This is a genomic window from Alphaproteobacteria bacterium (assembly GCA_005883305.1).
Lineage (GTDB): Bacteria > Pseudomonadota > Alphaproteobacteria > Sphingomonadales > Sphingomonadaceae > Allosphingosinicella.
In genome coordinates this window covers 112,162-338,965 of sequence record VBAC01000001.1, presented here as the reverse complement: position 1 = coordinate 338,965, position 226,804 = coordinate 112,162, and the positions used below count along the sequence as shown (strand labels likewise).

The 226,804-nt window shown below is 68.0% G+C and carries 207 protein-coding genes, 4 tRNA genes and 2 pseudogenes (2 of these 213 running past the window's edge); 78 read left to right on the top strand and 135 right to left on the bottom strand.

The annotated features are described in order from the left end of the window. Positions 1-7 carry the 5' portion of a hypothetical protein gene (locus tag E6G92_01580; GenBank protein ID TMJ18562.1) on the bottom strand. Its footprint begins 1,892 nt before the window's first position, so only the first 7 of its 1,899 coding nucleotides appear in the window; it begins with the start codon at positions 5-7; its stop codon lies beyond the left edge, outside the window. A gap of 173 nt (positions 8-180) precedes the next feature. On the opposite strand from E6G92_01580, the gene E6G92_01575 reads away from it, so the two are divergent. After that, a complete protein-coding gene (locus tag E6G92_01575; protein ID TMJ18561.1) occupies positions 181-1,152 on the top strand; it encodes a hypothetical protein in 972 nt (323 codons plus the stop codon). Between the two features lie 6 nt (positions 1,153-1,158). Here E6G92_01575 and E6G92_01570 read toward each other — a convergent pair whose 3' ends face one another. Continuing rightward, complete coding sequence (locus E6G92_01570; protein ID TMJ18560.1) at positions 1,159-4,203, bottom strand: L-glutamate gamma-semialdehyde dehydrogenase; 3,045 nt, start codon at positions 4,201-4,203, stop codon at positions 1,159-1,161. Between the two features lie 55 nt (positions 4,204-4,258). Here E6G92_01570 and E6G92_01565 point away from each other — a divergent pair, with 55 nt between their 5' ends. The 5 genes from E6G92_01565 to E6G92_01545 all read left to right on the top strand — a co-directional run bounded on the left by E6G92_01565 (position 4,259) and on the right by E6G92_01545 (position 8,156). After that, a complete protein-coding gene (locus E6G92_01565) occupies positions 4,259-4,714 on the top strand; it encodes a MaoC family dehydratase (protein TMJ18559.1) in 456 nt (151 codons plus the stop codon). Positions 4,715-4,727: 13 nt separating this feature from the next. Next, complete coding sequence (locus E6G92_01560; protein ID TMJ18558.1) at positions 4,728-5,909, top strand: acetyl-CoA C-acyltransferase; 1,182 nt, start codon at positions 4,728-4,730, stop codon at positions 5,907-5,909. Between the two features lie 2 nt (positions 5,910-5,911). Continuing rightward, on the top strand, positions 5,912-6,370 hold the full coding sequence (locus E6G92_01555; GenBank protein ID TMJ18557.1) for a DUF805 domain-containing protein: 459 nt from the start codon (positions 5,912-5,914) through the stop codon (positions 6,368-6,370). 92 nt (positions 6,371-6,462) lie between these two features. Next, the gene (locus E6G92_01550) at positions 6,463-7,785 is read left to right on the top strand and encodes an MFS transporter (GenBank protein TMJ20654.1); all 1,323 of its coding nucleotides are present in this window, start codon (positions 6,463-6,465) and stop codon (positions 7,783-7,785) included. Further along, positions 7,782-8,156, top strand: a complete 375-nt coding sequence (locus E6G92_01545; GenBank protein ID TMJ18556.1) for a DUF1232 domain-containing protein — start codon at positions 7,782-7,784, stop codon at positions 8,154-8,156. The genes E6G92_01550 and E6G92_01545 overlap by 4 nt, the downstream gene beginning before the upstream one ends. On the opposite strand, the gene E6G92_01540 is transcribed toward E6G92_01545, so the two are convergent. Next, complete coding sequence (locus tag E6G92_01540; protein TMJ18555.1) at positions 8,153-9,391, bottom strand: DUF4157 domain-containing protein; 1,239 nt, start codon at positions 9,389-9,391, stop codon at positions 8,153-8,155. The two genes, E6G92_01545 and E6G92_01540, sit on opposite strands and share 4 nt — an antisense overlap. Positions 9,392-9,448: 57 nt before the next feature. On the opposite strand from E6G92_01540, the gene E6G92_01535 reads away from it, so the two are divergent. Next, a tRNA-Arg gene (locus E6G92_01535) sits at positions 9,449-9,525 on the top strand. 143 nt (positions 9,526-9,668) lie between these two features. Here E6G92_01535 and E6G92_01530 read toward each other — a convergent pair. From E6G92_01530 to E6G92_01480, 11 genes and pseudogenes are all read right to left on the bottom strand, one after another. Beyond that, positions 9,669-10,457, bottom strand: a complete 789-nt coding sequence (locus E6G92_01530) for an OmpA family protein (protein TMJ18554.1) — start codon at positions 10,455-10,457, stop codon at positions 9,669-9,671. Positions 10,458-10,653: 196 nt separating this feature from the next. Then, positions 10,654-11,349: pseudogene (locus E6G92_01525) on the bottom strand (hypothetical protein). Between the two features lie 90 nt (positions 11,350-11,439). After that, positions 11,440-11,694, bottom strand: coding sequence for a hypothetical protein (locus tag E6G92_01520; protein TMJ20653.1), 255 nt, complete (start codon positions 11,692-11,694; stop codon positions 11,440-11,442). A 530-nt stretch (positions 11,695-12,224) separates the two neighbouring features. Further along, the gene (locus E6G92_01515) at positions 12,225-15,227 is read right to left on the bottom strand and encodes a TIR domain-containing protein (protein ID TMJ18553.1); all 3,003 of its coding nucleotides are present in this window, start codon (positions 15,225-15,227) and stop codon (positions 12,225-12,227) included. A gap of 1,022 nt (positions 15,228-16,249) precedes the next feature. Beyond that, entirely contained in the window at positions 16,250-17,344 is a 1,095-nt protein-coding gene (locus E6G92_01510; GenBank protein ID TMJ18552.1) for a CoA transferase, read from the bottom strand. Positions 17,345-17,347: 3 nt separating this feature from the next. Then, positions 17,348-18,241, bottom strand: coding sequence for an SDR family NAD(P)-dependent oxidoreductase (locus tag E6G92_01505; GenBank protein TMJ18551.1), 894 nt, complete (start codon positions 18,239-18,241; stop codon positions 17,348-17,350). Further along, positions 18,238-19,584, bottom strand: coding sequence for a mannitol dehydrogenase family protein (locus E6G92_01500; protein ID TMJ18550.1), 1,347 nt, complete (start codon positions 19,582-19,584; stop codon positions 18,238-18,240). Before E6G92_01500 ends, E6G92_01505 begins: the two co-directional genes overlap by 4 nt. Beyond that, positions 19,581-20,999: a glucuronate isomerase gene (gene uxaC / locus E6G92_01495; GenBank protein ID TMJ18549.1), complete on the bottom strand. Its 1,419-nt coding sequence runs from the start codon at positions 20,997-20,999 to the stop codon at positions 19,581-19,583. The genes E6G92_01500 and uxaC overlap by 4 nt, the downstream gene beginning before the upstream one ends. Positions 21,000-21,040: 41 nt before the next feature. Continuing rightward, on the bottom strand, positions 21,041-21,295 hold the full coding sequence (locus E6G92_01490; protein TMJ20652.1) for a hypothetical protein: 255 nt from the start codon (positions 21,293-21,295) through the stop codon (positions 21,041-21,043). Between the two features lie 3 nt (positions 21,296-21,298). After that, on the bottom strand, positions 21,299-21,571 hold the full coding sequence (locus tag E6G92_01485; GenBank protein TMJ18548.1) for a hypothetical protein: 273 nt from the start codon (positions 21,569-21,571) through the stop codon (positions 21,299-21,301). 4 nt (positions 21,572-21,575) lie between these two features. Beyond that, positions 21,576-21,944: a hypothetical protein gene (locus E6G92_01480; GenBank protein TMJ18547.1), complete on the bottom strand. Its 369-nt coding sequence runs from the start codon at positions 21,942-21,944 to the stop codon at positions 21,576-21,578. Positions 21,945-22,182: 238 nt separating this feature from the next. Here E6G92_01480 and E6G92_01475 point away from each other — a divergent pair, with 238 nt between their 5' ends. Continuing rightward, positions 22,183-27,252 (top strand): response regulator, encoded by a 5,070-nt coding sequence (locus E6G92_01475; protein ID TMJ20651.1) that lies wholly within the window; start codon positions 22,183-22,185, stop codon positions 27,250-27,252. Between the two features lie 3 nt (positions 27,253-27,255). Beyond that, on the top strand, positions 27,256-29,349 hold the full coding sequence (locus E6G92_01470) for a response regulator (GenBank protein TMJ18546.1): 2,094 nt from the start codon (positions 27,256-27,258) through the stop codon (positions 29,347-29,349). Between the two features lie 142 nt (positions 29,350-29,491). Here E6G92_01470 and E6G92_01465 read toward each other — a convergent pair whose 3' ends face one another. The 6 genes from E6G92_01465 to E6G92_01440 all read right to left on the bottom strand — a co-directional run bounded on the left by E6G92_01465 (position 29,492) and on the right by E6G92_01440 (position 36,374). Continuing rightward, a complete protein-coding gene (locus E6G92_01465) occupies positions 29,492-30,697 on the bottom strand; it encodes an FtsX-like permease family protein (protein ID TMJ18545.1) in 1,206 nt (401 codons plus the stop codon). Between the two features lie 127 nt (positions 30,698-30,824). After that, positions 30,825-31,532 (bottom strand): ABC transporter ATP-binding protein, encoded by a 708-nt coding sequence (locus tag E6G92_01460; GenBank protein TMJ18544.1) that lies wholly within the window; start codon positions 31,530-31,532, stop codon positions 30,825-30,827. After that, a complete protein-coding gene (locus E6G92_01455; GenBank protein TMJ18543.1) occupies positions 31,522-33,330 on the bottom strand; it encodes an efflux RND transporter periplasmic adaptor subunit in 1,809 nt (602 codons plus the stop codon). Before E6G92_01455 ends, E6G92_01460 begins: the two co-directional genes overlap by 11 nt. After that, complete coding sequence (locus E6G92_01450) at positions 33,327-34,721, bottom strand: efflux transporter outer membrane subunit (protein TMJ18542.1); 1,395 nt, start codon at positions 34,719-34,721, stop codon at positions 33,327-33,329. Before E6G92_01450 ends, E6G92_01455 begins: the two co-directional genes overlap by 4 nt. A gap of 334 nt (positions 34,722-35,055) precedes the next feature. Continuing rightward, positions 35,056-35,637: a hypothetical protein gene (locus tag E6G92_01445; protein TMJ18541.1), complete on the bottom strand. Its 582-nt coding sequence runs from the start codon at positions 35,635-35,637 to the stop codon at positions 35,056-35,058. 50 nt (positions 35,638-35,687) lie between these two features. Next, positions 35,688-36,374: a TIGR02117 family protein gene (locus E6G92_01440; protein TMJ18540.1), complete on the bottom strand. Its 687-nt coding sequence runs from the start codon at positions 36,372-36,374 to the stop codon at positions 35,688-35,690. A gap of 53 nt (positions 36,375-36,427) precedes the next feature. Between E6G92_01440 and E6G92_01435 the strand changes: the two genes are divergently transcribed. From E6G92_01435 to E6G92_01425, 3 genes are all read left to right on the top strand, one after another. Beyond that, positions 36,428-37,579: a DUF4147 domain-containing protein gene (locus tag E6G92_01435; GenBank protein TMJ18539.1), complete on the top strand. Its 1,152-nt coding sequence runs from the start codon at positions 36,428-36,430 to the stop codon at positions 37,577-37,579. A 136-nt stretch (positions 37,580-37,715) separates the two neighbouring features. Further along, positions 37,716-38,588, top strand: a complete 873-nt coding sequence (gene mtnP, locus E6G92_01430; protein TMJ18538.1) for an S-methyl-5'-thioadenosine phosphorylase — start codon at positions 37,716-37,718, stop codon at positions 38,586-38,588. 2 nt (positions 38,589-38,590) lie between these two features. Beyond that, entirely contained in the window at positions 38,591-38,974 is a 384-nt protein-coding gene (locus tag E6G92_01425; GenBank protein ID TMJ20650.1) for a PaaI family thioesterase, read from the top strand. A 121-nt stretch (positions 38,975-39,095) separates the two neighbouring features. Here the strand turns inward: E6G92_01425 and E6G92_01420 are convergent, their stop codons facing one another. The 4 genes from E6G92_01420 to E6G92_01405 form a co-directional block, all read right to left on the bottom strand. Then, on the bottom strand, positions 39,096-40,238 hold the full coding sequence (locus E6G92_01420; protein ID TMJ18537.1) for an acyl-CoA dehydrogenase: 1,143 nt from the start codon (positions 40,236-40,238) through the stop codon (positions 39,096-39,098). 127 nt (positions 40,239-40,365) lie between these two features. Continuing rightward, positions 40,366-41,481, bottom strand: coding sequence for an acyl-CoA dehydrogenase (locus E6G92_01415; GenBank protein ID TMJ18536.1), 1,116 nt, complete (start codon positions 41,479-41,481; stop codon positions 40,366-40,368). A 212-nt stretch (positions 41,482-41,693) separates the two neighbouring features. Further along, positions 41,694-42,857 (bottom strand): acyl-CoA dehydrogenase, encoded by a 1,164-nt coding sequence (locus E6G92_01410; protein ID TMJ18535.1) that lies wholly within the window; start codon positions 42,855-42,857, stop codon positions 41,694-41,696. A gap of 57 nt (positions 42,858-42,914) precedes the next feature. Next, a complete protein-coding gene (locus E6G92_01405; protein TMJ18534.1) occupies positions 42,915-44,369 on the bottom strand; it encodes an NAD(P)/FAD-dependent oxidoreductase in 1,455 nt (484 codons plus the stop codon). Between the two features lie 204 nt (positions 44,370-44,573). Here E6G92_01405 and E6G92_01400 point away from each other — a divergent pair, with 204 nt between their 5' ends. The 3 genes from E6G92_01400 to E6G92_01390 all read left to right on the top strand — a co-directional run bounded on the left by E6G92_01400 (position 44,574) and on the right by E6G92_01390 (position 48,825). Next, positions 44,574-46,028 (top strand): circadian clock protein KaiC, encoded by a 1,455-nt coding sequence (locus E6G92_01400; protein TMJ20649.1) that lies wholly within the window; start codon positions 44,574-44,576, stop codon positions 46,026-46,028. A 68-nt stretch (positions 46,029-46,096) separates the two neighbouring features. Beyond that, positions 46,097-48,031: a response regulator gene (locus E6G92_01395; protein ID TMJ20648.1), complete on the top strand. Its 1,935-nt coding sequence runs from the start codon at positions 46,097-46,099 to the stop codon at positions 48,029-48,031. Positions 48,032-48,291: 260 nt separating this feature from the next. After that, entirely contained in the window at positions 48,292-48,825 is a 534-nt protein-coding gene (locus tag E6G92_01390) for a phosphoribosyltransferase (protein ID TMJ18533.1), read from the top strand. 24 nt (positions 48,826-48,849) lie between these two features. On the opposite strand, the gene E6G92_01385 is transcribed toward E6G92_01390, so the two are convergent. After that, on the bottom strand, positions 48,850-49,545 hold the full coding sequence (locus E6G92_01385) for a methyltransferase domain-containing protein (protein TMJ18532.1): 696 nt from the start codon (positions 49,543-49,545) through the stop codon (positions 48,850-48,852). Positions 49,546-49,701: 156 nt separating this feature from the next. On the opposite strand from E6G92_01385, the gene E6G92_01380 reads away from it, so the two are divergent. After that, positions 49,702-50,064 carry a DUF2147 domain-containing protein gene (locus E6G92_01380; protein TMJ20647.1) on the top strand — a complete coding sequence of 121 codons (363 nt, stop codon included), beginning with the start codon at positions 49,702-49,704 and terminating at the stop codon, positions 50,062-50,064. A gap of 123 nt (positions 50,065-50,187) precedes the next feature. On the opposite strand, the gene E6G92_01375 is transcribed toward E6G92_01380, so the two are convergent. The 43 genes from E6G92_01375 to E6G92_01165 all read right to left on the bottom strand — a co-directional run bounded on the left by E6G92_01375 (position 50,188) and on the right by E6G92_01165 (position 94,636). Then, positions 50,188-51,036 (bottom strand): methyltransferase domain-containing protein, encoded by an 849-nt coding sequence (locus tag E6G92_01375; protein TMJ18531.1) that lies wholly within the window; start codon positions 51,034-51,036, stop codon positions 50,188-50,190. Positions 51,037-51,060: 24 nt separating this feature from the next. After that, positions 51,061-51,309: a hypothetical protein gene (locus E6G92_01370; protein ID TMJ18530.1), complete on the bottom strand. Its 249-nt coding sequence runs from the start codon at positions 51,307-51,309 to the stop codon at positions 51,061-51,063. Positions 51,310-51,367: 58 nt separating this feature from the next. Continuing rightward, positions 51,368-52,123, bottom strand: a complete 756-nt coding sequence (locus E6G92_01365) for a hypothetical protein (GenBank protein ID TMJ18529.1) — start codon at positions 52,121-52,123, stop codon at positions 51,368-51,370. A 46-nt stretch (positions 52,124-52,169) separates the two neighbouring features. Next, the gene (gene rutA / locus E6G92_01360) at positions 52,170-53,237 is read right to left on the bottom strand and encodes a pyrimidine utilization protein A (protein ID TMJ18528.1); all 1,068 of its coding nucleotides are present in this window, start codon (positions 53,235-53,237) and stop codon (positions 52,170-52,172) included. Positions 53,238-53,240: 3 nt separating this feature from the next. Beyond that, positions 53,241-54,008: a pyrimidine utilization protein D gene (gene rutD, locus E6G92_01355; GenBank protein TMJ20646.1), complete on the bottom strand. Its 768-nt coding sequence runs from the start codon at positions 54,006-54,008 to the stop codon at positions 53,241-53,243. An 8-nt stretch (positions 54,009-54,016) separates the two neighbouring features. Continuing rightward, complete coding sequence (gene rutC / locus E6G92_01350; GenBank protein TMJ18527.1) at positions 54,017-54,403, bottom strand: pyrimidine utilization protein C; 387 nt, start codon at positions 54,401-54,403, stop codon at positions 54,017-54,019. A gap of 109 nt (positions 54,404-54,512) precedes the next feature. After that, positions 54,513-55,235, bottom strand: a complete 723-nt coding sequence (gene rutB, locus E6G92_01345) for a pyrimidine utilization protein B (GenBank protein ID TMJ18526.1) — start codon at positions 55,233-55,235, stop codon at positions 54,513-54,515. Between the two features lie 126 nt (positions 55,236-55,361). Then, positions 55,362-55,952 (bottom strand): nitroreductase, encoded by a 591-nt coding sequence (locus E6G92_01340; GenBank protein TMJ18525.1) that lies wholly within the window; start codon positions 55,950-55,952, stop codon positions 55,362-55,364. A 69-nt stretch (positions 55,953-56,021) separates the two neighbouring features. Then, positions 56,022-56,654, bottom strand: a complete 633-nt coding sequence (locus E6G92_01335) for a DUF2272 domain-containing protein (GenBank protein ID TMJ18524.1) — start codon at positions 56,652-56,654, stop codon at positions 56,022-56,024. Positions 56,655-56,904: 250 nt separating this feature from the next. Next, entirely contained in the window at positions 56,905-57,156 is a 252-nt protein-coding gene (locus E6G92_01330; GenBank protein ID TMJ18523.1) for a hypothetical protein, read from the bottom strand. Beyond that, positions 57,153-58,586 carry a radical SAM protein gene (locus E6G92_01325; GenBank protein ID TMJ18522.1) on the bottom strand — a complete coding sequence of 478 codons (1,434 nt, stop codon included), beginning with the start codon at positions 58,584-58,586 and terminating at the stop codon, positions 57,153-57,155. Before E6G92_01325 ends, E6G92_01330 begins: the two co-directional genes overlap by 4 nt. Beyond that, entirely contained in the window at positions 58,561-59,439 is an 879-nt protein-coding gene (locus E6G92_01320) for a prolipoprotein diacylglyceryl transferase (GenBank protein ID TMJ18521.1), read from the bottom strand. The genes E6G92_01325 and E6G92_01320 overlap by 26 nt, the downstream gene beginning before the upstream one ends. Before the next feature lie 60 nt (positions 59,440-59,499). Further along, complete coding sequence (locus tag E6G92_01315) at positions 59,500-59,724, bottom strand: hypothetical protein (GenBank protein TMJ18520.1); 225 nt, start codon at positions 59,722-59,724, stop codon at positions 59,500-59,502. 4 nt (positions 59,725-59,728) lie between these two features. Then, complete coding sequence (gene infA / locus E6G92_01310) at positions 59,729-59,995, bottom strand: translation initiation factor IF-1 (protein TMJ18519.1); 267 nt, start codon at positions 59,993-59,995, stop codon at positions 59,729-59,731. 406 nt (positions 59,996-60,401) lie between these two features. Further along, positions 60,402-60,581, bottom strand: coding sequence for a hypothetical protein (locus tag E6G92_01305; GenBank protein TMJ18518.1), 180 nt, complete (start codon positions 60,579-60,581; stop codon positions 60,402-60,404). Positions 60,582-60,699: 118 nt separating this feature from the next. Further along, entirely contained in the window at positions 60,700-61,161 is a 462-nt protein-coding gene (locus E6G92_01300; protein TMJ18517.1) for a hypothetical protein, read from the bottom strand. Positions 61,162-61,482: 321 nt separating this feature from the next. Beyond that, positions 61,483-65,802 carry an RHS repeat-associated core domain-containing protein gene (locus E6G92_01295; GenBank protein TMJ18516.1) on the bottom strand — a complete coding sequence of 1,440 codons (4,320 nt, stop codon included), beginning with the start codon at positions 65,800-65,802 and terminating at the stop codon, positions 61,483-61,485. Next, a complete protein-coding gene (locus E6G92_01290) occupies positions 65,799-66,014 on the bottom strand; it encodes a hypothetical protein (GenBank protein TMJ18515.1) in 216 nt (71 codons plus the stop codon). The genes E6G92_01295 and E6G92_01290 overlap by 4 nt, the downstream gene beginning before the upstream one ends. A gap of 101 nt (positions 66,015-66,115) precedes the next feature. Further along, a complete protein-coding gene (locus E6G92_01285) occupies positions 66,116-67,177 on the bottom strand; it encodes a DNA-directed RNA polymerase subunit alpha (GenBank protein ID TMJ18514.1) in 1,062 nt (353 codons plus the stop codon). 91 nt (positions 67,178-67,268) lie between these two features. Further along, positions 67,269-67,658, bottom strand: a complete 390-nt coding sequence (gene rpsK / locus E6G92_01280) for a 30S ribosomal protein S11 (GenBank protein ID TMJ18513.1) — start codon at positions 67,656-67,658, stop codon at positions 67,269-67,271. A gap of 91 nt (positions 67,659-67,749) precedes the next feature. Beyond that, the gene (gene rpsM, locus E6G92_01275) at positions 67,750-68,118 is read right to left on the bottom strand and encodes a 30S ribosomal protein S13 (protein TMJ18512.1); all 369 of its coding nucleotides are present in this window, start codon (positions 68,116-68,118) and stop codon (positions 67,750-67,752) included. Between the two features lie 182 nt (positions 68,119-68,300). Further along, entirely contained in the window at positions 68,301-69,323 is a 1,023-nt protein-coding gene (gene nagZ, locus E6G92_01270) for a beta-N-acetylhexosaminidase (GenBank protein TMJ18511.1), read from the bottom strand. 6 nt (positions 69,324-69,329) lie between these two features. Continuing rightward, on the bottom strand, positions 69,330-70,022 hold the full coding sequence (locus tag E6G92_01265) for an SPOR domain-containing protein (protein TMJ18510.1): 693 nt from the start codon (positions 70,020-70,022) through the stop codon (positions 69,330-69,332). After that, the gene (locus tag E6G92_01260) at positions 70,022-71,749 is read right to left on the bottom strand and encodes an arginine--tRNA ligase (GenBank protein ID TMJ18509.1); all 1,728 of its coding nucleotides are present in this window, start codon (positions 71,747-71,749) and stop codon (positions 70,022-70,024) included. Before E6G92_01260 ends, E6G92_01265 begins: the two co-directional genes overlap by 1 nt. Positions 71,750-72,034: 285 nt before the next feature. After that, positions 72,035-73,204, bottom strand: a complete 1,170-nt coding sequence (locus tag E6G92_01255) for a deoxyguanosinetriphosphate triphosphohydrolase (protein TMJ18508.1) — start codon at positions 73,202-73,204, stop codon at positions 72,035-72,037. Then, positions 73,131-74,933 carry a hypothetical protein gene (locus tag E6G92_01250; protein ID TMJ18507.1) on the bottom strand — a complete coding sequence of 601 codons (1,803 nt, stop codon included), beginning with the start codon at positions 74,931-74,933 and terminating at the stop codon, positions 73,131-73,133. Before E6G92_01250 ends, E6G92_01255 begins: the two co-directional genes overlap by 74 nt. A gap of 125 nt (positions 74,934-75,058) precedes the next feature. After that, positions 75,059-76,549, bottom strand: coding sequence for a cell division protein FtsZ (gene ftsZ / locus E6G92_01245; GenBank protein TMJ18506.1), 1,491 nt, complete (start codon positions 76,547-76,549; stop codon positions 75,059-75,061). Positions 76,550-76,669: 120 nt separating this feature from the next. Beyond that, positions 76,670-77,941: a cell division protein FtsA gene (gene ftsA, locus E6G92_01240; protein ID TMJ18505.1), complete on the bottom strand. Its 1,272-nt coding sequence runs from the start codon at positions 77,939-77,941 to the stop codon at positions 76,670-76,672. Beyond that, positions 77,941-78,876, bottom strand: a complete 936-nt coding sequence (locus E6G92_01235; protein ID TMJ18504.1) for an FtsQ-type POTRA domain-containing protein — start codon at positions 78,874-78,876, stop codon at positions 77,941-77,943. The genes ftsA and E6G92_01235 overlap by 1 nt, the downstream gene beginning before the upstream one ends. Further along, a complete protein-coding gene (locus E6G92_01230; protein ID TMJ18503.1) occupies positions 78,873-79,790 on the bottom strand; it encodes a D-alanine--D-alanine ligase in 918 nt (305 codons plus the stop codon). The genes E6G92_01235 and E6G92_01230 overlap by 4 nt, the downstream gene beginning before the upstream one ends. Positions 79,791-79,929: 139 nt before the next feature. Continuing rightward, positions 79,930-80,991, bottom strand: coding sequence for a UDP-N-acetylmuramate dehydrogenase (gene murB, locus E6G92_01225; protein ID TMJ18502.1), 1,062 nt, complete (start codon positions 80,989-80,991; stop codon positions 79,930-79,932). Continuing rightward, complete coding sequence (locus E6G92_01220) at positions 80,988-82,397, bottom strand: UDP-N-acetylmuramate--L-alanine ligase (protein ID TMJ18501.1); 1,410 nt, start codon at positions 82,395-82,397, stop codon at positions 80,988-80,990. Before E6G92_01220 ends, murB begins: the two co-directional genes overlap by 4 nt. Then, positions 82,394-83,554, bottom strand: a complete 1,161-nt coding sequence (gene murG / locus E6G92_01215; GenBank protein ID TMJ18500.1) for an undecaprenyldiphospho-muramoylpentapeptide beta-N-acetylglucosaminyltransferase — start codon at positions 83,552-83,554, stop codon at positions 82,394-82,396. The genes E6G92_01220 and murG overlap by 4 nt, the downstream gene beginning before the upstream one ends. A 220-nt stretch (positions 83,555-83,774) precedes the next feature. Continuing rightward, positions 83,775-84,971 carry a cell division protein FtsW gene (locus E6G92_01210; GenBank protein ID TMJ18499.1) on the bottom strand — a complete coding sequence of 399 codons (1,197 nt, stop codon included), beginning with the start codon at positions 84,969-84,971 and terminating at the stop codon, positions 83,775-83,777. Then, positions 84,968-86,269, bottom strand: coding sequence for a UDP-N-acetylmuramoyl-L-alanine--D-glutamate ligase (gene murD, locus E6G92_01205; protein ID TMJ18498.1), 1,302 nt, complete (start codon positions 86,267-86,269; stop codon positions 84,968-84,970). Before murD ends, E6G92_01210 begins: the two co-directional genes overlap by 4 nt. Continuing rightward, complete coding sequence (locus E6G92_01200) at positions 86,266-87,336, bottom strand: phospho-N-acetylmuramoyl-pentapeptide-transferase (GenBank protein ID TMJ18497.1); 1,071 nt, start codon at positions 87,334-87,336, stop codon at positions 86,266-86,268. Before E6G92_01200 ends, murD begins: the two co-directional genes overlap by 4 nt. Then, entirely contained in the window at positions 87,336-88,736 is a 1,401-nt protein-coding gene (locus E6G92_01195) for a UDP-N-acetylmuramoyl-tripeptide--D-alanyl-D-alanine ligase (GenBank protein ID TMJ18496.1), read from the bottom strand. Before E6G92_01195 ends, E6G92_01200 begins: the two co-directional genes overlap by 1 nt. Beyond that, positions 88,733-90,148 (bottom strand): UDP-N-acetylmuramoyl-L-alanyl-D-glutamate--2,6-diaminopimelate ligase, encoded by a 1,416-nt coding sequence (locus tag E6G92_01190; GenBank protein ID TMJ18495.1) that lies wholly within the window; start codon positions 90,146-90,148, stop codon positions 88,733-88,735. Before E6G92_01190 ends, E6G92_01195 begins: the two co-directional genes overlap by 4 nt. Then, positions 90,148-91,845 (bottom strand): penicillin-binding protein 2, encoded by a 1,698-nt coding sequence (locus E6G92_01185; GenBank protein TMJ18494.1) that lies wholly within the window; start codon positions 91,843-91,845, stop codon positions 90,148-90,150. The genes E6G92_01190 and E6G92_01185 overlap by 1 nt, the downstream gene beginning before the upstream one ends. After that, entirely contained in the window at positions 91,845-92,651 is an 807-nt protein-coding gene (locus tag E6G92_01180) for a hypothetical protein (protein ID TMJ18493.1), read from the bottom strand. Before E6G92_01180 ends, E6G92_01185 begins: the two co-directional genes overlap by 1 nt. Then, on the bottom strand, positions 92,648-93,613 hold the full coding sequence (rsmH, locus tag E6G92_01175) for a 16S rRNA (cytosine(1402)-N(4))-methyltransferase RsmH (GenBank protein ID TMJ18492.1): 966 nt from the start codon (positions 93,611-93,613) through the stop codon (positions 92,648-92,650). The genes E6G92_01180 and rsmH overlap by 4 nt, the downstream gene beginning before the upstream one ends. After that, a complete protein-coding gene (locus E6G92_01170) occupies positions 93,610-94,095 on the bottom strand; it encodes a hypothetical protein (GenBank protein ID TMJ18491.1) in 486 nt (161 codons plus the stop codon). Before E6G92_01170 ends, rsmH begins: the two co-directional genes overlap by 4 nt. Before the next feature lie 268 nt (positions 94,096-94,363). After that, complete coding sequence (locus E6G92_01165) at positions 94,364-94,636, bottom strand: hypothetical protein (GenBank protein TMJ18490.1); 273 nt, start codon at positions 94,634-94,636, stop codon at positions 94,364-94,366. Between the two features lie 147 nt (positions 94,637-94,783). Between E6G92_01165 and E6G92_01160 the strand changes: the two genes are divergently transcribed. From E6G92_01160 to E6G92_01125, 8 genes are all read left to right on the top strand, one after another. Then, positions 94,784-95,146 carry a hypothetical protein gene (locus E6G92_01160; protein TMJ18489.1) on the top strand — a complete coding sequence of 121 codons (363 nt, stop codon included), beginning with the start codon at positions 94,784-94,786 and terminating at the stop codon, positions 95,144-95,146. Between the two features lie 36 nt (positions 95,147-95,182). Then, positions 95,183-95,794, top strand: a complete 612-nt coding sequence (locus E6G92_01155; protein TMJ18488.1) for a CHRD domain-containing protein — start codon at positions 95,183-95,185, stop codon at positions 95,792-95,794. 77 nt (positions 95,795-95,871) lie between these two features. Beyond that, positions 95,872-98,094: a phosphoribosylformylglycinamidine synthase subunit PurL gene (purL, locus tag E6G92_01150; protein TMJ18487.1), complete on the top strand. Its 2,223-nt coding sequence runs from the start codon at positions 95,872-95,874 to the stop codon at positions 98,092-98,094. Between the two features lie 34 nt (positions 98,095-98,128). Continuing rightward, a complete protein-coding gene (locus E6G92_01145; protein TMJ18486.1) occupies positions 98,129-98,596 on the top strand; it encodes a hypothetical protein in 468 nt (155 codons plus the stop codon). A gap of 16 nt (positions 98,597-98,612) precedes the next feature. Continuing rightward, on the top strand, positions 98,613-99,026 hold the full coding sequence (locus tag E6G92_01140) for a DUF3052 family protein (protein ID TMJ18485.1): 414 nt from the start codon (positions 98,613-98,615) through the stop codon (positions 99,024-99,026). A gap of 193 nt (positions 99,027-99,219) precedes the next feature. Further along, positions 99,220-99,390: a (2Fe-2S)-binding protein gene (locus E6G92_01135; GenBank protein TMJ18484.1), complete on the top strand. Its 171-nt coding sequence runs from the start codon at positions 99,220-99,222 to the stop codon at positions 99,388-99,390. A 317-nt stretch (positions 99,391-99,707) separates the two neighbouring features. Then, complete coding sequence (bfr, locus tag E6G92_01130) at positions 99,708-100,187, top strand: bacterioferritin (GenBank protein ID TMJ18483.1); 480 nt, start codon at positions 99,708-99,710, stop codon at positions 100,185-100,187. A 418-nt stretch (positions 100,188-100,605) separates the two neighbouring features. After that, complete coding sequence (locus E6G92_01125) at positions 100,606-100,812, top strand: cold-shock protein (protein ID TMJ18482.1); 207 nt, start codon at positions 100,606-100,608, stop codon at positions 100,810-100,812. Positions 100,813-101,261: 449 nt separating this feature from the next. Here the strand turns inward: E6G92_01125 and E6G92_01120 are convergent, their stop codons facing one another. Next, positions 101,262-101,783, bottom strand: coding sequence for a hypothetical protein (locus E6G92_01120; GenBank protein TMJ18481.1), 522 nt, complete (start codon positions 101,781-101,783; stop codon positions 101,262-101,264). Between the two features lie 301 nt (positions 101,784-102,084). Between E6G92_01120 and E6G92_01115 the strand changes: the two genes are divergently transcribed. After that, entirely contained in the window at positions 102,085-102,954 is an 870-nt protein-coding gene (locus tag E6G92_01115) for a hypothetical protein (protein TMJ18480.1), read from the top strand. Between the two features lie 153 nt (positions 102,955-103,107). Further along, on the top strand, positions 103,108-104,385 hold the full coding sequence (locus tag E6G92_01110; protein TMJ18479.1) for a DUF418 domain-containing protein: 1,278 nt from the start codon (positions 103,108-103,110) through the stop codon (positions 104,383-104,385). A gap of 237 nt (positions 104,386-104,622) precedes the next feature. Here the strand turns inward: E6G92_01110 and E6G92_01105 are convergent, their stop codons facing one another. The 12 genes from E6G92_01105 to trpD all read right to left on the bottom strand — a co-directional run bounded on the left by E6G92_01105 (position 104,623) and on the right by trpD (position 118,328). Then, positions 104,623-105,000 (bottom strand): Hpt domain-containing protein, encoded by a 378-nt coding sequence (locus tag E6G92_01105; protein TMJ20645.1) that lies wholly within the window; start codon positions 104,998-105,000, stop codon positions 104,623-104,625. Positions 105,001-105,141: 141 nt separating this feature from the next. Next, positions 105,142-106,497, bottom strand: coding sequence for a ribosome biogenesis GTPase Der (locus E6G92_01100; GenBank protein ID TMJ18478.1), 1,356 nt, complete (start codon positions 106,495-106,497; stop codon positions 105,142-105,144). Between the two features lie 21 nt (positions 106,498-106,518). Continuing rightward, positions 106,519-107,880, bottom strand: a complete 1,362-nt coding sequence (locus E6G92_01095; GenBank protein TMJ18477.1) for a pyrrolo-quinoline quinone — start codon at positions 107,878-107,880, stop codon at positions 106,519-106,521. Between the two features lie 3 nt (positions 107,881-107,883). Then, complete coding sequence (locus tag E6G92_01090; protein ID TMJ18476.1) at positions 107,884-108,597, bottom strand: tetratricopeptide repeat protein; 714 nt, start codon at positions 108,595-108,597, stop codon at positions 107,884-107,886. 488 nt (positions 108,598-109,085) lie between these two features. Beyond that, positions 109,086-109,940 carry a 3-methyl-2-oxobutanoate hydroxymethyltransferase gene (gene panB, locus E6G92_01085; GenBank protein ID TMJ18475.1) on the bottom strand — a complete coding sequence of 285 codons (855 nt, stop codon included), beginning with the start codon at positions 109,938-109,940 and terminating at the stop codon, positions 109,086-109,088. A 55-nt stretch (positions 109,941-109,995) separates the two neighbouring features. After that, positions 109,996-110,625, bottom strand: a complete 630-nt coding sequence (locus tag E6G92_01080) for a hypothetical protein (protein ID TMJ18474.1) — start codon at positions 110,623-110,625, stop codon at positions 109,996-109,998. Between the two features lie 38 nt (positions 110,626-110,663). Next, positions 110,664-112,859: an amylo-alpha-1,6-glucosidase gene (locus E6G92_01075; GenBank protein TMJ18473.1), complete on the bottom strand. Its 2,196-nt coding sequence runs from the start codon at positions 112,857-112,859 to the stop codon at positions 110,664-110,666. After that, positions 112,856-113,926: a glycosyltransferase family 4 protein gene (locus E6G92_01070; protein TMJ18472.1), complete on the bottom strand. Its 1,071-nt coding sequence runs from the start codon at positions 113,924-113,926 to the stop codon at positions 112,856-112,858. Before E6G92_01070 ends, E6G92_01075 begins: the two co-directional genes overlap by 4 nt. Before the next feature lie 41 nt (positions 113,927-113,967). Next, positions 113,968-114,762 (bottom strand): tryptophan synthase subunit alpha, encoded by a 795-nt coding sequence (trpA, locus tag E6G92_01065; GenBank protein TMJ18471.1) that lies wholly within the window; start codon positions 114,760-114,762, stop codon positions 113,968-113,970. Further along, positions 114,759-115,919 carry a tryptophan synthase subunit beta gene (trpB, locus tag E6G92_01060; protein TMJ18470.1) on the bottom strand — a complete coding sequence of 387 codons (1,161 nt, stop codon included), beginning with the start codon at positions 115,917-115,919 and terminating at the stop codon, positions 114,759-114,761. The genes trpA and trpB overlap by 4 nt, the downstream gene beginning before the upstream one ends. Then, positions 115,913-117,289: a bifunctional indole-3-glycerol-phosphate synthase TrpC/phosphoribosylanthranilate isomerase TrpF gene (gene trpCF / locus E6G92_01055; GenBank protein TMJ18469.1), complete on the bottom strand. Its 1,377-nt coding sequence runs from the start codon at positions 117,287-117,289 to the stop codon at positions 115,913-115,915. The genes trpB and trpCF overlap by 7 nt, the downstream gene beginning before the upstream one ends. Next, positions 117,282-118,328: an anthranilate phosphoribosyltransferase gene (gene trpD, locus E6G92_01050; GenBank protein ID TMJ20644.1), complete on the bottom strand. Its 1,047-nt coding sequence runs from the start codon at positions 118,326-118,328 to the stop codon at positions 117,282-117,284. Before trpD ends, trpCF begins: the two co-directional genes overlap by 8 nt. Before the next feature lie 226 nt (positions 118,329-118,554). Between trpD and E6G92_01045 the strand changes: the two genes are divergently transcribed. Beyond that, the gene (locus E6G92_01045) at positions 118,555-119,160 is read left to right on the top strand and encodes an alpha-ketoglutarate-dependent dioxygenase AlkB (GenBank protein TMJ18468.1); all 606 of its coding nucleotides are present in this window, start codon (positions 118,555-118,557) and stop codon (positions 119,158-119,160) included. Here E6G92_01045 and E6G92_01040 read toward each other — a convergent pair. Both E6G92_01040 and E6G92_01035 read right to left on the bottom strand, forming a co-directional pair. Further along, a complete protein-coding gene (locus tag E6G92_01040; protein ID TMJ18467.1) occupies positions 119,151-119,807 on the bottom strand; it encodes a cell wall hydrolase in 657 nt (218 codons plus the stop codon). The genes E6G92_01045 and E6G92_01040 overlap by 10 nt on opposite strands. A 234-nt stretch (positions 119,808-120,041) precedes the next feature. Continuing rightward, positions 120,042-120,575 carry a hypothetical protein gene (locus E6G92_01035; protein TMJ18466.1) on the bottom strand — a complete coding sequence of 178 codons (534 nt, stop codon included), beginning with the start codon at positions 120,573-120,575 and terminating at the stop codon, positions 120,042-120,044. 60 nt (positions 120,576-120,635) lie between these two features. On the opposite strand from E6G92_01035, the gene E6G92_01030 reads away from it, so the two are divergent. From E6G92_01030 to E6G92_01020, 3 genes are all read left to right on the top strand, one after another. Beyond that, on the top strand, positions 120,636-121,037 hold the full coding sequence (locus E6G92_01030; protein ID TMJ18465.1) for an EVE domain-containing protein: 402 nt from the start codon (positions 120,636-120,638) through the stop codon (positions 121,035-121,037). A gap of 284 nt (positions 121,038-121,321) precedes the next feature. After that, positions 121,322-121,885, top strand: a complete 564-nt coding sequence (locus E6G92_01025) for a hypothetical protein (GenBank protein TMJ18464.1) — start codon at positions 121,322-121,324, stop codon at positions 121,883-121,885. A 789-nt stretch (positions 121,886-122,674) separates the two neighbouring features. Beyond that, complete coding sequence (locus E6G92_01020; GenBank protein ID TMJ18463.1) at positions 122,675-123,775, top strand: hypothetical protein; 1,101 nt, start codon at positions 122,675-122,677, stop codon at positions 123,773-123,775. 7 nt (positions 123,776-123,782) lie between these two features. On the opposite strand, the gene E6G92_01015 is transcribed toward E6G92_01020, so the two are convergent. Further along, positions 123,783-124,790, bottom strand: a complete 1,008-nt coding sequence (locus tag E6G92_01015; GenBank protein ID TMJ18462.1) for a site-specific DNA-methyltransferase — start codon at positions 124,788-124,790, stop codon at positions 123,783-123,785. A gap of 261 nt (positions 124,791-125,051) precedes the next feature. Here E6G92_01015 and E6G92_01010 point away from each other — a divergent pair, with 261 nt between their 5' ends. Beyond that, positions 125,052-125,513: a hypothetical protein gene (locus E6G92_01010; protein ID TMJ18461.1), complete on the top strand. Its 462-nt coding sequence runs from the start codon at positions 125,052-125,054 to the stop codon at positions 125,511-125,513. A 90-nt stretch (positions 125,514-125,603) separates the two neighbouring features. Here E6G92_01010 and E6G92_01005 read toward each other — a convergent pair whose 3' ends face one another. The 5 genes from E6G92_01005 to E6G92_00985 all read right to left on the bottom strand — a co-directional run bounded on the left by E6G92_01005 (position 125,604) and on the right by E6G92_00985 (position 130,634). Beyond that, positions 125,604-126,656 carry a hypothetical protein gene (locus tag E6G92_01005; GenBank protein TMJ18460.1) on the bottom strand — a complete coding sequence of 351 codons (1,053 nt, stop codon included), beginning with the start codon at positions 126,654-126,656 and terminating at the stop codon, positions 125,604-125,606. Continuing rightward, on the bottom strand, positions 126,653-128,011 hold the full coding sequence (locus E6G92_01000; GenBank protein ID TMJ18459.1) for a peroxidase: 1,359 nt from the start codon (positions 128,009-128,011) through the stop codon (positions 126,653-126,655). Before E6G92_01000 ends, E6G92_01005 begins: the two co-directional genes overlap by 4 nt. A 13-nt stretch (positions 128,012-128,024) precedes the next feature. Next, positions 128,025-128,552, bottom strand: coding sequence for a hypothetical protein (locus E6G92_00995; protein ID TMJ20643.1), 528 nt, complete (start codon positions 128,550-128,552; stop codon positions 128,025-128,027). Between the two features lie 97 nt (positions 128,553-128,649). Further along, positions 128,650-129,582 (bottom strand): transporter, encoded by a 933-nt coding sequence (locus E6G92_00990; protein ID TMJ18458.1) that lies wholly within the window; start codon positions 129,580-129,582, stop codon positions 128,650-128,652. A 203-nt stretch (positions 129,583-129,785) separates the two neighbouring features. Further along, positions 129,786-130,634 (bottom strand): hypothetical protein, encoded by an 849-nt coding sequence (locus tag E6G92_00985; GenBank protein TMJ18457.1) that lies wholly within the window; start codon positions 130,632-130,634, stop codon positions 129,786-129,788. A 139-nt stretch (positions 130,635-130,773) separates the two neighbouring features. On the opposite strand from E6G92_00985, the gene E6G92_00980 reads away from it, so the two are divergent. After that, positions 130,774-131,334 carry a hypothetical protein gene (locus E6G92_00980; protein TMJ18456.1) on the top strand — a complete coding sequence of 187 codons (561 nt, stop codon included), beginning with the start codon at positions 130,774-130,776 and terminating at the stop codon, positions 131,332-131,334. Positions 131,335-131,712: 378 nt separating this feature from the next. On the opposite strand, the pseudogene E6G92_00975 reads toward E6G92_00980, so the two are convergent. The 3 genes and pseudogenes from E6G92_00975 to E6G92_00965 form a co-directional block, all read right to left on the bottom strand. Beyond that, positions 131,713-131,982 (bottom strand): annotated as a pseudogene (locus tag E6G92_00975) (hypothetical protein). 527 nt (positions 131,983-132,509) lie between these two features. Further along, complete coding sequence (locus E6G92_00970; GenBank protein ID TMJ18455.1) at positions 132,510-132,899, bottom strand: aromatic ring-opening dioxygenase; 390 nt, start codon at positions 132,897-132,899, stop codon at positions 132,510-132,512. A 14-nt stretch (positions 132,900-132,913) separates the two neighbouring features. Next, a complete protein-coding gene (locus E6G92_00965) occupies positions 132,914-133,363 on the bottom strand; it encodes a hypothetical protein (GenBank protein ID TMJ18454.1) in 450 nt (149 codons plus the stop codon). Between the two features lie 211 nt (positions 133,364-133,574). Here E6G92_00965 and E6G92_00960 point away from each other — a divergent pair, with 211 nt between their 5' ends. After that, positions 133,575-134,114, top strand: a complete 540-nt coding sequence (locus E6G92_00960) for a hypothetical protein (GenBank protein TMJ18453.1) — start codon at positions 133,575-133,577, stop codon at positions 134,112-134,114. An 89-nt stretch (positions 134,115-134,203) separates the two neighbouring features. Here E6G92_00960 and typA read toward each other — a convergent pair whose 3' ends face one another. Beyond that, entirely contained in the window at positions 134,204-136,039 is a 1,836-nt protein-coding gene (typA, locus tag E6G92_00955) for a translational GTPase TypA (GenBank protein TMJ18452.1), read from the bottom strand. Positions 136,040-136,114: 75 nt separating this feature from the next. Continuing rightward, positions 136,115-136,540 carry a MarR family transcriptional regulator gene (locus tag E6G92_00950; protein ID TMJ18451.1) on the bottom strand — a complete coding sequence of 142 codons (426 nt, stop codon included), beginning with the start codon at positions 136,538-136,540 and terminating at the stop codon, positions 136,115-136,117. A gap of 204 nt (positions 136,541-136,744) precedes the next feature. On the opposite strand from E6G92_00950, the gene E6G92_00945 reads away from it, so the two are divergent. From E6G92_00945 to E6G92_00935, 3 genes are read left to right on the top strand one after another with little or no spacing between them, the layout of a single operon-like run. Then, positions 136,745-138,559 carry a DUF885 family protein gene (locus E6G92_00945; protein ID TMJ18450.1) on the top strand — a complete coding sequence of 605 codons (1,815 nt, stop codon included), beginning with the start codon at positions 136,745-136,747 and terminating at the stop codon, positions 138,557-138,559. Between the two features lie 49 nt (positions 138,560-138,608). After that, positions 138,609-138,911: a plasmid stabilization protein gene (locus E6G92_00940; protein TMJ18449.1), complete on the top strand. Its 303-nt coding sequence runs from the start codon at positions 138,609-138,611 to the stop codon at positions 138,909-138,911. Between the two features lie 60 nt (positions 138,912-138,971). Further along, positions 138,972-140,234, top strand: coding sequence for an amidohydrolase family protein (locus tag E6G92_00935; protein TMJ18448.1), 1,263 nt, complete (start codon positions 138,972-138,974; stop codon positions 140,232-140,234). A gap of 548 nt (positions 140,235-140,782) precedes the next feature. On the opposite strand, the gene E6G92_00930 is transcribed toward E6G92_00935, so the two are convergent. The 3 genes from E6G92_00930 to E6G92_00920 form a co-directional block, all read right to left on the bottom strand. Continuing rightward, on the bottom strand, positions 140,783-141,700 hold the full coding sequence (locus E6G92_00930; protein TMJ18447.1) for a glutaminase: 918 nt from the start codon (positions 141,698-141,700) through the stop codon (positions 140,783-140,785). 4 nt (positions 141,701-141,704) lie between these two features. Continuing rightward, positions 141,705-142,535, bottom strand: a complete 831-nt coding sequence (locus E6G92_00925) for a hypothetical protein (protein TMJ18446.1) — start codon at positions 142,533-142,535, stop codon at positions 141,705-141,707. Positions 142,536-142,601: 66 nt separating this feature from the next. Next, a tRNA-Gln gene (locus E6G92_00920) sits at positions 142,602-142,675 on the bottom strand. Positions 142,676-142,849: 174 nt separating this feature from the next. On the opposite strand from E6G92_00920, the gene E6G92_00915 reads away from it, so the two are divergent. Then, entirely contained in the window at positions 142,850-143,917 is a 1,068-nt protein-coding gene (locus E6G92_00915; GenBank protein ID TMJ18445.1) for a Ppx/GppA family phosphatase, read from the top strand. Continuing rightward, positions 143,914-144,594: an RlmE family RNA methyltransferase gene (locus E6G92_00910; GenBank protein TMJ18444.1), complete on the top strand. Its 681-nt coding sequence runs from the start codon at positions 143,914-143,916 to the stop codon at positions 144,592-144,594. Before E6G92_00915 ends, E6G92_00910 begins: the two co-directional genes overlap by 4 nt. Before the next feature lie 85 nt (positions 144,595-144,679). Here E6G92_00910 and E6G92_00905 read toward each other — a convergent pair whose 3' ends face one another. From E6G92_00905 to E6G92_00895, 3 genes are all read right to left on the bottom strand, one after another. Further along, positions 144,680-145,327, bottom strand: a complete 648-nt coding sequence (locus tag E6G92_00905; GenBank protein ID TMJ20642.1) for a DsbA family protein — start codon at positions 145,325-145,327, stop codon at positions 144,680-144,682. Between the two features lie 71 nt (positions 145,328-145,398). Beyond that, positions 145,399-146,769, bottom strand: a complete 1,371-nt coding sequence (locus tag E6G92_00900) for a tetratricopeptide repeat protein (protein TMJ18443.1) — start codon at positions 146,767-146,769, stop codon at positions 145,399-145,401. A gap of 75 nt (positions 146,770-146,844) precedes the next feature. Continuing rightward, positions 146,845-149,307 (bottom strand): Rne/Rng family ribonuclease, encoded by a 2,463-nt coding sequence (locus tag E6G92_00895; GenBank protein TMJ20641.1) that lies wholly within the window; start codon positions 149,305-149,307, stop codon positions 146,845-146,847. Positions 149,308-149,797: 490 nt separating this feature from the next. On the opposite strand from E6G92_00895, the gene E6G92_00890 reads away from it, so the two are divergent. Both E6G92_00890 and E6G92_00885 read left to right on the top strand, forming a co-directional pair. Next, positions 149,798-150,685, top strand: coding sequence for an N-acetylmuramoyl-L-alanine amidase (locus E6G92_00890; GenBank protein TMJ18442.1), 888 nt, complete (start codon positions 149,798-149,800; stop codon positions 150,683-150,685). A gap of 56 nt (positions 150,686-150,741) precedes the next feature. After that, on the top strand, positions 150,742-150,948 hold the full coding sequence (locus tag E6G92_00885) for a hypothetical protein (GenBank protein TMJ18441.1): 207 nt from the start codon (positions 150,742-150,744) through the stop codon (positions 150,946-150,948). Positions 150,949-151,042: 94 nt separating this feature from the next. On the opposite strand, the gene E6G92_00880 is transcribed toward E6G92_00885, so the two are convergent. Genes E6G92_00880 through E6G92_00870 form a run of 3 tightly spaced genes read right to left on the bottom strand, consistent with a single transcriptional unit; the run spans position 151,043 to position 151,872 of the window. Further along, positions 151,043-151,309 carry a DUF971 domain-containing protein gene (locus E6G92_00880; protein ID TMJ18440.1) on the bottom strand — a complete coding sequence of 89 codons (267 nt, stop codon included), beginning with the start codon at positions 151,307-151,309 and terminating at the stop codon, positions 151,043-151,045. A 24-nt stretch (positions 151,310-151,333) separates the two neighbouring features. Next, on the bottom strand, positions 151,334-151,579 hold the full coding sequence (locus tag E6G92_00875) for a hypothetical protein (protein ID TMJ18439.1): 246 nt from the start codon (positions 151,577-151,579) through the stop codon (positions 151,334-151,336). After that, positions 151,576-151,872, bottom strand: coding sequence for a type II toxin-antitoxin system RelE/ParE family toxin (locus E6G92_00870; GenBank protein TMJ20640.1), 297 nt, complete (start codon positions 151,870-151,872; stop codon positions 151,576-151,578). The genes E6G92_00875 and E6G92_00870 overlap by 4 nt, the downstream gene beginning before the upstream one ends. A gap of 117 nt (positions 151,873-151,989) precedes the next feature. On the opposite strand from E6G92_00870, the gene E6G92_00865 reads away from it, so the two are divergent. The 3 genes from E6G92_00865 (at position 151,990) to E6G92_00855 (ending at position 156,575) form a co-directional block, all read left to right on the top strand. Then, positions 151,990-154,515: a PBP1A family penicillin-binding protein gene (locus tag E6G92_00865; GenBank protein TMJ18438.1), complete on the top strand. Its 2,526-nt coding sequence runs from the start codon at positions 151,990-151,992 to the stop codon at positions 154,513-154,515. A 115-nt stretch (positions 154,516-154,630) separates the two neighbouring features. Next, positions 154,631-155,758 carry a peptide chain release factor 2 gene (locus E6G92_00860; GenBank protein TMJ20639.1) on the top strand — a complete coding sequence of 376 codons (1,128 nt, stop codon included), beginning with the start codon at positions 154,631-154,633 and terminating at the stop codon, positions 155,756-155,758. Further along, entirely contained in the window at positions 155,748-156,575 is an 828-nt protein-coding gene (locus E6G92_00855) for a methyltransferase domain-containing protein (protein TMJ18437.1), read from the top strand. Before E6G92_00860 ends, E6G92_00855 begins: the two co-directional genes overlap by 11 nt. A 197-nt stretch (positions 156,576-156,772) precedes the next feature. Here E6G92_00855 and E6G92_00850 read toward each other — a convergent pair whose 3' ends face one another. Next, positions 156,773-157,132, bottom strand: coding sequence for a hypothetical protein (locus E6G92_00850; GenBank protein TMJ18436.1), 360 nt, complete (start codon positions 157,130-157,132; stop codon positions 156,773-156,775). 106 nt (positions 157,133-157,238) lie between these two features. On the opposite strand from E6G92_00850, the gene E6G92_00845 reads away from it, so the two are divergent. The 7 genes from E6G92_00845 to E6G92_00815 all read left to right on the top strand — a co-directional run bounded on the left by E6G92_00845 (position 157,239) and on the right by E6G92_00815 (position 164,521). Next, positions 157,239-158,033 (top strand): thymidylate synthase, encoded by a 795-nt coding sequence (locus tag E6G92_00845; protein ID TMJ18435.1) that lies wholly within the window; start codon positions 157,239-157,241, stop codon positions 158,031-158,033. Between the two features lie 166 nt (positions 158,034-158,199). Beyond that, the gene (locus tag E6G92_00840; protein ID TMJ20638.1) at positions 158,200-158,649 is read left to right on the top strand and encodes a dihydrofolate reductase; all 450 of its coding nucleotides are present in this window, start codon (positions 158,200-158,202) and stop codon (positions 158,647-158,649) included. 63 nt (positions 158,650-158,712) lie between these two features. Continuing rightward, a complete protein-coding gene (locus tag E6G92_00835) occupies positions 158,713-159,639 on the top strand; it encodes a bifunctional riboflavin kinase/FAD synthetase (protein TMJ18434.1) in 927 nt (308 codons plus the stop codon). Next, the gene (locus E6G92_00830; GenBank protein ID TMJ18433.1) at positions 159,636-160,592 is read left to right on the top strand and encodes a hypothetical protein; all 957 of its coding nucleotides are present in this window, start codon (positions 159,636-159,638) and stop codon (positions 160,590-160,592) included. The genes E6G92_00835 and E6G92_00830 overlap by 4 nt, the downstream gene beginning before the upstream one ends. Before the next feature lie 34 nt (positions 160,593-160,626). Beyond that, entirely contained in the window at positions 160,627-163,551 is a 2,925-nt protein-coding gene (gene ileS, locus E6G92_00825) for an isoleucine--tRNA ligase (protein TMJ18432.1), read from the top strand. A 22-nt stretch (positions 163,552-163,573) separates the two neighbouring features. Next, entirely contained in the window at positions 163,574-164,104 is a 531-nt protein-coding gene (lspA, locus tag E6G92_00820; GenBank protein ID TMJ20637.1) for a signal peptidase II, read from the top strand. A gap of 3 nt (positions 164,105-164,107) precedes the next feature. Continuing rightward, positions 164,108-164,521 (top strand): DUF3035 domain-containing protein, encoded by a 414-nt coding sequence (locus tag E6G92_00815; protein ID TMJ18431.1) that lies wholly within the window; start codon positions 164,108-164,110, stop codon positions 164,519-164,521. A 2-nt stretch (positions 164,522-164,523) separates the two neighbouring features. Here E6G92_00815 and E6G92_00810 read toward each other — a convergent pair whose 3' ends face one another. Further along, complete coding sequence (locus E6G92_00810; protein TMJ18430.1) at positions 164,524-165,318, bottom strand: hypothetical protein; 795 nt, start codon at positions 165,316-165,318, stop codon at positions 164,524-164,526. 41 nt (positions 165,319-165,359) lie between these two features. On the opposite strand from E6G92_00810, the gene E6G92_00805 reads away from it, so the two are divergent. Beyond that, entirely contained in the window at positions 165,360-165,713 is a 354-nt protein-coding gene (locus tag E6G92_00805) for a hypothetical protein (protein ID TMJ18429.1), read from the top strand. Here the strand turns inward: E6G92_00805 and E6G92_00800 are convergent. The 6 genes from E6G92_00800 to E6G92_00775 form a co-directional block, all read right to left on the bottom strand. Next, positions 165,661-166,932, bottom strand: a complete 1,272-nt coding sequence (locus E6G92_00800; GenBank protein TMJ20636.1) for a mechanosensitive ion channel — start codon at positions 166,930-166,932, stop codon at positions 165,661-165,663. The genes E6G92_00805 and E6G92_00800 overlap by 53 nt on opposite strands. Before the next feature lie 20 nt (positions 166,933-166,952). After that, complete coding sequence (metC, locus tag E6G92_00795) at positions 166,953-168,125, bottom strand: cystathionine beta-lyase (protein ID TMJ18428.1); 1,173 nt, start codon at positions 168,123-168,125, stop codon at positions 166,953-166,955. Beyond that, positions 168,122-168,958 carry a 3-mercaptopyruvate sulfurtransferase gene (sseA, locus tag E6G92_00790; protein TMJ18427.1) on the bottom strand — a complete coding sequence of 279 codons (837 nt, stop codon included), beginning with the start codon at positions 168,956-168,958 and terminating at the stop codon, positions 168,122-168,124. The genes metC and sseA overlap by 4 nt, the downstream gene beginning before the upstream one ends. Positions 168,959-169,204: 246 nt before the next feature. Then, positions 169,205-170,935, bottom strand: coding sequence for a cytochrome c biogenesis protein DipZ (locus E6G92_00785; protein ID TMJ18426.1), 1,731 nt, complete (start codon positions 170,933-170,935; stop codon positions 169,205-169,207). Positions 170,936-170,938: 3 nt separating this feature from the next. After that, positions 170,939-172,906 carry a M28 family peptidase gene (locus tag E6G92_00780; GenBank protein TMJ18425.1) on the bottom strand — a complete coding sequence of 656 codons (1,968 nt, stop codon included), beginning with the start codon at positions 172,904-172,906 and terminating at the stop codon, positions 170,939-170,941. Continuing rightward, positions 172,903-174,024 (bottom strand): AI-2E family transporter, encoded by a 1,122-nt coding sequence (locus tag E6G92_00775; protein ID TMJ18424.1) that lies wholly within the window; start codon positions 174,022-174,024, stop codon positions 172,903-172,905. Before E6G92_00775 ends, E6G92_00780 begins: the two co-directional genes overlap by 4 nt. Between E6G92_00775 and queF the strand changes: the two genes are divergently transcribed. From queF to E6G92_00760, 3 genes are all read left to right on the top strand, one after another. Beyond that, complete coding sequence (queF, locus tag E6G92_00770) at positions 174,023-174,469, top strand: NADPH-dependent 7-cyano-7-deazaguanine reductase QueF (GenBank protein ID TMJ18423.1); 447 nt, start codon at positions 174,023-174,025, stop codon at positions 174,467-174,469. The two genes, E6G92_00775 and queF, sit on opposite strands and share 2 nt — an antisense overlap. A 163-nt stretch (positions 174,470-174,632) precedes the next feature. Beyond that, positions 174,633-175,664 (top strand): 2-dehydropantoate 2-reductase, encoded by a 1,032-nt coding sequence (locus tag E6G92_00765; GenBank protein ID TMJ18422.1) that lies wholly within the window; start codon positions 174,633-174,635, stop codon positions 175,662-175,664. Positions 175,665-175,743: 79 nt separating this feature from the next. Next, the gene (locus E6G92_00760; protein ID TMJ18421.1) at positions 175,744-178,404 is read left to right on the top strand and encodes a M1 family metallopeptidase; all 2,661 of its coding nucleotides are present in this window, start codon (positions 175,744-175,746) and stop codon (positions 178,402-178,404) included. Positions 178,405-178,534: 130 nt separating this feature from the next. Here E6G92_00760 and E6G92_00755 read toward each other — a convergent pair whose 3' ends face one another. The 4 genes from E6G92_00755 to hflK form a co-directional block, all read right to left on the bottom strand. Next, positions 178,535-180,448, bottom strand: a complete 1,914-nt coding sequence (locus tag E6G92_00755) for an oligopeptide transporter, OPT family (GenBank protein TMJ20635.1) — start codon at positions 180,446-180,448, stop codon at positions 178,535-178,537. A 175-nt stretch (positions 180,449-180,623) separates the two neighbouring features. Continuing rightward, a complete protein-coding gene (locus tag E6G92_00750) occupies positions 180,624-182,201 on the bottom strand; it encodes a Do family serine endopeptidase (GenBank protein ID TMJ18420.1) in 1,578 nt (525 codons plus the stop codon). A gap of 101 nt (positions 182,202-182,302) precedes the next feature. Next, positions 182,303-183,166: a protease modulator HflC gene (locus E6G92_00745; GenBank protein TMJ18419.1), complete on the bottom strand. Its 864-nt coding sequence runs from the start codon at positions 183,164-183,166 to the stop codon at positions 182,303-182,305. Further along, positions 183,163-184,254, bottom strand: coding sequence for an FtsH protease activity modulator HflK (gene hflK, locus E6G92_00740; protein ID TMJ18418.1), 1,092 nt, complete (start codon positions 184,252-184,254; stop codon positions 183,163-183,165). Before hflK ends, E6G92_00745 begins: the two co-directional genes overlap by 4 nt. 73 nt (positions 184,255-184,327) lie before the next feature. Between hflK and E6G92_00735 the strand changes: the two genes are divergently transcribed. The 3 genes from E6G92_00735 to E6G92_00725 are packed head-to-tail and all read left to right on the top strand — an operon-like array spanning position 184,328 to position 186,767. Continuing rightward, positions 184,328-185,296, top strand: coding sequence for an Mrp/NBP35 family ATP-binding protein (locus E6G92_00735; GenBank protein ID TMJ18417.1), 969 nt, complete (start codon positions 184,328-184,330; stop codon positions 185,294-185,296). Then, on the top strand, positions 185,286-185,723 hold the full coding sequence (locus E6G92_00730; protein TMJ18416.1) for a CoA-binding protein: 438 nt from the start codon (positions 185,286-185,288) through the stop codon (positions 185,721-185,723). The genes E6G92_00735 and E6G92_00730 overlap by 11 nt, the downstream gene beginning before the upstream one ends. Positions 185,724-185,774: 51 nt before the next feature. Continuing rightward, positions 185,775-186,767, top strand: a complete 993-nt coding sequence (locus tag E6G92_00725) for a hypothetical protein (protein TMJ18415.1) — start codon at positions 185,775-185,777, stop codon at positions 186,765-186,767. On the opposite strand, the gene E6G92_00720 is transcribed toward E6G92_00725, so the two are convergent. The 4 genes from E6G92_00720 to E6G92_00705 all read right to left on the bottom strand — a co-directional run bounded on the left by E6G92_00720 (position 186,764) and on the right by E6G92_00705 (position 190,865). Further along, entirely contained in the window at positions 186,764-187,747 is a 984-nt protein-coding gene (locus E6G92_00720) for a hypothetical protein (GenBank protein ID TMJ18414.1), read from the bottom strand. The two genes, E6G92_00725 and E6G92_00720, sit on opposite strands and share 4 nt — an antisense overlap. 87 nt (positions 187,748-187,834) lie before the next feature. Then, positions 187,835-188,596, bottom strand: a complete 762-nt coding sequence (locus E6G92_00715) for a 3'(2'),5'-bisphosphate nucleotidase CysQ (GenBank protein TMJ18413.1) — start codon at positions 188,594-188,596, stop codon at positions 187,835-187,837. After that, positions 188,589-189,935: a TldD/PmbA family protein gene (locus tag E6G92_00710; protein ID TMJ18412.1), complete on the bottom strand. Its 1,347-nt coding sequence runs from the start codon at positions 189,933-189,935 to the stop codon at positions 188,589-188,591. The genes E6G92_00715 and E6G92_00710 overlap by 8 nt, the downstream gene beginning before the upstream one ends. Positions 189,936-189,953: 18 nt before the next feature. Next, positions 189,954-190,865: a 4-hydroxybenzoate octaprenyltransferase gene (locus E6G92_00705; protein ID TMJ18411.1), complete on the bottom strand. Its 912-nt coding sequence runs from the start codon at positions 190,863-190,865 to the stop codon at positions 189,954-189,956. A 91-nt stretch (positions 190,866-190,956) separates the two neighbouring features. Here E6G92_00705 and E6G92_00700 point away from each other — a divergent pair, with 91 nt between their 5' ends. The 6 genes from E6G92_00700 to E6G92_00675 all read left to right on the top strand — a co-directional run bounded on the left by E6G92_00700 (position 190,957) and on the right by E6G92_00675 (position 195,574). Beyond that, complete coding sequence (locus E6G92_00700) at positions 190,957-191,190, top strand: DUF4160 domain-containing protein (protein ID TMJ18410.1); 234 nt, start codon at positions 190,957-190,959, stop codon at positions 191,188-191,190. Further along, positions 191,187-191,624 carry a DUF2442 domain-containing protein gene (locus E6G92_00695; GenBank protein TMJ18409.1) on the top strand — a complete coding sequence of 146 codons (438 nt, stop codon included), beginning with the start codon at positions 191,187-191,189 and terminating at the stop codon, positions 191,622-191,624. Before E6G92_00700 ends, E6G92_00695 begins: the two co-directional genes overlap by 4 nt. Before the next feature lie 6 nt (positions 191,625-191,630). Then, a complete protein-coding gene (locus E6G92_00690) occupies positions 191,631-192,374 on the top strand; it encodes a 16S rRNA (uracil(1498)-N(3))-methyltransferase (GenBank protein ID TMJ18408.1) in 744 nt (247 codons plus the stop codon). 9 nt (positions 192,375-192,383) lie between these two features. Continuing rightward, positions 192,384-193,760 carry a glutamate--cysteine ligase gene (locus E6G92_00685; GenBank protein TMJ18407.1) on the top strand — a complete coding sequence of 459 codons (1,377 nt, stop codon included), beginning with the start codon at positions 192,384-192,386 and terminating at the stop codon, positions 193,758-193,760. After that, a complete protein-coding gene (pip, locus tag E6G92_00680; GenBank protein TMJ18406.1) occupies positions 193,760-194,722 on the top strand; it encodes a prolyl aminopeptidase in 963 nt (320 codons plus the stop codon). Before E6G92_00685 ends, pip begins: the two co-directional genes overlap by 1 nt. A 90-nt stretch (positions 194,723-194,812) precedes the next feature. Then, complete coding sequence (locus E6G92_00675) at positions 194,813-195,574, top strand: hypothetical protein (GenBank protein TMJ18405.1); 762 nt, start codon at positions 194,813-194,815, stop codon at positions 195,572-195,574. On the opposite strand, the gene E6G92_00670 is transcribed toward E6G92_00675, so the two are convergent. After that, positions 195,575-196,825, bottom strand: coding sequence for a DUF1295 domain-containing protein (locus E6G92_00670; protein ID TMJ20634.1), 1,251 nt, complete (start codon positions 196,823-196,825; stop codon positions 195,575-195,577). Positions 196,826-197,080: 255 nt separating this feature from the next. Here E6G92_00670 and E6G92_00665 point away from each other — a divergent pair, with 255 nt between their 5' ends. Beyond that, positions 197,081-197,710, top strand: coding sequence for a PilZ domain-containing protein (locus E6G92_00665; protein ID TMJ18404.1), 630 nt, complete (start codon positions 197,081-197,083; stop codon positions 197,708-197,710). On the opposite strand, the gene E6G92_00660 is transcribed toward E6G92_00665, so the two are convergent. Both E6G92_00660 and E6G92_00655 read right to left on the bottom strand, forming a co-directional pair. After that, on the bottom strand, positions 197,711-198,523 hold the full coding sequence (locus E6G92_00660; protein ID TMJ18403.1) for a DUF3592 domain-containing protein: 813 nt from the start codon (positions 198,521-198,523) through the stop codon (positions 197,711-197,713). Between the two features lie 85 nt (positions 198,524-198,608). Beyond that, positions 198,609-198,682, bottom strand: a tRNA-Gly gene (locus E6G92_00655). Positions 198,683-198,735: 53 nt separating this feature from the next. Between E6G92_00655 and E6G92_00650 the strand changes: the two genes are divergently transcribed. The 4 genes from E6G92_00650 to E6G92_00635 all read left to right on the top strand — a co-directional run bounded on the left by E6G92_00650 (position 198,736) and on the right by E6G92_00635 (position 202,274). Next, the gene (locus E6G92_00650) at positions 198,736-199,380 is read left to right on the top strand and encodes a sigma-70 family RNA polymerase sigma factor (protein ID TMJ18402.1); all 645 of its coding nucleotides are present in this window, start codon (positions 198,736-198,738) and stop codon (positions 199,378-199,380) included. Beyond that, the gene (locus E6G92_00645) at positions 199,377-199,997 is read left to right on the top strand and encodes a hypothetical protein (GenBank protein TMJ18401.1); all 621 of its coding nucleotides are present in this window, start codon (positions 199,377-199,379) and stop codon (positions 199,995-199,997) included. Before E6G92_00650 ends, E6G92_00645 begins: the two co-directional genes overlap by 4 nt. A gap of 356 nt (positions 199,998-200,353) precedes the next feature. Beyond that, positions 200,354-201,334, top strand: coding sequence for a HEAT repeat domain-containing protein (locus tag E6G92_00640; protein ID TMJ18400.1), 981 nt, complete (start codon positions 200,354-200,356; stop codon positions 201,332-201,334). A gap of 1 nt (position 201,335) precedes the next feature. Then, the gene (locus E6G92_00635; GenBank protein ID TMJ18399.1) at positions 201,336-202,274 is read left to right on the top strand and encodes a transposase; all 939 of its coding nucleotides are present in this window, start codon (positions 201,336-201,338) and stop codon (positions 202,272-202,274) included. Here the strand turns inward: E6G92_00635 and E6G92_00630 are convergent. Next, complete coding sequence (locus E6G92_00630; protein ID TMJ18398.1) at positions 202,254-202,442, bottom strand: hypothetical protein; 189 nt, start codon at positions 202,440-202,442, stop codon at positions 202,254-202,256. The two genes, E6G92_00635 and E6G92_00630, sit on opposite strands and share 21 nt — an antisense overlap. A gap of 129 nt (positions 202,443-202,571) precedes the next feature. Here E6G92_00630 and nhaA point away from each other — a divergent pair, with 129 nt between their 5' ends. From nhaA to E6G92_00605, 5 genes are all read left to right on the top strand, one after another. Continuing rightward, entirely contained in the window at positions 202,572-203,747 is a 1,176-nt protein-coding gene (gene nhaA / locus E6G92_00625) for a Na+/H+ antiporter NhaA (GenBank protein ID TMJ18397.1), read from the top strand. Between the two features lie 123 nt (positions 203,748-203,870). After that, positions 203,871-205,256, top strand: coding sequence for a TolC family protein (locus E6G92_00620; GenBank protein TMJ18396.1), 1,386 nt, complete (start codon positions 203,871-203,873; stop codon positions 205,254-205,256). Further along, positions 205,253-206,980, top strand: a complete 1,728-nt coding sequence (locus E6G92_00615; protein ID TMJ18395.1) for a type I secretion system permease/ATPase — start codon at positions 205,253-205,255, stop codon at positions 206,978-206,980. The genes E6G92_00620 and E6G92_00615 overlap by 4 nt, the downstream gene beginning before the upstream one ends. 4 nt (positions 206,981-206,984) lie before the next feature. Further along, positions 206,985-208,289, top strand: coding sequence for an HlyD family type I secretion periplasmic adaptor subunit (locus tag E6G92_00610; GenBank protein ID TMJ18394.1), 1,305 nt, complete (start codon positions 206,985-206,987; stop codon positions 208,287-208,289). Beyond that, complete coding sequence (locus E6G92_00605; protein TMJ18393.1) at positions 208,290-209,525, top strand: glycosyltransferase family 4 protein; 1,236 nt, start codon at positions 208,290-208,292, stop codon at positions 209,523-209,525. Here the strand turns inward: E6G92_00605 and E6G92_00600 are convergent. The 3 genes from E6G92_00600 to E6G92_00590 are packed head-to-tail and all read right to left on the bottom strand — an operon-like array spanning position 209,453 to position 213,747. Further along, complete coding sequence (locus E6G92_00600; protein TMJ18392.1) at positions 209,453-210,577, bottom strand: glycosyltransferase; 1,125 nt, start codon at positions 210,575-210,577, stop codon at positions 209,453-209,455. The genes E6G92_00605 and E6G92_00600 overlap by 73 nt on opposite strands. Beyond that, a complete protein-coding gene (locus E6G92_00595) occupies positions 210,567-211,544 on the bottom strand; it encodes a glycosyltransferase family 2 protein (protein ID TMJ18391.1) in 978 nt (325 codons plus the stop codon). The genes E6G92_00600 and E6G92_00595 overlap by 11 nt, the downstream gene beginning before the upstream one ends. A gap of 7 nt (positions 211,545-211,551) precedes the next feature. Next, on the bottom strand, positions 211,552-213,747 hold the full coding sequence (locus E6G92_00590; protein TMJ18390.1) for an ABC transporter ATP-binding protein: 2,196 nt from the start codon (positions 213,745-213,747) through the stop codon (positions 211,552-211,554). A 351-nt stretch (positions 213,748-214,098) separates the two neighbouring features. Here E6G92_00590 and E6G92_00585 point away from each other — a divergent pair, with 351 nt between their 5' ends. Then, entirely contained in the window at positions 214,099-215,058 is a 960-nt protein-coding gene (locus E6G92_00585; GenBank protein ID TMJ18389.1) for a hypothetical protein, read from the top strand. On the opposite strand, the gene E6G92_00580 is transcribed toward E6G92_00585, so the two are convergent. Both E6G92_00580 and E6G92_00575 read right to left on the bottom strand, forming a co-directional pair. Then, positions 215,030-217,180 carry a peptidase domain-containing ABC transporter gene (locus E6G92_00580; protein TMJ18388.1) on the bottom strand — a complete coding sequence of 717 codons (2,151 nt, stop codon included), beginning with the start codon at positions 217,178-217,180 and terminating at the stop codon, positions 215,030-215,032. The two genes, E6G92_00585 and E6G92_00580, sit on opposite strands and share 29 nt — an antisense overlap. Further along, complete coding sequence (locus tag E6G92_00575) at positions 217,177-218,409, bottom strand: HlyD family efflux transporter periplasmic adaptor subunit (protein TMJ18387.1); 1,233 nt, start codon at positions 218,407-218,409, stop codon at positions 217,177-217,179. The genes E6G92_00580 and E6G92_00575 overlap by 4 nt, the downstream gene beginning before the upstream one ends. A 150-nt stretch (positions 218,410-218,559) precedes the next feature. Here E6G92_00575 and E6G92_00570 point away from each other — a divergent pair, with 150 nt between their 5' ends. Next, positions 218,560-219,957, top strand: coding sequence for an efflux transporter outer membrane subunit (locus E6G92_00570; protein ID TMJ18386.1), 1,398 nt, complete (start codon positions 218,560-218,562; stop codon positions 219,955-219,957). A gap of 4 nt (positions 219,958-219,961) precedes the next feature. Here E6G92_00570 and E6G92_00565 read toward each other — a convergent pair. Next, positions 219,962-220,048: transfer RNA gene (locus E6G92_00565), tRNA-Tyr, on the bottom strand. Positions 220,049-220,141: 93 nt separating this feature from the next. Between E6G92_00565 and E6G92_00560 the strand changes: the two genes are divergently transcribed. After that, positions 220,142-220,873, top strand: coding sequence for an RNA methyltransferase (locus tag E6G92_00560; GenBank protein TMJ18385.1), 732 nt, complete (start codon positions 220,142-220,144; stop codon positions 220,871-220,873). A gap of 264 nt (positions 220,874-221,137) precedes the next feature. Here the strand turns inward: E6G92_00560 and E6G92_00555 are convergent, their stop codons facing one another. Continuing rightward, positions 221,138-221,455 carry a 2Fe-2S iron-sulfur cluster binding domain-containing protein gene (locus E6G92_00555; GenBank protein TMJ18384.1) on the bottom strand — a complete coding sequence of 106 codons (318 nt, stop codon included), beginning with the start codon at positions 221,453-221,455 and terminating at the stop codon, positions 221,138-221,140. A gap of 235 nt (positions 221,456-221,690) precedes the next feature. Between E6G92_00555 and E6G92_00550 the strand changes: the two genes are divergently transcribed. Beyond that, positions 221,691-222,320 carry a DNA-3-methyladenine glycosylase 2 family protein gene (locus E6G92_00550; GenBank protein ID TMJ18383.1) on the top strand — a complete coding sequence of 210 codons (630 nt, stop codon included), beginning with the start codon at positions 221,691-221,693 and terminating at the stop codon, positions 222,318-222,320. A 117-nt stretch (positions 222,321-222,437) separates the two neighbouring features. On the opposite strand, the gene E6G92_00545 is transcribed toward E6G92_00550, so the two are convergent. From E6G92_00545 to E6G92_00535, 3 genes are all read right to left on the bottom strand, one after another. Continuing rightward, the gene (locus E6G92_00545; protein ID TMJ18382.1) at positions 222,438-224,075 is read right to left on the bottom strand and encodes a peptidase S10; all 1,638 of its coding nucleotides are present in this window, start codon (positions 224,073-224,075) and stop codon (positions 222,438-222,440) included. 73 nt (positions 224,076-224,148) lie between these two features. After that, a complete protein-coding gene (locus E6G92_00540) occupies positions 224,149-224,556 on the bottom strand; it encodes a response regulator (GenBank protein ID TMJ18381.1) in 408 nt (135 codons plus the stop codon). Between the two features lie 211 nt (positions 224,557-224,767). After that, positions 224,768-225,094 carry a hypothetical protein gene (locus E6G92_00535; GenBank protein ID TMJ18380.1) on the bottom strand — a complete coding sequence of 109 codons (327 nt, stop codon included), beginning with the start codon at positions 225,092-225,094 and terminating at the stop codon, positions 224,768-224,770. A gap of 189 nt (positions 225,095-225,283) precedes the next feature. Between E6G92_00535 and E6G92_00530 the strand changes: the two genes are divergently transcribed. Next, entirely contained in the window at positions 225,284-225,781 is a 498-nt protein-coding gene (locus tag E6G92_00530) for a hypothetical protein (protein ID TMJ18379.1), read from the top strand. Positions 225,782-225,908: 127 nt separating this feature from the next. Here the strand turns inward: E6G92_00530 and E6G92_00525 are convergent, their stop codons facing one another. Beyond that, positions 225,909-226,607 carry a pirin family protein gene (locus E6G92_00525; protein ID TMJ18378.1) on the bottom strand — a complete coding sequence of 233 codons (699 nt, stop codon included), beginning with the start codon at positions 226,605-226,607 and terminating at the stop codon, positions 225,909-225,911. Positions 226,608-226,719: 112 nt separating this feature from the next. Next, a protein-coding gene (locus E6G92_00520; protein ID TMJ18377.1) for an FMN-dependent NADH-azoreductase crosses the window boundary here: on the bottom strand, positions 226,720-226,804 show its end. 542 nt of this gene lie beyond the right edge of the window; 85 of the gene's 627 nt are visible here — the last part of the coding sequence; the start codon falls outside the window, past its right edge — the gene reads right to left on this strand; its stop codon occupies positions 226,720-226,722.

Sequence of the window (226,804 nt, the reverse complement as noted above, 5' to 3'; positions counted from 1 at the left end):
TGTTCATGTCGAAATGTCCCCGCTCGGGCCGACGGACCCAAGGAGGGATTACTTAGCCGACCTGCCGGGCTTGGAAAGGCGCTTTTCGGACCGATTCGCAAAGGGCGTTGCCGAATGGGGGCGTCCATAGGGCTTCCTTGCTCGCCTTCCTCGAATTATTCACCGCCAAGGAGGGCCGACATGGAGATCGTTCTTGCCTACTTAGGGCCGGTCCTGGTTTTTATCGGGGCATTGCTGGGACTGACGCTCGGCAAGGATGGCAAATGGACCTTCCCGAAGGGCTGGGGGCGCGCCTTCCTGATCACCGCGATCCTGGGCTTCGCGCTGGCGACCTACCAGGCTTCGCGTGCCCTGAACAAAGCGGCCGTGGCGCGGGCCGAAGCCGAGGCCGCCAGAAACCGGGAGACGGCGGGGCAGCGCACGATGCTGGGCGGGTTCGATTTCGACCGCCCGTTCCAGACCGGGTCCTTCTATTTCGATGTGCCGTCGAACGAACTTGGCGAAGCCGTTTCCGTCCCGGGCTTCGCAGGCCCCTTTCCGGCGTTGGACGCGGGCGCTTCCGGGCTGTTGACGATCAACGTGCCAAACGCCTTTTTCTTCGAATACACGCTCCGGTTGGGCCCGGGGGGACTCCAGTTGGTCGACGGGGGCGGCCAGTATCCGACCTATGTCATGCGGGCCGCTCCGGGCGGGGCGGAATTTGTGCCGGCCGGGACACCTGCCAGCCATCGCGAGAGCAGCCGCCATGGAGGCGACGATGGCGACTTGCGGACAGGCCAATGGCGAGCCGACGCCGATGGCGCGGAACTTTCCTATCATCTCGGCATCGCCTCGCGGGAACCGCTGCGCAAGGTGGTAAGCGGGCTGGCGAACGCGCCCCGCTACGGCCGGCTGACCTTCACCGTACCCGGGATGCCCGAAGCGAGGCGACAGCAGATCGCCGCCGCCTATCGACAGATCCGACCGTTCTTCGTTTTCTATGCGCCGCTGGCGGCGGGAAATCCGAATGCCGACACTTGCGTGACGCGCATTCGCGTGCCGATGGAGATGCGACGAGTCCCCACTGCCGGTCCGGACGAGCTGGCCTTCGACCTGGCGGCCGCGGCCGCCGGCTTCGATACCGAAACCTGCCTCACCGCCTACGTACCGTGAGCCGGCCTAGAAGCCGACATCCTCCAGGCTGAGCAAGGTCGCGTTGCCGCCCGAGCTCGTCGTGTCGGTGCTCGTCGTCCGCTCGGTGCAGAAGCGCGGCAGGTAATGCGGGCCGCCGGCCTTGGGGCCGGTGCCGCTCTGGCCCTCGCCGCCGAACGGCTGCGAGCCGACGATCGCTCCGATCATCGAGCGGTTGACGTAAAGGTTGCCGACCGTGCCGGTCTCCTCGACCGTCTCCGCCGCGCGGGCGATGCGGCTGTGCAGGCCCATGGTCAGGCCGAAGCCCGAGGCGTTGATCCGCCGCACGGTCTCGGCGAGCTCGCCGCCCTTCCACGTCGTGACATGAAGCAGCGGGCCGAACCATTCCTCCTGGAGGTCCTCGATCCGGTCGATGCGGATCAGCGTCGGCGGGACGAACAATCCCTGTTCCCCGGCGGAGGCCGGGGTCCAGGAGCCGGAGGCTTCGCCCTGGGCCCCGGCCTTCGCCGGGGAACGGGGCGCATCGAGCGTGTGGATGATCCGGTCCTTCATCTCCTCGCGCCGGCCCATCAATTTGTCGTAGCTCGGCCGGTCGATCACCGGGCCGACGTCGGTGCGCGGATCGGCCGGATCGCCGACGACCAGCGAATCCATCGCCCCCATCAGCATCTCCAGCGTCCGCTCCGCGACATCCTCCTGCAGCACGAGCAGGCGCAGCGCCGAGCAGCGCTGGCCGGCCGAGCGGAAGGCCGAGGTCACCACGTCCTGCACGACCTGCTCGGGCAGAGCGGTCGAATCGACGATCATCGCGTTTACCCCGCCGGTCTCGGCGATCAGCGGGATGATCGGGCGCGCGTCGTCGGCGATCAGGGTTCGGGCGATGGTCTTGGCGGTGGCGGTCGATCCAGTGAAGGCGACTCCGGCGATGCGGACGTCCTCCATCAATTTCTGGCCCAAATCGCGCCGGCCCGCCGCGAGGATCAAGGCGTCCTCGGGCACGCCCGCCTCGTGGGCGAGGCCGACCGCATAAGCGGCGATCTCGGGCGTCTGCGAGGCCGGCTTGGCGACGACGCTGTTGCCGGCGGCGAGCGCGGCCGAAACCTGGCCGAGGAAGATCGCCAGCGGGAAGTTCCACGGCGCGATGCACACCCAGGCGCCGCGTCCCTCCATGCGGAGCACGTTGCGCTCGCCGGTCGGACCGGGAAGCTCGACCGGCCGAAGGTGGGCGCGCGCCTGCGCCGCGTAATAGCGGCAGAAGTCGACCGCCTCGCGCACCTCAGCGAGCGCGTCGGGAATGGTCTTCTTCGCCTCCTGCACCGCGATCCGCATCAGCATGTCGCGGTCACGCTCGAGCAGGCCGGCGAGCCGCTCCAGGCACGCGGCGCGCTCGTCTACGCTGCGCCTCGACCAGTCCTCAAAGCCGCTCACCGCCCTCGTCACCAGCTCTTCGGCGGGCGGGCTCGGCGTCGGCGCGAAATCGAGCGGCTCGGCGACCGCCGCGGCGACCCGCTCAAGCTCAGGACGGTCGTTGAGGTCGAGGCCCCAGCTATTCTCGCGCTCGGGCTGGAACAGATCGTGCGGCAGCGGGATCGAGGGATGGCGCGTGCCGCCGACCGCGGCGATCTTGGCCACCGGATCGGCGATAAGGTCGGCGTCGCTCAGCCTTTCGTCCGCCAGCTGGTGGACGAAGGAGGAGTTGGCGCCATTCTCGAGCAGCCGCCGGACGAGATAGGCGAGAAGGTCGCGATGTCCGCCAACCGGCGCGTAGATGCGGGTATGGTAGCCCTGCTCGCGCACCAGGCTCTCGTAGAGCCCTTCGCCCATGCCGTGCAGCCGCTGGAACTCGAAGTCGCGGGCGTCGCCGGCCCATTCGAGAATGGTCGCGACGGTCAGCGCGTTGTGGGTGGCGAAAGCGGGGTAGATGTTCCTCGCCGCCAGCATGTCCCTGGCGCAGGCCAGATAGGAGACGTCGGTCGCCGCCTTGCGGGTGAACAGGGGATAATCGACCAGCCCCTGCTCCTGCGTCCGCTTGATCTCGGTGTCCCAATAGGCGCCTTTGACGAGCCGCGCCGCGATCCGCCGGCCGGTCTTGGCTCCCAGCGCGTTCGCCCAGGCGATGGTCGGCCGCGCCCGCTTGCCATAGGCCTGGATCGCCATTCCGAGCCCGTCCCAGCCCTTGAGCGCCGGAAGCCCCGCCACCGCCGCGATGATATCGAGGCTCATCTCAAGCCGCTCGGTCTCCTCGGCGTCGATGGTGAAGGGGATGTCGTATCTGGCCGCGAGCAACGCCAGCGCCTCCACCTGCTCGATCAGCGCCGGCACGCAGCGGTCGTATTGCGCGACCTCGTAGCGCGGATGGAGCGCGGAGAGCTTGACCGAGATCGAATGGCCCTCGCCCGCCGCCGCGCCGACGGCGTGGATCGCGTCCTCGTAGGATTTGAAATAGCGTGTCGCGTCGGGGAAGGTCCGCGCCGCCTCGCCGAGCATGTCGAAGCTGGCGGTGAAGCCCTTGTTCTCGCGCTTCTTCATCCGCTCGATCGCCTCGCCGATGGTGCGGCCCATGACGAAGATCTCACCCATCATCCGCATCGCCGCGCCGACCCCGGTGCGGACGAACGGCTCGCCGGTGCGGGCGATCAGCTTGCGGAGCGCGCTCGCCGTCTCGCTCTCGCCGGTCAGCGCGCGGCCGATGACCAGGCCCCAGGTCGCCGAATTGACGAGCTTGGAATTGGACTTGCCCTTGTGGCTTCGCCAGTCGCCCTCGCCGAGCTTGTCGGCGATGAGGGCGTCGGCGGTCTCCGGATCGGGCACGCGCAGGAACGCTTCGGCGAGGCTGAGCAGCGCAACGCCTTCCTGCGTATTGAGGCGGTATTCCTGCAGGAACTGATTGACCCATCCCTTGCCCTGCGCCGCGCGCAGCTCGCCGAGCATGGCGAGCGAGCGTTTCTCGACGCGCCCGCGCGCCGCCGAATCGAGCGCGGCGTCGCGGAGCAGCGGCGTTAGCACCTCCGGCTCCGGCGCTCGGAGCAATTTGCGGATTTCGGTACGCGCCGATGCCGTAGCGTCAGCCATGGGGCATTCCTCACAGGGCTTGAGTCTGGTGTGGGCGACCCTCTAGACCGCGAACATGCCCATCGCCAGCATCGAAGAGATCAGGGGTCGCGTCGGCAGCGAAGTCGGCCTGTCCGACTGGATCCTTGTCGATCAGGCGCGGATCGACGCCTTCGCCGAGATCACCGAGGACAGGCAGTTCATCCACGTCGATCCCGAGGCGGCGGCGAAGACCCCGTTCGGCGGTACAGTCGCCCACGGCTTCCTCACTTTGTCGCTGCTCAGCCGCTTCGCCGCCGACTCGATGCTTCGTCCCGAGAGCATCAAAATGGGCGTCAATTACGGCTTCGAGAAAGTCCGCTTCCTCGCCCCGGTGCGCGCCGGCAAAAGGGTGCGCGGCCGCTTCGTCCTGGCCAGCTTCGAGGAGAAGCGGCCCGGCCAGTTTCAGTTCACCCACAACGTCACCGTCGAGATCGAGGGTGAGGAAAAGCCCGCATTGATCGCCGACTGGATCGGCATGATCTTCACCTGATCGGAGAATCCCCATGTCCAACCGCGAAGCCGTCATCGTCTCCACCGCCCGCACGCCGATCGGCAAGGCCTATCGCGGCGCGTTCAACGCCACGCCATCGCCGACGCTCGCCGCCCACGCGATCCGCGCCGCGGTCGAGCGCGCCGGGATCGATCCCGCCGAGGTCGACGACGTGATCATCGGCGCTGCGCTGCAGCAGGGCGTGCAGGCGACGATCGGGCGCACCGCGGCGCTCCGCGCGGGGCTACCCGTCACCGTTCCCGGAATGTCGATCGACCGCCAGTGCGCCTCGGGGCTGATGGCGATCGCCACCGCGGCCAAGCAGGTGATCGTCGACCGGATGGACGTCTGCGTCGCCGGCGGAGTCGAATCGATCTCGATGGTCCAGACGCCAGAGATGCGGCTGGGCGCCGACCCCGAACTCCTGGCGATGCACAAGGATGTCTACATGCCGATGATCGGCACTGCCGAGGTGGTCGCGAAACGCTACGGCATCGGCCGCGACCGGCAGGACGCTTATGCCCTGCAATCCCAGCAGCGCACCGCCGCCGCCCAGGCCGCCGGCAGGTTCGACGACGAGATCGTCCCCGTCACCGCGACCATGCAGGTCAAGGACAAGGTCACGGGCGAGATCTCGAAAAAGGAAGTGACGATCGGCAGGGACGAGGGCAACCGCGCCGACACGACGCTGGAGGGCCTGTCGAGCCTCCAGCCGGTGATGGGGCCCGACGCGGTCATCACCGCCGGCAACGCCTCGCAGCTGTCCGACGGCGCCTCGGCCTCGGTGATCATGGAGGCGGGCCTCGCCGCCGAGCGCGGCCTCACCCCGCTCGGCCGCTACATCGGCATGGCCGCCGCCGGCACCGAGCCCGACGAGATGGGCATCGGCCCGGTCTTCGCTGTGCCCACATTGCTCGACCGGTTCGGCCTCAAGGTCTCCGACATCGACCTGTGGGAGCTGAACGAGGCCTTCGCCGTCCAGGTGCTCTACGTCCAGGACGTGCTCGGAATTCCGAACGACCGCATGAACGTCAACGGCGGCGCGATCTCGATCGGCCACCCCTACGGCATGTCGGGCGCGCGGATGACCGGCCACGCTTTGATCGAGGGCAAGCGCCGCGGCGCGAAATACGTGATGGTCACGATGTGCGTCGGCGGCGGCATGGGCGCGGCGGGGCTGTTCGAGGTTCTGTAGGGATGCAGCGCTTCAGTCTTGGCTGGCTGACCGACTATCGAGGGCGGGTGACGTGCGGACCCGTGTTTGCCTATGGGGCGCTCTATGGCGGCGTCTACAGCCTCTTCGTATGGGTCTATGAACGCTCCGGCCTGCCCGGAATGCCGATCGCCGCTATCATCCTCAATATCTTGGTTGCCATCCCGCTCAGCGCCCTGCTCGTGCGCCGGCTGCACGACCAGGGACGGTCGGGTTGGTGGCTTTTGCTCACGCTGCCCGCATATTCATTGGGCCTCGAGAAGGAATGGTATCGCCTAAACGGGGATTTTGAGGCGCTGCTGAGTCCTCAACCGATTTGGGTGAACGTCATCATGGTCATTGGCGTGCTCGCTTTCTTCGGCGCCACTTTCCTGCCCGACGACCCGGAAACCAATCGCTACGGCCCCAATCCGCGCTTCGGCGTGCCGGAGCCCGCGACCTGAGCCTCGCCCTCCCCAGCCCCTGCGACGGCCGCAGCGGCGCTGTCACGGCCGGGGGGAAGGCACGCTATCCGCGGGCGGTTCTCGCCACCTGCATTCTCGCCTCGAGCCTCGCCTTTATCGACGGCTCGGTGCTCAACGTCGCACTGCCGGCGATCCGCGCAAGCTTCCACGCGGCGACCGCCGAGGCGCAGTGGGTGATGAATGCCTTCACCCTGCCGCTCTCCGCCTTGCTCCTCGTCGGCGGGGCGGCGGGAGACCTTTACGGACGGCGGCAAGTGATGCTCGCGGGGATCGCCCTGTTCACCGCCGCCTCGATCCTCTGCGCGCTGGCGCCGAGCCTCGCTTTGTTCCTCGCGGCGCGCGCTTTGCAGGGGATCGGGGCGGCGATGCTGATGCCGTGCAGCCTCGCCATCCTCAGCGCCTCCTTCGCCGGCGAGGCGCGCGGCCGGGCGGTCGGCGCCTGGGCGGCCGCCGGGGCGGTCGCCGGAGCGGTCGCGCCCTTGATCGGCGGCTGGCTGGTCGACGGGCCCGGCTGGCGCTTCATCTTCCTCCTCAACCTGCCGATCGCGCTCGCCGCGGCGGCGCTCGGCTGGCTCTTCGTCCCCGAAAGCGCCAACGAGCAACGGCCGCCGCCCGATTGGGGCGGCGCGGCGCTGGCGACGCTCGGGCTCGGCGCGCTGACCTTCGGCCTCACCGCCTGGTCGGCGAGCCAGGAGGTGGCCGGTACCACCGCCGCGACCCTCGCCGCGGGTGCGATCATGCTGCTGGCGTTCCTGTGGGTCGAGCGGCGCCGGGGCGCCGAGGCGATGGTGCCGCTCGGCCTGTTCGGCTCCCGGCCCTTCGTCGGGCTGACGCTCTTCACCTTCCTGCTCTACGGAGCGCTCGGCGGGCTGATGCTGCTCTTGCCCTACGCGCTGATCGAGGCGGCCCATTATCCGGCGGCCATGGCCGGCCTTGCCGTCCTCCCCTTCCCCATCGTCGTCGCTTTGGGATCGCCGCTGATGGGCAAGCTCGCCGCGCGGCTCGGCCCGCGCGGGCCGCTGACGATCGGCCCGCTGATCGTCGCCGCGGGCTACGCGCTGGCGGTGCGGATCGAGGGCGACGGGGACTATTGGACCCAAGTCCTTCCTTCCATCCTCGCCGTCTCGCTCGGCATGGCGATCGCCGTCGCGCCGCTCACCACCGCCGTGCTCGGCTCGGTCGACGAGCATCATGTCGGCACCGCCTCGGGCCTCAACAGCGCGGTCTCGCGCGCCGGGGGCCTGATCGTCGTCGCCCTGCTCGGCGCCGTTCTGTCGCGGGAAGGTCCGGCGTTGATCTCCGCCCTCCACGGCGCGGCGCTGGCCGGTGCGGGCCTGGCGCTGGTTTCGGCCGCCACGGCCTTCCTCACCCTCCCGCCGAGAAAGCCCCGATGAGCGAAGGCCCTTCCCTCGTGAAACGGCTCAGGATCGAGGCGCATGCGGTGTGGCTCGCCGCGCGCGATCCGCGAACGCCCTGGGCCGCGCGCGCCCTGGCGCTGCTGATCGCCGCTTACGCCTTGTCGCCGATCGACCTCATCCCCGATTTCATCCCGGTGCTCGGCCTGCTCGACGACGCGCTTCTGATCCCGCTCGGCCTGTGGCTGGTCGCCCGGATGCTGCCGCCGGGCCGGCTCGACGAGCACCGCCGAGCCGCCGCAGCCGCGGCCGAGCGTCCGGTGAGCAAGGCCGGCGCGCTGATCGTCGTCGCCTTGTGGGCCGCTCTCGCCTGGGTGGCCTGGTCGTGGCTGCGCTGGGCCTATGCCTAGGCCTTCGCCCGGAAAGGCGTGAAATCCGTCCCCTCGTCGTAGACGTCGACGCCTTCTTTGGCCTTGAGCCAGCCGACCACGGCATAGGTGACCGGAGTCAGCAGCGCCTCCCAGCCGACCTTCAGCGCCCATTGGGTGACGAGCACCTCGATCACCAGATCGTTGGGCCACCCGGAAGCGCCCCAGAAGGCGAGCGGGTAGAAGATCAGGCTGTCTACGCCCTGCCCCGCGACGGTCGAGCCGATCGTCCGCGCCCAAAGGTGCCGGCCTTTGGTCCGGATCTTCATCTTGGCCAGCACGTAGGAATTGACGAACTCGCCCGCCCAGAAGGCGATCATCGAGGCGAAGACGATCCGCGGCACCTGGCCGAACACCTGCTCGTAGGCCGCCTGCCCGCCCCAATCCGCGGCCGGCGGCAGAGCGACCACCACCCACGACATGAAGGCCATGAACAGCAGAGCGGCGAAGCCCGCCCAGATCACCCGGCGCGCGCGGGCGTAGCCATAGACCTCTGTCAGCACGTCGCCGATCACGTAGGAGATGGGGAAGAAGAGGATCCCGGCGCCGAACGGCCGCAGCCCGACCCAGGGCAGGTCGATCACCGCCACCTTGCCCGCGCCGAGCACGTTCGAGAGCAAGAGGATGGTGACGAACGCAGCCATCACATAATCGAAATAGCGCAGCCGAAGCTCGCCGAGCGCGGCGGCCTTCACTTCCCTGATCTCGCCCATCGTCCCCCCGAAGCCTCTGAGGCCGCTTCCAACCATGTTCGGCCGCACTCTCTCTACCGCCTCGGGGTCGCCGCGCCAGAGCGCCAAAGCGTGATCGCCGGCGATTTCCGCCTGCGCCTCGAGCGTCGCCTCGGCGAAGCGGGTCTCGCCGGGCGCGTAGCGATACATGGCCGGGGCGTGGAACCCTGCGCCGATGAACTCGCGGGCATAACGCAGCAGGAAGCGGACGAGGCCGAGCGCGCGATACTGCCACACGTGCATCATCTCGTGCACGAACAGCCGCCGCCGGGCCTCCGCCTCTTCCGCGAAATCGGCGACCGGGTCGCGCACGTAGATCGTTCGCCCGAGCGTGATCGCCGGATTGCCGTTGGCGAAGGCCAGCATGGGAATCGGATTCCAGCCGGCGCCGTGGCGGATTCGGACGCGGCCGTAGGCGAGGGCGTTGCCGAACACCGGCTCGGCAAGCGCGATCTCGCCTTGCGTGAGGGGTCTGGCGCCCATCATTCCGCCCGCATAATCCCATCCACATCTTCACCAAAGCGCGCTAGACGCTTGCCGCGCGCGCCCGTAGCTCAGTTGGACAGAGCACGAGCCTTCTAAGCTTGGGGTCGCAGGTTCGAATCCTGCCGGGCGCGCCAGCTTGCTCTTCGCTGGCGCCTGGGCGGGCGCGGAAGTTTTCGAAGTTTCCGCTTCCCTGAAACTCGCCAATCGGTGCCTCGAAAGCAAACGAGCGCGCGGAGCTCCGGCCCCGCGCGCTCGCGCATTTGCCCCCGCTCGAGGGCTATTGGGTCAGCTGGCCCTTCGGCGTGACCACGCGAACCACCACCCGGCGGGCCTGGTCGTTGCTGGTCGGCGCCTCCATTCCCGGCGCGGCCGCGGTCTCGCCCATGGCCGAGGGCGAGAGCACCCGGCCCGGCTGGATCGCGCCGGTCTGGCGCACGAAGTTGCTGACGGCGATCGCGCGCCTGAGGCTCAGCCGCTCGTTCGCCGCCGGATCGCCGCGGCTGTCCGCGAAGCCGATGATCGAGATCCGGTAATTGCCGAAGCCGGGAGCCGCGCGGGCGAGCGCGCGGAGCTGCTCCTGATACTGAGCGCCGACGGCGGCGCTTCCGGTCGGGAAGTAGACGGTGACCTCCTGGCGGATCTCATATTCGTTGCCGTCGATGATCGCCTGGCGGAGCGCTGCCCGCTCGGTCGCCGCCTGCTGGAACTGCTGCTGGGTGCCGCCCGTCGCGGCGATCGCCGCGCGCCAGTCGCGCTCGCGGAACTCGATCTCCTCGGCGGTGAGGGTGCTGCCCTGCTGATCGCCTTCGGCCTTGATGATCAGGCCCGGAATCAGGGCGCCGGTATTGCTGTCCCGCGATCCGGCGAGCGCTCCGCTGCGATTCTCGCGGATCCGGGTCGAGGGCGTCACGACGACCGTGATATTGCCTTCGCGCGTGCGCACGTTGAGGTTGTTCTGGCTGCGCGAGATGATGACTCCCTCGCGCTCCGCAACCTGCGCGATAGCCGATGTCGAAACCATCAGCGCCGCGGCAAAGAGCGCGAATCCCCGCTGTTTTACTCCCATGTCGAAAAGTCCTTCCCTAGGAACACTCCCTAAGGGTGGACTAGCCTCTTTGCCTGAGGCCACGCATCGGTGACTCTACTGAATTCGGCCCGCGCGATTCATGATCGCCGCCGATTTGGCCCCGCTATCGGCCAAGCGAGAAGGAGGAGGAGCGAAGGGTGGCGACCTTCGGAGCCGGAATCTGCGGCGGCGCCCCGGCCGCGACCCGCATCCCCGGAAACACCTCCTCGAGCGGACGGGTCTCGGGCAGGATGTAGACGATTCCCCCGGCCTCGGCGAACAGCGGCTGGACGATCTCGCGATAGAAAGGGATCGGCACGTTGATGCAGCCGAAGGTGATCCGGTTGTCCTCGGGCGAGAGCGATTCCAGGCGCTGCAGCCGCCGCTCGCGCGGATTGGTGGTGACGACCGGGTGAAGCGCGACCGAATTGGCGAAATCCACCCACAGGACGGTGTGGCCGCCATAAGCCGGGCCGTAGCGCGCGACGAAGCGGCCTGCCGGGGTCGTCCGCTCGGCCGGGCCGATCTGGGAAAGGTCGCGATCGCCGACCCCTGGGGTGGAATCGTCGCCGCTCGCCACTCCGAGCAAGGCCGGAGCGGCGCCCACCGCATTGCCTTGAGCGTCGAACACGAACACAGCCGCGGCCGTCTTGTCGATGACGATGAAGGGGAGCCCGCGATTGTCGCCGCTGGCGACCACCCAGCCGATCGTCTCGCGTGCCGCGCGGGTGGGCGCGGCGAGCGGATCGGCGTCCGGCGGCGCTTGGCCGAGCGCCTGCGCGCCCGCTCCGGCCGCGAAAGCCGCCGCGGCCTCCACTTGCGCAGAAGCCGGGGACTCGAGCGCCCCCGCGACCGCCAAAGCGATCAAAGCTGCTCTCGCCTGGCTACGCATGTTCATTACCTGGCACCACGACGCGAACCGATCCGGGCGGCTGAGGTTCCAGGCCCGGAATCGCCGCGCGACTCCGGGACCCGGGCAGGATCAGTTGCGCGGACGCCTTTGCGACGCCATGCGCTGCTCGATACCGTCGACTCGGCCGGTCAGCTCGTCGATGCGCTGGTTGGCCCGTTGCGCCTCGCCGGCGGCGGCCTGAGCGCCCTGCAGCGCCGACTGGGCCGTGTTGTTGACCTCGTTGACCCTGGCCTCGAGCGCGCTGACGCGTCCGTTGACCAGCGCAATCTGCTCGTCGACATATTCGGTGGTGGCGCAGCCGCTGAGGCCGAGGCCGCCGACCATCGTGACGAGAGCGATCGCGATACTCCTTCTCGGTGAGGGCATTTTTCTAACTCCCCTGTGGAGATTGACGTCCGCAACCGGGCACGCCGCCCCGAGGAAGCGAGCCCGACCGGCCGATCGATCGCCGTGGCCGGCGACGACCGCTATTCGCGAGGAGCAAAGCGGGCGTAATAGGGGAAAACCCCGGTTTCCCGGGCGAATTGTAGCGGGATTCTACGGAAGGGGGCGCCCCGGCCCGTCACAGAAAACGCCCGGCGCCAGCCTAAGCCGAAGCGCCGGGAAGCAATTCCGCGGTCCGGCCCAAGCGGGCCGGACGGATTTCCGGATCAGCGGTCGCCGTTGCCCATCAGCGGGCTGCGATCGCCGTTGCCCAGAAGGTCGGAGCTCTCGTCGAACCCAGCCTCGAACGCATCATTCCCGGCGATCCCTTGCGGGCTCGCGCCGTCGATCCCCTCCGGCTGGTCGGAAGGCTGTCCATCGCGCTGCTTGTTGTCCATGACCGGAAAACTCCTGATTGGAACGGCTTGAGTTTACGCGAAACCGAGGCGGTTAAGCAAATCGTTAAACGCGGGGGCCCGCCGAAGCGGATCGACGAACGGATCGTTGCGCAGATAGACGAGGCCCGAATCGATCGAACGGAACGCCTCGGCAAGCCGGGCCATCGCCTCGTCCGGCCGCCCGGACTGGGCGAGGACCTGCGCCTGCTGGTAGAGGCCGTTGTCCCCATGCTCGGCGCGCAGCCGATCGAAGGCGGCGGCAGCCTCCGCCTCATTGCCCTTGCGCCCCGCGACGATGGCGATCCCGGTCAGCTTGAACAGGCTGCTCGGCTCCCGCTCATATTCGGCCCGGGCCTCGTCGATCCGGCCCATCATCAGCAAGGCCGCGCCGATCGCCGAATGGGCGACCGACAGCTGCGGGTTGAGCTCGAGCGCGCGCCGGAACGAAGGGATCGATTCCGCATAGCGCCGCGCCGAATATTCGACGTCGCCGATCAGGCGCTGGGTGCGGGCGTTGAGCGGATCGAGCGCGGCCGAGCGGCCGATCGCCTCGCGCGCGGCCGCGATCCGGCCGCAGCGGGCGCTGTAGAGGGCGTAGCGGCTGAGGATGTCGGCCTCGCCCCTTCCGAGCGCGAGCGAGCGTTCGTAGGGCCCGCGCGCGGCCCGGGCGTCGAGCCGGCCGTTGAACAAAGCGAAGCCGAGCGCCGATTGGGTCTCGGCGACCTCCGGAGCGAGGGCCGCGCCGCGCTGCGCGGCCTCCACCGCCAGCCGGTAGGTCTCGCGCCGGCGCTCGCCCTGCTCGTACTGGTTGCCGATCACCGTCAAGGCGCGCGAGCGCGCCGAATAAGCGAGCGCGTAGCGCGGATCGGCGGCGATGGCCGCATCGAAATGGGCCAAAGCCGCGCGATCGCTTTCCTCGTCGATCGCCTGATCGAAAAGGTCCTTGCCGCGCAGCTGGGAATCGTAGGCGGTGAGGTTCGCGGTTCCGCCGGCCGCGGCCGCGGCGGTGCCGCGGTGCCCGGACTGCTGCCGGTCGATCTGCGCCGCCAGCGCGACCGCCACGGCGTCGGCGATCTCCTCCTGCACCGCGAACAGATCGGCCAGGGGACGGTCGAACGCGCGCGACCATTGGCTGAATCCCGTCTCTCCGTCGATCAGCTCGGCTGAAATGCGCACCACCGAGCCGGTCGTCCGCACGTTGCCGTCGAGGAGATAGCGCACCTTGAGCGCGCGCGAGATGGTGCGCGCGTCGTCGTTGCTGTCGCGGAAGCGGTTGGAGGAGGTCTGCGCGGCGACCTCGAGCAGCGGATTGCGGGCGAGCTGGGTGCGGATCTCGGCCGCGAGGCCGTCCGAGAAATAGGCGCGCCCCGCATTGCCGCCGAGATTGTCGAATGGAAGAACGGCGATGCTTCGGGCCTGCGCCTCGCCGCCGAACAGGCCGGCCCACCAGGCGATCCCGCCGCCCGCCGCCGCGGCCGCCGCCGCTCCCCCGGCGATGAATGCGCGGCGGCCGACCGGCCGCTGGAGCGGCGGCGAGGGCTCCGGAGCGGACCGTCCGTGGAGCGCCGCCACCGCATGGATCATCGCGTCGAGGCCCGCCTTGCGGCTCCTGGCGCCGCGCCCCGACAGGTCGATCGTCTGGAACTGGCGGAAGCCGAGCGGCGGCTGGGCGCCGTCGATCGTCAGCGGGACGATGCAGCGGCGGTCGCGGCCGCGCATCGCCTCATCATGGACCCAGTGGGAGGCGACCGACGTATTCGACCACAAGACGACCACCGCCTTGGCGCCCTCGAGCGCGGCTTCGGTCGTTCCGAGATAGCGCTCGCCGCCCTCGAGCTTGCCGTCCCACCAGACCGAAAAGCCGGCATTTTCGAGGGCGCGGATGATCGGGAGCGCGGCCTTGCGGTCGGCGCGGGCATAGCTGACGAAGACGGACGTCGGCCCGCTCTCCCCAGTCTCCCGCTCCTCGCCGGTAGCCATGGTTTCAGCCCCCTGTGCGCCCGTCTTCAAGCCGGCGCGGCCATATCCTACCATCATGTTCGGCCGAACCGAAGGGGGACTTGCTCCCGCCGCGCCGCCCGTTACCTTGGCTCGATGAGCGACGATCCGGCGAGCGCCCCATCGAGCGGCCTTCCACCCCCGCGCCTGTGCGTCGGAGTCACCGGCCACCGCGACGGAAACGCCGCCTTCCTCGCCAACCGGGCGGCGATCGAAGCCTCCCTGCGCGCCGTCTTCGCAGCGGTCGACGACGCCGCGACGGGCCTTTCGGCGGCGCGGACCAGGCTCCACGCGCTGCTCGCTCCCGGGGCCGACATGATGGCGATGGAGCTTGGCCTGGCGATGAACTGGGAGGTCGTGGCGCCGCTCCCGTTCGGCCTCGAGCTCAACATCGCGCTCAACTGCCGCGACATGAGCGAGGACGATGCGCGGGCGCTGCTGCACGGCGATGGAGCACCGTCGCCCGCGATCGCCGGGCAGGCGCGGGCGATGCGCGAGATCGCGGGTCGGGTTCAGCTCTTCGAGCTCGCCGAGGAGGATGATTTCGTGTCCGGGCTGTTCATCGCTCACCTGGCGACGCCGGGCGACCGGCACGCCGCGACCGAATATTCGATCTTCGTTTCGGAACGGGCGGCGGCCGCGGCGCGGATCATGATCGAGCAATCGGACCTGCTCGTCGCGATCTGGGACGGGGCGACGCCGGGCTCCATCGGCGGCACCCGCCATTCGATCGAATCGGCGCTCTACCACGGCCTTCCGGTGATCTGGATCGACGCCAACGAGCCCGAGTCGGTCTACGTCCTTGAAGGGCCGGACGCGCTGGAGCGGCTGGGGAGCCCGCAAAAAGCCGCCGAGGTGGCGGCGTTCGTCGCCGCCATCGCCAGCCCGGCGGACGTCGATCATTGGGAGCGGGCGGCGCGCCTGCATTCGGAGCAGTGGCACAAGCGAAGCAGCCGGCGATTTCATGCCTATCGGAGGATCGAGACGATCTTCGGCGGCGCGGGCGCCGGGCGCTTCTTCCGGAGCCTGGTCGAGCATTACGAGACGCCCGAGGCGATCGCCGAGGGATCGGGCGCCGAGCTACTGGCATCCGCCCGCGCGCTTTCGGGCACGGATTCGGCGTTCGTCGAGCGGCTGAAGACCCAGGTGCTTCGGCGCTTCGCCTGGGCCGACGGCCTGTCGACCTACCTTTCCGACGCCTATCGCGGCGGGATGGTGACCAACTTCCTTTTGTCGGCGATGTCGGTCATCGCCGGAGTGGCCTATCTGCCGCTCGTCGGGGTCGACTGGAAATGGCCGTTCGCGGCGGCCGAGCTGGTGCTTCTGCTGGCGATCGTGGGCATTACGATGGTCGGCCGCAGGCGGCGCTGGCACGGGCGGTGGCTGGAGACCCGCAGGGTCGCCGAATATCTTCGCCACGCGCCCATCTTGCTGCTGCTCGGAGTGACCCGGCCCGTCGCCCGCTGGCCGCAGGGATCGGGCACGCAATGGCCGGAATATTATGCGCGCCAGGCGCTGCGCGCGGCCGGCCTGCCCAGGATCGTCGTCACCCAGGAGCATCTCCGCTCGGCGCTGGTGCTTCTGCTCGCGCGCCACGCCCGGCAGCAGCGCGACTACCACCGGCAAAAGGCGGCGAAGCTCACCCGGGTCCACCACCGGCTCGACCGTATGTCGAACGTGATGTTCGTCCTCGCGATCGTCTCGGTCTGCGTCTATCTCGGGGTGATCGCTGCCGCCTATTTCGGCCTCGTTCCCGAGCATGTCGGCGAAGTGCTGGCCAAGCCGCTGACCTTCCTCGGCCTCGCCCTGCCGGCGCTTGGCGGCGCCTTCGCCGGAATCCGCTATCTCGGCGATTTCGACCGCTTCGCGTCGATCTCGGAGATCGCGGCGGAGAAGCTGGAGGGGCTGGGCGCCCGGATCGAAAGGCTTTTGACCGGCACCGAGCCGAGGCTTCGCTACGCCCAGGTCGCCAGCCTCGCCCACGCTTTGGACGACGTGGTGATCGGCGAGATCGAGAGCTGGCAGGCGGTGTTCGCGGTCAAGAACATGGCGGTGCCGGTCTAGAGCCAATCGCGCAGGAGCGCTTCGGCGTCGGCCCCGCGCGGGGGGACTTTGCCGGGATCGCCCGCGGGCGTGCCGGAAAAGCGCGGCGCCGGAGCGGCCTGGAGGAAGCCGCCGCTTTCGAAATAGACTCTGCGCGCTGCCATATGCGGGTGGTTCGCCGCTTCCCCGGGATCGAGAACGGGAGCGAAACAGGCGTCGGTCCCTTCGAGGAGGGCGCACCATTCGTCGCGGGTGCGGGTCGCGAAGAGGGCGGCGAGACGCTCCTTCTGATCGGGCCAGGCCGCGGGATCGTAGCCGCTGGCGAAGGCGGGATCGTCCGAAAGCCCCAGCCTTTCCAGCAGCAATGCGTAGAATTTGGGCTCGAGCGAACCGACCGAGACGTAGCCGCCGTCGGCGCAGCGATAGGTCTGATACCAGTGCGGCCCGTCGAGGAGGCTCCGCCCGCGCTCCGAGTGGAGCCGGCCCGCCGCCTTCAGGGTCATGAGCAGGCCAAGCATGTGCGCGCTGGCATCGACGACCGCTGCGTCGATCACCTGCCCCTGCCCAGTCTCCCGGGCGCTCATCACCGCGGAAAGGATGCCGACCGCGAGGTAGAGCGCGCCGCCGACGTCGCCCACCACGGTCGGCGGAGTGAGCGGCGGCTGGCCGGGCTGGCCCGAATACCAGAGGGCGCCCGACAAAGCGATGTAGTTGAGGTCGTGGCCGGCGGCTTGGGCGAGCGGCCCCTCCTGCCCCCAGCCGGTCATCCGCCCGTAAGCGAGCCGCGGATTGCGCTCGAGACAGACGTCCGGCCCGAGCCCGAGCCGTTCCATCACTCCGGGCCGCATGCCTTCGATCAGAGCGTCGGCCTTCTCCACGAGGCCGAGAACCGTTTCGATCCCCTCGGCCGACTTCAAATCGATGGCGATCGACCTCTTGCCGCGATGGGGAATCGCCGCCGGGCCGAGATCGAAGTCGTCCGGCCCCGGCTCGGGCCGCTCGACCAGAACGACGTCCGCGCCGAGATCGGCCAGCAACATCCCGCAAAAGGGGCCAGGGCCGATGCCGGCGATTTCGAGGATTCGAAGCCCGGCGAGCGGCCCACCGGCCATGGCTCAGCCAAGCCCCAGAGCGACGGCCGCCTGGCCGAAGCCGTTGTCCGGCACCAGCTCGTCCTCGCGGGCCGAGACCGCCTCGAACCGCTCGGCCACCGCTTCGGGGGTAAGCTCGCCGGCGCCGAGCTGGATGCCGCGCGTCAGGGTGACGTAGGCGCGCTCCACGCCGCCGCCGCCGGCCCCCAGCGTGACCTTGTTCGGGGCACCTTCGCTGACCAGGAAAAGCGCCGCGGGGACCACCGTCTCCGGCCCGGTCCGCGCGAGGATCTCCGGCGGCATCACATCCTCGGTCATCCGGGTCGCGGCAAGCGGTGCGATCGTATTGACGTGGACATTGTATTTCGCGCCTTCGAGCGCGAGCGTGTTCATCAGGCCGACCAGGCCGAGCTTGGCCGCGCCGTAATTGGCCTGGCCGAAATTGCCGTAGAGGCCGGTCGACGAGGTGGTCATCAGGATGCGGCCATAAACCTGCTCGCGCATCGTCTCCCACACCATTTTGGTGCAGATCGCCGAGCCGATCAGGTGGACCTCGACGACCGCCCGGAACTCGTCGATCGACATCTTGGCGAAGCTCTTGTCCTTCAGGATGCCGGCATTGTTGATGAGGATGTCGATCCGGCCCCAGCGCTCTTTGGCATCGGCCACCAAAGCGGCGATTCCGGCCTCGTCGGCGACGCTGCTGGCGTTGGCGATCGCCTCGCCGCCCGCGGCCTCGATCTGCGACACCACGGCCTGGGCCGCGCCGTGCGAGGCGCCGCTGCCGTCGCGCGCGGCGCCGAGATCGTTGACCACGACCTTCGCGCCGCGCCGCGCAAGCTCCAGCGCATAGGCCTTGCCGAGCCCGTTGCCGGCGCCGGTGACGATCGCCACCCGATTTTCGAAGCTGATGGTCATTGTGTTCCCTTGCCCCAATCCCGTTCGATTACCCCCCGGGCGCCAAGCGCCGCAAGCCTGCCGAGCTGCCCGGTCAGCGCGGCGGCGAAGCGCGGATCGGCCGCCAGCGCTGGCAGGAAGACCGCCTCGAGGCCCAGCAACGCCCTCACCTGCGCCTCCGGTTCGCTCTGTCCGGCCAATCGCCGGCGAGTCTCGCCGGCCAGTGGATCGTCGACCGCGAACGCCCTTCCTTCGTCATCCCGACCCGCTTGCCAGCGCATCCACGCGGCCACCGCCAGCGCAAGCGCGTCGATCGGCTGCCCCCTTTCCAGCCGGGCGGCGATCGGCGCCAGCAGGCGCTGGGGAAGCTTTTGCGTGCCGTCCATCGCGATCTGGCGCGCGCGGTGCTGCAACCCGGGATTGGCGAAGCGGGCCATAAGGGCTGCGCGATAGGCGCCGAGATCGAGGCCCGCCGGCGGATCAAGCGTCGTCTGGGCCTCGTCCCACAGCGCTTCGACGAAGCGGCGCCCGGCGGGAGTGGCGACGAACTGGTGGACGAACTCCACTCCGGCGAGGCCGCCGAGATAGGCGATCGCGCTGTGCGCGCCGTTGAGCAGGTGCAGCTTGGCGTTCTCCCAAGGGCCGATATCCAAAGCGATCTGAACTCCGGCCGCTTCGAAATCGGGTCGCTCGCCGCGAAAGCAATCCTCGATCACCCACTGGCAATAGGGCTCGGCCTTGACCATCGCCCGGTCGACCAGACCGATCCGCGCGGCGAGCGCCTCAATGTCCGCCACCTCGGTCGCGGGGACGATCCGGTCGACCATCGTCTGGGGAAAGGCGATGTGATCGCGGATCCAGCCGGCGCGCGCCGGATCGCTCGCGTCGATCACCGCTTGCGCCAGCCGCTCTCCGTTGCGCGGGAGATTGTCGCAGGAAAGGATGGTGAGCGGCTCGCGCCGCCGGGCGAGGCCGTCGGCGATGACCCGGATCGCGGCCGCGCCGGGCAGATAGCCCTTCTCGGTGACCGTCAGCGTCACCAGCTTCGTCTCCGGCGAGGCCAGGCGCCCGGCTAGGCCGTCCGCGCCGTGGATCACCTCGCGCAGGGCGCCGATCACCCGTACCTCCTCGCCGACCACCAGCGAGTAGAGGCAATCCTGCGGCGCCATCGCCTCGCGCACCGCCGGCGAGCGGAGCGAAGCGCCGGCGACGCCCCAGCCGAGATCGTCGAACACCAATGCCTGATGGGCGCGGTGAAAGGCGCCGATGCCGAGGTGCAGCACGCGCACCGGCGGGCGCGCGGCCGGCCGGCGAACCCAGTCGGGCGCGAGCGCGAGCGTCGCCTCGCTCAGCCGCGGAGTCACAGCTTGTAGGCCGCCTTGGCGAGATCGTAGGCGAGCGCTCGGGCCACTTCGTGCGCCTCGTCCTCCTCCAGCCTGTGCTCGGCGACCAAGCGGGCGAGGAAGGCGCAATCCATCCGCCGAGCGACGTCGTGCCGCGCCGGGATCGAGAGGAAGGCGCGGGTGTCGTCGTTGAAGCCGACCGTGTTGTAGAATCCGGCCGTCTCGGTTGCCGCCTCGCGGAAGCGGCGCATGCCTTCGGGGCTGTCGTGGAACCACCAGGGCGGCCCAAGCCTGAGCGCCGGATAATGACCGGCCAGCGGCGCGAGCTCGCGCGAATAGACGTCCTCGTCGATCGTGAAGAGGATGAGGGTGAGGCGGGAATCGTTGCCGAACCGGTCGAGCAAGGGCTTCAGCGCACGGACGAACTCGGTCTGAGCCGGGATGTCCGCGCCCTTGTCGCGGCCGAAGCGCTCCAGCACGGATCGGTTGTGGTTGCGGTACACGCCCGGATGGAGCTGCATCACCATTCCGTCCTCGATGCTCATCCGCGCCATCTCGGTGAGCATCTGGGCGCGAAACAGCTCGGCCTCGGCAGCGGTGAAGCTGCCCGAGAGAACCTGGGCATAAAGCGCTTCCGCGTCCGTCGTGGGCAGATCGGCCGTTGCCGCACTCGGGTGGCCGTGATCGGTCGAAGTCGCCCCGCCCACATCGCGGAAATAGGCGCGGCGGTTCTCGTGGGCACGCAGATAGCCGGCCCAGGTGGAGACGTCCTCGCCCGTAATTTCGCCGAGCCGCCGAACATTGCCGGCGAAACCGGCGAAGTCGGGGTCGACGACCGAATCGGGGCGGTAGGCGGTCATCACCCGCCCGTTCCATCCACTGGCGCGGATCGCGCGGTGATGGTCGAGCGGGTCGAGCGGGCTTTCGGTGGTGGCGATGGCCTCGATGTTGAACCGCTCGAACAGCGCGCGCGGGCGGAATTCCGGCCGCCTGAGCGCCGCGTCGATCGCGTCGTAATAATGATCGGCGGTGTCGGCCGACAGCCGCACGTCGAGGCCGAACACCTCGGCGAACACCCAGTCCAGCCACAGCCGCGAGGGCGTTCCGCGGAACAGATGATAGAGGCTGGCGAAGCGCCGCCAGATCGCGCGCGGATCGCTCTCCACGGCCCCGCCGTCGGCGCGGGGGATGCCGAGGTCTTCCAGCCCGACGCCCTGGCTGTAGAGCATCCGGAAGACGTAGTGATCCGGGACGATCAGCAATTCGGCCGGGTTGGCGAAGGGCTGGTTTTCGGCGAACCAGGCCGGGTCGGTATGGCCGTGCGGGCTGACGATCGGAAGGCCGGCGATCGGCTCGTAGAGCCTGCGGGCGATGGCGCGCACGGCCGCATCGGGCGGGAACAGGCGATCGGGATGGAGCTTGAGCGGCTTGGTCATCGCCATCGGCTCTAACCGCTTTTGAGCGGGTGTGAAGGCGCTCACGAGCGCCGGTTCTTGTTCCAGACCGAGATGAGGATGATCGAGAAGGCGGCGAGCCGAAGCAGATAGAGCCAGCTGCGCTCCTCCACCGGTATGTCCGCCAGCCGAAGCAAAGCCTGGTTGAGCCCGAGCAGCCAGAAGGCGATGGCGAAGGCGAGGAACAGGCTGTCGCGGGTCCGGCTCCAGAAGCGCAGGAAGAAGAGGCCCGCCGCGGCGAAGCCGAGGGTGATCGCGCCGGAGAGGAAATCGAGCAGCATCTACTCCTCCCGGTCCCAGATGAAGCCGAACAGGAGCACGCTCACCGCCGCCAGAGCGAGAAGCGCGCGCACCAGCCCCAGGTCGCGATCGCGAAGCACCAGCAGGTCGATGATCACCACCAGGTTGTTCGCGGCCAGCAGCACGAAGCAGAGCGCGCTCCACAAGAGCAGCCGCGCGCCCGTCCGCCGGAAGCTGCGCCCGAGCAGGACCGCGCAGGCGCTGCTCGTCAGGAAGCAGAGGAGATAGACGGTCGTCGGGAACCCGCTCGCCATCGCCTCAATCCTTCCACAGCCGGAAGGCGTCGGCGAACGCGCTGGCGCCGGGATTGGCGGCGGCCACGATCATCCGCCGAACGGCGTTCGGGCTGCTGGCGTAAAGCCGCTCGGTGTCGGCGATCAGCGCAGCCACCGAATCGGAAGCCGGCGCAAAGCGGGCGCCGGCGGGATCGACGAGGATCAGCCCGGCCGCGGCCAGCGTTTCGATGCTTTGGGCAACCACCAGCTCGCTCCCCCTCAAGGCGGCGACCATCTCCGCCCTAGTCAGCTTTCGCTCGTGATTCTGTCTGAGAAGGATCAGCAATTCCAGCGCCCAGACGGACCGGAAGGTCGTCCGGACGAAATCGGCGATTTCCTCGTTCGAAGCCATTGGAAGACTCGAAGACCCTCGATTGCGATCCGATCCACCCGCGGCGCGCCCTAGCGCGGTTCGCCGCCCGTGCAAGCGCGGTTCGGACTTCGTTCATCAAATTTTGGTTTGCTGGGCGCGGGTTGCTGATAAAGTGGCGCCCGGGCAAGGGGATCTTTATCGGGATTCGAGCGGGGGGGCCGCGCGAAGGAACGATTGAGTGAACGACCTTTCCCCCCGCGATCGCCTCGATCGCCGCATGCTCCTGACCGCGCTTCGCGCCTTCAGGCGCGGCGACTTCTCCGTGCGCCTGCCCGACGACCTTCCCGGCCAGGACGGCGAGATCGCCCAGCTCTTCAACGAAGTCGTCACGCTCGAAGAGCAGATGACCGAAGAGTTCGAGCGCCTCTCTCTGGTCGTCGGCAAGGAGGGCAAGATCAGCCAGCGCGGCCGCGTGCGCGGCGCGACCGGGGGCTGGGAAGCCAATCTGCGATCGATCAACGAGCTGATCGAGGACATGGCCCAGCCCACAGCCGAGGTGGCGCGAGTGATCGGCGCGGTCGCCAAGGGCGATCTTTCGCAGGCCATGGCGGTCGAGATCGACGGCCGGCCGCTGAGGGGCGAGTTCCTTCGCATCGGCAAGATCGTGAACACGATGGTCGAGCAGCTCGCCTCCTTCGCGTCGGAGGTGACGCGCGTCGCCCGCGAGGTCGGCACCGAAGGCAAGCTCGGCGGCCAGGCGCAGGTGAAGGGCGTCGCCGGCACCTGGAAGGACCTGACCGACAACGTGAACCTGATGGCCGCGAACCTGACCGGCCAGGTCCGCAACATCGCCGAGGTGACCACCGCGGTGGCTAGCGGAGACCTTTCCAAGAAGATCACCGTCGAGGTGAAGGGCGAGATCCTGGAGCTCAAGAACACCATCAACGTGATGGTCGATCAGCTCAACTCCTTCGCTTCGGAGGTGACGCGCGTGGCCCGCGAGGTCGGCACAGAGGGCAAGCTCGGCGGTCAGGCGCGGGTCGAAGGCGTCGCCGGCACCTGGGCCGACCTGACCGACAATGTGAATCTGATGGCCGCGAACCTGACCGGCCAGGTCCGCAACATCGCCGAGGTGACGACGGCGGTGGCCCGCGGCGACCTTTCCAAGAAGATAACGGTCGACGTGAAGGGCGAGATCCTCGAGCTGAAAAATACCATCAACGTCATGGTCGACCAGCTCAACGCCTTCGCCTCCGAGGTGACCCGCGTGGCGCGCGAGGTCGGCACCGAAGGCAAGCTCGGCGGCCAGGCGCGGGTCGAGGGCGTCGCCGGCACCTGGGCCGATCTGACCGACAACGTGAACCTGATGGCCGCGAACCTGACCGGCCAGGTCCGCAATATCGCCGAGGTGACCACCGCCGTCGCCCGCGGCGACCTTTCCAAGAAGATCACCGTCGACGTGAAGGGCGAGATCCTCGAGCTTAAGAACACGATCAACGTGATGGTCGACCAGCTCAACGGCTTCGCCTCCGAGGTGACCCGCGTGGCGCGCGAGGTCGGCACCGAGGGCAAGCTCGGCGGCCAGGCGAAGGTGGAAGGCGTCGGCGGCACCTGGGCCGATCTGACCGACAACGTGAATCTGATGGCCGCGAACCTGACCGGCCAGGTCCGCAACATCGCCGACGTGACCACCGCGGTGGCCAAGGGCGACCTTTCGAAGAAGATCACCGTCGACGTGAAGGGCGAGATTCTCGAGCTCAAGAACACGATCAACGTGATGGTCGACCAGCTCAACGCCTTCGCCTCCGAGGTGACGCGCGTGGCGCGCGAGGTGGGATCGGAAGGCAAGCTGGGTGGACAGGCGCAGGTCGAAGGCGTCGGCGGAACCTGGAAGGACCTGACCGACAACGTGAACCTGATGGCCGGCAACCTCACGGGCCAGGTCCGCAACATCGCCGAGGTGACGACCGCGGTGGCCCTGGGCGACCTTTCCAAGAAGATCACCGTCGACGTGAAGGGCGAGATCCTCGAGCTCAAGAACACCATCAACACGATGGTCGACCAGCTCAACTCCTTCGCCTCGGAGGTGACCCGAGTCGCGCGCGAGGTGGGCTCGGAAGGCAAGCTCGGCGGTCAGGCGCAGGTGCGCGGAGTCGCCGGCACCTGGAAGGACCTGACCGACAACGTGAACCTGATGGCCGACAATCTGACCGGCCAGGTCCGCAACATCGCCGACGTGACCACCGCCGTCGCCAAGGGCGACCTTTCCAAGAAGATCACCGTGGACGTGAAGGGCGAAATCCTCGCGCTCAAGGACACGATCAACGTCATGGTCGATCAGCTCAACGGCTTCGCCTCCGAGGTGACGCGCGTGGCCCGCGAGGTTGGCACCGAGGGCAAGCTTGGCGGCCAGGCGCAGGTGCCGGGCGTCGGCGGCACGTGGAAGGACCTGACCGACAACGTCAACCTGATGGCCACCAACCTGACGAATCAGGTGCGCGGAATCGCCGACGTCGTCACCGCGGTCGCGCAGGGCAATCTGAAGCGCAAGCTGACCGTGGACGCCAAGGGCGAGATCGCCGCGCTCGCCGAGACGATCAACTTCATGATCGACACGCTCTCGACCTTCGGCGACCAAGTGACCAACATGGCCCGCGAGGTCGGCATCGAGGGCAGGCTGGGCGGGCAGGCCAGGGTGCCGGGCGCCGCCGGCCTGTGGCGCGACCTGACCGACAACGTGAACCAGCTCGCCGCCAACCTGACCAACCAAGTCCGCTCCATCGCCGAGGTCGCGACCGCGGTGACCAAGGGCGACCTCACCCGCTCGATCGCGGTGGAAGCCTCGGGCGAGATGGCCGCGCTCAAGGACAACATCAACGAGATGATCCGCAACCTCAAGGAGCAGACCTTGAAGAATGCGGAGCAGGATTGGCTCAAGACCAACCTCGCCCGCTTCTCGCGCATGCTCCAGGGCGAGCGCGACCTCGCCACGGTCTCCAACCTGATCATGTCCGAGCTCGCGCCGCTGGTGAACGCGCAGTACGGCGTGTTCTACGTCACGAAGCGCGAGGAGGAGGACACCAAGCTCGAGCTGGTCGCCAGCTACGGCGCCGAGAGTCACGACACCTTGCGCCGCGAATTCTCGTTGCGCGAAGGCCTGGTCGGCCAGGCCGCCGCCGACAAGCGGCCGATCCTGCTCAAGGACGTGCCGGGCGATTTCATCCGCATCGGCTCCGGCCTCGGCCAGGCGACCCCGGCCAACATCAACATCCTCCCCGCTTTGTTCGAGGACGACGTGAAAGCGGTGATCGAGCTCGCCTCGTTCAGCGAGTTTAACGAGACCCACCAAAGCTTCCTCGACCAGCTGATGGAATCGGTCGGCATCGTGCTCAACACGATCGCCGCGACGATGCGCACGGAAGGCCTTCTGAAGCAGTCGCAGCTGCTGACCCAGGAGCTTCAGGCGCGCCAGACCGAGCTGACCACCAAGCAGGAGGAGCTTCACGCGACCAACGAGGAGCTTCAGGAAAAGGCCCAGCTTCTCGAGAACGAGAAGAAGCAGGTCGAGGCCAAGAATCTCGAGATCGACATGGCCCGCCGGGCGGTCGAGGAGAAGGCCGAGCAGCTCGCCCTCACCTCGAAATACAAGTCCGAATTCCTCGCCAACATGTCGCACGAGCTGCGCACGCCGCTCAACTCGCTGCTGATCCTGTCCAAGCTGCTCGCCGACAACCCGCAGGGCAACCTCAACGACAAGCAGATGGAGTTCGCGCGCACCATCCACTCGGCTGGATCGGACCTGCTCAGCCTGATCAACGACATCCTCGATCTGTCCAAGATCGAATCCGGCACCATTTCGATCGAGATCGGCGACATGCCGATGTCGAGCCTCAAGCTGCACATGGAGCGGACCTTCCGCCAGCTCGCCTCCGACAAGGGCCTCGAACTCAAGGTCGATTTCGACGACACGCTTCCGGCCACGATCCGCACCGACGAGAAGCGCCTCCAGCAGATCATCCTCAACCTGCTCTCCAACGCCTTCAAGTTCACCTCGGAAGGCAGCGTCACGCTCGCGGCGAGCTGCGTCGACAGCGGCTGGAACACCAACCATCCGGTGCTTCGCAACGTCGACCGGGCGATCGAGATCGCGGTCACCGACACCGGCATCGGCATCCCCGAGGACAAGCAGAAGCTGATCTTCGAGGCCTTCCAGCAGGCCGACGCGACGACCAGCCGCAAATATGGCGGCACCGGCCTCGGCCTCTCGATCAGCCGCGAGATCGCCCGCCTGCTCGGCGGCGAGCTTCAGGTCCGTTCGAAGCCGGGCGAAGGCTCGACCTTCACCCTGTTCATCCCGTTCGAGACGGCGGCGCTGACGGGGCCGAGCCCGACCACCTCCGCGCGCTACGAGAATAGCGGCGCTGCCGTGCCCAGCGCGCTCCCGGCCACGATCGAGGTCAGCGACGACCGCGACGCCCTGGGGAACACGCCGTTCGTCCTGATCGTGGAGGACGACGTGACGTTTGCCTCGGTGCTGCTCGATCTCGCCCGCGACAACGGCCTCAAGGGCGTCGTCTCGACCGCCGGCTCGGGCACTCTGGCGATGGCCCGAAAGCTCAGGCCCGACGCGATCACGCTCGATCTCGGCCTCGACGACATCAACGGCTTCGTTCTGCTCGACCTGCTGAAGCACGATTCCGAGACGAGCGAGATTCCGATCCACGTCATCTCCGGAGTCGACGAGGCCGATTACGTCACCGAGATGGGGGCGAGCGACGTGACCGAAAAGCCGGCCCAGCTCGACGAGCTGGCGCGCCTCTTCCGCACTATCCGCGAGGACGCCAAAGCCGGCCGCAGGCGCCGGCGGACGCGCTCTCGCGACGACGCGGCGTCGGCGAAGCCGCGCCACCTGCCCGAGCTGGCCGGAGCGAAGATCCTGATCGTCGACGACGACATCCGCAACATCTACTCGCTGACCAGCGTGCTGGAGAGCTATGCCGTCGAGGTGATGCACGCTGAGCGCGGACGCGACGGGATCTTGATCCTCGAGCAGACTCCGGGAATCGACATCGCGCTCATCGACATCATGATGCCCGAAATGGACGGCTACGAGACGATGCGGCAGATCCGCGCCAATCCGGCGCTGGCCGACGTTCCCCTGATCTCGGTCACCGCCAAGGCGATGAAGGGCGACCGGCAGAAGTGCCTCGACGCCGGAGCGTCCGATTACATCGCCAAGCCGGTGGACATAGAATTGCTATTGGCGTTGCTGCGGGTATGGATCGGCAAGGCGCGCAGCCAGGCGGCGTCGCCCGCGCGAGCCATCGCCCAGACGGCCGCCGAGTAGCAGATGAGTCCGATCCAGTTGGTGACACCCGAGCCAAAACCCGAGGCCGAGCCCGCGGCGGCCTCCGCGCCGGCCGCGGCCGCGCCGCTGAAGCGCGCCCGCGTGCTGGTCGTCGACGACGACGACAAGAATTTGCTCGCCATCCGAACGGTGATCGAGGACATCGCCGAGGTCGAGGTCGCGCAGTCGGGCGAGGAGGCGCTGCGCCACCTGCTGAGGGGGGAGTTCGCGGTGATCCTGCTGGACGTCTTCATGCCCGGGATGGACGGCTACGAGACGGCCCAGATCATCCGCCAGCGCGACCAGACCAAGCGCATCCCGATCGTCTTCCTCTCCGCGGTGAACAAGGAGAAGGAACATCTGATGCGCGGCTATTCGATGGGCGCGGTCGATTATGTGTTCAAGCCGGTCGAGCCGGTCGTGCTTCGCTCCAAGGTCGCGGTGTTCGTCGATCTCTTCACCATGACCCAGGAGATCCAGCGCAAGGCGGCGCAGGAGCAGGAGCTGCTCGACGCCAACCTCAAGGCCAACGCGGCGCGGCTGAAGGTCGAGCAGGAGCTGCGCATCGCCGAGCAGCGCCAGGCGGCGATCATCCAGTCGCTTCCGATCATCCTCTATCTCGAAACGGACGGGACGGACCCCCGCCTGCCCCAGTTCGTCGGCGGCAATTTCGCCGCGGTGACCGGCTTCGAGTTCGACGCCGTCGAGGCGAATCCCGGCCTGTGGGCCGAGCGGATCCACCCGGAGGACCGGGAGCGGACTCTGAAGGCGCTGGGCGAGCGCTCCCGAGCGGGGGCGATGGCGATCGAATATCGCTGGAAGTGCGCCGACGGAAGCTACAAGCATTTCCTCGACCAGGCGGTGCTTCTGGGCGAGGCCGAGGCCGGGCCGAGCTATGCCGGCACCCTGCTCGACGTCACCGAGCGCAAGAATCTGGAGAAGGAGCTGCTCCAGGCGCGCAAGATGGACGCGATCGGCCAGCTCACGGGCGGGATCGCGCACGATTTCAACAACCTCCTCGCGGCCGTCCTCGGCGGAATCGGGCTGATCGAGCGCCGCGTGAAGCTCGACGACGAGCAGAAGAAGATATTGGGCCTCACCCGCCGTGCCGCCGAGCAGGGATCGGACCTGGTGGGCCGGCTGCTCGCCTTCGCCCGCCGCCAGCAGCTCGCGCCGGCCGAGATCGACGTCGGGAAATTGTGGGCATCGGTCACCGACCTTCTCGCCCACACGCTCGGCGGCCTGGTCCAGCTCGAATGGAATGCGGAGGAGAAGGTCGGTCGCGCCTATGCCGACAGCGCGCAGCTCGAGCTGGCGCTGGTCAATCTGATCATCAACGCGCGCGACGCGATGCCCGACGGCGGCACCATCTCGGTCGCCGCGCGCGACTCTTCGGTCGGCGCCGAAAATCCGCTCGGCCTTCCGGCAGGCGACTATGTGGTGATAGCGGTTCGCGACAGCGGCACCGGAATCCCGCCCGAGCTGATCGAGCAGGTCACCGAGCCCTTCTTCACGACCAAGGACGTCGGCAAGGGCACCGGCCTGGGCCTGTCGATGGTCTACGGCTTCGCCCGCCAGTCGGGCGGCGCGCTCGACATCTCGTCGGTCATCGGCGAGGGGACCGCGGTCGAGATCTGGCTTCCGCGCGCCGAGGGAGAGGGTGCGGCGCAGGCCCCGGCCGAGCCCGCCGCCGCCGCGGTGCCGGCCGCCGCGGCGCTGCCGCTGAGAATCCTCCTGGTCGACGATCATGACGGCGTTCGGGAGACCACCGCCGGAATGCTCGCCGATATGGGCCACCAGGTCGATTCGGCCGCGGACGGCCCGGCGATGCTCAGCAAGCTGGAGGCCGAGCCCGACGTCTACGATCTGATCGTCACCGATTACGCGATGCCGCTCGTCTCAGGATCGGACGTGCTCAAGCAGGCGCGCGCGATCCGCCCCGACATCGCCGGAATCATCATCAGCGGCTATGCCGAAAGCCGAGCGCTCGGCGCCTGCCCCGACGAGACGGTGATCCTTCGCAAGCCCTTCACGCCGGAGCAGATGCAGGCCGCGATCTGCGCCGCGCTTCCGCCGGCGTGCGTGGACGAGGGATAAGGCCGTAAGAAGTAAATTGTGAGTCATCCCGGCGAAGGCCGGGACCCATGAACACGGCGTTCGCGGGAAAACGAAGAATCGGCATTATCATCCCAGATGCTTCGGTTCATGGGCCCGGCCTTCGCCGGGGTGACTCCGATAGCTATTCGTGCCTCAGCGCGTCGATCGGGTTGAGCGCGGCGGCGCGGCGGGCGGGGAAATAGCCGAAGACGATCCCAATCAGGGCCGAGACGCTGAACGCGATCAGGTTGATCTGCGGATCGAACAGGAACGGCACCTGGATGACCGGCGCCAGAAGGAAGGTCGCCACCAGCGCCAGGAGGAGCCCGATCAGCCCGCCCAGGCAGGCGAGCACGACCGCCTCGACCAGGAATTGCATCAGCACCTCGCGGCCGACCGCGCCGATCGCCAGGCGGATGCCGATCTCGCGGGTCCGCTCCGTGACCGAGACCAGCATGATGTTCATGATCCCGATTCCGCCGACGATCAGGCTGACGGCGGCGACCGCGCCCATCACCGCGGTGAGGATCCGGGTCGTCCCCTGCAGCGTCTCGGAAATCTGCTTGGTGTCGAAGATGTTGAAATTGTTCTCCGCCCCGCGCCCCAAATGGCGCCGCTCGCGCAGCAGATTCTCGATCGAGCTTTGCACCGAGGAGGTTTCGTAGGCGTCGTCGACCGCGACCATGATGAAGCGAAGGTTGCGGTTGCCGGTGAAGCGGCGCTGGACCGCCTTGATCGGCATCAGGATGACGTCGTCCTGGTCCTGGAAGCCGCCCTGCCCGCGCGATGCCAATGTGCCGATCACCTCGCAGCTCAAATCGCGCACCCGAAGCCGCTGACCGACCGGCTCCTCGCGCGGGAACAGGTTTTGCCGAACGGTCGAGCCGATTACGCAGACCGCCTTGCCGGCCTGCTCCTCGGGATCGGTCCAGATCCGTCCGTCGGTCAGCGCCCATTGCTGGGCGGTGAAGAATTGCGAGGTGGTCCCGCCGATGTTGGTCGACCAATTGGCGGCGTTGTGGACGGCAAGCCCGGTCGACTGGGCCTGGGGAGCGACGGCGCGCACGCCCGCGACCTGCTCCTGGATCGCCTCGACGTCGGCCATCTCGAAGTCCGGCGCCTGCGGCCCGCCGCCGCCGCGGCCGAAACCCTGGCCGGGCCTGATCTGGAGGATGTTCGCCCCGAGGCTCGAAATCTGCTCGGCGACCGCCGCCGTCGCCCCCTTGCCGAGCGTGACCATCGTCACCACCGCTGCAACGCCGATGACGATTCCAAGCACGGTCAGGAACGAGCGCAGCAAGTGGCGGCGGATCTCGCGAACGGCGAGGATGACGGTGGTGAAGAACATCAGGTGACTCGCTTCAGCGAGTCATCCCGACGAAAGTCGGGACCCATGAACACGGAATGCGAAATCCGGTTGCCGTCGATGTTCATGGATCCCGGATCAAGTCCGGGACGACTCATTGGGGGTCCGATCACGCCGGCACCCCCTGCCCCGCCTCGACGCTCTCCACGACCCCGTCGCGGAAATGGACGATGGTGCGGGCGTAGGCGGCCATGTCGGGCTCGTGGGTGACCATCAGCACGGTGATGCCGAAATTGCGGTTGAGGTCGGTCAGCAGGTCCATGATCTCGATCGAGGTCTTGCTGTCGAGATTGCCGGTCGGCTCGTCGGCGAGCAGCACGTCGGGATTGGTGACGATCGCGCGGGCGATGGCCACCCGCTGTTGCTGGCCTCCGGAAAGCTCGGCGGGCGTGTGGTCCCACCAGTCCTTGAGGCCGACCTTGTCGAGCGCGGCCATACCCAGCTCGCGGCGCTTGTGCTTGTCCTCGCCGCGATACAGCAGGGGCAGCTCGACATTTTCGAGCGCGTCGGTTCGCGCGAGCAGGTTGAAGCCCTGGAAGACGAAGCCGAGATAGCGGCGGCGGAGAAGGGCGCGCTGGTCGCGGTCAAGATGTTCGACCGGCACGCTCTTGAAACGGAACGTGCCGGTGGTCGGCACGTCCAGGCAGCCGAGAATGTTCATCGCCGTCGACTTGCCCGAACCCGACGGGCCCATCACCGCGACGAAATCGCCCTCGGCAACGTCGAGATCGATCCCCTTCAGCGCCTGGAACGCCATTGCCCCGGCGCCATAGGTCTTGGTGACGCCGCTAAGCTGGATGATCGGCTCAGCGGCCATCGGGCGCCGCCGCACCTTCCGCCTCGCGCCGCTCGCGCCACTGCCGCCGCCGCTCGCGCATCTGCTCGCGCTGCTCGGGGGTCATGCTTTCGAAGAAGGCGCGGCGCTGCTCGGGCGTCATGTCGCGGAAGCGCTGCCCGCCAGGGCCGCGCGGCGGCCCGGCGCCGGGAGCAGCCGAGGGCGCCGCCTGGCGCTGCGGACGCTGTCCCTGTGGCTGGGCGGCCGGAGCGGCGGGCGCGGCGCGATTCTGCTGCCGCTGCTGCTGCGAAGCCGCACCGGGTTGCGGGGCCGGTCGCTGAGCCTGAGCCGGCGGCGGGCCCGCGGCGGGAGCCACCTGATTGCCGTCGGCTTCGCCCTGGTCGCGGCCGCCGCCACGGCCCCGCCACCGTGCTCTCCCGCTCTTGTCCTGGGTCTGGCCGGGGGCGAGGCGGGCGGTGATCACTTCCTGGCCTTCGCGAAGGTCCCCGCCGACGATCTCGGTTTCCGATCCGTTGCTTTCGCCGACGACGACCCGGACCGGTGTCGGGTTGCCGCCCGCGCCGACGACGTAGACCGTCTGCCGGCTGCCCCGACCGATCGCGACCTCGCGCCCGCCGCCACGGCCGCCTCCGCCGAAGCCGCGCCCGCCGCGTCCGCCCCGGGGCACGAGCACCGAGGTCACCCCGCCCTGCTGGCCGCGCGCCGCGGCGGCGTCGCGCTCGGGCGACCAGCGCAGCGCCGCGTTGGGGACGAGTAGAGCCCCGCGCCGCTCGGCGGTGACGATATCCGCCGTCGCCGTCATTCCCGGCCGAAGCACCAGCTCCGGGTTCAGCACCGAGAGAACCGCGGTATAGGCGACGACGCTGCCGCTCGCCGCATTGGCGTTCGACGCACTCGATCCCGAGGTCGTCGAGCCCGAGGCATTGGCGCCGACGTCGATCCGGGTCACCGTCGCCGGGAAGGTCCGGCCCGGCCAGGCGTCGACGGTGAAGCTCGCCCGCTGGCCTTCGTGGACTTGGCCGACATCGGCCTCGTCGACCCGGACCTCGAGCTTCATCGCCGAAAGGTCCTCGGCGATGGTGAACAGGGTGGGCGCCTGGAAGGAAGCGGCCACCGTCTGGCCGGGATCGATCTGCCGCGAAAGCACGACTCCGGTCACCGGCGAATAGATCGTCGCCTTGGAAAGATTGGTCTGCGCCGAGGAGAGCTGGGCGCGGGCCTGGGCGACCTGGGCGTTGGCGGCGTTGACCGACGCGTTGGCGCGCCGCGCCTCGGCCCGCGCCGCGTCGAGCTCGGTCTCCGAGGGGACGCGGTGGTTCGACAGGCGCCACACCTCTTCCTGCCGGGCGAGGTTGGCGCGCGCTTGGGCGGCCGAGGCCTGGGCGGTCGCGACCTGCGCCTGGGCGGCGGCGAGGCCCGCCTGGGCCTGAGCGATCGTGTCCTGGAGCCGCGCGGTGTCGAGCCGGGCGAGCGGCTGCCCGGCGATCACGCGGTCGTTATTGTCGACGAAAACCTGGGTGACCAGGCCCGATTGTTCGGAGCCGACCTGGACCTCGTTGGTCGGCTGGAGATTGCCCGTCGCCGAAACGGTGACTCGCAGATTCCCCCGGCGCACGGCCTCGGTCGCATAGCCGCCCTCGGCCGTGTCCATGAAGCAGCGCGACAACAGGAGCAGCAGGAGGACGAGCACGACCAGCGCCGCCACATAGGCCGGCCTCTTGTACCATGGCTTCGCCGCCGGGGCGCCGAGGAAGACCTCGAGCGTCTTCTTGTCCGGCGAGGCCTCGTTGGTGACAATCGTCTTGCTGACTTCGTTCATCTTTGGCTTCCGATTGCGGGCGATGCAGCGGGATCCCAGCCGCCGCCCATGGCGCGATAGAGTTGGACCAGCGCGAGCGCCTCGTCGCCGCGACTCGTCGCCATGCCGTCGCGCGCCGAGACGAGGCTTCGCTCGGCGTCCAGCAGCTGCTGGAAATCGAGCAGGCCGGAGCGATATTCGACCCGGGAGAGGATCGCCGAATTGGTCGCCGCCTCGAGCGCGATGGCGAACTGCGCCTGGCGCTCGCGCGATGCTCGCAGGGCGAGCAAGGCGTTCTCGACATCCTCGAGCGCGGTCAGCACCGACTGGTGGTAGGTCGCGAGCGCCCCCTCGGTCGCGGCCTGCTGCGAGCGGACCTGCGAGCGCAGCCGCCCGCCGTCGAACAGGGTCTGGCTCAGGCTTGAGAAAATGCCGCCGGTGATCGAATCGAGAAGGCCGCCGAGCGAGAAGGCCGAGGTGCCGATATTCCCGCTGAGGCGAAGGTCCGGATAGAGCTGCGCCTCGGCGACTCCGATCCGCGCGGTCTGCGCCGCGAGGCTACGCTCGGCCGCGCGGACGTCCGGCCGCTGGCGCAAGGTGTCGGCCGGGATTCCGAGCGCGATCTCCTCGGGCGCTTTGGGAATCGGCTTCGCCTCGCTGAGCTCGGCCGTCAGCGCGCCCGGCGCCCGGCCGGTCAGCACCGCGAGGCGATAAGTGGCGCTGGTGAAATTGTTCTCGATGTTCGGGATCGCCGCCGCGGTCTGCGCGCGCGCCGCGCGGGCCTGCTCGGAATCGAGCGAGGAGACCAGCCCCGCCTGGACCCGCCACTGGGCGATCTGCAAATTGTCTTCGGCGATGCGCAGCGTGTCCCGGGCGAGGGCGAGCCGCTCCTGGGCGAGCCGCGCTTCGACATAATTGGTCGCGACCTCGGCGGCGATCGCCACCTTAAGCGCCTCGCGGTTGTAATAGACGCTCTCGGCGTCGGCGCCCGTGGCCTCGATCCCGCGCCGGATTCCGCCGAACAGATCGGCCTCCCAGGCGGCGTCGACTCCGGCGCGGAAGCTGTTCGAGTCATTCCCGGTGCCGACCGTCCGCCCGCCCGTTGCGGTCGCGCCGATCGTCGGCAGCCGCCCGGCGCGGGCCTGGATCAGCGACTCGCGCGCCTGGGTGAGGCGAGCGGCGGCGGCGGCGAGGTCGAGATTGCCGGCGGTCGCCTCGTCGATCAGGCGGGTCAGCAGCGGATCGTTGAGCCGCTCCCACCAGCGCGCGAGATCGGCGGGTTGGGCCGCCGCCTCGCGGCCGTAATAGGCATCCGGGACGGACAGCGCCGACGGCGCGGGCGGCCGGTAGTCCGGTCCGACGGTGCAGGCAGCCAAGGCGAAGACACTGAGGGGGACAGCAAAGCGACGCATGAGCCGTCCCTAGAGCATCACGCCGAAAAGCGGGAACCGCTTTTCGGCAGAAGCGATGCGACCACAAAAATCTAGAGCGGGGTACATCCCGCTCTAGTCGGTGGCCGGTGTCGCGCAAGTATGTTTGCCCCCGCGCGACTTTGTATCAAAATGTCACGCGGGGCGTCAGGTGAGACTGTACCGGCATGTGAGACCGCGCCGCAAAGCTCCCTCTCGCATGGGGAGAGGGCTGGGGTGAGGGGTTCGGGCGTCTGCGAATAGCCTCCAACGCCGAAACCCCCACCCTACCCTCCCCCTCAGGGAGAGGGATTAGGAGGCCGAATGCCGATCGCCCTCAGCCGACGTGGGCGCCCATGATCATGCAATAGAGCATCGGCAGCGACAGGATCAGGTTGGTGCGCGAGGCCATCATCGCCAGGCTCGCCGACTTCGCCTTGGCCTCGTCGGAGGCGGGGACGATTCCAAGCGCGCGCTTCTGGTTCGGCCAGATCACCAGCCAGACGTTGAGCGCCATGACGATGCCGAGCCACATGCCGATGCCGATCGTGCGATAGGGGTCCTTCAGCATCAGCAGGTCGCCGACCGAGCCGGATTGCCGGATCTCCGGCAGCGCCAGCCCGAACAGCACGGTCGCGACCGCCGCCCAGCGGAACCAGAACAGCGCGGCCGGCGCGATATATTTGGACACGGCCGGCTTCAGCTCGGCCGGCACCTTGGGCATGGTCGGGATCTGGACGAAGTTGAAATAGTAGAGCAGCCCGATCCACAAAATACCCGAGAATACATGGAGATAGCGCAGGAACTGGACCCAGTAATTGGCGTCCATCGCATCGCGGTGAAGGCCCGCCATCGCCGCGATCACCAGGATCACGCCGATCACCAGCGCCATGTGGAAATTGCCGAGAATCTTCGCCATTTCGCTTCCCCCGTTTCGGTTATGAAACCCTTCTAGAGCATCATGCGCGCTCAATCGAGACGCCACATGATGCTTTGCTCGAACGGCGTCCACAGACCCATCCGCACCCCCGCCCCGCGCAGCGCCCGGCCGGTCCATTCGTTGCAGGTGAGGATGAAGGAATAGCCGCCGTTCGCTTCGTAGAAGATGTCGTTCGGCCCATACCCGCGGCCGAGCACGGGAATCGGATGGCCGCCGGGATCGAGCCGGAAGCGGCGCTGGATGAAGCCGGCCAGGCGCTGATATTGCGCGTGGCTGATCCGGATCGGCTTGAGCCATTCGCCGGCCCGCGGATGGTCGATATGCTCGACGTGGAGCAGGCTCTCCCCGTCGCCGAAGAAGGCGTAGAAGGCGCGGCGCACGGTCAGGTCGCCCCAGGTCGGCGTGTTGAGGTAGAATTCCCGGTTGCCGTAGCCGACCGCGATATGATCGGCGGCGCCCCAGCGTGGGTCGCGCAGGTGCGCCGGCTGGGCGTAAGGCCGCCAGTCCATATCCTCGCTCACCTTGGGCATCACGATCCAGGTGTGGACGCCGTTCGACTGGACGAAGATGGTGACCCCCTCGCTCGGCTGATGGAACGCGACATTGGCGGGAACGAGGCCGAGGAACAACGCGGCGGCGAGATAGAGCAGGGGAATCGCGACGATCCCCGCCACGATCCTGAGCGCCCAGATGAGCGCCCGCCTGCCCCGTGTCATTCGCCTCGCCACCGCCTTGTGCTAACCGGCCCGGACGGCGACAACCAGAGCCGATGAGAGACCATCTCGTGCAGATGTTCCAGGCCGGGATCGCCGCCTGCCACCCGCGGCGCGTGCTGCCGGCGCATCTGCCGGAGGCGGGGCGCGGCCGCAATATCGTGCTGGCGATCGGTAAGGCGGCGGGCGAGATGGCGATGGTCGCCGAGGCGCATTACCGCGATGCGGCGGGCGTGGCGGTCGTTCCGCACGGCGTGGAGGCCGGTCTTCGCCGGATCGAATTGCTGCACGCCGGCCACCCCGTTCCGGATCAGGTCAGCGTCGCGGCGGCCGAGCGCCTGCTCGCGCTCGCCGGGGAAGCGAAGGCGGACGATCTGGTCCTCGTCCTGCTGAGCGGCGGCGCCTCGGCGCTCGCTTGTGTCCCGGCCGGGGGGATGACGCTCGCGGACAAGCAGGCGCTGACTGCGGCCCTGCTGCGATCGGGAGCGCCAATAGCGGAGATCAACTGCGTCCGCCGCCACGTCTCCCGGATCAAGGGCGGCCGCCTTGCCCTCGCCGCCACGCCGGCCCGGCTCATCACGCTCGCCATCTCCGATGTGACCGGCCGCCCTGAGGACATCGGCTCCGGCCCCACCCTTGCCGATCCCACCACCATCGCGGAGGCCCGTGCGATCCTCGAGCGGCACGGGCTCGACGCGGCGCTCTCTGAGACTCCGAAGCAGGTCGACGGTAAATTCCGGATCGTCGCCAATGCGGAAGACGCATTGCGCGCCGTGGCGGCGGAGGCGAAGCGGCTCGGTTACCGCCCGCTCCTGCTCGGCCAGTGCACCGGCGAGGCCCGCGATGTCGGCCGTAGCCATGCGCGAATGGCGCTGAAGGCGCCGCCCGGGACCGCGCTGATCTCCGGCGGCGAGCTCACCGTCACGGTGACCGGCTCGGGACGGGGCGGTCCCAACACCGAATATGCGCTCGCCGCGAGCCTGGCGCTGGATGGCAGCGACGACATAATCGGTCTCGCCGGGGACAGCGACGGTCTCGACGGGACGAGCGATGCGGCCGGCGCCTTCATCGCCGCGCGCGCCGACGGCGGGGCCGCGCTCCTGGGCAACAACGCTGCCTCCGTGGCCGATCTGTTCGTCACCGGCCCGACCGGGACCAACGTCAGCGACTTGCGGATCATCCTTGTCGGCCGACTCCCTCCCCCTTGATGGGGGAGGTCGGGGTGGGGGTGAACGTCAATGAAAGGCGGTGCATTTTCGGAGACGCCACCCCAACGCAACCCCTCCCCATCAAGGGGAGGGGCTAAGTCTCGACAGGCCCCCTTCCCTGCGCTCTAACGCCGTCATGAGCGAATGGACGATCGGTATCATCGGCGGCTCCGGCCTCTACAGCATGGACGCGCTCGAGGATTCGCAGTGGATCGCTGTCGAGACGCCCTGGGGGGCGCCGTCCGACGAATTGCTGATCGGGCGGATCGAGGGCGTGAGATTCGTCTTCCTCCCCCGTCACGGCCGCGGCCACCGCATTCCGCCGGGCGGCCTCAACTTCCGCGCCAATATCGATGCGCTGAAGCGCGCCGGCTGCACCGATCTTCTCGCCATCTCCGCGGTCGGCTCGCTGCGGGAGGAATTGCCGCCGGGCCGGTTCGTCGTCGTCGACCAATATATCGACCGCACCGTCGCCCGTGAGAACAGCTTCTTCGGCCCCGGTCTCGTCGCCCACGTCTCGCTGGCCGACCCCACCTGTCCGCGCCTCTCGTCGCTCGCCGCCGACGCCGCGGAGGCCGCTGGCGCCGAGGTCGCGCGGGACGGCTCCTATGTCGCCATCGAAGGCCCGCAATTCTCGACCCGAGCCGAGAGCCGGCTTTACCGCTCATGGGGCGGCGACGTGATCGGGATGACCGGGATGCCCGAAGCGCGGCTCGCCCGCGAGGCCGAGCTGCCCTATGCCTCGGTCTGCATGGTCACCGATTATGATTGCTGGCGGGACGGCAAGGAAGCCGGCGTCGCCGAGATCGTCGAGCGCCTCCACGCCAACGCCGCCACGGCCCGCGGCCTGATCCTCGAGCTTGCGCGGCGGTTGCCGAAGGCGCGCGCGCCCTCGCCGATCGACACCGCGCTTGACGGCGCGATCATCACCGATCCGCAAGCATGCGATCCGGCGATGGCGGCAAGGCTGGACGCCATCTGCCGACGTGCCCTAGGCGCGCCGCGATGAACCTGCTGCCCCCTTATGCCGAATATCTCGGAATCCGCACCCAACGGGCCGAGGACGGCGAGCTGCAATTCGTCATGCCGTTCGCCGACGTCGTGCTCGGCCGTCCCGGCTATCTTCACGGCGGAGCGATCGCCGGCCTGCTCGAATTCGCCGCCTTCGGCGCGCTTTACGAGGCGCTGGGGACGGACAAGGCGGTGGTCAAGCCGATCAACGTCACCGTGCAGTTCATGCGCGGCGGCACGCAGCGCGAGACGGTCGCCGCGGCCACCGTCACCCGCCTCGGAAAGCGGGTCGCCAATGTCGAGGCGCACGCCTGGCAAGGGCACCGCTCCAGGCCGATCGCGGCGGCGCAGCTCAACGTGCTGTTGAAGCGCGCCCGGCCCTAATCGTCATTGCGAGCGAAGCGAAGCAATCCAGAACTGGATTGCCGCGTCGCTGCCGCGGAGCGGCAGTTTATCCTGAGCGCCGCCGCAGGCGGCGTCGAAGGGCTCCTCGCAATGACGGGATTCAGCCGCCGGCTTTGATCGTTTCGCGCGCGATGACCAGCTGCTGGATCTGGCTTGTGCCTTCGTAGATCCGGAACAGGCGGACGTCGCGGTAGAGGCGCTCGATGCCGTAATCGGCGATGTAGCCCGCGCCGCCGAAAATCTGCACCGCGCGGTCGGCGACCCGGCCGACCATCTCGCTGGCGAAATATTTGGCCGCCGCCGCCTCGAGCGTGATCGGCTTGCCTTCGTCCTTGAGCGCCGCCGCCTCCATCACCAGCGCCTTCGCCGCCATCGCCTCGGTCTTGCTGTCCGCGATCATCGCCTGGATCAGCTGGAAATCCGACAGCGCCTTGCCGAATTGCCTGCGCTCGACGGCATAAGCGACGGCGTCGGCGATCAGCCGCTCGGCGACGCCCACGCAGACCGCGGAAATGTGCAGCCGGCCGCGGTCGAGGACGCGCATCGCGATCTTGAAGCCCTCGCCTTCCGCGCCCAGACGGTTGGCGGCCGGAACCGGCGTTTCGTCGAAATTGACGTCGCAGACATGGGCGCCCTGCTGGCCCATCTTCTTCTCAGGTCTTCCGATGCCGAGGCCGGGCAGGCCTGCGGGCACGAGGAAAGCGGTAACGCCCCCCGCCCCCTCCCCGCCGGTGCGCGCCATCACCGTGAAGAGCGAGGCCTTGTCGGCATTGGTGATGAAGCGCTTGCTGCCGGAGAGGCAATAGACGTCGCCATCGCGAACGGCTCGGGTCTGGACGGAGGCGCCGTCGGAGCCGGCGCCGGGCTCGGTCAGCGCGAAGCTGGTGACGATTTCGCCGGAGGCGATCCTCGGCAGCCATTCGCGCTTCTGCGCCTCGCTGCCGGCCATCACCAGCCCCTGGCTGCCGATCCCGACATTGGTGCCGAACACCGAGCGGAAAGCCGGAGTCGTCCTCCCGAACTCGAGCGCGACCCGCACTTCCTCGCTCATGGTGAGTCCGAGCCCGCCAAACTCCTCGGGAATGGACAGGCCGAACAGCCCCATCTCCCGCATCTCGGCGACGATCTCGGCGGGGACCTCGTCCTCCTCGGCGACCCGCGCCTCCAGCGGCCGAAGCCGCCCGGCGACGAAGCGGCGGACCGTGTCGATCAGTGCATCGAAGGTCTCGGGGTCGAGGGGCATTGTTTCCTCCCTCTCCCCTCCGGGGAGAGGGCCGGGGAGAGGGGGAGTCAGAGCATCACCCCGGCCACTGGTTTCAGCGAGGGACTCCCCCTCTCCCTAACCCTCTCCCCGGCGGGGAGAGGGGATTTCAGTACCCCTTCATCCGCGCCAGCTTGTCCGCATGATAGGCCGGATCCCCGAACAGCTCATTCAGCACCCGATCGCGCTTCATGTAGAGGCCGATATCATATTCGTCGGTCATGCCGATGCCGCCGTGCATCTGCACGCCCTCCTGGACGGCGAGCTGAGAGGCGCGGCCGGCCTTGGCCTTGGCGACCGAGACCATCGCCTCGGCGTCTTCGCTGTCCTCGTCGAGCAATTGCTGCGCCTTGAGCGTGGCCGCTCGGGCGATCTCCAGCTCGGAATAGAGATGCGCGGCGCGGAACTGCAGGGCCTGGAACTCTCCGATGAGGCGTCCGAACTGTTTGCGCTGCCTGAGATAGTCGACCGTCATGTCCATCGACGCCGAGCCTACGCCGACCAGCTCGGCCGCCGCGCCGGTGCGGCCGGCGTGGAGGGCGCGGTCGAGAATCTCGGCGCCGCCCCCAACCTCGCCGATCACCGCGTCGGCATCGACCGTCACGTCGTCGAAGGTCAGCCGGGCGCCGATGCTCGAATCCGCGAGCCGGACGCCCTCGACGTCGAGACCCCTGGCATCCTTCTCGACCGCGAACAGGGTCAGCCCCTCGTCGGTCTGCGCCGCCACCAGCGTTACATCGGCCGAGGCCCCCTGAACCACGAATTGCTTGCGGCCCGTCAGGCTGAAGCCGTTGCCGGAGCGCTCGGCGTGCATCTCGATCGCCTCGGGACGGTGCTTCGGCCCCTCGTCCACGGCGAGCGCGGCGACCGTCTCCCCGGCGAGGATTCCGGGATACCAGCGCTCGCGCGCCGCCGTGCCCTTCAGCGCCTCGACGAAGGCGATCGCCGTCGTGAGGAAGGGCGAAGGCGTCAGGTTGCGCCCGATCTCCTCGAGCACGATCCCCGCCTCGACATGGCCGAGGCCGAGGCCGCCGTCCGCCTCGCCGATCAATATGCCGGTGAAGCCCATCTCGCCGAACTGCCTCCACAGGCCGTGGCCGAAGCCGTCCTTGCAGCCCTTGTCGCGCCAGTGGCGAAGCTGCTTTGCGATCGCGCCTTCGGCGGCCATGAAGTCGCGCGCGCTGTCGCGAAGCATCGCCTGATCGTCGTTGAGATAGAGCGGCATATCAGCGCGTCTCCGTATGATCCTGGAAATGTGAAACCCGTTCGTCCCGAGCGAAGTCGAGGGACCCAGCCGAGCGCAGCCGAGGCCCTCGATCTCGCCTTCGCTCGAAGGGGTGTCTCGACTTCGGCCTTCGGCCGAAGTTTACCCTGAGCGCCTGCCTTGCAGGCAGTCGAAGGGCTCGACACGAACGGAGTTGGCATCGCCGTCTCAACTCACCCTCCAGGCAGTTCCAGGATCCGTTTCGCGACGATCCCGAGCTGGATCTCACTCGTCCCGCCTTCGATCGAATTGGCCTTGGTCCTGAGCCACTCGCGGGCGCCCTTGCCCTTGCGCGAGCGCTCGCTTTCCCATTCGAGCGCGTCGGAGCCGCCGGCGGCCATCGCCAGCTCGTGGCGCGCCTTGTTGAGCTCGGTCCCGGCATATTTCATCATCGAAGGCTGGGCCGGATGCGCCTGGCCGGCCTTCAGCTCGTCGATGAACCGCTCGGACATCGCGCGGAACGCCATCTGGTCGACGTCGAAGCGCGCGACGTCGGCGCGAAGCACCGGATCGTCGGCCAGCGCCTCGGAGAGCGCGGCGCCGAGCGACTCGCCCTGGCCGCCGAGGCCCATTCCCGAGATCATCTCGCGCTCGTGGCCGAGCAGATATTTGGCGACGTCCCAGCCCTTGTTGACCTCGCCCACCACCTGGTCCTTGGGCACCTTCACGTCGTCGAAGAAGGTCTCGCAGAAGGGCGAATTGCCGGAGATGAGCAGAATCGGCTTGGTCGAGACGCCCTCGCTCGCCATATCGAACAGGATGAAGCTGATCCCCTGATGCTTGGGCGCCTGCGGATCGGTGCGGACCAGGCAGAAGATCCAATCGGCCTTGTCGGCATAGCTGGTCCAGACCTTCTGGCCGTTCACGAGCCAGTGATCGCCCTTGTCTTCGCATTTGGTCTGCAAGGAGGCGAGGTCGCTGCCCGCGCCGGGCTCGGAATAGCCCTGGCACCAGCGGATCTCGCCGCGGGCGATTTGCGGCAGATAATGCTTCTTCTGCTCCTCGGTGCCGTATTTGAGCAGGGCCGGGCCGAGCATCGAGATGCCGAAGCTCATCAGCGGATTGCGGGCGCCGATCCGCGCCATTTCCTGCTTCAGGATCTTGGCCTCGGCGGGCGAGAGGCCGCCGCCGCCATAATCGGCCGGCCAGTCCGGCACGGTCCAGCCACGCGCGGCCATCGTCTCCATCCAGCTCTTCTGGGCGTCGCTCTTGAAGACCGGATTGCGGCCGCCCCAGCAGGCGTCGCTCTCGTCGCGCATCGGCTCGCGCATCTCGGGCGGGCAGTTCGCCTCGAGCCAGAAGCGGGTTTCTTGGCGAAACTTGTCCAGATCGTCCATGGCGCGACCTCTCCTTTACGTAAACGTCAACTGCCGTGCCCGGCGGCCGGAGTCAAGCTAGCGCCGAAGCTCCAGCGCCTCGTCCGCGATCGGCTTCAGGCGCATGGCGACGACGTCCTTGAGATAATTCTGGTGGACTCGCCATGGCGGCCTCGCGCCCTGGTTCGGCAGGCTGCCGGAGGCGCGGGTCACGTAGCCCGAGCTGAAGTCGAGCATCGGCAGGCGCTCCATCCCGGCGTCGGGGAGGCGCGGCAGGCAGACCGCGTAGCCGTGCCGATCCATGTGATTGAGCAAGCGGCAGACGCTGCGCGAGGTGAGGTCGCATTTCAGGGTCCAGGAGGCGTTGGTGTAGCCGAAGGTCACCGCAAGGTTGGGCACGCCGCTCAGCATCATGCCCTTGTAGCTGAAGCAATCCGCGACGTTGACCGCCTCCCCGTCCACCTCGAGCGCGATTCCGCCGAGCAGCTTCATCACCAGGCCGGTCGCGGTGACGACGATATCCGCGTCAAGCTCGGCGCCCGAGCCCAGCTCCAGCCCGTCCGGCGTGAAGCGCGCAATCGTATCGGTGACGATCGACACTGTCCCGCCACGCATCGCAGCGAACAGATCGCCGTCGGGGACCAGGCACACGCGCTGGTCCCAAGGGTTGTAGCGGGGCGTGAAGTCGCGCCCGAGATCGTAGCCGGGCGGGAGCTGCTCCGCCGCGAGGCGAAGGATCAGCGCCTTCACCTTGTCCGGCCGCTTGCGGGCGCGCGAGAAAAAGAACATTCCGAGCAGCACGTTCTTCCAGCGCGTGAGGCCGTCGGCGGTTTTGAGCGGCAGCCGGCGCTGAAGCCAGCGGGCGATGCCGTCGCGCGAGGGGCGCGCGACGATGTAGGAGGGCGAGCGCTGGAGCATGGTGACGTGGGCGGCGGTCTCGGCGAGCGCCGGGACCAGGGTCACCGCCGTCGCCCCGCTGCCGATCACCACCACCTTCTTTCCGGCGACGTCCAGATCCTCGGGCCAGTGCTGGGGATGAACGATCCGGCCGCCATAGTCGCTCTCGCCCGGCCATTGGGGCCGATAGCCCCGCTCGTAATCGTAATAGCCGCTGCACAGCATCAGGAAGGCGCAGGTGAGGATGCGCAGCTCCCCGCCCGCCTCCACTTCCACCGTCCAGCGCCGGTCTGCCGACGACCAGGAAGCGCTAACGGCGCGGTGGCCGAAGCGGATATGCCGGTCGATGCCGAACTCCGCCGCCGTCTCCTCGACATAGTCGCGGATGTCGGCCCCGTCGGCGATCGCTTTCTCCCTCGTCCAGGGACGGAACGGAAAGCCCAAAGTATACATATCCGAATCCGAGCGGATGCCGGGATAGCGGAACAGGTCCCACGTCCCGCCGATCCGCTCGCGCGCCTCCAGGACCGCGTAGGATTTGCTGGGGCAGCGCGTCTGCAGATGATAAGCGGCGTCGACACCGGAAATGCCGGCACCGACGATCAGCACGTCGAGATGTTCTGATCCGGCCGGCATCGTGCGAGGCTAGGGAGCGGAAACGAGGTCGGCAAGCGCCTTGACGACACGATCATTGCCGTAGCGGAACGGCATCGCGGAAGCTGCGTTGGGAAAGGCCGAACTTGATCCATTTAATGCTGGCAACGGCACGCGGCGGGGCATGAGCCCGCCGACAAGGAGACAGGCTTGAACGAAGATCGAAGCACGGCCGCGGCCACCGGAATCGAGGGGCTGGACGACGTCCTGGGCGGGGGATTGACGCGCGGGCGGGTGTTCCTGCTAGAGGGCAGCCCCGGCACCGGCAAGACGACGGTGGCGATGCAGTTCCTGCTGGCGGGCGCGGCCGCCGGCGAAAAGACGCTCTACATCACGCTTAGCGAAACCGAGGACGAATTGCGCGCAAGCGCGGCCTCGCACGGCTGGAAGCTCGACGATATCGAGATTTTCGAGCTGGTGCCGCCGGAGAGCCTGCTCGACGAGAACCAGCAGCAGAGCCTGCTTTATTCCTCCGACCTCGAGCTGGGCGAAACCACCCAGGGCATCTTCGAAGCGTTCGAGCGGGTTCAGCCCTTGCGGGTGGTGGTCGACAGCCTCTCGGAGATCCGGCTGCTGGCGCAAAGCTCGCTTCGCTACCGCCGCCAGATCCTCTCGCTGAAGCATTATTTCGCGGGGCGGAACGCAACCGTGCTGATGCTCGACGACCTGACCAGCGAGACCAACGACAAGACCGTGCACAGCGTCGCCCACGGCGTGATCTCGCTGGAGGAAATGGCGCGCGATTACGGCGCCGAGCGGCGCCGGATGCGGGTCGTGAAATATCGCGGGCGGCGCTTCCGCGGCGGCTATCACGATCTGATCATCGCAACCGGCGGCGTGCGCATCTTTCCCCGCCTGGTCTCGGCCGAGCACAAGAAAGCGTTCACGCGGGACGTCCTTCCGAGCGACCTGGCCGGGATCAACGCGCTGCTGGGCGGCGGCGTCGAGCGCGGATCGAGCGTCCTCGTCCTCGGCCCCGCGGGCACCGGCAAGTCGCTGCTCGCGCTCACCTTCGTCGTCGGCGCGGCGAGGCGCGGCGAGCGCTCCGCAATGTTCGTTTTCGACGAGGAAATGGGCCTGCTCTTCAACCGTGCCCTGGGGCTCGGCATCGACCTCCAGAAGATGGTCGACGCCGGCGAGCTGGTGATCGAGCAGGTCGACGCGACCGAGCTCTCCCCGGGCGAGCTCTCCTCGCGGGTCCGCACCTGCGTCGAGGAGCACGGAGCGCGCACGGTGATCATCGACAGCCTCAACGGCTACCAGATGGCGATGCCTGAGGAGACCCAGCTCGTCCTCCACATGCATGAGCTGCTGCAATATCTGAACCGCCAAGGCGCGACGACCTTCCTCACCGTTGCCCAGCACGGCCTCGTCGGCGACATGAAGTCGCCCGTCGACGTCACCTATCTCGCCGACACCGTCATTCTGCTGCGCTATTTTGAGGCGGCCGGCCGGGTGCGCCGGGCGATTTCGGTGGTCAAGAAGCGCACCAGCCGCCACGAGGACACGATCCGCGAATATCGGATCGGCGCCGACGGGATAAAGCTCGGAGAGCCGCTGGTCGAGTTCCAGGGCGTGCTTCGCGGCGTTCCCACGCTGGCGGGCCCGGGAATGGAATTGCTGAAAGACGAGCACCATTGATTCCAGAATTCTCCGAAAGAGCGCTGATCCTCGCCCCCGGCGGCCGCGATTCGCTGGTTGCCGCCGCGATGCTGGAAGAGGCCGGAATTCGCGCGATCCCTTGCGCCTCGCTCGATTCGCTGGTCGCCGAGCTCGCCGCGGGAGCGGGCTTCGGCCTGATCACCGAGGAGGCGCTTGCCAATGCCGACCTGCGCGCGCTCAGCGGCTGGATCGAGGCCCAGCCCGAATGGTCCGATTTCCCCTTCGTCCTGCTGACCCAGCGCGGCGGCGGCCTCGAGCGCAACGCTTCGGCCGGCCGCTATCTCGGCATGCTCGGAAACGTCACCTTCGTCGAGCGGCCGATCCATCCGACGACCCTGATCAGCCTCGCCCAGTCGGCGCTGCGCGGACGGCGGCGGCAATATGAGGCGCGGGCCCGGCTGGTCGCGCTTCACGAGCTCGCCGACTCCCTCGAGGTGCAGGTCGCCGAGCGCACCGCGGCCCTCAGCGCCGGCGAGGCGCGGCTGCGGGCGATCTTCGAGACCAACAACCAATATCAGGGGCTGATGGCGCTCGACGGCACATTGCTCGACGCCAACCGCACCTCGCTCGACGGAATCAAGGCGGAGCCCGAGGACGTGGTCGGCAAGAAATTCTGGGAGACGCCGTGGTTCTCCGCGACTCCCGGAATGCCCGATATCGTCCGCGACGCGGTCGCAGCGGTGGCCGGCGGCAAGACGATCCGGCGCGAAATGCTGGTCAACCTTCCGATCGGCTGGCGCTCGTTCGATTTCTGCATGCGGCCGGTGCGGGGCGCCGATGGGGAGGTCGTGGCGATCGTCCCCGAGGCGATCGACATCACCGAGCGCCGCCAGGCGGAGGAGGCGCTTCGCCAGTCGCAGAAGCTGGAGGCGATGGGCCAGCTGACCGGCGGAGTCGCGCACGATTTCAACAATCTCCTGACGCCGATCATCGGCAGCCTCGACATGCTTCAGCGCAACCGGGTCGGCAGCGAGCGCGAACGCCGGCTGATCGACGGCGCGCTGCAATCGGCCGAGCGCGCCAAGACCCTGGTCCAGCGCCTGCTCGCCTTCGCCCGGCGCCAGCCGCTGCAGCCGAGCGCGGTGAACGTCGCCGGCCTCGTCGAAGGCATGGGCAACCTCATCGCCAGCACGACGGGGCCGCAGATCAAGGTGGTGACCGAGGCCGCGCCGAACCTTCCCCACGCGCTCGCCGACCCGAACCAGCTCGAAATGGCGCTTCTCAACCTCAGCGTGAACGCGCGCGACGCGATGCCGGACGGCGGCACGCTGAGGATCACCGTCTCCTGCGAGACTCTCGGGCCGATCCACCCGGCGCACCTGCCGCCGGGCGACTATATCCGCCTCTCGGTCGCCGATACGGGGGTGGGCATGGACGAAGATACGCTCGCCCGGGCGATCGAGCCGTTCTTCTCGACCAAGGGGGTCGGCAAGGGCACCGGCCTCGGCCTCTCCATGGTCCACGGCCTCGCGTCCCAGCTCGGCGGAGCCCTGACGATCTCGAGCAAGGTCGGAATCGGCACCAACATCGACCTTTGGCTGCCGGTGACGGAGGCGCTCGCCGCGGCCGACACTCTGGTCGCCGAGCCGATCGGCGAGCAGGGCCATCGCGGCACCGCCTTGCTCGTCGACGACGAGGAACTGGTCCGCGCCAGCACCGCCCATATGCTGGCCGAGCTCGGCTACCGCGTCGTCGAGGCGAGCTCGGCCGACGAGGCGCTGTCGGTGATCGCGCGCGAGCCGGCGCTCGACCTGCTCGTCACCGACCATTTGATGCCGGGGATCACGGGCGCCGACCTCGCCCGGACCGTCCAGGGCCAGCGCCCGGCGCTGCCGGTGCTGATCGTCTCGGGCTATGCCGACGCAGAAGGAATCGCGCCGGATCTGCCGCGGCTGACCAAGCCGTTCCGCCAGGACGAGCTCGCCGCCAAGATCGCGGCGCTCAGCCTCGGAGACGCGGTGTTTGTGGAGGACGGGGCGTAGGATCAGGACCCGATCAGAAACGAGTTCGGCCAAAAAAGGAGTCATCCCGGCGCAGGCCGGGACCCATGCACACCGGAGGGTGAAGAAGTGCGGCAAAGTCCGCAGCTCCTTCTGGCGATGCAGAGTTCATGGGTCCCGGCCTTCGCCGGGATGACTCTATCATTAAACGGGGATCGCCAAGCCTAATTGCGTACGGATCCCACCGCATTGCCGCCCGGCCGCCGCCGCCCTATTCACCGCGCACCACGCCGGGAGCCGCCATGCCGCAGGATGCCGAACCCGAATTCTTCTACCTGCCCTACGAGCGGTTCCTCGAGGAAGTGGAGACTCTCGCCGGGCTGATCGAAGCCGATCGGGAGTGGCGGCCCGATCTTCTGCTCGGCATCGGCCGCGGCGGGCTGGTCCCGGCGGCGTTCCTCTCCCACCGGACCGGAATCGCCCTGCTCACCGTCGACCACAGCTCGGGCGAGCCGGATTTCGCGGAGCAATTGCTCGACAAGCTCGCCGCGAAGATCCGCGGCGGCAAGCGAGTGCTGATCGTCGACGACATCAACGACAGCGGCGGGACCATCACCCAGTTGCGCGCCGCCATCGACGGCAAGAGCGGAAATCCGGAGGCGCTGAGGATCGCCGTTCTGATCCACAATGTCCGCTCGCGGGCCAAGGTCGAATATCGCGGCTCCGAGATCGACCGCGACCTGGACAAGAGATGGTATGTCTTCCCTTGGGAAGCGCTCGCGCCGCGCGCCACGCTTGCCGCCGAGGCGCAGGAGGTTCCGGAGCGGCTGGCCTAGAAGGCGTCCCGTTCTTCGTTGCGTCTAGCGAATGCGCTCCACGCAAAGCCGGAAGGGGAAGCGCCGAACGATGCGCACCACGGCCGGATCGATGCCCGCGTCGGCGAGGATCGCGCGCCATTCCTCCGGGCGGAACGAGCGGGCGATCGAAAGCTGGCCGTCCTCGCGAACGATCCGGTGAACCATCATCGTCCGCGCGAGCAGGGGGAAGCCCCAGTGCGAGAACCTATGCCGGTGAAGGTCGCAGATCAGCCAGCCCATCCGCGCCTCGCGCTCCATATATTGGAGGAAGGTGCGCAGCTGGCCGTCGGTCATGTGGTGGGTCACCTGGCTGGAGATGACGAAGTCGAACGGGCCGGCCTGGTCGAGATAGTCGCCGGTGCGATAGTCGATCGGCCAACCCGGCGGAGTCGCCGCCCGGGCCGCGGCCAGGCTCTTCTCATTGAGGTCGACTCCGACCAGATCGGCGGCGATGTCCCGCTTGCGCGCCCAGCGGGCGATCGCGCGAAGCACGTCGCCGTCGCCGAAGCCGACGTCCATCAGCCGGAACGCTTTGGCGTCGCCGACCGCGCGCTTCATGAAGGCGAGAACCGGCCTGGCGGTGAAGGTCCAGCGGTTGACCCGCGCGAGATCGTGCAGGACCTTTTCGTACACCGCCGGATCGAGATCGGCGGAGTCCATCTGTTCTTCCTGACGCGAGCGGGTGGTGAGATCGCGCATTGGGCCTCCAGGCACCCAACTTATCCGCCCGCGCGCCCGGGCGCGCAAGCGATTGTCGGGGCGGGGGCGCAGGGCTAGAAGCGCCCCTCCCCCGGAGGGGATAGCCGTATGCGTTCGTTCCCGATCCCGATCATGCTGCTGGCGGCGACGCCGGCCCTGGCGGCACCGAACATCCAGGGAAACTGGCTCACCGACGACGGCAAGGGCGTGGTTCGGATCGCCCCTTGCGGGCGGCAGATGTGCGGCTGGATCGCCCGGGTGCTCGACCGCGGGCCGAACGTTCCGACCCGCGACGTCAACAATCCCGCCCCCGCGCTTCGCTCGCGCCCGATCGTCGGGCTTCCGACCCTCACCGGCTTCAATCCGGAAGCGATGTCGTGGACGGGCGGCCAGGCCTACGATCCCAAGTCCGGCCGCTCCTACCGCACGACGCTCTCGCTCAACGCCGACGGCTCGCTCAACGTGCGCGGCTGCGTGATGTTCATCTGCCAGTCGCGCCGCTGGACCCGCGCGCGCTAATCTTATGGAGTCATCCCGGCGAAGGCCGGGACCCATGACCGCTGGCCTCGGCGGTTGGAGCGAGGCTGCCTTCGCTTCCCCTCATCCTCTTCGGTTCGTGGGCCCCGGCTTCCGCCGGGGTGACTATTTCGGTTTCTGCCAGGCGAACACACCGTAGCGCATCGCGCCGGTGCGAAGGGCGTACCACAAGCGGGGAAGGCTGAGCAGGAAGGAGCGGTTCCGGGTCGCCCGGCTCAATGCCATTCGCCGAAGCGCCGGATCGGTGACCAGCCCGGCCGCCACGCGGCGCATGCAGATCGCCCAGGTCTTGCCGACCTGCCGGCCGATATCCTCGAAGCCCGAGGCCACGAAGCCTGCGGCGGCGGCCATCGCCTCATAGTCCTCGCGGCTGCCCATGCCCGGAAGGCGCCCTTCGCGGCAGATCGGCTCGAGCAAATGACCGACCTCGAACGCGCTCGGCGCGCTCTTCGCCAGCCAGGCGCAGACGACGAGCCGGCCGCCCGGCCGAAGCACGCGGTGGGCCTCGGCGAAGAAGCGGGGCTTGTCGACCATGTGCTCGGAGCTTTCGATCGCATAGGCGCCGTCGAAGGCCGCGTCGGGCAGGCCGTTGGCGAGCCAGTCGCGGCGGAGGATCGTCGCCGAGCCGCGTGAGACCGTCTGCTTTGCGGCATAGTCGGCCTGGGCCGCCGAGATGGTGAGGCCGGTGACCTGCGCGGCGTAACGCTCGGCGAGATAGCGCGCGGTGCCGCCATAGCCGCAGCCGATGTCGCACAGGCGCTCGCCGCCTTTGAGCGCGAGCCGCGCCGCCGCCAGCGCGATCAGCGCCTCGGTCGCCTCGCGGGGAGTCTCATGCCCGGTGCGCCAGAAGCCGTGATGGACGTGCTCGCCCCAGATGTCGCGATAGACCCGGTCGAGCTCGTCATAATGGCCGCCGACGTCCGCGGCCGTCTGGGGTTCGCCGGGAAGGATCATCGCCCAGCCCTAGCAGGCGAAAGCTCAGTAGGTGAAGACGATCCGGACGGGGCCGCTGCCGGCGGGCGCGATCAGCAGAATGCCCGCGCCCGTGCGGCGGGCGCTGCCGCCCTCGACCGTGATCACGGCATCGTCGACGGCGCGAACGGCCACCCGTCGCCGCGCAATCACGATCTGCGGCCGCTCCGGGCGAACGACGGTCGCGCCGACGCTGAGCGTCGCGCCTGCGCTCTGCGCTGCGGCAGCGATCGCGAGGGGGCCGAGAAGCGTCATCCGCGCATTATGCCGCCTGCCAAACGCCCCTCCAATCCGGAATCGCTTCGAGGCGTCCCTATCCGGGATTGGGGCGGGCGCCGCCCTCGGTGCAGAGCGAGAGGAAGGCGATCTCCATCACCGTGCCGCCTTCCACCGGAAGCGGATTGTTCGGATAGTCGACATGCTCGGAAACCGCGCCGGCGGCGCTTCGCCGCTCGCGCGCCCTGGCGTCGATCGTTCGCGCGGCGCAATCCACCCGGAGCAGATAGGCGTTGTCGCTGGGGCCGGGAGTTCCGGGATCGGAGAGCCGGAACCAGGCGGTGCGAACGTCGCCTTCGCGGACCAATGTCGAGGCGTCGATGGCGATGGCCTGGCCCGACGGCGCGGCACCGAGGTTGAGCCAGGTCGCCGGCCGCGGCGCGCTCGCCTGCTCGGACCGGCGCCGAAGCGCCACCGCTTCCTCGGACGTCTCGCGCGCATAGTTCAGCGCCTGAGTGACGCCGCAGGCCGCGTCGGCCTGGGAGAGCGCGCGGGGCACCGCGGCGTCGCCCATCGCGTTCGCCACCCACATCACGTCGGGAAAGGTGAATCGGGCCGGATTGGTATAGCCTTGCCGCACCGCCCCCAGCGCCCGGGCGAACATGCGCATCTGGCGCGGAGTCAGCTGCCGCTCGAGCCGCTCGCCGATGCAGGTCGCCTGCATCGGGTTGACCTCGAAGCGCAGCAGCTGGGGCGCGACGATCCCCGCGCGAGGCCCGACATAATCGCGCACCTGCCCCGCGCAGCCCGCGAGCAGGGCGGCCGAGATCAGGGCAAGAGCGGGTATTTTCATCGACATGGCGCGCTTGGTTATCAACGCGCCGCGCGCGATGCACCCCCTATTGAACGCCCGCCCGGCACTGCATCAAAGGCTGGATGCGGGTGCCGAACTTCTCGGTGCCTTCGATGAAATCGTCGAAGGTCAGCAGAACGCCGCCCGTATTCGGCACGGTCGACACCTCGTCGAGCATCCGGGCGATGCTTTCATAGGAGCCGACCAAAGTGCCCATGTTGAGGTTGACCGCGCTTTCCTTGTCGGCGAGCTGGCGGACGTTGGTGGTGGTCGAGGTCTTGTCCGCCGCGCCCTGAGCGCCGAGCCAGGCGACGGCATCCTGATCCGTGCCCTCGCGGTACCAGATCCACTTCTCCATGGCCTCCTCGTCGGTCTCGGCGGCGATGACCATGAACAAGGCGTAGATGCGCACGTCGCGGCCCGTCTTGGCCGTCGCCGCCATCAGCCGCTCGTTGTTCGAGGCAAAGGCCTTGGGCGTGTTCACGCCCTTGCCGAGGCAGAAGGCGTAATCCGCATATTGCGCCGAGAAGGCGAGGCCCTCGTCCGACGATCCGGCGCAGATGATCTTCATGTCGCCGGTCGGGAGCGGCTTCACCCGGCAATCGTCCATCTGGTAATAGTCCCCCTTGAAGTCGGAGACTCCGGTCTCCCACAGCTCGCGCAATATGTGGGCGTATTCGCCGAGCATCTGGTAGCGGTTGCGGAAATGCTCGTCGCCGGGCCACAGCCCCATCTGGCTGTATTCGGGCCGCTGCCACCCGGTGATCAGATTGAGCCCGAAGCGGCCGTGGCTGATCGAATCGATCGTGTTGCACATGCGCGCGCAGAAGGCGGGCGGGATGACCAAAGTCGGGCAGGTCGCATAAATCTTGATCTTCTCGGTGACGGCGGCGAGCCCGGCCATCAGGGTGAAGCTTTCCAGATTATATTCCCAGAATTCGGTCTTCCCGCCGAAGCCGCGCAGCTTGATCATAGAGAGCAGGAAATCGACTCCATAGCTCTCGGCCTTCTGGGCGATCTCCTTGTTGAGATCGAAGCTCGGCATGTATTGGGGGCTGTTTTCCGAGATCAGCCAGCCGTTGTTGCCGATCGGGGTGAAGATGCCGACTTCCATGGCTCAGCTCCTTAGGAATTCGAGGACCGGGCGGTTGAAACTGTCCGGATCGGTGACGTTGCAGGCGTGGCCGCCCCAATCCATCAGCCGGAGGGAGGCGCTGGCGATGCGCCCGGCATAAGCCTGGCTGCACGTCCAGGGCACGAGCATATCGTCCTTTGCGGCAATCGCCAGCAGCGGCGTGCCGATCTCGTCCAGCCGGTCGTCGAGGTAGAAAGCCTGGAGCGCCGCGATCCGGCTCTCCAGATTCTCCTGGCCCTGGAAATGGGCCAGCTGGTGTTGGAATTCCAAGTCCAGCTCGCGCGCGTGCGCAGAGCACCAGGCCGCCGGATAAAGAAAGATCGGCTGGGCCCGCACATAGGCCTCGGGGCCGGATCGGCGCAGCAACTCTATGCGCACCGAGAAGCAGCGCGCGATATGGGGATCAAGCCGGGTCCAGCCGTTGACCACCACCAGCTTCGCCAGCCGTTCCGGGGCTTCGGCGGCAAGGGTCAGCCCGATGGCGCCGCCCAGTGCGTGGCCGACGAAATCGACACGTTCGATGCCGAGCCCCGCCATGAGTTTGAGGACGTCATCGGCCATCTGACCGACAGTGTGATCCACGGGCAGCACAGGGTCGCTGCGGCCGGTGCCGCGCTGGTCGTAGACAATGACCCGATGCTCCCTGGCGAGCGCCTCCAGGTTCGGCCGCCAATAGGCCCCGGCGCCGCCGAGGCCCGCCGACAGGATCAGCGGCGGCCCGTTGGCCGGCCCATGCTCCTCGAAATACAGTCCCTCGATCACCCGCCGATATGCGCCACGCTGGCGATCTCGACCAGCAGGCCGGGCTTCACCAGGCCGCACTGGATGCAGTAGCGCGCGGGCTTCGCGCCCGGAAAATAGTCCGCGTAAACCGCGTTCATCGCCTTGTAATCGGCCCAGTCGGTGAGGAAGATATGGTTGAAGGCGACGTCGGCGAGGCTCGCGCCAGCCGCTTCCAGCACGGCCTTGATCGTCTCAAGCACATGGCGGGTCTGCGCCTCGCAATTGCCGGGGAACAGCACCGTGCCCGCTTCGCCGAGCGCCAAGGTGCCTGAAACGTAGATCGTGTTCCCGGCCCTGGTCCCCGCCGAGTAAGGCGCGATCGGAACGGGGAATTGGGGCGGGTTGATCGATTCGAAGGGCATCAGCTTCTCTCCTGCCTCGTCATTGCGAGCGCAGCGAAGCAATCCAGTTCGGCCGATATGCAGAGCTGGATTGCCGCGTCGCTACGCTCCTCGCAATGACAGTGTTCTGTCATTCCCGGTCCTCCGCGATCTGGCCGAAGGCGCCGCAAAAGTCCGCCACGGTCGAAACCCAGCCAAAGAAGGTCTCGACATTGTAGACCGTCGCCTTTTGGACGAATTCGGGGCCTGCCTGGTGGGTCGCGTCCTCCAGCATGATCCCGAAATATTCGAGGAAGAAGCCGTCCCGAAGCGTGCTCTCGACGCAGACATTGGTGGCTATGCCGACGAAGACGATGTTGCGGATTCCGCGCGAGCGAAGGACGCTGTCGAGCTGCGAGTTGAAGAAGCCGGAGTAGCGCGGCTTTGGAAGGACGATGTCGCCGGATTTGGGCGCCAGCGCCTCGACCAGCGCGTAATCCCAGCCGCCGCGCGCAAGCAGCTTGCCGTGGAGCTCGGGCCGCGCGCGCATCGTCTTCAGAGCGTTGGACTTGTGCCAGTTGGGCGAGCCCGGCCCGCCCGCCTCGACATAATCCTCATCCCAGCCGTTCTGGAAATAGACGATCGTCATTCCGGCCGCCCGGGCAGTCTCCAGTACCTTGGCCGATTGGGCGATCACGCCCTCCGCGCCCGAAATGTCGAAGCCGGCGAGATCGAGATAGCCCCCAGGGGAGGCATAGGCATTCTGCATGTCGATGACGATCACCGCGGTCTCGTCGGCCGAAACGCGGATGGGCTCGGGGCGCGCGGGCAGGGTTACGACGCGACCCTTCGCAATCCCGGCATCAACCGTCATGCATTCCTCCTCTTACGCTCGAATGTTCACGCTTTGCGGACTCCGCGCAAGTGCTGTTCCCCGGCGAAGGCCGGGGTCCAGGGGCGAAGCCGAACCAGGGCCTGGGCCCCGGCCTCCGCCGGGGAACTAGCTGGACCAGCCGCCCCGATGCACAAACTCCTCCTGCGCCTTCCGCCCGCTCGGAAACTCCCGCGCGCGCTGCTTCTCGTCGAGCTGGGCCGGATCGCCGATCCGGCCGATGACGCAGGCGGCGTCGAGCTGGTAGCGTTTCGGCAGGCCGAGCTCCGCGCGGGCCAGCTCGTACTGGATGCCGGACATGCCGTGCGCATGATAGCCCATCCTCGTCGCCTGCAGGGCGAGGCAGGCCCAGGCCGCGCCCGCATCGAAGCTGTGCGTGGTCGACGGCGCCGGCTCCCCCGTCTTCCTGTCGGTGAAGGGCAAAGTGTCGGAGACAATGTAGACCAGCGCCGAGGCGGTGTGCGCCCAGCCCTTGTTGAACGGGATCAGCAGCGAGAGGAACCGCTCCCAATCGTCATCGCCGCGCTTGGCGTAGACGAAATGCCAGGGCTGCGAGTTGAACGCCGACGGCGCCCAGCGCGCCGCCTCGAACATCGAGAACAGGTTGGCGTCGGATAACTCCGCCCCGTCGAATGCCCGCGGTGACCAGCGCTCCAGGAACAACGGATGGATCGAGTAATCGGCTTGGCGGGAGGTCATGCCGCCTTTTCCTCTCTCGCCCCCCGTGCGTCAACGCGAAGCGAGAAAGCGGCCCCGCTCTTCCAAGCCTCAGAGGTCGTTGCGAACGACGCCGATCCAGGGCTTGCGCGGATCGCTCAAACAACCTTGATCATCAAGGCGCCACGTCGACTTGGTGACCGATCCGCCAACGTCGAGGTTGGAGACATTCCCTCCTATGCTGTCGCACCGCCCCTGACCAACCGCAACTACGATATCGACATGAGAAATAAAGAAGTCGCCGGCCGCTAGGCGCGCGGTCGCTTCGGCCAGGCTGCGTGGAATATTCTCGTCCTGGCCGTCACTACGCGAGTTCCAGATTAGGTCGCCCACTCGCAAGGGGGTGTTGGGCGGCGATCGGAGCGTCAGGCGCGGATCCATGCCGTCGCCCAGCCTTATCCGGTTTATATAGACGGAATGGGTCGCGTCTCCGCTGAATCCGCTTCCAGCTCCGGCAATCTTGAAACACCAGCTGATGAATGCCGCGGACCAAGGCTCGTCCGTGCCGCCGTTCCAATCGGGCTTGCCCACGGAGGCCCAATAGTGACTTATGTGCGATCGAAAGGGTTCGTCCGCCTCATCGCCCACGATGTTCCACTGGTTCTCGATGTTTCGCGTCGACCCACCAAAATATCGCCATTCCCGCTCCGCGCATTCGATCAGCCGATTCTTGACAATGCCCATCGAAACGGTCTCCGTTTCCGCTCGGATTTCAATAATTCCATCCGAGTCGATGTAATTCTGGACCTGCCGCACAACGGCAATTACAATAAAATCGCTCTTCTGCTCTTCGTCATGCCAATCGTATACCGCGATTTACCAAGGGGCGCGAGGCTTTCCATGTCGCAGGACGTGCTCGGCAGGAGAGGATACCTGCACCGCGAAAGCTCCCGATCACACGCGTAGTGCCCAGATCCAATCCTGGAAGGTGGGCCTATCTGCGATACTTGCCCGTCAGCAGCCTGAAGCCGAACCACAGCATGCCGAGCCCGCCGGCGAGGGTGACGAGCGACAGGATGAAGAGCGGATTGACCAGATTGGACATTCCCCCGTCGTAGGGCGAATTGAACTGGCTGAGCCACAGCAGGGTGCAGCCGCCGCCGAGAAGCGTGATGCACAGCCCCGCCAACAGCATGAAGATGCCGAGCAGTATCGCACCGGCCGACGGTCCCTCGCCCTCGCTCATGCTCCTACTCCCCCCTTCTCCGCCAGCTTGGCCGCGCCGGGAGCGCCCGGGCGGTAGAAGCTGTTGTAGGTGTCGAACGGAATGATCCGCCCGTCGCTCGTCGCGAAATGAATGCACGACCTTTTGACCGTTCCGATGTCGAAATTGAAGCGGTCGAGGAACTGGATGATGACGACCTTGAACGTGTCCTGATAGGCGAGGCTCGTCGGAGTCTCGATCTCCGGCAGGCAGCAGAACAGGCTGGCGAGGCGGCTCTCGCCATTGTCCTCTACGGTGGACAGCGAGAGCAGATCGAAGATCCGCGCCTTGAGCGCCGGATCGCGCTCGAAGCTGATCGTGTTGGGAGCGACCGAGACGATGTCCTCGCGCTTCATCATCCGGGTCACCGGAACGACGCTCGCGCCGGCGCGGATGCCGTAGCCGATGCAGATCTGGTCCGGATTGCACGGCAGCGGCACGAGATCCGACGCCTCGAACACGCCGCCCGACGCGATCTGCCGCCTGAGGCCCGAGAGGGTCGCGCGGTGCAGCGCGGGATCGAAGCCCTCGTTGCGCCCCGCGTCCTGAACCGGCTGGAAAACCACGCCGCGCACGCATTTCCACTGCAGCGCGTAGTCGACGATCGCCGCGCATTCGTGATCGTTGACGCCTTGGCGCACCGCGCAGACCAGGGTGGTCGAGACGCCCGCCGCCTCGAGCCGCTCGAGCGCCCGGCGGCGGATCCGCCCGAGCCGCGCGCCGCGAAGCTCCATCAGCGCGTCGTCGCTGAGGCTATCGAACTGGAGATAGACCTCGAAACCGATCCCGACCTCTTTCAGCTTCTCGGCGAAGCCCTCTTCCTGGGCGATCCGAACGCCGTTGGTGTTGACCATGATGTGGCGGATCGGACGCGACCGCGCCGCGGCGACGATCTCCCAGAATTGAGGATGGATGGTCGGCTCGCCGCCGGAGAGCTGGATCAGGTCCGGCTCGCCCTCGGCCGCGACCACCGCGTCGAGCATCGCCTCGACCTTGGCCAGGCTCTTGTGCCCGCCCTTTCCCACCGCGCTGTCGGCGAAGCAGACCGGGCAGGTGAGGTTGCAGGCATCGTTGATCTCGACGATGCACAGGCAGCTATGCTGCTCGTGGTCGGGACAGAGGCCGCAATCCCACGGGCAGCCGCGCTCGGTCTTCGTCGCATTGTGCAGCGGCCGGTCGCCGGGCTTCAGCCAGCGGCGGATGTCGAGCCAGTAATCCGCGTCCTCCTCGATCAGCGTCTTGGTGACGCCATGATCGAGGCAGCGCTTCTGAAGGAAGACCTTGCCCTCCTGACCGATGATCTTGGCCGGAACGAGCTCCCAGCAGGTCTCGCACAGGCTCGTCGTCTGGCCGTAGAAGATCCACGGCACGCTCTTGCGTGTGAGGTCAGCGTTGGTGGCGAGCGCGTGCATCGAAGATCAGGGCATAAGCGATCATTCCGGCCGCGAGAAGATGGAACAGGTCGAACGGGCCGATCACCCGCGGATAGGGCTTGAGGAACTCCCAGACGAAGCGCTGCACCGCGTAGCAGAGCACGAACAGGTAGAAGGCTCGGGTCTGGGTCCAGGCGGCGCGGCGGGCGAGCGCGGCGAGGTAGACGGCGAGGAAGGCGAGCATCGCCAGGCTTTCGTAGACCTGGACCGGGTGGCGGGCGACGCCGTCACCGAGGTCGACTCCCCAGGGCAGGCTGGTCGGGACGCCATAGGTCTCGTCGGGAAGGCCGGCGAGCAGGCAGCCGATCCGGCCGACCGCGATTCCGAGCGCCAGCGGCCCCACCCAGATCAGCCCCGTCGAGGCGCGGATGCCCCGCGCCAGCTTGTAGAGCTCGACTCCGACGATCCCGCCGGCCAGGGCGCCGGCGATGCTGTGCGAGGGATGCGGGACGGCCATCAGCGCCGTGTTCCACGACCCGAACGCCCAGGCTCCTCCGATCGCTCCGAGCGCGAGCGCGGCGACATAGGCCGGGCCGGTGACTCCGACGAACCGCGCCGCGACCGGGCGCAGCCGCCAGCGATAGAGGAGGTGCGCGAGCAGCCCCGCCGATCCCCAGGCGAGGAGATCGAACAGGATGTGGAGGGCGGGATTCGTTGGAATCTGCAAGAACGGCCCCTCCCCTGCGGAGGGCCATTGCGTGACATGGGGCGGCCGCGATGGGAAGCCCTGAGGGCCCCGGGAGTCACCCCGGCGAAAGCCGGGGCCTATGAACCGAAGTGCTGGGAAGAGAGGTAACAAGGTCTTCGCCTCTCTCGCAAAGACCGTGTTCATGGGTCCCGGCCTTCGCCGAGATGACTCTGAAGGGGCGGACTATCCCCTCGTCGCTCTCGCTTATTTCGTCGCGAATTCCCCGGCCTTGGCGCCGAAATTCTCCTTGGCGTAGGCGCGGGCGGCGGCGGCGGTGGGGAAGGACTGATCGACCGGCGAATCGCTGACGATCGGGTAGTTCTGGCTGTTGAAGCGGGTCTCGCGCAGGGTCAGCCGCCAGGCGCCATCGTCGACCTTCTCGAGCAGATAGGGCTGGGCCTTCGAGCGATCGTGATCGGGGATTCTCATCGGCTCATCTCCTTCGGAAGTTGCCTCGGCGTGGCCCACCCCCTCCGGAACCCGCGATCTTCTCGCGATAGATGATCCGGCCCTTGCTGAGATCGTAAGGCGTCATTTCGACATGCACCCGATCGCCGACGATCGAGCGGATCCGGAAGCGGCGCATCTTGCCGGCGGTGTAGGCGATGATCCGGTGCTCGTTGTCGAGAACGACCCCGAAGCGGCCATCGGGCAATATCTCGTCGATCCGCCCCTCCATCACCAGCAATTCCTCTTTCATGCGCGCTCCATCGGCGGAAAATCAGTCCACGCACCGGTTTCGGCGCGGGGCCGGGCGGCCTTGAAAGAAAGGAATGGCCGCGGCCAATCGGTTCCGTCCTGAGCGACGTCAGCGAGAGCGCCTATGGGCGCTTTGCGCGCCGGAGGCAACCGCTCGGCCATGGTTTCGAGATGAAACGGAAGATGAGCTACGAGAGGGTTTCGGGCCCAAGCCGGTTGCATCACCGCCGCTGCGCTGACGCGGTGACTTCCCGTCTAAGGGACCAGACTTCGAAATCCGGGCATAAAAAATAGGGCCGCTTGGCAACGGCCTCCATTCCTGTTTCAGCACCGGCTCGAAATGGCAGTGGCGCAACGTTACCCGGACGTTGCAGTGAATCCGCTGGCATCGCTTCGAGACCAGGCCCTCACCTCAGCTTGGCGATCTTCAGCCCGTCCGCCGCCGCACGATTCTTGATCGATTCCTCGCTTCGGGTGAGGGCGCGCGACAGCGCCTTCAGCGCCATGCCCTTCCTGGCGAGCGCGTGCAGCTTCTGGATCTCGTCGCTGGTCCAGGCCTGCTTGTGCCGCTCGAAACGCTCCCCCATCGCCCCACTCCCCCGAAAACGAAAAGGGACCGCCGAGCCGGCGGCCCTCCTTAGTTTCCCGGCGCGGTCTAGCATTTCGGGGCGAAGGCGTCAGCCCGGCATTTCCGGCCCGATCGTCTCATTCGGAATTCAGTGTCCTGTCACCGCATGTTTCGGGGCCGCCGCAGTAACTGTCCCCTCGCGCCCACAGCCGGCCGAGCGGGTCGTAGTCGAGCACCGCCCCTGCGCCGCCGCCGGTCGCCATGACGAGGCGGTTCTCGATGTCGTAGGTGTAGGCGTGGACGCCGTCGCCGGTGAGGTTGCCGTTGAGGTCGTAGGCGAAGCTCGGGCCGCCCGTCGCGGCGATGTACTGGTTGAGCCCGTTGGTGGTGTAGGGGCGAGCGACGGCGTAATGCGAGCCCCACGCGAACGCATCATTGTCGCGGAGAAAGGGCTCAAAACCGCAGCGCCTACGCAGCTCCCGAGAGAGCGAGCGAGGCAGGGGGGGGCAATTAGGTATTGTGTCCCCGGAATTCTTAATCCCTGTTGCGAAAAAGCACCATCGCCACGGAATTGGCGAAGATCGAGACGGCCAATCCAAGTAGACCCATCTTTATCGCTCCAGTCAAATTGAAGTCTATAAAAATAGAAAATATAGTAAATGTTACGCAGAACAGTGATGCCATTACCGTTATTATACGCCAAGGCGTCGCCCTGGATTCCTTCATGTAAATTGCCGTTATTATAAAATATCCGCTAACAGTTCCGAAGAACAATGTGCTAAAGAGTGCCAAGGATATAGATTTCACATATCCAAGCACTTCCGGGCGTTCGACGACAACGCCCCATGCGAAAAGTGCAGCTGTTACCAGGACAACTTCAACGAGGCGGCCGGTTAGCCAAGTAACTTTCCAACGTTTCATCAACATCCTCGAATTCGAGTACCTGTAAGATTGCATCCGCCGCTTTGCCGAATCTCCCGAATCAGGCCCATGCCAATGGCCTCGCGATGATCCTGGTTGCCGAAGTCTAAGCTACCGCCAACCTGCTCGCGCACCTGGCCCAGGACGCGATTATACGCCGCGTCGGTGGTTAGTGGGACACCTGTCCCAGAGTTTAGAAGACCGTTAGCTTCGGTCACTAGTCGATCATAGGCTGCGGAGTCGCTCCGCCGAAGACCGTTGAGGTAACCTTGAACGTGGGACTGTTCGGCGTGCACCAGCGCCCGGTCCAAGCGGCCGCCGCTGAGGCGACTTCCGGCGGCCTCTTGAAACATGCGTATGTTTCTCTGTTGAAGCTGTCCGCTTATAGCCGACATGTGCCCCCGATACTCTCTGCTGGTTGCCAGCTGCGGGCCAGGATACGGCAATTGTAAGCTACCGAACATGGTCATTGTTGCGGCCGCCGCAGCGAAAAAGCGGGTCTTCCCATTTAGCCCTTGATCCATGGCGGCGTACGCCCTTGCTCTGGTGCAGTATTCACCCAATACATTGCTAGTAAAAGATAGGCATGCCTCTCCGCTTGGATCGGCCGCATTGACCGGATCATTCCCCACGTAAGCATAGAGATTGAACTGGTCGTCATACCCGATCGGATCGGCCTGCAGGAACCGACCAAGATAGGGCGAGTAGACCCGCGCCTTGTAGTAATACATGCCGATCTCGGCGAGCCACGCCTGGCCGGTATACTGGAATCGGCCCGAGTTGAGATTGACGCCCTGCGGATTTATGGCGGGGATGCCGTATTCGTCGTAGCGGTTGATCGCGCTGAGCGCGCCCATCGCGCCGGACAAGGCGACGATCGATCCCTGGTGGTCGGGGTGGAGATAGACCGGCGCGGCGAGAGTCTGATCGTTATAGGCGATCACCGGAACGTCGGCGCCGTCCCAGTGGACGTAGCGGCGGGTCATCGTCCCCGCGGCGTTATATTCCACGACGAGCGCGTCGCCGTCGTAGACGAAGGTGGTGGCGTTGCTCCCCGAGGTCACCCGCCACAGCCGGCCGAGCGGGTCGTAGTCGAGCACCGCCCCTGCGCCGCCGCCGGTCGCCATGACGAGGCGGTTCTCGATGTCGTAGGTGTAGGCGTGGACGCCGTCGCCGGTGAGGTTGCCGTTGAGGTCGTAGGCGAAGCTCGGGCCGCCCGTCGCGGCGATGTACTGGTTGAGCCCGTTGGTGGTGTAGGTCCGGTTCACCCCATAATGGCCGGTCCAGGCGTAGAGATCGTTGTCGCGCGCGATCGAGGCGATCTGGCCGGCCGGATTGTGGCCGTAGAGCCAGAGCACGTCGTTGGGGCCGCTGCCGCCATAGATGTAATAATGGCCGAGCCCGTTCAGCCGGCCGACGCCGTCGCGCGAGGTCCAGGTCGAGGCGCCGTTGCCGCGGCTCTGCCCGGCGGGGAGGCCGTCGGGCCGGTAGGAGCTATAGTAGCGCGCCGAATTATCGGCCGAGGCGAGGTAGAAGGGCCGTCCGAGGCCGTCCCGTTCATAGGAGAACCAATTGCCGTCCGGATGGGTGATCCGGGCGCGGCCGCCGTTCGCATCGTAGTCGTGATTGAGCGTGCGGGTGACGCCGCCCAGGTTGATGCTGCTCGAGAGAAGCCGGCCGAACCCGTCATAGCTGTTGGTCACGCCCTCGCCGGTCGGCGAATCGAACCGGGCGAAGAGCTGCCGATCGCCGAGATCGTAGCCGTAATGGACGTCGCGGGTCTGGCCCCCGCTCAGCGCCTGCGGGCCCGACGGGCGCTCGGGCACGATCTTTGAAATCACCCGGTTGAGATTGTCGTAATTGTAGGTGAGCGTCGATCCGTCGCGCTTGCGCAAGGACGTGCGGTTGCCGGCGGCGTCGTACCAATATTGCTCGTGGTCGGCAGTGCTCACCTGGGTGGGCGTGGTCGGCGACGGGAACCAGAGGTGCGAGCGGCGGCCGAGGCCGTCATAGTCGTAGCGAGAGGTGTTGCCGTTGCCGTCGATGACATTCAGGAGGTTGCCGTTCGCGGTATAGCCATATTGTACCTCGATGGCGGCATCGCCGGTTTCCACCCCCTGGTGTACCTCGGTGATCTGGCCGGCGGCGTCGTAAACGTTCCTGGTGATCCGGTCGGGATCGCTTCCCGCTGGTGTCGTCTGATGGCAGGCCGGGGCAGGCGGCGCTCCGAATGAAGCAGGATTCATTCGCACCGCGGTGCATTCGAGCCGGCCGAGCGCGTCGTAGCTATATTCGGCGCGCGTCACGATCGCGCCGGCGGCGCCATCGGCGCGAACCCGCTCCATGATCTTGCGGCCATTGCCGTCGTAGACCGTCTCGGCGGTCCGATTGGGCGTGAAGCCGGTCCAGTCGGCCGGCCGAACGCTTTCGCTCTGAAGCGACGCGAGGGTGCCGGTTTCGACCCTGATCAGCCGGTCGGCGGAATCGTAGCTGTTCCTGACCGCGAGCCTCGGCAGCGCTTCGGTCCCGTCCGGATCGGGGCTGATCGTGCCGGCCAGCCGCCCGTACGCGTCATAGCGATTGTAGGAGGTGTCGGCAGTGCCCTGCATCGGGCCGTCCGTGGCGATCAGGCGGCCGGCGGCGTCGTAGGTGAAGCTTGTGGTCAGGGTCGCCGTCTGCCCCTGCGTAACATCGATCCGACGCTCGGCGCTGGGCAGCAGGGTGTTCTGCCAATAATCATATTCGGTCTGGATCGGCGCGTTCGTGCCGCAAGTCGTGCCAGGGCCGGCATCGTTGCAGATGCGCACGGCGGAGCGTCGGCTGAGTCCTCCGGTCGAAACGGTGTAGACGATCGAGGTCCGGCGTCGAACGCCGTTCGCGTCGGCGGGATCGACCTGCTCGGTCAGCTGGCCGAGCGTATTATAGGCGTAGTCCGTCTGGCGATTGGGATTTTGAAATCCGTCGCGGGTCCAGCTCGGCCGCCAGCATAGCGGCGTGGTCCGCGGCACGGCAGGGCAGGTCGATACGTCGTAATGGGCCGTCTCGGTGATCGGCGAGAGGCCCGAGCCGGGCTTCGGGGTGGCCGTTCGCGAGATGATGTTCCGATATTCGTCGTAGACGACGCCGACCTCGTTCAGCTCGGGATAAATGATCCGGTAGGGCCGATCTTGTCCGTCGTAAAAATAAGAGGTGGTCCGCCCGAGCCCGTCGCGGGCGCTGGTGAGCGTCGTATGGATGCGGTTGGTCGCCAGATCGTAGACGCTGTGGTAGGAGTTCGCGACGTTGTAGACTTGGCTCGATCCGTCGGGCGCGGTCGCCGTCATCCTGTCGAATATGTAGTGCAGGGTGCCCGGCTGCGTGTGGAGATTGACGTAGCTGTAGGTCCAGCCCACGCCGTCGCGATCGACCGTTGCCACCGGAGAAAGGCCGCTGGTCGCCGCGCTGACCTGTAGCGAGGGCGAAAGCTCGCCCGGCAATTGCATCGATCCCGACCCGACCTCGGGGCTGGCGCCCATCGCGCTGACGCAGCCCTGGCACGTATAGGTGCGGCCGGCGGAATCGCCTGCGCCATATTCGGTGATCGTCGCGCCGCCATAGGCGAACCGGCGCAGCGCCGTGCTCTCGTCGGCGGCCGCGTATATCGCGGCCTCGGTGACGCGTTGCCAGTCGTTGGAGTTCGGGTCGCTGTCGTCCGCGTAGGTGAGCTTGATCAGGTAGCCGAGGCTACTGGTGATCCGGTAGGGACGAACGGACATTCGCCCGAAGGGGGCCCCATTCGGCACCGCGTTGTAATGATAGGCGATCACCTCGCCGTTCGCATAGGCCGCCGTTGTGGCGTAATAATTGTAGGACGGGGTCGGCGACGTGTCGTTGAGCGCCGGCTGGGCGAACGTCCAGACCGTGGCCGAACCCCGCTCGGTGTAGACTCGAATGTTCGGGTTGAAGGTCGAGCCGGTTCCGGTCACGCTCAGGCAATCGGATTCGACGCAGTCGAACGCGTCCGACGTCGCCGACCCGATATGGATCGCATAAGTTCTCTGAACCTGCTCCGCGCCGCTCGCGGTCAGTCTCTTTCCGTTGAGGAAAGGGGCGGCGTTCTGGAGCCGGTCGAAGCGCAGGTTCGGCGCGCCCGGAACCGACAGCGCCGGCGGCTCGATCGTCGTCCTGCCGTCGAGGACATTGACGTTGTTCTGGTCGGTCGCGAGCTGGAGAGGCGCAATCTCCGCTGGCGCGTTCTGGGCTCGGGCCGCGACGGCCGAGCCAAGCGCGAGCAGCGCGGTGAAACCGGCGGCCAGACGCCGCACAAGAAGGGAGCTCATTGGGGCGGCGCGTTCGGCGAGACGACGTTGACGTTGGTCCGGTTGTCGGCCTTGTCGTATTTATATTCGGCCGAGACGTTGTTGTTGACCGTTCCGCTCCGAACGACCTTCACCAGCCGCCCGCGCGAATCATAGCTGTAGCTGATCGTCTCCGAAGCGATGGCCGTCGCCGTCACGGCGGCCGAAGCCAGCGCGAGCATGATTTTCTTCATATATAAAGGCTCCCCGCCGGTTCGAATCGAACGGCGGGTTTCATGTTGCAGCAGGGGCCGCCCGCGGGCGGCCCCTGATGGATTCGATAAGGACGAAGCGGTTAGCCGAGCAATTCCTGCTCGAGCTTCTTCGCCATCTCCTCGATGTTTTCCGGCGGCCAGCCCGGGATATCCATCCCGAGCCGAAGCCCCATCGAAGCGAGAACTTCCTTGATCTCATTGAGCGACTTGCGGCCGAAGTTCGGCGTCCGCAGCATCTCGGCCTCGGTCTTCTGCACCAGATCGCCGATATAGATGATGTTGTCGTTCTTGAGGCAGTTGGCGCTGCGCACGCTGAGCTCCAGCTCGTCCACCTTCTTGAGCAGGTAGCGGTTGAGCTGGTTGGCGTCGGCTTCGCTTTGCTCGGCGCTCGGCACGGCGACTCCGGCCATGGTCGGGACCTGCGCCATGCCCTCGTCGAAGTGGACGAACAGCTGGAGCTGGTCCTGCAGGATGCGGGCCGCATAGGCGATGGCGTCGTCGGGCGAGATCGTGCCGTCGGTCTCGACCGTCAGGGTCAGCTTGTCATAGTCGAGCTCCTGCCCAACGCGGGTGTTCTCGACCTTGTAGCTGACCTGACGCACCGGGCTGTAGAGCGCGTCGACCGGGATGAGGCCGATCGGCGCGTCGACCGGGCGGTTCGAGGCGGCGGGGACGTAGCCCTTGCCGGTCTCGGCGGTCAGCTCGATGTTGAGCGTCGCGCCCTCGTCCAAATGGCAGATGACGAGATCGGGGTTCATCACCTCGATGTCGCCGGTCACCGCGATCTGGCCCGCCGTCACCTCGGCCGGGCCGGTGGCGGAGAGCTGGAGGCGCTTGGGCCCCTCGCCTTCCATCCTGAGCGCGACCTGCTTGACGTTGAGCACCATGTCGGTGACGTCCTCGCGCACGCCGGCCAGCGAAGAGAATTCGTGAAGCACGCCCTCGATCTTGATCGAGGTCACCGCCGCGCCCTGGAGCGAGCTCAGCAGCACCCGGCGCAAGCTGTTGCCGAGCGTCAGGCCGAAGCCGCGCTCGAGCGGCTCGGCGACGAAGGTCGCCTTGCGGCGGGCATCCCCGGTCGCCTTCTTCTCGAGGCTGTTCGGCTTTTTCATTTCCTGCCAGTTCTTTGCGTTGACGGCCATGGGGTTCCTCTGGCGTTGGGGAAGGCGTCCCTTCCCTATTTCTAACTTCTACTTCTTCTGCCCGGCCACGGCGCTGGAGCCGCGGACGAAATCAGACTCGGCGGCGCTTGGAGGGGCGGACGCCGTTGTGCGGGATCGGGGTCACGTCGCGGATCGAGGTGATCTGGAAGCCGACCGCCTGGAGGGCGCGAAGAGCGCTCTCGCGGCCCGAGCCCGGGCCCTTGACCTCGACCTCGAGCGTGCGGACGCCGTGCTCGGCGGCCTTCTTGCCGGCATCCTCCGCCGCGACCTGGGCCGCATAAGGCGTGCTCTTGCGGCTGCCCTTGAAGCCCATCATGCCCGCCGAGCTCCACGCGATGGCGTTGCCCTGGGCGTCGGTGATGGTGATCATCGTGTTGTTGAAGCTCGCATTCACGTGGGCGACGCCCGCCGTGATGTTCTTGCGCTCGCGCCGCCTGATGCGCTGAGGTTCGCGTGCCATATCGTTTCTATCCTACCTAAATTCCGAATAACCGCTCATCCTGAGGAGCGGCTGAGCGAAGTCGAAGCCGCGTCTCGAAGGACCGGACGAATTACTTCTTCTTGCCGGCGATCGGCTTGGCCTTGCCCTTGCGGGTGCGCGCATTGGTGTGCGTGCGCTGGCCGCGGACCGGGAGGCCCTTGCGATGACGAAGCCCGCGATAGCAGGCGAGGTCCATCAAACGCTTGATGTTCATCGCCGTCTCGCGCCTCAGGTCGCCCTCGACCTGGTGGTCGGAGTCGATCGCCTCGCGGATGTGGAGGACTTCCTGGTCGGTCAGGTCCTGGACCCGGCGCTCGCTCGGGATCCCGAGCTTGGCGGCGATTTCCCTGGCCTTGGTGCGGCCGATGCCGTGAATGTAGGTAAGGGCGATCTCGACCCTCTTGTTGGTCGGGATGTTGACGCCCGCGATACGTGCCATCGATGTTTCTCCTGCTCCACAGGCCGCTTTGGCATCGCGGCCTATCTCAGCGCTTCTTGGGTCCCGCGAAACAGACAAAGCCGACAGGCGCACGAGTGCGCCGCCGGGTCAGCCGGTTAACGGGATGGGCGCCATTTAGGGAGCGGTTTTCCCTCTGTCAACAGGCCGAGACGCCGGAAAGTTCAGGCGGCGGCATCCGGAATCATCGCCAGCAGCGAGTCGCGCTTTTCGGCGAGCGCGGCGAATTCGTGCACGGAATGCTTGCCGCCTATCCGGGCCATCGCCCGGGCGAGACGCTCGCGGGCCGCGCCGGTCATCTCGCCCAAGCCGGACGCCACCTGCCTGCTCTCCCCGATCGCGCCGGAGCAATGCAGGACGAGGTCGCAGCCGGCGGCGATCGCCGCCGAAGCGCGCTCTTCCAGGCCGTCCGGCAGAGCGTCCATTCCCAGGTCGTCGCTTATCAGAAGCCCGTCGAAGCCGATCGTGCCGCGGACGATTTCGTCGACGATTGTCGGCGATATGGTGGCCGGCAGATCCGAGTCCCAGGCCGGGTAGAGCAGGTGCGCGGTCATCGCCATCGGCGCATCGTGGAGGGCGCGGAACGGAGCCAGGTCGAGCGCCAGCTCCTCCCGCGAGGCATCGACGACCGGAAGCTCCTTGTGGCTGTCGGCGCGGGCGCGCCCGTGGCCGGGCATGTGCTTGACGACGCCGAGGACGCCGCCCGTCTGGAGCCCGTCCAGGATCGCCCGGCCGAGGGCCGCGACTCGCATCGGCTCGGCGCCCAGCGCGCGATCGCCGATCACGTCGTGCGCCCCCTCCTGGCGGACATCGAGCAAGGGCAGGCAGTCGACGTTGATCCCCACCTCGGCCAGCATCACCGCGAGCGCCTCGGCGTTGACCCGGACCGCTTCGATCGCGCTGATCGGCGCGATCTCGTAGAGCTCGGCGAAGCGCCAGGGTGCCGGGAAAGCGGGCCATTCCGGCGGCCTCAGCCGCGCGACCCGGCCCCCTTCCTGGTCGATCAGGATCGGCAGATCGCCCCGCCCCGTCAGATCGCGAAGCGAATCGGTCAGCGCCCGAAGCTGTGCCTTGTCGGCGACATTGCGATCGAACAGGATGAAGCCGGCGGGCCCGGTCTCGGCGAAGAAGGCGCGCTCGTCCTCCGTCAGGACGGGCCCCGAAAGCCCGAGGATTGCGGGAAGCATTCGCCGCTAGTTGACGATCGCGCAGGTCTCGCCCGCCGCCCGGAGGCGACGGCAGACGTCGGACGCGCCGGGGCCGGACGCGCGCAGGCGATAATAGGTGCGTCCGTTCACCTCGGCGGTGGCCACCGAGTGGCTGAGCGGCGCGAGATAGCGGAATCGGCCCGAAAGGCTCGTCCACGCGCCGTTCGCCGATGCGCCGCTCGAAAAGGCGCCGAGCTGAATCGTTGCTCCGCCGGCAGCCGGCGCGGGCGCAGGCGCCGGAGGCGCCGGTGGGGCCGGGGCGGCGACCGGCGGGGCCGGAGCCGGAGCCGGAGCCGGAGTAGCCGGCCGCGGCGCGGCGGTCACCGGCGCTTCGGGCACGGCGTTGACGTTCAGATTGCCCTGCGGCTGCCGGCCGGCGCTGGCGGCGGCGGAGACGTCGCCTTCGCCGGAGACGTTCATGCCCCCGGGATCGGCCGGGCGAACCTTATAGTCGCCTTGCGGCGCGGCGATGACCTCGCCGGTCGCGTCCTGACCGCGATTGCCGAGCCAGAACAGCCCGCCGACGATGACTCCGATGGCGACGAGGCCGATGACGATCGCCGCGACCAGCTTGGCGATCGAAGGCCCCTCGGCGTCCTCCTCTTCGACCGCCTCCAGCCAGGGAAGCCGGTCCTCGCCCCCGGCCTGGAGCGCGTCGTCCGAATCGTCCTCGCCCATCACAGCATCTCCTCGGCTGCCGCCACTCCCATGACGCCAAGGCCGTTGCGCAATACTTGCCCGATCGCGTCGGCCAATTCCAGCCGCGCGCGTGTCAATTCGGGATTCTGTGCCATCAGGAAACGCTTTTCGGGCTCGTCATTGCCCTTGTTCCACTGGGCGTGGAAGGCGGCGGCGAGGTCGCCGAGGTAGAAGGCGATGCGGTGCGGCTCGTGGCTCGCGGCGGCCGCCTCGACGATGCGCGGGAATTGCGACGCCAGCTTGACCAGCGCCAGCTCGTCCTCGTCGAGCAGCGAGAGGTCCGCCTCGGCGGGAAGATCGACGCCCGCCTCCTTGGTCCGCCGGTGGAGCGAGCAGATCCGGGCATGGGCATATTGGACGTAGAAGACGGGATTGTCCTTCGATGCCTCGACCACCTTGGCGAAATCGAAATCCATCTGCGCGTCGTTCTTGCGCGTGAGCATGGTGAAGCGGACGACGTCCCTGCCGACCTCCTCGACCACCTCGGCCAGGGTGACGAAGCTGCCCGAACGCTTCGACATCTTGACCAGCTCTCCGGCGCGCAGCAACCGGACCATCTGGACCAGCTTGACGTCGAGCGCCGGGCGGCCGGCGAGCGCCTCGACCGCGGCCTGGGTCCGCTTCACCGTGCCGGTATGATCGGCGCCCCAGACGTTGATCAGCTCGTCCGATTTTTCGAGCTTCTGCATGTGATAGGCGGTGTCGGCGGCGAAATAGGTCCAGCTGCCGTCGGACTTCCTGATCGGGCGGTCCTGGTCGTCGCCGAACTGTGTCGAGCGGAAGAGAAGAAGCTCGACCGGCTCCCAATCATCGGCGGTCTTGCCCTTGGGTGGCGGCAGGGTGCCGGTGTAGACCAAGCCCTTCTCGCCGAGCAGTTCGAAAGCGCGCTCGACGGCTCCCGATTGCTGGACTTCGTATTCCGATGCGAACAGATCGTGATGGACGCCGAGCGTGGCGAGATCGGCCCTGATCAGGTCGAGCATCGCCGCAACCGTCTTGCGGCGGAACGTCTCCAGCCAGAGGCTTTCCGGGGCGTCGGCATAAGTATCGCCGAATTCCGCCGCGAGCGCTTCGCCGACCGGCTTCAGATAATCGCCGGGGTAGAGGCCTTCCGGTATCTCGCCGATCTGCCGCCCCAGCGCCTCGAGGTAGCGCAGGTGCGCGGAGCGGGCGAGGACGTCGACCTGGGCGCCGGCGTCGTTGACGTAATATTCGCGCACCACCTCGTGGCCGGCATATTCGAGCAGGCTGGCCAGCGCGTCGCCGACCACCGCCCCGCGGCAATGGCCCATGTGCATCGGCCCGGTCGGATTGGCCGAGACATATTCGACGTTGACCGTCCGTCCCGCGCCCATGGCCGAGCGGCCATAATCCGCGGCGCCGGCGAGGATCGCGCTCAGCTCCTCTTCCCAGACGACCCGGTCCAACCGGATGTTGATGAAGCCCGGCCCCGCCACCTCGGCGCTCTCCACGGTGCCCAGATCTGCGAGGCGCGGCGCTATGGCTTCAGCCAGCGCGCGGGGATTCATCCCGGCGCGCTTCGCGAGCACCATCGCCGCATTGGTCGCGAGATCGCCGTGCGAGGCGTCGCGCGGTGGCTCGACCGCGACCGAGCCGCGCTCGATCCCCGGCGCCAGAACGCCGTCGGCTTCGAGGACATCGAGCACATCGTTCACATGCGCGGCAAAGCGGGCGTAGAGCGTCACGGGCACTTTCCAAAAACGAGGGAGGCGCGGCTCTAGACGATGCGGCTGGGGATTTGAAGGTTATGCTCGGGGATGGCCCAGGGGTCCGGACTCAAGTGGAAGTCGGGTGTCGCTGTCAATCAAGGGAGTCACCCCGGCGAAAGCCGGGGCCCATGAACCAAAGTGGTCGAGCGGACGGCGGCGGCGATCTTACTTCACCTCGAAGACCGTGTTCATGGGTCCCGGCTTTCGCCGGGATGACTCTGTAAATCAAATGAAAGCCGCCCGGCCGATTGAGTCCGGACCCTAGCCGACGATCGTCGCGATACGTCGCTGAGCGCTGCCCGGCTCGACGCCGAAGATGGTGTCGTGGCAGCGCACCGCGAAACGATCCGTCATCCCCGCGACGAAATCGCCGATCCCGCGCAGCAGGTCCTCATCGCCTTTCGGCCGCCATTCGGGCGGAAGCAGACCGGGGTCTGCGCGATAGGCCCCGAAAAGGCGCGCGAGCAGCGCCTGCGCCTCGGCGCGCACCGCCTTCACCTCGGGAGCGTCGTACATCCGCGCGTAGAGGAAGCGCTTGAGGGCCCGCTCCTCGCCTGCGAGCGCTTCGGAGAAGCCGGCGAGCGAGCGCCCCGCCCCGCGCACCGCCTCGACCGAGCCGATCCCTTCGGCGCGCAGCCGAGTCTCGGCCAGAACGTCGGCGACCATCAGGCCGATCAGCTCGCGCACCAGCTCCGGCACCAGCCGCGCCTCCTCGATATCGGGATAGCGCGCCACAACCGCGTCCCAGGTCCGCGCCACCAGCGGAACCTCGAGCAGTTCCTCGAGCGTGAACAGTCCCGCGCGCAGCCCGTCGTCGATGTCGTGATTGTCGTAGGCGATGTCGTCGGCGATGGCGGCGACCTGCGCCTCGAGGCCGGGCCAGCATTCCAGCTCCAGCGGCCATTCGGAATCGGCCTCGGCCAGCGCCCAGGGCGCTCCCGTCACCGGCCCGTTATGCTTGGCCAGCCCCTCCAGGGTTTCCCAGCTGAGGTTGAGGCCGGAAAAGCGCGGATAGGGGCTCTCCAGGCGGGTCAGCAGCCGGATCGTGTGCGCATTGTGGTCGAAGCCGCCAGCCTCGGCCATCGCTTCCTTGAGCACGTCCTCGCCGGCATGGCCGAAGGGCGGGTGGCCGATGTCGTGGGCAAGGGCCAGAGCCTCGGTCAGATCCTCGTTGATGCCGAGCGCGCGCGCCAGCGTTCGGGCGATCTGCGCGACCTCCAGGCTGTGGGTCAGGCGGACGCGATAATGGTCCGCGTCGGGCGAGACGAACACCTGGGTCTTGTGGCGGAGGCGGCGGAACGGGATCGAATGGATGATCCGGTCGCGGTCGCGCTGGAAGGCGTCGCGCGGCCCGCGATTAGCGCGATCGTCTTGTGCGTGAAGACGCCCCCTGCTCAGGTTCGGATCGGTTGCGAGAGGCGCGAGACTCATTGGCGGCGGTCCGTCCCTGCTCCTGTCGCGGCCTCGCTCCGGCGCCGGCCGAGCGCGGCGCCTCGGCGGTCTGGAGCCGCTCTATCTCCTGGCCCGCGGCGCTTGTCCAGGCGAAAGCCCGGACGTCGCGCTGGCTCAGCTGGTTGACGAAAGCCTGCGCCTCGCGCTCGCTTTCGAACGGCCCGACCAGCAGCCGGTTGGTGGCGTTCGCCGGGGTGGTGTAGGCGGTCCGGCTGCGCAGCAGCGCGCCCGCCTGCTCGCGCAGGCGAGCGAGCTCGCGCGGCATCGAGGAGCGATTGGCGCCGCCGGCCACCTGCACCCAGTGGCGCGCCGGATTGGGCGGCGGCGCATTGCGCCTGGCGCGCTCGCGGGAAGGCTGCGCCTCGGCGATGCGAGTCTCGCGAGCAGCGCGCGGCGAAGGCGGTGCAGTGCGCGCCGCAGGGCGCGGCGTCGTTTGCTCGGGCGGCAACGACTGAACGAGCTCGGCGACCGCGCCGAAATCGGTCGGCCGGGTAACGGCAGGCTGCGGCGATGGCGGAACGTCCACCGCCGGCGCCGAGAAGCTGAATCCCGGCGCGGCCGGGGCACTCGTCGGAACGTCCGCCGGCTGGACGGCGGGCTCGGAGGGCGGCGGCGAAGCAGCCGCGGGCTCGGCCGGCGGCAGCTCGGAGCGGAGCGACTGGGGCTCCGGCCGTGGCGGCTCGGAGCGGGCCGGCTCGGCCTGGGCTAGCTGAACCCCCTGGGAGCGCGGCTCGACCGCCGGAGCCTCGACGGCGCCCCGCCGGGTCCGGATCAGAGTCGCGACCGGCGCATCCTCCGTGCGCGGACGGCGGCGCTCGCGGCGACCCAGCGGCTCGGCCGGCTGGGGCCGGGCGTGGGCCGGCTCAGGGGCCGGCTCCGCATAGCTCGCGACCTGCATCGATCGCGCGCTTGCCGGAAAGCGGCCGAAATGGACCGCCGCGGCCTTCTGCGCCGGAGTCAGCATGTGAAGCCGCTGGAAGAAGGGCATCATCGCCTGTGCGTTCGCGCTCGCCAGCATCCGCCCGGCCGTATCCTCCGCGCCGCGGGCGTCCCCGGTCAGCGCAAGGACGAAGGCCTGCGCGCGCCAGCCGGCGCGGTCGCGGCGGCGGAGCTGCGCGTCGAGAACCTGAAGCGCCTGATCGCGATGCCCGCTGATCGCCAGCGAAAGCGCGAGGCGGCGCTCGATCTCGGGATCGGCGCCGCGGCGCAAGGCAAGGGCATAATCCTGCTGGGCGCGATGCTGCTCGCCCGACAGATCGTAAGCGAGGCCCCGGTCGGCGGCGATCTCGCCTTCCGGCGCGCCGAGCGCGACCGCCCGGGCGAACAAGGGCAGCGCCTGGTCGGCCCGCTCCATCCGCACCAGCGCCGTAGCCATCCCGGCCTTTACGCGCCCGTTCGACGGGTCGATCTCGTCGGCCCGGGCGTAAAAGCCGAGGGAAGCCTCAGCATCGCCCATGGCGATGGCGGCGCGGCCGGCGCCGATCAGTGCGTCGAGCGAGCGCGGATTGTTGGCCAGGGTGACGAGGTTGCGGCGAAGCTCCGCCCCCGGGCCGTTGTCGAGCGGCTGGACGATGGCCCCGGGCGGCAGATTTGCGCGCGGCTGTGGATCGCCCGCATCCATTTCCTGGGCGCGAACGGAGCTGGTTGCAAAAAAGATCCCCATCGCCGCGAGCGACAAGCCGCGGCGAAACCCCACCGATAAAGTCATCGGACCTGTAAACAGGTCTTCGGCCCCGGACGCAATCGCCCGGAGGGCCTGCCTGCGGCCAGCCGGTTTCGCCGAAGGGTGAAAGGCGCCCCTCCCCGCCCGCGAAGGCGGGGAAGGCCGGAATTTTACTGATTGTTCTGCCGGTTGAGGAAACGCGGGATGTCGAGCGGGTCGCGCGTGCCGGTGCGCATCCGCGGACCCTCCTCGCCGGCCTCGTCGTCGACCTGGGCCTTGGCCGCGCCGCGGGCGATGTTCGACATCCGCTCGAACAGGGTTCCGCCCTCGCGCATCGGCTGCGCCTGGGGCGCCGCCGGCGCCTCTTCGCGGGTCAGCCAGGAACGGTTGCCGTTGCCGATCGGGACGTCCTCGATCGCGACCGGGCCGCTCTCCGGCTCGCCGTCGTCGGCGGTCATGTCGACGCTGTCGAGCAGAAGCTCGTCGCCCTCGTCTTCGTCCTCGGCCATCGCAGTCGCCGACGCGGCGGCAGGCTCCTCGTCGTCCATGTCCATCGCCGGGGCTTCGTCGGCCGCCGTCTCGGGCGGGGTGAGCGTGATCGCCGGCTCGGGCGCGGCTTCGGTGCGCGGCGGCTCGGCGGCGCGCGCCGCCGGGAAGGCGAAGACCTTGGCCGGCTGAGGCAGCGGCATGATCTCCTCGGCCCCGATTCCGGTCGCCACGACCGAAACCCGGATCTTGCCGTCGAGCTCGTTGTTGAACGCCGAGCCCCAGATGATGTTGGCGTCGGGATCGACCAGCTCCTTAATGTGATTGGCGGCCTCGTCGACCTCCATCAGGCGCATGTCCTCGCCGCCGGTGATCGAGATGATCACGCCCTTGGCGCCGCGCATGGAAACGCCGTCGAGCAGCGGATTGGCGATCGCCTGCTCGGCGGCCTCGATGGCGCGGTTGTCGCCATAGCCTTCGCCGGTGCCCATCATCGCCTTGCCCATCTCGCTCATCACCGATCGGACGTCGGCGAAATCGAGATTAATGAGGCCGGGCATGACCATCAGATCGGTGATCCCGCGAACGCCCTGCTGGAGAACCTCGTCAGCCATCATGAACGCTTCCTTGAAGGTCGTGTTCGGATTGGCGATGCGGAACAGGTTCTGGTTGGGAATGACGATCAACGTGTCGACATGCTGCTGAAGCTCGGCGATTCCGGCCTCGGCCGAGCGGCCGCGGCGCGCGCCTTCGAAGCTGAACGGCTTGGTGACCACGCCGACGGTGAGGATGCCGCGGTCGCGCGCGGCCTTGGCGATGATCGGCGCGGCGCCGGTGCCGGTGCCGCCGCCCATGCCGGCGGCGATGAAGCACATGTGTGCCCCGTCGAGCGCGGCCTCGATCTCGTCGATCGCTTCTTCCGCCGCGGCCTTGCCGATCTCGGGCCTAGAGCCCGCGCCGAGACCTTGGGTGATCTTCAGGCCGAGCTGGATCTTGCGGTCCGCGAGGCTGTGGTTGAGCGCCTGGGCGTCGGTGTTGGCGACGATGAAGTCGACGCCCTGGACCTCCGACTGGATCATGTTCGCGATGGCGTTGCCGCCCGCGCCGCCGACGCCGATCACGCTGATCCGGGGACGCAGCTCCTCCACCTCGGGTCGGATGAAATCGATGCTCATGCGCAGTCTCCCCTATGCCCTGGCGCAATACGGCGCGCTCCCTCTAAGGCCTTTTGCACGAAGCGATTCTGCCGTGCGAGTAAAAAGTTAACGCTCACTTCAGGTTTTCCCCAGATTTCATCAATACTGAGTCCGAAATGCCGCAATCAGGCGCTGAATCCAGCCGCCGCCGCCCTTGTCCGCAGGGCCTCCGGCGCCGCTGAAGCCGCTCCTGAGGTCGTTCTCGTCCGCCGCCGCGAACAAGGCGAGGCCCGCGAGCGTCGAAAAGGCCGGGCCGCTATGGGCTTCGGGAAGGCCGGGAATGGCCGGCCGGCCGATCCTGACCGCGCGGCCGAGCACGCCCTGGGCATAGTCCGCGATGCCCTTGAGCTCGGCACCGCCGCCGGTCAGCACGACCTGGCGGCCGAAGGGGCCGGAAAAGCCCAGTTGCTTGAGCGCGCCCTCGATCTGGGCGGTGAGATGCTCGAGCCGCTGGCGGATCACCGCGACGAGCTGGGCGCGGGTGATGCGCGCGGCCTCGATCCCCTCCTGGCTGCCGGCGATCGGGGCCAGCTCGATCATGTCGTGATTGTCGCGCGGGGAGGTCATCGCCGAGCCGTAGAAGCATTTGATCCGCTCGGCCTCGGCGCGGCGGGTGCCGAAGGCGGCGGCGATGTCGTCCGTGATGTCGGCTCCGCCCATCGCCAGCGACTTCAGGCCCACCAGCATTCCGCCGGCGAAGACCGACACGTTGGTCACTCCTCCGCCCAACTCGACAAGCGCAACACCCAACTCGCGCTCCTCCTCACTCAAACAGGCCTTCCCAGCCGCGACCGGCGAGGCGACGATCGCTTCAACGCCCAAGTGAGCGGATCGGACGCACAGATCGAGATTTTTGACCGGCGAGGGGTCGGCGGCGATGACGTGGATGTCGACCGCGATCTTGTCCGCATGGAGGCCGCGCGGCTGCTTCACGCCGTCGACTCCGTCGATCGTGTAGAAAGCGGGGATTGCGTGGAGGACCGTGCGGCCGTCCGGGTCGATCGAATCCTGGCCGGCGCCGAGCAAAGCGTCCACGTCCTCGGCGGTGATCCGCCTGCCCCCGATCGCCACCTCGACTCCGGCGACGTTGCTGACCAATCCGCCGGCCGAAAAGCCGACGAACACCTGGTCGATATTGGTGCCGGCGATGCGCTCCGCCTGCTCGACGGCCTCGCGGATGGCGGTCTCGCTCTTCTCCATGTCGGCGATGAAGCCGCGCTTGACTCCGCGGCTCTCGCGCTGGCCGGTGCCGAGGATGCGCAATTTGCCGTCCTCGCCAGGCTCGGCGATCAGAGCGCACACCTTCGAGGAGCCAACGTCGAGCGCGGCCACGAGATTGCGGATCGGAATGGTGGGCGCCCGCCGCCCCATCAAATCGTCCTCGCCAGGTCTTGCGGAATCTGGCCCGCGTCGGGCGGTGCGACGGCCGGCACGATCGCGCCGGGCTCACGGGAGATGCGCACATAGGTGCGGTGCGGATCGCGCATGTCGATCCGGGCGAAGCCGCGGCCGAGCAGCGGATCCTGCTGGTCCATCAGGGCGAAACGCCCGATCGCGCGGCGGGCCTCGTCGCCGCCCTCGGGAAGCGCGAGCCATTCGCCGCTCTGGAAGTGTATGTCCCAGCGGCGCTGGCCGACCCAGGTCGCGCCGGCGATCTGCGCGCGCAAGCGAGGGGCGGCCTGGAGCAGGGCGGTGAGGCCGGCGATATGGCGGTTGGCGTCCGGGCCGATCACCAGCGGCAAATCGGGCATCGCCTCGACCCGAACCGGCTCGAGCGCCACGCCCTCGCCGTCGATCAGCGTCAGTTGCCCGGCCTGCTGCCAGATCGCGACCGGCTGCCGCTCGACCACGTCGATCACCAACGTGTCGGGCAACCGGCGCGAGACCCGCGCCTCGCGGATCCACCCGAAGCGAAGCAGCCGCTCGCGAGTCGCCCCGAGGTCGACCAGCGGCATGGCCATCGAATCCTGATCGAAGGCGACGTTGTAGATGGCGAGCCGCGAGACTCGCTGCGCGCCGGTAATCTCCACCCGGCGAAGGGTGAAGCCGGCGCCTCCGACGCCCTCGCCGAGCGCGAGGCCGGCAAGCTGCGGCAGGCGGAAGGCGAGCACCGCGGCGACGATCACTACGCAGGTTATCGTCGCCAGGACCATGTTGCCGATCCGCCGCGCCCAGCCCGGCGAGACCCCAAGCGACTCGAGCAGGCCGGGCTTCTTCTTCGGCCGCCTCGTGCCGACGCTTCGCGGCGCGCTGCGCGGCCTCTGGCGGCCGCGCGCCGGAGCGCCTCGGGCGATCCTGGTCGTCACAGCGCCGCCTCCACGATCCGCTCGACCAGGGTCGCATAGTCGATGCCGCGCGCTTTGGCCTGCTCGGGCACGAGGCTCAGCGGAGTCATTCCGGGCTGCGTGTTGACCTCGAGCAGATAGAGGCCGCTCAGACCCATGTCGTCGTCCCAGCGGAAATCGGAGCGCGAGGCGCCCTTGCAGCCGAGATGCCGGTGGGAATCGAGCGCCATCCGCATCGCCGCGTCGGCCACTTCGGTAGGGATGTCCGCCGGGCAGACATGCTGGGTCATCCCGTCCGTATATTTGGCGTCGTAATCGTAGAAGCCGGACTTGGGGCACAATTCCGTCACCGCCAGCGCTTCGTCGTCGAGCACGGCGACGGTCAGCTCGCGGCCGCGGATGAAGGGCTCGGCGAGAAGCCGCTCGAAATGCTTCCACGGCCCTTCGACGTCTCGCCCGATCGGATCGCCTTCATTGCCGTCCGCGGTGACGATCGCCACGCCCACCGAAGACCCCTCGTTGACCGGCTTCAGCACATAAGGCCGGGGCATCGGATCGCCTTCGTAGAGGCTTTCGCTGGCGACGATCTTCCCCTCCGGCATCCGGATGCCGTGGGGAACGAGGACCATTTTGGTCAGCTCCTTGTCGATCGCGATGACCGAGGTTTCGAGTCCGCTATGGGTATATTTGAGGCCCATCAGGTCCATCAGCCCCTGGACCGTTCCGTCCTCGCCGGGGGTGCCGTGGAGCGCGTTGAAGACCACGTCCGGCGCGGCCTCGGCGAGCCGCTGGGCGACGTCGCGGCCCATGTCGATCCGGGTCACCGTGTGGCCGCGGCCTTCCAGCGCGTCGGCGACTCCATTGCCGGTGACGAGAGAGACCTCCCGCTCGGACGACCAGCCGCCCATCAGCACCGCGATACGGAGGGGCTTCATAGATCCTCCCCGGCACGGGGAGGGGGACCGCGACGCGAAGCGGCGCGGTGGAGGGGGCCCGGAGCAAGGCGCGGGGCCCCCTCCACCATGCTGCGCATGGTCCCCCTCCCCGTCCCGGGGAGGATTTGTGGTCGCCGCTTCACCCGCTTGTCCCCACGCGCTGTATTTCCCACTCCAGCTCCACCCCGCAATTCGCCTTCACCCTTCGCCGCACTTCCTCCCCCAGCGCCTCGATCTCGGCCGCGCTCGCCTCGCCCAGGTTGAGGAGGAAATTGCAATGCTTCTCCGATACTTGCGCGTCGCCGATGCGCAAGCCCCTGCAGCCGGCCTGGTCGATCAGCTGCCAGGCCTTGGCGGCGGGCGGGTTCTTGAAGGTCGAGCCGCCGGTGCGGCTCCGAAGCGGCTGGGAGGCTTCGCGCTCGGCGGCGATCCGATCCATCTCCGCGCCGATCTCGGCACGCTCGCCTGGAACGCCCTCGAACAGCGCCTCGACGACCACCGCGCCTTCGGGCACTTCACTGTGCCGGTAGGTGTAGCCGAGCCGCTCGCGCGGCCAGGTGACGATCTCGCCGCTCCGCAGCACCAAAGTCGCCTCGATGAGGATGTCGGCGACCTCGTGCCCGTAGGCGCCGGCGTTCATCCTAACCGCGCCGCCGGCGGTCCCGGGAATGCCGCGCAGGAATTCGAGGCCGGCGACATGCGCATCGCGCGCCTTGGAGGCGACGGTGATTCCCATCGCCCCGCCCCCGGCGCGGACCCGGTTTCCCGGCTCGATATGGACATGGCTCATCGCCTTGGGCAGGCGAACGACGACGCCCGGCACGCCGCCGTCGCGGACGATCAGGTTCGAGCCGACGCCCACGGGCAGAACCGGAACGTCGGAATCGAGCGCGCGCAGGAAATCGGCGAGGTCCTCCACGCTGGCGGGCCGGACCAGCCATTCGGCCGGGCCGCCGGTGCGGAACCAGATGAAGTCGGCGAGGCTGCCGCCGCGCTCGGCGGTTCCGAGCAACCCAGGAATCCCCGTTCGCCCCGAGCGAAGTCGAGGGGCCCTATCGAGCGGAGGCGAGATGCCTTGCCTCGGCTCCGCTCGGCCGGGTGTCTCGACCTGACCCGCAGGGTCAGGTTTATCCTGAGCGACGTCGACAGGCGGCGTCGAAGGGCTCGACACGTACGGGTTTTGAGGATTTACCACGCTCATGCCGCGCGCGCCTTGCGGATGCCGTCGGCGAGGCCGGCGGCCCATTTCGTGATGTCCCCCGCCCCGAGGCAGATCACCATGTCGCCCGGGGCGGCGAGATCGCGCAGCTGGCGGCAGACCTCCTGCGGGTCGGCGACGGCGACCGCGCCGAGATGGCCGCGCTCCTTCATCCCCTCGACCAGAGCCTCCGAATCGACACCCTCGATCGGCGACTCTCCCGCCGCGTAGACCGGCGCGACCAGCACCACGTCGGCGTCGTTGAAGGCCGATTGGAAGCCTTCCATCAGATCGTGGAGGCGGGTGTAGCGGTGCGGCTGGACGACGGCGATGACCCGGCCGGCCGCTCCCTCACGCGCGGCCGAGAGCACGGCCTTGATCTCGACCGGATGGTGTCCGTAATCGTCGATGATCGTCACCCCGTCGACCTCGCCGACCTTGGTGAAGCGGCGCTTCACGCCGTGGAACTTGTCGAAGCCGTGGGCGATCACTTCGTCCGCGATGCCTAGCTCTGCGGCGACTCCGATCGCCGCAAGCGCGTTCTGGACGTTGTGGCGCCCCGGCATCGGAAGCTCGATTCCGGTGATCGTTCGCACCTCGCCGGTGCGGTCGCGCAAGCTGACGTCGAAGCGGTTGCCGCCCGGATAGGGGACGACGTTCTCTCCGCGAACGTCGGCCTGTGCGGCGAAGCCGTAGGTGACGATTCGCCGGTCGCGAAGGCGCGGGATGATCGATTGCACCTCGCCATGGTCGACGCAGAGCAAGGCGGCGCCGTAGAAAGGCACGTTCTCGATGAACGCGACGAACGCGTCCTTGACCTGATCGAACCCGCCATAATGATCGAGATGCTCAGGGTCGATATTGGTGACCACGGCGATCGTCCCGTCGAGCCGGAGGAAGCTGCCGTCGCTCTCGTCGGCCTCGACGACCATCCAGTCCGAGCTGCCGAGCCGGGCGTTGGAGCCGTAGGCGTTGATGATCCCGCCGTTGATCACGGTGGGGTCGATGCCGCCAGCGTCGAGCATCGCGGCGATCATCGAGGTGGTGGTCGTCTTGCCGTGCGTGCCGGCCACGGCGACCGTCGACTTGAGGCGCATCAGCTCGGCGAGCATTTCCGCGCGGCGAACGACGGGAATTCGGCGCTCATAGGCCGCGACGACCTCCGGATTGTCCTTCCTGACCGCGGTGGAGGTGACGACGACCGCTGCGTCGCCGAGATTCTCCGGCGCGTGGCCGATGGTCACCGCGATGCCGCGCTTCCTCAGGCCCTCGACCACGTAACCGTCGGCCATGTCGGAGCCCTGCACCTTGTAGCCGAGGATGCACATGACCTCGGCGATGCCCGACATGCCGATGCCGCCGATGCCGATGAAGTGGATCGTGCCGATGTCGGTGCCCACACCTCTCATGCCGGAACGCCTGCCGTCATGGGGCGAAGCACGGCCTCGCGGGCGAAGGCAACGTCCAGCCCCGGATCGCGCCCGGTCTCCTCCACGAGGTCGGCGAGATCCCTGGCCGCATTCGGGCGCCCGACCGAGCGGGCGCGGGCCGCCGCATTGGCGAGCGCCTCGGGATCGAGGCCGAGCTTCTGCATCTGCTTGGCGAGCTCGATCGGCGTGAACCGGTCCTGCGCGATCGTCCGGGCGCCGCCGGCTTTGGCCATCTCGCGCGCGTTGAACGTCTGGTGATCGTCGGTCGCGCTCGGCAGGGGCACGAGGATCGCCGGCCGCCCGGCGGCGGTCAGCTCGGCGATGGTCGACGCGCCGGCCCGGGCGATGACCAGATGGGACCAGCCGAGACGCTCGGGCAGATCGGGAAGATAGGTGGCGAGCTCGGCCGGAATGCCGAGCGAGGCGTAGCGGGCGCGGACCTCTTCGATGTCCTCTGCCCGGCACTGCTGGGTTACCTGCAGCCTGCGGCGGAAATGCTCGGGCAGAAGGCCCAGCCCTTCGGGAACGACCTGCGAGAGGATCGAGGCGCCCTGGCTCCCGCCGGTGACCAGCAGGCGGAACACGCCGTCCTCGGTCAGCACCGGAAAAGGCTGGTCGCGAAGCGCGAGCACTTCGTCGCGCACCGGATTGCCGACCAGCCGCGCCTTGTCCCGCGCCTTGGCGGGCAGCCGCTGGACCTCGTCATAGGCGGTGGCGATCGCGTCGACCTTTCCGGCCATCAGCCGGTTGACCCGGCCGAGCACGGCGTTCTGCTCGTGCACCAGCGAAGGGATCCTGTCGCTGCGCGCGGCGAGCAAAGCGGGAAGAGCCGGATAGCCGCCGAAGCCGATCACCGCTGAGGGAAGGAAGGTCTCGTAGAGCCTCAGCGCCATCGTCCGCCCGGTGAGGATGTCGCGCCCGGCCTTCAGCCAGCCGACCGGCCCGCCGCCGAGCCGCCCGGCGGGGAGGACGTGGACCTGGGCTTTCTCGAACAGGCCGGGGATGCGCGCGCCGCGATCGTCGGTGATCAGCGCCACGCGATGGCCGCGAAGCAGCAATTCCTCGGCGAGAGCATGGGCCGGGATCATGTGCCCGCCCGTGCCGCCGGCGGCGAGGACGTAGTGGCGCGAGATCATGACAACACCTCCTCTCCCTTTGAGGGAGAGGGATACGGAGCCTTGGCGACGAAGGAGCCTAGGCGGAGTTGGGAGAGGGTGACAGCGTCGGAGATAATTCGCTGGCGCTGTCCCCCTCTCCCAGCTTCGCCTAAGCTCGCCAAAGAGCTCGCTAAGGCTGCGCAACCCTCTCCCCCAAGGGGAGAGGGAGCCTGAGCGGCGAGGACGTAGTGGCGCGAGATCATTTGAGCCCCTTCCACCGCACCACATAGGGCGTCGGATGGAGGTGCGGATTGCGGCGGCTGAAGGCGAGCAGCAGGCCGAAGCCCATCGCCAGGGCGATCATCGACGAGCCGCCATAAGAGATGAACGGAAGCGTCATGCCCTTGGATGGAGCGAGGTGGACGTTGACCATCATGTTGATCAGCGCCTGAAGCCCGAACTGGGTGACGAGGCCCGCGGTGGCGAGGACCAGGAACTTGTCCTCCTCGTTGAGCAGGCGGACGAGCACGCGAACGACGATCGTCATGTAGAGAATGGCGATGGCGAGGCAGGCGATGATCCCGAACTCCTCGCCGATCACCGAGAAGATGTAGTCGGTATGCGGCTCGGGCAGCGAGAATTTGCGGATACCCGCCCCCGGCCCGGCCCCGAACAGGCCGCCCGCGGTCAGCGTCCGAAGCGCCGATTCCACCTGGTAATTGTCGCCCTGGGAGAAGAGGAAGCCGTCGATCCGCTGGGTCGCCACCGGGTAGAAGAGATAGGCGAGCACCAGCCCGGCCGCGCCCGCCGCGCCGAGGCCGTAGAGAATGCGCATCGACGCGCCGGAGAGCATCAGCAGCACCACCCAGGCGGAAACGAAGATGATCGTCTCGCCGAGATTGGGCTGGCGCATCAGGAGGAGCGCGATCACGCCCGTCAACACCGCGGTCAGCGGCACGACGGGCAGGCTCGCATCCTTTTCCTTGAGCGACAGCAGCCAGGCGGTGGTGACGATGAACAGCGGCTTCAGGAATTCGGAGGGCTGGACCTGGGTAAAGCCCGCGCCGATCCAGCGCCGGGCGCCGTTCACCTCGACGCCGATGATCGGGACCAGGAAGAGCAGCAGGATGAAGAATATCGCGCCGGCGATCGACAGCCGCCGGGCGGTCGGCTTGGCGAGCATCGAGACCCCGATCATCACCGGAATGGCGAGCGCGACCCAGACCAGCTGGCGGTAGAAATAATAAAGCGGGGCGAAGCTCACGCCCGCCCCCGACAGGCGATGCCCCGCCGCCGGCGAGGCGGCGGCGACGGCGATCAGGCCAATGACGATCAGCACCGCGACGAGCACGAGCAAAACCTTGTCGATCTCCCAGAACCAGCGGCCGATCGCGCTTCGGTCCGAACGGCCGAGGCGCGGGGCCATCATCTTGCGGGTGGGTGCCGCGCTGCTCATGCCAAGGCCTCCACGGCGGCGCGGAACGCGTCCCCGCGCGCCTCGTAATCACGGAACTGGTCGAACGACGCGCAGGCCGGCGAAAGCAAGACGACCTCGCCCGGCGCCGCAGCCTCGGCTGCGTCCTTCACGGCGGTCACCAGCAATTCGGACTCGGTCACCGGCACCTTCCCTTCGAGCAGCCGGGCGAACATCGGCCCCGCCTCGCCGATCGTATAGGCGGCGCGTACGTGGCCGAGCTGGTTCTCGCAGGGGCCAAGATCGTCGGTCTTGGCGAGACCGCCGAGGATCCAGTGCACATGCGGATAAGCGGCCAGCGCCGGAGCGGCGCTGTCCGGATTGGTCGCCTTGCTGTCGTTGACGAACAGGATGCCGTCCTTCTCGGCAATCCGCTCCATGCGGTGCGGCAAGCCGCGATAGGTGCGGAAAGCCTCGCGAATTTCGCCAAAACTTACGAGACCGGTCATGAAGGCTGCTATTTGCGCAGCCGCGGCATTCTTCTTGTTGTGCGGCCCTTGGAGCGCGGGCCACTCACTTTGCTGTCCGAACAAACCGGCGTCCAACTCGTCAGCCTTGACTGGAATTGCGCCCCAATCCTCCGCGACTTTGGGGATGGCTCCGTTGTCGACCCCCGCATAGGCATGTCCGCCTTCACGCTGCATCTCAAACAGTCGCGCCTTTGAAGCCGCGTAAGCCTCGAAGCTCTCGTAACGGTCGAGATGGTCCGGCGTCACATTGAGCAATACTGCGACGTCGCAATCGAGGCTGAAGGTCAGGTCGATCTGGTAGCTGGACAACTCCAGCACATAGACGCCGACCCCATTCTCATTTGGCGCCAGCGGGTCCTGCGCGAGGATCGGCAGGCCGATATTGCCGCCCATCGTCGTCGGCACGCCGGCGGTCTTTAGGATGTGGTGGACGAGCGCGGTGGTGGTCGACTTGCCGTTGGTGCCGGTGATTCCCACCACCTTGTGCGGCGGCAGGGAGGCCCGCGCGAGCGCGAACAATTCGATGTCGCCGATCACGGGCACGCCGGCGGCCTTCGCCTTGCCGGCGATCGGATGACGGTTGAGCGGAACGCCGGGCGAGACGACGACTCCGTCAAAGCCGGCGAGGTCGATCTGGAGCGGATCGGCGATAGCCGCCTTGCCCGCCACCGCCGACCGCGCCTCCTCGCGCGCGTCCCAGGCGGTCACCTCCGCCCCGCTCGCGACAAGCGCCTCGACGCTGGCCAGGCCGGACCGCGCCAGCCCGAGCACCGCGTAGCGTTTGCCGCGGAAGGCGGGGCTCGCGATCACCGAAGCTTCAACGTCGAAAGGCCGGCCAGGGCCAGCACGAAGGCGATGATCCAGAAGCGGATGACGACGGTCGGCTCGGACCAGCCGAGCTGCTCGAAATGGTGATGGATCGGGGCCATCCGGAAGACCCGCCGGCCGGTGCGCTTGTAGACCGCGACCTGGATGATCACGCTGAGCGCCTCGACCACGAACAGGCCGCCGATGATTCCGAGCACGATCTCGTGCTGGGTCGAGACCGCGATCGCGCCGAGCGCCCCGCCGAGCGCGAGGCTGCCCGTATCGCCCATGAAGACGGCCGCCGGCGGCGCATTGAACCACAGGAACGCCAGCCCCGCCCCGACGATCGCCGAACAGAGCACCGTGAGGTCGCCCGCCCCCTTCACATAAGGGATTCCGAGATAGGGCGCGTAGAGGGCGTTGCCGACGAGATAGGCGATCAGCAGGAAGGCCATGGCGGCGATGATCACCGGCATGGTCGCGAGCCCGTCGAGCCCGTCGGTGAGGTTCACCGCATTGCCGAACGCGACCACCACGAACGCCGCGAACAATACGTAGAAGGGCCCGAGATCGACCACCGGTCCCTTATAGAAGGGGATGTAGAGCTCGCTCCCGGCGCCGCGCAGGATGAACCAGCAGCCGACACCGGCGACAAGGAACTCGGCGGCGAGCCGGACCTTGCCCGAGACGCCGGCATGGTGGCGCTTCTTCACCTTGTCGTAATCGTCGAGGAAGCCGATCAGTCCGAAGCCGACGGTGATTCCGAGGCAGGCCCACAAATAGCGGTTGGAGAAATCCATCCACAGGATCATCGAGACCGTGAGCGAGGTGAGGATCATCAGCCCGCCCATGGTCGGGGTTCCGCGCTTGGCGAGGTGGCTGAGCGGCCCGTCGTCGCGGATCGGCTGGCCCTTGCCCTGGCGGACCCGAAGCCAGCCGATAAACTTGGGGCCGATCAGCAGGCCGAGGAACAAAGCAGTCGCGGTGGCGGCGCCCGCGCGGAAGCTCAGGTAGCGGAAGAGGTTGAAGATCCCCGGATAGCCAAGCTGTTCTGCGATCCAGAGAAACATCAGTTCCCACCTGTCCCGAGCCCATCGGCGCCACCCGCGAGCGCTTCGACGAGGGCGGCGAGCCCGATCGAGTTCGATCCCTTGATCAGCAACGCGTCGCCGGGGCCGATCGCCCGGCGCGCGAGCGGGAGCGCGGCCGCCGCGTCGGCCACATGCGCCATTTCGACGTGGCCGCCAAGCGCTTTCGCGAGGCTCCCCATCTCCTCGCCGACGAGGATCGCATAATCGATTCCGGCCTCTTCAAGCGGCCCCGCGAGTGCTGCGTGGAAGGCGCCGCTGTCGGCGCCGAGCTCGCGCATCGCGCCGAGCACGGCGACCCGGCGGCCGGCGACCTTCTCCTCGCCGAGCACCTTCAGAGTCGCCGCCATCGATGCCGGGTTGGCGTTGTAGCTTTCGTCGATCAGCAGCGCCTCGCCGCCTTCGACCGCGATCCGGTGGCGCTCGCCGCGTCCCTTCAGCCCGCCGAGCTCGGCCAGCGCGAGGCCGGCGAGCGCGAGGTCGCCGCCGACCGCCTGCACCGCGGCCAGCACGGCCAGCGCATTGGCCACCCAATGCTCGCCGGGCTGCGAGATGGTGAAGCTGAGCTGCGCCCCGGGAAGCGAAGCGGTGACCATCGATCCGCCACGCGGGCCGCGGATGACGTAGGAGGCGCGAACGTCCGCGCCCTCGCCGAGGCCGAAGGTGACGATCCTCCCCGAATGGGGCGTGGCCGCGGCGATCAGGCGCTCGCGGTGGGAGCTGTCGAACGGGACGATCGCCGTGCCGCCGGGCTCCAGGCCCTCGAATATCTCGCCCTTGGCGTCGGCGATCTCCGCATCGCTGGCGAAGAACTGGCGGTGCGCCGGAGCGATGGTCGTGACGATCGCGACGTGGGGGCGGACGAGGCGGGTCAAAGCGGCGAGTTCGCCCTTGTGATTCATGCCCATTTCGAACACGCCGAAGCGCGTCTCGCGGGGCATCCGGGCGAGGCTCAGCGGCACGCCGGTGTGGTTGTTGTAGCTCTTGACCGAGCGGTGGGCGCGGCCGGGCGCGGCGCGCTCCAGCGCGGCGTAGAGCGCTTCCTTGGTCCCCGTCTTGCCCGCCGATCCGGTGACTCCGACGATTCGCGCCGAGCTGCGCGCGCGAGACGCCCGCCCGAGATCGTTGAGCGCCTGCGTCGTATCGGCGACGTGGACATGCGGACGGTCGATCGCCTCGCTGACGACCGCTCCGGCGGCGCCGGCGGCGAACGCCTTGCCGGCGAACAGGTGCCCGTCGGTCGCCTCGCCCTTCATCGCGACGAAGAGATCGCCAGTGCCGATCTCCCGCGAGTCGAACGCCACGCCGCCGGCCTCGAAATCGCCGTGGACGGTGCCGCCGGTCGCCTCGGCGATCTCCTGCGCGGTCCAGAGCGCGCTCACGCAGCCTCCTCCCGCGCGACGGTGACGTCGTCGAAGGGGAGCACGCGATCGCCGACGATCTGGCCCTGTTCGTGGCCCTTGCCGGCGAGGAGGACGATGTCGCCCTCCCCGGCCTCCGCGATCGCAGCGCGGATCGCCTCGCGGCGGCCCGCCACTTCGGTCGCGCCCGGCGCTCCCGAAAGGATGGCGCGGCGAATCTCGGCCGGATCCTCGCTGCGCGGATTGTCGTCGGTGACGATCGCCTTGTCCGCCAGCGCCGCGGCGACCTTGCCCATCTCGGCGCGCTTGCCGGTGTCGCGGTCGCCGCCGGCTCCGAAGATGATGATCAACCGGTTCTTCGTGTGGGGGCGAAGCGCCTCGATCGCGCTCTGGATAGCGTCGGGCGTGTGGGCGTAGTCGACATAGACCGGAGTCCCACGCCGGGTGATGACCGCGCGCTCGAGCCGTCCGCGCACCGGATGGACCCGCGCCAGATTGGCCAAGGTCTGCGCCACGTCGCCGCCGGTGGCGATGGCGAGGCCCGCCGCGGTCAGAGCGTTGGCGGCCTGGTAGGCGCCGATCAGGGCGAGCGTGACGACGTGGGTCTTGCCCCCCGCCAGAATCGTCAGCTTCTGGCCGAGCTGGGTCGTCTCGCGCTTGAGCAGCTTCAGCGCCTCTCCCCGAGCGCCGACGCTGAGGACGTTCAGCCCACGCGCCGCGCACCGCGCGATCACCTCGTCCGACTTGGAATCGTCGGTCCAGACCACCGCGCTGGCGCCCGGCTGGAGCACGTCCTCGAACAATCGCATCTTGGCTTCGAAATAGGCGTGCATCGTCTCGTGATAGTCGAGATGGTCGCGGCTGAAATTGGTGAACGCCCCGGCCTTCACCGGAAGCCCTTCGGTGCGGTATTGCGACAGGCCGTGGCTCGAGGCTTCGAACGCGGCATGGGTGATCCCCATCCGCTCGAGCCCGGCCATGTTGGACAGGAAGGTGACGATGTCGGGCGTGGTCAGCCCGGTCGTCACCTGCTCGTCCGAGGTGGTGACTCCGAGCGTGCCGATGCTCGCGGAAGGGTGCCCGGCCATCCGCCAGAGCTGGCGGACAAGCTCGACGTTCGAGGTCTTGCCGTTGGTCCCGGTCACCGCGACGACCGTTTCGGGGAACGGCTTGAAGAATTTGGCCGCGAGCCGGGCGAAATCCCTTCGCGGCTCCTCGGCGGGGATGTGCACCGCGCCGGTGACCCGCGCCTCCGGCCGGGACACGACCGCGATCGCTCCGTGCGAGACCGCCTCGCCGATATAATCCTCCCCGTTGAAGCGCGCGCCGCGAAAGGCGCCGAAGACGGTGCCCGGCGCCACCTTGCGGTGGTCGATGGCGAAGCCGGTGACGGCCTGGGTTTCTCCGCTGCCGATCAGCGTCCCCAGGCGCATCAGTGCCCCGGCGTTTCGGCCGAGGGCAGCAGGCCCGCGGTGTCGATGTCGCGGCTGTCGCTGGGGATGACTCCGAGCAGCGGCCCGGTGCGCGAGACGACGTGAGCGACGATCGGCGCGGCCGCGAAAGCGGCGGTGGTGACGAAGCTGTTGGCCTCGGTCGGTCTTGGAGCGTCCATCATGACGACCACCACATAGCGCGGCGCGTCCATAGGAAAAGCCGCCGCGAACGTGGAAACGTTCAAACTGCGGCTATAGCCCCCGGCCATCGCCTTTTCGCCGGTCCCGGTCTTGCCGCCGACCCGAAAGCCCGCGGCCTCGGCGCGCCGGCCGGTGCCGTGGAGGACGTTGAGGCGCAAGAGCTGGCGGATCTGGTAGCTGGTCCGCTCGGAATAGACCCGCCGGCCGGCGATTTCCCTTCCCGGCGGGACCCGCATCAGCGTCGCGGGCCGGAAGATTCCGCCGTTGACGAGGGCGGCATAAGCGCTGGCGAGGTGGAGCGGGGTGATCGCGAGGCTGTGCCCGAAGCCCGAGGTCATCACCGTCGAGCGGCTCCAGTCGCTCGGCCAGAGCGGGCGGGTGCGCTCGCGAAGCTCGATCAGCGGCGGCTCGTTGAAGCCGAGCGCGCGGAAAGCCGCCTGCATCCGTTGCGCGCCCATCGCCTCGGCGACGTGGGCGGTGCCGATATTGGAGGAATGGACGATGAGCTCGGGAATGGTGATCATCCGCGACAGAGCGTGCCCGGGATCGTCGTGGATGGCGAAGCGGCCGATCGGGATCGGCGCCGTCGCATCCCAGCGCTGCTGCATCGAGGTCACCACGCCCGCCTCCATCGCGGCCGCGACGGTGATCGGCTTGAAGGTCGAGCCGAGCTCGTAGACGCCCATCGTCGCGCGGTTGTAGAGCGCGTTGGCGTCGGTGCGGCCGGTCGCGTTCGGGTTGAACGTCGGCGCCGAGGCCATGGCGATGACTTCGCCGGTGGCGACGTCCATCACGATTCCGGTGCCGCCTTCGGCCTGCATCGACGTGACGGCGGTGGCGAGCTCGCTTTCCAGGAGCGCCTGGACCCGGCTGTCGATCGAAAGCGCGACGGGCTCGCCGCGCAAGGCGGGGTCGCTGAGCCGGTCGTCCAGCACCCGCTCCATCCCGGCGACGCCGTGGCCCTGGCTGTCGGTCCAGCCCAAAACGTGGCCGGCCATCATCGTCTGCGGATAGAGGCGCTGGGGCTCGCGGTCGAAGACGATGCCCGGCTCGCCGAGCGCGTTCACCGCGGCGACCAGCTCGGGCAGCGCCCGCCGCGCGAGATAGGTGAAATTGGTCCGGCGGCTCAGCATCGCGCGATATTCGGCGACGCTGTGCTCGGGCATCAGCACGGCGAGCCGCTGGGCCAGCTCGCGCCGGTCGCCGATGATCCGTTGCGGGTGCACCCCGATCGACCAGGCGTCGATCGTCCGCGCGAGGGGAATGCCGTTGCGATCGACGATGTCGCCGCGCGCGGGCAGCAGCGGATTGACGAGCTGCGAGGCGCCCGAGCGATCGGTGAAGATCTGGAGCATCGCCAGACGGGCGACGATGACGAACGTGACTCCGACGAACAGAAGCATCACCAGCATCAGCCGGTGATAGGTCAGCGCGAGGCCGTGCTCCTGAAGGACTGGCGGCGCGGGCCGCTCGATCCGCGCGGCGAGCGTCGCCATCAGTCGCGCGTTCCGCCGCGGCCTTCGGCGCGGGCGGCGGTGCCGAGCTCGCGCACGGTACGGTCGTCGAGAAGGGATGAGCCGCGGCTCCGCGGTGCCGCCGCCTGGGGGCGGGCAGGCGCGCTGGTGGATGAGCGCTGCGTAGCCGGGCGCGCTTCCGCGCTGGCGATACGAACGGGAGCGCGGGGCGCCGTGCGCGGCGCGACTTGCTGCGGCGCGGTCTCACGCGAAGCCGTGGCGGTGGCGGCCGGCCGGCGCTCTGGCGTCACGGGCGTGGAAGCAGCGACGGGGGGCCGGCTCGCCGGGGGCGCCGAGCGCGCGGCGGCTGGGACGGGCGCGGGCTGAGTCACCGTCAAGCTCGCGCGCTGGACCATCGGCTGGGCGATCGGCGGCGGCGCGGAGATGGCGGCCCTGTCGGCGACCGCATGCTGAGGCGCCGGGGTCGCCGGGGCCGCGGGCGCCGTCTCGGCCGAGGCCATGCGGACCTCGGCGGCGGTGTCGAGCGGCTGCGGCTGGCTGGTGCTGAACCGGGCCAACTGGACGTTCGACTGAAGATATTGACCGGAGACAGGCGCCGAAAGCGCGAGCACCTCCTCGTTCCACTGCTCGAGCTGCTGGAGGCGGCCGCGCGTTCCGAGCTCGGTCTGAAGCGATCGGATCTGCTGCTGCGTGGCGACGATCCGCCGCTCGAGGCTGGCGACGTCGGCCCGCTCCGAGGCGACCCTCAGCGATAGCATGTAGCAGCCGAGCGCGGCCGCGCCGACGGCGGCGACCCACCCGACGGGCTTGAAGCCGTTGGCGATCACAAGCGTGCTCCTTCACTGTCGTTCCATGCCGGGGCCGAGGTCCGCCGCGCGGCGCGTAGGGTTGCCGAGCGGGCCCGGGGATTGGCCTTTACTTCCGCCTCGCCGGCGCGGGCGGGCTTGGCCACCGCTTCGAAGGTCGGCGCCGGAGCGCCGCTTTCGTTGGCGGCGGGCAGATGGCGCGATCCCGAGGGCAACGAACCGCTGCGGGTTTTAAGGAAGCGCTTCACGATCCGGTCCTCGAGCGAGTGGAAGGTGACGACCGCGAGCCGCCCGCCGGGCGCGAGCACCTGCTCCGCCGCAGCGAGGCCGCCTTCGAGCTCGCCGAGCTCGTCGTTGACGTGGATCCGGATCGCCTGGAAGGTGCGGGTCGCCGGATCCTTCTTCATTCCCGGATGGTGGCCGAGCGCCTTGCGCACGACTTCGGCCAGCTGCCCCGTGCGCTCGATGGGCCGGGCGGCGACGATCGCCCGCGCGACCCGGCGCGACCGCGGCTCCTCGCCATAATGATAGAGGACGTCGGCGATCTCTTCCTCGTCCGCCTCGTTGACGAAGTCGGCGGCGCTCCGCCCGTCCTTTCCCATCCGCATGTCGAGCGGCCCGTCGGCCTGGAAGGAGAAGCCTCGCCCGGCCTGGTCGAGCTGCATCGAGGAGACGCCGATATCGAGCGCGACCCCGTCGACCTGCTCGACCCCGCGGGCGCGAAGCGCCTGACGCATCCGGCTGAAGCATTCCGGCACAAGCGTCAGGCGTCCCCCGCTCAAAGCGGCCAGCGCTTCGCCATACTGGATCGCCTCGGGATCGCGATCGAAAGCGAAGACGCGGGCCGCCCCTCTATCCAGGATGGCCTTGGTGTAGCCGCCGGCGCCGAACGTGCCGTCGACATGAGTCTCGCCGGGAGCGACGGCGAGCGCGTTGACGGCCTCTTCGGCGAGGACGGGAATGTGGGGCGCGGCGGCGGTCACGAAGCGTTCCCCCGCTCTTCGAGCCGGTAGGCGGCGAGCTCGGCGAGGTCGGCGTCGCCGCTGTCGAGCGCGAGCTGCGGGTTCCACAGCTCGAACGTCTCGCCGGCGCCGATGAACAGGACGAGATCGTCGATCCGCGCGATCTTGCGCATCATCGGAGGCAGGATGATCCGGCCAGAGGAATCCCAGCCGCAGGATTCGGTCAGCGCGAAAGCGCGGCGGTTGCGGCTGTGATGGGCGCGAAGGTCGACGCCCTGCTCCTCGTCGCGAAGCTTGCGGCGGTTCACGTCCGCCAGCACGTTGCCCTTGTAATTGGCGTCATAGCCGACGAGGCAGGAATCGACCTCGTGCTTGCCGATGACGATGAGCTTTTCGGGGGACCGGCGCTCGATCATCGCGCGGATGAAGGCGGGAACGGAGAGGCGGCCCTTGCCGTCCACCGCGTTGAGAGCGCTCCCGTTATAGAGATGCTCCTGATCCACGCTCGGTCCGTCCCCTACACACAGACCTTCCCTGTTCGCGGGCGCGCGCCATCGCTTCGCCCCGCGTCCCTCGCGGTTGAACAGGAAATGCCCCTAATTGCCCGCAGTGGATAACAGGATGGGCATGGGTTTGGAAGGGGATTTTATGCCTTTTTGCGGGATTTCATACCACCAGAGGGGAAAAGGCGGCGCCGAAGCGCGAAAGAAAGGCGCGAAGCCAAGTCGTTGTTCTTCTTTAGTTCTGTGGATAAGTCCGTGAGTTCTCGATTCAGCGCGATTGCGCCGGCGGAGCGGGGGCTTGCGCGCCCGCTCCGTTCGAGTCGGCCGTCCCGGGCGCGACCCCCAGCTCGGCGAGCGGCTCCGACGGCTGCTCGGCCGGCGCCGGGGTGGCCGCGGCGGGGGCGTGTCCCGCTTTTTGCTGCTCGATCGTGTTCGCTGTGATCGGGGGCTCGCCGGCGGGGCGCCTGGTGAAGATCGCCGCCAGCAACACCGCAAGAAAAACAAAGGCTAGACCGGTCAGTCCGACCCGAACCCGCTGCATGCGAAACCCTCTCCCTCGCCGCCAGCCTAATAAGGCCCGAGCGGTTTGTCGAACCCCGCGGGCGTCTCGTCGAACGGCGCCCGCCGGAAGGCCCCCGCGACAATTTCGATCTTGACGATTTATGCTGCGACCGCGAAGGATCAGGCCATGTCCAAGACCCCCCTCCTCGCCGCTGCGGCCAGCGCGGCGCTCTTCACCCTTTCGGCGTGCGGCCCAAGCGCGCCCGAAGTCGTCAACACCTACGATCCCCAGGCCGAGGCGCTCGCCAACGCGGCTCCGGTGCAGCTGCCGCCGGCGGTGACCGACAGCCGCACCTACCGGTGCAGCGACAACAGCCTGGCCTATGTCGATTTCTACAACAACAACACGGCCGTCTACCGGCGCACCCAGAACGGCGCGACGACCAGCCTGACCCAGGCGAACGGCGCCGGCCCCTATACGGGCGAAGGCGTCACCGTCAGCGGCAGCGGCACCAACGTCACGATCAACGGCAAGTCCTGCCACACCTGATCGTCCCCGCTTTCCTCGTTCCAGGCCGGTTCGGACATGTCTGGGCCGGCCTTTTTCGTTGGGCGTCGTGCGGAAAAGCCCCTCGCCTCGTCGCGCCTCTCCCGTAACGAGTGGAACCGCGCCTCCTTCCCCCGCCTTCTCTTTCCGAGCCGCCCGCGCCCGCGGGGTGCGACGGCTTGTGTCATGAAAAGAGGAGATTTCGAGATGTTCAGGACCCGTTCGAGCCGCCTGGTGCTGGCGGCCCTGGGGGGCGCGGCGATGATCGCCGGCGCCGCGGCGCCTGCGCTCGCCGCCACCGACTTCCACGCCGTGCTCAACGGCGACAACGTGCCGGGCGCCGCCGATACCGACGGCTGGGGGCGCGCCAAGATCGCCATCCACCACGAGCGCCACCAGCTCTGCACCGATCTGGAGGTGCGCAGCATCGGCTCGGTCACCTCGGTCCAGATCTACCGCGGCGGCGCCGGCGGGCAAGGCGAGCCGGTTTCGAGGATCGAGCGGCCCGACGACAATGACAGCTGGGACTGCAAGGCGATCGGCGATTCGCTCGCTCAGGAGATCGAGAGCAACCCTTCCGCCTTCTACGTCGAGGTCCGCACCGAGGAATTCCCCAACGGAGCGATCCGCGGCCAGATCATGCCCGGCTAAGGCACGCCGCAGAGTGCCCCCTCCCGCTCCGGTGGGAGGGGGTAGCTGCATGCATCCGCGCTCGCTATGCGCCCGGCATGGCCGAATCCCCGATCACGCCGCAAATCGTCGCCGAGCACGGCCTCTCCCGCGAGGAATATGAGCGGGTCCTCCACGCGCTGGGGCGGGAGCCGAACCTCACCGAGCTCGGCATCTTCTCGGTCATGTGGTCGGAGCATTGCTCCTACAAATCCTCCCGGATCCACCTTAAGAAGCTGCCGACCGAGGCGCCGTGGGTGATCTGCGGCCCGGGCGAGAATGCCGGAGTCATCGACATCGGCGACAATCAGGCCGCCATCTTCAAGATGGAGAGCCACAACCACCCGTCGTATATCGAGCCCTATCAGGGCGCGGCGACCGGGGTCGGCGGCATATTGCGCGACGTCTTCACCATGGGCGCCCGGCCGATCGCCAATCTGAACGCGCTTCGCTTCGGCCGGCCGGACCATCCCAAGATGCGCCACCTGATCGCCGGAGTCGTCGCCGGGATCGGCGGCTACGGCAACTGCGTCGGAGTCCCCACGGTCGGCGGCGAGGTGAACTTTCACCCCGCTTATGACGGCAACATCCTGGTCAACGCGATGACCGTCGGAGTCGCCGAGCAGGACAGGATCTTCTATTCGGCCGCCTCGGTCGTCGGCAATCCGATCGTCTATGTCGGCTCCAAGACCGGCCGCGACGGGATCCACGGCGCGACCATGGCCAGCGCGGATTTCTCCGAGGACAGCGAGGAGAAGCGCCCCACCGTCCAGGTCGGCGATCCGTTCACCGAGAAGCTCCTGATCGAGGCCTGCCTCGAGCTGATGGCCTCCGACGCGATCGTCGCCATCCAAGACATGGGCGCGGCCGGCCTCACCTCCTCCTCCGTCGAGATGGCGTCGAAGGGCGGGGTCGGAATCGAGCTCGACATGAACGCGGTCCCCGTCCGCGAGGAGGGGATGACGCCCTACGAGATGATGCTCTCGGAGAGCCAGGAGCGGATGCTGATGGTCCTGAAGCCCGGCCGCGAGGCCGAGGCTGAAGCCATCTTCCGCAAGTGGGAGCTGGACTTCGCGGTGATCGGCACCGTCACCGATACCGGCCACATGGTGCTCAAGTGGAACGGCGAGGTGGCCGCCGACATCCCCCTCGCCCCGCTCGCCGACGAGGCGCCGCTCTACGACCGCCCCTACGCCAGCCCGGAGGCATACAGGGCATGGGCGGCCGTGAAGCCGCTCGGCGATCTGCCCGAAAGCACCGACATCGCCGCCGACCTCCTCAAGCTGATGGCCTCCCCCGACATCGCCAGCCGCCGCTGGATCTGGGAGCAATACGACCAGAAGGTCGGCGGCGACACGGTCCAGGCGCCAGGCGGCGACGCGGCTGTGGTTCGAGTCCACGGCACTAACAAGGCGCTGGCCGTCACCACCGATTGCACCCCCCGCTATTGCTATGCGGACCCGTATGAAGGCGGACGCCAAGCGATCGCCGAGGCTTGGCGCAACCTCTGCGCGGTCGGCGCCACTCCGCTGGCGGTCACCAACTGCCTCAACTTCGCCAATCCCCAGCGGCCCGAAATCATGGCCCAGATCGTGGGCTGCCTCGAAGGCATGAGCGAAGCCTGCCGGGCGCTCGACTTCCCGATCGTCTCCGGCAATGTGAGCCTCTACAACGAGAGCAAGGCCACAGGCGGCGGCAGCGCCATCCTCCCCACGCCGGCGATCGGCGGCGTCGGGCTGCTTGCCGATTGGAAGGCGAGCGCAACCATCGCCTTCAAGGCGGACGGCGACGACATCTGGCTGATCGGCGACTGGCCCGGGCATCTCGGCCAGTCGCTCTGGCTCCGCGAGGTCGCCGGCCGGGAAGACGGCCCGCCGCCGCCGGTCGACCTCGCCGCCGAGCGCCGCCATGGCGAAGCGATGCGCGAGGCGATCGCCGCCGGTCTGGTCACGGCGGTCCACGACATTTCCGACGGCGGGCTGCTCGTCGCTTTGGCCGAAATGGCGCTGGCCGGAGGCCGCGGCGCGCTGCTCGACGATCGCGTGCCCCTCACGCCGGCCACCCTCTTCGGGGAAGACCAGGGACGCTACATAGTCACCACCGGCAATTCGGACCCCCTGCTCCGCGCGCTCGCCGCGGGGTCCGTGCCGCACCGCTTCCTGGGCTCGGTCGGCGGAAGCGCGCTTGGCATCGGCACCGCGACGATCCCGCTCGCCGATCTCCGCGCCGCGCATGAGGGCTTTTTCCCTTCGCTTATGGGTGATAGCCTCGAAGCGCTGTAGCCCCGGGCTCGGGCGGCTTCGGGAGTGAAGTGCCATGCCCAGATTGCTGCGTCCCATCCTCCTCGCCACGCTCGTCGCCGGAACGCTCGACATCGTCGCCGCGATCGGGCTGACCGTCTATTACGGCCGCCGCGGCGTCGGCGACATGCTGCGCTACGTCGCCTCCGGCCCCTTCCCCGCCGCGACCGGATGGGGACCGGGCGGCGCGGCGCTCGGCCTCGCCACCCATTTCGCGCTGATGCTGGCGATGGCGGCCGCGTTCGTGCTCGCCGCGTCGCGCCGGCCAAAGCTGTGGCGAAGGCCGCTGCTCTGGGGCCTCCTCTACGGCCTCGCCACCTATGCGGTGATGAACCTGATCGTCGTGCCGATGCGCTGGCCCGAGGCCTTCCCGCCCAGTCCGCGCTCGGTGGGCACGCAGCTCTTCTGCCACATCGTCCTGGTCGGCATCCCCGTCGCCTGGATCGCCGCCCGCCATTTCCGCCGCCGGAGCGCTTTCGCCTAACTCGTAAGGGAGCCCGATGACCGCCGGTTACTCAGCCACGCCGCTGGCGAGGAAGCTCTCGCTGAAGGACGGCCTGCGCGTCTGGTGGGACGAGATGCCGGCCAGCGTCCGCGCGGAGATTGGAGCCGCGGACCTCGACATGCAGGAGCTCGCCCGGCCCGAGGCTCCTCTCGACGCCGCCCACATCTTCGTCACCCGCCGCGCCGACCTCGAAGCCCATATCGCCCGCCTCCGCCCGGCGCTCGCCCCGGCCGGCTTCATCTGGGTCTCCTGGCCGAAAAAGGCCGCGCGCGTGCCGACCGACATCACCGAGGACGTGATCCGCGACATCGCGCTCCCCACCGGCCTGGTCGACGTCAAGGTCTGCGCGGTCGACGAGACATGGTCCGGGCTGAAGCTGGTGATCCGCAAGGAATTGCGCGCATCCTGAGGGTAGAAGGCAGGAGTCGTCCCGGCGAAGGCCGGGACCCATGAACACGGCTCAAGGAACGATACGCGTTGGCGTCTCCGCCATTCCGTCGAAGCTTCGGTTCATGGGTCCCGGCCTTCGCCGGGATGACTCCTCCTCCGCGCCGGCAAAACGCTATTGCGAACAAGTCGCATTATCGATACATCCGATTTCCATGATCGTTTGCGTCTGTAATGCGATTCGCGAGAACGAGGTCCGCGCCGCCGCCCGGGCCGGCGCCTCCTGCCCGACCAGCGCCTATCGCGCGCGCGGCTGCAAGCCCCGCTGCGGCCAGTGCTTCACCTTCGCCCGAGAGATCATCGCCGCCGAAACCGCGCGGGCGTGAGGCCCGTTCCGTCCCTCTCGTCATTCCCGCGAAAGCGGGAATCCAGCTTCCTTCAAAAACCTTCCTTCGCGTCTTCGCGTCTTCGCGTGAGAAAAACGAAATAGGGGTCACGCGAAGCCGCGAAGGACGCGAAGAAGAGAAAGCGGGATTCCCGCTTTCGCGGGAATGACGCAATGGCGCGCGAACGCCTCGCAATTGCGCTCCCGCGCCTGCGACCGCCTCGCAAGTTCAGTCTAATTTTTCGCGGTTTTCCGCCATTTTTTCTCGATGCTTTCGCCGACGCCCGCGCTATAAGCCCCTGCGAACAGGAGGCGGCGATGAAGGGCGACGACAGGACACTCCAGCTGCTCAACGAGACGCTGAAGAACGAGCTCACCGCGATCAACCAATATTGGCTCCATTACCGGATGCTCGACAATTGGGGCGTCGCCCGCCTGGCCGAATATGAGCGCCACGAATCGATCGACGAGATGAAGCACGCCGACCGCCTCGCGGAGCGGATCCTGTTCCTCGAAGGCCTTCCCAACCTCCAGATGCTCGGCCGCCTTCGCGTCGGCGAGACCGTCGAGGAGATATTGAAGGCCGACCTCGAGCTCGAGCTTGAGGCGGTCGAGCAGCTCAAGGGCGCGATCGCCCATTGCGAGCAGGCCCGCGACTTCGTCAGCCGCGACCTCTTCGCCTCGATCCTCGAAAGCGAGGAAGGCCATGTCGATTTCCTCGAAACCCAGTTCGAGATGATCGGGCGGATGGGGCTTCAGAACTATATCCAGCTCCAGAGCAAGCCGGCGGAGGGTTGACGGCTCGATCCTCGCGGTCCCGGGCTCCCTCTCCCGTGGGGAGAGGGTTGGGGTGAGGGGCTCGAGCGTTCGAGGAAAATCTCTGACTCCGTACCCCCCTCACCCTACCCTCTCCCCACGGGAGAGGGTTTTCCGACTTGAGCGACACCACCGCCGCCGGCCCTTTCCCCTCCCTGCCTTCAGGGAGGGGACCGAGGGGTGGGTGCGCGCGCAGCGAGCCGCTTTGAGCGCGCGCCGCGCAAGCCGTTCCCAGCCGCGCGCGCCCCCGATTAGGCTCTCCCCCCATTCCGTGCTAAGAGCGCCGCGCTTCGGTCGCAACAGACGGTCTTCGGCGCTTTGCGGCTCCTACTTCCTTCTCTCGGCTTCCCCAGCGAAAGGGCGCGCCAATTCCGGCCCGCCCGCCAGAAAGGAAGAATCTATGCCCATCGGCAAAGTGAAATTTTTCAACGCCAGCAAAGGCTACGGCTTCATCGCTCCCGAGGACGGCGGCAACGACGCCTTCGTTCACATCAGCGCGGTCGAGAAGGCCGGCATGAGCACCCTCAACCAGGATCAGCGCGTCTCCTACGAGCTGCAGCAGGACCAGCGCGGCAAGACCAGCGCCGTCAACCTGCAGAGCGCGTAACTCTCTCGGCCCTCCCCGGTCCGCCGGGGAGGGCAGTGGAGGACCGGAATCCCCGGCCGATCCCACCCAAGGGCCGGCGCGCGAGTCGTTCCCGATTCCTCCGAAGCACCGTCATTCCCGCGACAGCGGGAATCCAGCTTCCTTCCATTTCTTCCTTCGCGTCTTTCCCGCGCAAGCGGGAATTCATCTTCCATCCTCTTCCTTCGCGTCTTCGCGCCTTGGCCGAAGGCCAAGTTTATCCTGAGCGCCTGCAAGGCAGTCGAAGGGCGTGAACCCGTTCCCTTTTTCTCACGCGAAGACGCGAAGGCGCGAAGAAGGAAGGGTGGCTTCCCGCTCGCGCGGGAATGAGGGAGGGGAATATCGGTGGAATAGCGGTGACAGGAATATCGAATATCGGAAAGGGCGGCCCCGCGGGACCGCCCTCCCCTTCTGCATCGCCGGTTGACGGCTCAGCGCGACGGTGGCGCACCCGCTGCTGCCGCCAGGCCCTGCTCGCGCAGGCCCTGAAGCACGTCGGCCTCCACCGAGGCATTGTACACTCTGACGGTGCTGATCACCTGGCCGTCCTCACCCAGCAATTCGGCCTCGCGGCCCGAACCGGCCGGCGCGAGGCGAACGTAGACCGGATTTGGATGGAGGCTGTTGGACGCTCCGTTGGCGCCGTCCACGATTCCGCCGATCAGGCCGCCGGCTATGACGTTCCCGGCAATGGCCCCGTTGAGCTTGCTCTGGACATAGACGCTCGCCGGCTCGAATCCCTCCATCGTGTAGGTGACCATGGAGTCGCGCCCGCGCCGCATCTCGATTTCGCACGGCGTGACGCAGGTTCCGCCCTGCGCCAACCGGATGGTCGCGCCGGCCGGGTCCGACCTGAACGCCACATCCTGGTTGACCCCGTGGACAATGGTGGCGCAGCCACCGAGTGCCGGTCCGGACGCAATTATGGCGCAGGCAAGAATCAGTCTTTTCATAGTGTTCCCCCTTGGTCGACAGGATGCCGACGAGGGCGACGCTAGCGCGCTCGATCCGGCCTTTCCACCGGATTGTGCTTCACCGGCTTGGCCCTGCGCTCGCCATGATTCGGCGGCGAGGCACCGGTTCCCGCCGCCGATTCGCTGCCGCCCGACCGATCCTTCCGCGACGAACCGAGTATCGCGGGCGCTCCTGAAGACGCCAACAATTTCCCGTGAATTCAATCGTCTAACGCGCTTATTTCGCCCGCTTGCATTTTCCTCTTTCCTACAGACGTGCCTTTGTGGTTCATAATGCCAAATGGAAGAGAACCCGATTCGCGCGCCGAACGACTCGTCCGAAGCGGCGGCCCTTGTCCCCGTTCACGCCTCCGACACCGAGGCCTATTGGCGCGGCTATCACGCCGCTTTGGCCGCGCAGGCCCCGCCGGATGACGGCTCCTCGCCGCGCGTTCGCCGGACGCGGGTCGACGGCTTCGACGGCGCTCGGCAGGTCGTCTTTCTCGAGGGCGTCGCCGAGGGGCTGACCGTCGCCGCGGCCGCTGGGCGCGCCGGAATCAGCGTTACGGCCGTCTACAATTTCCGCAACCGCCGCGCGGGCCGGGCCTTCAATCTCGCCTGGGAAGCTGCGTCGCGCCGCGCCCGCCGGCCGCTCGCCGACCGCCTCCACGACCGCTCGCTCGAGGGCCAGACCGAGACCTTCCGCGACCGGGACGGGGAGATCGTCGGCACCCGCCACCGCCACGACAACCGGCTCGCCATGGCCATGCTCACCCGGCTCGACCGCAAGGCCGAAGGTTCCCAAGAGGACGAGCGGCTGGTGACGAGTCTCGCCGAGGAATTCGAGGAGCTGCTCGACTGCATCGAGGAAGGAGGAGACGCGGAAGGGTTCATCGATGAGCGGCGGCCCAGCGACGCACCGCCCGCGGAGCGCGAGCAGGAGGCTCTGCGCCGCCGCTACGAGGGCATCGATCCCGCCGACATCGACATATCGGATCTCCATTTCGACGAGGACCATCAATGGACCGCGGACCAGCGCTACCGCGCCGAGAAGGCCGGCTTCTACGAACGCTATTGGGAGGCCTGGGAGGGCCCCGACGGCCCGAAGGACGACGAGTGGAAGCTTCCCGCCGCATATCGGGACGCCCTCAGGCTGCGCGACCATGGCTAGCGAACGGCAAGCGGACCAGCAGCCGGGGAGCATGGCGTGCGGCGCGAAGGTGACTGATCTCTGCCCTGGATATCCTCAACTTCCTCAACTTTGGCTGCCTCGCCAGCAGCGCCCGGATCGGATATTCGCGGGTTCAACGGGAGGGGAGCTGGGATGAACGAATTCACCGTCGCCGCGACTCCGATCGAGCGGGCCGTCGACGAGCCGCCCGCGCCGCGCATCGCCACCTTGGACATCGTCCGCGGAATCGCCGTGATGGGCATATTGGCGATGAACATCGTCGCCTTCGCAATGCCCGAGGCGGCCTATGTCAATCCCATGGCCTACGGCATGGAGAGCGCCGCCGATCTCGGATCGTGGGTGTTCAGCTTCATCTTCATCGACGGGCGGATGCGGGGGCTCTTCTCCTTCCTGTTCGGAGCCTCGATGCTGCTGGTGATCGACCGCGCCGAGGCGAGCGGGCGAAGCCCCGCGGCCGTGCATTACAGCCGGATGGCCTGGCTGCTCGTCTTCGGCCTCGTTCATTTCTACCTGATCTGGTGGGGCGACATATTGTCGCTCTACGCCCCGGTGGGGATGATCGCCTATCTCTTCCGCGGCGCCTCGACCCGCAAGCTGGTCTGGTGGGGCGTCGGGCTGCTGATCGCCCAGACCCTGATCTTCGCCGGATTCGCCGGCGGTCTCCACGCCATGGCCGCGGCGGCCGCAGCGCCGGGCGCCAATGCCGAAGCGGTGCGCGCCTGGGCCGAGGCGCAGCACGGGCTCGCCCCTTATGCGCCCGCGGAGCTGGCGGAGATTCTGGCGCGCCATCGCGGCGGCCATTCGGCCATGGTCGCTTACATGCTGACCGAGAAATGGGGCAGCCCAATCTGGAGCTTCGCCATCTTGAGCTGGGAAACGCTCGGCTACATGCTGCTCGGCATGGCGGCTTTGCGCTCCGGCTTCCTCACCGGCGCATGGAGCAACGCGCGCTACCGCCGGGTGATGCTGATCGGGTTCGGCATCGGCATCCCCGCTTACGCCTTGCTCGCCTGGCTGCAGCTGCGCGGAGGCTTCGGCGTCGTAGGCCTCATTACCTATGCCATCGCCGGCACGGTGCCGCTGAGGCCGCTGATGATCGTCGCGACCGCCGCTCTGGTCATCGTGCTGACGCGGCGCGGCGGTGCGCTGGTCGAGCGGATCGCCGCGGCGGGGCGCGCCGCCTTCAGCAACTATCTTGGAACGTCCCTGGTGATGACCACGGTCTTCTACGGCTACGGCTTCGGCCTCTACGGCCGCCTGAGTCGAATCGAGCTGTGGATCCCGGTGGTCCTCATGTGGGCGCTGATGCTGCTTTGGTCGAAGCCTTGGCTCGACCGCTTCCGCTACGGCCCGTTCGAATGGCTCTGGCGAAGCCTGGCACGGTGGGAACTCCAGCGGATGCGGAGATAGGGACAGTCCCCGTTTAATTGGTTCTTTCTCATCGTTGGCAATGAGGTTCCGCCTTCCGCGTGAATTGCGGCGCCCGGCTCGAATGGATCGACATCCAGCTTCCTAATCCCTCCCCCTGAGGGGGAGGGTAGGGTGGGGGTTTACGGAGTTCGAGGGTAATCCGACCAGGCCCGAACCCCTCACCCCAACCCTCTCCCCATGGGAGAGGGAGTCTTCAAGAAGCTGAATCGATCCAGCCTAGAGCCGCCCGAATTCCTGGTTGCTCGGCTTCTTGCCGAAGGCGCGGCGCTGGCACAGCGGGTTGGTCTCCTCCTCCAGCAGCGTCATCGTCTGCTCGTAGAGCGGGCGCAGGCGGGCGACCTCGGGGATGATGTCGTCGGGGAAGAAGCGCGATTCGAGCGCCCGGCGGCCGGCCTGCTCGATCTTTTCCGCCAGCAAAGCGAGTGGCTCGGCGCCGAACTGGCGCGCCTCGGCCTTCATCGTATGGGCGGGAAGGACGAGCGCGGCGGCGTCCTCGCGGTGGGTCGCCTCCTCGATACGAGCGACGGATTTCTCGCCGTCCTCGCGGAAATAGCCGAGGATGCGCACGAAATTCGCCCCGAGTTCGGTGCGCATGCGCTGGAATTCACTCCAGTCCACATATTCGACGGCGGCGTCCAAGCCAAAAATCCCCTTTGTCCCAGCAAAGGCGAATCTAGGCCCCGCCGGTAAACAGGTCGTTGACGCTGCGCCGACGATTCCCCGCAATCGGCCGGATCAGTCTTTTCCCCGCTCTCCGAACGGGTTGCGCGAGGCGCGGGCGTGAAGCCGCACGGGGACCGCGCCGAAGCCGAGCTCGCGGCGGATGCCGTTGACCAGATAGCGCAGGTAGGAATCGGGCAGTTGATCGACTCGGGTGCCGAACAGCACGAAGCTCGGCGGGCGGGTGTTGACCTGGGTGATGTAGCGAAGCTTGATCCGCTTGCCGCCGGGCGCGGGTGGCGGGTTTTTCTCCACGGCCTCCTCGAACCAGCGGTTGAGCTGGCCGGTCGAGACTCGCTGCGACCAGGCCTCGCGGGTCTCGAACGCGGCGCCGAGCAATTGATCGATCCCCTTGCCGGTCTTGCCCGAGACGGTCAGCACCGGCACCCCGCGAACCTGGCTCAGCCCCTCTTCCAGCGCCGCCTTTACGCCGTTGAACAGGCTGGAGGGATTTTCCGCCACGTCCCACTTGTTGATCGCGATCACCAGCGCCCGGCCTTCCTGAAGCACGTTGTCGGCGATCTTGAGGTCCTGCACCTCCAGCCCGCGGGTGCCGTCGAGCAGAAGCACGACCACCTCGGCGAAATCGATCGCCCGGCGGGCGTCGGCCACGGAGAGCTTCTCGAGCTTGTCCTCGACCTTCGCCTTCTTGCGCATGCCGGCGGTGTCGATCAGCCGAACCGGGCGGCCCTGCCATTCCCAGTCGATCGAGATGCTGTCGCGGGTGATCCCCGCCTCCGGGCCGGTGATCAGCCGCTCCTGCGAGATGATCCGGTTGATCAGGGTCGACTTGCCGGCGTTCGGGCGGCCGACGATCGCCAGCTTGAGCGTCGGATCGCCTTCGGGATCCTCCTCCTCGGGCCCGTCCTCGCGCTCGATATGCGGCCGCAGGTGCTCGAACAGGTCGACCGTCCCCTCGCCATGTTCGGCGCTGAGCGCGATCGCCTCGCCGAGGCCGAGCGACCAGGCCTCGAGGATCCCGGTCTCGCCCGATCGGCCCTCGGCCTTGTTGGCGGCGAGGATGACGGGCGTCGCCTCCGAGCGAAGCCAGCGGGCGATCTCCTCGTCGAGCGGGGTGACGCCCATCCGGGCGTCGATCAGGAACAAGGCGACGTCGGCTTCTCGAACGGCGGCCGTGGTCTGCGCGCGCATCCGGCCCGGCAGGGTATCCGGGTCCTCGTCCTCATAGCCCGCGGTATCGATCACGCGGAATTCGAGCCCGAGCAGGCTCGCCTCGCCCTCGCGCCGGTCGCGAGTCACTCCGGGCCGGTCGTCGACCAGCGCCAGGCGCTTCCCAACCAGGCGGTTGAAAAGCGTGGACTTGCCGACGTTGGGGCGGCCAACGATGGCGACTGTGGGCGTTCTGGCCATGAAGCCGGACGCCCTGCCGCTTTAGCGGTAGGCGGTCAACCGCCCCTCGTCGTTGAGCACGTAGAGCGTGTTGCCCGCGACCACCGGGGGCAGCGAGAAGGAGGAGCCGGTCTCGACCGTCGCCTGGACGGTGCCGTCGGTGGGCGAGACATAGACGATCCGGCCCGTGGAGCTGAGCAGGACCAGGCGGTTGCCGGCAAGGACCGGCCCGCGCCAGAAAATCGGATCGCGGCCCGGGTTCCTGCGCCGGTTGCCGTTCGCGTCGGGAGTCCGCTCCTCCGCGGGATGGCGGAAACCGGGGAGCTGCGAGATCCAGCGGATGCGCCCGGAGGCGCGCGACACGGCCAGCAGCTGCGCCCGATCGGTGACCACGAACACCCACTCGCCGGCGACCCAGGGGGTCGAGATTCCGGCGACGTTGAGCTCCCAGACGCGCTGGCCGGTGATCAGCTCGACCGCGACCATTCGCCCGCCCTGGCCGATCGCGAAGACCCGGCCATTGTCGATCACCGGGTCGGCGTCGATGTCCGACAGGGTTCCGACCACGGTGGAGATGCCGGTCCGCGCCAGCGCGTCCTGCCAGACCACCTGTCCGTTCTCGTAGCGATAGGCGGTGAGCTCGCCCGAGGCATAGCCGGCGACGAGGGTCGATTGCGCGAAGGCCGGAGCCGCGGCGCCGAACACTCCGGCGAGCTCGAACGCACCGGCCGATTGCCAGCGCTTCTCGCCGGTTTGCGCGTTGAGCGCGAAAAGCTGGTTGTCCTGGCTCAGCGCGTAGACGTTGTCGTTGCCGATCGTCGGCGAGCCGCGAAGCGGGCCGCCCGGCTTTACCATCCAGATCTGGTTGCCGGTCGCGGCGTCGAGCGCGGCGACATCGCCAGCGCCGTTGGTGACATAGAGGCGGCCGCTGTCGTAGCTGACTCCGCCGCCGAAGAGAGTCTCGCGCGGGCTGTTCTCGCCGCGCACCTGATGCTCCCAGATCAGCGAGCCGTTGTTGACGTCGAAGGCGCGCACACGGGCCTGCGTGTCGATCGTATAGACCCGGCCGTCGGCGACCATCGGCTCGGCGGCGAGCCGCCCGGCGGCGCTGTCGCCTTGGCCGATGCTCACGCTCCAGGCCTGGGCCGGCGAATCGGCGAGCGCCACATGGATGCTCGATTTCGAGGCGTTGCCGCCCGGCTGCGGCCAATCGGCATTGACGATCGGCGGCGGCACGGTGACGGCGACGTCGGCCAGCGCCGGATCGGCCTCGATCGCCCTGTCCGTCCCGAGCACCGGGATTCGCTGGCCGACCGTGGGCGTCGTGGGGGGACCGTTGCGGCCCAGGAGGTTGCACCCGCCGAGCAGGCTGACCGCGGCAGTGGCGAGAACGAGACGCTTCATTCGTTATTCCTTGGTTGCGGCGGGCGCCGGCTGCGCCGGGGCGACCGGGACGGGCTGGGCGGCCGCTGCCGGCGCGGCCGGCTCGTCGACGGCGTTGATACCTAAAGAGCCGGCCATCTGAACGGCCCTTGTGCGAATCGAAGGCGGAACGTTCTCATCCCGGCCGATCGAAGCGAAGACCGGGCCGGCCAGGTCCGCGCGGTGCATCTTCAGATAGGCGACTCCGAGCATCTCGCCCGCGCTGCCGAGCCAGGGGCTTCCCGGCCGCGCCAGCAGGCGCAGGCGCTGGACCACCTGCTGCGGAGGAAGCGTGTCGAACTCGAGCTGGGTCTGCCGCACGATCGCCGCCTGGCGGTAGATTTCGTCGAAGTCCTGGTTGGCCGCGATCGAGCGAAGGGTTGCGATCGCCGCGGGCGCGTTGCCGGCCGAAGTCTCGCTGTTGGCGCGGGCGAACGAGGCCGCCGCCCGGTAGCCGGGGACGTCGCTGTTCGCGAGTTCGGCCAGCTTGGGCAGCGCCGCGTTGCGGTTGCCGGCCTCGAGGCTGTCGAGCGCCGCGGTCAGGGTCTCGCCCTGGACGCCGGCGACCGCCTTGCTGTGCTCCTTCCACCAGATCCAGCCGCCGAGCGCGGCGAGAAGAAGCGCGAACGCCGCGATGAGCCACCAGCCGTAGCGCTTGAGGAAGTTGCCCATCTGCTCGCGGCGGAGCTCGTCGTCCACCTCCTTCAGAAAGGTTTCAGCGTCGTTCGGCTTGAGCGCCAAGTCTTGTCTCCAAACAGTGGCTGGACCGCGCCGCGGGGCCGTCCATCGAAATTCATCCGCGGCGCCCCCGGCGCACGGCGGGCGCGCGCCCCAACGGCTCCTTACCGGGCAGTTCGGGCAAACGGAAGGGGCATGATCGGGACCCGTAGAGTTCAAACCCAGTCCCCGCAACGGCCGTGACGGAGCGGATTTTGGGTCAGGGCAAGGAGCGAGGAGGGAGCGATGCTAAACGCATCGTGACCGACGCTGCGACGTAGCCCTGGCCCAAAAGCCGCCCGCCCCTTTGGGGTCGCCCGGAGAAGGCCGCCGGCTGCGTTGGACGGCTCGTCCGGGCAACCAGCCCGGCCCGCGCCATCCGCCTTGCCGGCGGCCTTCTCCGGGCGATCACGACCATTGCGGGGACTGGGTTTGAACTCTGAGCCCCGTCCGGTGGACGGGGCGCCCGATCATTTGCGGCGGTAAATCTGTTCTTCGGTCGGGAAGGCCCGACCTTTCACGTCCTCGGCATAGGCCGCGGCGGCCTGGCTGATCTCGGAGGCGAGATCGCCGAAGCGCTTCACGAAGCGGGGCGTGCGCTCGAACATCCCCATCATGTCCTCGGTGACCAGGATCTGCCCGTCGCAGGCGGCCGAGGCGCCGATACCGATGGTCGGGCACGGGACCGCTTTGGTCGCCTCCGCGGCGATCTCCTCCATCACGCCCTCGATCACCAGCGCGAAGCAGCCGGCCTCGGCCACGGCGCGCGCGTCGGCAAGGACCTTGTCCGCCTCCGCCTCGTCCTTTCCCCGGGCGCGGTAGCCGCCGAGCGCGTTGACCGCCTGGGGGGTCAGCCCGACATGGCCGATCACCGGGATTCCGCGCCTGGTCAGGAAGGCCACCGTCTCGGCCATCGCCTCCCCGCCCTCGAGCTTCACCGCCGCAGCGCCGGTCTCCTTGAGCACCCGCGCAGCGCTTCGGAAGGCCTGGGCCGGGCTCTCCTCGTAGGAGCCGAACGGCATGTCCACCGCGACGAGGGCGTGCCACGAGCCGCGCACCACCGCCGCGCCGTGAGCGCACATCATCTCCAGGCTCACGGGGATGGTCGACGGCAGGCCGTAGATCACCTGGCCGAGGGAATCGCCGACGAGCAGGAAATCGCAATGCGGATCGAGCAATTGCGCCATGCGCATCGTGTAGGCGGTGAGCGCGACGATCGGCTCCTTGCCCTTGCGCGCGAGGATCGCCGGCGCCGTGAGGCGCTTGCCCGGCGAAGGCGTCGGCGTGGCGCGGCTGGTCGCCGTGTCGATCGTGTAGGTGGACATGGGGAGCGCGTTTACCCGATGCGTCCGGCGCTGGCAAAAGCCGCGCAACGGGGCCTCAGAAGGGGACCGCCGGAGGCGGATCCAACCAACACCGGCCTGATCGGGCCCGCGCCAACCCCCGCCGCGCGAGCCGCTCGGCCCTCCCCATTGCGGAGGCGAACGCCGCACGCCCGGCGATGCGGACCGTGCGCCCCTCTCCTTCGACTTCCGCAAACTCCAGGCCGTAGGTTCCGAACCGCCGAAGGGCCGCAATGCAGGCGTCCGTGCGCAGGAGGGATTCCTGCTCGAACACGCCGGTCAGCGGAAAGGGCTGCCGCGCGACGTCGCCGATCAACACCACATCCCGTCCGCAACGCATCGTCATCGAGCGGATCGTGAAGCGGGGCCGGGCAAAAAGCCGCTCGAAGCCCATGAACCGGAGGTCACGCCCACGATTGTGGCTCAAGGGAACCGCATATTCGAGATTGATGCTCGGCCCCTCGTTCGCGGACCCCTCGTATCGCGGCGAGATGCTGGACCGCGGTATCAGGAACCTTATGGCGACCGCGTGACCGCCTCCCTGATCGAGGAAGGTGCTGATTCGAAAAGGGCCTTGGCTTATCCTCGTGACGCTGCAGCTATCGAGCGCGCCCTGATGAAGGAAGGAGACAGCCGCGATCAGTGCTGTGCCGGCGCCGGAGACCATCCTTCGCTTCTAGCCGTCGCTTGCTTATCAAGACGTTTCTATTTGACGATCACCAGCGAGGCCTTTCCGTCGCGCTTGGTGACGGCCGTGGTGATGTCCCCGCCGGCGCGCGAAAGGCGCAGGTCGAGGCGCGAGCCGGCGACGGTGACTCCGCTCAGCGAGAGGTCGTCGAGGAAGGCGGGGAGCGACGGATTGGCGAGCCGCACCGTCTCCTCCTCGTGGCTGATGCTGAGGCCGGTCGCGGCGGCGACCAGGGCGAAGGGAGCGGCGGCGGCCCAGGCCTGGGGCGAGCAGGCGACCGGATAGGCGGTCGGCCCGCGCTTCTTGCGCCGGGTGAAGCCGCAGAAGAGCTCGGGCAGCCGGCGGAACTCGTCGTAGACCGCGGCGTCGACGAGCCCTTCGAAAATCCGTTCGACCTCCGCCTTGTGCCCATAGCGGGCGAGGCCGAGGGCGATCAGGGCGTTGTCGTGCGGCCAGACCGAGCCATTGTGATAGGACATCGGGTTGTAGCGCGCCTCGCCCGCGGCGATGGTGCGGATGCCCCAGCCCGAGAAGAAACGCTTGCTGGTCAAAAGACCCGCGAGGCGCGCCGCCCGCTCGGGGCTGGCGATGCCGGCGAAGAGGGCGTGCCCCGCGTTGGACGAACGCACCCGGCACGGCTCCTTTCGCCCGTCGAGCGCGAGAGCGTAGCAGCCGAGGTCGTCGAGCCAGAAGCGGTCCTCGAAGCGCTGGCGGAGCGTCTCGGCCTGTTGCTCCAGCACGTCGCCATTCTCGCCCAGCGCCCGGGCAATGCCGGCGGCGGCGCGCTTGGCGGCGAAGACATAGGCCTGGACCTCGCACAAAGCGATCGGCCCCTCCGCGGCGCTCCCGTCGGCGTGGAAGATCGAATCGAAGCTGTCCTTCCACCCCTGGTTGGCGAGGCCGCGCTCGGTCATCCGCGCATATTCGACGAAGCCGTCGCCGTCGGGATCGCCCGCCCCGTCGATCCACGCCAGAGCCGCCTTCACATTGGGCCAGATCGCGCGGATCGTCTCGATGTCGCCGGAACGCTCGAGATACATGCCCGCCAGCATGACGAAGAGCGGAGTCGCGTCGACCGAGCCGTAATAGCGGCGGAACGGCACCTGGCCGAGGCGGGCCATCTCGCCGCCGCGCATCTCGTGGAGAATCTTGCCCGGCTGCGAGTCCGCCGCCTCGTCGGTCTCCGTCGCCTGGGTCAGCGCCAGCGCCTTGAGCACGCCCTTGGCAATATCCGGCGCCGCCCACAGCAGCTCGATCGCGGTGATGATCCCGTCGCGGCCGAAGATAGTGCTGTACCAGGGCACGCCGGCATAAGGGTAAAGCCCATATTCGGTGTCGGTCAGAAGCATGTCGATGTCGGCGGCGGCGCGGGCCGCGACCGCGTTGAACAGCTCGTTGGAGCTGTCGATGCAGGTCCTGAGGCCCGAGCGCCCACGGCCGACCTTGCGCAAGGCGCGGTAGGCGGAGAGGATGTGCGGCGCCTCGGCCGCCTTGTCCTCCAGCGCGCAGCTCGTCTTCATCACGATGTCGATCCGCTCGCGGCCGGCAAGGTCCAGGTCCCAGCGCGCCGAGCGCTTGGCGAGAAAGTCGGGCGCGGGCTCGAAACGGATTCGGGTCGATCGGCTGACGCCGTCCAGGCCTTCGTAGCGGAAACAGACCGCGTCGGCCCCTTCGGTCTCCACGCTGAGCGCGCCGCGGCGGGGGCGGCGCTCGCCGCGCACTTCGAACAGATCGGCAAAATCGGCGTCGAAGGCGATCTCGAGCGGAATCGGGCGGCCGACGGGATTGAAGCGGCGCACCCTGATCCGCTCGTAGGCGGTCGTGCCGCAGAGGAACTTCATCCGCCCGACATAGATCGAGTCGCGCTGGAGCCAGACCTTGCCCTGTTCGTCATGGAGATCGGCGTTGGAGAGATCGACGATCAGAGCGCCATTGTCGTCGAGCACGACCGAGCCGAGCAGCAGCGGATCCATCCGGCCGAGCCGCAGCGACAGCGAGGAGAGGAAGCGCGTGTCCTGGTAGAACAGCCCGTCTGGCCCGTCGTCCCCGCCCCGGCAATCGCCCTGCTTGTCGAACACGCCGAACAAATCGTCGTGCTTCAGCGTCCGCAAGGTCCGGTCGACGAGCGACTGGGTCGCCTCGATATGGTAGCTTTCCGGCGCCTCGTGCGGCTCCCGGTCGGTCCAGGCCGTGGCGGGGACGATTTCGTTCATGCGGTCTGGGCGAGCATCAGCCTCTTGCCGAATTGGACAGCCGGCCCGTTGCCGGCCAGCCGCTCATAGATGTCGACATAGTCGCAGGCCATCCGCTCGGCGGTGAAGCGTTGCTCGAACGCGGCGCGGACCTCGGCGCGGTCGAGCGTCGCCGCGCCGAGCGCCGCGATCTCGGCCTCGGCCATGCTGGAGACGAGGAAGCCGCTGCGGCCATGCTCGATGACCTCGCTCGTCGATCCGCAGCGCCATGCGATCACCGGCGTTCCGGCGGCCATCGCCTCGATCATCACCAGCCCGAACGGCTCGGGCCAGTCGATCGGAAAGAGCAGGGCCCGCGCATTGCCCAGGAAAGCGGGCTTTTCCGAATCGCCGATCTCGCCGACGAACTCGATCAGCGGATGATCGAGCATCGGCTCGATCACGTCCTCGAAATAGGTGCGGTCGGCGTGATCGACCTTGGCGGCGATGCGAAGCGGCATGCCCGTCCTCTTGGCGATCTCGATCGCCCGATCGGGGCCCTTTTCGGGCGAGATTCGGCCGAGGAAGGCGAGATAGTCGCCGCCGCCCGGGTGGAAGGGGATCAGCTTGCGCGGCAGCCCGTGGTGGACGGTCGCGAGGAAATTCGCGTCGGCAATGGGCTTTCGCTGGTCGTCGGAGATCGAGACCAGGCCCATTTCGCGGAACACGGGATAAGCGGGCTTGAAATCGGGCAGGTCCTGCCGCCCGTGCAGCGTGGTCACGCACTTGCCGGCGAGGTGGCGGAACATCGGGAAGTGGAGAAAATCGACGTGGAAATGGAGCACGTCATATCGGTGCGCGTCCTGCAGCACGCGGTCGAGCATCACGATCAGGCTCGCGACATGATCGTTGATCCCCGCCAGCCTGAGGCCGCTCTTCGCACAGGGGACGAGCCGGGCCGAGGTCCGGGAATCGCCGCTGGCGTAGAGCGTGACATCGTGGCCGAGATCGACCAATGCCTCCGTCAGCCACCAGATGACCCGTTCGGTCCCGCCATAGAGCTTCGGGGGCACCGCTTCGGCGAGCGGCGCGATCTGGGCGATACGCATGGTTACAATTCCTCCGGCTTGGACAAGAACGAGGGGCTGCCTCAGTCTGTTCCCGCAGTGCACAATGAGCGGGTCGCCGCTTTCATCGCCTCGACGAAACCGCGCACCGGCTCGCCGCGCCCGACCCGATCGACGATCGCGGAACCGGAAATGACCCCGGCCGCGCCTGCGTCGAGCGCCGCGCGAACGTGTTCCGGCGTCGAGATGCCGAAGCCGAAGACTGGCGGCGGCGCGCGTTCGTCACGCAGCACCCGTAGCATGGCCGCATGGTCGAAGCGCGCCTCCTGCGCCGCGCCGGTGACGCCGGCCCGGGCCACGCAATAGGTGTAGCCCTGGCCGAGCCGAGCGATCCGGCACAGCCGCTCGGGCGGCGTGTTGGCCGCGGCGATCAGCACCGGGGCCACGTCCCAGGCCCGCGCCGCGGCGACGAACGGCGTCGCCTCGTCGACGGGCACGTCCGCGACGAGCACGCTGTCGGCTCCCGAATCGCGCGCGGCGCGGTAGAAGGCGTCCCGCCCCCGCGCGAGAACGAGATTGGCATAAGTGAGGATGCCGAGCGGCACGTTCGGCTGCCGCGTGCGGAAGGCGCTCAGCAGAGCGAAGCAGGCGGCGGGCGTGGCGCCGTTCGCCAGCGCGCGGACGGCCGCCGCCTGGATCACCGGGCCGTCGGCGACCGGATCGGAGAAGGGAATGCCGACCTCGATCATGTCCGCGCCGCCGGCGACAAGCTCGTCGAGGATCGCGGCGCTCTCCTCGATGCCCGGATCGCCGAGCATGACGAACGCGCCGAATATGGCGGCCTCGCGGGCGAACATGCGCTGGTAGCGGCCGCTCATCCGCCGAGCCCGATCAAGGCCTCGGCCTGCGCCATGTCCTTGTCGCCCCGGCCCGAGATGCCGACCAGCAGCACCCCGCCCTCCTTCGCGATCTTCAGCGCATGAGCGAGCGCGTGGGCGGATTCGAAGGCGCAGACGATTCCCTCGGCGCGCGCCAGCAAGGCGAAGGCGGCAAGCGCCTCCTCGTCGGTCGCCCCGACATAGTCGGCCCGGCCGCTCTCCTTGAGGAAGGCGTGCTCCGGCCCGACCGCCGGATAATCGAGTCCCGCCGAGACCGACCAGCTTTCCGATATCTGGCCGTCCGCGTCCTGCAGCAAATAGGTTTCGGCCCCGTGGAGCACGCCCGGGCGCCCGCGCTGCAGAGTCGCGCCATGCTCGACGCCGTCGAGGCCCTTGCCCGCCGCCTCGACGCCCACCAGCCTCACGCTTTCGTCGCCGATGAAGTCGGCGAACAGGCCGATCGCGTTGGAGCCGCCGCCGACGCAGGCGATCGCCGCGTCGGGCAGCCGCCCCTCCATCGCCAGGATCTGCGCCCGCGCCTCGCGGCCGATGATCCGCTGAAACTCGCGGACCATCGTCGGATAGGGATGCGGCCCGGCGACCGTGCCGAGCAGGTAATGGGTCGTCTCGAAGCTCGCCGCCCAGTCGCGCAGCGCCTCGTTGATCGCGTCCTTGAGCCCCTGCCCGCCCCCGGTCACCGGCACCACCTCGGCGCCCATCAGCCGCATTCGGAAGACGTTGAGCTTCTGCCGTTCCACGTCGCGCGCGCCCATGTAGATGCGAGTCTCCAGCCCGAGCAGGGCGCCGGCCATCGCCGTCGCAACGCCGTGCTGCCCTGCCCCGGTCTCGGCGATCAGCCGGCTCTTGCCCATCCGCTTGGCCAGCAGGCCCTGGGCGAGCACCTGGTTGGTCTTGTGGGCCCCGCCGTGGAGCAGATCCTCGCGCTTCAGGTAGATGCGGCCGGGGCCGAGATTGCGGCACAGGGTGAGAGGCGTCGGTCTTCCCGCATAATCGGCCAGGAGGGTGGCCAGCTCGCGTTGAAAGCCCTCCTCGGCCTGCGCCTGCAGAAAGGCCGCCTCAAGCTGGTCCAGCGCCGGCATCAGTATCTCGGGCACATAGGCCCCGCCGAACGCCCCGAAACGGCCGCTCATCAGCATTGTGCCTGCTCCCCACGAACCGGCGGACGCAATGCGGCGAAGAAGGCGGCGGTGCGGTTGGAATCCTTCCACCCCGGAAGCGCCTCCAGCCCCGAGCCGACATCGAGCGCGTAGGCCCCGAGCCGGGCGGCGCGCCCTGCATTGGTTGGATTGAGGCCGCCGGCAACCAGCCCGTCCCGAAGCTCGCCGCGTCCCGCGACGCGCGACCAATCGAACGAACGACCGGTCCCGCCCCGTCCGGAATCGAACAGCACTCGGTCGGCGCCGGCCCGGGGGCCGATGGTGCCGGCGCCGACCTGCGCAGCGGCCCAGATCTCGGTCTCCGCGGGAAGCAAGGCGCGAAAGGCGCCCACCTCCTCGTCGCCGTGGAGCTGGACGGCATGGAGGCCGAGCCCCCGGGCCGCTGCGTTCACCGTCTCGGGGTCGGAATCGCGGAAAATGCCGACCAGGCGCGGCGCTGATTTGGCGCCGCCGAGAATTTGTTCCGCCGCGCCGCGGCTCACCGCGCGCGGCGTTCCCGGCACCATGACCAGGCCGGCATGGGTCGCGCCGGCTTCGGCCGCCATGTCGAGGTCGGCCGCATTGGTGATCCCGCAGACCTTGACCCGCCCGAAGGCCAGCGCGCGGGCCGCCTCGGCCGGCCGCTCGGCGCGCATCAGCGCGCTGCCCACGAGGAAGGCGTCGGCGAAGGGCGCGAGCCGTTCGACGTCGGCGCGGCCGGAGATTCCGGATTCGGCGACGACGATCCCGTCGGCGGGGATCAGTGGCGCGAGCCGCGCGGTGGTGGCGAGGTCGACCTCCAGCGTGCGCAGATCGCGATTGTTGATGCCGATGATCTTGGCGCCGAGCCGCATCGCGCGCTTAATCTCGGGCTCGTCGCGAGTCTCGACCAGCACGTCCATGCCGAGCGCCTCGGCCTCGGCCATCACCGCCCGCGCCGCCTCGTCGTCCAGCGCCGCGATGATCGCCAGCACCGCGTCGGCACCGGCGATCCGCGCTTCGACCACCTGGCGGGGATCGATGATGAAGTCCTTGGCGAGGATCGGCCCCTCGAAGACGCGGCGCACAGCCCGCAGGTCGTCCAGCGAACCGCCGAAGAAAGGCCCGTCGGTGAGAACGCTGATGGCGTCGGCGACGCCGGCATAAGCCCTTGCCTGCTCCCCGGCGTCGATTCCGGACAGCGCGCCGGCCGAGGGCGAGGCCTTCTTCACCTCCATGATGAAGCGCGCACCGGGCCGGGCCAGCGCCGCCTTCAGGCTGCGCCGGGTGGGCGCCGCCCGCGCCCGGAGATCGGCGAGGGCGGCGCCCGCGAGCCTGACGGCGAGGTCGGCCCGCTTGCGCTCCAGGATGGCGCCGAGCACGTCAGCCATTGCTGAGCTCGATCAGGTCCTGGAGCTTACGGTGGGCGGCGGCGGTGCAGACGATTCGGAAGGCTTGCTCGACTCCTTCGCGAAGGCTTTCCGCCTTGCCCGCGGCGAACAGCAAGGCCCCGGCGTTGAGCGCCGTCGCCTGCTTCTCCGCCGCCGAGCCGTAGCCGAACAGCAGGGCCTTGAGCCGCTCGGCATTCTCCTCCGGCCCGCCGCCCTGGATGCGGGCCAGCGGCATTGCGGAAAAGCCGACATCCCCTGGCGAGAAAGCGAGGTGCTCGATCGCGCCGCCGCGCATCATAATCGCCTTGGTCTCGCCGTGGAGCGCGACTTCGTCGAGGCCCGAGCCGTGGACGACCATCGCCCGCTCGACGCCGAGCGCCGCGAGCGTCAGCGCGACCGGCTCGAGCAGCCTTTCCTCGGCCACCCCGAGCAGCTGCACCCCCGGTTCGGCCGGATTGAGGCAGGGGCCGAGAACGTTCATGATCGTTCGGATGCCGAGCTTCCGGCGCACCGGCCCGGCATGCTTCAACCCCGGATGATATTGCGGAGCGAACAGGAAGCAGATGCCGGCCTCGTCGAGCGCCCGTCGCGAGGTCTCGGGCGAGGCGTCGATCTTCACCGCGAGATGCTCGAGCACGTCGGCCGAGCCGCAGCGCGAGGTGAAGGAGCGGTTGCCGTGCTTGGCGACCGGCAGCCCCGCCGCCGCCGCGACGAAAGCCACGGCGGTCGACAGGTTGATCGTGCCCGCCCCGTCGCCGCCGGTGCCGCAGGAATCCGCAAACAGATAATCGGGCCGATCAAAGTGGAGGTCGGCGGCGCGGAGCGCCCGGCCGGCGCCGATCAGCTCGTCGGCCGTCTCGCCGCGGATTCGAAGCGCGACGAGCATCGCCGCGATCGTCGGCTCGTCGAGCAACCCCTGGACGAGCGCCCCGAACAGGGTCTCGGCCTCGGCCTGGTTGAGCGGTTCGCCCGCATAGAGGCGCGCCAGCGCGTCCTCTCGAGGCTCGGGCGGCGCGATACTGGCGGCGAGATTGGTCATGTACATGGATGCGTTCCTGGATCGATGGGACAAAGAAAAAGCCCGCCGGGAGCGGCGGGCTTGCGGTCTTCAGGTTCGGACTAGAGAGTCGTCACCATCGATGCAGGCGAGCCGCGTCAACCGGGTTTCCCCGCCACCAATTACGAACGAAGGTGGAGCGCGTGCTCATGCCCTAAGCATCCATATTCCGCGCGTCCGCGTCAAGCCGTCGCGCGTTTCCCCAGCGATGAAGAGCGACCAGCTGAGCTTTCTAGCACCGCGCGACGTGCCCGAAGGGCTTCGCTACGCCCCGGATTTCCTCGGCGAAGCGGAGGAGGCGGAGCTTGCCGGGCGGATGGAGGGGCTGCCGTTCAGGCCGTTCGAGTTTCAGGGGTTCCTCGGCAAGCGAGAGACGGTCTCGTTCGGCTGGTCCTACCGGTTCGACGGCAGCGGGCTGGCCAAGGTCGCGCCGATTCCGGAATGGCTGCTGCCGGTTCGCTCGCGAGCGGCGGCGTTCGCGAGGATCGAGGCGGACGCGCTCGAGCATGCCTTGCTGATCAAATATGGCGAGGGCGCGGGGCTCGGCTGGCATCGCGACCGGCCGGTGTTCGGCAAGGTGATCGGGATCTCGCTGCTGTCGCCCGCGCCGCTTCGCTTCCGCCGCAGGCTTGTCCTGAGCGGGGTCGAAGGGGCCGGGGCCAAGTGGGAACGCTTCACCCTGCCGGCGGAGCCGCGCTCGATCTACCTGCTCGGCGGTCCCGCGCGGAGCGAATGGGAGCACAGCCTGACGCCGGTCGCCCGGCTGCGTTACTCGATCACCTTCAGGACGCTGAAGGCGCGTCCTCAGGAGTAGAAGATGTGCAGCCCGATCTGGGTGTTGCGGGCGAGGCGGCGGCCCCAGGAGGGCGAGACGTAGGTCGCGTGGTACCACAGGCACGAGCTCGGCAGGACCCGGGGCAGGACCCGCTCCTTGGCGATCCGGGCGACGGCGACGGCGCGGCGCCAGGAGTCAGAGGCGCGGTCGGCCTGCGGGATGATGCCGCGCCGGACGAAGGAGAATTGGGCGGGCTGGACGACGACGGCGCACAGGCTCGCCGGGTAGCGGCCCGAGGCGGCGCGGTTCATCACCACTTCGGCGACGGCGAGCTGGCCCTGGAGCGGCTCGCCGCGAGCCTCGAAATAGACGGCGTTGGCGAGGCAATCCTCCTCGGCGCCGAGGGTGGCGGCGGAAAAGCCCGCGAGCAGGAAGCTGGAGACCAGCTGGTCGAGCGAGGCGCCGGCGCGGGCGCCGTCGGGAACGATCGTCTGCGGCGAGGCGGGCTGGCCGTCTTGGTTGAGACCCAAGCTGTCGGAGGAGAGATCGGCCGAAGCGTGATCGAGATAATAAGCGGTGGGCGCGGGCGAGTCGCCCGAGCCGGCCTGGACCGGAGCCGTTGCGGCGAACGCGGCGCCGGCCGCGACGGCCACGGCGATGGCCGCGGCACGAATCGTGCGAATCATGTGCAATTTGCTTCATTGCGGCGCGACCGGCCCCCGCCATGCCCCCTTATCGGGCCGGCGATCCCAGACTCGCTCCGTCTTGCTTTAGCCGCCGGCCCTCAAGGCCCTGGCGGCACCCGCTCATCAATCAGTGAGGGCCACCTGATGAATCTCCCTAGGGGAATCAAGCTTCGCCGCGCAAAGCAGCGATGAGCTGCGGTCGAGCCGGGACGAACCGTGGAACCCGAAGGCGTTTCACTGTTTCGGCGCTGGCGAATCCCCCGCTCTTTCAGCCGAATCCGCAGCCCGGGGCACCCCGGATTGGAGCCTCACCCGGGCGCTCGGCACCCAGCCCGCGGCGCACGGGCCGAGATAGGCGCGGCGCCGGGGAGAGGGCGAATCGACCCCGCAGCGGGCGGTGGCGCGGCCGCCCTCGTCGTAGACGATTCCGAACCAGCTCTCGTCCTGGCTTCGCGTGCAGATGAAGAATTCGGCCGCGGGATCGAGCCGGTCGATCTCGCCGGCGGCGTCGAACGGCGCGGCGCGGACCGGGAGCGGCGCCGGGGCGCCTCGCTGGCGGATCGCGCCATGGGCGTTGCAGGCGGCGAAGCTCGGGCCGAGCTCGCCGACGCGCACCGGCGCCTCGAGCTGGCCGAGGACCGTCGCATCGCTGTCGTCGCGCACGTAGGGCGGCGTGGTCGAGCCCTCGGCGCCGCGATTCTGCGTCGCCCGCTCGCCGCAGCCGGCCAGCATCAGAAGCGGGAAGAGGAGCGCGGCGCGGGCTTTCATCGCGTCGGATTTAGCCGTAGCGCGAGCGCATGGGAATGGCTTGAGAGGGACTTGCGCGCGATGGCCAGGTGGCTGATGAAATCGGAGCCCGAAAGCTATGGCTGGGCGGATCTGGTGCGCGACGGCGGCACCGAATGGGACGGCGTGCGCAACAACGCGGCGCGGCTTCACCTCAGGGCGATGAAGCCGGGCGACGAGGCCTTCCTCTATCACAGCATGTCCGACAAGGCGGTGGTCGGAATCATGCGCATCGCGAGCGATCCCCGGCCGGACCCCAAGGACGGCGCGTGGGTCAGCGTTCGGGTCGAGCCGGTGCGCGCGCTCGAGCGGCCGGTGACCCTCGCCGAGATCAAGGCCGAGCCGGGCCTCGCGGCGATGGAGCTGATCCGCCAGTCGCGGCTGTCGGTGGCGCCGGTGCGGGACGAGGAATGGGAGACGGTGTTGAGGATGGCCACCGGCTGACCTTACTTTCCCGTCATTGCGAGCGAAGCGAAGCAATCTACCCGCCTCCAACGCCGCTCTGGATTGCCGCGCTTCGCTCGCAATGACGAGGAGGGAGAAAGCCGCGCCCGCGCGCCCGACCGGCGGATATTCCTTACCAATGGCTCGGGATGTTCCCCGATAGCGCCGAACGGGCCGCCGTGGGATAGCGCAGCCGAGCCTGGGCCCGCCGCGCGCGGGCCGGGCGGATCCGCTCCGGCGCCCGCGTCCAAAGGGTGCGGACCGACGCGCAAAGGACGATGCCCATGCCCAGCAAGCTGCCCCGTATCGCCGGCCTCGCCCTCGCCGGCCTGCTGATCCTGGTCCCGCACGAGGCGCTTGCCCAGCGCGGTTATCACGGCGGCTATCATGGCGGCGGCTATCGCGGCGGCGGCTACGGCTATCGAGGCTACGGCTACCGGGGCGGATACGGCTACCGGGGCGGATACGGGCGCTACGGCTATCCCGCTTACGGCTATGGCTACGGCTACCCGGCTTATGCCTATCCCGGCTACGGCTACTTCTATCCCCCCTACCCGGCCTATTATGGCGGCTATTACGGCTATGGCGGAGCGGCCCTGGCGACCGGCGTGCTGATCGGCGCGGCGATCGCCGCCAATCGCCACCAGGACCATTATATCCAGGTCCCGGTCCCCTACCAGGCGCCCGTGATCGAGCAGCCGGCGATCGCGCCTCCCCCGGCCGATCCGATGCAGACCTGTCCGGACGGCTCGGCGGTTCCGGCGAACAGCGATTGCCCCCGGCACTATCGCGGAGCCGGCGTTCCGGTCCCGAGCGGGATATCGAAGGACGATCTCCGGGACGATTGACGGCGCGGAGGCGAAGGCTCCGCCACGCGACAATTGTCGCGTGATCCCGGATCGGGTCCGCGACAGGCTGAAGATCGGGTTCCGCGGAGCGGACCCGTCGGGGTTCCCACGAAAGTAGTACTTTCGCGGGGCCCGGGCCGGACCGGCGCCGCCTCCATCGCTGCGCTGCGCGCTGCTCAGGTGCGGCTTGGCCGGAAGTTTCCGAAGTTTCCGCTTCCATGGAGCAAGAAAATCCCGAACCTTCCGTGTCGCTTTTCGCTGAAGCGGGCTGCTCCGCGCGACGATCTGGACCCCGGTCGAGGCCCGGGATTCGTCGCGATGGGATGGACCCCGGATCGTGGTCCGGGGTTCGTCGCGATGCGTGCGATCCTTCGACATCGCTCAGGACAGGCTTCGCCGTCCCAAGGGACGACGAAGTTGAGGAAGTTGAGGGTTGCCGAGAGGTGCGTTTCGGCCTCGCTCAGGACAGGCTCTTTCTTCCCGCCCGAAAGCGCCGCTGCCGCCATGCGGTGAAGGCGCGGAAAGGGTGCTTCGACCCCGGCCTTCGCCAAGGCAGGCTAAGCTCAGGACAGGCCGCTTCGACAGGCTCAGGACAGGCAAAGGGGCGGGTCTCCTCGAGTCGGGGTCAACAGGCCAGTTTATGCCCTATCGGAGGGGCTGTAGGAAAGAGATTGTTTCTGGTTTGTTCACAGATTTTCGGCTTGCACCCATTGTAGGCGCTCAATCGCAGGTTCCGAACCTTGCGATGCGAAGATTGATCGCTCCACCTGGACATGCTCCTTTGCTTGGATGCAAGCCCTCTTTGATTCGATAGATTTTATACGCGCCCTAAAGGCTGAAAATCCGAACGCCGATAAGGCATTTCTCCAGGCCGCGTTCAGCGAGGCTTTTGAGCCTATCAAAGCCCGGAGCGTTCTGATCGCCAATGGGTTCGCCTTTCGATTCTCCGAAGCTCGTACTGGCTCATTCTCGAACACAGTTTTGTCTCTGTCAGCCCTCCAAGCATATGACGTCCAGCCATTCGTTATTGTGGTTGTTCGGCCGGATAGAGTTGACTTTCTTCTCGCCAATACTTCGTTCCTGAAGAAAATCAGCCATAGCTCGCTTCAGCTTCGGTCGGACAATATCAAAGGGAGTTTCAACGGCACTGACATCATGAGCTTGTATGAGGGCCTGCCCAATACTCCGGAGCATTTTGAGGCGCTTTTTGCTCTACATTCTGCCTTCACTTGGGAGGAAAACATAGAGCGCCTTGTTGAATCAACCAACGCGATTGTCGGGCGGGACAACCGCTTTCGGCTCCGCGATGCCGATAAGGCCGTCATCATGGCAGCGGCGGAACGCGCCGCTGCCGCGTTGACTGCACCACAGTTTCAGGAAGTCGAGCGCGAGCTCTGCGAGCTTGTCCACGGCCAAAGGGCGGCGATTCTCCAGGCTGCTCAGATCGAAAATGTGAATCTTCGCGGGAATGCCATTGAGCAGCTGCTAACCGGTGTTGCCAACGCGCACGACTTGGGCGACTTGGTTCGACCCTTGGGTGACGGTCGTCTGGTAATCGACATTAAAACGAAGCTGTTGGATCGGGCGTCAGCGCCGAAGGCTTATAACATCGATAAGATGCTGACGTTTCTGGCGGAGCCGGGATCTGTCTTCGCCTTCTTCATGATAGGCGTGGATATCCAAGCAGGTAGCGTATCCGCTAGGCTTCTACCCGTATTAGAGAGTGCGCTACTCGAGGCTACTGGGCTCCAACACCACTGGGCCGGCAGAACCTCAAGGGGCGTCACCCAACTCTCTGGGCAATTTGGACGTGCCAGCGCACCCGACTATCACCCGCTCGTGGACCTAGATCGCGCGCACTCGTTTCTCGACAGGCTTCTTGGGCTGTGACGAAAGGCTAGATCAGTAGATTGCATTCATCATCAGAAAGTGAGGCTGAAGAATTTCGCCGCGCCCGATCGTTGATTGTGTTGAGTGTGTTGCGTTCCCAAAAGACGCCGTCGGCATAGCCTTGGATACCACGCTCCTGCTCTGCATGTTGCAGGCGCCACTCAGCCAGAAGGGCATACTCTTCCACGGCTTCAATCCCAATGTAACGCCTTCCCAATTTGCTGGCGACGACGGAGGTGGTCCCGCTACCGAGGAACGGATCAAGCACCAAGTCACCCCGATTCGAACTTGCCAGAATGAGCCTGGCGAGCAGCTTCTCGCTCTTCTGAGTCGGATGGTCAGTGTTCTCGGGCATCGACCAAAACGGTATCGTGATATCCGTCCACATATTGGAAGGATGAGTGTCGCGGAAATTGCCGTCGAGCGTTTCCGCCCAATCCTTCGGTGAGCCATCGCCATTGCGATAAGGGGCTATCACCTTCCGGCGCAGCTTCACGGTCTCTACGTTAAACGTAAACTCGTCACCGACGGTGCAGAACCAAATATCCTCGCTTGAATTCTTCCAGTTCGATTTCGCACCTCGCCCCTTTTCACGTTCCCACGTAATGCGGTTGCGTATCCGAAGGCGGCTAGACGCCACTTCAAAAATCGACGCGGAAGTGTGCCAATCACCGCAAATGTAAATCGTACCAGTGGATTTCACGAGCGGCAGTAGCGCATCCAACACAGACCCAAGCCAATCGGTGTATTCGTTGACTGGGCGTCTTGAGAACGTGTTGTCCCCAAAGCGCTTGTTCAGATTGTAGGGTGGGTCGAGGACAAGGAGGTCAACGGCTCTCTTTGGAAGACGAGAAGCCAAGTCGAAGCAATCACCCAAAATGGTGCAGTCCTCAGGAGAATGCGGTAGCATCTCAGGCGTCAAAAGCCTCTGCCGAAGGCAGCTTCGATCCTTGTCGGTGAGGGTGATCGTCCGATTACGAGGAGCGCGTTCCTTGGTGCCAAGCTGATCGTCCATCACGTTCCGAATTCTCTTCCTAAATGACTCGCTCCGCACCCCCTCCGGGCAGGGTGGCGCGCAACCTCGGCTGCGTCATCCCACCTTAGCAGGCTAACCGTTAGCCGCCCAGATTGAGATGCGCTCTAAGTGGGCTTATTCGCGCCTCGCGGACCCAAGTCGAATCTAGCAGAACAAAGCGGTTTACCGTTGAGGCAGACTAATTCGATGTTTCCAGGTCGATGGCTTTCGTCATGGCGACCCTGCCGCTAGAAGGCTCCGATGGCGAGACCCGATATTCCGAGCCTGTGCACTTGGCCGCGCAATCTCAGCACAGCACAAGGCGGCGGCTTATCGACCTCCCAATATGGGGGAATGTCCACGTCGCAATATGGAGGGGCGTCCACCTCTCAGTATGGCGGCCTCTCAACATCTCAATATGGCGGTATGTCGACCTCACAATACGGGGGTTTGTCGACAAGCCAATATGGGGGGCTGTCGACTTCCCAATATGGTGGACTTTCGACTTCGCAGTATGGAGGACTTTCAACTAGCCAGTATGGGGGGCTTTCAAGCTCTCAAGGAGGCGGCATGTCCACGTCCTCCTCTAATGTTTATCGAAGCAACATACCTCCGTGGCCACACTTCCTGAGGGAGCTCGAGGTCCGCGGATATCAACAGGCTGCTGATCTAATCCGCCGACGCCTGCCAGATCGCCTCTGGCCAGAGAATTTCTTTCGTTAGGCGCCGGGCACCTGCCGCTCGTTTGGGTCGACAAGAGCCTAAGGACACCTCCTTCTTCCTCATCCCCGCTCACTGGCGACCGTAGCGCTCTCAACCCACAACCCCCGCCACCTCCACCACGGGCCGCGCCGCCCCACCCCCGCCCCCGCGCATCGTCGCCAAATTCCGCCAAAACCGCTCCAAGCTCTGCGTCCCCCCGAACAACGTCGTGAAGTGCGTCGAATCGACCAGCACGATGTCCCCCTTCCGCTCGCCCTCGGGCGGCATCCACAGGACGACGTTGAACGCGCGCTCGCCGCCCGTGGTGAAGGGGTGCGGGCGGCCGAGCTCGACGGGCTGGCGGGCGAGCACGCGGATTCGTTCGCTGCCCGGCTCGGTCACCTCGTAATGCGGCAGATGGGGGTGGAAGTTGAGCGTCGGGACGTTGTGGAGCAGGCCCAGCGCGTCGAGGCCGACGGTCTTTTCCAGCGGGGCGATGCCGCCTTCGTCGCGCGCGGGCCTGAGGCCCCAGATATTGCGGACCGGGACGTTCAACGCGTCCATCAGATCGCGGGTGAAGGCGGTGAAGCGCTGCTGGCGGGGGACGAGGGCGTCGCCATGGTGGAGATATTCCATCTGGCGCTGATCGTAATCGTCGGTGAAGCCTACATCGTGGTGCGGGGCGAGCAGGAGGCAGGTGCCGTCGCGCTTCAGCCATTCGCGGATCGCGGCGATCTCGGCGGGCTCGACCTTCTGGTCCGACGCAAGGTGATCGAGGCCGAAGACCATCATCGTGTCGCAATCGTCGAGGATGGATTCGTCGATCAGCTGGCGGAAGCCCGCCTGGTCGACGCGCTGGAACACCGCGACCGGGTGGCCGGTCTCCTCCTCCGCCACGCGCTGGAAGCTCAAAGCAGAGACATGGAACAGCTCGAGCGTGCCGTCGATGCCCTGGAGGAAATGGCCGAACTGATATTCGGGGCCTTCATAGGCCGGCCAGAGGACGCTCCGCACCTCCGTCATCGTCGAGAAGCGGTTCTCTATCAGCGCCGGGCTGCGCTGCACCTCCCAGGGATAGGACCAGGTCCAGTAGATGCTGATCCGCCGCTTGCCGTCGGCGACGCGGGCGACATGGGCTTGGTTGTAGGTGCGCGCGTTGGTCATGGCTGGGCTCCTTCGAGCGAGGGGGCGGCGGCTTCGGCGCTTCGGCCGAGGCCCGCGAGCCAGTGGAGCGCGCGGATGCCGGGCAGGAAGAAATAGGCGCCGCCGCGAACGGTGGTGAAGGCCGGAAGGCCGGTGATCTTCTTGCGCAGGGGGCGCTTCGGGATCTTGTATTCGAGGCTTCCGTCCTGGTTGCCGATGATCGGGTCGCGCTCGTTGCCGAGCTCGTGGAAGTTCCTGTCGTTGACCCAGACGTTCTGGGCGAACTCGAACTGGCGAACGAGGCTGGCGCAGATGACGAAGGCGGCGATCCCGCGCTCCGTGCCGTCGTCGGGCGTGCCTTCGGGGAGGTGGGAGCCGTAGGTGGCGCCGCGGCGGATCATGCGGCGGCGGTTGATGTTCGCCGCCGTGTCGCGCGGGTTCATCCGGCGGATGTGCGAGCCCAGGGGCACCGCATAGCCGTGCGGGTCCTTCTCCTTGTAGCTGAAGTCGTTGTTGCGGGCGAGGTCCTTGCCGAGCTCGGCATCGTCCTTGTCGGGGCAGAGCGTCAGCGGGGCGCCGCTGCGCCAGCGGCCCATCAGCTTGGCCGCGATCAGCTCCTGCTCGTCCGCCGTCTCGCCATGTTCCTTGAGGAAATCGCGGAAGCGGCCGACATGCTCCTCAAGCCGGCGATAGGCCATGTAGGTGCCATTGCGCGACAGGATCTCGGGCTCGGGCATGGCATAGGGCTGGCCGCTCTCGTCGGGGTAGCCGAGGATGAACTCGCCGGCCTTCAGCGGGCCGCCGCAGCCATTGTAGGGAATGTCCTCGGTGCCCTCGATCACCGGCTGGGAGAGGCGGTCGCGATAGCCGAAATGATCGTGGGCGTGGTCGAAGGGCGGCGTGGCCTCGAGGTGGAGGCTGGAGATGACCTTCACGCCCGGCAGGCGATCCAGCAAAGCGTCGTGCTCGCGCTCGGCGCGGCCGCGCGCCTCGTCGTCGCGGGCGAAGAGGATGGCGATGGCGTGGAGGTCGGCGCCCGCCGTCCCGTCGACCCAATGCTCCGGGGCGCTGGCGCCGGTGTCTCCGAGCACCTCGGCCCGCGCCGCCATGCCCTGGCGGAAGGCGTCGGGGAAGCTGGCGAGATCGGCCTCGCCGACGCCCAGCCGCTCGAGGCCGTTCGCGGTGAAGGCGACCGTCACCCAGCGCCTGTCCTCCTCGCTGGTGCCGACCGTCGCCGCGGACGGGACGATCGGCAATATCGCCTCGAGCCAGGCCCGGCCGCTCGCCCCGTCCGCGAAGGAGAGGAAGACATAGCGGCCGGTGAGCGCCGGCGTCCGGGTCAGCAGGATATGCTGGATGTCGTCGATCTCGAGCATGCCGGCGAGCCCCTCACTGCATGTTGTCGAGGATTCCGGCGAGGCCGCTCTTCACCGCCAGAGCGCTCTTGATCTCCGCGGAGGAGACGTAGGAATATTCGGCATATTCCATGAAGCTCGGCCGGTGGTGGTCGCGAACGAACTGGATGAAGGCGTCCGGATTGCTCTTCCAGTCGGCCGGGAAGCCCTGGAGATTCTCGAACAGGGTGGTGATCCCGGTCGAGGCGAAGATCGAGACCGCGTCCTCGGTATATTTGTCGAAATCGGTGTCGAAGATGCCCTGGTACATCAAATAGGTGTTGCCCTCGATGTCGAACAGCACCCACTTCAGCGTGTGGAGCTTCAGGATATCGAGCACGTCGGGCGCCCCGGCGACCGCCTCCTCGATGCCCCGGGCATATTCGTAGAACTTTTCCTCGCGGCCTGGGATGATCGGGGCGATGATCGTGAAGCCGTAATTGAGCGGCGTGCGCGGGAAGACCGGACCGAAGCGCCCCTGCTCAATCCGGTCTGGGAAGTAGCCGCCGGGCGGGATGGCGATGGCCGACTGGCTGCCCTTGACCTCCGCCGGGGGGAGCGCCTTGGAAACGTAGGTTTTTTCGAGGGACTCGATCATTTTCATTCCTCCTTGGGGTTTTCTAGAAGACCGCGCCGAGGATGGTGCGGAGCATCCATCCGTTCGGCCCATGCTGGTTGCGCGCGACGACGCCGCCGCCGCTGAGGCGCAGCGAGAAGCCGGGCCCAAGCGAGAAGACGCCGGTCCCGCCGAGCGAGAGCGCGCTCTGCCGGTTGTTCGCGCCGGCGCCGTCCAGCTCGACCTCGCCGCCTTCGCGCCAGAGCAGGTCGAGCGAGGCCCAGAAGTTGCGGGTGAAGCCGCGGGTGACGTGCCCTTCGAAGATGAACAGCGGCTTCTGCTTCGTGTGCTCCGCGCCGAACGGCTCGTCGTTGGCGCCGAAGAAGGTGACCGTGGGCAGCGCCTCGAACGTCGTCAAATGGGGATCGCCCATGCCGTTCCCGAGCGCGTAGACGATCGGCGCGCCGAGCCTCACCGCCCAGCGGTTCGAGCCGATGTTGATCGAGCGCTGCGCGCTGTATTCCCCGAGCGGGAAGAAGAGCTTGCCGAGCAGGTTGACCGCGAGGCCCGGCCGGTGCGCGGCATAGTCGCCGGCGGAAAGCACCGGCGTCCCGTGCACGCCCATGACGAAGCCGAGCTGCGGATCGCCGAAGCCCTCGATGTCGCCGGGCATTCCGCCCGGCCCCACCGGCCCCTCGATCCGGCTCCCCGGAACGACGAGAAAGACGAACGCCTGCCGCGAGCCGATGTCGAGCGCCTGGACGAACTGGAACACGCCGAGCAGGGTGTCGAGCGACCCTTCCTCGGCGACGTTGCCGGGATCGACGGCGAGGTTGGAGTGGAGCCGGTGGAGCCGGAGCGAAGCGATCGTCGTCCCCTCCGGCACCAGCATGTAGAGCCGGGCGCCGTCGTCCTGCGCCCGCGCCGCGCTCCCGCCGGCGAAAAGCAGGATCAGTGCGAACAGCGCCGGCCAGTGTCGCGCGCAGCCAAAAGACATCGCCGAGGGTTATGATACGGCCCCGGCCCGGCCCATCGGTGGAAACCCGCAACGCGGCGGCGTTGAGGCCCTAGCGCGATATTCGACCGTCCCCACACGCTGCTCCCCGGCGAAGGCCGGGGCCCAGGCCCGGCGCTCGCCGGGCTCCAGCGCAACAGCCTGAAGCCTTCGGCTCCTGGGCCCCGGCCTTCGCCGGGGAACGGCTAGCCGGGCGGGGAAACGGGCGCGGGTTGCTGGACCAGCGTGCCGAAGCGCGCCGGCGGGTTCTTGCGCATCATATTCAGCAAATCCTCCATCGCCGCCTGGGATTCCAGCACACGCCCGCCCGTCGGCCGGTCGATGTCGAGGATCAGGGTATAGGCGAGCGTGGTCAGAGCCAGAAGCACCGCGGTCGCGCTTCGGCGGCGGGCGGCGGACATCGCGTAGCCGAGGATGTAGGCGGTGATCAGCATGTAGATGGCGAGCATGACCAGCACCCGGCTCGGGACATGCGCCCGCCGGGACGCGACCCGCGCGGCGCCGGCGTCGATCGTCGCGTTCATCGCGTCGACGAAGCGCGCGGAGACGGCGAGGGCGCGGATCGGCCGCACCGCCGCGACGGTCTCGGTCCACATCTGCTGCTGATAATCGTCGGACCGCGCCATCAGCGGCGCACGCTGCTCGCGGGAATCCGCCGTCGCCAGCCTGATCCGGCTCGCGGTATAGCCCTCCAGCAGGCGGCTCAGCCGGCTGCGGAAAGGCTCGTCGAGCAATTGCGCCCGCAAATAAGTGGTTCCGATCGCATTGGCTTCCTCGAGCACCAGCGAGCGGCGATTGTCGTAGCGGTCGACCGCCATCGCGAAGGTGAAGCCGAGCAGAAGCGCGAGCAGCCCCAGGGCGCCCGACACGATATAGCCCTCCTGCGCGTCCTCGCCTTCGGAAGCCGCCCTGCGCTCGGTCCGCCGCCGCACCGCGATGCCGAGCAGCATCATCCCGATCAGCAGGACGAAGAGCGTGAGCCCGATCGCCCAGATCGGGGCGCCGAGAAGGATTCGATCGGCCGGCAGCGTCATTTCACCTCTCCCCTGGTCCGAGAAAGGCTGGCGCCGCCCAGCGAAGGCCGCAACCGGGGCAAACCCCTAAGCGCGGAGGGTTGACGCCCTAACGCGTCGAGTAGCATTGTTGTTGGCACTGGCAGGGGAGGATCCGACGATGATCTTCATCGCGCTCTTGCAACTGGCCGCGGCGGGGCCGAGCTTCGATTGCGCCCGCGCCCGCACCGACATCGAACGATCGATCTGCGCCCATGCCGAGCTCGCCGCGCTCGACCGCGAGGAGGCGCGGATCTACGGCATCGCCCGCGTGGTGCCCCGGGCCGACCGGGCGGCGCTGCTCAAGCGCCAGCGCGATTTCCTCGAGGAGCGCAATACCTGCCCCGAATCCGCCGCTCCGCTCGAAGAATGCCTGCGCGACGTCTATCTCGACGACATCGGCGAGCTTCGGCGAGTGTCCGAGCTGCAGGACGACAATGAGGGGATATCTTCGGGGCCGCTTCTGTTCCATTGCGACGGCAACGCGCCCGACGTCTACGTGACGCTGTTCGGCACCAGCCCCGCCCAGGCCTATCTGGCCATGCCCGGGGCGAATGAAGGCCAGCCGCTGCTCGTCGATCCGGCCGATCCGCAGCGCTTCGTCGGCCGCTATGCCACGGACATGGTCTACGAAGCCGACTCGCGCCGCGTGCGCTATCACGCCCGTATCTGCACGCCTTAGGGGGGTCGAGATTCGGCCTTCTAATCCCTCCCCCTGGGGGGGAGGGTAGGGTGGGGGTTCACGGCGTTCGCGGTTTTCCCACTGACGCAGCAACCCCTCACCCCAACCCTCTCCCTATGGGAGAGGGAGCCTTGCTGCTGAACGTCGATCCGCCCTGACCCGCAGCGATGCGCCCGCGCTGCCCGGGCCGCCTCCCTGCCCAAGGATCGGGATGTTCCCCGATGGCGCGCGGCTTCGTTTCGTGCGAAAAACGACCAAGAGCTCAACCGCGGCGCGCGCGCCGGCCAGTGCCGCACTGGCAGCCGATCCTTGGACAGGGAACGGTCGCGCGCGGAAAGGTAGGTTTGCCATGCCCAATTCCTTGCCCCGCCTCGCCGCTTATGCGCTCGCCGGCGCCTTGCTTGTCCTGCCTGGTGCGACGCTCGCCCAGCGCGGCGGCCATGGCGGCGGAGGCCATGGCGGAGGCGGAGGCCGCGGCGGGGGCGGCGGCGGCTGGCACGGCGGCGGCGGAGGCGGTGGCAGCTGGCGTGGCGGCGGAGGCGGCGGAGGAGGCCGCGGCGGCTGGGGCGGCGGCGGGCGCGGCTCCGGGGGCGGCTGGAATGGCGGCGGGCGGAGCTATGCCGGCGGCTACGGCCATGGAGGAGGCGGTTACGGCCGTCACGGCGGCTATTACGGCCATGGCGGGCATTACGGCCATGGCGGCCACGGCTATGGCTACGGCTATTATCCCTATTACGGCTACGCCTCTTATTACCCCTATTACGACTATGGCTACGCGCCTTATTACGGCTATCCGCCCTATTACGGCGGCTATTACGGCTATGGCGGCGACATCCTGATCGGCGGCCTGTTCGGGGCGGCACTGGGCGCGGCGATCGCCGCCGATCATTACGACGAACATTATGACGGCCCGTATGGCGCGGCTCCCTATGGCGCCGCCCCCTATGGCGCCCCGCCGCCCGGGGCGGTGCCGCAGGGCAATGTGCCGATGCAGACCTGTCCCGACGGCGCGGTCGTCCCCGCCGACAGCTACTGCCCGCCGCCGGGCGCTGGCGCAGGCGTCGAGGCGCATCCGCTGAAGCCGAGCGACTTTACGGTGACGCCGGTGCCCGATGCCGCCGTGCCCAAGGCCGCAGCCAAGCCGGGCTAACCGGCAGCGTCGGGTTCGGCAGGGCCTAGAAATCCGTCTTGCCGAAGCGCTCCACGCCCTGGTTTCGCCCCGGCGGATCGAGCGTGCTTTCGTCCAGCTGCACCGGCTCCCCGATCCAGCGGGCGAGGCGCGTGTGATCGGCGAGATCGTCGTCGGTCAGCGGGTGGACCAGCGCGCGCAGGCCCGACGCCTCGATCCTCGCGACGACCTCTTCAACCGAGCGCTCTCGAAAGTGGATCTCGTATTGCGGAATCGGGTGGGGGCCGACGCCCCGATCCATCATCCGGCCTACGAACAGGACCGGCGCATCCTTCCCGCCCTCGGCCAGTGCGATGAAGGTTTCGCGCAGCGCCGCCGCCGCGGCGCGCTCGCGGTCCGCATAATAGATATGGGCGTGATAGGGCGCGCCGGACATCTTGCCCGGCTCTCCTAGAAGTCGCCGGGCCGCGGGCCGGGCTTGGGAGAGGCGCTGGCCACCGCCGCGAGCAGGCCGACGAGAAGCAGGACGCCCCCTACGACAATGTACGGCGTCGATCCGTGAAAGCCGAGCTGGCGCCTCAGCTCCGGCGCCGTGCGGCCGCCCAGCGACAAGCCGGGCGAGCCGCTGCGCGCGACGCCGAGCTCGAGACCGGCCGCGGACCGGGCCCCGACGAGGGCGCCGGACCGGGCATCGAGCATCGCGTAGCTGGGCGCCACTTGAAGCCGCGCCCGCAGGACGTGCCTCTCCGCGCCGCCGAGCGGGGCCGCGATCCTGAGCCCCGCGAAAGCCCCGATGCGTCCCCCGACCACGCCGCCATCGGCCGCGAGATCGGCTGCGAGGCAGGGCTGTACGGCGACCGCGCAGATTGCGAGCATGGCGACGACGTGGCGATAGCGCATATTTGCCCCCTTGCGTTTCGAACCAAAGCATGGGTGCGCGAGAATACCGGTCCTGTCACCTCGAAAAGTGGCGGATTCCAATCAGGCCAATTTTGCTGAGCCCCTGAGCGCCAGGACGAGCGCAAATCCGCCCAGCCGAGCAACGACATCGCCCGGATATCGTTGTCGTGTCAGGCCGTTGCGGCCTTTCTCGAACATTGTAGGAGTTCCCATGAACCAGAACATTGTGTCCGCCGTCTTCGACAGCCATTCCGAAGCGGAGACCGCCGTCCGCGCGCTTCGCGAGGCCGGCGTGCGCGACAGCGCGCTTTCGGTCATCGCGCGCCGCGAAGGCGCCGACGGAGACTATGGCGACGCCAATACCCAAGAAGTGGGTGAGAATACGGAAGGTCTGATCAAGGGCGCGCTGGGCGGCGCAGGCGTCGGCGCCCTGCTCGGCATCGCCGCCCTCGCCATTCCCGGCGTCGGCCCGCTCGTCGCCGCCGGCGCGATCGCCACCTCCGCGATTCCCGGGGCGGCCGCCATCGGCGCCGGAGTCGGCGCCGTCGCGGGCGGAGTCACCGGTCTTCTGACCGAGCACGGCGTCAGCGACGACGATGCGCGTTACTATGAAGGGCGCATCAATGACGGCGGCGTGTTCGTTTCCGTCGACACCAGCGACGCCGGGATCACCCGCGAAACCGCCGAGGACATTCTGTACCGCTACGGCGGCCACAGCTCGACTCGCGCAAGGACGGCCGCGACACTCTAGCGCCGGTCCAGGAAGCACCCGACCCGCTCTGGAAGCCCGCCGCGACATCGGTTGCGGCGGGCTTTCCCTTGCCGGCGGGGCTTGGAGGCCTAGGCAGCCTCTTTGCGCGACGCGCGCTTGCGCTCGTGCGGGTCGAGGTGGCGCTTGCGGATTCGGATCACCTTGGGGGTGACCTCGACCAGCTCGTCGTCCTGGATGTAGGCGATCGCCTGCTCCAGAGTCATGCGCTTGGGCGGCGTGAGGCGGATGGCGTCGTCCTTGCCGCCCGAGGCGCGGAAGTTGGTCAGCTGCTTGGACTTGAGCGGGTTGACCTCGAGGTCCTGCGGCTTGGCGTTCTCGCCGATCACCATGCCCTCGTAGAGCATGTCGCCCGGAGCGATGAACAGGATACCGCGCTCTTCCAGCATGTTGAGCGCATAGCCGACCGCCGCGCCCGTCTCCATGGAGATCAGGACGCCGTTCTGCCGGCCCTGGATCGGGCCCCGGTACGGGCCGTATTTGTCGAACAGCCGGTTCATGATTCCGGTGCCGCGCGTGTCGGAAAGGAACTCGCCGTGGTAGCCGATCAGGCCGCGCGACGGCGCGGTGAAGGTGAGGCGCGTCTTGCCGCCGCCCGAGGGGCGCATGTCCGTCATCTCGCCCTTGCGCTGCGCCATCTTCTCGACGACCGTTCCCGAATGCTCGTCGTCGACGTCGATGACGACCGTCTCATAGGGCTCCTCCCGGCCGTTGGGACCGTCGCGGAAGAGGACTCGCGGCCGGGAGATCGAAAGCTCGAAGCCCTCGCGGCGCATCGTCTCGATCAGCACGCCGAGCTGGAGCTCGCCGCGGCCGGCGACCTCGAAGGCGTCCTTGTCCGAGCTTTCGGTGATCCGGATGGCGACATTGCCCTCCGCCTCGCGCTCGAGCCGGTCGCGGATGACCCGGCTCTGCACCTTGTCGCCGTCGCGGCCCGCATAAGGGCTGTCGTTGACGGTGAAGCTCATCGCCAGGGTCGGCGGGTCGATCGGGCGCGCGCGAAGCGGCTGGGTCATGCCCGGATCGGCGATGGTGTTGGAAACGGTCGCCTTGGTGAGGCCGGCAATGGCGACGATGTCGCCCGCCTGCGCGGTCTCGACCGGGACGCGCTCGAGGCCGCGGAACGCGAAAACCTTGGTTGCGCGGCCTTCCTCTACGCCGTTGCCATCGACGTCGAGCGCCCGGATCGGCATGTTGACGTTGAGCGTGCCGCTCTCGATCCGGCCGGTGAGGATACGGCCGAGGAAGGGATCGCGGTCGAGCAGGGTGGCGAGCATCTTGAACGGCCCGTCGACGTCGAGCTTCGGCGCCGGGACGTGGCTGACGATCGTCTCGAACATCGGAGTGAGGTCGCCGGAGCGGACGTCGTCCGTGAGGCCCGCATAGCCGGCGCGGCCCGAAGCGTAGAGCGTCGGGAAATCGAGCTGCTCGTCATTGGCGTCGAGGCTCAAAAACAGCTCGAAACATTCGTCGAGCACTTCGGCGGGCCGAGCGTCCGGCCGGTCGATCTTGTTGACGACGACGATCGGCTTGAGGCCGAGCGCGAGCGCCTTGCCGGTGACGAACTTGGTCTGCGGCATCGGCCCCTCGGCCGCGTCCACCAGCAGGATGACTCCGTCGACCATCGACAGGATGCGCTCGACCTCGGCGCCGAAATCGGCGTGGCCGGGCGTGTCGACGATGTTGATGTGCACCGTCTCGCCGCCGCCCGGCGGCGCCCACTCGACCGAGGTGCACTTGGCGAGGATGGTGATCCCGCGCTCCTTCTCCAGGTCGTTCGAATCCATCGCCCGCTCCTCCACGCGCTGGTTGTCGCGGAAGGTGCCGGACTGGCGGAACAGCTGGTCGACAAGGGTCGTCTTGCCGTGATCGACGTGGGCGATGATCGCCACGTTGCGAAGGCTCATCGTGCGGTAACTCTCGATTGGGGTGCGGCGGCCATATAGACATCGTGCTGCAATGCAGCAAGGGCGGATGCGCGCTTAGCGTGTCACCCGTTCCAATATCTCGACTCCGCGGGCGAGCGCCCGGCGTTCGCTGTCGGCGAGGCTGCCCAACCGCTTCACCAATGCGTGAACCCGGCGCTCGCGGCCGGCGTCGAGCAGGCCGGCGCCCTCGCTCGTGGCGGCGATCTCGACGCTGCGGCGGTCCCCGGGCTTGGCGACGCGGGTGACGAGGCCGCGCTCGACCAAGGCGTCGACGATCCGGCTCATCGTCGGCGGCTTGACCTGCTCCGCCGCCGCCAGCTCGGCGAGCGACATCGGCCCGGCGAAGACGATCACCGACAGCGCCGACAGGCGCGGCGCGGAAAGGCCGCTGCCGTCATCCTCCCGCCGAAGAGTCCTCAGCAAGCGGACCGCGCTCGAATGCAGCCGCGCCGCGACGTCTTTGGCTTCCCCCTCGCCCATCCCGCCTCCTTCGTTAGCAAGGCTAATGCTTATGCTTTCTCAACTATTAGCATAAGATTAAAGATAAGCCCAGGGCGATAAGCCATTCCCATTCGGCGCTAATCCTTTTGCGTTCGCCCGCCTGGAGCCCCGCATTCGACCCATATTGCGCGCGTGGCGGCGCGGGCCTAGGCCGGAGCGAACCGCATTCCATGGAGGCCTGCCTTGCTCGACCGCCGCACGTTTCTCGCCAGCTCCACCGCCGCCCTTGCCCTGGCCGGGTTTGCACCGAAAGCCGTCGCGCAGGACACCAATGACCGCGACCGGGCGCTCGATGCCTTGCTGACGCGCTGGTTCGACGAGGACCTGCGCGACATGCCGACCACCGCCACCAATCTCGGCCTCGACACCGGGGAACTCGCGGCGCTTCGCGGACGGCTCGGCGACGCATCCCAGGCCAGGGCCGACGCCGAGCGGGCGAAGGCGGTACGGCGCGCGGGAGAGCTGAACGCGTTCGGGCGCGCGGGCCTGAGCGAGGCGGGCCGGCTCAACTACGACATCGCCGCCTTCCGCGCCGAGATCGGCTCGATGGGCGCGCGCTTTCACTACGGCAATGCCGGAGGCCGCGTGGCCCCCTATGTCGTCAGCCAGCTCGGCGGCGCTTATTACCAGGTGCCCGATTTCCTCGATACGCAGCACCCGGTCCGCACCGCCCAGGACGCCGATTATTACCTCTCCCGGCTCGAAGCCTTTGCCGCCAACCTCGACGAGGAGACGGCGCGCATCCGCCACGACGCCGGGCTCGGGGTCACCCCGCCCGATTTCGTGCTCGACAAGGCGATCGGCAATCTCGAGCGGCTTCGCGCGACCCCGGCGGGCGAGACCACGTTGGTCCGTTCGCTCGTCCGCCGCGCCGGCGAAGCGCATCTGGAAGGCGATTACGGGGCGCGCGCGTCCGCGCTGGTTTCCGGCCCGATCGCCTCGGCGCTCGACCGCCAGATCGCCGCGCTTCGCGCGCTCCGCCCCAATGCCACCCACGAGGCCGGCGCTCACCGCCTGCCCGACGGCGAGGCTTATTATGCCTGGGGGCTGCGCGCCAACACGACGACGACGATGACCGGCGACGACATCCACCGCATGGGCCTCGCCCAGGTCGCCGAGCTCCACGGCCAGCTCGATCCGCTGCTGCGCGCCGAGGGCTTCACCCGAGGGACGGTCGGCGAGCGGATCAACGCGCTCAACGTCGACGCGCGCAACCTCTATCCGAACACCGACGAGGGGCGGACGGCGCTGCTCGCCTATCTCGACGAGGTGCTGGCCGACATCCGCCCGCGTTTGCCGCGCATGTTCAACACGCTTCCCCGCGCGGACCTGCGCATCAACCGGGTCCCGGCGGCGATCGAATCCGGCGCTCCGGGCGGCTATTACCAAGGCGCGCCGCTCGATAATTCGCGGCCCGGCACCTATTATATCAACCTCAAGGACACGCACGAATGGCCCAAGATGGGCCTCAAGACCTTGACCTATCACGAGGGCATTCCCGGCCACCATTTCCAGATCAGCATCGCGCGCGAGGCGGGATCGCTGCCGGTCTACCGGCGAGTCGGCGGCTTTTCCGCCTATAGCGAGGGCTGGGCGCTCTACGCCGAGCGGGTGGCCGACGAGCTCGGCTGCTACGAGGGCGATGCGCTGGGCAAGATCGGCTACCTCCAATCCTATCTGTTCCGCGCCGTCCGGCTGGTCGTCGATTCCGGGCTCCACGCCAAGGGATGGAGCCGCGAGCAGGCGATCCGCTACATGATCGACAATGCCGCCGAGCCGGAAGGATCGGCGGTGCGCGAGATCGAGCGCTATTGCGTGTGGCCCGGCCAGGCCTGCGCCTACAAGAGCGGCCAGACCGTGATCGCCGCCTTGCGCGCCGAGGCCGAGCGGAGGATGGGCGCGCGCTTCGACATCAAGGCGTTCCACGATTCGGTGCTGAACGGCGGCGCGATGCCGCTGACCGTGCTCCAGCAGCGCGTGCGGGCGTCGTTGGCGTAGAACTCCAATCCTTTCCGCGCGTTGTCGCCGGCGGAAAGGAGTTCCGGTCATGCCACAGGGCGACAAGGACAAATATACCGACAAGCAGAAGCGCAAGGCCGAGCATATCGCCGAGGGCTATGAGGATCGCGGAGTCTCCGAGAAGGAGGCCAAGAGCCGCGCCTGGGCGACCGTCAACAAGGATTCGGGCGGCGGCAACAAATCGGGTTCCGGCCGCGGCAGGAAGGACAGCAACGCCAGCGCGCGAAGGGGCGGCCGCAAGGGAGGCTCTTCGTCCAGCCGCACCTCCGAGAGCCGCAGCGCCGCCGCCAAGAAGGGCTGGGAAACCCGCCGCAAGCGCGGCAACGGCTGATCCCGTTGCGCCCCGGCGCGGCGGCGATTAACCCCTTCCGAGATCGAAGGAGGGTGGTCGATGCCGGGCTGGCGCTGGTTCCTGATCCTGCTGGCGGCGCTGGCCGCCGTCCCCGCCTCCGCGCAGCAAGGCGAGGCGATCCTGCTTCGCCCGGCGCGAGTCTTCGACGGAGTCGATCCGCGGCCGCATGAGGGCTGGCAGGTGCTGGTCCGCGGCGACCGGATCGAGGCGGCCGGGCCGGGCCTTGCTGCGCCGCCCGGCGCGCGCGTGATCGAGCTTCCGGGCATGACCCTGATGCCCGGCCTGATCGAGGGCCACGCCCACCTCTTCCTCCATCCCTATAACGAGGCCAGCTGGGACGATCAGGTGCTTCGCGAGCCGCTCGCGCTGCGCACCGCCCGAGCCGTGGCCAACGCCCGCGCCACGCTGATGGCCGGCTTCACCACATTGCGCGACCTCGGCACCGAGGGCGCGGGCTATGCCGACGTCGGCCTGCGCGACGCCATCGCCCAGGGAATCGTGCCGGGCCCTCGCCTGCTCGTCGCCACCCGCGCTCTGGTCGCCACCGGAAGCTACGGGCCCAAGACCTTCGATGCGACCGCGCCCCTGCTCGGCGCGGAGGAGGCGGACGGGCCGGAGCTGGTCGCGGCCACGCGCCGGCAGATCGGCGGCGGGGCGGACGTCGTCAAATTCTACGCCGACTATCGCTGGCGCCCGGGCGAGCCGAGCCGGGCGACCTTCACCATCGAGGAGATGCGCGCCGCGGCCGAGGTGGCCCATGCCGCCGGCCGAACCGTCGCCGCCCATGCCGCCACCGCCGAGGGCATGCGCCGGGCCATCCTCGCCGGGGTCGACACGATCGAGCACGGCTATGACGGAACGCCCGAAGTGTTCCGCCTGATGCGCGAGCGCGGCACCGCGCTCTGCCCGACTCTGGCCGCGACCGACGCTGTCGCCCGCTATCGCGGCTGGAACGGGACCGCGCCCGAGCCGGAAGCGGTCCGGGGCAGCCGGGCGAGCTTCGCTGCGGCGCGGGCCGCCGGGGTGAGGATGTGCATGGGCGGCGACGTCGGGGTCTACGCGCACGGCGACAATGCGCGCGAGATGGAGCTGATGGCCGCCTACGGGATGAGTCCGGCCGAGGTGCTGATCGCCGCGACCTCGGGCAATGCCGGGATATTCCATCTCGCCGACCGCGGCGCAATCCGCCCCGGGCTTCTCGCCGACCTCGTCGCGGTCGAAGGCGATCCCACCGCCGACATTCATGCGGTCCGCGCCGTGCGGCTGGTGATGAAGGGCGGAGTCGAAATTCGCGCGCCCTGAGAAGACTGCGCGGGACCGAATAGCAAGAAGCCGCGCGCGGGCTTCAACAACCCGGGCGCGGCTCCCGAATGAGGCCCATGCCCTACGCCATCAGCGGCGCGGCGCCGGACGCGGCCACCAGCAGGATGCCGACGAAGAAGGCGGCGAAGGTGGTGGCGAGATCGCGGAACGAGGCGGCAGTCATCTTTCATCTCCTTGGCGCGGCGGAAGTGCCGCTTCCACTCTCCTACCGGGGATGATTCAGGAGCGCGCCGGGACTTCGACGGCCGGAGCGGAGCTTTCGACGGCAGCGTCCGCCCCTCGACAAAGGCCCCGCCCCCGCCGACCAAATGCGCGGCTGCCCAGGGTCAGGACTCAATTGGAATTGAGGTTTGGGCCAGAAAATGGAGTCATCCCGGCGCAGGCCGGGACCCATGCACACCGGAGGATGAAGAAGGGTGGCGAAGTCCGAAGCTTCTTCTGGGCATGCAGAGTTCATGGGTCCCGGCCTTCGCCGGGATGACTCCGTAATTGAACGAAAAATCGCTAAGCCTAATTGAGTGCGGGCCCTAGAAGAACACCGACCAGCCGGTCCGCTCGACCAGTGCCTCGAGCGCCGCGGCGCCGGCCGCGCTGGTGCCCGCCGCGTTGAGGCCCGGCGACCAGACGGCGATGCTTCCATGGCCCGGCGCGATGGCCAGGATTCCGCCGCCGACCCCGCTCTTGCCGGGCAGGCCGACCCGGAAGGCGAACTCGCCCGAATTGTCATAATGGCCGCAGAGCATCATCACGCTGTTGATCCGCCGCGCCCGATGCCAGGCGGTGACCTCCTCGCCGCTTTCGGGATCGCGCCCGTCGAAGGCGAGGAACAGGCCGGCGCGGGCGAGCTGGCGGCACGACATCGCCACCGCGCACTGGCGGAAATAGGCGTCCAGAACCTCGTCGACATCGTTGGCGAGGACTCCGAAGCTCTTCATGAACCAAGCGAGCGAACGGTTGCGGGCGCCGGTCCGCGCCTCGGATCGTGCCACCTCCTCGTCCACGCCGACGCCCTCGTCGCGCGCCTGCCTGCGGAGCAAGGCGAGAAGGTCGCCGATCGCCGCGTCGGCGTCGCGCTCGCCGATCAGCTGGTCGGTCACCACCATCGCGCCCGGGTTGATCAGCGGGTTGCGCGGCTTGCCGCGCTCGCTTTCGAGCTGGACGACCGAATTGAACGCGGAGCCCGAAGGCTCGCGCCCCACCTTGTCCCACAGGCTCGCCCCGACGCGGTCGAGCGCGAGCGCCAGCGTGAAGACCTTGGAGATGGACTGCATCGAGAAGGCCTCGCCGCAATCGCCGGCGCCCCACACGCGGCCTTCCCTGTCGGCGACGGCAATGCCCAGCTTGGCCGGATCGACGCCAGCCAGCGCCGGAATGTAAGTCGCAACCTTGCCCTCGGCGCGATGCGGCGCGGCGGCCGCGAGCACCTCGGCGAGGAGGTCGTCCACCGGGCTAGTCCGGCCGCATCTGCATCTGCGGCGCCCGGGCGCGCAGCTGGGCGCGGGTCAGCACGCGCCCGGGCAAGTCGAAGGCGCTCTGCGGGATGGCGGCGCGGTCCACGCTGCCCAGCCGGACCTCGTCGGCGAAGCGGATCAGAGTCCCGCGGGCGAGCAACGCGCGGACCTGCCCGACCGCGCCGGGCATCGTCCCGAACATGGCTTCAAGGAGGACGCTCCCGCTGTCGAACAGCCGCGCCATCTCGCGGCCGATCGGCGCCAGCTCCGGATCGTCCGAGATCACCACGTCGAACGCGGGCGGCATCGCATTCTCCTCGTCCGCTTCGGGGCCGTCGAAATCGTGGCCGTGCGGCCCTGCCGGGCTTACGTCGCCCTCCGGCGCCACCACCGGGCCCACCGGCGCCAGGACCGGAGTCACGCGGTAGAGGCGCCCCTGCCGGCCGCCGACCGTCTCCATCCCGCCCTCGACGATCTCGAAGCGCATGGCGGCGACATGGCGCATCGCCGTGCGCGCCTCGGGCGGCACGGCGGCGCGCATGACCTCGCTCGCGACCGCCAATATGTCGTCCTGGCGGCCGACGAATCGCCCCTGCGCGTCCGCCGCCGAAAGATAGCCGATTCCGCCGCGCGTGATCAGGATGGCGCGTTCCTCGGGCTGATTGGGGCGAATGGTCTCGGCGCGCACCCGGCCGTTATCGGCGACTGCGAAGGTCAGGCCCGGCGCCGATCTTCCGGTTCCCGCATAGCGCGCCGTGACGTCCGCCTCGGCCGGCGCGCCTGTGCCCGCGACGATCAGCGCGGCGATGGCGATCAGGGGGCGCATCATCTTCTCCGGCCAGGGAAATCCGGCGCGAGGTTAGGCGCGGAGCGGCGTGGGTCAATGCGGAAAAGCTGGATGCCCGACGAGGATTCGAACCTCGATTGACGGAGTCAGAGTCCGTAGTCTTACCATTAGACGATCGGGCAGATCGGGAGGGCCGCGAGATAGGCAGGCGGGCCGGGGCTGTCAACGCCGCTGGGGCGTGCCCGGCACCGGCCCTTGCCCGCTCCTTGCTCCGCAAACCCCCCTCATGTACAAAGGCGGCAAGTCACTGGGCGGCCTATCGCCTCCCGAAACGAAAACAGAATGAGACGTTCGGAATGTCGGAGCAAGCCGCTTCCGCTGTATCAGCGCCGGTCGAAGACCAGCCTCCCGAACTTGTCGGCGCACCGGCCCCGCGCGGGTTGCCGCCGCGCCGCTGGGCCTCGCGCCACACCTATGGCGCGATCGATCTCGGCACCAACAATTGCCGCCTGCTCATCGCCCGCCCGACCGACGAAGGCTTCACCGTCATCGACGCCTTCTCGCGCGTCGTCCGGATGGGCGAAGGCATGGCGACCTCGGGCAAGCTCTCCGAGGCGGCGATGGACCGCGCCGTCTCCGCGCTCTCGGTCTGCGCGGAAAAGCTCCGCCGGCGCCGGGTCAGCCTCGCCCGCTCGGTCGCCACAGAGGCCTGCCGGCGGGCGGTCAACGGGCGCCATTTCGTCGAGCGAGTCAGGCGCGAGACCGGAATCTGCCTCGAGATCATCGCGCCCGAAGAGGAAGCGCGGCTCGCAATGCTCGGCTGCCACCGGCTGCTCGAGCCGGGCGACGAGCCGGCGCTGATCTTCGACATCGGCGGCGGATCGACCGAATTGGTGCTGGTCGACACCGACGGCGGCGAGCCGAGGATCAAATGCTGGTGGAGCGCGCCCTGGGGCGTCGTCTCGCTGACCGAGAGCGAGGGCCGCACCTTCGCCACCGTCGCCGAGCGGCTCGCCGCCTACGGCCGGATGCGCGAGCGCGTACGCCACGCCTTCCGCCACTTCGTCGAGCTTCTGCCCAAGGGCCGAAAGGGCATTCGCCTGATGGGGACCAGCGGCACGGTCACGACCCTGGCCAGCGTCCACCTCGCGCTTCCGAGCTACGACCGCCGCCAGGTCGACGGCCTGATGATGCCGGCCTCGGCGATGCGCGAGATCAGCGCGACCCTTTCCGCGATGGATCATGCCGAGCGCGCGCAATTCCCGTGCATCGGCCACGAGCGGGCCGATCTGGTCGTCGCCGGCTGCGCGATCCTCGAGGCGATCATGGACATCTGGCCGGCCGAGACCCTGGGGGTCGCCGACCGCGGCATCCGCGAAGGGATCCTGCGCTCGCTCATGGCGAGGGACGGGCACCAGATATGAGCCGGTCGCCGACCGGCTCGGGCGGCGGCCTCAGGACCCGGGTCAAGACCGCCAAGGGCCGCAAGGTGGGTTCGACCCGCTGGCTCGAGCGGCAGCTCAACGACCCCTATGTGAAGCGCGCCAAGGCCGAAGGCTATCGCTCGCGCGCCGCCTACAAGCTGATCGAGCTCGACGAGCGTTTCGGCTTCCTCAAGGGCGCGAAGCGGGTGATCGACCTCGGCATCGCCCCGGGCGGGTGGACGCAGGTCGTGCGGCAGCGGCTGCCGCAGGCCGTGGTGGTCGGAATCGACCTGCTGCCGACCGACCCGATCGACGGCGCGACGATCCTGCAGATGGACTTCATGGACGATGCGGCCCCGGACGGGCTCAAGGAAGCGCTCGGCGGCCCGGCCGATCTCGTCCTTTCCGATATGGCGGCCAACACCGTCGGCCACCCGCAGACCGACCATCTGCGTACCATGGGCCTGGTCGAGGCCGCGCTCGACTTCGCCGGCGACGTTCTGCAGCCGGGCGGCGCGTTCGTCGCCAAGGTGCTCGCCGGCGGCGCTGACGCGGGCCTCGTCGCCCAGCTCAAGCGGCTGTTCACGACTGTGAAGCACGCCAAGCCGCCGGCCAGCCGCAAGGGCTCGAGCGAGTGGTACGTCGTCGCCCAGGGGTTCAAGGGGAGCCCTCAATAAGCGAGAGCCTGCCGCCGCGTCAGGGATGACTCTTGAATTGAGAGCAATCCGATCGATGCGAAAATCGGCCCGCTTAATGCTGACTCTAGGAGCGGCTCCCCCGCGCGGCGGCGATGGCCGCCTTGAGCGCGTCGTAGCCGACCGCGCCCTGAAGCACCTGATCGCCGACGACGAAGGTCGGAGTCCCGCTCGCCTCCATCGCCCGCGCGAGCTCGATGTTGCGGGCGAGCTCGGCTCGGGCGGCGGGGCTTTGCGCCTCGGCGCTGACGCCCGCCTCGGCCATCGCCTGCGCCAGCGTCGCCTGCGTCGGCCGGCCGAGCGCGAACAGGCGCGCATGGAACTGGCGGAAGCGGCCCTGGCGAGCGGCGGCCAGGCTGACGTTGGCGGCCGCCTCGCTGTTGGGGCCGAGCACCGGAAGCTCGCGCCAGACGACCTTGAGCCTCGGATCCTCGGCGATCAGCCGGTCGACGTCGGCATTGGTCTCGCGGCAATAGGGGCAGGCGTAATCGAAGAACTCGACCAGCACGACGTCGCCATCGGCCGCGCCCGCCCATGCGCCGTGATAGGGCGTCTCGAGCGCCGAACGGTGGCGCGAGACCGAGGCCGCCGCCTGCCGGTCCTGCGTGCGCTTCATCGCCTCAGGCAGGATCTCGCCGTGATTGAGCACGTAATCGCGCACGATCGCCTCGGTCGCCGCTCTGTCCGGGCCGCGCCAGGAATACCAGCCGGCCATGGCCGCGGCGCCGAGCGCAACGCCGCCGAGGATCGCGGCGAGGCTCGCCGCCCAGCCTCCCGGAAGGGCCGTCAATGGCCGCGCCGCTGGCGCTGATCGGCGGCGCGCGAGACCATCGCGATGTCCTGGGCGCGGAGATAGTCGGGCGTCCCGACCGGAAGGCCCATCAGCGCCTGCTCGGCGTTGACCAAAGCGAGGCTCGGCTGGCCTTCCAGGCTGTAGCGTTCCGCCGTCGCCAGCGCGGCGCGGGGCTGATCGCCCTCCCGGTCGTAGACGATGCCGAGCTGGTACCAGGCGAACGGGTTGTCGTTGTCGCGCGCGACGGCGAGCCGAAGCACGCGCTTCGCCTCCTCGAAATTGGCCGGGTCCTCGGTCGAGATGAGCGCGTGGCCGAATAGGGCGGCGATCAAGGGCTCGTTGGGGACGATCGAGACTGCCTCCCGAAGCGCTGCCAGCGCTTCCCTCGGATGGCCGGATTCGAGAAGGATCTGGCCCTTGAGCTCGAGGAAATAGGGATCGTGCGGCCGGGCGCGGATCAGCGCGTCCGCCTCCGCGTTCGCCTCGGCCGGATGAGCGCCGCGGTGATAGGCATAAGCGCGGGCATAATGGGCCGGGATCGTCTGGTCGGTGACCGGATAGCGGATCAGGACGCGCTGCGGATCGTCGACATAGCCCGAAAGCTTGGCGCGAACGCGCTGGAACCGCTCCTCGAGCGGCGCCGCGGTTTGCGCGGTCCAGGCGGGATCGGCCTCGTAGCGCTCCTGGAGCCGCTGGATCCGGTCCCCGCTGAGCGGGTGGGTCTGGGCATAGCCGTCAATCTCTCCCGGCGCGGCAATCCGGTATTCCAAATTCTCGATCCGGCGGAAGAAGGCGATCGAGCCGCGGCCGCTGATGCCGGCGCGTGAAAGGAAGGTCGCGCCGGCCTGATCCGCGGCATTTTCCTGGTCGCGGGTGAAGGCGAGGAAGCGGCCGAGGCCCGCCTGCTGGCCGGCCATGATCGCGGCCATGCCCGCCTCGCCGCCGCCGGCCGCGATCGCCGCGGCGCCGAGCAGGAGCGAGAGGATCATGATCCCGGTCGCCTGCTGGACGCCCTCGCCCGAACGGATGATGTGCCCGCCGGCAACGTGTCCCAGCTCGTGGGCGATCACGCCCTGGACCTCGTTGGCGTTCTCGGCCCGGGTGAACAGGCCGGAATGGACGTAGACGATCTGGCCCCCGGCGACGAAGGCGTTGATCGAATCGTCGTGGATGAGGACGATTCGGACATTCTCCGGCTGGAGGCCGGCGGCCAGGATCAGCGGCCGCGACATATCGCGAAGCAGCGATTCCGTCTCGGCATCGCGAAGGATCTGCTGGGCGAAAGCGGGCCGGGCCATGGCGGCGAAGCTCAACAGGACGAGCATGGCAAGGCGGACGGCGAACTGCCCAGCCTTCCCTTTCATCGCCCGCGCCTCAGCCATGGCCCGCTTCTTTCCCTCGTCGCATGAACCGCGGATGAAACCATCCCGCGGCCCGCCTCATTCCGCCGAGGCGCCGAACGTCCGCTGCCACCAGCCCCGCCGCGGCTCGCCATCTTCCTCCTCGGATTGAGCGGGAGGCGCGGCTTCGTCCGGCTTGGCGGCTGCCTTCCGGCGGCTGCGCGGCTTGGGCGCGGGCTCCTGGTCGTTGGCGGGCTCGGGGGCCGGCGCCTCCCCGGCCGCGGGCGCGGCTTCGGCGGGGGCCTCGGGCGACGCCTCGGGCGCTGCATCCGCCTTCTTGCGGCGTCCCGCGCGCTTCGGCTTGGCCTCGGACTCCGGAGCCGATTCGGCAACCGGCTCCGGCTGGGGCTCAGCGGCCGCCTCCACCGCAGGCTGCGGCTCGGCGGTGCTCTCTACCTGCTTGCGGGCGCGCGGGCGGCGGCGGGCCTTGCGCGGTTCCTCGCCCTCTTCGGCCGGCGCTTCGGGGGCGACCAGTTCCTCCGCCACAGGCGCGGCGCCCTCGGCGCTCGACTCCAGCGGCGCGGCGCCCTCCTCGCCCTCGGGACGATCCCGGCGGCGGCCGCCACGGCGCCCGCGGCGACGACGGCGGCGGCGAGCGCCTTCCTCGCTGCTTTCCTCGCGCTCGGGACGCTCGGCGCGCTCGCGGCGCGGGCGGGCTTCGACCGCTTCTTCTTCCTCTTCTTCTTCCTCCTCGATCTCGTTTTCTTCGTCGAGACTCTCCTCGTCGGCGTCCTGCTCCACGACCGGCAGCGGCCGCGGCCGCTGGGCGGGCGGCGGGCCGTGCGATTCGACCGCCATCCGAGCGCCTTCGAGGCTCTCGTCGATCAGCACCTCGATCATCACGCCGTAGCGCGATTCGACCTCGCCGATTTCGGCGCGCTTGCGGTTGAGCAGATAGACCGCCGCCTCGCGTCCGGCGCGAAGGACGATTCGCGAGCCGCGGCCGCGAGCAGCCTCCTCCTCGAGCATGCGCAGCGCCGAGAGGCCAGCGGACGAGGCCGTGCGCATCAGCCCGCTTCCGTCGCAATGCGGGCAGGGCCGGGTCGAGGCTTCGAGCACTCCGGTGCGCAGGCGCTGGCGGCTCATCTCCATCAGCCCGAACGAGCTGATCCGCCCGACCTGGATGCGGGCGCGGTCGTTCTTGAGCGCGTCCTTCATCGCTTTTTCGACCTTGCGGATATGGCCGCCCGATTCCATGTCGATGAAGTCGATCACGACGAGGCCGGCCATGTCGCGAAGGCGAAGCTGGCGGGCGATCTCGTGCGCCGCCTCGATGTTCGTCGCGTAGGCGGTCTGCTCGATATTGTGCTCGCGGGTCGAGCGCCCGGAATTGATGTCGATCGAAACCAGAGCCTCGGTCGGGTTGATCACGATATAGCCGCCGGACTTCAGCTGGACGACCGGCTGGTACATCGCGCTGAGCTCGTCCTCCGCCCCGTAGCGCTGGAACAAAGGCACCGGGTCGGCATAGTGGGTCACCCGCTTGACGTGGCTCGGCATCAGCAGCTTCATGAACGCCCTGGCGTCCTTGTAGCCACGCTCGCCCTCGACGATCACCTCGTCGATGTCCTTGTTGTAGATGTCGCGGATGGCGCGCTTGATGAGGTCGCTGTCCTGGTAGATCAGTGCCGGCGCCGAGGAATGAAGCGTCTTCTCGCGGATCTCGTCCCACAGGCGGGCGAGATAATCGAAGTCGCGCTTGATCTCGACCTTGGTGCGCGAAAGGCCGGCGGTGCGGACGATCAGGCCCATGCTCATCGGCAGGTTCAGATCGGCCATGATCTGCTTCAGGCGCTTGCGGTCGGCGCCGTTCGAGATCTTGCGGCTGATTCCGCCGCCATGGCTGGTGTTGGGCATCAGCACGCAATAGCGGCCGGCGAGGCTGAGGTAGGTGGTGAGCGCAGCGCCCTTGTTGCCGCGCTCTTCCTTGACGACCTGGACCAGCAGCACCTGACGGCGGCGGATCACGTCCTGGATCTTATAGCGGCGGCGCAGATTCTGGCGCTTGCGGCGCAGAGTCTCGGCGGCGCTCTCGTCGGAGCCGCCTTCGGCTTCCTCCGGCGGCTGAGCGCCTTCCTCGTCCTCGTCGCCTTCGATCTCCTCGGCGACGTCGATGCCGTCGATCGACTGCGCCGACATCGGCTCGTCGTCGACCTCGACGACGCTGTCGCCGTCGTCGCCGCCCGATTCATATTCGGCCGAGCGCAGCCGCTCTTCCTCGGCGGCGTGCTCCGCCTCCTCGCGCAGCAGCGCCTCGCGATCCTCCTTGGGGATCTGGTAATAATCGGGGTGGATTTCGGAAAAAGCGAGGAAGCCGTGGCGGTTGCCGCCGTAATCGACGAACGCCGCCTGAAGCGACGGTTCGACCCGCGTAACCTTGGCTAGATAGATATTTCCCTTGAGCTGCTTGTGCTCGGCGGATTCGAAATCAAATTCCTCGATCCGATTTCCCTTGATCACGGCCACCCGGGTCTCTTCCTGGTGGCGCGCGTCGATCAGCATGCGCATGGTCATTAAAATTACTCCACGCCCTGACCGCGACCCTGGGGCCCCCGTCAAAGCGACGCTTTGATGGGCTGTCCTGGCAGGCCGAATGGTGAAGGCGCTCGAAAATGGACGGCCGCGCGGGCGTTTCGGGCCGCGCGTCTAAGGTCCGGGTTGAAAATATGTTCGCGTCTGCTGTCTGGGCGAGTCCGGTCGCAAAAGCCGGCCTGAGCATCCCGCCCGGCATGCCGTCACTTACGAGGCGGCGAATGAGCCTGGGGGAGCGATACCACATACAGCGTCAACCTAGATGGCCGGCTGGGGCCGGCGAATTCCAATCGGGATCGATGGTGGGGGACAAAGCCCCTGCGTCCCGATCCGGTGCTGCTAGCATCTGAGGACCCCAGCGGCAACCGCGTGCGCCCATTTTTCTGTCATTCCGGCACAGGCACGAATTCGGGACCGACCCTTCGCCGGGGCGGGTTTCAGCCGTTTTTGCTGGACCCTTATGGTACGCCCGCGGCACAAAGCCTCGATGGAATGGCTCGTCACACTGCTTCTCGCGCTGTTCGGGACGGGCCTGTTTCCCGGCTCCGCGCCGGCCGGGGGCCCCGGGGGGGTGACGATCCCGCTCGATCCGCTCGCCGCCGACGAGCGCGGGCCGCTGCCCCGGGTCACCCCTGCGCGCGGCGACAATCCGCCGCTGGTGGTGATCGACGCCGGCCATGGCGGCCACGATCCCGGCGCCGCCTCGCCGTTCGTAGGACGGCCGGAAAAGGACATCACCCTGGCGCTCGCGCTGGCCATGCGCGACGCGCTCGCCGCGACCGGCCGAGTCCGCGTCGCTCTTACCCGCGAGGATGACAGCTATCGCGGGCTCGACGAGCGCTACCAGATCGCCCGGCGGCTCGACGCCGACCTGTTCATCTCGGTCCATGCCGACGCCGCCCCGCTGAACGACGCGGCGCGCGGGGCCACCGTCTACACCCTCTCCGAGGTCGCTTCGGACCGCCAGGCCGCTTTGCTCGCCAGCCAGCAGAACGCCTCCGAGCGTATCGCCGGGACTCCGCTCTCGGCCGACCCCGGGGTCAACATGATCCTGATCGACCTCGCCCAGCGCGAGGCGATGAACGTCTCGGCCGATTTCGCCCAGTTGCTCTACCGCGAGGCCGCCCCGGTCTTCCCCTTCCGCCCCGTGTGGCACCGCTTCGCCGCCTTCGTCGTTCTGAAGGCGCCCGACATGCCCTCGATCCTGTTCGAAAGCGGCTACCTCACCAACGAGACCGACGCCCGCTACATCGACTCCGCGGAAGGCCGCCGCCAGATCGCCGAGGGCATGCGCCGGGCGATCGAGGCCCATTTCGCGCGTCGGGCGATCGAGCGGAGGGGCGGGTAAATAGGGGTTCTCCCATTCCGCGTGGACAGAAAACGTGGCACGTATAAGAAGCGGGCGTGAACGAGCGCCAGATCAAGATACTCACCGGCTCACGTGCGGATAGCCGCATACTCGTGATGCAGCGTGCCGATGGGAATTATTCCTATCGCCTGCAACTCAATGACGGCGTGAGTTGGGGTCAGCATGGACCAGACTGCGGCATCTATGAGTCGGCTGAATCCGCCGAGACCGAGGCCCGCGCCAGAACCGATTGGCTTTCCTAGATTTCAACTGACCCACTACCTTAAATCACCCGCTCGAGATCGACCCACATCATCGCGTCGTCAAAGCGGACCGCGGTGGGCCTGGCCGAAATGGTCAGCAAGCCGCCTCCCGCCGCAGGAGGCCCGCTTCATCCAGCCGCCGCTGCAGGCTGTGAGCCGACAATTCCAACCGATTCGGCCAGGCGAGCGCGCCAGCCTCGATGAACGCGCGCGCGAAATAGGCAGTGCCGGCAAGCGGGCGGGTCAGGACCGTGTCGCGCGCGATCAGCGCCTTTGCCGACCAGATGCCGCTGCTGCCGTCGCTGAAGCCAAGCTCCAGCGCCGCCCCGCCTGCCGGCCGGATCGAAACGACCCTGATCATCGATATCGGCTCAGCCTCATCGAGCTATGCAACCTTCGCCGTCAGCTCCAGCCCCAGCGATTTCAGGGTGCGGATCACGGACGACAGGTCCGTCGCGCCAGTCAGCTGCTCGGAACTGTCCAGACCTTTGGCGCGAGCGACGTCGTTGAGCGCGGCGGCAACCAACTCCGGGTCGCCGTCCTCGAATATCGCTTCGAGATACGCGAGCACGGCCTCCGTACTGGCCAGATGGTCCGCGGCGTCCCACTTGGTGGTTTCGATGCCCATCATTCACCTTCCCACTGCGCGGCGATCTCGCGCGCCTTCGCAATATCGGCCCACTGACGCGATTTGTCACCTCCGGTCAGCAACAATAGGAGTGTCGCACCACGCTGGGTGAAGTAGACGCGATAGCCCGGCCCATAGTCGATCCGCAGCTCGCTGACACCTTCGCCGACCGACTTCGCATCGCCGAAATTTCCAACCGAGACCCGGCGAATACGAGCGAGAATGCGCGCCTTGGCACGCTCGTCGCGAAGGCCGGCAAACCAGCGGGCGTAGGTCGGTGTTTGCAGAACCGTCAGCGTCACGCTTCAGGGATTAGCCGATTTGCCGGATTCGGCCAGCCGCCCGTCAGCCTCAACTTTCGCCCGCACCGAACACTTTCCCCCTCCCCGCCCATCCGCTAGACCGGCGCCGGTATGAGTGCCGACCAGCCCGCCCAGCGCATCACCCTCCGCCGCACCGACAGCCGAATCGCCGGCGCCCGCGCCTTCGTGGGGCGCGCCTGGAAGCGGCGCTGGGTGCGCTGGCTGGCGATCCTCGCCGCCATCCCGGTGGTGCTCTACTTCATCCTCTGGCTGCTGTTCGCCCGCGGCCTGCCCTCGGCCGAGAGCCTGCTGAGCTACGAGCCGATCCTGCCGACCTACGTCCGCGACGTGAACGGCGCTCCGGTGCAGAGCTTCGCCCGCGAACGGCGAGTCCAGCTCGCCTACGAGGAATTCCCGGTCCCGCTGATCAACGCCTTCCTCGCGGCGGAGGACCGGACCTTCTTCTCGCACAGCGGAATCGACTATCCGGGCATGGTCGGCGCGGTCTGGGACTATGTCTCCAAGGCAGGGTCGGGCGAACGCGCGCGCGGCGGATCGACCATCACCCAGCAGGTCGCCAAGATCTTCTTCGTCGGCGACGAATATTCGGTGACCCGAAAGATCCGCGAAGCTTTCCTCGCCCGGCGAATCGAATCGGCGCTGTCGAAGGAGCAGATCCTCGAGCTCTACCTCAACCAGATCTTCCTCGGCCGGAACGCCTATGGCGTCCAGGCCGCCGCCAGGGCCTATTTCAACAAGGACGTCGGCCAGCTTTCGGTCGCCGAATGCGCCTTCCTCGCCATCCTTCCCAAATCGCCGTCCAACTATGATCCGGTCCGCCACCACGACCGCGCGCTGCAGCGGCGCAATTTCGTGCTGAACGAGATGCTCCGCAACAATTTCATCACCCGCGCGCAATATGACGAGGCGCTCGCCACGCCGATCGAGACGGCGCGCGGCACCGGGCAGGACATCACCCGCAATGTCGGCGGCTATTTCATGGAGGAAGTCCGCCGCAATTTGATCGAGCGCTACGGCGAGAGCGCGTCGCCCGATCACCCCAACAGCGTCTATGCCGGCGGCCTTTGGGTGCGGACCTCCTACAATCCCGACATGCAGCGCTCCGCCGAGGCGGCGCTTCGCGACGGCCTCGCCCGCTACGAGCGCGGCCGCGGCTGGCGCGATCCGGGCCTGACCATCGACATTTCGAGGGACTGGCGAAGCCAGCTCGCCGTCGCCCCGCTCGGCCCCGGCGCCTGGCGCTCGGCCGTCGTCCTGTCAAAGGAAGGTGGCAGCGCGACGCTCGGCTTCACCGACGGCTCGACCGGGCAAATGCCGGCAAGCCTCGCCTCGATGCCCCGGCGCGGCTCGGGAGGCTCCGCTTTCGACGCCCTGCGCCCCGGCGCGGTGATCGCCGTCGAGCAGGAAGGCGGCGGCGCCGGCAATGTTTGGGCGCTTCGCTCCATCCCCGAAATCTCGGGCGGGATGGTGGTCGAGGAGGTCGGCTCGGGCCGGGTCCTCGCGATGCAGGGCGGCTGGGACGTTCGCGGCGCGAACTTCAACCGCGCCACCCAGGCGCTGCGCCAGCCCGGATCGACGTTCAAGCCGATCGTCTATTCGGCGGCGCTCGACAACGGAATGACACCCGCCTCGATCATCATCGACGGCCCGTTCTGCACCAACCAGGGCACGCCGCAGCAGAAATGCTTCCGCAACTTCTCCGGCGGCTATGCCGGCCCGCAGACGATGCGCTGGGGCCTCGAACAGTCGCGCAACCTGATGACGGTGCGCACCGCCAACCAGATCGGAATGACCAACGTCGTTCGCCGCGCGCGCCAGATGGGAGTCGGCGACTACCGGCCCTATCTCGCCATCGCGCTGGGCGCCGGGGAGACGACCGTGTCGCGGATGGTCAACGCCTTCGCTACCTTCGCCAATCAGGGCCGGGCGATGACCCCGACGCTGATCGACTATATCCAGGACCGCCATGGGCGCGCGATCTGGCGGGCCGACACCCGTCCGTGCGAGGGCTGCAACGCGCCGGACTGGAACGGGCGGCCGATGCCTCGCCCGCCGCTTCGCACCCGCCAGGTTGTCGATCCGATGACCGCCTACCAGATCGTCCACATGCTCGAAGGCGTCGTCCAGCGCGGCACCGCCACCATATTGCGCGATCTCGGCCGGCCCCTGTTCGGCAAGACGGGGACGACCTCCGGCCCGACCAACGTCTGGTTCATCGGGGGATCGCAACAGATCGTCGCCGGGGTCTATATGGGCTTCGATCGGCCGCGGCCGATGGGCGGCTATGCCCAGGGCGGAACGCTCGCAGCGCCGATCTTCCGCCAGTTCGCGCGCGAATCGTTCGAAGGCATGCCGGTGATCCCGTTCCGTGCGCCCTACGGCGTCAGGATGGTGGCGATCGACCGGCGCTCCGGGCACCGCGCCTTCGGAATCTGGCCGGCGAACGATCCGCACGCCGCGGTGATCTGGGAAGCGTTCAAGCCCGAAAGCGAGCCGCGCCGCACCGCAACCCGCGAGGAGATGGCCCGCGCGGCTCCCCGCCGGGTCGCCGCCGCGACCGCCCGCACCGATCATCGCGACAGCGACTTCTTGCAAAGCGAGGGCGGCATCTATTAGGTCCGCGCCATCCTCGTCATTCCCGCGAAAGCGGGAATCCAGCTGCCTTCCGCCGAGATAGAAAAGCTGGATTCCCGCCTTCGCGGGAATGACGATTGAATTGGAGATTCAGTTCATGCGCGCCGAAGCGCAAGCCTCTATCGACCAGATCCGGTCGGCCCTCGCGCTCCTGCGCCGGTTCCTCGACTGGGACCGGGCGCTGAAGCGGCTTGAGGAGCTCAACGACAAGGTCGAGGATTCGACCCTATGGGACGATCCCAAGGCGGCGCAAATCGTCATGCGCGAGCGGCGCAGGCTCGAGGAAGCGATCGGCGCGACGCGAGCGATCGAGCGCGAGCTGGCCGACACGGTCGAGCTGATGGAGATGGCCGAGGCCGAGGGAGACGAAGGGCTGGTCGACGACGCGGTCAAGGCGCTCGCCGAGCTCGCCGACCGGTCGGAGAAGGACAAGGTCGCGGCGCTGCTCGCGGGCGAGGCCGACGCCAACGACACCTATATCGAGGTCAATGCAGGCGCCGGCGGCACAGAGAGCCAGGACTGGGCCGAGATGCTCCAGCGCATGTACACGCGCTGGGCCGAGCGCCACCGCTACAAGGTCGAGCTCATCGACTATCATGCCGGCGAGCAGGCCGGGATCAAGTCGGCGACCCTGCTGGTCAAGGGCGAGAATGCTTATGGCTATGCCAAGACCGAGAGCGGCGTTCACCGGCTGGTGCGGATCAGCCCCTATGACAGCAACGCGCGGCGCCACACGAGCTTTTCGAGCGTCTGGGTCTATCCGGTGGTCGACGAGAATATCGACATCGAGGTCAACGAGGGCGACCTCAGGATCGACACCTACCGCGCCTCGGGCGCCGGCGGGCAGCATATCAACACCACCGATTCGGCGGTGCGCATCACGCATTTGCCGACGGGCATCGTCGTCCAGTGCCAGAACCAGCGATCGCAGCACAAGAACCGCGCCGAGGCCTACAACCAGCTTCGCGCCCGGCTCTACGAGAACGAGCTGCGCAAGCGCGAAGTGGAGGCGAACGCCACCGCGGCGGCCAAGACCGACATCGGCTGGGGCCACCAGATCCGCTCCTACGTGCTGCAGCCCTACCAGCTGGTGAAGGATCTCAGGACGGGCGTCACCTCCACCGCGCCGGGCGACGTGCTCGACGGCGATCTCGACCGCTTCATGGCCGCCGCGCTCTCGCAGCGGGTCACCGGCGAGAAGGTCGAAGTGGAAGATGTCGATTAAACCGGCGCGCGCAGCACAATCTCTCCTCCCCCCTTGTGGGGGAGGCTTGGAGGGGGGTGCGGCCCGGCGGGCCGCGCGCGGCGGGGCCGCGCACCCCCACCCCCAACCCCTCCCCACAAGGGGGAGGGGCTTTAGGGTTGCGGCCTTGACCGTGCTCGTCCTGCTCGCTGCCTGCCGCCAGCAGCCGCAGGAGAAGGAATCGCCCTTCCCCGAGCCGCACCGGCCGGTCGCCCCGATCTCCTCGCGCTATCTGAACGAGGATTCCCGCGACAGCCTGGGCGAGTTCGCCACCGTGACCCGGCTCGCCGACGTGAGGCCGCGCATGTTCGTCGCCGACATCGGGGCCGGCGAGGGCTATTATACGGTGCGGCTCTCGCCTCTGGTCGGGCCGAAGGGGCGCGTGCTCGCCGAGGACATCGTGCCCGAGACGATCCGGGCGCTCGGCACCCGGATCAACCGCGAGCGGCTCGACAATGTCGCGATCCGCCTGGGCCAGGCGAACGACCCGCAGCTCCCCGCCGGCTCGTTCGACCGCGTCTTTCTGATTCACATGTACCATGAGATCGCGCGGCCATCCGAGTTCCTGTGGAACCTGCGCGCCGCGCTCAAGAGCGACGGGCGGGTGATCGTGGTCGACGCGGACCGGCCGACCGACCGCCACGGCACGCCTCAGCGCCTTCTGGTCTGCGAGTTCAACGCGCTCGGCTACGGCCTGACCCGCTTCGAGCGCCTGCCCGACAGCGAATCCTATTTCGCCCAGTTCGAGGCCCGCGCCCCCCGCCCCGAGCCGCGCGACATCCCCGCCTGCAATCCGTAGGTCCATCTGAAATCGAGCTTAAGCCGCTCATCCTGAGGAGGGAGGGACCGAGCTTGTCGAGGGCCCGTCTCGAAGGGCCGTCCTTCGAGACGCCGTTTCGACAAGCTCGCAAGTTTACCCTGAGCGCCTGCCTTGGCAGGCAGTCGAAGGGGCTCCTCAGGATGAGCGAGGTGGATACACTTCAAATTTCCCTTTGCCTAAAGCAGCCCCAACGCCCTGAAGCTGGTGCATTCGCCGCCGGCGAAGATGAGGTGGTCGTGGAGTTGGATGCCGAGTCGGGCCGCGACCTCGGCGAGCGCCCGGGTCGCCTCGATGTCCTCCGGGCTCGGCGTCGGGTCGCCGCTCGGATGGTTGTGGGCGACGATCAGGCCCGCCGCCTCCCGCTCCAGCGCCGCGCGGACGATCGCGCGCAGCGGCAGATCGCAGGACGGCCGCTCGTCGACCGCGATGGCGCGCCGATCGCCGTCGAGGTGGAGGATCGCAAGCTTTTCCGCCTCCGCCCCGGCGAAACAGGGCGCGAGCAGGCGTTCCGCGTCGCGGGCGGTGCCGATTTCCATCGGCGCTCCTTGGCACGCGCAATGGTCGAGGCGGCCCGAGATCGATCCGTTTCGATATCCATTTTGGATTGGAATTGAGCAGGCCGAGCGGCCATAGAATCCGCTTATGCAGCCCTATCTCGAACTCCTCCGGCGAATCCTGGACGAAGGCGTCCGGCAAGAAGACCGTACCGGCGTCGGCACTTATTCGGTATTCGGCCACCAGATGCGCTTCGACCTCTCTCGAGGCTTCCCACTGCTGACGACCAAGAAGCTCCATTTGCGGTCGATCCTGATCGAATTGCTCTGGTTCCTTCGCGGCGACACCAATGTCCGCTGGCTTCAGGAGCAGCGGGTCAGCATCTGGGACGAATGGGCGGACGAGGCGGGCGATCTCGGCCCGGTCTACGGCAAGCAATGGCGCCATTGGGAAGCGGCGGACGGCCGCGAGATCGACCAGATCGCGGGCCTCATCGACCTGATCAAGCGCGATCCCGCCTCGCGGCGCCAGATCGTCACCGCCTGGAACCCGGCCGAGCTCCACCTGATGGCGCTCGCCCCCTGTCACTGCCTGTTCCAGACCCAGGTCGCGGGCGGGCGGCTCAACCTCCAGCTCTACCAGCGCAGCGCCGACGTCTTCCTCGGCGCGCCGTTCAACATCGCCAGCTACGCCTTGCTCACCCACATGCTCGCCCAGCAATGCGGGCTCGAGCCGGGGACGTTCGTATGGACCGGCGGCGACTGCCACCTCTACTCCAACCATCTCGAGCAGGCGCGCGAGCAGCTGACTCGCGAACCCCGCCCGCTGCCGAAGCTGACGATGCTTCGGAGGCCCGAGGCGATCGACCAATACCGCTTCGAGGATTTCGAGATATCGGGCTACGATCCGCACCCGCACATCAAGGCCGAGGTCGCGGTTTGAGAGCGTGGGGAGCCACCGTGATTTTCCCTCCCCCCTTGTGGGGGAGGGCAGGGAGGGGGGTGCGGGCCTTCGGCCCGCGCGCGGCGAGGCCGCGCACCCCCACCCCCAACCCCTCCCCACAAGGGGGAGGGGCGGCGTGGTGCCGGTGAAAGAGACTCGAATCACCATGGTCGTTGCCCGGGCCGATAATGGCGTGATCGGCAGGGACGGCGGCCTTCCCTGGCGCCTCTCCGAAGATCTCAAGCACTTCAAACGGGTGACGATGGGCTCGGCGATGATCATGGGCCGGCGCACGTTCGAGAGCCTTCCCGGCCTCCTCCCCGGCCGCCGCCACATCGTGCTGACCCGCGATCGGGCCTGGCGCGCCGAGGGGGCCGAGATCGCACATTCGACGGAGGAGGCGCTGGCGCTGGCCGGGGACGAGCGCGTCTCGATCATCGGCGGCGCGGAGATCTTCGCCCTGTTCGAGCCGTTGGCCGAGGCCATCGAACTGACCGAGGTCCGCGGCGCGCCCGACGGCGACACGTTCATGCCCCCGTTCGACACCGCACGTTGGCGGGAAGCGGCGCGCGAGGATCACGACGGCTACAGCTTCGTCCATCTCCTGAAGAAATAGGGGTTCGCGCGCGACAGCCGGGGGCTGATTGAAGGTCGCGAGCGGCTTCCCTATAGCCTCCGCATGGAGCGCCTGGACGGGAGCTCGGCGGTTCCCGCCCCGCTTCGCGGTGGCATCGTCGCGCTCGGAAATTTCGATGGATTTCACGAAGGCCACCAGGCCGTGGTGGGGCGCGCCGTGTCGCGCGCCCGGGCCGAGGGGCGTCCGGTGCTCGTCGCCACGTTCGACCCGCACCCGGTGCGCTTCTTCAAGCCCGATTTGCCGCCCTTTCGACTGACCACGCTCGACCAGCGCGAGCGCCTGTTCGGCGCGGCGGGGGCGGACGCGATGCTGGTCTTCCACTTCGGTCCCGAGCTTGCCTCGGTCGACGCCTCCGATTTCGTCACCGACCATCTGGTCAGCCGGATCGGCGCGGCCGGGGTGGTGACCGGCGAGGATTTCACCTTCGGCAAGGGCCGCGGCGGCAATGTCGAGGTGCTGAAGCTGCTTGGCCAGGCCAACCGGATCTCCGTCGATTCGGTCGCGCCCGTGGTCGGCGAAGACGGCGAGCCGGTCTCATCGAGCCGGGTCCGCGAGGCGCTTCGGGCGGGCGATTGCGAAACCGCGGCGCGCCTGCTCACCCGCCCGTTCGCGATCGAGGGCATGGTCGAGCATGGCGACAAGCGCGGCCGCGAGCTCGGCTTTCCCACCGCCAACATTACCCTGGGCAAATATCAGCGCCCACGCTTCGGCGTCTATGCGGTGCGCGGGCGGCTGCCCGACGGCCGCCTGCTGGACGGCGTGGCCAATCTCGGTACGCGACCGATGTTCGACGGGAAGGAATTGCTCGAGCCCTGGTTCTTCGGCTTCGACGAGGACCTTTACGATCAGCGCCTCGAAATCGAATTGATCTCCTTCATCCGCGACGAGCAGACGTTCGACGATGTCGAAGGCCTCAAGGCCCAGATCGGGCGCGACGCCGAGGCGGCCAAAGCGAGGCTCGCCGCTTGAGGCCGTCGCGGATCGCATTGCTGCTCGTCGCGGCCGCGGCCGTCGCGCTGTCGCTTTGGAACGCGTCCTGGACCGCGTCCAAGCCGCCCGGCGTGCTGAGGGTCGTCGCGCACCGCGGCATCGCCCAGCCGGAGGAGCTTTCCCCCGCCGACGGCTGCGGCGCCCGGCACATGCGCGTCTCCGGCCATAATTTCATCGAGAACACGATCTTCTCGATGCAGAACGCGGTCCGCTTCGGCGCCGGAGCACTGATGCTCGACGTCCATACCAGCGCGGACGGCCGGGCGATGATCTTCCGCGATTCCGACCTCGGCTGCCGAACCGACGGCAACGGCCGGATCGCGGATCGCCCGTTCGCCTACCTGCGCGGGCTGGACGTCGGCTACGGCTACACAGCGGATGGAGGGCGCACCTTTCCGCTCCGCGGCCGCGGCGTCGGCGGAATGCCGGTCGTCGAGGAGGTGCTTCGCGGCGTTCCGGACAGAATCCTGATCTTCAGCCTCTCCGAGCCGCGGGACGCGGACGCCCTCGTCGCGGCCTTCGCCCGGGCCGGCGTTGCGATCGCCGACACCCACGGCTTTGCCGGCCCTCCCGAGGCGCTGGCGCGGCTTCGGCAGCTGACCCAGGCGGGCTGGCTGCTCGACACCCGGGCGAGCGATGCCTGCCTCTCCGGCTACCGTGCCTGGGGCTGGATCGGCCAGGTGCCGGACTCGTGCCGCGGTACGACATTGATCCTGCCCCGGCGCGGCGAATGGACGATGTGGGGCTGGCCCTACCGCTTCTTCGCCAGGATGAGCGGCGGCGGCGCGCGCCTGTTCATCGCCGGCGATTCCCCCGGCGGCCGCCTCGCCGGCCTCACCGAGGCCGAGCAGCTCGGCGACGTGCCCCACGACTTTCACGGCCTTTTGCTGATCGAGGACATGCACGCGGTCGGCCGCGCGCTCGTGCGCTAGCATTCCTCCGCCGCGCTCGCTAAGTCCGCCCGCAATGTCCGAAAAGCCCGATTACCGCTCGACCGTCTTCCTGCCGAAGACGGATTTCCCGATGAAAGCCGGCCTCGCGCAGAAGGAGCCGGCGATCCTCGCGCGCTGGGCGGAGACGAAGCTCTACGAGCAGCTGCGGGGCGTCCGCAAAGGGCGGAAACGCTTCATCCTCCACGACGGCCCGCCCTACGCCAATGGCGACATCCACATGGGCCATGCGATGAACAAGATCCTCAAGGACATCGTCGTTCGGTCGCAGTCGCTGCTCGGCAAGGACGCGCCCTACGTTCCCGGCTGGGACTGCCACGGCCTTCCGATCGAATGGAAGGTCGAGGAGCAGTATCGCAAGAAGAAGCTCGACAAGGACGAGGTGCCGACCGCCCAGTTCCGCGCCGAATGCCGGGCCTATGCGGAAAAGTGGGTGAATATTCAGTCCGGGCAGTTCCAGCGGCTCGGGGTCCAGGGCGAGTGGGACGATCCCTACCTCACCATGAAGCACGAGGCCGAGGCGAAGATCGTCGAGGAACTGCTGAGTTTCGCCGAGAGCGGCCAGCTCTACCGCGGCGCCAAGCCGGTGATGTGGTCGCCGGTCGAGAAGACGGCGCTGGCCGAGGCCGAGGTGGAATATGAGGAGATCGTCTCGACGCAGATCGACGTGGCGTTCGAGATCGTCGAGAGCCCAATCAAGGAGTTGGTCGGCGCCCACGCGGTGGTCTGGACCACAACGCCGTGGACGATCCCGGTGAACCAGGCGATCGCCTATGGGTCAGAGGTCGAATATGTGGCGATGGCCGGGACTCAGTTGAAGCTGATCGACACATCGGTTCCCCCTTTCTCAGAGAACTTGGAGACGGTGTGGGATGGCATAATTTTGGTGGCCGGATCGCTTCTCGACGAGTTCCGAGGCAGGGCAGCTTTTCAAGCTATGAGCTTGAAGCCGATCTGGCAGGGCAAGGGCTCCGACCTCGCCGGAACCGTCGCCCGCCACCCGATGCACCATCTCGGCGGCTTCTTCGCCCGCCCACGTCCCTTCCTCCCGGCCGAGCATGTCACCACCGACGCCGGTACCGGGCTCGTCCACATGGCGCCCGACCATGGCGAGGAGGATTTCCTGGTCTGCAAGGCGGCGGGGATCGATCCGGTGTTCGCGGTCGACGACGGCGGCTTCTACCGGGCGGACTGGGAGTGGCTCGGCGGCCAGGGGAGCGTGATCAACGCCAAGTTCAATGCGCCGGAGGGGCCGATCTGCACCGACCTGCGCGAGGCCGGCGCGCTGCTCGCCGCCAGCGCGGATTTCCAGCACAGCTATCCGCATTCGTGGCGCTCCAAGGCCAAGGTCATCTACCGCTGCACCCCGCAATGGTTCATTCCGATGGACCGCGATTTCTCCTCCCCCCTTGTGGGGGAGGGCAGGGAGGGGGGTGCGGCTGCGGAGCAGCCGCGCGCTCCGGAGGAGCGCACCCCCACCCCAACCCCTCCCCACAAGGGGGAGGGGCTAAGGGCCACCGCCCTCGCCGCGATCGATGACACGCGCTGGGTCCCCGAGAAGTCGAAGAACCGCATCCGCGCCATGGTCGAGGGACGCCCCGATTGGGTGATCAGCCGCCAGCGCGCCTGGGGCGTTCCGATCGCGCTCTACGTGAACCGCAAGACCGGCGAGTATCTGAAGGACCCGGCGGTCAATTCGCGGATCATCCGCGCCTTCCACGAGGGCGGGGCCGACGCCTGGTTCGACGCCGATCATCAGGCCCTGCTCGGCAACGGCTACAAGCTCGAGGATTACGAGCCGCAGAAGGACATTCTCGACGTCTGGTTCGATTCGGGCGCGACCCACAGCTACGTGATCGAGGCGCGCTATGGCGAAGGCGTTCGCGCCGACCTCTATGTCGAAGGCTCCGACCAGCATCGCGGCTGGTTCCAGTCGAGCCTGCTCGAATCCTCCGGGACCCGCGGCCGCGCGCCCTACGACGCGGTGCTGACCCACGGCTTCGCGCTCGACCAGAACATGCGCAAGATGTCGAAGAGCCTCGGCAACGTCGTCGATCCGCTGGCGATCATCCGCGACAACGGCGCCGACATCCTGCGGCTGTGGGTCGCCTCGACCGACTATTTCGAGGACGTCAGGATCGGCAAGGAGGTGCTCGCCACCACCACCGACGCCTATCGCAAGCTCAGGAACACCTTCCGCTACCTGCTCGGGGCGCTCGACGGTTTTTCGGCCGACGAGGCGGTGAAGGCGGCGGACATGCCCGAGCTGGAGCGCTGGGTGCTCCACCGCCTCGCCGCGCTCGACGCGGAGCTGAAGGAGGCGGCCGAGGGCTTCGAGTTCAACCGCTACGCGCGGGCGATCGCGACCTTCGCCAACGACGACCTCTCCGCCTTCTTCTTCGATATCCGCAAGGACAGCCTCTATTGCGACGCGCCGACCAATCCGAAGCGGCGCGCCTACCGGACCGTGCTCGATCACGTCTTCCAGGCGCTGGTCCGGTGGATCAGCCCGATCCTCTGCTTCACCGCCGAAGAGGTATGGGCGACGCGCTATCCGGAAGGCGGTTCCGTCCACCTGCTCGAATGGCCCGCGGTCGATCCTGCGTGGAAGGACGAGGCGCTCGGCGGCAAATGGGACATCATCCGCGAGACCCGCGAACGAGTCACCGAATGCATCGAGCCGCTCAGGCGCGACAAGGTCATCGGCTCCAGCCTCGAGGCGCGCGTGGTCTTTCCCGAATCGGAACTGGGCCTGACCCGCGCCGAGCCGGCCGACCTTGCGGAAATCTACATCGTGTCCGAAGTGGTGCGGGGCGAGGGCGAGGGGATCGAGGTGACTCGAAGCGAGAACGAGAAATGCGGCCGCTGCTGGCGGCTGCTTCCGGAGGTCGCCGAGGATGGCGGCCTGTGCGCGCGCTGCGAGGACGTGGTCAATGGCTGAGGCCCGGATCGAAATGGCGGCGATGCGCTCGGGCGCCCTGCCCGAGCAGCTTCGGCTCAAGCGCAACCGCGCCTTCGCGACGGTCGTCGCCTTTCTCGTCTTCGCACTCGACCAGGCCTCCAAATGGGTCGTGACCTATCCGCTCCAGCTCCAGTTCCGGCGCGAAATCCAGCTCTTCGATTTCTTCGACCTTCGATGGGTGGAGAATAAGGGCGTGTCGCTCGGCCTGCTCACGGCCGACAGCGAGCTCGGCCGTTGGCTGCTGGTGGCGATGACCGCGGGGATCGCGATCTTCGTTACCGCCTGGCTGTGGCGGGAGAAGCGCCGCGACGATTCGTTCGCGCTGGCGCTCGTGCTCGGCGGCGCGCTCGGCAACATCGTCGATCGCGTCCGCTACGGCTATGTGGTCGACTTCGCCGACCTCCACTTCGGCGAATGGCGGCCCTTTTTGGTCTTCAATGTCGGCGACGCGGCGATTACCGTCGGCGTGTTGCTTTTGCTTGTCCGCGCGCTCCTGATGCGCGATGGACGGGCGAAGAAGAAGGAATCCTGATCGATGCGTACCCCCCTTTTCGTCCTGGCAGCGTCGGCCGCCTTCACGCTCGCCGGTTGCGCGGGAGGCGGCCCGTTCAACCGCGCCCGTCCGGACGAGTTCGCGGTGGCGCGCAACGCGCCGTTGGTGGTCCCGCCCGATTTCGCGCTGACTCCGCCGCGCCCGGGCGAGGCCGATACAAGCGGCACCGATCCGCGCGCCCAGGCGCTCCAGGCCCTGTTCGGCGGCCCGCAGCCGCGCAGCGCGGTCGAGAACAATCTGCTTCAGCAGGCCCATGTCGACCGCGCCGCCCTCGGCGCCCGCTCCGTCGCCGGCGATCCCCAGACCGCCGTCGTCAGCCGCGGGACGCTCGTGCAGACCATGCTCCAGCTTCCTCAGGGCGACGGCCAGGAAGCCCGGGTTACGGTTCCCAACTAAAGCTAGAAGCTCGTTTCGAGAGTCACCCTGACTCCCGCGTCCTGCCCGGCGAGACTCGGCAGGTCGGTGTCGACATAGCCGATGCCGATCTCGGCGTTCGGCAGCCCCTCGATCTGGACGTGGTAGCGAAGGCCCAGCGACCAGTTCCAATAATCGCCGTAGACACCCCAATCCTGGTGCCCCGCCTGCGCCGTGAAGCTCCAGGGGCGAAAGGGAATGCTGACGTCGAGCTGGCCGAACAGGTAGAGCATGTCCTCGTTGCCCGTGGCGGCCTGCGAGGGCGCGTATTTAGCGCCGGCGCTGAGCTGCGCGGGGCCGATCAGGTAGGAGAGCGAGGCATAGGGCTCGGCATAATCGGTCGCCCCCGGGGCGCCTGAGAAGGCGTAGTACATGAGGCCGCCGTCGAGATCGAAGCCGCCGCCGAGATCAAGGCTGTAGCCGCCGTAGAGATCGAATTCGGCGCTGCCCTGGTCGACATAGGCCGGATTGCGCAGGCGGAAAGCGTCCTGCCCCTGGAGCGTGGTGCCGCGCGCGCCCAGGTAAAAGCCGCTCGAATGGCGCACCTGCACGCCCGCCTGAGCGGCCGGATCTTCGTCGGACCGCGAAACGCCGCGAAAGCGATAATCGCTCATCAGGTTGATCTCGCCGCTGACGTCGAACGCGCTCGGCGAGGCCGCCGGGGCCGGCTCCTCGTCCTGCGCGAAAGCGGGGGCGGCGGCGATCAGGGCGAGGACGGCAGCGACAAGGGACTTCAGCATGGCGGAGGCCTGCCCTAGCGGCGCGCAGCGCGCAACCATCGTTAACGGTTCCTTGGCGCCCACGCAGTAGCATAATTCCAATGACCCACCACGCGCGGCCCTCCCCGATTCCGCCCGGGACCGACCCCGGCCGCCAGGTCGCTCAGCTGCGCGAGGCGCTTCGGCTGGTGGAGCGGATCGCGGGGCGCGAGGGCGCGGGCCATGAGGTGGGCCTCGACGAAGCCGCCCGGATCAGCGACGCCTACGACCGCGCCTTGCCGATCGCCCGCCGCCGATTCGAGGCAGTGGCCGCGGAAACCTCGGCCTGGGCGGCCTTGGGCGTCGAGGCGCTGCTCGCGGCCGCGCCTTCCAAGACCCCGAGGGCAGCGGCCGAGCGCCTCGCTAGGTCGCTGGAGCGGGCGCTGGACCAGATGAGCCGCCTGCTGGATCGATAGGCCAGCCCTCGATCCGGACCGCGCGCTGCGGCGCCGGCACCTTGATCCCGTTTTCCTTGAACAGCTCCCACAGGCGATTGAGGATGTCCGAGCGAACCGGACCGATGCCGGCTTCCGGATCGAGGATCCACACGCGGATCTCGTGATCGATGCCGTTCTCGCCGAAGGCCTTCATCCACACGTTCGGCTTCGGCGTTTCCAGCACCCGGGGCGAGGCGTCGGCCGCCTCGATCATCAGCCGCTGGGCGAGCCTGACGTCGCAGGCATAGTCGATCGTGATCGGGATGCTGATCCGGACGTCGCGGGTCGAGTAGGACCAGTTGACCACCTCCTGGGTCATGAGGAGCTCGTTGGGGATCAGATATTCCTTGCCGTCGCGGGTGACGATCGAGACCGCGCGAACGCCGATCTTGTTCACCTGGCCGAAGCTCTCGCCAACGGAGATCACGTCGCCCGGCTTGATCGAGCGATCCATCAGCAGGATGATCCCGGCGATAAGGTTGCCGAACGTCTTCTGCAGCCCGAAGCCGATGGCGAGGCCCACGCCGCCGGAGAAGAAGGCGAGCGCGGTGAGGTCGATCCCGGCGAGGTCGATGCCGATGAAGAAGGCGATCGCAACGGTGGCGATCGCGAGCAGCTTCTGAGTCAGCAGGCGCTGGGTGGGATCGAGCGCGTCGGCATGCTTGAGCGACTGGCCGATCAGCTGGTTGATCAGCTTCACCGCGGCGTAGAGGGCGAGCAGGGCGATCGAAATCTGCAGGATCGCCAGCAGCGACAGTCGGCGCGAGCCGATGGTGAAGGCGAGCGCGTCCAGCGGCCGAGTGACGTTGTCGAGCCCGCCGAGCGCGTCGGCGAGGATGGCGACGAACAGGAACAGGGCCAGAGTCCAGGCGATCCAGCGCGACAGATTGAGACCGCGAACGATGTTGCGGATGACGAGCGCGGCGGCGAGCGCGGCGAAGAAGCCGAGCAGGAACGAAGCGAGCGGCGGCCAGGGATAGAAACGAAGCGCGCTGGCGAGGACCGGCCAGAGGATCAGGTAGCGGACGAGGGCGCAGGCGCGCGGGATCATGCCCTCGCTCTGGCCTCCGGTCCGCCGCTGCCACAGCCCGGCGATCATCGGCCCCGCCCAGCGCCCCGCCAGCCAGGCGAACGCGCCCGCGCCGAAAACGATCGCCGCGGCGGCGCCGGTTGCGGCGAGCGCGGCCTGATCGGGCATTGCGAGGCCGAGATCCGGGCTCACCCGCTCCTCCCGTAAGCGGCGAGCGCCTGGGCGAGATCGGCGATCAGGTCGTCGGGATTTTCAAGACCGATGTGGAGCCTCACGAGCGGACCTTCGAGCGCGAGCCCGGTCGCCGTGCGCACAGGATCGGCCGGCAGAGCGAGGCTTTCGAAGCCGCCCCAGGAATAGCCGATGCCGAACAATTCGAGCGAGTCGATCAGCCGCGCCGCGTCGGCGGCGGCCCCGCCGTCGAGAGCGAAGGAGAAGAGACCGCTCGCGCCGGTAAAGTCGCGCGCCCAATATTCGTGGCCCGGGCATGACGGCAGCGCCGGGTGGAGCACCCGCGCCACCTGCGGCTGGCGCTCCAGCCAGCGCGCGACGGCGAGGCCGTTCTCCTGATGCCGCTTCAGCCGCACGTCGAGCGTCCGAAGCCCCCGTAGCGCCAGCCAGCAATCGTCCGGCCCGGCGGCCTGGCCGATCAAGCGGTGCGCTCGGATCAGCCGCTCGGCCGCCGCTTCGCTCGCCGTCACCGAACCGAGCATCAGATCGGCATGGCCGCCGATATATTTGGTGCAGGCGACGATCGACAGGTCGACACCCGCCGCGATCGCCCTGAAGAAGAGCGGAGTCGCCCAGGTGTTGTCGATCAGAGTGACCAGCCCGCGCGCTTTGGCTGCGGCGCAGATCGCCGGCACGTCCTGCACCTCGAACGTATGCGTGCCCGGGCTCTCCATGAACACCGCCCGGGTCCGTTCGCCGATCAGGTCCGCGATCCCGGCGCCGATCATCGGGTCGTAATAGGTCGTCGTCACGCCGAAGCGCTTGAGGAGGCCCTCGCAGAGCGCACGGGTCGGCCCGTAGACGCTGTCGACCATCAAAAGCTCGTCGCCGGCCTCCAGCACCGCCAGCAGCGCCCCAGCGACCGCCGCCGCGCCCGATGGATAGAGCCGAGTCGTCGCGGCGCCGGGCTCGAGCTCGGTAAGGGCCTCCTGCAGCGCCCAGCTCGTCGGCGTGCCGTTGCGTCCGTAATGGAGCGTGCCGTCCTCGGGCGGGTTGGCCGCCTGCATCTCCGCGACGCTTTCGAACAGCACGGTCGAGGCGCGCCACACCGCCGGGTTGACGATTCCCAGAGTCCATTCCGCGCGCCGGCCGGCCTCGACGAGCCGGGTCTCCGGCGCCTTGCCCTTCACGCGGCGGCGCCCCGCGCCTTGGGCGTGTCGGGATCCGCGCCCCACTCGGACCAGCTGCCGTCGTAGAGCCGGACGTCGTCCTTGCCGAGCAGGTGCGCGCCGAACAGGATCACCGCCGCGGTGACTCCCGAGCCGCAGGTCGTGACCATCGGCTTGGAAAGATCGACGCCCGCGGCGCCGAACACGGCGCGCAGGTCGTCGCCCAGCTTCCAGGTGCCGTCGGGGTTGAAGAACTCGCTCTGCGGCGCGTTCCTGGAGCCCGGAATGTGGCCGGGCGCGACTCCCGGCCGCGGCTCCGCACCGTCCCCAAGAAAGCGCGAGGCGGGCCGCGCGTCGACGATCTCCCCGCGCTCCAGCGCCATCACCGCACTTTTGTCGGCCACTTGGGCGCGATCGAGGATCGCCGTGAAATGGCCGGGACGGTATCGCTCGCTCCCGACGGCAAGCTGGCGGCTCTCGGCCTTCCACTTGGCGAGGCCGCCATCGAGCAGCGCGACATGAGGCGCGCCGAATAGGCGCAACATCCACCAGATTCGGGCCGCGCTGTGGAGCGGGCTGTTGTCGTAGACGACGAAGCGGTGGCCGTCGCCCAGGCCCAGCGCCTGCATCCGGCTGGCGAATTGATGCGCCGGCGGCAGCATGTGCGGCAGCGGGCTCGCCGAATCCGAGACCTCGTCGATGTCGACGAAGACCGCGCCGGGGATATGCCCGGTCTCATATTCGGCGCGGGCGTCGCGGCCGGAGCCGGGGAGGAAGGTGGTGGCGTCGATCACGCGCAGGTCCGGCGCGCCGAGCTCGGCTTCCAGCCATTCGGTCGAGACCAGCGAGTCCATGAGGAAACTCTAGAGCATTGATCGATCAGTTTGAACCACTCCTCCGCTCATCCTGAGGAGGGACTGAGCTTGGGAGGGTTCCCATGAAAGTATTACTTTCATGGGGCCCGCGAAGGCCCGTCTCGAAGGATCGTCCTTCGAGACGCCGTTTCGACAAGCTCGCAAGTTTACCCTGAGCGCCTGCCTTGGCAGGCAGTCGAAGGGGCTCCTCAGGATGAGCGGAGAAGGATAGTACAGACAACGCCCTCAGCCGAAGGTGAAGGCGAAGGCCTCGGCGCCGGGATCGAGGAACTCGATCTCGAAAGTGCGGTCGGCGATCGCTCCGCGCTGGCGGACGAGCTGGTAGAGCCGCTGGACCGTCACCACGCCCTCGCCGGAGGCCCCGACGTCCATGCCCGAATCGATTCCGGGCGGATGCCCATCGATGGTGACTCGGAAGCGCACCGGGCGTCCCGTGGCGCTGCCGAGAACGAGGTGGAGATCGCGCGCATGGAAGCGGAAGGCGATCCGGCCGCCGGCGCGGTCGAGCCGCGCGCTCTGCTGACCCACCGTCCAGGCGCCCGCCAGCGACCATTGGTTGAGCGCCAGCGTGGCCGCCCGATAGTCGTGGCTTGAATTGCGCACCTGTCCTCCCGGCGAGGCGAAATTCTCGGCGCGGGCATAGCCGACATAGGTCTCGCCCGAGACGAGGCTGCGCTGCGCCGCCTTGGCACCGACCCCGGCCGCCTCGGCCCGAGCCCCGGCCCCGGCGGGCGGATGGCCGGCCTCGGCCAGCAACTGGCGGATGACGCGCTCCGACACGTCATATTCGCCCTCGCCGAAATGGTGGTAGCGGACCCGCCCCTGGGCATCGATGAAGTAATGCGCCGGCCAGAAGCGGTTCTGGAACGCGCGCCACACCCGGTAATCGTTGTCGATCGCCACCGGATAGCGGATGCCGAGATCGCGGACGGCACGCTCGACATTGGCGATGTCGCGCTCGAAGGCGAATTCCGGCGCATGGACTCCGATCACCACCAGGCCGTCGCGGCGGTAGCGCTCGTCCCAGGCGCGCACATAGGGGATGGAGCGCAGGCAGTTGATACACGAATAGGTCCAAAAATCGATCACCACGACACGCCCGCGCAGGCGCTCGCGCGTCAGCGGATCGGAGTTCAGCCATTGGACGATCCCGTCGAGCGGCGGCATCTGGCCTTCGACCGGGAGGACCAGCGCCCCATTTTCTCCTTCGCGCAACGCCGTATCGCCGCGCGGCATATCCGTGCCGAGCCTGTCGGCGATCCAATGCTCGATCCTCTCGGTCTGGGCGCTGGAAAGCCGCGCCAGATAATTGGTGTCGAGGCCGAGCGCGATCGCGGCGACGGCGGCGAGCACCAGAAGCCCGAGCCCGCGGCGCACCCACTCGCCGGCGCCGAGCGAGCGCTTCATCAGGGCGAAGACTCGGCCGCCGACGAGCAGCGCCAGCGCCAGCGAGGTCGCGGCGCCGAGCGCATAAGCGAGCAACAGGAAGGTCGTGCCGACACTCGCGCCTCTCAGCGCTGCGCCGGTCAGGATCGCGCCGAGGATCGGACCCGCGCAAGGGGCCCAGAGCAGGCCGGTCGCAATGCCCAGCAGCAGCGACGAGCCGATCCGCTCCTCGCCCCGATCGGCGGCGCTGGAGAGGCGCGCGCCGAGGCGGACCAGCGGCTGCATCGCCCGGTCGGCGAGATGGGGAAAGAGCAAGGTGACGCCGAAGAAGGCGAGCAGCGCGAGCGCCGCCCAGCGGCCCGCCTGATTGGCCTGCACTGCCCAGCCGCCCCCGACCGCCGCCAGGGTTGCGACCAACGCGAAGGTGATCGCCATGCCGGCGAGCAGCGGCAGCGAGCTGCGCAGGAAGGAGCGGTTCGCCCGTGCGAAGACGAACGGAAGGACCGGCAAAACGCATGGGCTCAGGATCGTCAGAATGCCGCCGACATAGGCGAGGAGGAAGAACAGCATGGCTTAGCCTCCGGTCCGCGCGATCACCCCCAGCCGCGCCAGCGTTTCGAGATATTCGGCGACGTCCTCCTGCGGCACGGCGCCGACCGTCGCGGTGAGCTCGTCGCGGATCTCGCCGACGCTTCGATGCCCGTCGACGAGGTTGAGCGCCTCGTAGCCGAACGATGCCCCCTCCCCGTCCGGCTCGCGGGCCAGGAGGCGCGGCCGCGGCAGATGTGCGCGCGCCAAGTGATCGTCGAACCAGGAACAGCCGAATCCATTCATCGGCCCTTCGCTGCGGACCCGGCGATAGACGGGACCGGATGGCATGGCTGGCCGAGCCAGCGACAGCGCATTGGTGAGTCGCCCTTCATCGCCAATGATGATCGGAGCGAAACGCTGCATCGAGCGGAGCACCTCGCCATAGGCCCACCGATAATGCCGCCACGGCGCGAGAAGATCGTCCTCGGTCGCCCCCGAAGCGCGAAGCTCCGCGACATGTTGTTCGGTCCGCGCCGCGCGCTCCAGCTCTCCAGTGCGGATCGCCGACAGAATGCCCTCACCGCCGGTCAAATTCGCCAGATACCAGCCCGAGGCGGCGGCGATGAAGATGGCGCGGCGCATCTTGGTCGGATCGAGATTGTCGGGAACGTCGCGCTGGGTGTGGATGTAGCGGTCCGGCCAGTCGGCGATGTAGATCACCGGCACGCGCCAGCTGCCCTCGGCCCAGACCTCGTGGTCGCTGCCCTCGTTGAAGCCGCCGATCTCCGCCTGCAGCGCGCGGCGGCTGCCCTGTGGGTCGAGCAAGGGGAAATCGGCCCGGCCGGTATCGGCATAGGCCATCGACTGGGCGTTGACCCAGCGGCCGAAGGTGAAGCCCACGTCGGAGACGAAGCTCGGCAGGCTGGGCGGCGAGCCGTGGACTCGAAGCACCGACTTGGTGATCTCGGTGTCGCCGCCGATCATGTCGAGGTGGATCGTCGCCAGCGCGCGGCGGGCGAATTCCGGCCGCGCGTTGAGCAGCGAGATCGTGCACTCGACCTCGCACGGCCAGAGGAAGCGGATCGTTCGCTCGGGCCGCGGCAGCGCGCCGCTGCGGACGAGCCGGCTCAACGCCCGGGCGGCCTCGAGCTCGCCGGCGCAGCCCGAGGCGTTGTCGTTCGCGCCCGGCGAGGGATGATCGAGGTGGCAGGAGAAGACGATCTCGTGCGCCCGGTCGCGGCCGGGGATGACCGCGGTGGGAATTAGATAGGCGCCGGCGCTGCGGGCGGCATCCACTTCGGCGCGCAAGTGGACGCGCTCGCCGCGAGCCAGCCTCGCCTGCCAGGCGTGGGCCCGGGCGGGCGAGACCATGAAGGCGAAGGTCGGGTGTTCGGGGAAGGTATCGAGATGGCCCCAGCGGACCAGGCTCTCGTCCTCGCCCCACCAGGCGGTGCGCTGGTTCTGTGCCCAGGAGACGATCCCCGCCGCCCCGAAGCGGCCGACGGCGAGCGCTTCGACCGCTTCGGGCTGCGACGAGGTCAGCACCAGCCGCCCGCGCACCTCTTTGCCCGCATAGTCGCTCTCCGCGGTTCCCGCGCCGATATCGACCAGGTCCGCATCGGCCCGGCCCGAGACGCTGTCCTGCGCGAGGCCGATCGGATTTTCCGCCCAGGAGGCGATCCGCTCCTGTCCCTCCCACAATTCCGCGAAGCGGGCGTTCCAGGCGGGCCGCGAGCGCTGGGTGCCGTAGAAGATCGTGCCGTCGGCCGGCAGCGAGAGAATTTCGACCCCTTCGAGGCCGTATTCGCGCAAGCGCTCCGCGATCGCCCCGGCGGCGGCGCGATAGCCTTCCGAGCCGCGCATCCGGTGATGCTGCGAGAGCGTGCGCACCGTCCGCAGCGCCATCGATCCCGAAACCTCGGCGGCGATCGCGCGGCCCTGCTCGGGCGGCAGAAGCGGCGGCGCGGAGGCGTCCTGAGCGAGCAGCAGCAATGCCCCCAGGAGCGTCATGCGCGCGCCCGGCGCAGCGGCCGCTTCAGGTAGAATTCGCTGTAATAGGCCTGGAAGAAAGCCGCCGCCGGGGTCGCGACGATCGCGCCGAGCAGGCCGAAGGCGAGCGCGAAGGCGAGCGTGAAGAAGAGCAGCAGCACCGGGTGAAGCTGCATCGTCGCGCCGCGGATCTTGGGCGCGACGACGCTCCCCAATATCTCGTTCGAGATCAGATAGTAGAGCGTCACCCAGACCGGGGTCATCGGCCCCACCGTCAGCGACAGCAGGATCGGCGGCGCTGCCATCACATAGCCGCCGATGCGCGGGATGAAGTCGGCGAAGAAGGCGAGCGCCGCCCAGACCAGGGCGCCCGGAACGTGCATCAGGCTCAGGAACACGAACACGCCGACCGACTGGATCGCGCCGATGACGAGGCTCGCCTTGGTCCAGCCGATCACCGAATGGCGCGCACGGCGATAGGCGCGCATGCCCGGCGCCAGCGAATGGCGCGGCAGGCTGTAGAGATAGGCCCTGAGGATCGGCTTCGGATCGAGCACGATATAGGCGACCGTGCTGAGGAAGATGATCGCCAGAGCGACCAGCGCCAGGAGCGACAGCGAAATGCCGCTCAGCCCCTCGAAGACGGCGGCTGGAGGAGGCGCGAGCGACGCGGTGCCGGCGCCGCCGCTGAAATAGGCGTGAAGCTCGGGATAGCGCGCGAACAGCGCCGCGATCTGGCCGTCGATCCTGACGATGAACTCCGGCAGCTGATTGACCAGCAGAACGATCTGCGCCGCGATCTGCGGAATGACGAGCGCCCCGAGCAAGCCGATCGCGGCGAAGAACAGCAGCAGGGTCAGCAAACCCGCGCCGTGGCGCGACATGCCCCGCCGGACGAACCATTCGACCGGCGCCGAAAGCGCGATCGCAACCACCACAGCGAAGAACAGCAGCAGGATGGCGATGACGATCTTTTCGAGAAACCACAGGGCGACGACCGCCGCCGCGGCGGCGAGGACGAAGCCGATCCAGGAGGCGAACAGGGTCGGGCGCGCGCGCGCGGGGGCTTCGTCCATGATGTTCCCTAACGCAGCCGAACCCTTCCGCCAACACAGGCGAGCGGTTAGAGAGGCACGCATGGCGCTGACCCATCTCGGCCGAAGCAGCAAGCTTCCCGCCTCGCCCGAAGAGGCAAAGCTCGATTACGTGCCCAATCCGCGGCCGGGCGCGCTCTACCTGGTGCGCTTCGCGGCGCCCGAATTCACCTCGCTCTGCCCGGTCACCGGCCAGCCCGATTTCGCCCATCTCGTGATCGACTACGCGCCGGACGAGCAGATCGTCGAATCCAAGTCGCTGAAGCTGTTCCTCGCCTCGTTCCGCAGCCATTGCGGCTTCCACGAGGATGTAACGGTGGGCATCGGGCAGCGGCTCGCCGGGGAGATGAAGCCCCGCTGGCTGCGGATCGGCGGCTATTGGTATCCACGCGGGGGAATCCCGATCGACGTCTTCTGGCAGAGCGGCGCCCCGCCCGAGGGCCTGTGGCTGCCGGACCAGGGCGTGGCGCCCTATCGCGGCCGGGGCTAGAGTGCATTTGGTTAGAAGAGTGGGCCAAGCCGACAATCAGGGAGTCATCCCGGCGAAAGCCGGGACCCATGAACACCTTCGGTTGGCGTTCGGCGTCGACGTTGAAGCCGGATTCCCCGTTCCCGAGTTCATGGGTCCCGGCCTTCGCCGGGATGACTCTTAAGTGAAGATCGCCGTCCACGGCGCCGGCTCGATCGGCTGCTACGTCGGCGGCGCCTGGGCCGCGGCGGGGCTGGACGTGACCCTGATCGGCCGCGAGCGGATCGGACAGGAGATCGCCGAGAACGGCCTGACGCTGACCGACAGCGAAGGGCGGCGGATCGAGCTCAGGCCCGACGAGATCGGTTTCGCCTCCCGCCCGAAGGACCTCGCGGGCGCCGACCTCATCGCTTTGTGCGTCAAGAGCACCGGAACCGAGGCCGCGGCCAAGGAGATCGCCCGCCACGCGCGAAAGGACGTGGCCGTGATCAGCTTCCAGAACGGCGTCAGCAACGTCGACCTCCTCAAGGCCGAATTGCCCAACGCGACGGTCCTTCGCGGGATGGTGCCGTTCAACGTCGCCGCGCTCGGCAACGGCCGCTGGCACAAGGGCGTCGCCGGGACGCTCTGGGTCGAGGACCACCCTCTCACCCGCGCTCTTTCCGAGCGTATCGGCAAGAATTCGGGCCGGCTCCACCTCTCGAACGACATGGTCGCAGTCGCCTGGGGCAAGCTCCTCATCAACCTCAACAATGCGGTCAACGCGCTCTCAGGCAAGCCGCTGCTCGAGCAGCTCGCCGACCGCAATTACCGGCGCGTGATGGCGGCCCTTCAGATCGAGGCGCTCGGGATCCTCAAGGCCGCCGGGATCGTGCCGGCCAAGACCGGGCCGATCGCGCCGCACCTCATGCCGCACGTGATCGGCGCGCCCGATTTCGTCTTCCGCCAGCTGGTGCTCAAGCGGCAGAAGATCGACGCCAATGCGCGTTCCTCCATGGCCGACGATTTCGGCGCCGGACGGCCGACGGAGATCGACTATCTGAACGGAGAGGTGGTGAGGCTCGCTTACTCCCTCGGCCGCCGAGCGCCCGTCAACGAGGAGATCGTCAGCCTCGTCCATCAGGCGGAAGCCGGAGTCCACCGCACCTGGAGCAGCGCCGAGCTGCGCGCCCACGTGCTTCGCAACCATCGCGGCGCCGCGGGCTTCGGATACTGAATATCATTCTTTCGTTTGACACTCGCCCGCCGGCGGCTCCATGCGGCTGCGCGGGGGACAGATTAGAAAGGCCGCTGTCATGCTGCGCAGGCTCCCGCTCGTCTCCACCCTGGCCATTGCCATTGCCGCCACCGCCCCTGGCGCGGCCCAGCGCGCGCCCACGCCTGCGGCGGTCCAGCCGGTCCGTACCGACGTGCCGAGCCAGCTGCCGCGCAGCGTCCGGCCGCTCCACTACACGATCCGGGTCCGGCCCGACGCCGCGAACCTGCGCTTCAGCGGTATCGAGACGATCGAGCTCGCCGTGCTCGAGCCGACCGACCGGATCACGCTCAACGCGCTCGACCTGGATTTCAACTCGGTCAGCCTGATCGGCCCCGGCGGCACCAACATCCGCGGCACGGGGAGGAGCAGCGACGAGGAGAACCAGACGGTCACCTTCCGCTTCGCCGACCGCCTCGCCCCCGGCCGCTACCAGTTGCGCATCGACTATTCCGGAAAGATCGAGACCCAGGCCGCGGGCCTGTTCGCGCTCGACTACAACGATGCCTCCGGCGCCGCGAAGCGCGCGCTCTTCACCCAGTTCGAGGCGCCCGACGCCCGCCGCTTCTTCCCGGGCTGGGACGAGCCGCAATTCCGCACGCCCTACGATCTCAGCGTCGTCGTCCCCGCCGGGGAGATGGCGGTCGGCAACATGCCCGCCGCGCGAACCGAGCGTCAGAGCGACGGCACGAGCCTCGTCACCTTCCAGACCACGCCGGCCATGTCTTCCTACCTGCTCTTCCTCGGAGTCGGCGAGTTCGACCGGATCACGACCCGCTCGGCCGGGACCGAGATCGGCGTCGTCACCCGCCGCGGCGCCGGCGAGCAGGGCCGCTGGGCGCTTGAGAGCGCGGCGCGGATCCTGCCCTGGTACAACACTTATTTCGGAACCAACTACCCGCTGCCCAAGCTCGACAACGTCGCCGGCCCGGGCAGCAGCCAGTTCTTCGGCGCGATGGAGAATTGGGGCGCGATCTTCACCTTCGAAAGCGTTCTCCTGGTCGACCCCGCGATCACCACCGAATCCCGCCGCCAGGACATCTTCACCGTCGCCGCCCACGAAATGGCGCACCAATGGTTCGGCGATCTCGTCACCATGGCCTGGTGGAACGACCTGTGGCTCAACGAAGGCTTCGCCTCGTGGATGGAGACCAAGGCCAGCGCCGCGCTTCACCCGGAATGGGAGCCCCTGCTCGGCCGGATCGACGGGCGCGAGGCCGCGATCAGCCTCGATTCGCTGCGCACCACCCACTCGATCGTCCAGGACATCCGCACCGTCGACCAGATGAGCCAGGCCTTCGACGCGATCACCTACCAGAAGGGCGAGGCGGTGATCGCCATGCTCGAGGATTATGTCGGCGAGACTGCGTGGCGGACGGGCGTTCGCTCCTACGTCGCCCGCCATCGCCTCAACAACACGCTGACCGACGATCTGTGGCGAAGCGTCGAGACCGCCGCGGGGCGGCCGATCACCGCCATCGCCCACGATTTCACCCTCCAGCCCGGCGTCCCGCTGGTCAGGGTAACCAGCGCCTCGTGCGCCGGCGGCCGCACCCAGGTCGCGCTCGAGCAGAGCCAGTTCAGCCGCGACAATCGCGAGGGCCAGCCCTTGCGCTGGCGCGTGCCGGTGATCGCCGGCGCCGGCGGCGCTCCGGCGCGGACCCTGGTCGAAGGCGGCGCTGGACGGCTGACCGTTCCCGGATGCGGCCCTCTGGTCGTCAATTACGGCCAGACGGGCTATTACCGCACGCTCTACGCGCCGGCCTTGCTTCAGCGCCTCACCGGCAGCTTCGCGCGGCTGCGTCCGGTCGATCAGATCGGCCTTCTCGCCGACAATTGGTCGCTCGGCCTCGCCGGCTACCAGAACGCTTCGCTCGCGCTCGACATGGCCGACGCTGCCCCGCCAGCGGCCAACAGCCGCCTGTGGGCGCGGATCGCGGCCATCCTCTCCCAGATCCACGGCATGTACGACGGGGACCCGGCGCACCAGGCGCTGGTCTCGCGCTACGCCTCGGCCAGGCTTTCCCCTCTCCTCGCCCGCCTGGGCTGGACTCCGCGGCGGGGCGAGCCGGCCAAGGATTCGGTGCTCCGCGACGAGCTGATCGGCACGCTCGGAGGGCTGGGCGACCCGGCGGTCGTCGCCGAAGCGAACCGCCGCTTCGCCGCGGGCGACCCCTCGGTGACCGCCGGCCCCTTGCGCGAGACGATCCTCGGAGTGGTCGCCCGCAACGCCAACTCCGCCACCTGGGACCGCCTCCACGAAATGGCCCGCGCCGAGCGCAACCCGCTGGTCCGCCAGCAGCTCTACCGGCTGCTCGGCGCGGCGCGCGATCCGGCGCTGTCGCAGCGCGCGCTCGACCTCGCTTTGACCGACGAGCCGGGAACGACCAATTCCAGCTCGCTGATCTCGGCCGTTTCCGGCGGCCATCCCGACATGGCGTTCGATTACGCGCTGGCCCATCGCGAGCAGGTCGACCGGCTGGTCGATGCCTCCTCGCGCTCGCGCTATATCGCCGGCTTGGGCTCGCGCTCGACCGATCCGGCGATGGTCGACAAGCTCCGCCGCTACGCCGAGCAGCACATGACTCCGCAATCGCGGGCCCCTGCCGACCGCGCGATCGCCTCGATCCAGGACCGGCTGCGCGTGCGGCAGGACCGGCTGCCCGACATCACCCGCTGGTTCGAGGCGCGACGGGGGTAGAGGTACACTCCCTCTCCCATGGGGAGAGGGTTGGGGTGAGGGGTTCCGGCGTTCGCGAATAACCACGAACGCCGTAAACCCCCACCCTACCCTCCCCCTCAGGGGGAGGGATTAGAAAGCAGAATACGGGTTAAGCGACCCGCTTCGTCCGTGCGTAAAGCAGCCACACGAGCCCCACGAACAGCAAGGTGCCGCCGATGAGCGCCACCGGCTCGAAGCCGTCTCCGACGATCGCCAGCGGCGTATCGCTGCCGGATGCGGCGACGATTCCGGCAAAGGCGACGCCCCACAGGCTCTCGCCGACGATCATTCCCGTCGCCGTCAGCGTGCCGAAGCGCCTGGCGAGCTCGGGATCGGGGCGCTTCTCGGCCCAGCGATCGTAGAACCAGCCGACCACGGCGCCGATCGTGACCGGCAGGATCACGGCCATCGGCAAATAGATTCCGATTCCGATCGCCAGCGGCGGCAGGCGAAGCATCTTCGCCCGGCCGAGCAGCGCGTCGAGGAGGACGAAGCCGATTCCGGCCAGCGCGCCCCAGCCGAGCATGGTCCAGTTGAGGTCGCCACCCAGCACGCCCTTGGCGAGCGTCGAGATCAGCCCCGCCTGGGGCGCGGCCAGCGCGTTGGGGCCCGCATTGGGAGCGCCGACGAAGCCAAAGGCGACGTTGAGCAGGTCCATGACCGGGGGCACGACGAGCGAGCCGAAGACGACTCCGACGATCAGCGCCGCCTGCTGCTTCCAGGGCGTCGCGCCGACCAATTGGCCGGTCTTCAGGTCCTGCAGATTGTCGTTGGCGATCGTCGCCACGCCGAACACGATTCCGGTGACGATCAGCGCATAGGCGGCGAGCGCCTGCGAAGTGCCGGGCGGAACGTCGCGCCCGAACAAGGCGACCAGAAGCAGCGAGGAGGCGAGCACCGAAAGGATGCCGATGCCCGAGACCGGGCTGTTCGAGGCCCCGATCAGTCCGGCCATGTAGCCGGTGACCGCCGCGATCATCAGCCCGATCACGACCACGAACAGCAACGCGCCGGCGATCAGCGCCACCGCCGCCCCTTCGAGCGGACCGCCGGCGATCGTGCTCCACAGCAGCCAGGCGATCGGCACCAGGATAGCGAGCGAGCCGAAGCCGACCACCGAGATCGGGAGATCGCGCTCCTCCAGCGCCAGCGCCTCGCCCCCGCGCCGGGCCGCGCTGGCGCGCATCGCCGAGCGGATGCCGCCGATCACCGGGCCGGCGATCTTGAGCAGGGTCCAAACGGCGGCGACTCCGATGACCCCGGCGCCGAAGAAGCGCACGTCATTGCCGAAGGTCGCGCCGGCGACCGCCTCGGCCTCCCCTTCGGCGGGATGAAGGTTGGTGAGGATCGGAAGGAGCAGCCAGGAGCCGGTGATCACGCCGACGAGCTGGGCGAGACCGACCGACAGGCCGACCAGATGGCCGACTCCGAACAAGGCGAAGGAAAGCCCTCCCGCAAGGCCTGTCGCCCCGCGCCCGACGCGGAACCAGGTCGAGGCTTCGGCGACCGCGAGCTTCATCTGGGTGAGAAGCGCGAAACCGGCGGAGACGAGGCTGCCCCAGATGAGGATGTTGAGGCCGGCGGCGCTTTCCGCGGCGCCCTCGCGGCTGCCCGAGCCGACCTCGAGCACCTCGGCCGCGGCGCGGCCCTCAGGATAGGGAAGGTCGCTGTCGACGACGAGCGCCCGGCGCAGCGGAACCGAGAACATGACACCCAAAATGCCGCCGGTGGCGGTGATCGCCGCAGTGGTCAGGAAGGGGAAGCCCTGCCACCAGCCGATCATCACCAGGCCCGGGAGGACGAAGATGATCGCCGCCAGAGTGCCCGCCGCGGACGCGATGGTCTGGACGATGTTGTTCTCGAGGATCGAGCTGTCGCGAAACCAGCGAAGCACGGCCATCGAGATCACCGCGGCCGGAATCGAGGTGGCGAAGGTCAGGCCGACCTTGAGGCCGAGATAGACGTTGGCCGCGGTGAAGGCGAGCGTGATGAGGCCGCCGAGGAGGACGCCCCGAAGCGTCAGCTCGCGAAGGGCGGTTCCGGCTGCGGCGTCGCTCAAGCTCGTCTCTCCCGGAACACGGTGATCAAGCTTGCCCGTTCGGGCTGAGCCTGTCGAAGCCCTCCTCTTCCCCTTTTCGAGAGGAAGAAGGAAGGCCCTTCGACAGGCTCAGGGCGAACGGACGTGGTGCCCAAACCCGTCAGCGCGCGGGCGTGGCCCGCGCCAGCTCCACGCCGATATAGGCGGGCGGGTTGTTGCCCCGCTTCACCTGCAGCAGCACGGTGTTGCGCCCGGCGCGGCGCGCCGCGTCGACGATCGAAGCTGCCGCCTCGGGCGTCGTGGTCGGCTGCTGGTTGATCGACAGGATGACGTCGCCGGCCTGAAGGCCCTTCTGCCCCGCGTCGCTGTTGGGATCGACCCGGCCGACGACCAGGCCGCGCACGCTGGCATCGCGGATATTGAGCCGCTGGGCCATTGACGGAGTCAGCGGCTCGACCGCAACGCCGAGGCTCTGCTGGGTCGAGCGCTGGCCGGACGATTCCGGCGCCGCGGTCGGCTTGCCTCCGCCGCCGCCATCGGTTGCGGCGCTGTCGTCCTCGATCCCGTTGAGCCGCGCGAGCTCCTCCTCGCTCGGCCGTTCGGCCACGGCGACGGTGACGTTGCGCCGCTGGCCCTGGCGGATCAGCTCGATCGGCACGCGCGCGCCGACCGCCTGCTGGGCGACGATGTAGGCGAGGGTCTGATCGGGAGTCACCGGCTGCCCGGCGACGCTGACGACGACGTCGCCCGGCTGGAGGCCGGCACGCGCGGCCGGGCCGCCCGGGGTGACCGAGCGGATCAGCGTGCCGCGGTTGCGGTCGATTCCGAGCGCTGCCGCGACTCCCTCGTCCACGTCCTGCATGCCGACTCCGATATACCCGCGCCGGACGTGCTCGCCTCGCCGAAGGGTTTCGACGATCGGCCGGATCTGCTCGGCCGGAATGCCGAAGCCGATGCCGACATTGCCGCCCGTGGGCGAGATGAGCGCGGTCGAGATGCCGATCACGTTGCCGTTGAGATCGAACATCGGGCCGCCCGAATTGCCCGAATTGATCGAGGCGTCGGTCTGGATGTAGCGGTCGTAGAGGCCGGCGCCGATGTTGCGGTGAAGCGCCGAGACGATTCCGGCGGTGACCGTGCCGCCGAGGCCGAACGGGTTGCCGATCGCCAGCACCCAGTCGCCGACCCGCACCCGCGTCGAATCGGCGAAGCGGACGAACGGCAGCGGCCGGGCCGGCGTGATCTTCAGCAGTGCGATGTCGGAGGCGACGTCGCGGCCGACCACCTCGGCCTCATATTCGGTGCGATCCGCGAGGGTGACGGTGATCTGCTCGACCACCGCGTCGGTCCGCGCCGGCGCGACGACGTGGTTGTTGGTGACGATGTAGCCGTCGGCCGAGATGATGAAGCCCGAGCCGAGCGATCCGCCCCGCTGGGTCACCGGGCCCTCGTCCTGGCTGTTCGGGGCCTCGCCGCCGAAGCGGCGGAAGAATTCCTCGAAGCCCGGCGGCATCTGCCGGCGCTGGGTGGTGACGCTCTGGCGAGTCGAGATGTTGACCACCGCCGGCTGGAGCCGCTCGGCGAGGTTGGCGAAGCTCATCGGCGCGCCGCCCGGAGCGGTGGCGGCGATCGTGCCGGGCTCGTTCTGCGCCGTCTGCGCGGTGACTGGGTTGAGGCTCAGTGTCGCGGCGGCGCCGCCGAGGAGAATGGCGCCGGTAATGCCATAGACGTAACGCACGGTCTTGCTTCCTTCCTAGATGCTCTGCCGGGAGCCCTCCGGCACTATTGCCACGCTATGTAAGGCGTCTGAACGAAGTTTGAATGATGGCCACCCCGGTTTTAGCGGCTGGCGCCCCTGAACTGCCGCAAATAGTCGTTGTTGGGCGACAGGATGATGCTCGATCGCCCGCGCGGGTTTTCCGCCGTGCCGGGCGACAGGAAGGTGATCTGGTAGGACTGCATGGCCCGCCAGAAATCGTAGAATTGCGGATCCTGGTTGAAGGCGCCGGCATAGGTCGCGGCGGCCTCCGCATCCGCTTCGGCGCGAATGATCTGCGCCTGGCGCTGGCCCTGGGCGCGGATGTTGCCGGCCTCCTGCTGCCGCGCCGTGCGCATCCGGTCGTAGGCCGATTCCAGGGTGGTGTCGGGAAGGTCGGCGCGCTTGATCCGAACGTCGACGATCTCCGCGCCATATTGTCTGGCGACCCGGTTCAGCGCTTCCTGGATATTGTCCATCATCTGCCCGCGCTCGGGGCTCAGCAAGGCCGCGAACGGGCGGCGGCCGAGCTCGTTGCGGAGCGCCGAGCCGAGGATCGGCTGAAGCTGCTCGCTGACCCGCGCCTCGGTCCGTGCCGACATGTACATGCGCAGCGGATCGACGATCCGGTAGCGCGCGAAGGCATCGACCTGAAGGCGCAGCTGATCGCTCGAGATCACCTGCTGGTTCTCCATTTCGAGCGACTGGATGCGCTTGTCGATCCACACGATCCGGTCGACGAAGGGCATGCGCACCGCGAGCCCCGCCCCGGTCTGGCCGAAATCCTCGTTCGGCCGGTAGCGGTTCAGGATTCGCTGCGGCTGGCCGAAGCGGACGACCACCGCCTGCTTGGTCTCGGGCACGATCGAGAAGGTGTTGGCGACCAGGATCAGCAGCAGGATCGCGACGAGCACGAGCGCGATCGGATTTCTCATCGCTCGGATCATCGCGCCGGCACTCCTTCGGCGGGAGCAGGCCTGGGGGCGCCGCGCGGCACCTCCGGGAGCGGCAGATAGGGCGTAACCCCGGGCGCCTCGATCACCGTCGTGTCGACCTGGGAAAGAATGCGTTCCATCGTCTCGTAGTAGAGGCGGCGCCGGGTGACCTCGGGAGCCGCGCGATACTGAGTGTAGATTTTCTCGAATTCCGCGGCGCTTCCTTCGGCTCGCGCCGTTTGCTGCAACGCATAGGCACGCGCCTGATTGATCGCGCTTTGCGCCTGCTGCTGCGCGGCCGAGACGTCGAGGAACGCGTCGTTGACCGCGGCGGGCGGCACCGATTGATTGATCGACACGCTCTGGATTTGAACGCCCGAGCCGTAATCGTCGAGCAGTTGCTGCATATTCTCCTGGACGCGCCGCCCGATCTCCGCCCGGCCCGATCCGAGCGCGTCGTCGAGGCTGACCCGCGCGAGCACGGCACGCATGGCGCTCTCGGCCACCTCCTGGATGGTTTGCTCGGGATTGGAGATTTGGAACAGGTAGCGCTCGGGGTTCTTGATGTTCCACCGAACCGTGTAGGCAAGATTGACCACATTCTGGTCGCCGGTCAGGATCAGGTTTTCCGTCTGGCCATCGGGAATGGTGAGATCACGGATCTCCTCGACGTCGATCACTTCGACGCTGCTGATCGGCCACGGCATGGTGAATCCGAGGCCGGGGCCGAGCGTGCGGGAATAATAGCCGAAGGTGGTGACGACGCCGCGCTCGCGCGAGTTGATCTGATGTGTCGTGGTCCACAGGAAGCACAAGGCGATGAAGGCGATCAGCCCGTAAAGCCAATAAGGCCTCCCGCTTTGCGGCATCCCGCCGCCGAAACGCTCCCGACCCCTCCTGAGGAGGTCCTCGAACGGATTGGGGCCGCCGTCGCCGCCGGAGGAGGGCCTTCGCCGCCGCTGCCCCCAGGGGTTGCGCGGACGACCGCCGTCTCCACCGGAGCCGTCGTCGTCGCCGCCGCCGCCCGGGCCCCAGGGGCCGCCTCGATTGTCGCTGAGCGATGCGCCGTCCCGCGCGCCGCGGCCGAAAATTCGTATCATGGACGGCCTTATAGGAAGGCCCCTTGCGGAAAAACAGTGCCAAGCCGCGATCCATTGCCTATCGCGCGGGCCGATGAGCGAAGAGCTTGAAAAAGTGCTGGCCGGGATTGCCGATGTTGGCGAGCGCGTAACGTTGGTACGGGTGAAAGACGCCGTCGCCACGATCATGCTCGACGCCACCGGCCTCTCCGCCGGGCAACGGGCCGAGATGGAGCATCAGGTGCGCGCCGCCACCGCCGGCCTGGCGGATGTCGCCGAAACCCGCGTGGCGATGACCGCCGAGAAGGTCCAGCGCACGATCATCGCCATCGGCAGCGGCAAGGGCGGGGTCGGCAAATCGACCGTATCGGCCAATATCGCCGTCGCGCTCGGGCGGATGGGAAAGAAGGTCGGCCTCGTCGACGCGGACATTTACGGCCCCTCCCAGCCGCGCATCATGGGCAATGCGAGCCGGCCCGAGCTCGCCGGCCAGCAGATCGTGCCGGCATCCACCCATGGCGTCAGGATGCTGTCCATCGGCCAGCTGATCGAGCCGGACACGGCGGTGGCCTGGCGGGGCCCGATGACCGCGAGCGCGCTTTCCAACCTGATGGAGGGCGACTGGGGCGATTGCGAATTGCTGGTCGTCGATCTGCCGCCGGGCACGGGCGACGTGCAGATGACCCTGATCCAGAAGTGGAAGCCGGCGGGCGCGGTGATCGTCTCGACGCCGCAGGACCTGTCGCTGATGGACGCCGCCCGGGCGATCGATATGTTTCGCAAGATGCACGTCGAGGTGATCGGCCTCGTCGAGAACATGGCGGGCTACACATGCCCCCATTGCGGCGAGGCCAGCGACCCCTTCGGCAGCGGCGGAGCCGAGGCGGCTGCGCTGACGATGGGAATCCCCTTTCTCGGGCGCATTCCCCTGCGCCTCTCAATCCGCGAAGCCTCCGACGCCGGCCGGCCGCCCGCCGCCGGCGAAGGCGAGGAAGCGGATATCTTCCGCGGCCTGGCCGTTAGGCTGCTCGAACAGGTTGAAGGAGCCGGCGATGCCGCTTGAGCGCGACGAGGACATTTACGAGCTGCTCGCCGAAACCCGGACGATCGCCATTATCGGCGCCTCCGACCGGCCCGACCGCCCGAGCTACGGCGTGATGGCCTTCCTCCAGCGCCAGGGCTACCGAGTCCTGCCGGTGAACCCCCAGATCACCGGCGAGCATATCCACGGCGAATATGTCTGGCGCGAGCTCGCGCAGATCGGCGAGCCGATCGACCTGGTCGACATCTTCCGCCGGCCGATGGCCGCGGGCGAAGCGGTTGACGAGGCGATCGCCGCCGGCGCCAGGGCGGTCTGGCTGCAGATCGGCGTGATCAACGAGGAAGCCGCGGCCCGGGCCGAAGCGGCCGGCCTCAAGGTCGTCATGAACCGTTGTCCCAAAATCGAAATTCCCCGCCTGGGAGTCCCGAAAGTCGATTCCGCGGCTTGATCCCGCGCCCCGCCTTGCCGACAAGGGTCGTCGGGCAAGGGGGAAGAAAATATGGAAGATTTCAGGTTCGGCAGAGCGTGGTCGCTCGGATATGCGCTGGTCACGCGCAAGCCGCTTTATCACGCAATATTGCTGATCGGCCTCGGCATCCTCGCTCCCATGGCCCTGCAACTCGGCATGGCCGGAACGCTCGCCGGGACGCCCAATCCCGCCTTGCTGGGGGCCAATGGCGTCGGGGCGGGACCGGCATACGGCGCCGCCTTGCTCGCCGCCGTCGCGCTGGGCTACGTTTTGCAGACGGCCGGCTATTTCGGATCGCTGCGCGTCGGCCTCGGCCGCGAGGCGTCGCTCGGCCCCGCTTTGCTCTTCGGGCTCCCAACGGGAGTGATGGCCGTTGCCATACTTGCCGGCGCGATCGCGATCGGCGCCGTCACCTTCGCACAGATGATGGCCCAGCCGGGCCTCGCGCTCCTGCTCGGAATACTCGCCGCGGCGCCGGTGATCGTGGCGTCGGCGGTGTTTTATACTTTGATGTCGGCGGTGATGGCGGTGGGTGTGGTGACTGTCCTGCTGCTGATGATGATGATCGGCGCAGCGACGGGAAATATCGGAATGGCGGCCACCATGGTCGGCGGCAGCGGTGCGATCGCGGTGATGCTGATCGCCTTGGGCCTCGTCTGGCTGTGGCTGACCGCGCGCCTGAGCTGCACGGCCGCGATCATGGCCGAACGCAAAAGCCTCAACCTCGTCGCCGCCGTTCGCGAATCCTGGCGGCTGACCTGGGAGGAGCAGTGGGGCATATTGCGCTATCTGGCGCTGCTCGGATTCGGGCTCCTCGCCGTCTTCCTCGCAGTGATGATCGTGGTCGGGCTCGGCGCGGCGGCCGCCCTTCAATTCAATCCCGCGCCGCAGCAGGGCACCGCGATCCTCTTCGCCATCGGCCTGATCGTCGGCATCCCGATCGCCTATCTCGGCGTGATGGTCCCCGGCGGAATCTTCCGGTCTCTCCACACCGCGACCGACGATGCGGAGATTTTCGCTTAGCTGCCCAGCCGGGTCGAGCCGCCCCCGGCGATATGGATGACGGCGCCGTCGAGCGAGGAAGCCGGAGTCAGCAGGCGCACCCGGCGGTTGGCGAAATCGACCGATACCCGCTCGAACAGCCCCAGCGCGTCCATGCCCAGCAGGATGGCGGGGCGGTCGAGAAGCTCGAGCGCGTTGAACGGGTGAACGTCGGCGAAGGCGATCGGCAGGTTGACGATGTCCGCGCCGCCGATGCGGATCCGGCGGGCGACCGTATAATCGGCGGTGAACTGGCCGCCGGTGACGCTGATCATCCGCACCTGGGCGGTCGGCCCGAGCCGGCTGCGGCGCTCCAGCGCGCGGCGCAGAGCGGTGTTGCCGACCGTGACCTGGGCGCCGGTATCGATGATCACGTAGACACGCTCGCCATCGACCGCCGCGTCCACCAGCATCAGCCGCCCGAAGCGGCTGCGCGCGGTGACCACGATCGTGCCTTCCGGCCAGCGCCCCGGCGACGCCTGGGAGGGCATCACCGTCATTTCGTGCCGCTTGAAATCGAACATCACGCGCTGCTGCTGGAGCGTGTCGACGCCGAGGATTCCGGCCGCGCCGAGATTGGTGCGGGCGAGCGCCGGGGCGTGGATGTCGTCCTCCATGGTCCGCTGGCCGATGCGAAGGTCGGAAACGATGACGGTCGGGATCTGGCTGACCTCGGTCATGCTGTGAACCGTGGCGGTGCGGCCCGGACCGAGCGCCAGATCGCGCGCCAGCTCCTCGGACACGACCGTCCGCTCCGAGCCGGTATCGACGATGAAATTGAAAGGCCCGTGAGCGCCGATGCTCACCGGTACGGTCATCCGCGTTTCGAGGACGTGGTAGTCGATCGTCTCCGTGCCCGGCTCCGGTGCCGCCGCTGGCTGCTGCTGGCCGCGAAGTGGGCTCGACAGGACCAGGGCGCAGGAGAGCCCCGCGAACCACAGGGAAGAAGGGCGGCGACTCATCGGCTTTCGATCCCAATCAGCAATCGAGCGGACGATAGGCCCTTTGGACGAAAAGCGGAAATCCCGTTCGACGAACGGCCGCGCTGCTTAGACGACGGCCAAGGCCCGTTCGCGCAGCCGCTCGACCGCCGCCGCGTGGATTCCAGGGGTGGCGACGAGCACGCCGAACGCCTCGCCCGAGGCGGTGTTGAAGGCGAGCGGCTGGCCAAGGGCCCCGCTCACCGTCGCTCCCGCCTCCCCGGCGATCAAAGCGGCGGCGGCGATATCCCATTCGAAGCCCCAGCGGAGAGTCGCGACGAGGTCCGCCTCGCCGGCGGCGACCATCGCGATTCGAAGAGCGATCGAATTCGGCTTGGCGACGGCGAGGAGATCGCTGTCCGCCTCGGGCAGAGTGTCGGAAGGGACGCGAGCGCCGGCGAGCTCCGCGCGCGGGCTGACCCTGATCGGCGCGCCGTTGCGCCACGCGCCCTCGCCACGCGCCGCGGTCCACAGCTCCCCCCTGACCGGCGCGGCCAGTACGCCAAGCACGGGAACGCGGTCCTCGACCAGCGCGACCGACACGCACCAGCCGGGGCGGTCGCGCAGATAGTCCCGGGTCCCGTCGATCGGATCGACGACCCACAAGCGCGGCTTTTCGATCCGGTCGGAGTCGTCGAGCGTTTCCTCGGAAAGCCATCCGGCGCCGGGATCGAGCGCGGCGAGATGCTCGCGCAGATAGGCGTCGACCTCCAGGTCGACCTCGCAGACCGGGTGGCCGGGCGCCTTCTCCCACTGCCTGTAGCCGCTGCCGCAGCGGCCGGCGGCGATCCGCCCGGCCTCCGCGGCGATTCGGGCCACGCGTTCAAGCACCGGCGACCGTCATCCCTTCCACTCTCAGCGTCGGGACGTTGATCGCCCGGCGATGATCGAGGTCGTCGGCGGGCACGAGGGTGCGGAACATGTCGATCAGATTGCCGGCGATGGTGATCTCGTCCACCGCCGCGCCGATCTCGCCATTTTCGATGACGAAGCCCGATGCGCCGCGGCTGTAATCGCCGGTGACCGCGTTGACGCCCTGACCGATCATCTCGGTGACGTAGACCCCGCGCTTTATGCCGGCAATAAGAGCCGAAGGGCTGACCGCCCCCGGCTCCATGTGAACGTTGGTTGCGCCGACGCCGGGGGATCCGCCGATGCCGCGCGCGGCGTGGCCGGTCGTCTCCAGCCCGAGCTGGCGCGCCGACGCGCTGTTCAGGAGCCAGCCGGTCAGCCTGCCGCCCTCGACCAGCCGGCGCGGCGCGGTGGCGACCCCCTCCCCGTCGAACGGCTTGGAGCGAAGGCCGCCGCGACGGTGCGGATCGTCGACGATGACGATTCCGGGCCCGAACAATTCCTCCTCCTCGCGGCCGAGCAGGAAGCTGGTGCGCCGGGCGATCGCGGGGCCGGACATGGCGCCGATCAGGCTGCCGATCAGGCTTCCGCCGACGCGCGGATCGAACACCACCGGCATGGTCCCGCTGGCGAGGCGGATCGGATTCAGCCGACGCACCGCGCGCTCGCCGGCGAGGCGGCCGATCGCCTCGGCCGAATCGAGATCCTCGAAATGGCGGACCGAATGACTGGCATAATCGCGCTGCATCGCGCTGCCGGTCCCCGCGATCACGCTCGCCGAGGCCGAATAGGAGCTGTTCGTATAGGCGCGTGCGAAGCCGGCGCTCGTCGCGAGGGCAATCACCATCCGGCCGGCGCCGATGCCCGCGCCTTCGGAATTGGTCACGCCCGGCACGGCGCGGGCGCTTTCCTCGATCGCGGTAACGAGCTCGCGAAGCGCGACCGGCGACGGATCGCCGCCGTCGTCGGCGTCGATGTCCGGCCCTTGGCCGCGCATCAGCCGATCCTCGGGCGCGAGACCCGAATCGGGATCCTCCGGGGCCTCGCGGGCCATCGCCGCCGCGCGCTCGACCAACGCCGACAGAGCCTCGGCCGACAGATCCGAGGAGGAAACGCTCGCCGAGCGGCGGCCGAGGAAGAAGCGAAGGCCGATCTCCTCGCCCTCGGAGCGGGTCACGTCCTCGAGCGCGCCGAGCCGCACCTGCACCTCGGTCGAGGCGTCCCCGATGTAGAGGACGTCGGCGGCGTCGGCGCCGGCCTTCACGGCGGCGTCGATCAGCGCCGCGGCGCGCGCTTCGGCTTCCCGGGGATCAAGCATGGCGGGGCGGTAGCAACTTCAGGCGTTGCCGACCACCCAGCAGGCGGCGAACATCAGCAGGCCGGCGAAGCGGTTCGAGCGGAACTTGGCCAGCGCGTCCTCGCCCGCCTCCGGCTTCAAAGTCGCGGCCTGCCAGGCGAGGTGGAGCGCCATCGGCGCGAGGGCGAGCAAAGCGAACCATTCGCGGCGGACGAAATGGAGCGAAGCGGCCCAAAAAGCGAGCGCGACCAGATAGCAGAGGGCGATGCCGGGCCGGGCGTGCCGCCCGAGCGCGAGGGCCGAGGAGCGCACTCCGACCAGAGCGTCGTCTTCCTTGTCCTGAAGTGCGTAGATGGTGTCGTAGCCGATCACCCAGAAGACCGCCCCGCCCCACAGCAGCCATGCGGGCGCATCGAGATCGCCGCGCACCGCCGGCCACCCGACCAATGCGCCCCAGGAGAAGACCAGCCCGAGCCAGGCCTGCGGCCACCAGGTGATCCGCTTCATGAACGGATAGGCGGCGACGAGGGCGAGACTCACAAGCGCGACGATCTGCGCCGTCCGCTGGAGCTGAATGAGCACGACGAGGCCGATCAGGGTCATCGCCACGAGCAGCACCCATGCGCCCTTGAGGGAAACGCGGCGGCTCGCCAGCGGCCGCAGCCGGGTACGCTCCACCTTGGCGTCGAGATCCTTGTCGACGATATCGTTGTAGACGCAGCCGGCGCCGCGCATCGCCCAGGCCCCGAGCGCCAGCCAAAGGATCAGCCGCCAGCCCCCCTGCCCCATTCCGGCCAGCGCCACGCTCCAGGCGCACGGCCAGAACAGCAGCCACGCCCCGATCGGCCGGTCGAGCCGGATCAGCGAGGCATACGGGCGCATGGAGGCCGGGAGCGCGCCGATCAGGCCGCGCTGCTCGCTGTCGGGGACGATGTCGGTCGCGTCTGACATTGAAGGACCAGTGGCAATAGCGGGCGGCAAAGTCGAGCGGCGGCAGGTCGCGGGCTTGCATTAGTGCAACCATTGCACTAGAAAGATAATCGTGCCGCGGCTCCACCGCCTCTCCGCCACCGAGATCGCGATGTTCTTCGCGGATCACAATCCGCCACACTTCCACGTTCTCGGGCGGGAAGGAGCGGCGCAGGTGCGGATCGACACGCTGGAGGTGATCGCGTCGAGCGGCCGGATCGACCTTCGCGAGGGGTTGGACTGGGCGGCTGAAAACCGGCCGCTGCTCGAACGCAAGTGGGCCGAATATTCGGGAGAAGGGCAATGAGCATCGGCAGGCTGGAGAGTGCGATCACGCGCAACGGCTCCATCCTCGTCCTCGCCTGGGATGACGGATGGCGGGCGGAGGTCGATCTCGGCCCGATCGTCTCCGGGCGCCCCGCGCTGGCGTCGCTCGGCGATCCCGAGGTTTTCAATCGCATCCACCTCGCTGAGGACGGCTGGTCCGTCGAATGGCCAAGTTGCGGAATCGATTTCGGCGCCGCGCAGCTCAGGCGCTGGGCGGACGAGCAGTCGGGCGAAGCGATGCCGGCGACGGCTTTCCGCGGCTGGATGGAGCGCAACCATCTGACGCTGGACGGGGCGGCCGAAGCGCTCGGACTCTCGCGCCGGACGATCGCTTATTATCTAAGCGGCGAGCAACCGGTGCCGAAAACGGTGATGTTGGCGACCGAAGGCTATGACAAGCGGCAAGCGGCCTGAACGCGCGTGCCTGCCACCCCCGCCTGGCCACCGCACAGCCTGCCGCGCCTGTTCGTTGATCATGCGCTGAGAGAGGGCGCGAGCATCACTGTCGAGGGCACCTATCTGGGCGCTGTCCTTCGTCTCGCGCCGGGGGACAAGGTGAAGCTGTTCGACGATCGCAGCGGCGAATGGCTCGCGGAGATCGCTGAGGCGGGGAAGAAGCGGACGACGCTGGTGGTCGGCGAGCGGCTTCGCGAGCGCGAGGCGGTTCCCGATCTCTGGCTCCTCTTCGCGCCGGTCAAGCGGGGGCGGATCGACTGGCTGGTGGAGAAGGCGACCGAGCTCGGCGTCGCGAGCCTTCGGCCGGTGGTGACCCGCCGGACGATCGTCGAGCGGCTGAACCTGGAGCGCCTGCGCGCCCATGCGGTCGAGGCGGCCGAGCAATGCGAGCGCACCGCGCTTCCGGCGCTGGCCGAGCCGCGAAAGCTCGAGGCGGTTCTCAAGGACTGGCCCGCGAATCGCGCGCTCTACTTCGCCGACGAGGGCGGCGGCGAGGCGTTCGTGGCGGCGCCCGGCCCGGCGGCGATCCTGATCGGCCCGGAGGGCGGCTTCACCGACGAGGAGCGAAACGCGATTCGCGCCCTGCCTCAAGCGAAGCCCGTATCGCTCGGCCCGCGCATCCTTCGCGCCGACACCGCGGCGCTCACCGCGATCAGCCTGTGGATGGCGGCGGCGGGGGACTGGCGCAGCCAACCCCGGCGCGGCTAAGGGCGCTTCATGACTACGCGCACGGAAACCGGGGGCAAGGCCGAGCGCCTTATCGAAAGCCGCGACGATCTGCTCGCCACCTTCGCAAGAGGCGAGAAGCCGGCGGAGGCGTGGACGATCGGAACCGAGCACGAGAAGCTCGTCTTCCGCTGCGCAGATCATCGCGCGCCTTCCTATGACGAGCCGGGCGGGATCCGCGACCTGCTCGCCGAGATGACCGCGTTCGGCTGGGAGCCGGTGATCGAGGGGGGCAACGTCATCGCGCTGACCGGGCCGGACGGGGCCATCAGCCTGGAGCCCGCGGGCCAGCTCGAGCTTTCGGGCGCGCAGCGCGAGCACCTCCACCAGACCTGCGCCGAGGCGGGGCGGCACCTCCAGCAGGCCAAGGCGGTCGGCGAGAAGCTCGGCCTGTGCTTCCTCGGTTTGGGGATGTGGCCGGACAAAACCCGCGCCGAGCTGCCGGTCATGCCCAAGGGCCGCTACAAGATCATGCTCGATTACATGCCGAAGGTCGGAAGCCTCGGACTCGACATGATGCTTCGCACCTGCACGATCCAGGTGAACCTCGATTACGCCTCGGAAGCCGACATGGCGCGCAAGTTCCGCGTCGGCCTGGCGCTTCAGCCGCTGGCCACCGCGCTGTTCGCCAACTCGCCCTTCACCGAGGGCAGGCCCAACGGCTTCCTCTCCTTCCGAAGCCATATCTGGTCGGACACCGATCCGGACCGGACCGGAATGCTCCCCTTCGTGTTCGAGGACGGCTTCGGCTACGAGCGCTATCTCGACTACGCGCTCGATGTGCCGATGTACTTCGTCTACCGCGACGGGCGCTACATCGATGCCTCAGGCCAGTCGTTCCGCGATTTTCTCGACGGGCGCCTGCCGGCCCTCCCCGGCGAAAAGCCGCGAGTCTCCGATTTCACCGACCATCTTTCGACGATCTTCCCGGAGGTCCGCCTCAAGTCCTTCCTCGAGATGCGCGGGGCCGACGGCGGCCCCTGGAGCCGGATCTGCGCGCTCCCCGCTTTGTGGGTCGGCCTGCTCTACGACGAGGGTGCGCTCGATGCCGCCTGGAACGAGGTGAAGCATTGGAGCCTCGACGCGCGCCAGCGTCTTCGCGATGCGGTGCCGAAGCAAGGCCTCGCGGCCGAGACGCCCGATGGCGAGACCCTCCAGGAACTCGGCAAGCGAATCCTTGCTTTCGCCGACGCCGGGCTCAACGCCCGCGCGCGGCTCAACAGCTCGGGCGACAACGAATCCGGCTTCCTCGATCCGCTGCGCGAAGTGCTGGCCTCGGGCAAGACCCCGGCCGAGCGTCTGCTCGACCGCTTCCACGGGGAATGGGAAGGGGATATCTCCCGAGTCTACCAGGAGGAGAGCTTCTGATGCCGAGGACCGACGCCGAGCGCCGCAAGCTTTATCCTCCGATCGAGCCCTATGAGCACGGCCGCCTCGACGTCGGCGACGGGCACAGCCTCTATTGGGAACGCTGCGGAACGCGCGGCGGCAAGCCGGTGGTCATGCTCCACGGCGGGCCGGGTGCCGGCTGCAGCCCCGATCACCGGCGCCAGTTCGACCCCGAGCGCTACGACATCTTGCTGTTCGACCAGCGCGGCTGCGGCCGGTCGACGCCGCATGCGAGCCTCGAGGCGAACACCACCTGGCATTTGGTCGAGGACATCGAGCGGCTGCGCGAGATGGCCGGGCACGAGCGCTGGATGGTCTTCGGCGGCTCGTGGGGCTCAACGCTCGCGCTCGCCTACGCCCAGGCCCATCCGGATCGCGTGACCGAGCTCGTTCTGCGCGGAATCTTCACGTTCAACCAGACGGAGCTCGACTGGCTCTACCAATACGGTGCGTCGGAGGTTTACCCGGACAAGTGGGAGGAGTTCCTGGCGCCGATCCCGGAGGCGGAACGAGGCGATATGGTCGCCGCCTACCACAAGAGGCTGACAGGCGAGGATTCGGCCGTGCAGCTCGAAGCGGCCAAGGCGTGGAGCCGGTGGGAGGCGGAGACCGTCACCCTGCTTCCCCACCCCGAAGTGATCGAGGAGCATAGCAGCGACGATTTCGCCATCGCAATCGCCCGGATCGAGAATCACTACATGATCAACAAAGGCTGGCTCAGGGAGAACCAGCTGATCGAGGGGGCGGCGAAGCTGCGCTCGATCCCCGGAGTGATCGTCCAGGGCCGCCACGATTGCTGCACCCCGCCGGCCGCGGCCTGGGCGCTGCACAAGGCCTGGCCCGAGGCGAAGCTCGAGATCATTCCCGACGGGGGTCACCTGTTCAACGAGCCCGGAGTGCTCGACGGCCTCATCCGCGCGACCGACGATTTCGCGGGCTGAAGCCGTTACTTCGCCGTAACTGGCATCCCGGCGCACCAGCGGCTAGGACTTTGCTCCTGACCGAATCGTATACAGGGGGACCATCCGATCATGCGCATCGCGACCATCGCCGTTTCGCTCGCCGCTCTCGCCGCCACGTCGGCACTTGCGCAGGGGCCCGGCGCCCCGCTGACCGTCACCGGCGCGCTCGAGGATAGCGACGCGAAGGGCGACGAGGATCATCGCTACGACGATCATCGAATCCGCCTCGAAGCGGGCCAGCGCTACCGGATCACGGTCGAGGCCGAGGGCTTCGACACGGTCGCCCGGCTGATGCGCGACGGTCAGGAAGAGCCGGTCGCCGAGAATGACGATTATGGCGAGGGGCTCAATTCGCGGATCGCCTACAGCCCGGCCGAGAGCGGCGACTATATCCTTCGGGTCACCGGCTTCGCCGCCGAGGCGCGCGGCCCCTATACCGCCAGGGTCGAGCAGGCCCCGCCGCTCCCGGCGCCCATTTCCACCGCCGGGACCGCGGTCAGCACGACCGGCACCTGGTCGCTGTGGGAAGGCGCGCTCGCCGACACCGATCCCGATCGCGACGGCCGGCACTATGTCGATTATCTGGTCCATTTCGATGCCGGCCAGCGCCGCTTCGTCTCGCTGGAAGCGGTCGGCGACTGGGATCCGATGATCGAGATCCTCGCGGCCGCCGAGCGCGAGGGCGATGCGGCCGACCAGGACGACGACAGCGGCGTCGGCCTCAATTCGCTGCTCGCCTTCCAGGCCGAGGAAGCCGGCGACTATATCGTTCGGGTGACCTCGTTCGGCGAGGGCTCCACCGGGCGCTACCGCCTGTGGGTCAGCCAGTAATCATTCGGCGGCGACCGGCGCCGCGGAAGAGGACGAACGCGGCTTGAGCCAGTTGATCAGCCGCGGGATGGGGCCGTTGCGCTCCATCCACCCGGCATATTCGATATAGGCCGGATCGGAGGAGAGATGCCGCTCCTCGGTCCGCGCGCGCCAGTAATAGACGCCGCTGACCATGGCGAGAATCGCCGTGTTGCGGATCGCATCGAGCGCGCTGCCACTGGCAGCGAGGAACGGCAGCATCGCGAACCACCAGAAGAGGTTCTTCGACAGGTAGGCCGGGTGCTTCGACCAAGCGTAAGGCCCGTTGGTGAGGATGCCGCGATTCGTGAGGTTGGAGAAGCGGGGGCCGAAGGCGACGGTCGCCCAGGCATAGACGCCGGTGAGGAACACCAGCCACGCCCCGAACAGGGCCGAGACGAGCGGATAGCTGTAAAGCCAGGCGGTCCAATCGCCGATTCCCGGATGATAGTCGAGCGGCCCACCGTTGGTCATCAGAACGAAGGGCGGGTAGCAGATCAGGGCCGCGGTCCAGCTCGCCGCATAGGGGTTGGCCGTTCGAATATGGGCGTCGAGCGGCTTGAGCGTCAGCACGTAGCCGACCGTGGCGAAGGTCACGTCGATCATGAACATCGATGCGATCAGCCAGTTGGCGAAATTGACCGGGCTCGCCGTGATCCAGTCCGAAGTGGGCCGAATCGCCTCCACCCAATTGCCCGGGACGATCGCGATCATAAAGGCCAGGAAGAAGCCTTTCACCGCCCAGGCGCGGAAGAAATGGTGCAGCTCCTGCCGATCCGCGCGCTCGCCATGGCCGATCAGCCACTGGCCGAAATGCCAGGCCCCGTCGCGCGGCTCCCTGAGGCGCCGGTCGATCCACAGCACGTAAGGAACCGACAGGACGAGCATGGGCACGATCGCGATTCCAAGCACGTACATCGAGAAGAGGTACTGGCCGGACCAATACCAGCGGCCCACGCAGTAGAAGCCCGCGATGGCCGCCCAGATGCCCCACAGGCCGGCGATCTTGGCGAGGCTGATGTCGAGGCTTTCCGAAAAAGGGCGCGGCGGCGAATCCCAGTCGATCCCGGTCGAAGGATTGCGGTGCACCTTGTCGACCAGCAGCGACCAGAGGACCATCGGCACGCCGCAGGCGATCGCCGCGGTCAGCGCCGCGAGCGGCCCGACCATGCCGTAGCCGCGCGCCACGGCGCTCCAGGCAATGAGGCCGAGCAGCCCGACCACGCCCGTCATCGTGCTCACGGCCGAGCGCGGCCGCGGATCGTGACGGAAGGTGGCGGCGACTTCGAATGAAGGATTGAGCGGCGCGTTCATGCCGCGGTTCGTAGCGCAAAGTCGTAAGCAAGCAGTGAACGCAAGCCCGGCGAAGAGGCTCGGCACCTTGAATTCCAATACGGATGCAACGGGGTAGCGGGTAAGGGATTCTTAAAGCGATCGTGGCGCAATGCTTCTTCCGCAACTGGAGTGGGCTCCGAAAGGAAGCAGCATATGTTCGTCGAGGATTGCGTGGTGGAGACGGGTTTCTCCTTTTCGCACGCCGTGCCGCCTCCGCCGGAGCGCCGCCAAAACGAGCGCCACCTGAAGATCCTTCGCGTCGGGACGCTGATCGTCGACGGCCGCCGCGAGCTCTGCCTCATTCGCAACATTTCGGCCGGCGGAGTGATGGCGCACGTCTACTCGCGGCTGCAGCCGGGAGCGCCGGTTTCCGTCGAGCTCAAGACGAGCCAGCCGGTGGCTGGTCGCGTTATCTGGTTCCGCGATTCCAATGCCGGGATCAAGTTCGACGTCCCGATCGAGATTTCGGAGCTGCTCGCCAACCCGCCGGTGCTCGAAAACGGCTGGCGCCCGCGCACGCCGCGGGTCGAGATCGACTGCCTGGCGACGCTTCGCGCCGGCTACCGCACCTATTGGGTCCAGGCGCGCGACGTTTCCCAGGGCGGGATCAAGGTGGAAACCGACGAGCCGCCGGAACCGGACACCCCGGTCGTGCTCGATCTCGAGGGGCTCGGCGCGGTCTCCGGCGTGGTCCGCTGGTCGCAGGGCACGAGCTGCGGCATCGCCTTCAACCAATTGGTCCCGTTCGGCGAGCTGATCGCCTGGCTCAAAACCCTGAAATAATCAGCGGCGGACGAAAATCGCCGAACCGGCCGACGCTCCGTCCTGGGACGTGATGCTGCCCTGAAGCGTGTTCGCGTTGGCGAAGCTCAGATCGAAATTGTCGGGCGAATAGGTGCCTTCGCCGGCGAGCAGCCTAGGGTCGCGGCAACCGATCGTCACGCGCTGGCCTTCGCGCCGGAGCGTGCATTGCTCGACGGCGCGGCTTTGTCCCCGCTCGCCATTGTAGGTCACCGTGAGCGGCCCCCGATTGCGGCGGACCTCGAGATCGCCTTCGTAGACCACGCCGTCGATCTGGAAGCGGGCGTGCCAGCGGCCGTCGGTATCGGCGCTGAACGTGCCGCGGACGGCCATGATCACGATCGCGACGCCAACCGCGAAGATCAGGGCGCAAACGATCGCGCTGCCGATCAGGTTCTTGCCGATCTTGCGATGCTCGAGAACGCTTTCCTCCGGATTTTCCGGATTGTAGCGAACCTGGGGAGTCGATCCGACCGGATAGGGGGCGAGGATCGCCTCCGCCGCGCCGCGCGTGGTGGTGGCCGGCATTCCGAAGCGGATGGTGCGGCCTTCGCGCTCGCGGCCATTGACCGAATAGACGTAGCGAATCGCCGGGACGTAGTAGGAATGGTGGGAGCGCCCCGCACCGCCGTTCCTGAGCTGGATGTCGATGTCGGTGACCCGGCCGGCGGCAGTCGGCCAGCGCTCGGCAGCCTGCGAGCGCGAGCGCGCCCGGCTGTGGGCCAGCGCGCTCCACAAAGCGCCCGCCAGGCCGACGAGCGCGACGAAGATGCCGAGATAACCGATCGAATCCATGCCCGCCCCCTGCCTTGAGGGGCGAATAGGCCAGCCAAGCCGGTATCAGTAAAGGGGGAATCCGCGCGGGCACGCAGGCGGAGGGTGGAGCGGGTAGCGGGAATCGAACCCGCGTCACAAGCTTGGAAGGCTAGTGCTCTACCATTGAGCTATACCCGCGCGACCGGCGCCCCACTGCCACCTGAGCCGCGCCCGCGTCAACACCGGCCCGTATCGAAACAAGATTGGCGGCGGCGCGGGTTCTTCGCGACTTCACCGGCGACTGCGCCTATAACGCGCGTGCGGGCAAGTATTCACATAGGGGGAATGTGGACGTCTCACGATCCGGTGCGCCAGCCGCGAATCGCGGCGATGGGGGGAATGGCGCGATCCCGCCGTTCGAGCGGATCGTGGCCGATTACGGCCCGCTCATCTCGCGCATCGCCATGTCCTACGAAGCCGATCCCAGCCTGCGCGAGGACCTGACCCAGCAGATCTTCCTCGCCGTCTGGCAGGCGCTGCCCAGCTTTCGCGCCGATTCGTCGCTGAAGACGTTCATCGCCCGAGTGGCGCAGAACCGGTCGATCTCCTTCGTCACCAAGCAGGTGCGCCAGCCGCCCGTCGCCGAGATTCCCGAAAAGCTCGAGGCGGACATGCCCAATCCCGAGGACAATGCGATCGAGGCGAGTGAGCGGCGCTCGCTGATCGAAGCCACTCGCCGGCTTCCCCCTCCCCAGCGCGAGGTAATCATCCTCGTGCTCGAGGGATTCGACTATTCCGAGATCGCCGAGATGCTCGGAATCGCCCCCAATGCGCTGGCGCTGCGCCTGTCGCGCGCCAAGGCCGCGCTCAAATCCATGCTGGAGCAAACCGGATGACCACGGATCTTGACCTCGATCGGCTGGGGGACGTTTGGCGCCAGCAACCCGATCCAGCCGAGATGGAGAAGCTGAAGCGCAGCGCCGCCTCGGTTAGCCGGCGCGCGCGCCGGGCGCAGCTGTTTGACATTGCCGCGGCGACCGCGGTCGCGGTCGTGGTCCTTTTCATCGTCTTCGCATATCCGCAGCGCACCACGGTTCTGATGGGATCGGCGGCGATCCTCGTCCTGCTTTACGGCAACATCCGTTCGCGACGGGTCCGCCAGCTCGAGCTTCGCAGCCTTACCGGGACGACCGAGAACATGCTCGACCAGTCGACCGAACGACTCGAGGCCAGCCTGAAATACAATCGCGTCACGCTGATCGCATTCGCCCCCGCGATCCTGGTCGGCCTCCTCTTTGCGGCGAGCGCGAATCTATCGTCCGACCATAGCCTCGTCTTCCTGATTCGTTCGTTTCCGATGCTCCGTGTGCTGCTCGGCGTCGGTGGGCTCGCCGCAATCGCGGGATTCGCCATCTTCCTGCTGCTCTCGATCCGTCGCATCCGACGCGAATTGCAACGCCTCGCGGCAATGCGCGATTCCTTCCGCGAGGAGCGAAAGTCGAGCAATTATTAGCAACTATTCCCACGCCGTCGACAAACAAGGCCCGATTAGCGAAATATAAACCTCTCCATGCGAAGAGCATCTTTCCTACGAAGCCAATAGCTCTGGGGAAGGGAAAGCAATGGACAAGATTCGTTTAACGGTCGAAGAGCTCCCCGAGCTCGACACGGAAGTCGCAATCGCTGGCTCCGTCAAGCAACAGGAAGTCGGCGGTGGCATTTGTCTCGGCGTCGCTGCCGGAATCGCGCTCTATCTGGGCACAGCCTGAATTTTCGCCGACCGGCCGACGAGCCACGCGAGCGCCCGAACGTTCGCGTGGCCGTGGCCTCTTTAGCAAGTTCGCAAGGTTCGCCAGCTAGAAGCCGCGAATGCGCAATCCCGCACAAAGCTTCGAACATTGGCTTGCCGACCCGGCCGCGCGGCGGACCACCCAGCGGCGCGTCGACGCATGCGCCGCGCGCTGGGGGCGCGGCCCGGTCCACGCCCGTTTCGATGCGGCGATGGCGGCCCTGCCCTGCGAGACCGCCGAGGCGATCGCCGACGCGATGCTCGGCCTCTTCTCGGACGGCGCCTGGCTCGACACGCTGATCGGAAGCCTCTCCGCCGAGCTCTCGGTCGACCCGTTCTTCGAGCCGCCCTTCCCGCCCCTCGCCACCGAGGTCCATCACGGCCTCATCGTCTTCGAGGACCCGCGCCTGACGATCGCCGCCGGGGTGATGGCGATCGGCGCACTCGCCGCGCGCAAGAGCCGGCCGCGCGGCGCCACCTCGGTCGGCCTGAGCGGGCGGATGAGCGTGTTCAAATTCCTCAACGCCGGCGATGCACGCATCTCGCTCTGGGAAGCGCCCCAGGTCGGCGCCGATTTCAGCGCTGCGAGCGCCGGATCCTGCGTCCGCACCGGGGAGCGGCGGCTCGCGGACGGCGACGTCCTGATTATCGATGGCCGGCGGCAGAGCTATGTCGTCGAGCACGCCCGCTCCAGCCTGCTCATCCTCCAGGCCGAGATCATGCTCGATCAGGCGCCGGTCAGCGTCGAGTTCGATTCCGCGACCGGCCTTTATGTCGGCTGCAGCGCCAATGGCGACGGGGCCTCGCGAATCCAGATGCTGACCACGCTCCTGCGCAAGCTCGAGGCGCCGCAGGCCTTCGCCGCGATCGCCGGTTTCCTCGACCACGAGGATTTCTTCGTCCGCTGGCACGCGATGCGCGAGTTGCTCGGAATCGACCTCGCGGCGGCGCTGCCCCGCCTGCGCGCGATGGCCGCGGGCGATCCGCACCCGGAGCCGCGCCGAGCGGCGGGCGCGCTGATCGAGCGGATCGAAGCCGGCAATTCCAGAAAGGCCGCCTGACGTGCCACGCGTAATCCCCTGCGACGAGGACGATTCGATCGAGCTCGGCGACCTGATCGCCGCGCTCAACGAGGACGGCTTCGATCCCGGCGACGAGGACAGCTTCGCCGCGGCGGCGCCGCTCCTGAAGCGCCTCGCCAACAATCGCGGCTTCCTCGCGGACATCGCCGTTGCCGAACTCAAGGACCGCTGCGCTCGCCAGGGCATCGATAACCGCTACAGCAGCCAGGTCATCATGCTTCACCGGGCGTCGGAGAAATATTTCATCCGCGCCAATTTCTGGCCTTCCGAGCGCGACAGCGTGTTCAAGACGAGCGGCAATTCGCCTTTCTTCTACCACGTTCCGCACGACCACAATTTCTCGTTCCTCACCGTCGGCTATCTCGGCCCCGGCTATTGGAGCGAATATTACGAATATGATTTCGGGGCAGTGACCGGAATCCCGGGCGAGAAGGTGGACCTGAGGTTCGTCGAGAAATCGCGGCTCGAGCCGGGCAAGGTGATGCTCTACCGGGCGCACCGCGACGTCCACAACCAGCTGCCGGCCGACGACATGTCGGTTTCGATCAACATCATGCACGCCTCCCCGAGCCTGGCCTTCCTCAACCAATACCGGTTCGACGTGAAGACTTGCGAGATCGCCGAAATCCTGAACAAGAGCTCCACCGAGGCCTTGCTGGCGCTTGCGGCACAGCAGCGCGACGGAAACGGCCGCGACCTGGTCGAGCATTTCGCGGCCGGTCATCCGTGCGAGCGGATCCAATTCGCGGCGCTGCGCGAGCTCGCCGCCGCGGAGCCGGACGTCGACTCGGCGATCGAGCGGCTCGCGGCGGGCGCCGGCGCCAGCCGGTTCATCGCCGCGATGAGCGCCATGGAAGCCGCCAGGATCTCCGCCGGCCGCGGCTGGATCGAAGGCGGATCAGCCCAGAGCGCGCCCTGACATCTCGCCGTCGCGCTCCTCGATCACCCCGGGGACGATCCAGCGCACCTTGCCCAACGATTGATCCTCGATTTCCGCCTGCTTGGCGCGCACCGCGTCGCTCACCGCGTCTTCGCGGGCCTCGCGCCAGGGACCGGTGAGGACCGAGGTACGATACCGATAGCGCACGTCGCTCTCTCCTCCCGCCATCCTAGTCTCGGGACCGAGTCGAATCTTTCGCCGCCTTAACCAAAATATTCGCCGCGGCCGCGGCGCGCCGCCTTGCCCTTCGATCCGGGTCTCGTAGAAGCGGTCGCCATGGCGGCAAGGATGGCTTCGGCGCTGCGGCGCTTTCTCGACAGCGAGGCGCGCGGAGGCCTGCTGCTGATGGGGGCCGCCGCCCTCGCCTTGCTCGCCGCGAACAGCGGCGCGGCCGGCGCCTATCGGGCGCTGCTGGACAGGCCGCTCGGACCTTTGACGGTGCATTCGTGGGTCAACGACGCGCTGATGGCAGTCTTCTTCCTGCTCGTCGGCCTGGAGATCAAGCGCGAGCTCGTCTCGGGCAACCTCGCGACGTGGCGGGAACGGCGCCTGCCGCTGGTCGCCGCGGCCGCGGGCATGGCCGTGCCGGCCCTGATCTACCTGGCGGTCGCCGGCGGCGATCCGGCGCTTCGGCGGGGCTGGGCGGTTCCAGCGGCCACGGACATCGCCTTCGCGCTCGGCGTTCTCGCGCTGCTCGGGTCGCGGGTGCCGGCCGGGCTCAGGCTCTTGCTGGCGACCATCGCCATCGCCGACGATCTCGGCGCCGTCGCGATCATTGCGCTGGTCTATACCCAGAGTCTGAACCTTGCCGCGCTGGCGGCGGCCCTCGCCCTGTTCGCAGGGCTGTGGCTCGCCGGCCGGCAGGGCCTGTTCCACATCACCCTGTTCGTGCCGGCGGCGCTGCTGCTCTGGTATCTCGTGCATCTCTCCGGAGTCCACGCGACGATCGCTGGCGTGATGGCGGCGCTGGCCGTCCCCAGCCGCGGCGGCGAAAGCTCACCCCTTTACCGGCTGGAGCACGACCTCGCGCCCTGGGTCGGCTATCTGATCCTGCCGTTGTTCGGCTTCGCCAATGCCGGAGTCGCGCTCGGCCTCGGCGGACTCGGGCTCGCCTTGCCGCTGGCGATCGCGCTCGGCCTGTTCCTCGGCAAGCAATCCGGGATTTTCACCGCGATATGGCTCTGCGACAGGCTCGGCGTGGCGCCGCGCCCGGCGGCAAGCGGGTGGCGGCACATTTACGGGCTCTCGCTCCTGTGCGGAATCGGTTTCACCATGAGCCTGTTCATCGGCGCACTCGCCTTCGCCGGCGATCCCGAGCGCGTCGAGCAGGCCAAGGCCGGCATCCTGCTGGGCTCGCTGCTCTCGGCATTGGCCGGCTATTTCGTGCTGCGTTGCGCGCCCGCGCCCGCGCAAGGCGGCGACGAATCCCCTCGCCCTGCCGCAAGCGATTGACCTCTCGACCGAAAGCGTCCCCGGCCGAAGCATCAAAAGCTGGTATTTCGCACTCACCGCCACTACATCGCCCCGCTCGGTCCGTATCGGTGGGGAATAGTGCGCATCAAATCACGCGTTGCGATGGCTTTCGCCTGTCTCGCGACCAGCGCCCAGGCGCTGGCGCAGACGGCTGCATCGAGCGCGCCCCTGCCCTCTGCCAGCGGCCGGCCGATGTCGATCGACTTCGCCAACGACCCGGTTCTGACGCTCGCCCGCCAGCATAGCGGCTACGAGCAGTTCCGCGAGGCGATCGCCACCGCGGTCGAGCGCCATCCCGGCACCGCCGAATCCGCCGCCGGCGAGGACGAGGCGCTCGCCGCGCTCGAGGAAGCGCGCGCGATGGGCCTGCCGAGCGTCGATCTCTCGCTCACCTCCTACCGGGTCATCTCGCGCGAATTCTCCAACGATCCCGACAACATCCTCGAGCGCTCGCGGCCCGAGCAGCGCACCGACGCGATCCTCACCGTACAGCAGACCGTCTTCGATTTCGGAGCCACCGCGCGGCGAATTACGGCCGCGGGGGCACGGCTGCGCTCGGCCGGCGCCGACCTCGAGGTGGCCGCGGACCGGATCGCGCTCGGCGCCATCGCCTCCTGGTACGACGTCTTCGCCTTTCGCTCGCTGGTCGCGCTGACCGAGGCGTTCGTCGCCAGCCAGCACGAGCTTCGCTCGGCGGTCGAAGAGCGAATCCGCCAGGGCGTCTCGGCGGAGGGCGATCTCGCCCGGGTCGATTCCTACATCGCCCAGGCCCAGTCCCGCCTCGCTCGCTTTCGCCGCCTCGCCGCCAATGCCGAGGCGCGCTATGCCGAGGTGATCGGATCGCCCGCCCCGCGGATCGACCGCGCGCCGATCCCCGCCGCGCTTCCGCCGACCCGCGACGAGGTCGTGCTCGCAGCCGAAGCCTCGGCGCCGGTGCGGAGCGCAGAGGCCCAGTCGGACGCCGCCCGCGACGAAGCCCGGGCCATGCGCGCCGACCGCCTTCCCCAGGTCGCGGTGGGAATCGACGCCGGACGCTATGGTGTGTTCGAAAATCCGCGCGACTACGACATCCGCGCCCGGGTCGGCATGCGCTACCGAATTTTCGGCGCGGCCGACGCGCGCGCCGAGCAAGGCGAGGCCCGCGCGCGCCAGGCGGACGCGAGGGCCCAGCGGATCCGCGAGGAGGCCGGGCGCGACGCCTCGATCGCCTGGTCCGACCTGAAGGCGCTCCAGGACCAGCTCGAGGCGCTCGAAGCCTCCTACGTCGCCAACCGCCGCTCGCGCGACGTGATCGTCGAGCGCTTCCGGGTCGCACGGGGATCGCTGATCGACGTGGTCGACGCCGAGGACAGCTATTTCGAGGCCGCCACCGCCTACATCCAGGGCCTCACCGAATTGGACGCGGCACGCTACGTGCTGCTATCGCGCATGGGCCGGTTGCTCGACACGCTGCACATCGACACCGACCAGCTGCGAGGTGAAGGATGAGCAGCGACAGCCTCATCAAGATTCCGAAGCCGCGGCTCGCCGAGTGGCTTACGGGGCCGATGCGGGCGAACCGATCGACCTATTGGAAGGTCGCGCTCGCGGCGGTCTTCATCAACATCTTCGGCCTTCTCACCTCGCTCTTCACGATGACGGTCTACGACCGCGTGGTGCCCAACAACGCGACCTCCTCGCTGGTCGCGCTGACCATCGGCCTCGGCATCGTCGTCATCTTCGATTTCATCCTGAAGCTGCTGCGCGCCTATTTCGTCGACCATGCCGGCGCCAATATCGACCGCGACATCGGCGAGGTGGTGTTCGACCGCCTGCTGGCGATGCGGCTCGAGCTCAAGAAAGGCTCGACCGGCGCTCTGGCCGGCATGATGCGCGAGCTGGAGACCTTGCGCGACTTCTTCGCCTCGGCGACCCTGACCGCTGTCGTCGACGTTCCGTTCATCTTTCTCACCCTCATATTGGTGGCGATCATCGGCGGCCCGGTGGTGTTCGTGCCCGGCCTGATGGTTCCGCTGGTCGTCATGGTCGGCTGGCTGACCCATCCGGCGCTCGAGCGGCTTTCGGCGCGGGCGATGGGCGAGGGGCTGCAGAAGCAGTCCGTCCTGGTCGAGGCGATCGGCGGGCTGGAGACGGTGAAGACCTCCGGCGCCGCGCCCCTGCTCTCGCGGCGCTGGCTGAAGGCGATCCAGCAGCATTCCGACAGCTCGCTGAGGCAGCGGCTCGTGGCGACGATCGGAGTGACCTTCGCCACCTCGGCCGGAACAATCTCCTATGCCGGCGTGGTGATCGTCGGCGTGCACGAGATCGCGGTCCGCAATCTCACGATGGGCGGCCTCATCGCCTGCTCGATCCTCGCGGGCCGGGCGATCGCGCCTCTGGCCCAGATCTCGCAATTGCTCTCGCGCATCACCTCGACGCGGACCGCCTACCGCCAGATCAACGAGATGATGCAGATGCCGTCCGAGGGGCCGGAGGGCGAGGCGCTCAAGCTCTCCGGAGTCGAAGGCAAGATCGAGTTCCGAAACGTCGGCTTCCGCTATCCCGGCGCGCCCGAGCGGGCGCTCGACGGCCTCAGCTTCACGGTGGAGCCCGGCGAGCATGTCGCCCTGCTCGGCCGGGTCGGATCCGGCAAATCGACCATCGCACGCCTCATCCTCGGCCTCTATCCGCCCGAGGAAGGGCTGATCATGGTCGACGGCACCGACATCCGCCAGCTCGATCCGGCTAGCCTTAGGGCCAATGTCGGCGCGGCGATGCAGGAGAGCGTGCTTCTGACGGGCACGGTGCGCGAGAATATCGCGCTCGGCCGGGCCGGAGTGACCGACGAGGAATTGCTGCGCGCCTCGCAAATATCCGGCACCCACCAGTTCATGGGCCAGATCGCCAACGGCTACGACCTGCGGCTCGCGGATCGCGGAGAGGGGCTTTCGGGCGGGCAGCGCCAGTCCATCTCGATCGCCCGGGCGCTTGCGGGCCGGCCGCCGATCCTCGTCATGGACGAGCCTTCCAGCGCGATGGACGCGCAGACCGAAGGCGCTCTGATCCAGCGGCTCCAGGAGGAGCTGAAGGGCCGCACCCTGATCCTCATCACGCACCGCCCTCCGCTGCTCCAGCTGGTCCAGCGCATCATCCTGATGGACAAGGGCAAGGTCGTCTCCGACGGCCCGCGCGACAATGTGCTGAAGCAGATCATGCGGCCGAAAGCGGCATAGCCTCATGCACGGGACCCATCTCGAGGACCTGACGACGCGGATCAAGCCGCGCACGGCGTCGAACATGCTGTTGTGGTTCATCGTCGCCTTCATGGGCGCCTTCTTCGTCTGGGCCGCGCTCACCGAGCTCGACCGGACGGTACGCGGCCAGGGCCGCGTCGTGCCGAGCTCAAGGCTGCAGGTGGTTTCGAACCTCGAAGGCGGCGTGGTGCAGGACATCCTCGTCCGCCAGGGCCAGCAGGTCCGCGCCGGCGACGTCCTCATCCGGCTCGACCCGACCCAGACCGGCGCCGAGTTCGGCAGCGGCGAAGCGACGGTGAGCGCGCTGAACATCAAGATCGCCCGGCTGGAGGCCGAGATCACCGGGCGGGAGCCCGCTTACCCTGCCACCCGCGTCCCCGCGCTTCTCGACCAGATCAGGATCGAGCAGGCGCTTCACGCCTCGCGCATGGGCGATCTCGCCTCAATCGTCGGAGCGGCCCGGGCGCGGCTCACCCAGGTCGAGCGAAGCGTCGCCGAGGCCGAGGCAACCTACCGCGCCCGCACCGACGCCTATCAACAGAGGCGCGACGAGGCCAACCTCCTGCGCCCGCTCGTGGAGGGCGGAATCGAGCCGCGCCTGAGCCTCGTCCAGGCGCAGAGCGCCGCCGATATCGCGCGCAACGAGATGCAGGCCGCGGCCGAGACCGTCAGCCGCGCCCGCGGCGGGGTCGCCGAGGCCCAATCCACGCTCGCCCAGGCGCAGCAGGAATGGCGCGCCCAGGCGGCCACCGAGCTCGCGACGGCCCAGGCCGAATTTGCCGCGCGCCAGCGCGCCCTGCCCGGCCTTGCCAATCGCCTGGAGCGGACCGTGCTGCGCGCGCCGCTGCCCGGGCGAGTCAACCGGGTGCTGGTCACCACCCGGGGCGGCACGCTTCGCGCCGGCGAGCCGATCGTCGAGATCGTCCCTTCCGAGGACACGCTGCTGATCGAGGCGCGGGTCAAGCCGGACGATATCGCCTTCGTCCATCTCGGCCAGCATGCGCGGGTGGCGATCACCGCCTACGACCGCTCGATCTACGGAGTGCTCGAAGGCCGAGTGGTCGGCATCTCGCCCGACGCCGTGGCCGAGGAGCGGACCGGCGAGACTTTCTACATCGTCCGGGTCCGAACCGATCAGGCCGAGCTTCGCGCGCCCGGCGGCCAGGCGCTGCCGATCGGTGCCGGCATGGTCGCCGAAGTCGACCTGCTCGGCGAGAAGCGGACCATCCTGCAATATCTGCTGACCCCGATCACCCGCATCCGCGAGACGGCGTTCCGCGAGCAATAGATGGGCCTTTTGTCCGCTTTACGCGGGCAAGCCTCGAGTGCGATGAAGGAGGCCATGACCAAAATCCTCCTAAGCGCATTGGCCGCACGCCGCGGAGGCGGTATCGCCTATGTTCGCAACATCGTTGCGGCCTTTCCATCCCGGCCCGACCTCAGTCTTTCCGTCCTTGCCCATGAAGGGGAGTGCGGTAGCGTACCGGGCGCCGCCAACGTCGACTGGATTCCGGCCCCACGATGGGCGAGGCTGCCGATCCCGCGCTTCGTGATCGGTTTTTTCTTCTTTCGCTTCTTCTGGAATCGGCGCCGGGATTTCGACGTCGTGTTCAACTGCGGGGGCAGCTTCGACGTGTCGCTGCCCAGACGCGCAAGGAGGGTGGTCACCTTCCAGAACATGCTTCCGTTCGACCGGGAGGCGCGGCGCCGGTACCGACCGGGCTGGATGCGCCTGCGCCATTGGCTGCTCTGGTTCGTTCAAGGCTGGGCGATGCGCCGCGCCGATTACGTGATCTTCATTTCCGACCATGGCCGGCGGGTGGCCGAGAAGCTGGTCGGGAGCCGGTGTGGCCGGGCGGCCGTGATTCGCCACGGCGTCGAACGGACCCAGGCGCCGCTCGATCCGGAGATCGCCTCTCGTCTGCCGGAGCGGTTCGTCCTCTATCTGTCGGCCATCGAGCCCTACAAAACCCAGCTCGAGCTCGTCGAAGCCTGGGCGACCCTGCGCCAGCGCGGGGATCGCCCGGAAAAGCTGGTGCTCGCAGGACCCGTTTATCCGCCTTACGCCCGGCGCGTTCGCGACGCGATAGCCCGGCACGGTCTGGAACATGAGATCATATTGCTTGGAAAGATCCGCCAGGAGCAGGTTTTCGATCTCGCGGGCCGCGCGGTGCTCAATCTGTTCCTTTCCGTCTGCGAAAATTGCCCCGTCACATTGCTTGAACTGATGTGCGTCGGCCGCCCGTTGCTGGCATCCTCGCGGCAACCGATGCCGGAACTGGGCGGGGCCGAGCTGGCCTATGTCGAGCCCTATGACGTGGGCGCGATCGCCGCAGAGATCCATCGCCTGCTCGGCGACGAGGGGGCGCGCCGGCGTCTCGGCGATGCGGCCGCCCGGCGCGCGAAGATGTTCACTTGGGAGCAGTGCGGCGCCGCGACCTGGGAGGCGGTTCAGGCCGCGCTCGAGCAGGAGGCGCCGCGGCCCGCCTCCGGCATTGGCGAGCCGCTCGCGGTTCGCCGGTAGAGCGCGGCATAAAGATCGGCTGCGCGCTCCACGGAGAAATCCGCGACGCTCGACCGGGCCGAAGCAACGATCGCTCGGGCACAGGCGGGATTTTCAAGCAATTCAGCGATGGCCACCGCCATCGCTTCGGGATCGGAAGGCTCGAAGAACAAAGCGCCGCCATCGCCGACGGTATTGCGGTGCATGACGATGTCGGACAGCACTTGGGGAGTCCCGGCCGCCGCCGCTTCCATGACGGCATTGGGCTGTCCTTCGACGCTGCTTGCCGAGACGAACAGGCAAGCGGCCTTCAGCCAGCTCCAGGCGTCGGGCCGGAAGCCGGCGAAGATGACATTGTCCTCGATGCCCAGGGCCGCCGCGAGCGCCCTAAGTTCGGCTTCCAGCGGGCCCTGTCCGAGAATCACCAGCATCAAATCAGGATATTTCCCCCGAAGCCGGGCAACGGCCTTCAGCACCGAACCCACTCCCTTGTGCGCTTCCAGACGCGCCATTGTTACGATCAGAGGGCGGCGAATCGGCCATGCCGCTGCGCCGACATCGTCGATCCTCTCCAGGTCGATCCCATTGGCGATGATCGTCCGCCGGGGATGGCCGGGCCAGGCATCGAGGCCGGCTTCACTGTTAGCGACGACAATATCGGCGAAGCGGCCGAGAAACCGGCGAAGCCTGTCCTTCCAGCCTCCATAATAGCCATCCTTCGATAAGCGCTCCGACAGCACCCAGGATCTGCCGGTGGTTAGAGCGACTGCGCCGCCGAGCACGTCCATCTGCGTCAGCCAGCTGTGAATGATCGCGGCGCGCGAATGCCGCGCCGCGACAGCGAGTTCGCCGAGCAACCGCGGATCGTGATTGCCGGCGGCCCGGATCGGATAACAGGCGATCCCTGCCGCCTCCAGGCTCGCCACCTCGTTCCGGGTGAGACGGCTGAACAGCGATACGCCGATTCCGCGCTCGACGAGCCGCGGCAACAACTGGCTGAGCTGACGCTCGGCGCCCCCGCCGACAAGCCGGGGGATACAGAAGAGAATACGGACCTGGCTTTCATCCCGCATGGGGCAGCCTGCGCCTCAGCCCCCGCATCAGGGCCTTTGCGGCGAAGCCCAGATCGTACAGGGCACGCGCAGCCGGAGCGGGAAGCCTGGCCATTGCGAGAATGAGCCGCTCTTGCGCGCGCAGTGGGCGCGAAAGGAATCGCGAAACGGCGCGCAACGCCGCGATGTCGCCGGCCTTGGCCGCGCCCCGGACGCAGAGCTTCAGCCTGCGGTCGATCAGGCGATCGATGGATGCCCGCCGGTCGGCGCACGCAATCCCGGGATAGCGCTCGACCAGCAGTCCCATGAGTGGGTTGAGATCGCCCAGGGCGCGGAGCGGCCCATGCCGCCGCGTCCGAAGAGCGCGGTCGGTCATGCCGCCCGTGCCGAGCCGGTAGACGGCGGTAACCCGGCGCGACGCCGCGACCGGCAAGTCGAGCGCGATCCGGGCCCAATATTCGCTGTCCGGGCCCAGAGCCCAATCGCCGAACCCGCCGAGCGCGGCGTAGGTCGATCTGGGAATCGCCGCCGTGCTGCTGCACAGGACCATGGCGCCGCCGGCCTCCAACGCGAAATAGTCGATCAGCGCGACCTCCGGGGGATCGCGAGGCAGGGGATGGAACTCTCCGCGTCCGCGGCGCACGAACGAGGTGCCGATAAGCCCCGCCTCGGGAAACCGGCTCCGGATTCGGTCCAGCTCGACAAGATGATCCGGCAGCCAGAGGTCGTCCGCATCGAGGAACGCAATCCAATCGTGGCGAGCAGCCTCAATTCCCGCGTTGCGGGCGACGGCGGCACCGGCATTGGCCTGCGTCAGCACCCTGACGCGCGGATCCCGGAAGGCCGAAACCAGTTCGGCGCTCCCATCCGTGGAACCGTCGTCGACCACAACCAGCTCGAAGTCCCGCCACGTTTGGCCGAGCACGCTGGCTATCGTGCTTTCGACCGTTCGACGCTTGTTCCAAAGCGGCATGACGATACTGAACATACGTCCCCTAATGCGCCGCCAGGCGGTAGGAAGCGGGATCCTCGCACAGGCGTCCGGCTTCGAGGCGCAAAATGCGGTCGCACAGGGTCAACGCGGATTCCCGGTGGGCGACGAAGACTATGGTGACGTCCGGCCCTGCCGCGGCGACCGCCCTCACCACCGCATTCTCGGTTTCGCGGTCGAGATGGCCGGTCGCCTCGTCGAGAATCAGCACGTCGGCCCGCTTGTAGAAAGCCCGGGCGATGGCGATGCGCTGACGCTGGCCGCCCGACAGCCAGGATCCGCGATCTCCGACGAACGTCGCATAGCCATTCGGCAGGCGCTCGATGAAGTCGTGGATTTGCGCTCGTTGTGCCGCCTCACGCACCCGCGCCATGTCTATCTCCGCCTCCGCGAAGGCGATGTTCGCGGCGACGGACGCATCGGCGAGATAGATGTTCTGGGGAACATGGGCGATCTGCGCCTGCCAGTTGGCGCGTCCGGCGTCGTCGAGCTTGCGTCCGTCGATCCGAATTTCCCCCGTCGTGGGCTCGATCAGGCCCATCAGAAGGTCGAGGAGGCTGCTTTTGCCGCTGCCGGTCTTGCCGACCAAGCCGATACGCTCGCCCTTGGCGATCGTCAGGCTCACGGCTCGCAACGATTGCTCCCCCCGGGGCCAGCGCAGGCTGACTTGATCGAACTCGATATCGGTCGTGAACGGCTTCGGATCCGCGATGCGCCGACTGACGACCGTCTCGGTGCTCAGCAATGCCAACAGATCGGCCATGGACTGGCGATGCCCGCTGGCCTGAGTCCACCCGACATGCGCCGTATTGAGCAAGGGGAGCAAGCGCTGAGCACTCAGCGCCAGCGCACCGAGAATCGGCAGCGCTCCGGAAATCCCCCCGGAACCTTGGCTCATCTCAAGGGCGATCAATGCGATGACGACGATCCCGGCCGCCTCGAGCACATAACGCGGCGTAGCCGCAGCGATCCCAACCGTCGTCTGAGCGCGCCGATAAGCGTGATCGAGACGGCGGAATTGCGCCTCGAACACCTCCTGGCTGTGGTCCAGCAGGATGTCCCGGATCGCTCCCAATCCCTCCTGGACGGCCTGCATTCGCGCCGATGCCAGCGCGGCGATCGTTCGCGATTCGGCCCGAAGGCGGCGGGCAAGCGCATAGCCGACGGCGAGATAGGCCAAAGCGGCGAGCAAAGCTGCCCCTGCGGCCGCCGGGGCGATGGCGGTGAGAAGCCCGATAATCGCGAGCGCCATCGCCGCGGAGGTCACTCCCTGCATCAGGGGCAACACGACCTGGTGAACCAGCACCTGCACCTTGTCGACTGCAGCGAGAACCACGGCGGAATTGCGATTCACATAGAGGCTGTAGGGCTGGCGCAGCATTCGGGCGAAGACGGCCGTTCCGACCTCGTGACCCAGCGCGTAGGCAAAGCGGTAGGTCATGCGATGGATGAGCAGCCTCGCCAGGGTGGAAAGCCCGATTGCCCCGGCAAAGAGGATGGTCGCGCGCAAGGCGAGCTCTCTTTCATCCGCGCCCCCGGCGATGGCCAGGAACAGGCCGTATCCTGGAAGATGCACGGCGCGGGCCGGGTCCGAGATCAGCGCGACGAAGGGAAGCACCGCGCCGATCGTCACCATCTCCGCGACTGCGGCGGCAAGCATCATCGCCGTCACGACGACGAGCTGACGGCGACGGCGGACGGACAGAGTGCGGGCGAAGGCGAACAAGGTGGCGGGAAGCGATCCTGCCGCCGTGACGATCGCTCCACTCTCCCCGATCCGGCTGGCCTGCTCCGCACTCATCGCACCGGAGCATAGAGCCGTATTCGCAGAATGCATTGGGAAAGCGGCGCTCGTTGCTCCGCGACGGTTCAGCCTCGCCGGCGCCCCGGATTGCGCCAGTCGCGCCCGGATCCGACGCTCCAATGGGCCGGTGAGATCGCGGAAAGAACCCGCAGCATCCTTCCGCCCACTTCCTGACGGTACTCGCCATGGAAGGCAGCCGCGTCCACCACCAGCAGGCAGGCGATCAGCAAGGCATAGGCCCGGATCTGAATGGCAAGCATCGGCATCCCCCGGAAACCATTTCCGGACAGCAGAGTGTACGTCCGCCGGGCTTTCCAAGGTCTTAAGACGCGCCGGCTTCGCCGGGACATCCGGGCCGGCTGTCCTGATTTGGGATTCAGTAACCATAACAATCATGTGCGGGACGACGCCGGCCGAGATATTTTTCGAGGCCGCGGTGAGAAGCCGCTGGATATGAAGAGGGAGTCCTCGAAATGCGCGATCTCGACACGAACGAACTGAGCCAGGTCTATGGCGCGGGCGGCGGCGGCCGCAAGGGCGGCAGCTGCGGCGGCGGCGGCAGCCGTTCGCACAAGAGCAAGTCGAAGAAGAGCAAGAGCAAGAAGTCGAAGTCCAAGCGGTCGAAGAATCGCTGCTACTAAGACCCGGTCGCCGGGGCCGCCGATGCGGCCCCGGCCCATTTTCACCAATTCCAAACCGGTGCCGCGCTAAGGCAGACCGGGCCGCCCCGAGAGGGCAGCAGCATCAATGGGGGCCGCATTGCGCCACAAGCCGATCGCCGCGCCGAGCGCCAAGCAGGAAGCCGCCTGCGAGATGGCCTGGCTGCTCGGCCAGCCGCACCTCAGCGATTATCTCGAGTTCGTCGCCCACAAGGTCGTGGGCGGGCGCGGTGCCGATCCGCGAAAGCTGACCGAGGAATGGCGGGCCGCGAACGATCTCTATTACGATCTTGAGCAGAGCGAGGCGGGAATCGCCGAAGAGGTGGAATGTCTGCCTCTGGACGGCGCTCTTCAGCCGCTGGTCGACGCGGTGTGCGCGAGCCCGTGGTTTCGCGCCTCGTTCGACAATCTTCCCTTCACCTTCGCACGGGTCGAGCTGGACAAGCTGGTGGTCTCGCAAAACAGCGTCGAGCACAGCTTCACCGACCGGTTGGCCGCGACGCTCGGGCCCGAGCCGGACGACGAGACCCTGTTCCGCTTCTGCCTGCCGCTCGAGCGCGATCTGCCGGACGTTCGGATCCAGCGCCTTTCCGGCGACCGATTCCTCTTCACCAGCCGCTCGACCGATTTCCGGGCGCATGAGCCGCGGCTGCTTCGTCCGGCAGAGATCGAGGGCCTCGACAGCAGCGGGCCGGTCGCGGCGATGGTCGGCATCATGGTCGGCTTCGGATCCAACTTCCTGAGCGCGATCCGCAGCGGATCGCGCGTGCTGCTCCAGAACGGCTATCACCGGGCCTACAGCCTGCGCCGGCTCGGCATCACCCACGCTTATTGCATCATCGAGGACGTGACCCGGAAGGACGAGCTCAAGCTCACCGCCGACGCGGACGTCGGCGCCGATCCCGAATTCTACTTCGCTTCGAAACGGCCGCCGATCCTCAGGGACTTCTTCGACCCGCGCCTGTGCAAGATGCTGCAGGTGCTGCCGATGGAATCCATCGTCGAGATCGAGATGAAGGTCAGGTCGTCGACGGCGACGGAGTGGTGACGAAGGTCCGCTGAGCGCGCTCGGCACGCGTGACCTGAACGATCTTGCCGCCTTCCAGCCTCAGCACGATGTCCGCTTTCTCGACCAGGGCGGGGCGGTGGGCGATGACCACCCGGGTCACCTGCAATTTGCCGAGCATGGCGACGATCTGCGCCTCGGTCGCGGGATCGAGATTGGCGGTGCCCTCGTCGAGGAAGAGGGCATCGGGATCGCGATAGAGGGCGCGGGCGAGGAGGATGCGCTGGCGCTGGCCGGAGGACAGCGCGGCGCCCATGTCGCTGATCAGGCTGTGATAGGCCATCGGCATCTTGGCGATGTCGTCGTGGACTCGGGCGAGGCGCGACACGTGCTCGATCGCCGGCTGGTCCGGAAAGGGATCGAAGAAGGAGATGTTGTCGGCGAGCGTTCCGGTCAGCAGATAATCGTCCTGCATGACCGCCGCGATCCGGCCGCGCCAGGCGGCGACGGTGGCAGGGCCGAGCGGGACGCCGTCGATCAGCACCTTGCCCGAGCTCGGCTGGAGAAGCCCGAGCAGGATCCGCATCAGGGTCGTCTTGCCGGAGCCCGAAGGGCCGACGATGGCGACGAAGCTGCCCTCGGGGATCTCCAGATCGACCTTGTCGAGGATCGGCGCCTCGGCCGGGCCGTAGGCGAAGGTCAGCCCCTCGAGGCGCACGGTCGGGCCGGGAAGCAGGCCCTGGCGGGGGGCGGCGGCGCGGATTTCCTCCTTGGCTTCGCCGACGATGTCGCCGAGGCGGTCGAGGTGGACTCCGAGCAGGCGCCATTTCTGGAACTGGCCGATCAGCGAGGTCGCGCTCGAGGTGAAGCTGCTTCGATAGGCGAGGAAAGCGAGCAGGAGGCCGACCGTCAGCTCCTGGCTCATCACCGCCAGAGCGCCGAAATAGACGGTCATCAGGAAGGCGAGGCCGAACAGCATGTCCTCGGCGAGGTCGATCTTGATGTCGACGAGACGCGCCTTGTAGGCGGCCGAGATGACCTCGGCGTAGCGGTTGCGCCAGCCATTCTCGCGCATCGCCTCGTGGCCGTGGAGCTTGATCGCGCGGATCGCGCGCATCGTCTCCATGAGGTAGGTTTCCTCATTCGCGCGGGCCATCAGCTCCTCCTCGGTCCGGCGCCTGAGGCCGGGATAGAGGAGCTGGACGAAGAGGACGTAGAACAAGGTCATGGCGAGGACGATGCCGGTCAGCTTCAGGCTGATGATCGACATGACGATCACGGTGGTCACCAGCAGGGCCGAATCGATCAGCAGGTTGACGATCCCCTTGCTCAGCAGCGACTGGATCGGCTGGATCGAGCCGATCCTCGACAGGAGGTCGCCGACGTGGCGGCGCTCGAAATAGCCGAGCGGAAGCCGCACGAGATGGCGCACGACGTTGCCGCCGAGCTGGAAGGACAGGGATTCGCCGAGCGTCAGAACCACCCAGTCGCGAAGCGCCCGGGTGATTCCGGCGAGCGCGAAGACGACGGCGAAGCCGATGAACAGGACCGCGAGCAGGTTGGTGTCGCCCTGCCCGACCGCCTCGTCGACGACCAGCTGGATGAAGAAGGGAGTGATGAGGGCGGTGACCTGGATCAGAAGCGAGAGCAGCAGGATCTGGGTGAACGGGCCCTGATAGTTGGAAAGCCGGCTCCACAGGCTGCTGAGGCGCGTGCGGTTGCGCGCCTCGATGGGCTTGAAGTCCGCGGTCGGAGTCAGCTCGAGCGCGACTCCGGTGAAGTGGCGCCCGAGCTTGGCCAGCGGCATGATCCGCCGCCCGCGCCCCGGATCGAGGATCGTCGCGCGCTTCGAGTCGCTCGATTCGACGACGACGAAATGGTTGAGGTCCCAGTGAAGGATCGCGGGCTTCTGCAGCTTGTCGAGCTCGTCGACCTCGAGCCGCACGGCGCGCGGGGCAAGCTCGAGATCGGCGGCGATGCCCATCAGCTCCTCGAGCGTCGTGCCCTTGATCGAGGTCGGATAACGCTGCCTGAGGCCGCTGAGGTTGACCCGGTGGCCGTAATGAAGCGCGATCATGGCGACCGACGCGAGCCCGCACTCCGCCGCCTCCGACTGAAGCAGCGGCTGCATACGCTGCGACCAGGGCCATTCGATCCCGCTCACGAGCTCAACGCCCCGATCACCGGATCGAACAGCACTTCCCACAGGCTTCGGCGCTCGAGCACGAGGTTGGCTGTGAGGGTCATTCCCGGGCGCAGAGTGCGGCGGTCCGCGGGGATTCGGGGGGCGACCTCGTCGATCCGGACGCGGATGCGGAAGACCGGCTCCTCGATTCCGAGGTTGGAATCGATATTGGTCGGCTCGGTGGCGACTCGCGACACCGCCGTCACGGTGCCGCGGCCGGCGCCGTATTTCTGGTACGGGAAGGCGTCGAACAAGAGGCGCACCTGCTGGCCGGGCGTGGCGAACCCGACCGCGCGCGAGGGCGCATAGACCCAGATTTCGAGGCGGCTCCCCCGGGGCACGATCGTCACCAGCGAGCGGTCGGGGCGGGCATGCTGGCCGACCTCGACGCTGACGTCGCCGACCTCGCCGCCGATCGGCGCGGTGAGAACCAGCCGGTCGGTGCGCATCAGCTGGGCGCGCTGCTCGGCGATCGCCGCGCGCTGGGCGGTGAGGACCGAGCGCGTTCGCCCGCCCTCGAGCGAGCGCTGGGCGATCTGCGCCTCGGTGGTCTGGAGAGTCTCGCGCTGGCTGATGATCCGCTCGTTGAGCGATTCGAGCTCCGCCTGCCGAGCGAGCAGGGCCGAGCGGCTGTCCTCGACCTGACGCTGGCTGCCCGCACCCTCGCCGGCGAGCTGCGACGCGCGCCGCACCGCCGACTGGGCGAGGGTGACTTGTCCGGAGGCGATTCGGCGCTGGCGCTCCAGCGAGCCGATCGCCGCCGCCAGGCTCTGCCGCTGCTGCTGAAGGCCGCGCAGCTCGGCGCTGCTGATGTCGGCGCCGAGGTCGATCTGGCGCCCGAGCTCGACGTCCTGAGCGGCGAGCTGGGTGAGCTGGCCGCCGACGCCGCCGGCGCCTTGGGCCAGCGACAGCGTCACAAGCGGCGCTCCGGCGGGCACGATTTGTCCGTCGCGGACGTGAATCTGGCTCACCTCGGCCGTGGCGGACGGATAGACCCGAGCGATTCCGGCGTCATAGGCGACGATTCCGCGCACCCGGGCAGTGGTGGCGTAGCTGCCGAGGGTGAGGAAAAGGACGATGACCGCGGCAAGGGCGAGGACGAGGCCGGTATAGAGGCGCGAGGAAGGCGGAACGGCGGCAATGACGGTCCCCGCCAGCCTGTCCCGGCTGGCGTCGATGACCTCCATCCGAAAAAGCTGCTTGTTCATGTCCTCGGGATGCGCCTCGCCACTCGATGGCCGCTGCTACAAGAGAGACCTAAAGGCTCGGTTAAGGCGCGGCTCACCATCGAGCGCAGCCGTTTGCGCGGGCTCGACTGGCTTAGCCAAAATTAACCGAAGGTCCGTTAGAGCGGGCGCATGGCGCAAAGGATGCGGATCGGGAGCTTGTGCGTGCTTTCGCTGGCGGCGGGGGCGTGCGCGCCCCATGTCGAGCTGGAGGTCGCGCCGCAACTGCTCTCCACCGCGTGGAGCCAGCCCGCTCCCGGCCCGGCGGCTTCCGGTGGCGTCTCGGCACCCAATCCGGCCAATCTGGGCGCGGCCTTCGGCTCCCAGGAGCTCGAAGGGCTGATCGGCCGCGCATTGCAGCAGAATGGCGACGTCGGCGTCGCCCGGGCGCGGATCCAGCAGGCCCGCGCTCTTTTCGGAATTGCCCGGGGCGCGATGTTCCCGCTGGTCACCGCGTCAGCGGGGCTCAGCGGCACCCGCACGGAGCGAACCACCTCCGATCCGTTCGACTTCAGCGACGCCTTCGCCGGAGTCGATATCTCCTTCGATCTGGACCTGTTCGGCGCCAACCGCGCCCGCCGGCGCGCCGAAGGGCACCGCCTGCGCGCCGCCGAGTTCGACCAGGGCGCCACGGCGCTGATCGTCGAAGGCGACGTGGCGCGGATCTACGTGCAGCGCGCCGCCCTTGCCGCGCGGATCAGCCTGCTCGACCGGAACATCGAACAGGCGGTGGAGCTGGAGCGGATCATCCGCGCGCGCGCCAATGCCGGCGATGCGACGCGGGTGGATCTGGGGCTTCAGACCATCCAGGTGCGCGAGCTGCAGACCGACCGGCTTCGTCTTTCCCAGGCGCTCGACCGCACGAGGACCGCGATGGCGGTGCTGATCGGCGAGGAAGCGCCCCGTTTCGTCCTGACGCCCTCGCCGCTCGATGCGCTGCAGGTGCCGGACCTGGCGGTCGCCCCGCCACCGGAGTTGCTGGTGCGGCGCCCGGACATCCGCGCCGCCGAGGCCCGGATCGACGCGGCCGGGGGCGACGTCGACGCGGCGCGGCGCGCTTTCTTTCCGCAACTCAGCCTCAGCGCCAGCGGCATCGGCCAGGCAGCGAGCCTGTCCGGGCCGCTCGCCGCGACCGTCTCGCTCGGCGCAGGCTTGCTGTCTCCGATCTTCAACCGCGGCCAGCTGCGCGGCAATTTGGAATTCGCGGCCGGCCAGCAGGTGGAAAGCGTCGAGCTTTACAGGCTCGTCCTGCTCACTTCCCTTGCCGAAACGGAAAACGCCCTGTCGGCGGTCGATCGCGCCCGTGCCCGCGAAGCGCTGCTGCTTCAGGTGGTCGAGGAAGCGCGAGTCACGGCACGGCTGGCGCGGCTGCAATATATGGAAGGCGAAACCGACCTGCAGAGCCTGTTCGACGCGGAGCAGCGGCTGGTGGCGGCCGAGGACGCCCGCGCCGTCGCCCATCAGGAGCGGCTGGAGGCGGCGATCGACCTGTTCAAGGCGATGGGCGGAGCCTATTCGCCGCTCGCCTAGAAGGTGGTGGACAGGGCTGGATTCGAACCAGCGTACGGGAAACCCGGGCAGATTTACAGTCTGCTGCCTTTAACCACTCGGCCACCTGTCCAGAGGGGTCGACATAGGAAGGCGGCTCCATTGGCGAAAGGGCGGAGCGGTGTCAACGCTTGCCACGAAGGCCGGCGAACGCCATTGCGGCGGCATGCGACGCAAGGCCCGCCAGGCGACCAAGGCCGAGAACCGGCCCCGCTTCTGGGGCCGCCACGCGGTCGCCGCCGCGCTCGCCAATCCGGACCGCGAAATCCACCGCATCTGGGCGACCCGCGAGGCCGCGGCGGCGCTCGATTTCGGATCGATCCCGGTCGTCTTTTCCGATGTCGCCGATCTCGGCCGGATGGTCCCGCGCGACGCGCCTCACCAGGGCGTCGTCGCCGAGGTCGAGCGGCTCGACGACCTGCTCCTCGCGGACCTGCTCGACCAGGCGGAAGACCGAAGGCCGCTCGTCGTGCTCGATCAGGTCACGGATCCGCACAATGTCGGCGCCATCCTGCGCTCGGCCGCGGCGTTCAACGCGCTCGGCGTGGTGACCCAGGACCGCCACGCGCCGCCCGAATCCGGGGCGCTGGCAAAGGCCGCGAGCGGGGCGCTCGAGACGATGCCGTGGGTTCGGGTCGTCAACCTGGCGCGCGCGCTCGAGGAGATGGCCGAAGCCGGCTTCTGGCGGATCGGGCTGACCGGAGCGGCGGAGATGAACCTGGCCGACGCGCTCGGCCCGGCGCGCGTGGCGCTTGTGCTCGGCGCCGAGGGCGAAGGCATGCGCCACAATACCGAGGCGCATTGCGACGCTCTGGCGCGCCTGCCGATCGGCGGAATCGAAAGCCTCAACGTCTCCAACGCCGCCGCAATCGCCCTCTACGCGGCCAACGTCGCCTAGGTCCGTATTCAATTGGCTTGCCTGGATTGGCGACAATTACCGAGTCATCCCGGCGAAGGGGCACCCCGCAAAGTACTACTTTGCGGGGCCCCCGAAGGCCGGGACCCATGAACTTGGCGTTCGGTGGAAAAGGCGTAAGCCTGCGCTTCTCCTGCATCCAAAGTGTTCATGGGTCCCGGCCTTCGCCGGGATGACTCCTTTGAAATTCGCAGTCCACTCCTTTGAAATTCGCAGTCCAAGGGTGAACTTCTAATTCAGTCGGCCCTAATCCTCCGGGGCGATCGTCACCCTGAGGCCGTCCAGCTCCGGGCGGAATTCGATCTGGCAGGACAGGCGGCTCAGCTCGGTCTTGTGATCCGACGTATCGAGCAGATCGTCCTCGTCCATCTTACGCGGGCCGGTCTTTTCGAACCATTCGGCATCGACGTGGACATGGCAGGTCGCGCAGGAGCAGCAGCCGCCGCACAGAGCGAGCAGCTCGTCGAAGCCGTTGTCGCGGATATTCTCCATCACGCTCCAGCCGGGGCGCGCCTCGACGACGCGTTCGGTGCCGTCGCGGGTGACGATGACGAGGCTGGGCATAAGGCTTCCTGGACGCAAGAAATGAGAGGCTTGTCGCGCGCCCTATGCTAGGTCGGTTCGACATTCAATTTTCATCGTCATTCCCGCGAAAGCGGGAATCCAGCTTCTTCAATCGCCTACAAGAATGAAGCTGGACCCCCGCTTTCGCGGGGGTGACGGGCAAGGGATATCCGAGCGAAATAAGTGAATTACGCTGAACGTCGATTCAGTTAGGCCGCCGAAAGGAGCGCAAGGTATGGGAATCACGGCGGAGGAACTGGAACGGTCGCTGAAGGCGCTCGGAGCGATCGAGCCGGCCTTCGCCGCGGCGCTCGAGCGGGTCGGCCTGCCGGCCCCGCGGATCGGCGAGCGCGGCTATGTGACCCTGCTTCGCGCGATCGTCGGCCAGCAGGTGTCGATCAAGGCGGCCGCCGCGATCTGGACCAGGGTCGAGGCGACGACCGGCGGCGCGGGCGACCCCGCCAACATGGCGCGGACCAGCGAAGAGGATTTGCGCGCCGCCGGCCTCTCGCGCCAGAAGATCGCCTACGCCAAGAGCCTCGCCGAAGAAGTGCTTTCCGGCCGGCTCGATTTCGACAAGCTCCCCGCCGACGACGAGGAAGCGATCGCCCATCTCACCGCGGTCAAGGGCATCGGCCGCTGGACCGCCGAAATCTACCTGCTGTTCGCCGAAGCGCGGCCCGACGTCTTCCCGGCAGGCGACCTCGCCGTCCAGATCGAGATCGGCAACATCATGGGCCTCGACGCCAAGCCCACGGAGAAAGCCGTGCGCGCCCTTGCCGAGGCGTGGAGCCCGCACCGCGGCGCCGCCGCGGTGTTCGCCTGGCACCACCGGCACCAGAGCGATATATTGGCGAAGGGCTGATGTGCCGGTCCGTCACGGCACCATCGTGCCGTGACGTCGATCAGGTTCGGCGATGCCGACCTGTCGGCCGGCCTGCCTGCTCCGCGGCGCAAGCCTGCGGGCTTGCGCGCGGGGCGGCTACGGCCTTGCCCCCTGCGCTCCGGGGCGGATTGGGGGACGCCCGGAAGCCGCCGTGCCCACCGTCTCGCGATACCAGGCGGCGAGATCGTCGTGCATCCGGGCGAGCGCCTCCGGGTGCAGATAGATCATGTGGCCCGACTGGTAGTAGCGGAAGCTGACGTTGCGGGCGAGCTGCTCGTTCAGGAGCATGTGCGAGACGTCGAACTCGGTGCCGTAGAATGGCGTCGCCATGTCGTAATAGCCGTTGAGGAAGAGCACCTTGAGATAGGGGTTGGTGCGCATCGTGTAGGCGAGATCGACGGCGGTATTGGGCGAGATTTGGGGCTGGCGGTCCCCCGGCGCCCGATGCTGCCAGTCCCAGCGCCAGTCGTCGCCGCGGGCCGAGATCCGGTAGGGCATCTCGCTGTGATAGCCGAGCGTCCGGCCCGAATAATCCATGAAGCTGGAGATGAAGGCGCCGGAGATCGCCGTCGAGGCGGGATCGTCGGGCGGACTGTCGGCATTGGCGTCGTCCGGCGTCAGCAAATAGCGCGAATCGAGGCGGCCGACGACGAGGCGCCGGTCGCGCAGCAACTCGGTTTCGAAGTGCGACAGGCTGATCCTCAAGTCCGAGCGGAGGATATAATCGGCGCTGATGCCGATATAGGCCGACATCTGGCGCGCGATCGCCTGCGCCTCGTCCGCCGGCAGCGTCGAGCCACGCGCCAGCGCAGCCGCATAGGGCCCGCTGGTGAAGGCGCGGACCTCGGTCAGGAACACCTCCAGATCGGCCGGCCGGTTCTGCAGCCGATTATGATACCAGGCGGTCGCCGCGTAGCTCGGCAGCAGGGTCAGGTAATTCTGGTCGTAGCCGGGCTGGCGAACGCCGTAATTCATAATGGTGGAGAGGTAGACGATGCCGTTGAGGCTGAGGCCGCGCTGCTCGAGCAAGGCGGCGACTGCGCCGTTGCGCAGAGTGCCGTAGCTTTCGCCGAACAGGAATTTGGGCGAGGTCCAGCGGTTGTTGAGGGTGACGTAGCGCTGGACGGCGCGGGCGAAGGCGTCGGCATCCTGGTCGACGCCCCAGAAGTCGCGGCCGGTCTTCTCGCCCAAGGGCCGCGACCAGCCGGCGCCGATCGCGTCGACGAAGACGAGATCGCTGGCGTCGATCAGCGAATCCGGGTTGGCGCCGAAGCCGTAGGGGGCCGGCCGGATATATTCGGGATTGGCGGTGGAGACCCGCACCGGCGCGAAGCTGCCCATGTGCAGCCACACCGTCGCGGAGCCGGGCCCGCCATTGTAGAAGAAGGTGACCGGCCGGCTGCCCGGCGCCGATCCGTCGCGCGTATAGGCCGTGTAGAAGACCGAGGCGGTCGGCTTGCCTTCGTCGTCGCGAAGGGTGAGCGTTCCGGCCGTCGCGGTGTAGGCGATGCGCGCGCCGCCCCGGAGAGTCACCGCGCCGTGGCTGACCGAAGTATGCTCATCGACCGGCGGGCGCACCCAGGCATCCTCGACATCGGCGATGAGCGCGTCGCGGTGGGCGGTGGCGGAAGGCGGCCGCGCGGAGCCTGGAGCGTCGCGGCCGCGCGGCGTTTCCTGGGCGGCGGCGGCGGCGGCGGAGGCAAGGAGCAGAGCGGCGGCGAGAACGAGGCGCATCGAATCAACACTCCAAAGGAAGGCGCCCTTCCTCTGCCAAGCGCGCCGCGCGCTGGCAACGCTCCCTATGACCTCAGGCGGCCCGCCCGCGGCGCCGTTCGACGAGGCGTTCGCGCAGCAGATCGTCGAGCTCGTCGAGGGTGAAGGGCTTTTCCAGCACCGCGGCCTCCTCGCCGGCCGCCGAGCGAAGCGCGCGGAGCGCGGCATGGCCGGTCGAGAAGACGATCGGAAGATCGGGATCGATCGCGGCGATCTGGCGCGCGACCTCGGCGCCGTCCATGCCGGGCATGACATAATCGAGGATGACCAGGCTCGGCGGCTCGGCGGCGCGAAGCGCGGCCAGCGCGGCCTCGCCGTCCGCGGCCTCGCCGGTTTGATAGCCGAGCTCGTGCAGCGCGCCGACAATCGTCGCGCGGACCAGGGGGTCGTCGTCGACGACCAGGATCATATTCACGCTCGCCACCTTAGGGTCTGGACCCATAACCGGAGGCGGCCGGGATCGGCCTCCGGCCGACCGCGAAGCGGCGGGCTGTCCTTTGCCGCCTGGCGGCGTCGGCGCGGCGGTCACGATGCATCAAGCATCGCTCCCTTCTTCCTCCTTGCCAGACAACAAATGCCAGCCCGTCACGGCTGTCTCCGGTTATGGGTCCAGACCCTTGGCCTTTTAACTCGCGCTTTCGCGCCGCGGTTCCCTATTCGGCCGCTTCGCGCAGATAGCCGGTTTCGCGCAAAGAGGGAAAGGCGTCCTGATAGCCGTAATCGACGACCGCCCTCAGCCGGTAAGAGGCGGCGATCGGTGGACGGCGCGAGGGCGTCGGCGCCGGCGGGATGATCCGCGGCCGGCCCTGCGGACGGCGAACGACCATGTCGCGGAACCATTCGCCGACATAGGTGCCGTCGAACCGGTGCACGCGGCAGCCGACGATCCGCCCGAGCGGCGAGCCTTCCAGATCGTAGATGGTGGTTTCGAAGACAAAGCCGACGGGCTCGCCGTCGGTCGAGTACACATACATCGCCACTGAAACAGTCCCCACGATACGCCCAGCGGGAACAACCCCACCCGCTGGCGGTATAGTGTCGCAAAGGCCGGGACGTGGGAAGCGCCGACCGAGCGACGTGCGACGACTTGTTTTCCCGGGACGGCAGGCGGAATATGGTGCTTGAAGCACCGGCGCCGGCCGCCGAACTTGTTGCAGGAGCGTCACAAAATGGAGAGACACGCCATGAAGCCCAGCCTCGCCGCCGCAGCGGCCCTCGCCCTCGCGCTGGCCGGGCCCGCCGCGGCGCAGAACAGCACCGAGCCGGCCCCCGCCCCATCCTCCACCACGAAGGTCGAGCCTGCGCCGCCGATCGAGCCCGCTTCGCCGCCCTCCTCGTCGAGCACGGTGACGGTCGAGCCGGCCCAGCCGGTGGTCGTCACGCCGCAGGTGCAGACGGCCCCGCCTCCGCCGCCGGTGACGACGATCCAGCCCGACGTCGCTTATCCCAACGGCTTCGCCGACCCGGCCGACCCCTTCGCCAACGACGTCGCCCTGAGCTACCGCCAGCGCGAGGGCTTCCCCTGGGGCCTGCTCGGGCTGCTTGGCCTGCTCGGCCTCGTCCCGCTCTTCCGCGACGGCCGGCGGCGCACGGTCTATGTCGAGCGCGACGACGAGGCGCCGCGCCGCGTGGTGCGGCGCGAACGGATCGAGGATACGGAGACTTAGTTGTCCCCTCCCTGCAAGGGAGGGGATTAGGGGTGGGTGCGCGCGTAGCGCGCCCTCGGGCCTTGGTGTTCGGAGCGCCTGACGGCGCTACCCACCCCCGGCCCCTCCCTTCCAGGGAGGGGAGCCTTTAGCGCGCGTCGACGAGGACGATCTCGGCCTCTTCGAGCGCGGTGATCGTCAGCTTCTCCTCGCCGGTGATGGCGACTCCGTCCCGGGGCTCCGCGCGGACGCCGTTGACGTCCACCGGGCCCTGGGTGGCGACGAGATAGGCGTGGCGCGACGGATCGAGCGTTAGCTCGGCCGTCTCGCCCGCCGCCAGAGTCGCGCCCATCACCCGGGCGGCCGAGTTGATCCGGAGCGCGCCCTCGTCGCCGTCGAAGCCGCTCGCCAGGGTGACGAAGCGGCCCGAACGATCGGCCTTGGGGAATTTGGCCGCGCCCCAGGCGGGCTCGGCACCCGGCTTGTCGGTCAGCACCCAGATCTGGAAGAGCGTCGTCTGCTCGTCCTCGAGATTATACTCTGCGTGCCTCACGCCGGTGCCGGCGCTCATCACCTGGACGTCGCCCGCTGCGGTGCGCCCTTTGTTGCCGAGCGAATCCTGGTGGGTGATCGCGCCCTGCCGGACGTAGGTGACGATCTCCATGTCGCGATGCGGATGCGGCGGGAAGCCGGACCTGGCGGCGATCTCGTCGTCGTTCCACACCCGGATCGCGCCCCAGCCCATGCGCGCCGGATCGTGATAATCGGCGAAGGAGAAATGGTGGCGGGCGTTCAGCCAGCCGTGATCGGCGTGGCCGATCGTCGAGAATTTGCGGATGTCGATCATGAGAAGTCTCCAATGGTTCTTTAGCGTCATTGCGAGCGTAGCGAAGCAATCCAGTGCGGCCTCGAGCGCCGCTGGATTGCTTCGTCGCTTCGCTCCTCGCAATGACGCGATCTCAGGCCGCCAGCTTCAGAGTCTCGCCGGCGAAGAGGCCGAGCGCTTCGCTCGCTTGCGCGATCGCCGCCTCGGCGGCTTCGGGT

Bases quoted from the DNA above. Each gene is read 5' to 3' on its own strand.
- E6G92_01575 (TMJ18561.1), top strand. From the start codon at position 181: ATGGAGATCGTTCTTGCCTACTTAGGGCCGGTCCTGGTTTTTATCGGG.
- E6G92_01570 (TMJ18560.1), bottom strand. From the start codon at position 4,203: ATGGCTGACGCTACGGCATCGGCGCGTACCGAAATCCGCAAATTGCTC.
- E6G92_01565 (TMJ18559.1), top strand. From the start codon at position 4,259: ATGCCCATCGCCAGCATCGAAGAGATCAGGGGTCGCGTCGGCAGCGAA.
- E6G92_01560 (TMJ18558.1), top strand. From the start codon at position 4,728: ATGTCCAACCGCGAAGCCGTCATCGTCTCCACCGCCCGCACGCCGATC.
- E6G92_01555 (TMJ18557.1), top strand. From the start codon at position 5,912: ATGCAGCGCTTCAGTCTTGGCTGGCTGACCGACTATCGAGGGCGGGTG.
- E6G92_01545 (TMJ18556.1), top strand. From the start codon at position 7,782: ATGAGCGAAGGCCCTTCCCTCGTGAAACGGCTCAGGATCGAGGCGCAT.
- E6G92_01540 (TMJ18555.1), bottom strand. From the start codon at position 9,391: ATGATGGGCGCCAGACCCCTCACGCAAGGCGAGATCGCGCTTGCCGAG.
- E6G92_01530 (TMJ18554.1), bottom strand. From the start codon at position 10,457: ATGGGAGTAAAACAGCGGGGATTCGCGCTCTTTGCCGCGGCGCTGATG.
- E6G92_01520 (TMJ20653.1), bottom strand. From the start codon at position 11,694: ATGGTCGGCGGCCTCGGCCTCAGCGGCTGCGCCACCACCGAATATGTC.
- E6G92_01515 (TMJ18553.1), bottom strand. From the start codon at position 15,227: ATGCTCGACCAGGCTCCGGAAGAAGCGCCCGGCGCCCGCGCCGCCGAA.
- E6G92_01510 (TMJ18552.1), bottom strand. From the start codon at position 17,344: ATGGCCGGTGGGCCGCTCGCCGGGCTTCGAATCCTCGAAATCGCCGGC.
- E6G92_01505 (TMJ18551.1), bottom strand. From the start codon at position 18,241: ATGACCATCAGCTTCGAAAATCGGGTGGCGATCGTCACCGGCGCCGGC.
- uxaC (TMJ18549.1), bottom strand. From the start codon at position 20,999: ATGACCAAGCCGCTCAAGCTCCATCCCGATCGCCTGTTCCCGCCCGAT.
- E6G92_01485 (TMJ18548.1), bottom strand. From the start codon at position 21,571: ATGGCGAGCGGGTTCCCGACGACCGTCTATCTCCTCTGCTTCCTGACG.
- E6G92_01480 (TMJ18547.1), bottom strand. From the start codon at position 21,944: ATGGCTTCGAACGAGGAAATCGCCGATTTCGTCCGGACGACCTTCCGG.
- E6G92_01475 (TMJ20651.1), top strand. From the start codon at position 22,183: ATGCTCCTGACCGCGCTTCGCGCCTTCAGGCGCGGCGACTTCTCCGTG.
- E6G92_01470 (TMJ18546.1), top strand. From the start codon at position 27,256: ATGAGTCCGATCCAGTTGGTGACACCCGAGCCAAAACCCGAGGCCGAG.
- E6G92_01465 (TMJ18545.1), bottom strand. From the start codon at position 30,697: ATGTTCTTCACCACCGTCATCCTCGCCGTTCGCGAGATCCGCCGCCAC.
- E6G92_01460 (TMJ18544.1), bottom strand. From the start codon at position 31,532: ATGGCCGCTGAGCCGATCATCCAGCTTAGCGGCGTCACCAAGACCTAT.
- E6G92_01455 (TMJ18543.1), bottom strand. From the start codon at position 33,330: ATGAACGAAGTCAGCAAGACGATTGTCACCAACGAGGCCTCGCCGGAC.
- E6G92_01450 (TMJ18542.1), bottom strand. From the start codon at position 34,721: ATGCGTCGCTTTGCTGTCCCCCTCAGTGTCTTCGCCTTGGCTGCCTGC.
- E6G92_01445 (TMJ18541.1), bottom strand. From the start codon at position 35,637: ATGGCGAAGATTCTCGGCAATTTCCACATGGCGCTGGTGATCGGCGTG.
- E6G92_01440 (TMJ18540.1), bottom strand. From the start codon at position 36,374: ATGACACGGGGCAGGCGGGCGCTCATCTGGGCGCTCAGGATCGTGGCG.
- E6G92_01435 (TMJ18539.1), top strand. From the start codon at position 36,428: ATGAGAGACCATCTCGTGCAGATGTTCCAGGCCGGGATCGCCGCCTGC.
- mtnP (TMJ18538.1), top strand. From the start codon at position 37,716: ATGAGCGAATGGACGATCGGTATCATCGGCGGCTCCGGCCTCTACAGC.
- E6G92_01420 (TMJ18537.1), bottom strand. From the start codon at position 40,238: ATGCCCCTCGACCCCGAGACCTTCGATGCACTGATCGACACGGTCCGC.
- E6G92_01415 (TMJ18536.1), bottom strand. From the start codon at position 41,481: ATGCCGCTCTATCTCAACGACGATCAGGCGATGCTTCGCGACAGCGCG.
- E6G92_01410 (TMJ18535.1), bottom strand. From the start codon at position 42,857: ATGGACGATCTGGACAAGTTTCGCCAAGAAACCCGCTTCTGGCTCGAG.
- E6G92_01405 (TMJ18534.1), bottom strand. From the start codon at position 44,369: ATGCCGGCCGGATCAGAACATCTCGACGTGCTGATCGTCGGTGCCGGC.
- E6G92_01395 (TMJ20648.1), top strand. From the start codon at position 46,097: ATGCTGGAAGAGGCCGGAATTCGCGCGATCCCTTGCGCCTCGCTCGAT.
- E6G92_01390 (TMJ18533.1), top strand. From the start codon at position 48,292: ATGCCGCAGGATGCCGAACCCGAATTCTTCTACCTGCCCTACGAGCGG.
- E6G92_01385 (TMJ18532.1), bottom strand. From the start codon at position 49,545: ATGCGCGATCTCACCACCCGCTCGCGTCAGGAAGAACAGATGGACTCC.
- E6G92_01375 (TMJ18531.1), bottom strand. From the start codon at position 51,036: ATGATCCTTCCCGGCGAACCCCAGACGGCCGCGGACGTCGGCGGCCAT.
- E6G92_01370 (TMJ18530.1), bottom strand. From the start codon at position 51,309: ATGACGCTTCTCGGCCCCCTCGCGATCGCTGCCGCAGCGCAGAGCGCA.
- E6G92_01365 (TMJ18529.1), bottom strand. From the start codon at position 52,123: ATGAAAATACCCGCTCTTGCCCTGATCTCGGCCGCCCTGCTCGCGGGC.
- rutA (TMJ18528.1), bottom strand. From the start codon at position 53,237: ATGGAAGTCGGCATCTTCACCCCGATCGGCAACAACGGCTGGCTGATC.
- rutC (TMJ18527.1), bottom strand. From the start codon at position 54,403: ATGCCCTTCGAATCGATCAACCCGCCCCAATTCCCCGTTCCGATCGCG.
- rutB (TMJ18526.1), bottom strand. From the start codon at position 55,235: ATGACGGTTGATGCCGGGATTGCGAAGGGTCGCGTCGTAACCCTGCCC.
- E6G92_01340 (TMJ18525.1), bottom strand. From the start codon at position 55,952: ATGACCTCCCGCCAAGCCGATTACTCGATCCATCCGTTGTTCCTGGAG.
- E6G92_01335 (TMJ18524.1), bottom strand. From the start codon at position 56,654: ATGGGCATTGTCAAGAATCGGCTGATCGAATGCGCGGAGCGGGAATGG.
- E6G92_01330 (TMJ18523.1), bottom strand. From the start codon at position 57,156: ATGAGCGAGGGCGAGGGACCGTCGGCCGGTGCGATACTGCTCGGCATC.
- E6G92_01325 (TMJ18522.1), bottom strand. From the start codon at position 58,586: ATGCACGCGCTCGCCACCAACGCTGACCTCACACGCAAGAGCGTGCCG.
- E6G92_01320 (TMJ18521.1), bottom strand. From the start codon at position 59,439: ATGAACACGGTCTTTGCGAGAGAGGCGAAGACCTTGTTACCTCTCTTC.
- E6G92_01315 (TMJ18520.1), bottom strand. From the start codon at position 59,724: ATGAGAATCCCCGATCACGATCGCTCGAAGGCCCAGCCCTATCTGCTC.
- infA (TMJ18519.1), bottom strand. From the start codon at position 59,995: ATGAAAGAGGAATTGCTGGTGATGGAGGGGCGGATCGACGAGATATTG.
- E6G92_01305 (TMJ18518.1), bottom strand. From the start codon at position 60,581: ATGGGGGAGCGTTTCGAGCGGCACAAGCAGGCCTGGACCAGCGACGAG.
- E6G92_01295 (TMJ18516.1), bottom strand. From the start codon at position 65,802: ATGAGCTCCCTTCTTGTGCGGCGTCTGGCCGCCGGTTTCACCGCGCTG.
- E6G92_01290 (TMJ18515.1), bottom strand. From the start codon at position 66,014: ATGAAGAAAATCATGCTCGCGCTGGCTTCGGCCGCCGTGACGGCGACG.
- E6G92_01285 (TMJ18514.1), bottom strand. From the start codon at position 67,177: ATGGCCGTCAACGCAAAGAACTGGCAGGAAATGAAAAAGCCGAACAGC.
- rpsK (TMJ18513.1), bottom strand. From the start codon at position 67,658: ATGGCACGCGAACCTCAGCGCATCAGGCGGCGCGAGCGCAAGAACATC.
- rpsM (TMJ18512.1), bottom strand. From the start codon at position 68,118: ATGGCACGTATCGCGGGCGTCAACATCCCGACCAACAAGAGGGTCGAG.
- nagZ (TMJ18511.1), bottom strand. From the start codon at position 69,323: ATGCTTCCCGCAATCCTCGGGCTTTCGGGGCCCGTCCTGACGGAGGAC.
- E6G92_01265 (TMJ18510.1), bottom strand. From the start codon at position 70,022: ATGGGCGAGGACGATTCGGACGACGCGCTCCAGGCCGGGGGCGAGGAC.
- E6G92_01255 (TMJ18508.1), bottom strand. From the start codon at position 73,204: ATGAGTCTCGCGCCTCTCGCAACCGATCCGAACCTGAGCAGGGGGCGT.
- E6G92_01250 (TMJ18507.1), bottom strand. From the start codon at position 74,933: ATGACTTTATCGGTGGGGTTTCGCCGCGGCTTGTCGCTCGCGGCGATG.
- ftsZ (TMJ18506.1), bottom strand. From the start codon at position 76,549: ATGAGCATCGATTTCATCCGACCCGAGGTGGAGGAGCTGCGTCCCCGG.
- ftsA (TMJ18505.1), bottom strand. From the start codon at position 77,941: ATGGGGCGGCGGGCGCCCACCATTCCGATCCGCAATCTCGTGGCCGCG.
- E6G92_01230 (TMJ18503.1), bottom strand. From the start codon at position 79,790: ATGAAGCCCCTCCGTATCGCGGTGCTGATGGGCGGCTGGTCGTCCGAG.
- murB (TMJ18502.1), bottom strand. From the start codon at position 80,991: ATGAGCGTGGTAAATCCTCAAAACCCGTACGTGTCGAGCCCTTCGACG.
- E6G92_01220 (TMJ18501.1), bottom strand. From the start codon at position 82,397: ATGAGAGGTGTGGGCACCGACATCGGCACGATCCACTTCATCGGCATC.
- murG (TMJ18500.1), bottom strand. From the start codon at position 83,554: ATGATCTCGCGCCACTACGTCCTCGCCGCCGGCGGCACGGGCGGGCAC.
- E6G92_01210 (TMJ18499.1), bottom strand. From the start codon at position 84,971: ATGAGCAGCGCGGCACCCACCCGCAAGATGATGGCCCCGCGCCTCGGC.
- E6G92_01200 (TMJ18497.1), bottom strand. From the start codon at position 87,336: ATGTTTCTCTGGATCGCAGAACAGCTTGGCTATCCGGGGATCTTCAAC.
- E6G92_01190 (TMJ18495.1), bottom strand. From the start codon at position 90,148: ATGCGCCTGGGGACGCTGATCGGCAGCGGAGAAACCCAGGCCGTCACC.
- E6G92_01185 (TMJ18494.1), bottom strand. From the start codon at position 91,845: ATGGCGACGCTCGCCGCGCGGATCGAGCGGCCCGCGCCGCCAGTCCTT.
- E6G92_01165 (TMJ18490.1), bottom strand. From the start codon at position 94,636: ATGCAGCGGGTTCGGGTCGGACTGACCGGTCTAGCCTTTGTTTTTCTT.
- E6G92_01160 (TMJ18489.1), top strand. From the start codon at position 94,784: ATGTCCAAGACCCCCCTCCTCGCCGCTGCGGCCAGCGCGGCGCTCTTC.
- E6G92_01155 (TMJ18488.1), top strand. From the start codon at position 95,183: ATGTCTGGGCCGGCCTTTTTCGTTGGGCGTCGTGCGGAAAAGCCCCTC.
- purL (TMJ18487.1), top strand. From the start codon at position 95,872: ATGGCCGAATCCCCGATCACGCCGCAAATCGTCGCCGAGCACGGCCTC.
- E6G92_01145 (TMJ18486.1), top strand. From the start codon at position 98,129: ATGCCCAGATTGCTGCGTCCCATCCTCCTCGCCACGCTCGTCGCCGGA.
- E6G92_01140 (TMJ18485.1), top strand. From the start codon at position 98,613: ATGACCGCCGGTTACTCAGCCACGCCGCTGGCGAGGAAGCTCTCGCTG.
- E6G92_01135 (TMJ18484.1), top strand. From the start codon at position 99,220: ATGATCGTTTGCGTCTGTAATGCGATTCGCGAGAACGAGGTCCGCGCC.
- bfr (TMJ18483.1), top strand. From the start codon at position 99,708: ATGAAGGGCGACGACAGGACACTCCAGCTGCTCAACGAGACGCTGAAG.
- E6G92_01125 (TMJ18482.1), top strand. From the start codon at position 100,606: ATGCCCATCGGCAAAGTGAAATTTTTCAACGCCAGCAAAGGCTACGGC.
- E6G92_01120 (TMJ18481.1), bottom strand. From the start codon at position 101,783: ATGAAAAGACTGATTCTTGCCTGCGCCATAATTGCGTCCGGACCGGCA.
- E6G92_01115 (TMJ18480.1), top strand. From the start codon at position 102,085: ATGGAAGAGAACCCGATTCGCGCGCCGAACGACTCGTCCGAAGCGGCG.
- E6G92_01110 (TMJ18479.1), top strand. From the start codon at position 103,108: ATGAACGAATTCACCGTCGCCGCGACTCCGATCGAGCGGGCCGTCGAC.
- E6G92_01105 (TMJ20645.1), bottom strand. From the start codon at position 105,000: ATGCGCACCGAACTCGGGGCGAATTTCGTGCGCATCCTCGGCTATTTC.
- E6G92_01100 (TMJ18478.1), bottom strand. From the start codon at position 106,497: ATGGCCAGAACGCCCACAGTCGCCATCGTTGGCCGCCCCAACGTCGGC.
- E6G92_01095 (TMJ18477.1), bottom strand. From the start codon at position 107,880: ATGAAGCGTCTCGTTCTCGCCACTGCCGCGGTCAGCCTGCTCGGCGGG.
- panB (TMJ18475.1), bottom strand. From the start codon at position 109,940: ATGTCCACCTACACGATCGACACGGCGACCAGCCGCGCCACGCCGACG.
- E6G92_01080 (TMJ18474.1), bottom strand. From the start codon at position 110,625: ATGGTCTCCGGCGCCGGCACAGCACTGATCGCGGCTGTCTCCTTCCTT.
- E6G92_01075 (TMJ18473.1), bottom strand. From the start codon at position 112,859: ATGAACGAAATCGTCCCCGCCACGGCCTGGACCGACCGGGAGCCGCAC.
- E6G92_01070 (TMJ18472.1), bottom strand. From the start codon at position 113,926: ATGCGTATCGCCCAGATCGCGCCGCTCGCCGAAGCGGTGCCCCCGAAG.
- trpA (TMJ18471.1), bottom strand. From the start codon at position 114,762: ATGAGCGGCCGCTACCAGCGCATGTTCGCCCGCGAGGCCGCCATATTC.
- trpB (TMJ18470.1), bottom strand. From the start codon at position 115,919: ATGCTGATGAGCGGCCGTTTCGGGGCGTTCGGCGGGGCCTATGTGCCC.
- trpCF (TMJ18469.1), bottom strand. From the start codon at position 117,289: ATGGCTGACGTGCTCGGCGCCATCCTGGAGCGCAAGCGGGCCGACCTC.
- trpD (TMJ20644.1), bottom strand. From the start codon at position 118,328: ATGACCAATCTCGCCGCCAGTATCGCGCCGCCCGAGCCTCGAGAGGAC.
- E6G92_01045 (TMJ18468.1), top strand. From the start codon at position 118,555: ATGAAGAGCGACCAGCTGAGCTTTCTAGCACCGCGCGACGTGCCCGAA.
- E6G92_01040 (TMJ18467.1), bottom strand. From the start codon at position 119,807: ATGATTCGCACGATTCGTGCCGCGGCCATCGCCGTGGCCGTCGCGGCC.
- E6G92_01035 (TMJ18466.1), bottom strand. From the start codon at position 120,575: ATGAAAGCCCGCGCCGCGCTCCTCTTCCCGCTTCTGATGCTGGCCGGC.
- E6G92_01030 (TMJ18465.1), top strand. From the start codon at position 120,636: ATGGCCAGGTGGCTGATGAAATCGGAGCCCGAAAGCTATGGCTGGGCG.
- E6G92_01025 (TMJ18464.1), top strand. From the start codon at position 121,322: ATGCCCAGCAAGCTGCCCCGTATCGCCGGCCTCGCCCTCGCCGGCCTG.
- E6G92_01020 (TMJ18463.1), top strand. From the start codon at position 122,675: ATGCAAGCCCTCTTTGATTCGATAGATTTTATACGCGCCCTAAAGGCT.
- E6G92_01015 (TMJ18462.1), bottom strand. From the start codon at position 124,790: ATGGACGATCAGCTTGGCACCAAGGAACGCGCTCCTCGTAATCGGACG.
- E6G92_01010 (TMJ18461.1), top strand. From the start codon at position 125,052: ATGGCGAGACCCGATATTCCGAGCCTGTGCACTTGGCCGCGCAATCTC.
- E6G92_01005 (TMJ18460.1), bottom strand. From the start codon at position 126,656: ATGACCAACGCGCGCACCTACAACCAAGCCCATGTCGCCCGCGTCGCC.
- E6G92_01000 (TMJ18459.1), bottom strand. From the start codon at position 128,011: ATGCTCGAGATCGACGACATCCAGCATATCCTGCTGACCCGGACGCCG.
- E6G92_00990 (TMJ18458.1), bottom strand. From the start codon at position 129,582: ATGTCTTTTGGCTGCGCGCGACACTGGCCGGCGCTGTTCGCACTGATC.
- E6G92_00985 (TMJ18457.1), bottom strand. From the start codon at position 130,634: ATGACGCTGCCGGCCGATCGAATCCTTCTCGGCGCCCCGATCTGGGCG.
- E6G92_00980 (TMJ18456.1), top strand. From the start codon at position 130,774: ATGATCTTCATCGCGCTCTTGCAACTGGCCGCGGCGGGGCCGAGCTTC.
- E6G92_00970 (TMJ18455.1), bottom strand. From the start codon at position 132,899: ATGTCCGGCGCGCCCTATCACGCCCATATCTATTATGCGGACCGCGAG.
- E6G92_00965 (TMJ18454.1), bottom strand. From the start codon at position 133,363: ATGCGCTATCGCCACGTCGTCGCCATGCTCGCAATCTGCGCGGTCGCC.
- E6G92_00960 (TMJ18453.1), top strand. From the start codon at position 133,575: ATGAACCAGAACATTGTGTCCGCCGTCTTCGACAGCCATTCCGAAGCG.
- typA (TMJ18452.1), bottom strand. From the start codon at position 136,039: ATGAGCCTTCGCAACGTGGCGATCATCGCCCACGTCGATCACGGCAAG.
- E6G92_00950 (TMJ18451.1), bottom strand. From the start codon at position 136,540: ATGGGCGAGGGGGAAGCCAAAGACGTCGCGGCGCGGCTGCATTCGAGC.
- E6G92_00940 (TMJ18449.1), top strand. From the start codon at position 138,609: ATGCCACAGGGCGACAAGGACAAATATACCGACAAGCAGAAGCGCAAG.
- E6G92_00935 (TMJ18448.1), top strand. From the start codon at position 138,972: ATGCCGGGCTGGCGCTGGTTCCTGATCCTGCTGGCGGCGCTGGCCGCC.
- E6G92_00925 (TMJ18446.1), bottom strand. From the start codon at position 142,535: ATGATGCGCCCCCTGATCGCCATCGCCGCGCTGATCGTCGCGGGCACA.
- E6G92_00915 (TMJ18445.1), top strand. From the start codon at position 142,850: ATGTCGGAGCAAGCCGCTTCCGCTGTATCAGCGCCGGTCGAAGACCAG.
- E6G92_00910 (TMJ18444.1), top strand. From the start codon at position 143,914: ATGAGCCGGTCGCCGACCGGCTCGGGCGGCGGCCTCAGGACCCGGGTC.
- E6G92_00905 (TMJ20642.1), bottom strand. From the start codon at position 145,327: ATGGCCGGCTGGTATTCCTGGCGCGGCCCGGACAGAGCGGCGACCGAG.
- E6G92_00900 (TMJ18443.1), bottom strand. From the start codon at position 146,769: ATGAAAGGGAAGGCTGGGCAGTTCGCCGTCCGCCTTGCCATGCTCGTC.
- E6G92_00895 (TMJ20641.1), bottom strand. From the start codon at position 149,307: ATGCTGATCGACGCGCGCCACCAGGAAGAGACCCGGGTGGCCGTGATC.
- E6G92_00890 (TMJ18442.1), top strand. From the start codon at position 149,798: ATGGTACGCCCGCGGCACAAAGCCTCGATGGAATGGCTCGTCACACTG.
- E6G92_00880 (TMJ18440.1), bottom strand. From the start codon at position 151,309: ATGATCAGGGTCGTTTCGATCCGGCCGGCAGGCGGGGCGGCGCTGGAG.
- E6G92_00875 (TMJ18439.1), bottom strand. From the start codon at position 151,579: ATGATGGGCATCGAAACCACCAAGTGGGACGCCGCGGACCATCTGGCC.
- E6G92_00865 (TMJ18438.1), top strand. From the start codon at position 151,990: ATGAGTGCCGACCAGCCCGCCCAGCGCATCACCCTCCGCCGCACCGAC.
- E6G92_00860 (TMJ20639.1), top strand. From the start codon at position 154,631: ATGCGCGCCGAAGCGCAAGCCTCTATCGACCAGATCCGGTCGGCCCTC.
- E6G92_00855 (TMJ18437.1), top strand. From the start codon at position 155,748: ATGTCGATTAAACCGGCGCGCGCAGCACAATCTCTCCTCCCCCCTTGT.
- E6G92_00850 (TMJ18436.1), bottom strand. From the start codon at position 157,132: ATGGAAATCGGCACCGCCCGCGACGCGGAACGCCTGCTCGCGCCCTGT.
- E6G92_00845 (TMJ18435.1), top strand. From the start codon at position 157,239: ATGCAGCCCTATCTCGAACTCCTCCGGCGAATCCTGGACGAAGGCGTC.
- E6G92_00840 (TMJ20638.1), top strand. From the start codon at position 158,200: ATGGTCGTTGCCCGGGCCGATAATGGCGTGATCGGCAGGGACGGCGGC.
- E6G92_00835 (TMJ18434.1), top strand. From the start codon at position 158,713: ATGGAGCGCCTGGACGGGAGCTCGGCGGTTCCCGCCCCGCTTCGCGGT.
- ileS (TMJ18432.1), top strand. From the start codon at position 160,627: ATGTCCGAAAAGCCCGATTACCGCTCGACCGTCTTCCTGCCGAAGACG.
- lspA (TMJ20637.1), top strand. From the start codon at position 163,574: ATGCGCTCGGGCGCCCTGCCCGAGCAGCTTCGGCTCAAGCGCAACCGC.
- E6G92_00815 (TMJ18431.1), top strand. From the start codon at position 164,108: ATGCGTACCCCCCTTTTCGTCCTGGCAGCGTCGGCCGCCTTCACGCTC.
- E6G92_00810 (TMJ18430.1), bottom strand. From the start codon at position 165,318: ATGGTTGCGCGCTGCGCGCCGCTAGGGCAGGCCTCCGCCATGCTGAAG.
- E6G92_00805 (TMJ18429.1), top strand. From the start codon at position 165,360: ATGACCCACCACGCGCGGCCCTCCCCGATTCCGCCCGGGACCGACCCC.
- E6G92_00800 (TMJ20636.1), bottom strand. From the start codon at position 166,932: ATGCCCGATCAGGCCGCGCTCGCCGCAACCGGCGCCGCCGCGGCGATC.
- sseA (TMJ18427.1), bottom strand. From the start codon at position 168,958: ATGGACTCGCTGGTCTCGACCGAATGGCTGGAAGCCGAGCTCGGCGCG.
- E6G92_00785 (TMJ18426.1), bottom strand. From the start codon at position 170,935: ATGCTGTTCTTCCTCCTCGCCTATGTCGGCGGCATTCTGACGATCCTG.
- E6G92_00780 (TMJ18425.1), bottom strand. From the start codon at position 172,906: ATGACGCTCCTGGGGGCATTGCTGCTGCTCGCTCAGGACGCCTCCGCG.
- queF (TMJ18423.1), top strand. From the start codon at position 174,023: ATGGCGCTGACCCATCTCGGCCGAAGCAGCAAGCTTCCCGCCTCGCCC.
- E6G92_00775 (TMJ18424.1), bottom strand. From the start codon at position 174,024: ATGCGTGCCTCTCTAACCGCTCGCCTGTGTTGGCGGAAGGGTTCGGCT.
- E6G92_00760 (TMJ18421.1), top strand. From the start codon at position 175,744: ATGCTGCGCAGGCTCCCGCTCGTCTCCACCCTGGCCATTGCCATTGCC.
- E6G92_00745 (TMJ18419.1), bottom strand. From the start codon at position 183,166: ATGATCCGAGCGATGAGAAATCCGATCGCGCTCGTGCTCGTCGCGATC.
- hflK (TMJ18418.1), bottom strand. From the start codon at position 184,254: ATGATACGAATTTTCGGCCGCGGCGCGCGGGACGGCGCATCGCTCAGC.
- E6G92_00735 (TMJ18417.1), top strand. From the start codon at position 184,328: ATGAGCGAAGAGCTTGAAAAAGTGCTGGCCGGGATTGCCGATGTTGGC.
- E6G92_00730 (TMJ18416.1), top strand. From the start codon at position 185,286: ATGCCGCTTGAGCGCGACGAGGACATTTACGAGCTGCTCGCCGAAACC.
- E6G92_00725 (TMJ18415.1), top strand. From the start codon at position 185,775: ATGGAAGATTTCAGGTTCGGCAGAGCGTGGTCGCTCGGATATGCGCTG.
- E6G92_00720 (TMJ18414.1), bottom strand. From the start codon at position 187,747: ATGAGTCGCCGCCCTTCTTCCCTGTGGTTCGCGGGGCTCTCCTGCGCC.
- E6G92_00710 (TMJ18412.1), bottom strand. From the start codon at position 189,935: ATGCTTGATCCCCGGGAAGCCGAAGCGCGCGCCGCGGCGCTGATCGAC.
- E6G92_00705 (TMJ18411.1), bottom strand. From the start codon at position 190,865: ATGTCAGACGCGACCGACATCGTCCCCGACAGCGAGCAGCGCGGCCTG.
- E6G92_00695 (TMJ18409.1), top strand. From the start codon at position 191,187: ATGAGCATCGGCAGGCTGGAGAGTGCGATCACGCGCAACGGCTCCATC.
- E6G92_00685 (TMJ18407.1), top strand. From the start codon at position 192,384: ATGACTACGCGCACGGAAACCGGGGGCAAGGCCGAGCGCCTTATCGAA.
- pip (TMJ18406.1), top strand. From the start codon at position 193,760: ATGCCGAGGACCGACGCCGAGCGCCGCAAGCTTTATCCTCCGATCGAG.
- E6G92_00675 (TMJ18405.1), top strand. From the start codon at position 194,813: ATGCGCATCGCGACCATCGCCGTTTCGCTCGCCGCTCTCGCCGCCACG.
- E6G92_00670 (TMJ20634.1), bottom strand. From the start codon at position 196,825: ATGACGGGCGTGGTCGGGCTGCTCGGCCTCATTGCCTGGAGCGCCGTG.
- E6G92_00665 (TMJ18404.1), top strand. From the start codon at position 197,081: ATGTTCGTCGAGGATTGCGTGGTGGAGACGGGTTTCTCCTTTTCGCAC.
- E6G92_00660 (TMJ18403.1), bottom strand. From the start codon at position 198,523: ATGGATTCGATCGGTTATCTCGGCATCTTCGTCGCGCTCGTCGGCCTG.
- E6G92_00645 (TMJ18401.1), top strand. From the start codon at position 199,377: ATGACCACGGATCTTGACCTCGATCGGCTGGGGGACGTTTGGCGCCAG.
- E6G92_00640 (TMJ18400.1), top strand. From the start codon at position 200,354: ATGCGCAATCCCGCACAAAGCTTCGAACATTGGCTTGCCGACCCGGCC.
- nhaA (TMJ18397.1), top strand. From the start codon at position 202,572: ATGGCGGCAAGGATGGCTTCGGCGCTGCGGCGCTTTCTCGACAGCGAG.
- E6G92_00620 (TMJ18396.1), top strand. From the start codon at position 203,871: ATGGCTTTCGCCTGTCTCGCGACCAGCGCCCAGGCGCTGGCGCAGACG.
- E6G92_00615 (TMJ18395.1), top strand. From the start codon at position 205,253: ATGAGCAGCGACAGCCTCATCAAGATTCCGAAGCCGCGGCTCGCCGAG.
- E6G92_00610 (TMJ18394.1), top strand. From the start codon at position 206,985: ATGCACGGGACCCATCTCGAGGACCTGACGACGCGGATCAAGCCGCGC.
- E6G92_00605 (TMJ18393.1), top strand. From the start codon at position 208,290: ATGGGCCTTTTGTCCGCTTTACGCGGGCAAGCCTCGAGTGCGATGAAG.
- E6G92_00600 (TMJ18392.1), bottom strand. From the start codon at position 210,577: ATGCGGGATGAAAGCCAGGTCCGTATTCTCTTCTGTATCCCCCGGCTT.
- E6G92_00595 (TMJ18391.1), bottom strand. From the start codon at position 211,544: ATGTTCAGTATCGTCATGCCGCTTTGGAACAAGCGTCGAACGGTCGAA.
- E6G92_00590 (TMJ18390.1), bottom strand. From the start codon at position 213,747: ATGATTGTTATGGTTACTGAATCCCAAATCAGGACAGCCGGCCCGGAT.
- E6G92_00585 (TMJ18389.1), top strand. From the start codon at position 214,099: ATGGGGGCCGCATTGCGCCACAAGCCGATCGCCGCGCCGAGCGCCAAG.
- E6G92_00575 (TMJ18387.1), bottom strand. From the start codon at position 218,409: ATGAACAAGCAGCTTTTTCGGATGGAGGTCATCGACGCCAGCCGGGAC.
- E6G92_00570 (TMJ18386.1), top strand. From the start codon at position 218,560: ATGGCGCAAAGGATGCGGATCGGGAGCTTGTGCGTGCTTTCGCTGGCG.
- E6G92_00560 (TMJ18385.1), top strand. From the start codon at position 220,142: ATGCGACGCAAGGCCCGCCAGGCGACCAAGGCCGAGAACCGGCCCCGC.
- E6G92_00555 (TMJ18384.1), bottom strand. From the start codon at position 221,455: ATGCCCAGCCTCGTCATCGTCACCCGCGACGGCACCGAACGCGTCGTC.
- E6G92_00550 (TMJ18383.1), top strand. From the start codon at position 221,691: ATGGGAATCACGGCGGAGGAACTGGAACGGTCGCTGAAGGCGCTCGGA.
- E6G92_00545 (TMJ18382.1), bottom strand. From the start codon at position 224,075: ATGCGCCTCGTTCTCGCCGCCGCTCTGCTCCTTGCCTCCGCCGCCGCC.
- E6G92_00540 (TMJ18381.1), bottom strand. From the start codon at position 224,556: ATGGGTCCAGACCCTAAGGTGGCGAGCGTGAATATGATCCTGGTCGTC.
- E6G92_00530 (TMJ18379.1), top strand. From the start codon at position 225,284: ATGGAGAGACACGCCATGAAGCCCAGCCTCGCCGCCGCAGCGGCCCTC.
- E6G92_00525 (TMJ18378.1), bottom strand. From the start codon at position 226,607: ATGATCGACATCCGCAAATTCTCGACGATCGGCCACGCCGATCACGGC.